Here is a 222369-nt window from a genome sequence, read left to right as displayed (position 1 = left end):
GCTCAGGCACCGGGTGCTGCACACCGGGACGGATCCTGAGCTGGCCGGGTACCGGGCCGACATCGTCGCGAAGGGCGGCCATCTGACGGTCGAGGGGTTCCCGCGTCAGCCGGACACCCCGTCGGGGCTGGGCCGCCGCTGGGTGATCGCGGGCAGCGGGATGGCGGTGACGCTGGCGTCGGCGGTCGTGGCGAGCCTGGTGCTGGGTCCGCAGCTGGGCGAGCCGCAGCTCGCGTGGCCGTCGGTGGAACAGCCGGTGCGGACGCCGGTCGAGACGGGGGCTGCCGCGCCGAACCTGTCGGTGCCGGGTCAGGGCGGCCAGGTCGCGGCCGCGCCGGGGCCGACGCCTTCGGGCACGCCGACGCCGCAGGACACCGGCCACGCCACCGACGACAGCGATCCGGAGGTCCCGGAGGCCGATGACACGGATTCGCCGGCGCCGGTCGATCCCGCCGCGCCCGCCGCCCCCGCCGGGTCCGGCACGGACGGCGAGCAGGGGTCCGCGGAGCCGGCGGCGGCTCCGGAGGCCGCGCCCGCAGGGCAGGAGCCGGAGACGGTGGTTCCGGAGACGGCGCAGGAGACTCCTGTGGTGGCTCGGCTCACCGTGGGCGCGTCGGAGGTGGCGATCGGCCTTGACCGCACGTCGGAGATCCCGTTGCAGGCCGAGAACGGGCCGGTCGCCTTCACCGCGGCCGCCGCGGACGGAGACGTCCAGCTCGCCCAGGAGAGCGGTGTGGTGAATCCGGGGGAGGAGTTCGTCCTGGAGGTGACGCTCCCGGCCGCGCTGATCCGGCTTCCGGGCAGTACCGAGGTGACGATCGTCAGCGGCAGCGACGGGGCGGCGTATCAGGTCGAGGTGAGCTGGGGGCTTTCGCTGCTGTGACGGCGCAGTAGGTAGGGCCGCACCTTCCCGATTCCCTGGAGGGGCCGCGCGCTGAGCCGTCGCAGGGCGTAGCCGTTGCCCGGGGAGAGGTCGGCGACGAGGTCCGGCGCGGCCAGGACGGTGCCGGGCCGGGCCGCGCCGGTGAGGCGGGCGGCGAGGTTGACGGGGGTGCCGAACACGTCGCCGAGCCGGAGGATGACCTCGCCGCGGGCCAGGCCGACGCGGACGTCGGGGAAGTCGTCGGCGCCGGACCAGTCGGAGATGCGCAGGCCGATCTCGGCGGCCGCCTCGGCGGTGGGGGCGGTGAAGAGGACCTCGTCGCCGAGGGTCTTGATCACCCGGCCGCCTTCCTCGGCGATGATCGTGGCGGTGCCGGTCTCGAACCTGTCGACGAGTTCGGCGAGGCCGGAGGGGGTGAGCCGCCTGCTCAGCCGGGTGAAGGAGACGATGTCGGCGAATCCGACGGACAGCTGGGCGGTGCCGGCGCCCGCGTCGGCGGTGGCGTCGGCGGCGGCGCTGAAGGCGCGCACTCCGGCGGCGGCGAGCTGGCGGCGCCAGGCGCGCAGGAGGAGCCGTTCGAACTTGGGCCGCAGTTCGGCGCTGGCGGTGAGGGCGGCCACCACGGCGTCCTCGTCGGCGGGTTCGCCGGGTCTGGCGAGCTGTTCGGCGAGCCGTTCCAGCCAGAGTTCGGCGACCCGGTTGGCCAGCCGGTTCATGGACTGCCCGACGCCGCGGGCGATCCGCAGGACCATCTCGTCGTCGACGTAGGTGTGGTCGAGGAGTTCGCGGATCTGGCCGAGGGCGATGACGTCCTCCTCGGTGAAGGCGATCTCGTCGGGTGACGGGGTGGGGAATCCGAGAGCGGACCAGAGCCGGAGCCCCAGTTCGGTGTCCAGACCGGACAGTTCCTCCATGTCGGTCATCGTGTGGGTGAGGGGTTCGCCCAGGAGGAGTTCCTCCACCTCGCGCGCGTCCGTCATGTCCGGGGCCTCCCAAGACCGTCGCGTCGACCATTACATCGAACAATGTCTCATTGATGTCAGGCGTAAGATTCGTACGATCGGCCCCGAGGGGTCAAGCGGGAGGAGGGCCCATGGGCGAGTACCGGATCGACGAGCTGGCGCACAGCGCCGGCACGACAGTCCGCAACATCCGCTCCTACCAGGACCGCGGCCTGCTCCCCCCGCCGCGGCTGCGCGGCCGCGTCGGCCTCTATGACGATGCTCACCTCGCCCGCCTCCGCCTCATCGGGCAGATGCTGGAGCGCGGGTACACCCTCGCCAACATCAGCGATCTCGTCGCCGCGTGGGAGGCGGGCCGGGACGTGGGCGAGGTGCTCGGCCTCGAGCAGGTGCTCACCGACCCCTGGACGGACGAGATCCCCGGCTGGGCCACCTACGAGGAGCTGGTCGCGGCGTTCGGCCTGGAGACCGGCCCCGAGGAGATCGAAGGAAGGCTGCGCAGGGCGGTCGAGCTGGGCCTGGTCGAGCCGGACGGCGACCGCTTCCGGGTGCCGAGCCCGCGGCTCCTGCACGTCGGCGCGGAACTCGTGGCGGGCGGGGTGCCGCTGGAGGCGGTCCTGGACATCGCCGACGAGATCCGGCGCGACTGCGAGGTGATCGCGAACCGCTTCGTCGACCTCGTGGACACCCACGTCCTCAAGGACGCCGACCTCCTCGGCGCCGACGCCGTCCGGGTGGCCGAGGTGATCCGCCGGATGCGGCCACTGGTCCAGATGGTGGTGAACCCGTTCGTCGCGCGGGGCATGGAGCAGCGGGTCCGCGCCGAGTTGGGCGACAAACTCGAGGTGCTCATGGCCGAGGAGCGGTCGGCGGACCCCGCCGTCTGAGGGCGATTCACCCCTGATGTGGAGTTCCCGGGGTTAGGGTCGGCTTCGAGCCGTCCCCCGCCCCCCGGAGGCCTCCATGAAGTTCGTCACCCGCAAGCAGTGGGGCGCCCGCAGCCCCCGCAGCGCGGCGTCCTCGCTGGCCGGCACCAAAGGTGTGAAGGTCCACTACACGGGCAGCCGGGTCGACCCCCGCACGGCCGACGACCACGACCGCTGCTCGGCGCTCATGCGGCAGATCCAGAACGGTCACATGGACGGCAACGGCTGGAACGACATCGGTTACAGCTTCGCGGTCTGTCCGCACAGGTACGTGTTCGAGGGGCGCGGGCTGCACAAGCTGCCCGCCGCCAACGGGGCGGGCCTGAACAGCGGGCACTACGCGGTGCTCGGCATGGTCGGGAACGAGGGCCTCGTCGTGCCGAGCGACGACATGCTGCACGGCATCCGCGACGCGATCGAGTACGTGCGCGAGAAGGGCGGGGCGGGCAAGGAGATCAAGGGGCACCGGGACGGCTACAGCACGGACTGTCCCGGCGCGCGGCTCTACAAGTGGGTCAAGGACGGGGCACCGCGTCCAAAGGGCTCCTCGGCGCCGGAGCCCGGCCCTCAGACGGCCGCTGAGCCCCTGGCGCTCGTTCTGGACCTTGCGGCCGGAGGGTCGGTCACGGTGGCTCCCGGGGCACGTCTGTCGGTCCCCTGGGGGGTCGAGCACGCCGACCCGTCGGGGCTGCACGCCGCGAAGTCCGCGGCCTGGCTGCCCAAGGTCGCGGACTGGCATCTCGTGACGTTCTCGGCGGTCGTGACCGGCCATGAGAAGGGCGAGCGGCTCAAGCTCGTCATCGGCGAGTACGAGCGCACCGGGAACACCCGGGTGAAGGACCACTTCGGCGAGGACAAGATCGGCCACGGCACGAAGGTGGAGCACACCGTCTCGGGCCTGGTGTGGCTCAGCGTCGACCGCGGCTACCGCGCCGACCTCGTCAACCACGGCGCGGAGTCCGTGACGGTCACCGCGGCGCGTCTCACGATCGCCCGCTGAGCCCCGGGGCAGGGTCAGTCGTTGTCGAGGATGAGGCTGAGCCCCCAGCTGACGATGGCGACGATGACGCCGCCGATCAGTGCGGTGAGGAAGCCGTCGACGTGGAAGGCGAGGTCGAACTCGCCGGCGATCCACGAGGTGAGCAGCAGGAGGAGGGCGTTGACCACGAGGCCGAACAGGCCGAGGGTCAGCACGTAGAAGGCACAGCCCACGGTTTTGACGATGGGTTTGATGACCGCGTTGACGAGGCCGAAGATCAGGGCTACCAGGACGAGGGTGAGTGCCTTCTCCTGGCCATCGACTCCGGTGATCTCGATTCCGTCGAGGAACCAGGTGGCGGCGGCGAGGGCGAGCGCCGTGATGACGACATTGATCAGGATTTTCACGTTTTTGATCGTGGCATGACCTGAGGTGTTCCGTCGTCACTCCAGATGGTGAACTCCACGTGATCCCCTCTCCTCACAGCGGCGTAAGGAGAGGGGGACGCGGATCACATGACGGGCAGGAGGAGCGCCGAGGGCCGGTCGGGGTCGTGGAAGACCTCCTGGTCGGCGACGACCATGGTGCGGGCGGAGCCGAGCGGCTCGCCGGTGCCGGGGTTGCTGGCGATCTTCGGGTAGGCGCCGCTGGCGACGTGGACGCGCAGGCGGTGGCCCTTCTTGAAGCGGTGGCCGATGGGCCACATGTCGAGTTCGACCTTGCGGACGCCGTCGCCGTCGGGCGGCGAGGTCTCGGCGGTGAGCCGCAGGCCCCCTTCGCAGACGTTCTTGGACGACCCGTCGGGCGCGACGTCGCAGAGCCGGACGACGAAGTCGGTGTGCGGCCGCGACGACTTGACGTACAGCTCGGCGGCGACGGGCCCGATGACGTCGAGGTCCTCGGTCAGCTCGGGCGAGGTGAAGACCAGGACGTCGGGGCGGCGTTCGGCGGGCCGCTGGTCGACGGGCCGGCCGATGCCGAGGAGGGTGGGGCCTCCGTAGGCGGGGGTGGGGTCGTTGGGGTCGTACCGGTAGGCGTCCGGCTTCGACGCGCGGGGCCCGTCGGTGCCGAAGCCGTGGCCGGCCTGGAGGTGCCAGCGTTCGGTGCGGGTGCCGGGGACGGGCCAGTCGGCGTATTCGCGCCATTCGCCCGCGCCGGTGATGAAGAGCCGCACGGGGTTCTCGCGCAGCCCTGAGGGGTCGTCCTTGAGGTGGGCGCGGAACCAGACGAGGGATTCGCGGAGCGCGACGAGCCCGTGCCGCGGGTCGGCGTGCCACCAGGGTCCGACGGTGAGCTGCGGGGTCTGCCCGGTGGACCGCATCGCGATGTAGTCCTTGAGCGTCCAGGGCAGGAAGACGTCGTACCAGCCGCCGACCATGGACGCGGCCGGGAGGTCGCCGTCGCAGGCGGCGCTGTGGACGCGGCCGTCCCAGAACGGGTCCTCGGGGACGCCGTGCCCGGCGAGGAGCTGCTGGAAGAACGGGACGCTGCCTCCGGTCGTGTACGCGTCGAGTTCTTCGAGGGGCAGCCCCGCGCGCATGGCGCGGGCGGTGCGGCGGCGCATCCGGAAGAGGTCGATCGGGTGCTCGATCCGGGTGGTGACCGACGCCCAGCCGAGGGTGGATTCGAGGGCGAAGGACCCGCCGATGTAGATCGCGTCGCGGAACTGGGAGGCGGTGACGGCCAGCGACATCGCCTTGTGCTCCGGCCCCGCCTTCCCGGCTATGGCCCACTGGGTGTGCCCGAGGTAGCTGGGCCCGTAGGTGGCGAACGTGCCGTGGAACCAAGGCTGCCGCTTCAGCCACTCGACGGTGGCGAGTCCGTCGATCTGCTCGTTGAGGGGGTCGAAGCTGCCGCCCGACCCGAAGGTCCCCCGGACGCTCTGGACGACGATCTGGTAGCCGAAGAAGGCGAACGGGTAGCCGTTGATGGCTCCGGTGACGCCCCTGCGCCCGTAGGGGGTGCGGACGAGGATCGTCGGGGGGGTCTTGACGCCCAGGGGCACGTACCGGTCGGCGAGCAGGATCGTGCCGTCCGGCATGGGGACCGGGATGTCCTTGATGTGGCTCACCCGGTAGGTGGCGGACGGGAGGGCGGGCAGGCCGGGGATGCTCGGTATGTGGGGGAGGTGAAGTTCCGGGAGCTGGGGCAGCTGGCGCAGCCGCTCGGGGACGCTCAACCGGTCGGTGATTGCCATCGGTCCTCCCCTGTACGGAGATGTCTGAGTTAGATACCCATGTGTTACCTCGTGGTAACACGTGGCATGCCGAACGGGATTCCGGTTTGGGCACGCCACCAAGGAGATCCTTGGGGAATCGTGACAAATACCGGGGCTGCGACACGGCGGCCGGTGATAAGTATTACCAGCCGGTAGCAGGCCGGTCACCGACGAGTAACGGAACCTCGATAGGGTGACCCCACCGAAAATCGGTCATCCGGAGCCTTGGGAGACCTGTTGCTCTATCGCTTCATGAGACTGGTCGTGCCGCCCGCCTTCCGCGTGCTGTTCCACCTGAAGGTGGAAGGCAAGGAGAACATCCCGGCAGCCGGCCCCCTGATCGTGGCCGCCAACCACCAGTCGTTCATCGACAGCTACGTCATCCCCGTGTCGCTGCTGCCCCTCAAGACCGTCTTCCTGGCGAAGGCCGAGTACTTCGAGGGCACCGGATTCAAGGGTCGGCTCAGCCGCTGGTTCTTCACCTCCATGGGCATGGTCCCGGTGGCGCGCGGCGACGCCTCCTCGGCCCTCGGCTCGCTGGAGCAGGCCGCCGACATCGTGAACGGCGGGGACGTGTTCGCCCTCTACCCCGAAGGCACCCGCTCCATGGACGGGCGGCTGTACCGCGGCCGTACCGGCGCGGGTTGGCTCGTGCTGGAGACCGGCGCCAAGGTCCTGCCGGTCGGGCTGATCGGCACCGACACGCTCCAGCCGTACGGCAGCCGCTTCCCGAAGATCGGCGCGCGGGTGACCGTGCGGATCGGCGAGCCCCTGGAGTTCGGCGGCTACACCGACGGCGCCATGCCCAAGGGCCGCGCCCGCCGGGTGATCGCCGACGAGATCGTCCAGGCGATCCAGAAGCTCACGGGCCAGGAGTACGTGCCCGAGTACAACGACCACCAGAGCAAGGGCGACAGCTGACCTTCGCGCCGAAGGGCCCCGCAGACGCCTCCGGGGCCCTTCGCGCCTCCCGTCTCTAGAAGCCGGACGGCGGCTGGCGGTCCTTGATGTTGAGGCCGTCGTCCTTGGCCTGCTGGCGCAGGTCCTCCAGCGCGCTGCTGGCGTCGCCGATGCCGGAGACGTCGCCGGTCTTGATCTTGTCGATCGCCGCGGTCGCCGTCGCCCAGACGGCTTCGACCGGGGCCTTGAGCGACTTGCACAGCGTCGGGTCGGCGTTGATCATCTTGCGCGCGGCGTTCAGCCGGTTGAGCGAGAACGCGCCCGCGGCCACGGCCTTGGCGATGGTCCTCTTGCGGTTGGCCGCGTCGGCGTTGAAGCCGCCGGCCTTGTAGGGCTTGAGGATCCACTGGTTGAAGGCGCCGAAGGCGAGGCCCGCGTCCGCGACGAACCGCGTCTTGGCGAACTTCTTGGTCGCCGCGGTCGGGCAGGCCGCCGCGGCGGTGGCCGAGGCCTTCGCCGAAGCCGATGCCGCGTTCGAGGCGGCGGCGCCCGTGGCCGTCGCGACGCCGGTCGAAATCCGGTCGGCGACGTCCTGACCCCCTCCGCCACAAGCCGTAAGAGAAACGGTCAAGGCGGACACCGCGAGCAACTTCCCGAACATGTTGATTTCCCCCCGAGACTAAGCCCTTGGATCTCGGCCTACCCCGTTGTGGCGCGAAGATCACCAAGCCGGTGCGCAGTATCGTCGGCTTCCATGCGGCTGAAGCGTCTGATCCCTCCGGTTATGGCGGTACTCGTCGCTTCGGGCTGCTCGGGAGGCGCCGAGAAGGCCCCGCCGGCCGTGCAGACCCCCGAGGCGGGCGCGACCACCTACACCGCCGACCAGCTCCGCCAGGCGCTCCTCGCCGACGTCCCCGGATACGTGCGGGCGGGCGAGCCCGAATCGGGGTCCTACGGGATGCTCCGGGCGATCCGGAACTTCACCCAGCTCCAGGGCCAGGTGAAGCTCGACAAGCCGGAGTGCGCCGACGCCGCCAGGGCCCTGGAGACCGCGGGGGAGCTGGCCGCGGCCCCTGCCGCGCTCACCACCTTCGCCAAGGCCACCGGCGAGACCGTCACCCAGACGCTCCTCGCGGTCTCCCCGCGGGCCGCCCAGCGCGAGATCGAGCGCCGCGTGCCCAAGCTCTGCCGGACCTACAAGACCAAGGTCGGCGGCGAGTGGTCGACCCACCAGGTGCTGGAGCAGACCCCGGACAGGCACTTCGTCGGGGAGGGTTCGAGGACCGTGGGACTGGTCACGATGAGCGGTGAGGTCCAGGTGAACATGTGGTTCGTGGTCTTCACCGAGGCGGGCTACCTCGGCACGGTGTCGGTCTACGGCCCCAAAGCCACCAAGGGAGAGGCCGAAAACCTGGCCCGCGACGCCGTCGCGCAGACGCAGAGGGTCCTCGGATAGGGGGCGGACCACCCGAACCTCGGCGGTCGCCGGACAGTCTCACCAGAGCGGAACGAACGCGCGGGGCCAGGGACGGAACGGTCAGCGCATCCGGGGCCCGGTGGAATACTGGGCCGCGTGTGTCAAGGGGAAGGGGACCACCCGGAATGAGCGTTACCTACCGTGTACGCGGGGGCCGTCAGCTGCAAGGCACCGTCTTCATCCAGGGCGCGAAGAACTCCGCCCTGCCGATGATCGGCGCCGCGCTCATGGCCGCCAAGGGACGGACGGTGCTGCGCAACGTCCCGATCATCGAGGACGTCCGGCGCGCGGTGGAGCTGGCCGAGGCCATCGGGGCCAAGGCCGAGCTGCACGAGGCCGAGCGCACCCTGGTGATCGACGCCTCCGAGCTGTCCAGCCCGGTCCTGCCCGCCGACATCGCCGCCCGTTTCCGCGGCTCTTTCCTGTTCGTTCCGGCCCTGCTGCACCGGCTCGGCGAGGCGGTGATCGAGGGTGTCGGGGGATGCAACCTCGGCAGCCGCAACCTCGACTTCCACTACAACGGCTTCAAGCGCATGGGCGCGACCGTCACCGAGCACGACACGAACATCCACGTGAAGGTCGGGCAGCTCCAGGCGGGCACCCTCTACTGCGACACGCCCTCGCACACCGGCACCGAGAACCTCGTGATGGCCGGCGCGCTCGCCAACGGGACCACGCTGATCAAGAACACGGCGCTGGAGCCCGAGGTCCTGGACAACATCGACTTCCTGCAGCGGATGGGCGCCAAGATCGAGGGCGGCGGCACCGGCTTCATCCGGGTGCACGGCGTCGAGGAGCTGACCGCCGTCGAGCACACCGTCATGCCGGACCGGATCGACGCGGGCGTGCTGGTGATGGCCTGCGCGATCACCGGCGGCGAGGTCAACCTCGTCGGCGCCGACCTGGAGCACCTGGGCGTCGCGGTCGACAAGCTGGAGCAGATGGGCGTCGAGTTCAGCCAGCAGGGCGCGGTCCTCCAGGTCCGCCGGGAGCGCCCGCTGCGCCCGATCAACGTCATCACCGACGAGTACCCGGGCTTCGCCACCGACCTCCAGTCGCCGATCATGGCGCTGGCCAGCCAGGCCGAGGGCGAGTCCTACATCTACGAGCGGATCTTCGACAGCCGCTTCCAGCTCGCCGACGAGCTCGTCAAGATGGGCGCGTCGATCGAGGTCGCCGGGAACCAGCGCGCGAAGGTCTACGGCAGGACCCCGCTGAAGGGCGCCCAGACCGTCGCGCACGACCTGCGCTCGGGCGCGGCCCTGGTGCTCGCGGGACTCGCCGCGGAAGGCGAGACCGAGATCAGTTCGGCGTACTACATCGACCGCGGCCACTCGAACTTCGCGGAGCGATTGAACGCACTCGGCGCGGACGTCATTCGCGAATCTGAGTAATACGGCACAGAGTCACTCGGCGGCCGGATTCGGACACCAGTCGCCGAGGACACAAATCAGCGAGAGCCCTTCCCAGCCCATGATCCGCACCTTTAGGGTGCGTGGTCATGGGCTGGTGTGCTGACCGGAACCTGACCATTCGGTAAGGATTTACTGTCCGACCCTGTCTATAGGTTACTTTTTCGCCGCACTCTTGATTCGGTTTCGCGTCAGAGAGTCACATCCTCGCGCGGAGGGGCGATCCGCGAGATGAGGATGGTTCGACCCCGTGGTGCGCGCACGCGCTTCGGGTTGTACATACGGGCATCGTGGGCGGCCGAAAGGCGAGGGGCGGAAGCCATGACAGGACCACGGACGGGGGCGGTGACGCCGGACCTGACGATCGGTGTCGTCGGTCCGCACGACCTCGTCGAACGGGTCATGCTGATGGGGCACGGGCCGACACCGGTTCCGAGCAGGCTTGTGGCGGCGGCGTACCGGGACGAGCAGGAGGCTGCGGACAAGGTGATGCGCCTGGGCTCGGGCGTCGACGTGTGCCTGTTCGCCAGCCCGGTCCCGTATGACTTCGCACGAAAGGCGGGCGTTCTGACCATGCCCGCCACCTATGTCCCGCTCAATGGCGCCGCGCTCCAGGGGGCACTGCTGCGCGCCGCACTCGACGAGCGGTTCGATCCGTCCAAGGTGAGCATCGACGTGCTGGCCCGCGGAGAGGTCGAGGAGGCCTACGCGGAGATAGGCCTCGGCGTCGACCAGGTCCACCTGCGCGAGGAGGTGGCGGGGCCGGGCACCCTTGCCGCGTTCCACGAGCGGCTGTGGCGGCGCGGCGTCACCAGCGTCGCGCTGACCTGTGTGCACGCGACCGCCGAGCGGATGGAGCTGGCCGGCGTGCCGACCCTGCGCATCCGCCCCACCGGCGCGGCCATCCGCAGCGCGCTCCAGACCGCGGCGCTGCTCGGCGCACACCACAGGCTGGAGGAGTCGCAGCTCGTCGTGGTGCTGGTGGACGTGCCGACCCTGCGCGAGTCGCCGCGCCGCGTCACGCCGCGGTACTGGCGCGAGGAGCTCAAACTGGCGCTGCACCGGGTGCTGCTCCAGGAGGCGCACCGGATGAACGCCGCGGTCTGGCCGCTGGACGACCACAGCTATCTGGTGACGGCCACGCGCGGTTCCGTCTCCTCGGGCACCGAGGGGTTCCGGACCCCTCCGTTCGTGGAGCGCGTCCGCGAGGAGCTGGGCCTGGCCGTCGAGGTCGGCATCGGCATGGGCCGCACCGCGCAGGAAGCCGAGGCCCACGCGCGCGCCGCGCTGGCCCGGTCCCAGACCTCCCAGCGCGCTCAGGGCTTCGCGCTCGACCGGGACGGCAGAGCCCTGGTCCCCGCCCCCCGGACGCCGCCGCGCGGCGCCCCGCCGGTCAAGCCGAAGGGCCTGGAGATCCTCGCCCGCCTGGCCGACAGGCTGGGCGACCAGGTCGAGGCGGGCGCCCCGCTCATCGTCGACGCCGAGAACGCCGGGAAAATGCTCGGTGTGACTTCGCGCACCGCCCGCCGGCTCCTGCGCACCCTCGTCGAAGAAGGGCTGGCCTGGCCCCTGCCGCCGAATCGGACCCCGCAGCCGGGTCGGCCCCGGCAGCTCTACCGGCTCATCGTCGAGAAGCTCGGCCCGGCGAAGACCGGAACCTGATAATGAAAAAGCTAAACTTCCCCCAACCAGTGCACGATTTCGTGCATCTCAGCACGTGTTGAGGGGTGGCTGGAGGGACTGGCGTGCAAAGGAACTGGACGGTACCGGGTTACCGACACCTCCGTGAGCTGGGGCGCGGCGCGTCCGGCCACGTCGTCATGGCGGTGCACGAGGAGACCTCGATCGAGGTCGCGATCAAGTACCTCGCGCCGGAGCTGGCCATGGACCCCGACTTCGTGCTGCGCTTCCGCGACGAGGCCCAGGCGCTCTCGGAGCTGGAGGACCCGCACGTCGTCCAGTTCTTCGAGTACGTGGAGACCTCCACCAGCGCGGCGGTCGTCCTCGAACTGATCGACGGTGTGGGCCTGGCCCACGTGCTCGCCGACTCCGGGCCGATGCCCGCCGAGGCGGCCATGGCCGTCCTGAAGGGCGCGCTGCTCGGCCTCGCCGCCGCGCACGCCTCAGGTGTGGTGCACCGCGACTTCAAGCCCGCCAACGTCCTCGTGGACGGACACGGCCAGACCTACCTGACGGACTTCGGCATCGCCCTCCCGGTCGCCCCCGCCCACGCGGGCGCGGTCGGGACGTCGGCGTACCTGGCGCCCGAGCTGTGGGACGGCGGCGCGGCAGGGCCGACGGCCGACGTGTACGCGGCCACGGCCGTCGCGTTCGAGTGCATGACGGGGCGTCCGCCTTACCTCGCCGCCTCGCCGCCGGAGTGGGCCGAGGCCCACCGCTCCGCGCCCGTGCCCGTCGACCGGGTGCCGGAGGGCCTGCGCGCGCTCGTCGCCGCGGGCCTGGCCAAGGACGTGCGCGAGCGGCCGCAGAGCGCCTTCGCGTTCCTGCTGGAGCTGGAGATGACGGCCGGAGCCGTCCTCGGCGCCGGTTGGGAGGAGCACGGCCGCGCTCATCTGCGGGATCGGGCGCTGGCCCTGGCGATGCTGTTCCCGATCAGCAGCCCGGCAGACTTCGTCGCCACCGAGCCGCTCGCCCTGGTCGGCACTCCGGTCGCGGGCACCGAGGTTCTGGAGCTTCCCGCGCCTTCGGCCGCCGCCGCGTCGGCCACGCCGGCCGGGCGCGCCGTTCCGCCGATCCCGGCGTTCGACCTTCCCGCCGAGGAGCCCTATCGGCCGAGCAAGCGGCTGGGGCTCGCGGCCGCCACCGCGGGTGCGCTCGCCTCGCTGGCGCTGCTCAGCGGCGCGGTGTACCTCGTCGACTCGGTGACCCCGGACCTGCCGACGAGCCCGCAGGCCGCGCCCTCTCCCGTGGCCTCGCCCACCGCGCGGGCGGGCGGGCAGCCCGCGCCGTCGCCGACGGGCGCCGCGGGCGGCGACGACCGCCTGCGCGGACCCGTCGTCGTGGTCACCGCCGACCCCGCGGCGGAGACCACCGAGACCCCGACGGCCTCGCCGCAGGACCCGACGCCGACCGAGACCGACTCGCCCGACCCGGATCCGACCGACCCGACCGAGTCGCCGGACCCGACCGAGGAGCCCGACCCGGATCCGACCGACCCCACCGAGTCGCCGGACCCGACCGAGGAGCCCGAGCCGACCGAGGAGCCGTCCGCCCCCGAGGAGCCGGAGCCGACCACTCCGGCCGAGACCGAGGAGCCCGAGGCTCCCGCGCCGACGCCCACCGAAGAGGCGACGCCGAAGGAGACCACGAAGCCGTTCGTGCCGACCGGCCTCCGGGTGCTGGCGCTCGCCGCGCGCGCCTCCGCCCCCGCCGCGGGATGACCGACGTGCCCGGCCCGCCGGCCGATCCGCTCCCCGGCGGGGATCCGGGCCCCGCCGACGTGACCCGCTTCGACCTCGGCGGCCCCCACCAGGACCCGACCCGCACGCGGTTCGACCCCGTCGACGGCACCTCCCTTGACCCGACGGTGACCCGCCGGGAGTTCGGCCCTTCCGGCACCCGCCCGTCCGGCGGTTCGGCGACCCGGCCGCCGCACCAGGCCCGCCCGACCGGCCAGCCGCGGCAGGGCGAGGACGAGGTCAGGGTCAGGCTCGGCGGCGGCCCGACCGGCCCGCAGATGTGGAACCCGGACTCGGTGCCCGCCCGGCACCGCCGCAGCGGCTCCCGCACGGTGCCGTTCCTCAGCGTCGTCCTGTCGATGGCGGTCATCGGCGGGGTGCTCGCGTGGCTGGCGTTCCGCGGCGGCGGCGAGGAGAAGCCGGTGGCCGTCGACGACGTCCGGGTGGAGGCTCCGGGCGGGGAGCAGCGCTGCGAACCGGACGAGAAGTCCAAGACCGTGGATCTCACCGCCGTCGTCGCGCTGAACGGCGGCTCCGGCACGCTCTCCTACCGCTGGGTGCAGAGCGACGGCACCCCGGGCAAGTTCCAGAAGGCGACGGTCCTCGAAGGCCAGACCACCTTCGAGGCGCCCCTGCACTGGACCGTCTCCGGCGAGGGCCGCAAGGAGCTGACCGCGACCTTCGAACTGAAGGCGCCGACCCCCGCCAAGGCCTCGGCCACCTTCGAATACCTCTGCCGCCCCTAGCCCACCGGGGCGGCCGCGGCGGCGTCAGACACGGTGGGGGTAGGCCGCGGCGGCGGCCAGGAGGGCGTCGTTGTCCTCGATGGAGCCGATGGAGATACGGGCGCCCTCCTCGGCGAACGGGCGGACGCTGACGCCCTCGCGCTCGCAGAACGCGGCGAAGTCGAGGGTCCGCTCGGCGAGGCGCAGCCACACGAAGTTCCCCTGGGAGGGGACGACGGTCCAGCCCTGGTCGCGCAGCGCGTGGGTGACCCGCTCCCGCTCCTTCACGGTCTCCTCGACCCGGGTGATCAGCTCGTCCTCGGCCCGCAGCGCGGCGATCGCGGCGGCCTGCGCGATGCTGCTGACGCTGAACGGCAGGTAGACCTTGCGGATGGCCTCGGCGATCGTCGGGTGCGCGATGAGGAAGCCGACGCGCAGGCCCGCGAGCCCGTAGGCCTTGGAGAAGGTCCGCAGGACGGCGACGTTGGGCCGGTCCCGGTAGAGGTCGAGGCCGTCGGGGACGTCCTCGTCGCGGATGTACTCGCGGTAGGCCTCGTCCAGGACGACCAGGACGTCCTGGGGCACCCGGTCGAGGAAGGCGACGAGTTCGTCGCGGCGGACGACCTCGCCCGTCGGGTTGTTGGGGTTGCAGACGATCACCATGCGGGTGGCCGGGGTGATCGCGGCGAGCATGGCGTCGAGGTCGTGGGTCTCGTCGGGCTTCAGCGGCACCCGGACGGAGTCGGCCCCGGCGAGGTCGGCGAGCAGCGGGTAGGCCTCGAAGGACCGCCACGCGTAGACGACCTCCGCGCCGGGCTCGCTCACGGCCTCGAAGAGGTGGGCGGCGACCACGACCGAGCCGTTGCCGACCGCGACATGGTCCTCGGGCACGCCGAAGTGCGCGGCGATCTCGGAGATCAGTTCGGTGCACCCGTTGTCGGGGTACCGGTTGACGGTCGCGGCGGCCCCGGCGATCGCGGTGAGGACCGACGGCAGCGGCCCGTACGGCGACTCGTTCGACGACAGCTTGAAGGACCTGCCATCGGCTGACACGGCGGTCTTTCCGGGCTTGTAGGCCTGGAAGCGGTCGAGAACGGAACGGAACCGCGGACTCATCGCCCGATACCTCCTGCGCTGGGGAATCCCCCCACTGTATTCGTCGCGGAGCCCGCGCCGGCTACGGCCCGTCAGGGCGGGCCGTCCTGTCAGCGGACGCCGGTCGGACAGCCTGACAACAGGATCTCGGCGCGGACAGGCGGTCCTGATCGGGAAGCTGGGCTCGTCGCGGAGGAGCGCTCCACCGCCGGAGATCGGGAGAGCCGCTGACCCGCGTCTCCCGCGACCGCACCGACATGAAGGAGAGCACCATGCGCAAAGGATTCCTCACCGCGGCCGGCGGACTCGCCTTCGGCGCGATGGCGTTCGCCACCGCGTCGCCCGCCGCGGCGGCGGCCCGGAACGGCGTCTGCGAGCCGGGCGAGTTCTGCCTCTATTTCAACAGCGGGAACAAGGGATCGCTCTCGGATTTCCTCGGATCGGTCGCCGACTACGGCGCCGAGCAGCCGACCTGCTACGACTTCAAGGGTCCGGGCAACGGAAAGGGCGAGTGCGTCAAGAACGCGGCGGCCTCCGTCTGGAACCGGACTCCCAAGACCGTCCGCGTCTTTTACAACTCCGGCCACGCGGGGGCCTCACAGGACTTCAAGAGCGGTGTCCGAGGCGATCTGAACGGCACGCTCAAGAACCAGAACGCCTCGCACGAGGTGGGTCCGAGCTCCGTGGGGCGCGTCGCCCTCTCGACCGCGCTCTACGCGGCGGGCCCCGGCTCCATCAGCTGCCCCTTCGACGGCTACACGACGGTCCCGGGCCACCACGAAGGCATCGACTTCGTCCGCGGTGTCGGCTCGGCGGTCCGGTCGCTGACGAGCGGGGAGATCACCTACCTCAAGCAGGGCGCGAACGGCGGCGGCAACGCGAACCTCTCCACGATCGCGGTCTACGACGCCGCGGCGAGGAAGACGGTGATCTATCTGCACACCGAGCCCCGGGCGTCCCTGCGCGTCGGCCGGAACGTCTCGCGCGGCCAGGTGATCGCGGACGAGGCGTGGCACGGAGTGTCGTCCAGAGGCGGCGCGCACACCCACGTCGAGATGCGGCCCGGCCGGCAGACGCACGCCTCGAAGAGCGTCGGCGACCCCGTCCTGAACAACCCGGACCCGAAGGGGTTCTGGCGCTCCCAAGGCTACGAGGTCAAGTAGCGCCCCGCGACCTTCACCGACGGAAAGGCGACCATGGACTCACGAACGGCACGGCAGGGGCTCACCGCGGCAGTCGGCGCGCTCGCGCTCGGCGGGATGGCGCTCGCCGCCGCCTCGCCCGCCTGGGCGGCGGCCCGGAACGGCGTCTGCGAGCCCGGCGAGTTCTGCTACTACTTCAACAGCGGTACCAGGGGCTCGGTCTCGGACTTCACGTCCTCGGTCGCCGACTACGGCGCCGAGCAGCCGACCTGCTACGACTTCAAGGGCCCGGGCAACGGCAGGGGCGTGTGCGTCAAGAACGCGGCGGCGTCCGTCTGGAACCGCAGCGGGAAGACCGTCCGGGTCTTCTTCAACAGCGGCCACAAGGGCGACTCGCAGGACTTCCCGTCCGGCGCGAAGGGCGACCTGGAGACCGGGCTGAAGAACCAGAACGCCTCGCACAGGTTCCTGGGCTCGACGCCGTCGACGCCCACCGGCTGCCGGACCGACGGGACGGACACCAGGCCGCCGACGACGATCCTCGTCAAGCGTGAGGCGCTCGGCACCATCGAGCGGATCCCGTTCAAGGCCTATGTCAGGAACGTCCTGCCCAACGAGTGGTACGCGAGCTGGCCGAAGGAGTCCCTGCGGGCCGGGGCGATCGCCGCGAAGAACCACGGCTGGTACTGGGCGCTGCACTCGGACCGCAGGACCGAGGACGGCAGGTGCTTCGACGTCTGGGACCGGACGAAGAGCCAGGTGTACCGGCCGGGATCGGCGACGGCGGCCACCGACGCCGCGGTCGAGGCGACCTGGGGCACCCGGCTGCTGAAGGGCGGGAGGATCTTCCAGGCCCAGTACTGCGCCACGACGACGGCCTGCCGGCGCTGGTGGGTCGACGGCCAGTGGATGTCGCAGGAGGGCTCCCGCGACAGGGCCGCCGCGGGCTGGACCGCCGCCAGGATCCTCCGGCACTACTACACCGGCGTCACCCTGAAGTAGTGCCGGCGGCCGGGCTCACTCGACGACGAGCTGGAAGGTGACGGGGCGGCTTCCGGGGAACAGCAGCCTCCCGGAGGCGTCCGTCATCTTGAACCTGGCGAAGCACACGCCGGGGCGGCGCGGGGTGGTGACCACGGTGCTGATGTCCACCATCGCGCCCGGCCGGGTGTCCTCGATCGGCACGTCGGCGATGGTCTGGCACTGGTCGGCGCGCTGCGGCACGTCGAGGCGGCGCAGCCGGTACCCCTGCCACGGCACGGTCCCGTCGTTCTTGAGGCGCCACACCTTGGTGAGGGTCTGGCCGGGGCCGACCCGCGTGCAGTCGGGCAGCGTGATGTCGGAGATGAACCTCGCGATGTCACCCGCGTGCAGGGGCGGCGCCTGGGGCGGGTCGGTCTGGCGGACCGGGCAGTCGTCCGGTGTCAGCGCGGCGGCCGTAGGTCTCGCGGGGGCCGGGGCCGCGCCCTGGTCGCGTTCGACGGCGGCGAGCACGACCGCCGCGACGGAGCCGACGACGGCGATCGCGGCGATCGCCGGCCGGCTCATCGGGCTCCGGCGCCGGGCCGGGGCGACGTCCAGGGATGCCGCAGCCGGCTCGGGCGCCGGCGCGGGGACGGACGATGCGGAGACGGACGATGCGGAGACGGATGCGGGGGCTGGAGGCGCGGGGACCGGTTCTGCCGGTGCGGAGGCAGGCGCGGAGCCGGGCACGGGGACGGGCGCGGAGAGGGGCGCCGCGGGCGCGGAGGCGGGGTGGGGCACCGTGGCGGGGACGAGTGCCGGCGCGTCGGCCGGTGTCCGCGCGCGGGCGCCCGCCGATCTGACGGCCAGGCTCGCGTTCTCCCAGCGTTCGCGGTAGGCGGCCGGGTCGGCGCCGCAGGCCTTGGCGAACTCGACGGTGGTCTCCCAGCTCGGGAGCCGGTTGCCTTTCGCGGCCTCGTGCAACGTCGTGTGGGAGATCGCTCCAGACCTTCCGGACATTTCCCGAAAAGGAGGATTGCCCACCGACGCGCGCAGCTCCCGCAGGACCTGGGCGAAACCCTCGATCGCCTCGGTCCGGACACTCCTGTCGTCCACCGGTCGAAGCTAACAGGACCGCGCGTCGGCCACCCCGCGACGCGCGAAGCCACCGCGCCGGTGGACGGGCCGTTCTCGCCGCCCGGACCACGCGGAGCTCTTCTGGCGACCCGCCGAACGGGGTCCGGTGTGTTTCCTGTAGGACCGAAATGCCCGATCATCTAGGCTTTCGGTCATCCAGGTGGCGGCCCGCCGGGGGCGGGAGTGCGGCGGGCCGTGATCGCGATCCCCGTCACGGCTCGGTGGACGAGGCGGCGCCCCGCACGGTGGTGAGACCGGACACGGTCCGCAGAACCGAAGGCGGGTGCTCGGACGGGGTGGGTAGGGGATCATCGCGGAAGGGCATCGTGTGTGCGATGGCCGGCGAGACGGATCGGTGAGGGGAGAGCCGTGGGCGGCGAGATCACGCGAAGTGGCGAGTGGGAGGGGCTGCGCAAGCACTTCGGGGAGGTGGAAGGCCGGACCCTCAGGGAGCTGTTCGCGGAGGACCCCGGACGGGCCGAGCGGATGACGGTCGAGGCGGGGGACCTCTACCTCGACTACTCCAAGCACCGGATCACCGGGGAGACCGTCGGGCTGCTGGTCGCGCTGGCCGAGCGGGCGGGGCTGCGCGAGGCGATCGAGCGGATGCTGCGCGGCGACCACATCAACGTCAGCGAGGACCGCGCGGTGCTGCACACGGCGCTGCGGTTGCCCGCGGACGCCTCCCTGACCGTCGACGGCCAGGACGTCGTCGCCGACGTGCACGCGGTGCTCGGCAAGATGGGCGCGTTCGCCGACCGGATCCGGTCGCGGGAGTGGCGGGGCGCGACGGGCGAGCCGATCCGGACGGTCGTCAACATCGGCATCGGCGGATCCGACCTCGGCCCGGCGATGGCCTACGAGGCGCTCGCGGACTACGCCGACGCCGGGATCGCCGCCCGTTTCGTCTCCAACATCGACCCTGCCGACATCGAGGGCAAGCTGCGCGGCCTCGACCCGGCGACGACGCTCTTCGTCGTCAGCTCCAAGACGTTCACCACGATCGAGACGCTGACCAACGCGCGGGTCGCGCGGCGCTGGCTCGTCGACGCGCTCGGCGAGGACGCGGTGGGCAGGCACTTCGCCGCGGTCTCGACGAACGCCGAGAAGGTCGCCGAGTTCGGCATCGACACCGCGAACATGTTCGGCTTCTGGGACTGGGTCGGCGGACGCTACTCCTTCGACGGCGCGATCGGCCTGTCGCTGATGATCGCGATCGGCCCCGAGCGCTTCGCCGAGATGCTCGACGGCTTCCACACCATCGACGAGCACCTTCGCACCGCCCCGTTCGAGCGGAACATGCCGGTCCTGATGGCCCTGCTCGGCATCTGGTACGCCGACTTCTTCGGCGCGCAGACGCGGGCCGTCCTTCCGTACGCGCAGCGGCTGCACAGGTTCCCGGCCTACCTTCAGCAGCTCACCATGGAGTCCAACGGCAAGTCCGTGAAGGCGGACGGGACCCCTGTCGAGGTCGAGACCGGCGAGATCTTCTGGGGCGAACCCGGCACGAACGGGCAGCACGCGTTCTACCAGCTGCTGCACCAGGGCACCCGGCTCGTCCCGGCCGACTTCATCGGGTTCGCCGAGCCGTTCGCCGACCAGGCGGGCATGCACGACATCCTGACCGCCAACCTGCTGGCCCAGACGGGCGCGCTGGCCTTCGGCAAGACCGCCGAGGAGATCGCCGCCGAGGGCACGCCGCCCGAGATCGTCCCGCACAAGGTGATGCCGGGAAACCGGCCGACCTCGACGATCCTCGCGCCGAAGCTGACCCCGCGCGTCCTGGGCGAACTCGTCGCCCTGTACGAGCACGTCGTGTTCGTCGAGGGCGTCATCTGGGGCATCGACTCGTTCGACCAGTGGGGCGTCGAGCTCGGCAAGAAGATGGCGCTCGCCCTGGAGCCCGCGCTGACCTCCGAGGAGCCCGCCGCGGACTTCTCCGACGCCTCCACCGAGAGCCTTGTCCGGCGCTACCGCGCGCTGCGGGGCCGCCGGATATGAGCGCGGAGACACGGCGGTGCGACGCGCTCGTCCTGTTCGGCATCACGGGCGATCTCGCCTACAAGATGCTGCTGCCCGCCCTCTACCGGCTCACCGCCGACGGAGTGCTCGACCTGCCGATCATCGGCGTGGCCAAGACCGACCTCGATCTCGCCGGGCTGCGCGAGCGGGCGCGTGCGGCCTGCGGCGAGAATGTGGACTCCGAGGCGTTCGCGAAGTTCGCCGGGAATCTCCGCCTCGTCGCGGGCGACTACACCGACCCCGCGACGTTCGCCGCGGTCCGCGCGGAGGTCGCCGGGGCGGGGTTCGTCACGCACTACCTGGCGATCCCGCCCTCGCTGTTCGCGACCGTCGCCGAAGGGCTGGCGAAGGCGGGCCTGAACGCGAACGCCAGGCTCGTCGTGGAAAAGCCGTTCGGGCGCGACCTGGAGTCCGCGCGCGCCCTCAACGCCGAGATGCTGCGGTACTTCGACGAGGAGCACCTGCGCCGCGTCGACCACTTCCTCGGCAAGGAGCCCATCGAGGACCTCCTGGTCTTCCGCTTCGGGAACATGTTCCTGGAACCGATCTGGAACCGGACCGTCGTCCGGAACGTGCAGATCACCATGGCGGAGAGCTTCGACATCACGGGCCGCGGCGGTTTCTACGACGCCAACGGCACGATCCGCGACGTCGTGCAGAACCACCTCCTGCAGATCCTCGCGATCCTCGCCATGGACGCGCCGCCGTCACGGGACGCGCGCGCGTTCATCGACGAGAAGTGGCGGGTCCTGCGCGCCGTCAAATCACCCGGACCGGGCGATGTCATACGCGGCCAGTACGACGGCTACCTCGGCACCGACGGCGTCCGGGAGGGCTCGACGACCGAGACGTATGTGGCGATGCGCCTGTTCATCGACAACTGGCGCTGGGCGGGCGTGCCCTTCTACATCCGGTCGGGCAAGGCCCTGCCGGAGACCGACCTCGAGGTCGTCGCCGAGTTGGCCGCCCCGCCCGTCCACCTGTTCGACGGCGACCTCCAGCCGAACCTGATCCGGTTCCGCATCCAGCCCGACGCCGGCATCACCCTCGACGTCCTGGCGAAGGAACCCGGTCAGAACGCGACCCGCCGCATCCCCCTCCACGTCGACTTCACCAAGGCGCTGGGCCCCATGGAGGCCGCCTACCAGCGCATCCTCACCGACGCCGTGACCGGCGACCCGCGCCGGTTCGTCCGCTTCGACCTGGCCGAGGAGTCCTGGCGCATCGTCCAGCCCCTCCTCGACGACCCCACCCGCCCCCTCCCCTACGCCAAGGGGACCTGGGGCCCCGAGGCGGCCGCCGCCCTGGTCCCGGACGGCTGGCACCCCATCTCCACGACCTTCGACTGACCGGTGGGGACGCGGCGGGCGGAAGGATCGCGCTTTCGTCCGCCGCGTTCGCGGGGTTGAATGATCCTTTCTCCGGATCGACCGGTTCGGAACGACCCGGAAGGGCGGTCTGATGAAGATCATCAACATGGTGAGGCTGGCCGTGGTGGTGCTCTGCGGTGTGGGGATCCTCGGTTCCGGCGAAGTGGTCGCCGGCCTCATCGCCATGGTCCTGCTCCTGATCCTGGTGACCCTGGTCGGCGCCGCGGTCTCCAAGGTGGTCGGCACCGCGTCCGCTCCGGGCGGAAGGCCGCGTGGCGGCCCCGCGCCCGTCACCGACGGCCGGGAGCGGCCGAGGCCCGGCGACGTCTGGTGGGCGGACATCCCCTTCGAGGACTCGCAGGAGAGCAAGGACCGGCCCTGCCTCGTCCTGAAGGTGACGGGCCCCCGCGTCACCGCGTTGAAGATCACCAGCAAGGACCGGAGCGGACGCGATGACTGCGTGCGCATCCCCAAGGGCGTCATCGACGACCCGACCGGTGCGGGCCGCGAGAGCTGGCTCGAACTGAACGAGCAGCGCACCTTCGACATCGCCCGGATGCGCCGCCGCGCCGGATCCGTCCCCGGGAAGGTCTGGGAGCGGGTCCGGCACGCGCACCCCGCCTGACGGCGGCTGGTCAGGAGGCGAAGACCGCCGCGGTGATCGCGGCGGCGTCGGGGTTACCGGTGAGTTCGGCGACCACGGCGCCGCCGGAGAGGACGAGGACGCGGGTGCAGAGGAGGGCCAGCTCGGCGGGGTCGGAGGAGGCCACGAGGATGGGGCGGCCTTCGGCGGCGGTCTGGTGGAGGGCGGCGGCGATGTCGTGGCGGGCGCCGACGTCGACGGCGTGGGTGGGCTCGTGGACGAGCAGGAGCGCCGGGCGGCCCAGGAGCCACTTGGCGAGCTGGACCTTCTGCTGGTTGCCGCCGCTGAGGGAGCCGGCGGGGACGTCGGGGCGGGGCGGGCGGATGTCGAGGCGGGCGATCATCTCGGCGGCCTCGCGGCGCTGCCAGGCGCGGCCCGTCCACCAGGCGGGGCGGGCGCCGACGCGCGGCAGCGTCAGGTTGTCCAGGACCGAGAGTTCGAGCGCGAGGCCCTCCTGCTCGCGGCGCTCCGGAACGAGCGCGACCCCTGCCGCGAGGATCCTGCGGTGGTTCCGGCGGCCGAGCGGCAGCACCCGCCCGCCGATCCGCAGCTCCCCGTCGGCCCGCACGGCCCCTGCCAGCGCGTAAGGCACCTCCTCATAGCCGGATCCGACGACGCCGGTGACGCCGACGATCTCGCCTTCGCCCAAGGAGAGCACGACGTCCCGCAGCGTCCCGGCCGACCGGATGCGCGCCGTCACGGCGGGCTCCCCGCCGCCCGGCGCGGGCGGGCCGGACACGGCGGCGGGCTCCCTGCCGAGCATCGCCCGCACGATGTCGTCCTCGCCCAGCCCGCCTGCGCCGGGCCTGTCGATGCGGAGCCCGGACGCGACGACCCGGCCGTCGCGCAGGACCGTCACCCGGTCGGCCCGCTCGACGACCTCCGCCACCCGGTGGTTCACCATCAGCGCCGCGGCCCCGAGCCCGAGGACGGTCCGGACCAGGTCGTAGAAGTGGGCGAGGGAGTCGCGGGTGAGGGCGCGGGTGGACTCGTCGAGCACGAGGAGGCCGCCGCCCTCGGGGAGGTCCTGGAGGGCGCGAGCGATCGCGACGGTCGCCCGGTCCTGCTCGCTGAGCGCGCCGGCCTGCGTGTCGAGGTCGACGGCGCAGCCGAGCCGGTCGAGCGCGGCGGCGGCGTGCGCGCGTTCGGCCGCCCGGTCGATGCGCCGTCCGGGGCCCTTCGGGGTGAACCTGCCGAGCCGCATGTTCTCCACGACCGAGTAGGCGTCGACCAGGCCGAGGCTCTGGTGCACGACCGACACGCCGAGGTCGCGGGCCGCGCGCGGCCGGACGGGCAGGGCGAGCGGCGTCCCGTCGACGGCGATCTCGCCGCCCGGATCGGGTGCGTGGTAGCCCGTCAGCACCTTCACCAGGGTGGACTTGCCGCACCCGTTCTGCCCGACCAGGGCGTGCAGTTCACCGGGCCGCACGTCCAAGGCGACGTTGTGAAGCGCGCGGTGCCCGCCGAAGGTCTTGGAGACGCCCCGCACCCTGAGGCGCGGGGCCGCCTGCGCCGCGGGAGCGGTCATCCCACGCCCCACAGCTTCTTGAAGCCGTCCTCGTACGACGGGGTGCCGAACCATGCGCCGGAGGCCTGCGCCTCGGCGGTGAGGGCGATCTCGCCGACGTTCGCGGAGGTGAACAGCCGCACCGGCGTCGTGTACTCCTGCGGCTTCGCGCCCAGCATCATGCGCATGGCCTGGTCGAGCGACGCCCAGCCCTGGTAGGGGAAGTGGAGGGCGAGCGCGGCCTTCACCGGTCCGCCGTCCCTGACGATCTGGAGGCCGGAGACCGTCGCGCCGGACACCGCGACCTTCAGCGACGACCCGCGGTTCGCCTGCTGGACGGCGTCGAGCGAGGGCTGGAGGAAGTCCTCGAACTCGACCTGGAGGTAGTTCGCGTTCGGGTTGCGCAGCAGCGCGGCGCTGGTCGTCGGGGTGATCCGCTGGAAGTTCGCGGCGGACACCTCGTTGAGGGCGACCTCGCATTCCGCGCAGACCGCCGCGTATTTCGGCAGCGCGTGGTCCTTGACGTACGCGATGGCCGAGGGCGAGTCCTGCAGCATCGAGATGATCACGTTGCCCGTGCCGCCCGAGTCGGCCGCCACCCACTCGGCCAGGACCTCCTGCTGCTGGACGGCCCCCGGAAGGTAGGCGACCTGCCCCGAGTCCGCGACGCCGTCCGGACGGATCTGGTCGGTGATGAGCACCGGGATCTTCTGCGCCACCGCCTTGTCGAGCGAGTTCTGCGCCATCCCGTAGGGGAACGAGTCGCCGATGATCGCCCCGGCCCGCGCGCCGACCGCCTGGTCCACGCACGCCGAGATCTGCGACGGGTTCGCGCCGCCGTTGCAGACCTGCACCTTCATTCCGACGAGCGCGGCGGCCTCGGTGAGGTTCTGGGCCGTGACGGCGAACGCCGGAACCTGCTGGTTGAGCGGGACGTAGTAGATCGTCCGGTTCGTCAGGCCGCTCGGGTCGATCGCCTCGGACGGGACCGAGTACGTCTCCGTCGGCCGCATCGCCGCCTCGACGGCCGGGGACGTCGCCGTGTCGCCCGCGCCGCCCGCGCCGCCCGCGCCGTCCGCGCCCGCGTCGTCCGCGCCGCACGCGGCGACCGATCCGGCGAGCACGACCGCGCCGAGCGCCGCGCCGATCCGCCGTGCGGCGCCGCCGGGCCGCCGGGTCTCCTTCTCCATCGGATACTCCAATCAGTTGCGGCGCGCGAGCACCGTCGAGAGCGAGACCGCGACCACGAGGACGCCGCCGTAGAACACGTCCGAGACCCATCCGGGGACGCCCATGAGCTGGAGGCCGAGGATGCCGGTGGCCAGGAAGTAGATGCCGATGAAGGTGCCGACGGGGTTGAAGCGCCCCGGCTGCACGACGGCGGTGCCGAGGAACGTCGCGGCGAACGTCGGCAGGAGGTAGGTGGCCGAGACCGTCGGGTTGAACCCGCCGAGCCCCGCGACCGCGATGACGCCGCCGAGCCCGCACAGCAGCCCCGAGGTGACGAACGCCCCGAACCTGATGCGATCGGTGCGGATGCCCGCGAGCCGGGCGACCTCCCGGTTCGCACCGACGAACCGGACATGCCTCCCCAGCGGGGTGCAGGCCAGGACGTAGGCGAACATGGCGACGAGGACCACGCCGTAGAAGAAGGAGACCGGCAGTCCGGAGACCTTGATCAGCGCGAGCTTCGCGAACCCCGCGTCCAGGCCGCTGACCTGGTTCATGTCCGACATCCACAGGGACAGGCCGCCGACGAGCGTGCCCATGCCGAGCGTCACGACGATCGTGTTGACGCCGACGAAGACCACGAGGGCCCCGTTGACGGCGCCGACCAGCACCGTCGCGGCGACCGCGACCAGGCAGGCCGCCCACACGTTCCACCCGTGCAGGACCGTCAGCACGGGGACGACGGTCGCGGCGAGCCCGAGCAGCGGGGCGACGGACAGGTCGACGAACTCCCCGACGACGATCGTGCAGAGCAGCGCCATCGTGAGGAAGACCAGCGGCTGCTGCGAGCCGAAGATCGTCTGGAAGGTGGGGACGGTGAGGAACAGATCGGGTTGGAGCGTCCCATAAAGGACGCACAGGGCGAGCCACACCCCGACGACGGCGAACCGCGCGGGGAGGGAGGCCAGGAAGGCGCGGCCCGGACGGGCGGACGGGCGCCGGGGCGCGCGGTCGTCCGCCGCGGGCGGGAGGGTGGTCCGTGCCTCTGCCATGGCTAGATCGGCTTGCACATCTCGGCGAGGACGCGCTCGGTCTCGGCGACGTGGTCGAAGCCCTGCATGCTCGCGGGGTCCATCTCCCATTTGCCGATGTTCACGCACGTCTCGACGATGAGCCTGCAGCGGTCGTAGCGGCGCTCGGTGTAGGCCGCGAACGCCTTCTCGTGGTCGCCGCCGCCCGCCGCGAGGCACTCGGCCAGCACGATGCCGTCCTCGATCGCCTGCGCGGCGCCCTGCCCGAGGTGCGGGGTGACGGCGTGGACCGCGTCGCCGATGAGGACGATCCGGCCGCGGTGCCACGGCGCGGGCGCGATCAGCCACTCCTCCGGCCGGAAGACGATCTTCGTGGGGTCGTCGCAGAAGTCGTCGCGGACCCAGCCGGTGAGGCCGCCGAACGGGCGCAGGTGCTCGCGCAGGAGGTTCCCCAGCTCGGAGGGCTCCAGCCAGCTGCCCTCCTCGAAGTCGGTGTTGTAGAAGAAGTAGGCGAGGTCCTGGCCGATCGGGACGAACCCGGCCATGCCCTCCGGGCCCGTCTGGAGGATGATCCGGTCGATCTCGGGCAGGCGCGGGACGTTGACGCGGTAGGCGCCCTGGCCGAGGAACGTCGGCCTCATCTCACCGAGGACGTACGGGCGGACCTTGGAGTAGACGCCGTCGGCGCCCACCACGTAGTCCACGGTGTCGCGGGTGCCGTCGGAGTAGTCGACGACGACGCGGTCCGGGCCGTCGGTCAGCTCGGTGAACGTCTTGCTGTACTCGATCGTGACGCCGACCTCGGCGGCCTTGTCCGTCAGGATCTTGTGCAGCTGGGGGCGGGTGATGCCGTTGAGGGGCGGCAGTTCGGAGCCCGACACCCGCGCGCCCGGCATGTCGCGCAGGAAGTTCCCGTCGACGTCGACGACCTTGCCCCAGGCGGGGGCGGGGTAGCCGGCCTCCATGCAGGGCAGCGCGCAGCCGATCGCGTCGAGCGCGCGCAGCGCGTTCATGGGCTGGATGATGCCCACACCGAAGACCGACGAGTGGAGGTCCTCCTGGATCTCCACGACGTTCACGTCATGGCCTGCGTTCCGCAGCGCGATGGCGGTGGACAGGCCGCCGATGCCTGCCCCGACGATGAGGACGCTTCCTCGACTCAAAGTTCTTCACCCACGTTCGTCACGTGGCCTCGGTGCGGACACCGCGAGGCCGATGTGTCGTGAATGTAAACAGAGTTCGGACGGTGTGTGGAGTGGGTCACAGTGCAACCTAAATATGCGAGCGCGTACGCTCGCCGACACCGCCCTCGCCATTGACATCCGGCATGGAGTGTGGGCAATTCCGAAGATCATGACATGTGCTCTGAGCTGGGACGGAGCCGCTTGCGCTCCGGTCTTGACCGTGCTCCTTTGCCTGTGAGGAAATGACTGTCAGGCTCATTGCGACGCTTTTCCGGCTGCGCTGTGCGGGGCGCGGAAGCGCGGTGGTCAGAGGTCGGAGGCGTCGAGGAGAGGCCGCCACGCGGCGATGACCTCCGAGATCTCGGGACCGGTCGGCGGCAGTTGGCCCACCACGGCGCGCCCCCACGAGACGAGATCGCCGGCGAGGGCGGGATCGGCCGACCGCAGCGCGAGGGTCAGCGCCAGAAGGACGCGCGCCCAGACCGCGCCGCGGGTCGCGAACCCGTAGCGGAGGTCGGGATCGCGCGCTTCGGAGGCGTAAGCGAAGAGATAGTGGGCCTCCAGCCCGAGGCGGACACCATTGGCCACGTCGTCCGGGAGCGCGTCCAGGCAGGCTGCCGAAAGGAGCGTGGCGTGGGCCGTCGCCAGGGCGGGGGCGGCGCTGCGCAGCGAAGGGATGCAGGGCGCGCCCTCGTCGTCCGGGTCGTGGACGGGGACGCCGGTGACGCCCCTCGCCGCCATCGCCTCGGCGAACGTGACGGACCGGGCGGGCGGGCGGAAGGCGTCCGGGTCGGCTCCGGGCGCGAGGCCCCGCAGATCGCCGAGGAAGCGCTCCGCGGCGAGCGCCTCGCCCCGCTCGCGCAGCCGGACGACGAGGCGCAGCCCGTCCGCCAGCACCGCGAACCCGTGCTCGCGCCCGAAACCCCACGCGATCTCGGCCGCGGTGAGCGCGCTGTCGGCCCGGCCGGCGACGGCGTGCAGATCCGAGGACCGCCGCGCCGCCTGGAACAGGTAGCGGACGTCGCCCGGGGCAGGCCGGCCCGCCGCGGGCCCCAGGATGGCCAGGCACAGGTCGGCGGCGACGACCGCGACGTCCGGATCGCCGTACTCGGCGAGGACGTCGGCGGCGAGCTGGAGCACGCGGGCGAGGTCGGACGGCCGGTCGGCGCGCAGATACGCGCGGACCGCGGCATCGGCCTCCACGACCGCCGACGCGCCCCGCCCCAGGCCCCGGAGCGCGACCGCCCGGCGCATCCGCACGTCGGCGACCAGCGTCGGCGCGGCGCCCAGCCCGGTGTACAGCCCGAGGCTCTCCTCGAGCACCTCCACGGCCTCCGCCTGGCGGCCGAGCGCGTTCAGCGACCCGCCCTTCCCGTACAGCAGCGCGGCGAGCCGCTCGTCGCGGCGGGCCCCGGAAGGCTCGGCGCGCAGCAGCTTCTCGGCCTCGCGCTGCTGCTCCAGCGCCAGGTCCCACCTGTCCCGCTGCTGGAGTTCCACCGCCGCGTGGAAGAGCATGTCGACCCGCATGTCGGCCATCGCCGCCTCCTCGGGGAGACGCCGCCGACCGGGCCCTCAGCCCGGTCGGCGGCGGTTGCACAAGGGCGCCCGGCCGTACGCTACGGCCGGGCGGACTCGGAGGGACGGCTACTTCACGGCGCGGAAGGCGTTGATGATGCCTTCGCCGTAGAATCCGTTGTTCGACAGGGAACCTTCACACGTCTGCGTGGACGTGCCGAGGGCCCCGCCGCGGGTGTACCACTCGTAGGTGAAGGTCGCGGGGGTCGGGCACGGGTGCGCGACGGCTGTGCGGCGAAGACGGGCCTCCACGAGGTCGGGGCTGTAGGTGAGCCCGCCGTGCGCCTTGTCGCGCTTGCCGTAGCGGCTGACGATCAGGGCCGCGACGCCCGCCGCGTGTGGCGAAGCCATCGAGGTGCCCTGGAGCGACTGGTAGTAGGCGTCGCCTTGCTTGACGACCCACGGCACGGTCGGGTTCCCGGCCGCGTCGATGGCGCCGGACGCGCGGCCGATGCTCTCGGGGTAAGCGGCCCAGATGCCCACCGCGTCGTCCACGTGCTTGTCGGCGGTGTCGACCTTGTCGCCGCCGGGCGCCGCCACCGCGACGTAGCCCTTGCCGAAGCTCGAGTAGTACGCCTTGCGCTCGGAGATCCCGGTCGAGGAGACGGGGATGACGTGGTCGCCCTCGGACGGGATCGACACGCACGACGCGGGCACCTCGCGCGGACGCGGGTTCTGGCCCGGGAAGGTCGCGTAGTCGGGGCCTTCGTCCTCGTTCGCCTTGGTGTAGTCGACGAGGTCGTTGCCCGCCGCGGCGACCAGCGTCACGCCCTTGCGGTGCGCGTAGTTCAGCGCGCGGTTGGCGGCCTTGATGATGACGCGCTGCTGCTCCTGCTCCTCGGCGCTGTCGGCCGGGTTCGCGGCGCAGTTCCACAGCCAAGGGTCCACGTAGTACGACATGTTCACGACGTCCACGCCGTTGTCGGCGGCGTAGGCGAGCGCGTCGAGCGTGGGCTTGAGGAAGAAGTAGCCGGAGTCCTGGCCGGTGCGCAGGTTGACGATGCGGACGTTCGGCGCGACGCCCGCGACGCCCTTGCCGTTGAGCGGGGACGCGATCGTGGACGCGACGTGCGTGCCGTGCTCGTTCTCGTCGACGGTCGCCGGGTCCTCGCAGGAGCCGTCGGGGTCGTCGGCGCAGGCCCCGTCGATCTCGGTGCCGTTGGCGTCGGCGGGCAGGTCGGTGGTGAAGTTCCGGCTGAGCTTGAAGTCGAAGTTCGGCCGGATGTCGGGGTGGTAGGCGTCGACGCCGGTGTCCATGATGCCGACGAGGACGTCCTTGCTGCCCTTGGTGACCTTGTGGGCCGCGGCGGCGTCGATCTGCGCCATGTCCCACTGGAGGCCGTCGAGGGGCTCGGCGTCGGCCTTGCCCTTCACCTTCGGGGACTTGCCCGCGCCGCGGACCTTCTCGACGTCCTCGGCCGGGTCGGCCGCGCGGGGCGTCTTCGGCACGTAGCCGACGGCCCGGTTCTCGGCCGCGCCGTCGAGAGCGGCCGACGCGGCGACGGCATCGGTGAACCCGGCCTCGGTCGTCGTCACCGTCGCGACGCCGAGCGCCGCGTTCTCGTCGACGATCGTGCCTCCCGCGGCCTCGACCGCCGCGCGGGCCTTGCTCGTCGCCACGCCCTCGGTGTAGAGGACGACGTATTCCTGCTGTTCCAACGGCTCGGCCTCGGCCGGTACGGCGCTCAGCGATACCGCGAGCGCACCGGCCATGACCGTGCTCACCAGAGTGCGGCGCACTCCATTCTCCGTTCTGCGGGGGGACCTCCCGGCGGGCCGCAGGGCCTTCGGGGAGCCACGTCGTGCTGATCGATGGGCCCGCAATACCCCCGATATCGAGAAATATTCACTTTCTCACCAGCCCGATGCCGTGCCAGCCGCAACCGGCCATCCTTCCCGCACTCCCCGCACTCCCCGCACTCCCCGCACTCCCCGCGCTCCCCGCGCTCCCGCCCCGTGCCCGCGGCCCTGCACGGCCGGGGCGGGCGGGGCGGGAGGGGAAGACCCCGCCTCCGACGGGGCCGGGATCGCGGGGTCAGGGCTTTGCGTGGCTCGCGGAGCGGCGGCGGGAGGTGAGGAGCAGTCCCGCGACGCCGCCGCCGATCAGGCCCGCGGCGCCGGCCATGAGGGCGACGCCCTTGGGGTCCTGGCCGGAGAGGGCCGAGGTGCCGGAGGCAGGGGTCGTGTCGGTGAGCGGGGTCGTGCCGTGGTGGTCGTGCGCGGAGGCCGCGGGCGCGCACGACGGGTCGGTCTTGCCGGGCTTGCCAGGCTTTCCGGGCTTGCCGGTCTTCGTGGGCGTGGCCGTGGGGGATGCCGCGGTCGAGGTAGGCGAGGGGGAGGAGGTGGTCGTGCCTCCGCCGCTCGTCGTGCCTCCGCCCGTGGTGGTGCCACCGTCGGAGCCGAGGACGACGTCGGAGCAGGAGTAGAAGGCCTCGGGGCTGTCGCTGCGCTGCCAGATCGCGTAGATGAGGTGGCGGCCGGTCTTGCCCGCCGGGATCCGGCCGGCCAGCTGGTAGTAGCCGCCCGATGCCGTCGGGTTCGCGGCCGAGGCGAACGGCGCGGACTCCAGGTCCGCCCACTTGAGCGGCTGGGAGGCGTTGTAGCCGTCCTTGGTGATGTACAGCTCGAAGGCGCCCTTGTGGATCGCGGTCACCTTGAACTTGAAGGTGTAGTCCGTCCCGGCCTTGAGCTGGGTGGCGGGCCAGTCGGCCCGGGCGAGGTCGAGCCCGGTGAACGCCGCGCCGCCCGCGCTGCACAGCTTCCCGTCGGGGATGATCTGCCGGTGCCGTCCGGCGGCGTCGCCGATCCGCACCCCGTTCCAGTCGTAGAACTGCTGGGTGCCGCCCGCCGCGACGGCCGCCTTGCACGCGGCCGAGCTCGGGTTCTCCGGGTTCTCCTGGTAGCAGGTGAGGACGCGGCTCAGCGGGAACTCCATCGACCCGTGCGCCGCCGCGGGCGCAGCGGTCAGCGCCACCGGCGCCGCGGCCGCCGTCACCGCCGCGGCCGCTCGGGCAAAGAACTTCGCGTGCCTGTTCATGGGGCCTCCTCGGAAATCACCGCCGCACGGACGCGCCGCAGAAATCTCGCTTCCGTTCCTGCGACACCCGTGACACTAAGCCCCGAAAAAGCCACCCTCCGCCCCCTTCATCTCCTCTTAAGGAACCCATCAGAGCCGCCTAAACAAAGCGCCCCCAGCCCCACCCGCCCCCTTTCCCTAAGCCCCCCATAACATTTCCTTAAGCCCTCTTAAGACCGCCTCCCCAAGCACACGACCACCCCGATTTCCCTCCCTCTCCCCCGCCACGAATCCCGTCCCGAACCCAGCCCCGCCGCCCGTCACAAACGGCCGCCGGGCCTCGGCGAGCCCGCCCGGCTCAGGCGGGTTCGCCTGGGTGGGGGGAAGAAGCGGGGCGGCGCTTGCGCCAGGGGCCGCGGCGGGCGACGCGGCGGGAGGCGTGGCGGACGGAGCGGCCCGATGGCGGGCGCTGGTCGGTGCGGAGCCACACCTCGACCTGGGCGCCGCCCAGCAGGGAGGCGCCGACGCGCAGCGAACCGCCGGTGGACTCCGCGAGGCGCCGCGCGATGTCGAGGCCGAGGCCGGTCGAGCCGCCGCCGCTGCTGCCGCGCCGCGCCGCCGCCTGTGGATCGGCGATCCCCGGACCCGCGTCGCCGACGAGCAGCCCTGTGGCGTGCCTGCCGCGGTGCACCGTGATCTGGAGGGCCGTCCCGTGCGCGGTGTGCCGGAACACGTTGCCGAGCAGCGCGTCCACGACCGCCGAAAGCTCCGCCGCCGCGACCGGCACGGGAGTTCCCGTTTCCGGAAGCGTCAGCCGCAGGTCGCGGCCCTGGTCCCCGGCGAGCGCCGACCAGAACTCCAGCCGGGTGCGGACGACCTCCGCCACGTCGCACGCCTGGTTCGGCGCGGGCTCCCGGTCGGTCCTGCGCGCGGCCGCGATGATCTCGTCGACGGCGTCCTCCAGCCGGCCCAGTGCCTCATGGCTCTGCGCCAGCCGCGCCGGGTCTCCCGGGTGGGCGGACAGCCCGCCGAGGTTGATCCGCAGCGCGGTGAGCGGGGTGCGGAGCCGGTGCGAGAGATCGGCCCCGGCCTCGCGCTCGGCGGCCAGCAGCCGCGCGAGCTCGCCGACCATGTGGTTGAACGCCTCGCCCGCCACGCGCAGCTCGCGTGGCCCGCCTGGCGCGATCCTCGCCTTGAGATCGCCGCCGGACACCCGCGTGACGGCCTCGGCCAGCCCGTCGGCGGCGCGGACCACCCGGATCGCCAGCCGATCGGCCATCGCCACCGAGACCCCGACCAGCGCGAGCGCCACGAGCACGAGGATCAGCCACGATTTGCGCACCCCCTGGCCCAGTTCGGCGGACGGCACGAAGACCTCGATGACCGCGGTGCGATCGGAGTCCAGGACCACGGGGCGCAGCAGCACCTTGCCGCCTTCGGTCTCGGCCGTGAAGGTCCGCTTCAGCCGCGCGGCCTCGGCGAGCTTCGCGTGCGGGGCATGCGAGGACCCGAGCGGCCCGCCTTCCGGCAGGTGCAGCGCCATCACCCCGGCGGCGCCGGCCGGGGTTGAGCCGAGTGCGGCGCCGAGCTGCGCGGGGTCGCTGGTGACCGTGAGCACCGGCACCAGCGAGGACGCCTGCCGTTCGGCCGCGGTGATCGCCCGGTCGTAGGCCATCTGGCTGTTCAGCAGTCCCAGCGGGATGACGAACGACAGCGCGACCATCGCGGTCACCGCCGTCGCCACCCGCGCCAGCGCACTTCTCATTTCCGCGGCCCTCCTTTCCGCCCGGTCCTGCCGCGAGACGCTACAGGAATGCGCGCGACGACGGATTCCCACCTGTGGACAACCTTCTTTGTGGCATCCGGTAATTCTCGGAAGGGCACCGGGGAGCCTTACGGTCGCGGGAATGCGTGGGAACCCCTGATAATGGCGGGCATGCGCGTGCGACTGGGATTTCTCGCGGTGTGGACGGCCACCACCGCCGCGGGCGTCGGGATCACCTGGGTGGGCATCGGCGACGCCATGCGCGGCACGGCGCTGCCGGTGCCGGACGCGGCCGCCGAGGTCCCGGTCATCCAGGGCCGCCCGCCGACGGCGACGTCCGCGGAGCCCGTCAAGGACTCCGCACCGACGGCTACGCCCGCCCCCACCCGCTCGTCCGCGCGCCCCGAGCCCAAGTCTCCGCGGCCGTCGGCGTCGTCCAAGCCGGCCGAGCAGGCCGGAACCACAGCGCAGCAGCCGACCGGGCGCCCCGAGGCTTCCCCGGCCCCGCAAGGCGAGGTGCGCACCTACGTCGTCGAGTCGGGCAGTGTGATCCTGTCCTTCACGAAGAACGAGGCGAAACTGGTCTCCGCGACGCCCGACAGCGGGTTCGAGGTGAAGGTGTGGAAGCAGGTCGGCTGGCTGCGGGTCGACCTCACCGACGGCGTCGAAGGCTCCGCGGTCTTCGCCACCTGGAACGGGCACCCGCCCCTCGTCGAGGTCTACGAGTACTAGTCACTCCGGCGCCATGAGCATCACGCCGACGCCGCGGACGGTGTGCAGGTAGCGGGGCCTCGCGGCGCTCTCGCCGAGCTTGCGGCGGAGCCAGGACAGATGGACGTCGATCGTCTGGTCGTCGCCGTGCGGTTGCCGCCACACCTCGGCGAGCAACTGCCGGCGGCGCACGACCCGTCCCGCGTGCCGGGCCAGGTGCGCGAGCAGGTCGAACTCCCGCCGGGAGAGCTGGAGCGGGGCCCCGGCGAGGCTCGCCTCGCGCCGGTCGGTGTCGATCCGCAGGTCGCCGACGACCAGGGCCTCGTTGCGCGGCGCGGTGCGTGCCCGCCGCAGCACCGCCTCGATGCGGGCGTGCAGGTGGACCGCCGAGAACGGCTTGGTGAGGTAGTCGTCGGCGCCCGAGCCGAGCAGCCGGATGATCTCCTGTTCGCCGTCGCGCGCGGTGGCGACGATGACGGGGACGTCGGAGACCGCCCGCATCATCTTGAGCGCCTCGCCGCCGTCGAGGTCCGGCAGCCCCAGGTCGAGCACGACGACCTCGGGGCCGCCCGCGGCGACCTCGCGCAGTGCGTCGAGCGCCCGTCCTGCGCTGCTCACGGCGTGTCCGAGCGCGCGCAGCTCCCGCAGCAGCGCCTGCCTGACATGAGAGTCGTCCTCGACGAGCAGTACCGTAGCCACGATCGGACGATAGGGCATGGTTCGTCAGTAGACGGCTTTTATGCCGGTCCGTCCGCGCCGGGCCCGGTCCGGCGCGGCCGGACGGTGAGCGCGCTTCCCCCGTGCCGCCTGACGGGTTCGGCGACGGCCTGGACGAGCCCGTCCCCGAGGATCTCCAGCGCGGTCGCGGCCCCGATCTCCGGGGGCGGCCCCGGGTAAGGCTCAAGGACCTGCCCGCGCGCGGTGAGCGCCGGGCCGTAGGCGTCGATGAAGGCCTGCTCGGCGAGGGTCGCGGGCGTGTTCCGCTGGGTGGCGCGCGGCGCGGCGACGGCGCCGGGCAGGTCCATGCCGAGGTCGAGCCGGTGCACCAGGATCTGCAGGACCGTGGTGATGATCGTGGATCCGCCGGGCGAGCCGAGCGCCAGGAAGGGCCGCCTGTCGCGGAGCACGAGGGTGGGCGCGATGCTGCTGCGCGGGCGCTTGCCGGGGGCCGCCGCGTTGGGGTCGCCGTCCTTCGGGGCGAGGCTGAAGTCCGTGAGTTCGTTGTTGAGCAGGAAGCCCCGCCCGGGCACCGTGACGCCGCTGCCGCCGAACTGCTCGATCGTCAGCGTGTAGACGGCGATGCCGCCCCACCGGTCGGAGACGACGAGGTTGGTGGTCTGCGGTCCTTCGTCCGGGAGGGGCGCTCCCGTACCTGCGGAGGAGGCGCACGTGCCGTATCGCCCGTCGGGAGAGCCCGCTGCCACAGGCGGCTTCAGCGCCGCCGTCGGGCTCACCAGGCAGGCGCGTTCCCTTGCGTAGCCCTCGGAGAGCAGTTCCTTCAGCGGCACGTCAGGGACGTCGGCCACGTACCGCTCTCTGTCGGCGTACGCGAGCTTGGACGCCTCAAGGTAGGAGTGCAGAGTCTGGACGGGGTCGCTCGACGGGCGCGGGAGCCGCTCAAGGATCGATAGCGCCTCCCCGACGGTGCTGCCTCCCGACGACGGAGGCGCCATCCCGTAGACGTCGAGCCCTCGGTACAGGGTGTGCACGGGCTTCCGTGGGACGGCGCGATAGGACGCGAGGTCGGATGCGGTCATAAGCCCGGGACGCACCTTGCGAAACGCGCCTTCGACGACGGGTGGTCGCCGGACCGTCCGGACGATCTCTTGCGCGAGTCCGCCTTCGTAGAACCAGTCGGTCCCTTTTCCCGCGATGTTCCGGTAGGTGGCCGCCAGGTCGGGGTTGCGGAAGACGGCGCCGACCGCGGGAGGGGCGCCACCGGGCAGGAAGAGGTCCCGAGAGGAGGTGAAGTCGGCGAACCGGGCGGCGTTCAGCGCGGTCTGGTCATGGAACTCCCGGTCCACCCGGAATCCGCGTTCTGCGACCTCGATGGCCGGGCGGAGGAGCGCGCCCAAGGGCCTCGTCCCGTGCCTGCGCAGGACGAGGTCCCATTGGCGGAGTGTGCCCGGAACGCCGACGGAGAGGCCGCTGGTGACGGCCTCGTCCATCGGGACGGGCCGCCGGGTGGACGGGTCGGTGAAAGAGTCGGCGCGCATGGCGGCCGGTGCGGTCTCCCTGCCGTCCACCGTGTGCACCTCGCGGGTGCGCGGGTCGTAGTAGAGGAAGAAGCCGCCGCCGCCGAGTGCGGCCACGTACGGTTCCGTCACGCCGAGGGTGGCGGCCGCCGCCACGGCGGCGTCCACCGCGTTCCCGCCTTGCCGGAGGATCTCGATCGCCGTACGGCTCGCCGTGGCGTCGACCGTGGCCACCGCACCGCCGCGGCCCGTCACCGCCCAGGGAAGGCCGCCGCCCGCCTTCGTCGGCCCGCCCGGCACACCGAGGAGCGCCACGGCCATCGGCACCGCAAGGAGCAGCGCGGCCTTCGTCCGCGGCATCGCGCTGCGCATGGATCCCCCCGTCCCGCGGCCGTCCTCCCACGCCCTACCCGGGGTCTTCCCGCCCAACCCCGGGCCCGCCGCCGCGCCCGGCTTCCGCTCGCGGGCCGTTCGTGCGAGCCTGACGGCATGGTGGAAGCGCGACGGGTGTGGCTGGTCAGGCACGGGCAGAGCGAGTCGAACGCGGGACTCCCGACGAACGGCCCAGGGGCGGCCCCGCTGACTCCGCTGGGAAGGGAGCAGGCGGTCCTGGCGTCCGCGGCCTTCACCGAGGTGCCCGAGCTCATCGTCAGCTCGACCTTCGTGCGGGCGAGGCAGACCGCCGAGGAGACCGTCGCCAGGTTCCCCGCGACGCCCTACGAAGAGTGGCCCGTGCAGGAGTTCACCTATCTGGGCGAGCTGCACGCCCGGCAGACGACCAACGCCCAGCGGCAGCCGTCCATCACGGCCTACTGGGACCGCATGGAGCCCGAGTACGTCCACGGAGGGAACGGCGAGTCTTTCGCCGCGCTCGTCACCCGCGTTCATGCCTTCCTGGACAGGCTCGCGGCCCTTCCCGGTGACGGACTGGTCGCGGTGTTCACCCACGGACTGTTCATGAAGGCGGTGATCTGGACCCTGGTCTCCGGGGCCGGGCAGCACCCCGACGCCGCGCAGATGCGGGCGTTCCGCCGGTTCGTGGGCGCGTGCGACGTCCCGAACTGCTCGATCACCGAGCTGTGGAGGCCGAGCGGCACCTACGGGTTCCGTGTCGTGGCGGGAGGGGTGGCGCACCTGGCGGGCGCGTCGATGGACGCGGGCTCGCCCGTCGCCATGGACTGAGCGCCTACCAGCCGACGGCCACCAGCAGCCAGGCCGGATCGCCGTGGGAGACGAACGAGGACTGCTCGGCGTGGTCGTCGTAAGGGAAGCCGTAGGACAGCCCGCCGAGGGAGTGGGCGTGCCAGAAGGCCGCGTAGTAGTTCGCCGGGCCCTTCTTGTAGAACTGCGCCGGGTCCCGCTGGACGCTCTCCGGCCTGCCCGCGGTGTGCCGGTTGAGCGCCGCGCACAGGGCGGCGGACTCGGCGAGGGGCCCGGCGCAGCCGACGACCTCCGCGGTGGTCGCCTTGACGCCGTGCTTTTTGGCGTACTTCGTGAAGTAGCCGGCGGCGGCGCCACCGGGCTGGAAGGCGGGCGCGGTGCGCGGCGCGACGATCCGGTAGGGCGCCTCGACGCGCGCGAGGTCCTGGAACGGGCCGGGCACCTCGTCGATGAAGCGCTGGAAGGTCGCCTCGCGTGACTCGGCGAAGAGCTCCCGGTTCTCGCCGACCTCGACGTCGAACCCGTCGTGGGAGTGCAGCCGCATCGCGAGTTTCAGGCCGAACGCGTCGACCCGGGTGGTGTTGCCGTGGAAGACGTCGGGCCCGACGGTGAACTCGATGAAGTCCGTGTACCGGCTGTCGGGGGAGCCCAGGGAGAAGTACATGCGGCCCGAGCTGTTGGCGGGCATGTCCAGGTAGGGCTGCTCGGCGATCGAGTGGACCTGGTCGTTGAAGTGCCAGAAGACCTGGTCGTCAGGGTATTTGCCGTTCGTCCGGTTCAGCACCTTGACGGTGAGGACGTTCGCGGCCGCCGGGATCGCCGAGGTGTCCCCCCAGAAGTCCGCGGGGGCCTGCTCGGAGGCGGCCTGGGGCGTCGTCGGCGTGGACGGGGCGGGGTCGGGCTCGGCCGAGCACGCGGCGAGGGAGGCGGCCGCCGCGACCGCGAGGCCGAGGAAGAGGGCGCGGGCGGAACGGCTTCGGCTGCTGCCGGAGAACATGCGACTCCCCCGAGTCTGGGCAGGCCGGACGGCGAGGAGTGCCTCGCCCGGCTGGTCGAACGCGGCCGGTCAGAGCCGGCCAAGGGCGCATTCCGACCCTATTGGACATGCGGCGGCTCTGGATCACGATCGATCGCGGTGGGCGGCCCTCCTTGTTCACCAAGCGCTTGCTTGTATAAAGTATGCGGCGCGCGGGAATCCGCCGCGCGGGCCGGTTCGACAGCGACGAGTCCGAGGTGACGGCCATGCGCACTCCGTCCGTTCCGTCCCCGCCCGCGGGGTCGGGTCCCCCGGCGTTCAGCCCCTACGACTACGCGGTCCACGAGGACCCCTACCCGTTCTACGCGCGGCTCCGTGAAGAGGCGCCGCTCTACCGCAACGACGACCTGGACTTCTGGGCCGTCTCCCGGCACGCCGACGTGTCCGCCGCCTTCCGCGACCACGCGCTCTTCTCCAGCGGGAACGGCGTCACCCTCGACGCGTCCGCGTGGGGGCCGACCGCGCACCGCACGATGTCGTTCCTCGCGCTCGACCCGCCCGACCACACCCGGATGCGCACCCTCGTCTCCAAGGGCTTCACGCCGCGGCGGGTGCGCGACCTCTCCGACGACATCCTCCGGCTCACCCGAGCCCATCTGGAGCCCGCCCTGGCCTCCGGCGACTTCGATTTCGTCGCGGACTTCGCCGGGAAGCTCCCGATGGACGTCATCTGCGAGCTGACCGGGGTCCCCGTGGCCGACCGGGACGAACTGCGCCGTCTCGCGGACCTCGTCGTGCATCGCGTCGAGGGCCTCAACGACGTGCCTCCCGAGGGCATGGAGGCGGCGCTCATCCTCGTCGGCTATTACCAGGACATGGTCGCCGAGCGCAGACGCGGCGGCTCCTCCGGCGACGACCTCACCGCGGCGCTCCTCGCGGCGGGTACCGACGACGGGGACAGGCTCGACGACCACGAGATCATCGCGTTCCTGTTCCTCATGGTCGTCGCCGGCAACGAGACCACGACCAAGCTTCTCGCCAACGCCCTGTACTGGGCGGGGCGGACCCCCGGCGCCCTCGCGGGGCACTTCGCGCAGGCGCCGGACGGCGACGTCGAGGGGCCGGAGTGGATAGGCGACTGGGTGGAGGAGACGCTGCGCTACGACACCTCAAGCCAGATTCTCGCCCGGACCGTCACCAGGGAGACCGAATTGCACGGGAGCCTCATGCGCCCCGGCGACCGGCTGCTCCTGCTCGTCGGCTCGGCCAACCGGGACCCTCGCGCCTTTCCCGACCCCGACGTCTACGACCTTTCCCGGGACACCTCCGCGCTCATCAGCTTCGGCGGAGGCAGGCACTTCTGTCTCGGAGCCAACCTCGCGCGGCTCGAAGCGCGCATCGCCCTGACGGAGTTCGCACGCCGGGTCGCCTCCTACGAGGTGGACGAGGCGGCCTCCCAGCGGGTGCATTCGGCGAACGTCCGGGGCTTCGCGCGGCTCCCCGTACGCGTGCGCACGCGCTGACGTGGACCGCCCTGTGTCGACCGCCTCTGTGTCGACCGCCTCTGTGTAGACGGCCTCCGTCAGGAGCGCCGGCGAAGGGATGCCAGATGGAAGAACAGCAGAAGGAACCCGTCTACGGCTTCGTAGGGCTCGGCCAGATGGGCGGCCCGATGGCCGCGCACGGCCCTGCCGCGATCGTCTACGACGTGTCCCCGGACGCCGTGGCGCAGCTCGTGGCGAAGGGCGCGAAGGCGGCGGCCGGGCCTGCGGAGGTGGCGGCGGCCGCGGACGTCATCTCGGTGATGGTCCGGGACGACGCGCAGGTGGAGGCGGTGTTCGAGGCGATGGCCCCGGCGCTGCGGCCCGGCTCCGTCGTGGCCGTGCACTCCACGATCCGGCCGCGGACCGCCGAGGCGCTGGCCGAGCGGGCCGCCGCGCTCGGCGTCGAAGTCGTGGACGCGCCGGTCAGTGGCAGCGCGTTCGGCGCGATCGCCGGGACGCTCGCGGTGATGGTCGGCGGCTCCGAGGAGGCCTATGCCCGGGTCCAGGGCCCGTTCACGGCCTGGTCGGGGCTGGCCCTGCACGTGGGGCCGGTGGGCGCGGGCACCCGCGCCAAACTGGCCCGCAACATCCTCCAGTTCACCGGGTTCGCCGCGGCGGCCGAGGCGCAGCGCCTGGCCGAGGCCGCCGGGATCTCGCTGCGCAGGCTCGGCCGGATCGTCCGCCACTCCGACTCCGTCAGCGGCGGTCCCGGATCGGTCATCCTCCGCGGCACCACGGACCCCATGGCCCCGGACGACCCCCTCTACGACGCGATGCGGCACGCCCTCGCGCTCGGAGAGAAGGACCTGTCCTTGGCCTTCGACCTTGCGGACGAGCTGGGCGTCGACCTCCCGCTGACGCGCATGGCCGCGCCGCTTCTGGCCGCCGCCCTCGGCATCCCGGAGGAGGAGTCATGACGACCTCGGAGAACGGTTCGCAGAACGACGGCTCGGTGCGGGGACAGGACGACCGCAGGGCACGCGGCCTGGAGATGATGTCCCGGGTCTACGGCTTCGACGTCGCCGAGGCCACCGGCGACTTCATGGTGACGACGGTCGACCACCTCTTCGCCGACATCTGGACCCGTCCGGGTCTCAGTTTCCGCGACCGCCGCCTCCTGCTCATCGGGCTGCTCGCCGGGCAGCACCTCAACGACGTCCTCGACCTCCAGATGCCCGCGGCGCTCGCCAACGAGGAGATCACCCCCGAGGAGCTGAGGGAGATCGTCCTCTTCCTCACCCACTACACCGGGTGGCCCCAGGGCGCCCGGTTGAACGGGCAGGCGGAGACCCATATAGCGCGCTACCGGAAGGCGGCGCGAAAGGGGGACTCCCCGGGATAAGGCAAGAGGCCGCTCGCCCTTCGCGGCTTCCCTGGATCTCCGGGCACGGGGACGTCAAGACTCGTTCGTCCAAGGCCCGCCGCTCAAGGGGTCAGACGAGGGGCGAGCCAGCGCAGGGCCAGCGGATAGCGGTACTCGATGGCCCCGTGCTTGGCGGGGAACAGCTCGAAGGAGATCCGCGAGTCGGGAAGGCCCGCGGCTTGGAGTGCGCGCCGGTAGGCGATCGCTCCGGAGTCCAGGTGGTACTCGTCGGCGTTCCCCGCGTCGATCCACACGGCGTGGAGGGAGCGGGCCGCCTCGGCGCGCGCGGGGACCATCCGGACGGGGTCGAGGGCCAACCAGCGGGACCAGACGTCGGGCACGGGGACGCCCAGGTCGTCGAAGGGGAGCTGGACGGTCCCGTCGGGCAGGGCCGAGTAGCAGGCGGCGTAGCCGTACATCTCCATCAGGGTCATGTCGCTCGGCTTGGCGCCCACAGGGCGGCCGCTGTAGAAGTCGGCGAGGAAGGCGTTCCAGTCGCCGTCGTAGGAGTCGCGCAGCGTCCGGGCCACTTCGGGGAAGAACGCCTGGTAGGACAGCTCGAACAGGGCGTCCCCGGCGTGGGTGGCGAGTGAGCCGAACACGTCGGGGCGCAGCAGCGGCGTGATCATCGCGCCGTAGCCTCCGCTGGACTTACCGGTGATCGCCCGGTGCCGCGCCGCGGGGAGCGTCCGGTAGCGCTCGTCCACGAACGCGACGACCTCGTCGCAGAGGTAGGAGTGGTAGTCGCCGGTGCCTGGCGAGTCCAGGTACTGGCTGCCGCCGACGCGTGTCCAGGCGTCGACGAACACCACCAGTGCGGGCGGGACCTCGCCGGAGGCGAACAGCGCGTCGACCATCTCGGGGTAGCTCGCCCGCCAGGGCGCGCCCATGCGCCAGGTCCCGATCCGGCCCGTGTACCCCTGGATCACGTAGACGACGGGGTAGTGCCCGGCTCCCGTCGCGTAGCCGGGCGGGGTGTAGACCCACAGGGGCCGCTCGTGGGGGTCGCCGAGCGGGTTGCCCCGCAGCCGCTCGCTCACGATCACGTGCTCGTCGATGCGTCCTGCGAACACCGTGCCTCCTCGCGCTGACGGTTTCCCGGGAGGTTATCCACAGGCCGGGAAATTCGCTCCTTGATTTCGGCGTAGCGTGCGGTCACCGGCGGTCAGCGGCGGGGGTTCGGGGGTGTTTCGTGGTGATTTCGACAGTGCCCGAAAAGCGGGGCTCAGGGTTTGCGGGCGACGCCTGCGTAGTCGGGTACCTCAGGGGCGGCCAGCGCTCGCACGTCGGGTCGCCAGCGCGAGCAGGAGACGACTCCGGGCGGCAGGAGCCTGAGCCCGTCGAAGTAGGAGGTGAGGAAGTCGATGCCGCGCAGGTGGTAGGAGGCGGTCGAGTCGGGGTTGGTGTTGTAGTCGCCTATGGCGATGTTCTGGGCGGTGTCGGTGTCGACGCCGTCCTCGACGACGAGGAAGCTGCCGGAGGGGAGCGCGTCCACGAGGGTGCGGACGATGCCGTGGGGATCGTCGGAGTCGGGGATCTGGCCGAGCACGCCGAGCATCATCAGCCCCACCGGCTCGCTGAAGTCGAGAGTGCGGGCCGCGGCGGCGAGGATGCGCTCCGGGTCGCGGACGTCGGCCTCCACGTAGTCGGTCATGCCTTCGGGGGTGCCGACCAGCAGCGCCTGGGCGTGCACGAGGACGAGTGGGTCGTTGTCCACATAGACGATCCGGCTCTCGGGGGCGACCCGCTGGGCGACCTCGTGGGTGTTGTTCGCGGTCGGCAGCCCGGTGCCGATGTCGAGGAACTGCCGGATCCCCGCCTCGGCGGCCAGCAGCGTCACGGACCGGACGAGGAAGGCGCGCACCTGGCGGGCGACGTCCACGATGCCGGGGAACCGGGCGGCGTGCTCCTCGGCGACCTGGCGGTCGATCTCGAAGTTGTCCTTACCGCCGAGCCAGTAGTTCCACATGCGGGCCGAGTGCGCGACCGTCGGGTCGATCTCGTCCCCGGACCAGGGGCCGACACCGGGCCCCCGGGAGGTGCCGCTCATGGCGCACGCCTTTCTCCGTCGAATTCGCTGTGCGCCGCGATCGTAGGTCTTGCCAGGATTTATCGCATGGGAAAGGGGAAATTTCGCGGAAAACGTGATTCAGAGCACTTCATTACGATGAAATGGAGAAGAACGCTCTTCGCATTTCGGGCAGAGCCCGCGGTGTCCTGGGGAGCGCCGGAAAGCGGCTCAGGGAGCGGGCTCCTCGGACTCCAGGAGGCCGGCCGGCGGGATGAAGAAGAGACCGCCGGTGAGAGCCGTGGAGAAGTCGAGGATGCGGTCGTGCGCGGCGGCCCCGTCGCCGAGGAACATGTTGCGGAGCATGCGCTCCAGGATGCGGGGATCTCGGGCGTAGGCGAGGAAGTAGAGGCCGTTCATTCCGTTGGCCCCGGTGCCGAACGGCATGCCGTACCGGACCACCTCCAATTCCTCGCCGTCCTCGTCGGTGATGACGTTGAGCGAGATGTGGGCGTCGGCGGGCTTGTCCTCGAGTTCGATGCCGTCGAGCTTGGTACGGCCGATCGCGCGCTCCTGCGCCTCGACCGGGAGGGCGTTCCAGGCGTCCAGGTCGTGCAGGTACTTCTGCACGATCGCGTAGCCGCCGCCCGCGAACCGCGGGTCCTCGGCGCCGATCGCGGCCGCGGCGGCGGCGTCGGCGCCCTCGGGGTTCTCGGTCCCGTCGACGAAGCCGAGCAGGTCGCGCCGGTCGAAGTAGCGGAAGCCGTGCGTCTCGTCGGCGAGCCGGGCGTGCGCGCCGAGCCTGAGATGGATCTGTCGCGCGAGTTCGAAGCACAGGTCGGGGCGCTCGGCGCGGATGTGGAAGAGCAGGTCGCCGGGGGTCGCCGGCGCCGTGTGCGCGGGTCCGCGCAGTTCCCGGAACGGGTGCAGCAGCGCCGGGCGAGGCCCGCCGAACAGGCGGTCCCACGCTTCCGAGCCGATCCCCGCGACACAGGTGAGCCCGCCGGAAGCGGCCCGGAAGCCGATGGAGCGGCGCAGCCCGTCGAGGTCGCGCAGAAGGCCGCGCGCGGTCTCCTCGCCGCCTGGTTCGATGGTGAACACCAGGAACACCGCGGCGTTCGTCAGGGGGCCGGCCATGGGCTGCGCAATCATGACCGGCACCATACCGACATTTCGCCCTTTTCTCCCACGTGGGACAGGCCGTCGGCCTGCCTCGACGTCGTGTTCCCGGCCTCCCGCCCGGGGGAGGCGGCTCTTGGAGTAGCGGCATGGGGAGTGGAGAGGAACCCCCGTAGACGGGCGATCGCGAGGGAGTGCCATGGACGCGGCGGGTGTGCTGGAAGACGGGTTCTCGCGGATCCGGGAGGTCGTGCACGGGGTCCTCGAGGGGATGTCGAAGGCGGACCTGACGGTCCAGGTGGACGCCGAGGCGAACTCGATCGCGTGGCTGGTCTGGCATCTGACGCGGGTGCAGGACGACCACGTGGCCGATGCCGCCGGCCGGGAGCAGATCTGGATCTCCGGAGGCTGGGCCGAGAAGCTCGGGCTGCCCCTGGACCCCTACGACACGGGGTTCGGCCATGACACCCGGGAGGTCGCCGCCGTCGTGGCCGACGCGCGGTCCCTGCGCGGGTACTACGACGCCGTCCACCGGGAGACGGTCGCCTACGTGCGGGGTCTGTCCGCAGAGGACCTCGACGAGATCGTCGACACCGCCTGGGATCCACCGGTCACCCTGGCCGTCCGGCTGGTGAGCGTCATCGCCGACGACCTCCAGCACGCGGGCCAGGCCGCCTATGTCAAAGGACTCCTGGAGCGGCGCTGATCCGGGTTTGGGCCTCTTGTGGAAAGGACGTGAGCCGCCCTCGAAGGGGGGATCTGTAGCGTTGACGGGGGAGGTTGAGACCTGTGCCGCAAGTCGTCGAGTTCGCCTGGAGCACCCCCTCGTGGGTGGAGCTCGACTCCCCCGACGTGGAGGAGTCCAAGCGGTTCTACGCCGAGCTGTTCGGCTGGGGCTCCTATGTCTTGACCAACGACCGCCTCGCCGACTACGAGATCTTCACCCAGGACGGCTCCGACGGGCCCGAGGTCGCCGGCCTCGCACAGCTCGCCGACCCGGTGGACCGGCCCGTCTGGATGTTCTTCTTCCAGACGCCCGACATCGAGAGCGCCCTGAAGAGGGTCGCCGAGGCCGGAGGCCAGGCGCTGCTCGAAGGCGTCGACGTGGGTGACCTCGGCCGGATGGGCACCGCGCAGGACCCCGAGGGCGTGGAGTTCGGCTTCTGGCAGCCCTACCGGCACCAGGGCGCGGCCCGGGTGGACGAGCCGGGCGCTCTGGCCTGGATCGAGCTGGTCGGGGCCGACCTCGGGGAGGCTCCGTCCTTCTACGCGCACGCCCTGGACTGGCGGATCAGCGCCCTGGCGCGCGAGGGCGGCGGGGAGCGCCTGGAGTGGACCACCGGGGACGGCAGGCCGGTGGCCAGCGCCGTCGGCGGCGACGAGGACCCGCACTGGATCCCCTACTTCGGCGTCTCGGACTGCGAAGCCGCCCTGGAGCGTGCGAAGGCCGCCGGGGGCAGGGTCCTGCGCGAGGTGGGGGAGGGCGCCGCCGGGCGGACCTCGATGATCGCCGACCCGCACGGCGCGCAGATGGCCCTGGTCTGCCGTAGCGCGTAGGCCGTCGCAGGCCGTGATCCCTGATCCACGACGCGTGTGTTCCACATCTCAGGCTCAGTCGTGGCATGTAGGTATGAATCTATAGGTATGTTTACTGAGTTTTCTTCACTGAGGCGTCTCCACTGAGCAGTCGTCTCCGGAACCGGCGCGCGCCCGCACGCCGCAGCGAAAGGTGCTCCACACCCATGGATCTTCAGAGCCCCGCGGCTCCCGCGAAGGGTCAGGCGGAAGGCGGTGCGCCGCGCCACAAGCGCGCCGCCGGCCCGTGGGCCGCCCTCGCGGCCGTCGCGTTCGGCCTGTTCATGGTCGGCCTCGACGGCAGCGTCGTCTCCGTCGCCAACCCGTACATCGGCGAGGCCCTCGACACCTCGCTGTCCCAGCTCCAGTGGGTCACCAACGCCTACCTGCTCGCGCTCGCCGCCCTGCTCGTCCTCGGCGGCAAGCTCGGCGACCGCTACGGACGGCGCCGGTTCTTCCTCATCGGCCTCGTGGGCTTCACCGTGACGTCCGCGCTGATCGGCCTCATCGGCTCCATCGAGGGGGTCATCGCCTTCCGGGCCCTCCAGGGCGCCTTCGGCGCGCTCCTCATGCCCAACACCCTCGGCATCCTGCGCGCCGTCTTCCCACCGAAGAAGTTCGGCATCGCGGTCGGCATCTGGGCCATGGTGTCCTCGGTCTCCACCGCGCTCGGCCCGATCGTCGGCGGCGCCCTGGTCGAGCAGGTCGGCTGGGAGTGGGTCTTCTACATCAACGTGCCGATCGGCGTCATCGGCCTCGTCTACGGCCTCAGGGTGCTGCCCGAGACCCGCAACAGCACCGGCCACCACAGGTTCGACGTGCCCGGCGTCGTCCTGCTCGCGCTCGGCATGGTCGCCCTCGTCTTCGGCATCGTCAAGGGCGAGACCTGGGGCTTCGGCGACGCCCGCACCCTCGGCGTGATCGCCCTCGGTCTGGCGCTCCTCGTCGTCTTCGGCCTCGTGGAGAACCGCACCGAGCACCCGCTGCTCCCGATGCGGCTGTTCGGCAACCCGTCGCTGACGGTCGGCACGCTGATCACCGCGATCAACTTCTTCACCCTGCTGGGCTCGATCTTCTTCATCATGCTCTACCAGCAGAACGTGCGCGGGCACTCGGCGCTCATGGCGGGAGTGCTCATCCTGCCGCTGAGCATCGCGTCCGTGGTCGCCTCGCCGCTCGGCGCCGCCCTCACCGACAGGTTCGGGCCGCGGCTCACCATGCCGCTGGGCATGGTCCTGCAGGGCGCCGCGGCCTTCACGCTGATGTTCCTCGCCGTGGACTCGTCCTACCACCTCATGTGGCCGCCCTTCATCGGGCTCGGCCTGGGCGTCGGCATGGTCATGGCGGCGTCATCGGAGGCGATCGTCGGGAACGCACCGGTCAAGGACGCGGGCGTCGCGGGCGGGCTCCAGGCGACGGCGCTGCAGATCGGCGGCGCGCTCGGCACGTCCGTGCTGCTGTCGGTGCTCAGCTCCCGTGCCGCAGGCACGGTCGGCGCCGCGTTCACCGACGCGGGCGTCCCCGCCGACGTCGGGGCCGCGCTCGCCGGGCACGCTCGCGAGACCGTCGCGCTCGGCGTGGCGCCCGTCCCCGCAGGGGCGGACCCCGGCCTGGCCGCGGCGATCACGCAGGCGACGAACGAGGCGTTCGTCACCGGTGTGCACGCGGCCTCCGCGACCGCCGGAGTCGTGTGCCTGGTCGGCGCGGTCATCGCGGTCGTGGTCGTGCGCCGGGGCCAGAACCCCGTCGACGTCCCCGCGGCCCACTAGGAGAACGCCATGGGTACCCATGCTCCAAATAGGTATCCGGAGCATGGGTACCATGCGTCTGTGCCTTCCCGGAAGGAACTCCAAGACATCTCGGCAGGCCTGGCGCCCGTGCTGCCGCTGCTGATCCGCTCGATCGAGCGCCGCCTCGACGCCGAGTTCCCGCACCCCAAACCACCGGAGACGCACCTGTCGCTCATGCGCCTCGTCGGCGAACGCGACGGCATCACCGTCCGCGAGGCCGCCGAGGCGCTCCGCATGAAGCCGAACAACGTGAGCTCGCTGGTCTCCCTGCTGGTCGCCGAGGGCGAGCTGATCCGCCTGCAGGACCCCGCCGACAAGCGCGTCGCCCACCTCCACATCACCCCCAGGGCGCGGGAGCGGCTGGCCGAGGTCGACGCCCTCATCACCGCCTACACCCGCGACGCCCTCGCGACCCTCCCCGAAGCCCAGATCACCGCCATAGGCGAGGCCCTGCCTGCGCTCACCGCTCTGGCCGCCCGCCTCCGCGAACCCTGACCCGCCGCCTGCCGCGCTGCTACCGTGCTGGCGGCAGGGAAGGGAGCCTCATGGCGACGAAGGGGACGGGCGAGCGTCCGCCGCTCACGCGCGGCCTCATCGTCGGGACCGCCATCGCGCTCGTCGAGCGGGACGGGGCCAAGGCGCTGACGATGCGCAAGGTGGCCGCCGAACTCGGCGTCGGGACGATGTCGCTGTACAACCACGTGCCCGACCGCGACAGCCTCCTCGAAGGCATCGCGCAAGAGGTCTTCGCCGGGCTGGACGCCGAGGCGGCCGACGAAGGCGGCGACTGGAAGGACGGGGCCCGCGCCCTCGTGGGGGCGTTCGGCACCGCGGCCCGCCGCCGTCCGCGCACCATGTACCTCGTCCTCACCAGCCGGGTCGACCTGGAGTTCCCGCTGCGGACCGCCGAGCGGGCCCTCACCGTCCTGGAGGCCGCCGGATTCGACCCGCGGACGTCCGTGCGGGCGCTGCACTGCCTGATGTCGTACGCGATCGGGGCGCAGATGATGATGAGCGGCGCCCTGCGGATGCCGGAACCGCCCGAGGCGGCGGCGCAGGTCCAGGAGCTCGGTCTGCCCGCGGAGTTCCTGCGCGCCGACCTCGAGGGCGACTTCGACATCGGGCTCGAGCTGCTCCTCGCCGCCCTCGACGCCCTCCGCGCCAGGCCCGCCTGACGGGCGCTCAGACCGGGTCGCGGCGAGGGGCCGCGCCCGCCTCGATCGCGGCGAGGAAGAGTTCGAGTCCGAACTCGAAGTCGGCGTCCGCGTCGGTGTCCAGAAGGGCCTCGTGCTGCGCCACGAGGTGCGGGAACCGGGCCTCGCCGAGCGCCCGCACCACCTCCGCGGCGTCGCCGGGCGCTCGGGCCAGCATGCGGCCGAGGCCCGTCTCGCGCAGCTGGGAGCCGAGCGTGAACGCCATGAGCGAGCGCATGACCGCGACCGCCGTCGGCCCGTCGAGGCCCGCCCGGACGCACAGGGCGAGCGCCCGTTCGACGGCCCGGAACGTCACGGGGATGCGGGTGCGGCTCTCCAGCACGAGGCCGAGGCTGCGGGGGAACTCACGGGCTATCGCACGGAACGCCCGGATGAGGTCGCGGGCTTCGTCCCGCCAGTCGCCGTCCTGCTCGTCGGGCACGTCGAGCGTCGCCATGACGTACTCGGCCATACCCTCGATGAGGTCTTCCTTGCTCGCGACGTGCCGGTACATCGCCATCGCGCTGACACCCAGCTCCTCGCCGACCGCGCGCATCGACAGGGCGTCCGGGCCCGCGCGCTCGACCAGCTCCACGGCGGTGTGCACGATCAGCTCGCGGGTGAGGACCACCCGCATGATCCGCTGGGGACCCGTTCTGCCCACTGCCGGCCTCCCGTCCCGCGGAACCGCCGCGGCCTCCTCACCTTACGCGCCGCGGTCCTGCGGCGGGATCTCAGCGCTCTCGCGCTCCGAGGGCTCAGTGCCTTCGCGATTCGAGGGCTCAGCGCTCTCGCGCTCCGGGGGGTCGGCGCCTTCGTGCTCCGCTCCCGGCTCAGCGGCGTCGGGAGGCGGCACGGCTCCGGTCTCGGGGACCGCGGTGCGGGTCCTGCTCCGGACCGCGCCGACCAGCAGCGCGCTCGCGCCGAGCGTTCCGCAGGCGAAGACCGCGAACGCCATCCGGTACCCCTCGGCGAGTCCCGCGACGGCCCCGCCCGGGGGCAGCGCGTCGGCGGTGGCGAAGAGCAGGTGCCGGTCGTCCGCGGCGAGCCGAGAGGTCACCACCGCGACGCCCACGGCAGGGCCGAGCACGGTGCCGAGGTTGTGCAGGGTCAGCCGGACCCCGTTGACGACGCCGAGCCTGTCGCCCGGCACGCCCAGCATGATCGCCGTCGTGTTGGCGGTGTAGAGGATGCCGCTGCCCGCCGACACCAGCACCATCGCCGCCGTGATCACCGGATAGGGAGTGTCACGTTCCAGAAGGAGCGCGGGGATCGCGAGTCCGGTCATCGAGGTGAGCGCCCCGGCGACCGCGATCCGGTCGGCGCGGAACCGGCGGCCGAGCTGCCCCCCGATGGGGGAGGCGATCATGCCGACCAGTGGCCCCGGCAGCACGGCGAGCCCCGCCTCCGCGGTGGACATGCCCTGGACGTTCTGGAAGTACAGGGCGAGGAGGAACACGTTGCCGATCCAGCCCATCGCGCTCAGCGTGGAGGCGAGGCTGCCCAGCACGAACGGCCGGTCGGCGAACAACGCCGGGTCGACGAGCGGCACCTTGGCGCCGCGCTGGCGCAGGACGAAGCCGAGGAGCAGGACGGGGCCCGCGATCAGCGGCAGCAGGCCGGAGCCCGCGCTCTCCTGCGATCCGGCCTGGGACACCGCGAGCACGAGCATGCCGAGGCAGCCGGTGAGCAGGACCGACCCGACCGCGTCGATCGGGTCGCGCGACAGCGAGCGCGAGCGCGGCAGCACGAGCAGGCCCCACGCGAACGCGGCGGCCCCGGCCGGGACGTTCAGCCAGAACACCCACTCCCACCCGACGTTCTCCGCGAGGTAGCCGCCGAGCGAAGGGCCGATCAGCGGGGCCGCCGCCATCAGGCCCAGGTAGAAGCCCATGCTCTGGCTCAACCGGGAGGGCGGCACGGCCGCGGCGATGAGGGCGGTGCCGTTGGCCATCACCAGCGCCGCCGCGACGCCCTGCACCACGCGGAGCGCGATGAGCACCCCGATCGACGGCGAGAAGCCCGCGACGAGGCTGGCGACGGTGAACGCCGCGATGCCGAGCAGGTAGATCCGGCGCCGGTCGAACCTGTCGGCGACGCGGCCGGACACCACGAGCAGGCACGTCTGCACGAGCATGAAGCCGAGAACGGTCCACGTCGCGGCGAGCGGGCCCGCCTCGTAGTGCTCGGCGACCAGCGGCAGCGCGATGTTCAGGGCCGAGGAGTTCAGCACCAGCATGACGGTGCCGAGCGTGACCGTCGCGACGGTCTGCCACGCTGCCGCGGGCGCCCCGCGGCCGGCCCTGCGACGGGGAGCGGGAAGGGCGGGCCCGGACATGCGGCCTCCGAGGGGTGGGGGGAGGTCCAGTGTGGCACCGGGGGGTGCCGCCCTCGGAAGGCGCCTCCTGGTCGGCCCCCGTCAGCTCCCGTCAGTCTCCGGCGGGGGTCAGGCCGAGCGGTTGAGCCAGCCGAGGATCTTCTCGGCGCCCCGGTCGGCGCTGGCGGCCCGGCGGCGCGCCCGGCGGCTGCGCGGCAGCGCGCGGATGCGCTCGCGGTGCCACAGCGTGTCGCCCAGCGCCGCGTAGCGGGCGTTCAGCGCGAAGCGCTCGGCCGCGTCGGCGAGGTCGATGAGCGCCCCGCGCTCGGAGAGCAGCGTCGGGGCGGTCAGCGCCAGCGCCAGCAGCGCTTCGAGTTCGGTCATCTGGGTGCCCAGCCACAGCAGGGACTCCCCGCCTGCCCCCGGTTCGTTGCCCATCGCCCAGTCCTTCGTCCGGTCCATCGCGTTCCCTCTGTCCCCCGCACGCTCCCCCGGTCTTCATGGTGCACCTTGGACGTCCCTTTCGTCGGCTATTTTTCCGCCTGTATGTCGTCGACCGCGGCGTCCGGTCCGCTTCGCGGCGGCGCTGGCCGGATCCGCACGCCGGTGATCGCGTGCCGGTCGACCCCGGTGACCTCCAACTGCCAGCCCTCGGCCTGGACGGCGTCTCCCGGGGCCTCGGGGATGCGGCCGAGGAGGGCGAGCACCAGCCCCGCGACCGTCGTGTAGTCGGTGTGGCCTTCGTGGGAGAGCTTCACGCCGATGTCGGGCAGGTCGTGCAGCGGGAACGACCCGGGGACGACGAGGACGCCGTCGTCCGTGGCGACCGCGAGGACGTCCCTGTCGTTCTCGTCGTAGATCTCCCCGACGATCTCCTCCAGCAGGTCCTCCAGGGTGACGATCCCGGCGACGGTCCCGTACTCGTCCATGACCAGGGCGAACTGCTGGCGCTCCAGCCGGAACCTGCGCAGGGCCGCGGCGACCTTCAGGGACTCGGGGAACGTGAGGGCGGGTCGGCAGGCGCGGGAGACGGCCTGCGCGTCGTCGGCGGAGATCAGCTCGCGGAGGTTGGCGACGCCGACGATGTCGTCGACGTGCCGGGCGGCGGCGACCGGCGCGCGCGAGTGACCGGACTCGGCCAGCGCCGCCCGCGCCTCGGCGACGGAGAGGTCGGCGCGCAAGACGAACACTTGCCTACGCGGCCGCAGAACGGAGCGAAGGGTGCGCTCGTGGATGTCGAGCGCGCCGGTGATGATCGTGCGCTGCTCGGCGCTCAGGCCGCGCTGTCCGGCGACGAGTTCGCGCAGCTCCTCGGCTCCGAGCTGCTCCTTGGCGGCCTCGGGGTCGCCGCGCAGCACGCGGACCACGCCGTCGGTGGCCTTGCCGAGCGACCAGACGATGGGCCGGGACAAGGAGGCGAGGAGGTCGAGCGGCCGGGCGACGAACAGCGACCAGCCTTCGGCCCGCTGCATCGCGAGCCGTTTGGGCGCGAGTTCGCCGAGGACCAGCGTGAAGAAGGTGAGGATGAGCGTGACCAGCGCGATCGCCGCCGCGTCGGCGGCCCCGCCCAGGAACGACAGCGGCTCGACCAGCGGGCGCGAGAGGGTGACGGCGGCGGTCGCGGAGGCGAGGAACCCGGCGAGGGTGATGCCGACCTGGATCGTCGCGAGGAACCGGTTGGGGTCGCGCGAGAGCCGGACGAGGGCCTTGGCGGCCCGGCCTCTGCGCCGCTCCATGCCGCGCAGCTGGCCTTCGCGCAGGGACACCAGCGCGATCTCGCTGCCGGCGAAGACCGCGTTGACGCCGATCAGCACAAGGACGAGCACGATGTTCCCCAGATAGGCGCTCATCCTTGCTCCCTTCCCCCGCGGAGGGCCCTCACATCCCTGCGGAGTCCGGATCCGTGTGGAATGGACGACACGCGAGGTCCGTCGGACTCGCGGGGATCTGCGGGAGTGTGACGTTAGGAGGGGCTTTCGCGGCCGTCCGGTCAGATCCGGCCGAGATGCCGGGCCAGGAAGACCCCCGTCGGGCTGCCCGGGTCAGCCGCGACCTCCTCGGGCGTGCCCGCGGCGACGATCCGGCCGCCGTGCGGCCCCGCGCCGGGTCCGAGGTCGATGAGCCGGTCGGCGTTGGCGATGAGGTCGAGGTCGTGGTCGATGACCAGGACCGTCGCGCCCGCGGCGAGGAGGCCGTCGAACGCGGTGAGGAGGGTGCGCACGTCGCGCGGGTGCAGGCCGATCGACGGCTCGTCGAAGACGAACAGGGCGCCCTCCTGATCGGTGCGGAGCGCCTCGGCCAGCCGGAGGCGCTGGGCTTCGCCGCCGGAGAGCGCAGGAGTGGGCTCGCCGAGGGTGAGGTACCCGAGGCCGACCGAGCGGAGCGCGGCAAGGCGCCCCGCGATGGCGGGACGCCCGGCGAACGCCTCAGCGGCCTCGTCCACGGTGAGGGAGAGGACGTCGGCGATGGTCCGGCCGTCCACGCGGACCTGGAGGGTCCGCGGGTTGTACCGGCCGCCGTCGCAGTCGGGGCAGCGGATCGTCATGTCGGGGAGGTACTGGATGTCCAGCGACAGCTCGCCGAGCCCCTCGCAGCGGGGGCACTGCCCGTCTCGGGTGTTGTAGGAGAAGTGGCCGGGCTTCCAGCCGCGTTCCACGGCCTCGGGGGACGCCGCGAAGAGCTGCCGCACGGGATCGAACACGCCCGAGTACGTCGCGGGCGTGGAGCGGGCGTTCTTGCCGATCGGGGTCGCGTCGATCTCCACGAGCCGGGTGAGGCCGCCCGCGTCGAGGTCCTCGACGTGCGGGGGAGGCCGCCGCCCGGCGAGGCGGCGCCGCAGCGCGGGGACGAGGCTGTCGAGCACGAGGGCAGTCTTGCCCGAGCCGGAGACGCCCGTCACGAGCGTCAGTCTGCGCAAGGGGATGTGCACCGTGATGTCGCGCAGGTTGTACAGCTCTCCGACGGTGAGGGAGAGCCTGCCATCTCCCTCGTCGCCCTTGCGCTCCCGTACGACGGGTTCGGCTTCCCCCGAAAGGAACGGACCCGTCACGGACGCCGGATCGGCGGCCACCTCCGTCGGCGTGCCTTGCGCGGTGACCGTCCCGCCGAGCCTTCCCGCGCCGGGGCCCATCTCGATGAGATGGTCGGCGGCCCGCAGGAGCGCGACGTCGTGGTCGACCACCACCACGGAGTTGCCGTTGTCGGCCAGGACCCCGACGAGTTCACGGACGCCCTCGACGTTCGCCGGATGCAGCCCCACCGAGGGTTCGTCCAGCACGTACAGCAGCCCCGTAGAACGCTCCCGCACCGTCCGGGCCAGTTGGACGCGCTGCCTTTCCCCGGTGGAGAGGGTGTCGCCCGAGCGGTCCAAAGACAGGTAGCCGAGGCCGAGCCGCCGTAGCGGGGCGACCGACTCGCGCAGTTCCCTGGAGAGCCTTTCCGCGAGCGCGCGCACCGGTTCGGGGAGACGTCCGGGAAGGTCGTCCGCGAAGTCGTCGAGCCGCTCCAGGTCGAGCGCGGTGATGGCGGCGATGGTCCGGCCGTCCAGGTGGGAGGCGAGGGCCTCGGGACGGTACCGGCTGCCGTGGCAGGCCGGGCAGACATGCGTGGTGAAGAACTTGCTGAGCCTGCTGCGCGTCGTCTCACTGCCGCTGCTGCCCGCCTGGGTGACCGCCGCGACCGCGTTCTCGAAGGTCATGTTCAGCTTGAAGGCCCGGCCCTTCTTCGACGGCAGCGTCACCTCCCGCTGCTCCGGCGGGCCGTGCAGGACGATCTCCTTCTCCGCGGCCGTGAGGTCGGCGTACGGGACGTCGATCCGCACCCCGAGCTCGGCGGCCACCTGCGGCATGTAGCTGCGTCCTGCGCTGTTCCAGGGTGCCACCGCCCCGTCCGCGAGGGTCTTGGCCGGATCCGGGACGAGCGAGTCCTCGTCGACCTCGTCGCGGGTGCCCATGCCGTGGCACTCCGGGCAGGCGCCGAGTGAGTTGAACGCGAAGGACTCCGCGCCCGGAAGGCGGAACCGCACTCCGCACTCGGCGCACTCCGTCCACTCGTCGGCCGCGGCCGCGAGGGACGGGGGATTGCGGTGACCGTTCGGGCACACGTGCGCGCCGAGCCGGGAGACCATCAGCCGGACCACGCTGAGCACCTCGCTCATCGTCCCGACCGTGCTGCGCCGGCCTGGGACGGGGGGACGCTGCCGGAGGGCGAGCGCGGCGGGCAGGAAGTCCACCCGGTCCACGTCGGGTTTGGCCGCCTGCTCGATCCTGCGCCGGGTGAAGGTGCTCAACCCGTCCAGGAACCGCCGCGAGCCCTCCGCGTACAGCACCCCCATCGCCAGAGACGACTTGCCCGACCCGGAGAGCCCGGTGACGCCCACGACCCGCCAGAGCGGCACGTCCACATCCACGGACCGCAGATTGTGCACGCGCGCGCCGGTCACCCGGATCGCCCGAGGCCCCCGCTCCCCCACCCCTCAAGTATCCGCCCGCGGCCCCTCCACGGCACGCAGACTCGCCCCGGCTCCCGGAACACCGGTTCGCTTCCCGCCCCGGTCAGAGCCGAAATGCGCCGGGCCGTCCACCTCGGCGGGGGTGCTCGGAGCGGCGGTTCACTCCCGCGTCGCCCCCGGGTCTTGAGCGTTCTTCCCGGCCGGGCCCTCAAGGAGGGACTGGTGGAGGCGGGCGGCCTCCTGGAAGGCGAGAGCGTAGGAGGAGGTGTCGCCCAGGTCGGCGTAGGAGCGGATGGCCTGGGCGTAGGAGTGGAGTGCGGAGGCGGGGCGGTTGCTTTCGGCGTCGAGGCGGGCGAGGCGGAGGCTGACGGCGGCATGAGTGCGGAGGTCGCCGGTGTCCTCGGCTTCGGCCTGCGCGGCCCGGAGAAGGGGCGTCAGGGCCGCGGGGGAGGTGTGCTCGGCCGACGGGAGTGCGGGCAGGTCGTGCAGGAGCGTGAGCAGAGGTGCCGAGGGAGAGGCCGGCGGCGCCACGGCGAGGGCCCGGAACCCGTCGACGATCAGCGAAGGGCGCGGGACGCGGCTGGTGATGAGGGTGAAGCAGGACTCGGCGGCCGGAAGGTAGGCCGCCGCGTCGAGGGCGCCGGGCACGTTGTCGAGGATGAGGAGGCTGCGCGGTCCCTCAGGCGGGTCGATCGGCGGGGGGACGGGGGAGGCGCTCAGATCGGTGTGCCGCATGCCGCCGGGGAACAGCCCGTGCGCCTGGTGGGCCCACTGGACCGCGAGGGAGCTCTTGCCGCTTCCCGACGGCCCGGTGAGCACGACGCCCGGGGGCGGCTCGGGATCGGAGGCGGCCCGCCACAGCGCCGCGAGCTCCGCGCCGCGGGCGGCGCGCGAGGGCGGATGGTCGGGGAACGGCGCGGGCAGCCGCACGACCAGGCGGCCGACCTGCACGGCGGTGCCCACGGGACCGTGCACTTCGAGGTGAAGGGCGGGCTCCGGACCCGTCACGGCGCTTCCCGGGGCGGCCCGGCGGCCAGGTGGATCCCGCCGGTGATCTCGGCGGCCTGGATCAGCGTGCCGATCCTGGCGTCGGGGTGGACGGTCACCGACATCGCGGCGAGCTGCGCCACGGCGGGCGGGGCCGTGACCTGCTCCGGTCCGGTCGGCTTCGGCGGGGTCGGCTTCGGTGGGGGCGGCGCGCTCCGGGGGACGAGTTCGGCGCCGGTAGACCTGGGCCGTCCGCCGGTCCAGGTCCAGGCGTCGGCGTCGAAAGGGCCGCCGATCCGCGCGGGGGTGAAGCGGGAGGCGGCCAGCCCCGGAGGGTCTCCCCGGATGACGTCGTCGTAGAAGGAGTCGGAGACCATGAGCGCAAGGCGGGTGCCGGGGTCGTCGCGCAAGGCGGTCCGCAGAGGCGCGGAGTCGAGCATCCGGCAGGTCTTCACCACCGCCCGGCCGACGAACCCGTTGTCGCCGATCCACGCGATCCCGCAGTGGACGGCCACGCGCAGCCGGAAGGGCACCCTTTCGCCTTCCGCGCCGAGTCCTGTCCACAGGCTGTGGACGAATCTCGACAGGAAGGCCGCCTCATCGGCCGGGGGATCGACGAGTGCCACCTCGCCGTCGCCGGAAGGCTGCCGGGCGAGGGCCACGGCGGGGGCCGCCGCCGCGTGCGCTCCGCGCAGCAGCGCCGACAGGCTCCGCTGCAGCTCCTCCTGCGCGAGATCACCGCGTGCGCTGTAGTTCTCGACGTCCACCGCGACGCAGATCCGCCGCGCGGCAAGAGAAGGGTCCACAGCGCCTCCTCCGCTAACGCGAGCCCCATGGCCCAGTATCGCCATGGGCGTCCGGCTCCGTCAGGCCGTCGAGACGGGACCGAAGCCGCTCCGATACCTCCTCGACACGTCCGCCGTCGAGCGAGGCGAGCCGGGTCCGCGCGGTCCGCCAGAGCGCCTCGGCCTCCGCGTCGCGTCCCTGGCGTGCGGCGGAGTCCCCGAGCAGGACCAGCGCCCTGGCCTGATCCCCGTGGTTGCCGCGTGTCTCGTAGGAGCGCAGCGCCCTTTCGCACAGGACGAGCGCGTCATCTTCACGGCCCCGCAGGAGCAGCACCTTGGCGAGGAGCTCCAGGGTCCAGCCTTCGCTTTTGAAGGCGCCGAGTTCGGTCAGGAAGCGGAGGGACGTCCGAAGGCTCGCCTCCGCCTCCGGGTACTGGCCGAGGTCCACGTACGCCTCTCCAAGGCCGTGGTGCGCCCAAGCGAGGCCGAAGCGGTCACCCGCCCGGGTGAATGCGGCGATCTCGGCGACGCGGACCCGCAGGGAGTGCGTCGGATGCCCCTGCGCGCGCACGATGTCGGCCTGCCCGTGCAGCGACCAGCCGACGGCGACCCAGTCGCGGTCGGCCAGGAACACTCCGTAAGCGCGCAGCGAGAGCCACAGAGCCCGGTCCAGTTCTCCCTCGTCGCGCAGCAGGGACGCCTCGGCGCTGTCCGCGTCGGCGGTCCCCCGCGCGCTGCCCGCGGTCAGCTCGCGCATGGCCGCGACCTCCTCGAAGGCCTCCTTCATCCGCATGCCCTCGCGGTAGGCGAGCGCCAGCCGCTCGTGCAGGCCCGCGGCCCGGTCCGGCTGCCCGGCGTCCGCGCACAGCCGCGCCGCCCAGTGGAACAGCCGCTCCCAGTCGCCGAACGGGGAGTGCACGTCGACGTCGGAGGTCACGGCGTGGGCGAGCCGCCACAGGTCATCGACGAGCCCGCTGCGGAACAGCCGACTGGCGGCGGCCACGATGTTGTCCCATTCCTCCAGGTACCACTGCCGCGCGGACGCGGTATCGGACAGGTCGAGGGCCGCGCGTTGCTCGGTGGTGCGCGCCGCGTACCAGACCGCGGCGCGGTCGGCCGCCGCGTCGCCGCGGTGCGGGCCGAGCAGTTCGCGCGCGTACAGCGCGACGAGGTCGTGCATCCGGTAGCGGGGGCCGCCGTGGCCGTCCCGGACGTCGAGCAGGTGCAGGTCGGCGAGTCCGCGCAGCCGGGCCGCCGCGTCGGGCGCGCCGGTGAGCACGGCCGCGGACTCGGGCGTGAGGTCGGCCAGCGGGAGCGCCCCGAGCAGCCGGAAGAAGCGCTGCCCTGACGCGTCCAGGGAGGCGTAGGAGGAGGCGAAGGTCACCCGGACGGCCCGGTCGCCCATGCCGTCGCTCAGGGCGACCAGCCGCCCCTGGGGGCGCGCGAGGGCCGCGGCCAGGTCGGCGGCGCGCAGGTCCGGGTCGAGCGCGAGCCGCGCCGCGGCGATCCGCAGCGCCAGCGGGAGCCCGCCGCAGGCCCGCGCGATCTCCTCGGCGGCCCCCGCTCCCGCCCCGGCCGCGGTGAGCAGCCGGACGGCGTCGCGGGGCCGCAGCCCGTCGATCGCGAAGGTCACCGCGTCCGGCCCGGTCATGACGCGCCTGCCGGTCGCCAGCAGCAGCGAGCCGGCTGCCGGCCGCAGCAGGGGAAGGTCGGCGGGGGAGACCACGTCGTCGACGACCACCAGCATCCGTCGGCCGGCGGTGACCTCCCGGAAGAGCGCCGCGCGTGCTTCCGGGTCGCCGGGAAGGTGGGCCGGGGCGTGGCCGAGGTCGCCCAGGAAGCGCTCCAGTACCTCCATCGCGCCGAGCCGCTCGCCACCGCTGTGCGCCCGGGCCTCGGCGAACAGGGCGCCGCCGGGGAAGCGCCCGCGGAACCGGTGCGCGGTCTCCAGCGCCAGCGCCGTCTTGCCGACGCCGGGGCGCCCGCAGAGGCAGATCATCGAGGGCGGCTCCGCGGACGCCACCTGGGCGGCGATCTCGTCGAGTTCCTCGACCCGTCCGGTGAAGGCCGCGGGACGGCGCGGCAGGGTCCACGGCGGGCCGCCCGACCGGGCCGCCGCCCCGGTCTCGACGACCACCGATCCGATCTGGACGCGCATCGGCTACCGCATCCAGGAGGCGTAGGCGCCCGCGGTGAAGTACCGCTGGGCGAACAGGAAGAGCAGGAGCAGAGGGAGCACGTACATCAGGGATCCCGCGGCGAGCAGGTTGTCCACGCTGTGCCCGGACGGGTCGGCGTATCCCGTGGGGACGGCCACGGCCAGCGTCGTCTTCTCGCCGTCGAGGAGGAGGCGCGGGCCCGTCCAGTCGCCCCAGGTCCAGGAGAAGGTGAGGATCGCCGAGGCGGCCAGGGCGGGCCCGGACTGGGGCAGGACCACGCGCAGGAACATGCGGAGGTGGCCGCAGCCGTCGACGAACGCGGCGTCCTCCAGCTCCCTGGGGATGGCGGCGAAGAACTGCCGGAAGAGGAAGACGATGTAGGCGCTGCCGCCGAGCCCCCACAGGACCCACGGCCAGTACGTGCCGACGAGGCCGAGGCGCGCGAACAGCAGGTAGGTGGGGACGAGGGTGACGATGCCGGGGGTCATCATCGTCATGACCAGCAGCGCGAACAGGGGTCTCTCCCCGCGTGCGGTGAGGCGTGCGAAGCCGTAGCCCGCGCAGGCGGAGATGGCCGTCGTGAGCACCGCGTAGAGGCCGGACAGGGTGAGGGAGTTGAGCAGGTGCCCGGAGAAGTCGATCCGAGTGAACGCCTCGGCGAAATTCCCCCAGTGGGGCCGGGCGGGCAGCCGGTCCATCGACGCCTGTTCGGAGGGGCCCTTCAACGCGGCGAGCAGCAGCCACAGCAGGGGGCTCAGGAAGAGCACCGCCAGGCTGACGAGAGACAGGTGCAGGAAGGGACGTCTCAAGGACGACCGCCCCCAGGGCCGACCAAGGTGAAGATGAACCTTCGGGAGAGCTTGAACAGCACCCCTGTGCAGGCGAGGGTGAGCAGGAAGAGGACCCACAGCAACGCGGAGGCGTACCCGAAGCGCCCATCGGCGAAGTACGCGACATAGACGTGGACCATGAAGAAGTAGCCGCCCTGCGGGATCGTGGTGAGGTCGCCCGCGCCGGAGCCGGGGGCCAGCAGAAGGGCGGGCAGGAAGGTCTGCAGCCCCGAGGTGATCCCGATGACGGCCTGGAACAGCAGGACGGGTGAGACGAGCGGCAGGGTGACCGCGGTGAACGTGCGCAGGGACCCGGCGCCGTCCACACGGGCGGCGTCGAAGAGTTCGCGCGGCACGTCCTGGAGGGCCGCCAGCGAGATCGTCATGAGGCTCCCGACCCCCCACAGGGCCAGGCAGACCAGCACGGCGGTCAGGTGCGGCCCCTCGGTCCACGCGAGGGCGTCTGCCCCGACGAGGTCGAGCAGGCCGTTGACGGCCCCGGTGTCGCGGGCGAACAGGGCCTTGAACGCGATCGCCGTCGCCACCGGGGGCACCACCGCGGGGAGGAAGAACGCCGCCCGGTAGAAGGCGCGGCCCGGTAGGGGGTGCTGTACGAGGACGGCCAAGAGGAGTCCGCCGACGACGCTGGCAGGGACGGTCGTCAAGGTGAACAAGGCGGTACGGGCGAGCGCCTCACCCGCTCGCGCATCGTGGAGCAGTTCGGCGTAGTTGGCGGCTCCGATGTAGTCGCTGTCCTGAGAGAGCACATCGGCGTTCGTAAGGCTCAACCAGAAGGCGTAGGTCAGAGGGAACGCGGTGAGGGCGACGAACCCGAGGAGCCACGGAAGGACGAACACGTAGAAGACGCGGCTCCTCCGGGCCACCGCGGCACTCACCCGATCCGTTTCCTGCCGCGCGCGAGGACCTCGTTGATCGCGGTGTTGAGCTGGTCGGCGAGGGCGCCGGGCGAGGCGTCGCGCGCGAAGACCTCGGGGACGACCCGGTTGACGGCGGAGTCCAGCGCCTCCTCGCGCGCGTAAGGGGTGAAGGACAGGATCTCCAGGTAGGGCAGTTCCGCGTTCTGCACCTCCAGCGCCTGCTTCTGGAACGGCTCGGCGGCGGGCAGCCGGGACCGCAGCGAGGTGCGGGGCGGCACGCCGAAACCCTGGTCGGCGCGGTCACGGGCGGGCGCCCCGGCGAAGTACCACTCGAAGAACGCCCAGGCGGTCTCGGGAACGGGGCAGGTGCGGGGGATCCACAGCCCCGCGGCGGCGTAGCAGGGGCTGACTCGCGGCCCGCCGAACGACGGCGCGGGCATCAGCACGGCGTCTTCGGGCAGCGCGGGCTCTTCGGCGATCAGCGCGCCGAGCCAGTACCCGGACATCACCATGGCCATCCGGCGCGCCTGGAAGGCGGGCCACGGCCATCCGTCGGGGTTCATGTCGACGGGGCTGAAGCCGGTCCGCGCCCGGACGTAGGCGAGGTACCAGCGCAGGACCTCCCTCGGTTCCGGCGCGGAGAAGTCGACGGTCGCGAGGTCGTCGCCGAAGATCCGCCCGCCGGCCGACGCGGTCATCCCCAGGAGCTGGACGAATCCGCCGAGGGCGGTCACGTCGAGGCCGTAGGTGGTGGTCCGGCCTCCCTCGCGGACGGTCAACGAGCGCGCCAGGTCGAGCCAGGCGTCGTGGCCGAGGGGCCGGGACGGGTCGGGCAGGGGCACCCCGGCGCGATCGAAAAGGGAGGCATCGCACCAGAACATCCCGTCCTGGGAGTAGTCCTTGACGAGTCCGTACCGGGGCCCGGTCCCCTGCCGGACGCCGTCGAACCGCCACGCGTCGCCGACGGGTTCGAGGTCGGCGGCGTTCAGGACCCTGCTCGCCGCGAGGTGGGGGTCGAGGTCGAGGGCGAGCCGGGACGCCGCGAGGAAGGGCGTGTCGATGACGCCGCTCCCCCTGATGACGTCCGGGGGGCCGCCTTCGGCGAGCATCGCGGTGAGCCGGGTGAGGTCGGGGTCGATCCGGCGGACGCGCACGCCGAGGACCCGTTCGGCCTCGCGCCGGGCCGCCTCGTCGAACTCGCCCGCGTGCGTCATCACGGTCAGTTCGCCTGAGCGCCCGGCGGACCGGGCGCATCCCGCCGACGCGGTCGCGGCGAGCGCGGTTCCGCCCAGGGCCCGGGCGCCGAGCCCGAGCAGGCCGCGCCGGGAGAGCGGCATGGCGGGGAGGGGTCCGTCATGCGATCGCATAGGTGGGTTGTACCTCCCGGTCGCCGCCTTTGTCCCGGGCTACACCGAAACGGTCATGCGACGACGGCCGCGGACCTCAAAAGGGCCGCGTCCAGCGGGGCGTACGGCTCGGGAAGGGTCTGCCCGTGCGCCGCCATGACGGTCCGGAGCAGATCGGGGTAGTCGGTGACGATCGCCGCGACGCCCATGGCGAGATACCTGGCCATCTCCTCGGCTGTGTTGACCGTCCAGACCGTCACGGGGAGGCCGAGTCCGGTCGCGCGCTCGAACAGGGCCTCGTCGAGCATCGTGTACTGCGGCGAGAAGATCGTCGCGCCTTCGGACAGCGCCGACAGGGCCGGATCGCGCGGGTCCGCGCCGGCCAGCCAGGAGGAGTCGGTGAGGGTCGGGGGCTCGGCCAGCGCGACCCGCGCCACCGACGGCGCCAGCCGCCGCGTGTGCTTGAGGAACCGCCAGTCGAAGCCGAGCAGCCGCGTCCGGTGCAGCAGGCCGTGCGCGGCGAGGACGGCCAGCACCTCGGAGACGAAGACCCCGACCTCGGCGTCCGGCCAGGACGGGTCGGTCTTCAACTCGACGCACAGCCGCACGCTCTCCGCCGGGGCGAGCAGCGCGCACACCTCGGCGAGCGTCGCCGGGGGCGTGCCGGGCAGCGCCAGCGCGGTGCGGCGGTAGGGGTCGGCGGGATCGTCGGCGCGCATCCCGCAGTCCAGGGTCCTGAGCTGGTCGAGCCGCAGTGTCCGGATGGGCCGCCCGACGTACGGGAACATCGGATCCCCCGGGAAGGCCGGCGCGGTGTCCCGGGCCGTCAGCGACGAGACGGTCTGGTCGTGGTGCAGCACCACGGCGCCGTCCGCGCAGAACCCGACGTCGAACTCGACGGCGTCGACCCCGAGCGCGAGCGCGTGGGCGAAGGCCGGAAGGGTGTTTTCGGGACGAAGGCCGCGAGCACCGCGATGCCCCTGGAGTTCGACACGTCGGTCCATACGGCCAAGATTACGCACAGTAATGTAACACCCCCCGATCGTGCCGGTTGCCGGTGGAAGAACAACTCCTGGCCAGCGTAGGAGAAGCCTTCTAGCAGCCGTTCGATCGGGGGGTGTGAAGGACGCGACACCTGCGGGCGAGCCCGCAGAACGTCAGATCAAGTCACGCAGTGTGAGTGTCTGGTCTCGGCCGGGGCCGACGCCGATCGCCGAGATCGGGGCGCCCGACAGCTCCTCGAGCCGCCGGACGTACGCCTGGGCGTTCGGCGGCAGGTCGTCGAACGTCTTGGCGCCGGTGATGTCCTCGTTCCAGCCCGGCATGACCTCGAGGACGGGCTTCGCGTGGTGGAAGTCCGTCTGGTTCGACGGCATCTCGTCGTGCCGGACGCCCTCGACGTCGTAGGCGACGCAGATCGGGATCTCCTTCAGGCCCGACAGCACGTCGAGCTTGGTGAGGAAGAAGTCCGTGACGCCGTTGACGCGGGCGGCGTACCGGGCGATGACCGCGTCGAACCAGCCGCAGCGACGGTCGCGGCCGGTGGTGACGCCGTACTCGCCGCCGGTGGTGCGCAGGTACTCGCCCATGTCGTCGAGCAACTCGGTCGGGAACGGTCCCGACCCGACGCGGGTCGTGTACGCCTTGAGGATGCCGATGACGCCCGTCACCTTCGTCGGTCCGACGCCGGAGCCGGCGCACGCGCCGCCCGACGTGGGCGAGGACGACGTGACGAACGGGTAGGTGCCGTGGTCGACGTCGAGGAGCGTGCCCTGGGCGCCTTCCAGCAGGACGACCTTTCCGGCGTCGAGCGCCTGGTTGACGACCAGTTCGGTGTTGGCGACGAATGGGCGCAGCCGCTCGCCGTAGCCGAGGTACTCCTCGACGATCGGCTCGACCAGCATCGGGCGCCGGTTGTAGACCTTGGTGAGGACCTGGTTCTTCTCCCGCAGCGACAGCTCCACCTTCTTCTGGAGGATGCCGGGGTCGAAGAGGTCCTGCACCCGCACGCCCATGCGCGCGATCTTGTCGCCGTAGGCGGGCCCGATACCGCGTCCGGTGGTGCCGATCCGGGCCTTGCCCAGGTAGCGTTCGGACACCTTGTCCAGGGCGCGGTGGTGGGGCATGATCAGATGGGCGTTCGCCGAGATCAGCAGGCGTGAGCAGTCCACGCCGCGGGCCACGAGGCCCTCGATCTCCTGCAGCAGCACCCCGGGGTCGATCACGACGCCGTTGCCGATGACCGGCACGACGTCAGGGGACAGGATTCCCGACGGCAGCAGGTGAAGCGCGTACGACTTGTCCCCGATGACGACGGTGTGTCCGGCGTTGTTGCCCCCCTGGTAGCGGACGACGTAGTCGACCTTCCCGCCGAGCAGGTCGGTCGCCTTTCCCTTGCCTTCGTCGCCCCACTGAGCACCGACGAGCACGATGGCCGGCATCTGACGATCTCCTTCAAGGCCAATAGAAAAGCCCCTGATCGCAAGCGAACAAGGGGCCTCTTGCGATCAGATACTACCCGGAGCGGTCCGGCACGGAAACTGCGAGGTCAGGCCAGAGCCTGCGCGGCGGTCTCACTGGAGTCGCGCAGGAACGTCCGGCAGCGCTCGGCCTCGCCCTCCTCGCCGATCGCGGCGGCTGCGCGGCCGAGTGCGGCCAGGCAGCGCAGGAAGCCGCGGTTGGGCTCGTGCTCCCACGGAACCGGCCCGTGGCCCTTCCAGCCGTTGCGCCGCAGCGCGTCCAGGCCGCGGTGGTAGCCGGTGCGGGCGAACGCGTAGGACTCGATGACGTCGCCGCGCTCGAAGGCGGTGTCGGCGAGGAGGGCCCAGGCCGCCGGGTAGGTCGGGAACTTGGCCGCCACCTCGTGCGGCTCGACGCCGTCGGCGAGGAGCTTCGCGGCCTCGGGCTCGTCGGGAAGAAGGGTGGGGGCCGGGCCGCCCAGCAGGTTCTGGCTCATACCCGCATGCTAGGCATCCCGGCCCCCGCTCTGGTCCGCAGGGTCCCTGGTGAGACCGCCGAGGGCCCTACTTGATCTTCTTGCCGGCCGAGAGGAGGTCCTCGCAGGCCGTCACGACGCGGGCCGACATGGCGGCCTCGGCGGCCTTGCCCCACGAGCGCGGGTCGTACAGCTTCTTGTTGCCGACCTCGCCGTCGATCTTCAGGACGCCGTCGTAGTTGCTGAACATGTGGCCGGCGACGGGGCGCGTGAACGCGTACTGGGTGTCGGTGTCGATGTTCATCTTGATCACGCCGTAGGAGAGGGCCTCGCGGATCTCCTCCAGCGACGAGCCGGAGCCGCCGTGGAACACCAGGTCGAACGGCTTGTCCTTGCCGTACTGGGCGCCGACGGCGTCCTGGAGGTCCTTGAGGACCTCCGGGCGGAGCTTCACGGCGCCCGGCTTGTAGACGCCGTGCACGTTGCCGAAGGTGGCGGCCAGGATGTACCGGCCGTGGTCGCCGGTGCCGACCGCGGCGGCGGTCTCCAGGGCGTCCTCGACGGTGGTGTACAGCTTCTCGTTGATCTCGTGGGAGACGCCGTCCTCCTCGCCGCCGACGACGCCGATCTCCATCTCCATGATCGTCCGGGCCTTGACGGACTCGGCGAGCAGGTCGACCGCGATCTCCAGGTTCTCCTTCAGCGGCACGGCCGAGCCGTCCCACATGTGCGACTGGAACAGGGGCTCCTCGCCGCGGGCGACGCGCTCCTGGGAGATCTTGATCAGCGGCCGCATGAAGCCGTCGAGCTTGTCCTTGGGGCAGTGGTCGGTGTGCAGCGCGATCTTGACGTCGTACTCGGCGGCGACGACGCGGGCGTACTCGGCGAACGCGACGGAGCCGGTGACCATGCTCTTGAGGGAACCGGACAGGTACTCCGCTCCACCGGTCGAGACCTGGATGATGCCGTCGCTCTCCGCCTCGGCGAAGCCGCGCAGGGCGGCGTTGAGCGTCTGGCTGGAGGTCACGTTGATCGCCGGGTAGGCGAACCCGCCCTGCTTGGCGCGGTCGAGCATCTCCGCGTAGACCTCGGGAGTGGCGATGGGCATGCTGTGTTCCTCTCATCCGGGGCAGGTCAGCCACCGTGCGCGCACGGTGGTGCCGCAGGAGGGTGCGGCGATGGTCTGCCTCTGCCTCCTACTATCTCGTACGCGTTCGGTGGCGCTCCGGATGGGGTTTGACTGCGCTGCGTGGTTCGACCTTGAAGTGCGGGTCGAGTGAAAAGCCGTGACTGGGGTAGTGAACAGTGGTTGGTCTCGTGGGTCACGGATGTGCGGTTTCGTTCGCTGGACCCCACTTGTGTCGCTAGTCTCATCTCGTGGGCCGTCACCGTAATGACCCTCGTGGTCTCGTCAACATCCTGATCATCGCCGTGGGCGTGGCGCTCGCCCTCGGTCTGGTGGTGGTCGGCGGAACAGCCCTGGTGAGTTCCATGAAATCCGAATCGGTGGGACCCACCGATTCCGTGGCCGAGGCCGGATCGACCACTCCGCTGGACAAGGCCGCCACCGACGAGGACCGCACGGTCTACGCGACGATCAAGTTCGTGCGCAAGGTCGAGGTCTTCGCCGCCGGCCCAGGGAACACCCCTGTCTACTGGCGCGGCCATTTCGTCAAGGGCGACCTGCGCGAGGTGCTGTGGCCCGACGTCGACGTCACGATCGGCGACTCCTCGGCCGTCCGCGTCAACGTCAGGGGCAAGGCGATGGACCTGCCCGCCGGCGAGGTGACGATCTCCTTCGTCAAGGGCTCCGCCGAGGTCCGCAGCGTCGAAGACTGACCGGACCCCGGCGAGACGAGCCGGGAGGCGCGTCCTACAGGCCCAGGGACTCCAGGTCGAAGGCGTAGCGGTACTCCAGGCCCGCCGCGGTGATCGGCTCGGCCGCGCTGCGCTCCACCACGGTGGCCACCCCGACGACGGTCGCCCCGGCCTCGCGGGCCGCCTCGACCGCCGTCAGCGGCGATCCGCCGGTCGTCGAGGTGTCCTCCACGATCAGCACGCGCTTGCCCGCGATGTCCGGGCCCTCGATCCGGCGCTGCATCCCGTGCTGCTTGGCGGCCTTGCGCACCACGAACGCGTCGAGCGTCTGGCCGCGCGCGGCGGCGGCGTGCAGCATCGCCGTGGCGACGGGGTCCGCGCCCAGGGTGAGGCCGCCGACGGCGGTGTAGCCGAGGTCCGTGGTCAGGTCCAGCATCACGCGGCCCACGAGGGGGGCCGCGCGGCCGTCGAGGGTGACCCGGCGCAGATCCACGTAGAACGAGGCCTTCTGGCCGGAGGAAAGGGTGAAGTCGCCGTGGACGACGGCCTTCGTCTTGATCTCTTGCAGCAGTTCTTCGCGGTCACTCACAGGTCAAGACTAGGGTCGACGGGGTCCCGGTCGGCACCCGGGTGGGTGCGGGATGTAACGATGGGTGCATGACGCCAGGCACTCTCGTCCTCCTCGGCGCACCGCTTCCCGGCGGGCTTGCCGACGAACTGCGCACACAGGGGCTGCACGTCGTCGTTCCGCAGCCCACCGATGATCCAGCCACCGGCGCCCGCTACGTCGCGGGCTCGTCACTGGCCATCGCCGCGGCGGCCCCGGAGGCCCCGCTGGTGCTGGTCGGGTACGGGTGCGCCGGACCGCTGCTGCCCTCGCTCGCAGGGGCCCAGAAGGCCGCACACCGGCTGGTCGGCGGCTACGTCTTCCTCGATGCCGACCTGCCCGCCCCGGGCGGCGACTGGCCGGACGCGCCCTGCTGCTTCCTCGCCACGTCGCCCGACGACGCCCGGCTGAAGGCGGCCAGGGCCCGTGCCTGGGAGACCACCCACACGGAGCCGGAGAACCTCTCGGAGGCGCTCAGCAAGATGATCGCCCAACTGTGACGGGTCCGCCTGCGGGCGGGCGCCACGAGCGCGGCACGGACGGCGTGCCGCGCTCGTCGCATGTTCGGGGGCCTGCTCGGGGCCCGCTGGTGGCGCGTTCGCGAGGCGGCGGAGAAGTTCGGTAAAGATCGTCGCGACCACGGGTCACGACTCGGTTCGCGGAAACACCCCTAAGCACTGTCCGTAGCCAATAGATTACTGCGCGGCTGCAAAGGGGGTGCCATGGGGGAGCAGAAGGCCGTCGGGCCGAGCGACGCCGAGCTCATCGAGCGCATACGGCAAGGCGACACCGCCGTGTACGGGGTGCTGTACGAACGGCACAAGGACGCGGCGCGACGTCTCGCGCGATCGCTCGTGGACGGTGACGCCGAGGCCGACGATGCCGTCGCCGACACGTTCACCAGGGTCCTCGCCGTGCTCCAGCGCGGCGGAGGCCCGGAGGACGCGTTCCGGCCCTATCTGCTCACCTCGCTGCGCCGGACCGTCGTCGACCGCTACCGGCGGCGTTCCCGCGAGACCAGCACCGACGCCATCGAGAGCTACGACCCGGGCGTTCCGTTCGTCGATCCGGCACTGGCAGGGCTGGAGAACGAACTGGTCGCCCGGGCGTACCTCTCCCTGCCCGACCGCTGGCAGGCCGTCCTGTGGCACACGGTCGTCGAGGGGGAGAAGCCCGCGCAGGCGGGCAAGATCCTCGGGCTCAGCGCCAACGGCACCGCGGTGCTCGCGCTCCGCGCCCGCGAAGGGCTCCGGCGCGCCTATCTGCGGATGCACGCCCCGGTGGGCAGGGACGCGGCCTGCGCGGCCGTGCTCGACATGCTCCCCGCGCTCGTCCGCGAACCCGAGAGGTCGCGCGGCCGGGAGCGGATGGACAGGCACCTGCGCGAATGCCCCGTCTGCCAGGGCGTCTACGACGAGCTCTCCTCGCTCAACGACGGCCTCGGCTCGGTCGTGGGCCCGCTCGTCCTCGGCCTCGCCGCGTCCTCCTACCTCGCCAAGGGCGGCCTGGCCGCGCTCGGCCTGCTCTGGGGCCGCGCCCCGCGGCGCGGCCGCACCGCCGCGGGCGCGGGCGTCGCGGCGGCGCTGCTGGCCGCGGCGGGCATGGCCTGGCCCGCCTCGAACACGGCGCCGTCCGCGCCGGGTGCGGGGGCGCCACCGGCCGTCGGGGCCCCCGCGCCCGGCGCGCCCGCCGACTCAGCCGCGGGCACCGAGCCGGCGAAGCACCGGCCCTCCGCCATGCCCTTCCCGTTCGCGGTGCCCGACAGGCCGGGCCGGCCCGCGGGGCCGTCCGTGTCCTTGGCCGCCCCGGGCACCTCAGCGACTCCGGCCGCCACGTCCGCGCCGTCGGCGCCCTCCCCGGTGCTGCGCGCGGAGATCGGGACGGTGGGGGCGCTCGTGCCCGGCAGCCGGGGCATCATCGCCCTCGCCGTGCGGAACGAGGGCCGAGGCGCGTCCGGAGGCATCGTCGCCGACGTGACGCTCCCGCAGGGAGTCGTCCTCGACGGCACCGGAACCGGAACGGCCCCGGTCCGGATCTCCCACTCCGCTCCGCGGTTCCAGGCGGCCCGTGCGCCCTTCGGCGACGGCTGGTCCTGCCGTCCCGAGGACGCCGAGCTGCGATGCACCCGTGCGGGCCTGCCCGCCGGCCGTTCTTCGGCGGCCTATCTGCACGTCGACGTCGCGCGGGGAGCCCCGCGCGGCGTGGCCCCGTCCGTCGCCGTCCGCTCCTCGGGGACCCGCGTCACGGCCCGCGGAAAGGCGGGCGTGCTGGCCGCCGGCCTGCCCGCGCGGTACGCGGTCGACGGGCGGGTGCGCGTCCACCGCGTCGGCAACGCCCTGCTGAGCTGCCGGGAGGCCGAGCACGGCTGCGCCGAGGCAAGGCAGCGCAAAGGCCCCAGGCTCGACAACGACCTGTGGCCGATGTCCTCCCTGGACACGGACGCCGACCCCGCCACCACCCGCTCCAGCTCCGCGCGGCTCGCCCTGCCAGGCCGGGTCCTCTTCGCGGGTCTGTACTGGTCGGGAACCGGGCGGGAAGGCGCCACGGCCAAACTGAGCGGCCCGTCCGGCGGCTACAAGACCGTCGAGACCGAGCAGACCGACGTCGTGGACCTCCCCGGCTACCAGGCCTACCAGTCCTTCGCCGACGTGACCGCCCAGGTGAAGGCGGGCGGCACAGGCGAGTGGACCGTCGCCGACGTGCAAGGCGGCGAAGGAGTCGGCCACTACGCGGGCTGGAGCCTCGTCGTCGTGGCCGAGGACGTCTCGGCACCGCTCAGCCGCGCGATGGTGCTCGACGGAGCGCGCGCGCTCGGCCCCACCGGCGCCGACACCCTCCAGGTGCCGCTGGACGGCCTTCTGCCCGCGGCGGTCCCGTCCGAACTCGGCTTCGTCGCCTGGGAGGGCGACGAGGAGCTCGCCGACGACGCGATCACCCTGGACGGCAAGAGGCTCGGCGGCCCCAACGCCTTCAAGAGCGTCGCGGAGGGCGCTATCGGGCAGCCCCTGGCCTTCGGCGTCGACGTGATCGGGCACAGCGCGGAACTCGGCGGGAAATCGTCGATCGTGCTCAGCACCAAGGCCGACGCCTATGTCGCCGGTGTGGTGACGGTAACGGCTCCGCTGCGAAGCTGACCGTTGTCGAGATCCGCCGTAAAGAAGATGTGAACTCCTTAACAGGCCGTCCGGAACGGCTGGTAGCGTCCCCGCGCAGCCATCGTCTTCGGCCACTCCACCTGCGTCCTCACCCTTGCGCCCGGTACGGGCACGGTAAGAGGATGACGAATCGCCGGAACGGCTTACGGCGGGAGTGGCTTTCATTAGGCTGGAGCCGCCCGGGCTCTGAGCTGGGTCGATTCGGGTCGCAGACCTCCACTCGGGGTCGGAGAGGTGTTGCCTTGTGGAACGCTGTGCGCTGTTCGTAGACGCCGGCTACCTGCTCGCCGACGGCGGGATGGCCGTGCACGGAGTCCGCCAGCGCGAGCAGGTGTCCTGGGACTTCGCAGGGCTCCTCCAGCTGCTCGGCGACCTCGCCCGGGAGCGCGCCGGGATGCCCCTGCTGCGCTGCTACTGGTACGAGACCAGTGTGGAGGGCCGCCGCACTCCCGAGCAGGAGGCGCTCGCCGACCTTCCCGGGCTGAAGCTGCGGCTGAGCCGGAGCCGTCCGGGCCGCCGCGAGAGCGTCGACGCCGAACTGCACCGCGACCTCATGACCCTCGCCCGCAACGGCGCCATCGCCGACGCCGTCGTGGTGAGCGGCGACGAGGACCTCGCCACCGTGCTCCAGGACGCCCAGGACCTCGGCATCCGCGTCACCGTCGTGCACGTCGCGGTCGAGGGCAACTGGACCATCTCCCGGGTGCTCCGCCAGGAGTGCGACGACCTCATCGAGATCGGCGCCGGGCACCTGCGCCCCTATGCCGCCTACACCGCGAGCGCCGAGCCGTCCATGCCCGCCTCCCCGCCGGCCGCCATGCCTTCGTCCATACCCTCCTCCATGCCCGCCTCCCTGGCGAGCGTGCTCGCGGCCTCCCCCAACGGCTCCGCACTCTCCTCCCTCGCGAACGGCCTCGCCCACTCGGCTCCCGCCGCTCCGATCACGCCCGCACCGGCCGCCGCGCCCGCGGCGATCGGCACGCCGCAGCTCTCCTCGCCGTCCTCCACCGGCTCCCATGTGCTCAGCGGCATCCCCTTCTCCAGCCCGTCGGCGCCGCAGGCTCCCGCGCCCGCGCAGCCCAGCTACGCGACGCCGGTTCCGGAGCAGAGCTACGCGTCCCCCGTGTCCGAGCCGAGCTACGCGACCCCGGTTCCCGAGCCGAGCTACCTGACCTCGGGTGCGATCACGCCCAACCCGTTCGCGGCGCCCGCCCCGGCGCAGTCCTCCGCGGCCGCGTCGTTCGGCACCGCCCCCTCCTCCCAGTTCGGCTCCACGGGATCAAGCTCGCCCTACGGCGCGCTGCCCTCGTCCTATCCGCTGACGCCCCCGCCGCCCGCCGCGCCCGTCGGCTACACGGCGGCTCCCGCGGCGGCGGCCTTCACGGCCTCGCCCGCGCTGCCCGCGGTGCCGCAGCCCGCGCCCGCGCAGGGGCCGAGCCTTTCGGACGCGGTGAAGGCCGCGCACACCGAAGGCCAGGACTTCGGCGAGTCGGTCGCCCGCGACGCCCCCGCGCTCTGGCTGGAGGCCGTGCTGGCCCGCAAGCCGCGGATGCCCTCGGACCTGGAGGCCAGGCTGCTCCAGGGCTCGGCGCTGCCGATCGACTTCCTCCTGCACGACGAGGTCCGGCACTCGCTGCGCCGCGGATTCTGGGACGCGCTCGAACGCTCCCGTCGGTGACCCTCCCCGCCACTTCCGTCGATCTTGAGTAATCTCCCGGTTTTGCCGGGGGAGCGCGGGTAACGTCTAAGCCGTGACCCACGTGACCGAAGGCGATCTCGACGACCTGGAGTTCGACAGCCTGCGGACCGGAGAACACCGCACCGCGGCGTTGACGTTCGCCGACTGGGCGGACAACGCGACCCGGGACGAGGGCCTGACCCGCGCGATGCTGCTCCTGCGCGCCGGCGAGCAGTTCCAGCACGCGGGCGACCACTCCCACGCGGCCGAGGTGTACCGCCGCGCCATCGAAGACGGCGGCGAGACCTACGGCGACGCCCGTGTCTATCTCGCCGACGCCCTGCTGAAGCTCGGCGACAACGCCGGAGCGATCGGCCTGCTCGCCGAGATCCGCGACAGCGCCCCGACCGATCCCGAGGTGTACCGGTCGGTCGCCGAGATCCTCTACGAGCACGGCGACCTCCTCGGTGCCCACACCTGGTCCACCCACGGTGCCGACCTCGTGCTCGCGCTCCCCGAGCGCACCCGCGGCGACGCCGCTGAAAGCCTCGAGGGCCTCCTGCGCCTCCGCTTCCGCGCCCGCGTCGACCTCGGCCGCCCCGAAGACGAATACGACGCCCTCCTGGACGCCTGACCCGTCTGCTCTCACGCCGCCTAGAGGCTGGGCACCAGGCCTGAGCTGTGGTTCAGGCCGCCGGACAGGCCGCCGGCCAACGGGTCGACGGCTGGGCCCAGGACCGGGAGTCCCGCCACCATGCCGCTGAGGGCCGAGCCCAGGCCGGGCGGCGGTTTGGCGGCGGCCGACGTCGCGGGCACACCCGAGGTCAAGAAGGCGATCGCACACATCGCGGCCGACGCGGCCAGACTCCGTCGCATGCAGACCCTCCGATCGAAGACGAAGAAGCCCCAGACAACCACCGGACGGGCCAAGCGCCCCTCTCCTCCGTATTGCCGAAAGACAAAGACGGCGATCACGGCCGACCAGACTGCGCCCCATCCCCCCATGGCGACCCCCTTCGAACAGACTTTCGCCATCTGATCTCCAGTAGACATCACGGGCCCCGGGCCCGGAGCCGCCGCCCACAAGTTGTGGATAACTTCCTCGGCGTCGATCCTCCCTGGCTCAGCGCGGTTCGAGCGGGGCGGATCGGAGGGCCCGCAGGGACGTCGCTGAGGTGGGGGTCTGCCAGACGACGGAGTCGGGGGTGATCGTGGCGATGGCGTTCTTGAACCAGGGGCCGTCGGTCAGGCGCCAGGTGAACGGGGGGCGGCGGACGCCGGTGGTCTTGGCGAAGAGGCGGGCGGGGCCGCTCAGCAGGCGCAGGGACGCGAGGCGGTTGGCCCACTTGAAGGGGCCGGCGAGGGGATTGCGGAACGGGGAGCAGACGGCCTGGTAGATCGGGAGGCCGCCCTCGGCCTTGGCCAGGTAGCTGTAGTGGATGTCGCCGCCGAGGAACGCGATCGTCTTCGGCGGGACGCCCCGGACACCGTGCGCCACTTCGAGGACGGCCCGGGAGACCGCCTCGAAGCTCGTGCGGAACGCCGCCCAGTGCTCCAGGTCGGCGAACTGGCGCAGTTTCTCGCCGAACCCGTCGAGGCTCCGCTCGGCCACCGGCTCGTTCCACGCCTCCGCGTAGTGGATCACCGGGGGCAGCAGGAACGGCAGCGAGCTGGCGATGAGGAGCTGGTCGACCCCGCCCGTCAGCTGCGCGTCGAGCCAGGCCTGCTCGGCGTCGTCGAGCATGGCGCGGCGCTCGGCGGTGAGCAGCCGGGACGCCCTGCTGTCCACGACGACCACGCGGGTCCGGCCCAGGTCGAACCGGAAGGACCAGCGGGCGGTGGCGGGCTCCCGGTCGGCGAGGTCGGCGAACTCGTCGAGTGCGGCGCCGCCGTCGGCCGCGCCGCGGACCGCGGCCAGCACCTTGTCGGCCCGCCGCTCCTCGGGCGAGAGATTGCCGAGGTGCTGGTAGACCCAGTAGGCGCCGATCCCGCTGACGATCCGCCGCCGCCACCACGGCTCGGCGTCCATGCTCTTGCGCCACGCGTAGGAGGTGTTCCAGTCGTCGCGGACGTCGTGGTCGTCGAAGACGCTGCGGGTCGGCACCGTCGACAGCAGCCAGCGGACGGCAGGGTCGGTCGTCCAGGCGAGGCGGTACAGCTCGGTGTACTCCTCGAAGTCGGCGATCTCGTCGCCGGGCGGCAGCGAGATGTCGCGGCGGCCCCGGATGAACGCCTGCATCCGCTCGCCCGTGCCGTCTGCGTACACCTGGTCGCCGATCATCAGGAGCACGTCGGGGAAGGCCGCGCCGTTCTTCAGCGTGTGCGCGAAGGCGCTCAGCGCGTCGATCCCGTGGGTCTCGGCCGCCGCGGGCGCCACCCGGCACGAGCCGAACGCGACGGCCGCGGGGCGCTTCGGATCGACGGTCCGGATGACGCTCGGCGGGAACTCGCTGCCCGCTTCGGGCCATACCCGCCGCCCGTCGAGGCGCACCTCGTACGGGGTGGCGGTGCCGGGCTCCAGCCCGTCCACGTCGACCAGCGCGTAGTGGTGCCCGTGCACCGCGAAGGTCGGCTCGGTCCGGCCGAGCACGGTCACCTCGCAGGCTTCGGAGGTCTCCACCCAGACCGTCGCCCCGGTCTCGCCGACCCACCGCAGCAGGGGCCCCAGCACCAATCCCGTCATACCCCCCATTGCACCGGAACTCTCGCCGCCCGTCCACACACCCCGCCCGAACAACCAACATGCCCGCACCCCGAACCCGGGTGCGGGCACGCCGAGCGGCACCTTGACCGGACAGAGGCGTGCTCTGTCCGATCACGGGTTCGCGGAGGGGGCGGCGCCGCCCGTGCCTCCAAGCAGGGCACGGGCAGCCGAGGGTTCACCTGCACAGGGTGGCCGTCCGGTCAGCGGCTCTCCACCGGGGTCCGGCGGGCGGGCGCTGAGAGACTTCCCGGGCGGTGCGAACGGCGTGCCTTCAGCGGCCGGCGCGGTTGTTCATGCGTCGGGTCGGCAGCGTGCGGGCGTTGCCGCGGGAGCGCTGGGCGAGCGAGGCGGCACGGCGGTCGGCGCGCTTGAGCGCGGTCTTCTTGCCGGACCTGCGGGCGGTGTCGGGCTTGGCGGACACAGGGGCCTCCTCGGACGGGACGAGCGCGTTCGGCGCGAGGGCGGAAAAGGCGAGCCGACCGAGCGGCGCGGTGGGGAAGGCGTCCGCGATCACCGGGGACGCAGCGGCGGTCGGCTGTTCGGCGGAGGGCATGCGGAGCTCCTGGCGGTCGTCGGCGGCGGGCATGAGCGGCTGCTCCGGGGCGGCGGCGGGGCGGGCGGCGGAGGGCATGCGGGACTCCTGGCGGTCGGCGGAGCGGGACGTCACGGCGGCGGAAGCAGGAAGGGCGGCAGGCATGGGCGACTCCTCGAAAAGGCGCGGCGGCGCGGGCGTCGGCGGAGGCGGAAAAGAGCGCGACAAAAAGAGAAGGCGGCAATGCCGCGTCCCATGGGCGCGCTGAATCGACCTGTCGGCGTCGACGCACAAAGGAATTCCGGAAAAGGGTCCGGTGAAAGGGAACGCCTGCGAAACGGCGCGCCGACGGGAGGCCGGCGGAAGCCGAGCGCAGCGATCTCAGGGAAAGACGCACGTGTGGGATGCCATGGTGGCGGGCGCTAAGGGCAGCCTGAGGGCTCTCACCGTGCCGCGGGAGCCGCTGGGCGGCTCAACCGGAAGGGATCAGATCTCCATGCCGGGAACATTACCCACGGGCCGCGCGAGGTGTCAACCCCTTTTTCTTGGAATTGTGGAATGGGCGGGTCGTGTGCATTTCCCGCACGGAATCGGGTGCCTTCCGGCGCGGCGGGCGGACATGGGAAAGCCCGCCTCCCCGGGGTGGAGAGGCGGGCTTCGAAAGGAGTCAGCGCTTGCTGAGCGGGACCGTGGAGCGGACGACGAGCTTGTCCGTGGCGGGGTCTACCTCGACGGTGACCTCGGAGCCGTCGCGGATGCTGCCCGACAGGAGGCCGCGGGCGAGCTGGTCGCCGATCGCGGTCTGGACGAGGCGGCGCAGCGGACGCGCTCCGTAAGCCGGGTCGAAGCCTGTGCGGGCGAGCCAGGCGCGGGCGTCGGGCGACACCTTGAGCGAGAGTTGCCGGTCGGCGAGCCTGTCGGCCAGGCGGTGGACCTGGAGGTCGACGATCTGGGCGAGCTCGTCCTGCGAGAGCGCGTCGAAGACGATCACGTCGTCGAGCCGGTTGAGGAACTCCGGCTTGAACGCCATCCGGACGGTCTTCATGACCGCCTCCCGCTGTGCCTCCTTCGTCAGCGCCGGGTCGACGAGGTACTGCGACCCGAGGTTGGAGGTCAGGATGAGGATGGTGTTGCGGAAGTCGACGGTGCGGCCCTGGCCGTCGGTGAGGCGGCCGTCGTCGAGCACCTGGAGCAGCAGGTCGAAGACCTCGGGGTGGGCCTTCTCGACCTCGTCCAGCAGCACCACGCTGTAAGGCCTGCGCCGTACGGCCTCGGTGAGCTGCCCGCCCTCCTCGTACCCGACGTAACCGGGAGGGGCTCCGACGAGCCGGGCGACACTGTGCTTCTCGGAGTACTCCGACATGTCGATCCGGGTCAGCGCCCGCTCGTCGTCGAACAGGAAGTCCGCGAGGGCCTTGGCCAGCTCGGTCTTGCCGACGCCGGTCGGGCCGAGGAACAGGAACGAGCCCGTCGGACGGTCCGGGTCGGCCACGCCGGCGCGGGAGCGTCGGACCGCGTCGGACACCGCCATGACCGCGTCGCGCTGCCCGATGAGGCGGTCGCCTATGACGTCCTCCATGCGGAGCAGCTTGGCCGTCTCGCCTTCCAGGAGGCGCCCTGCGGGGATGCCCGTCCACGCCGACACCACGTCCGCGACGTCGTCGGGGCCTACCTCCTCCTTCACCATCGCGCCGCGCGTCTCGGCCTCCTCCGACGCCTGGGAGATCTCCCTCTCCAGGGTCGGGATCTCGCCGTACAGGAGCCGCGACGACGTCTCGAAGTCGCCTTCGCGCTGTGCCCGCTCGGCGAGGCTGTGCAGGTCGTCGAGCCTCTTCTTCAGCTCGCCGACCCGGTTCAGGCCCGCCTTCTCCTGCTCCCAACGGCCGACGAGGCCGTGCAGGTGCTCCTGCTTGTCGGCGAGGTCGGCGCGCAGCTTCTCCAGCCGCTGCCGGGAGGCCTCGTCGGACTCCTTGGCGAGCGCCATCTCCTCCATCTTCATCCGGTCGACCGTGCGCTGGAGCTGGTCGATCTCGACCGGACGGGAGTCGATCTCCATCCGCAGCCGGGAAGCGGCCTCGTCGACGAGGTCGATGGCCTTGTCCGGCAGGAACCGGGAGGTGATGTAGCGGTCCGAGAGGGTCGCCGCGGCGACGAGCGCCGAGTCGGAGATCTGGACCTGGTGGTGCGCCTCGTAGCGGCCTTTGAGCCCGCGCAGGATCGCGATGGTGTCCTCGACGGACGGCTCGCCCACGAACACCTGCTGGAAGCGGCGCTCCAGCGCCGGGTCCTTCTCGATCCGCTCGCGGTACTCGTCCAGCGTGGTCGCGCCGATCATGCGCAGCTCGCCCCGTGCCAGCATCGGCTTCAGCATGTTGCCGGCGTCCATCGCGCCTTCGGCCGCGCCCGCTCCGACGACGGTGTGCAGCTCGTCGATGAACGTGATGATCTGGCCCTCGGACTCCTTGATCTCGTTCAGGACGGCCTTCAGCCGCTCCTCGAACTCGCCGCGGAACTTCGCGCCCGCGACCATCGCGCCGAGGTCGAGCGAGATGAGCCGCTTGTCGCGCAGCGACTCCGGCACGTCGCCGGTGACGATGCGCTGCGCGAGCCCCTCGACGACGGCCGTCTTGCCGACGCCGGGCTCGCCGATGAGCACGGGGTTGTTCTTGGTGCGCCGTGAGAGCACCTGGACGGTCCTGCGGATCTCGGAGTCGCGGCCGATGACCGGGTCGAGTTTGCCGTCCCGCGCCTTCTGGGTGAGGTCGACGCCGTACTTCTCCAAAGACTGGAAGGTGTCTTCGGGGTTCTCGCTGGTGATGCGCCCGTGCCCGCGGACCTTCTCGAACGCGTCGAGGAGCGCGTCGGGAGAGGCGCCGTACTCGCGCAGCAGTTCGGCGACCTGGCCGCCGTCGGTCGCGAGGCCGACCAGGAGGTGCTCGGTGGAGACGTACTCGTCCTGGAGTTGGCGGGCGCGCGAAGCCGCGGTGTTCAGCGAGGCGAGGAGCTGCCGCGACGTCTGGGGCGCCGCCACCGTCGAGCCCTGCGCCTTCGGCAGGCCCGCGATGATCTCCTCGGTGCGTCGGCGAATCGCCGAAGGATCCGCCCCGACGGCCTCCAGCAACGGCACCGACGTGCCTTCGCTCTGCGAGAGCAGCGCGGCCAGCAGATGGGCCGGTTCGACCTGCGGACTGCCCTCCGAGGCCGCCCGGCGGACCGCGACCGAGACCGCGTCCTGGCTCTTGTTGGTCAGCTTGTAGTCCATGGATCAACCCCCGCGTTGATAGGCCTTCAGTCCTGCTGTTTCCGCCAGAGGACGACCCCGGTCTGCCGGATGGGGACCAGGTCGCCTCCGCGCCCTTCCCCGCGCATCTGCGCGAGTCTGGCGGCGACGGCGCGGGTGGATTCGAGTTCGTTGCCCAGCTCCTCGACGAGCCTGCGCAGCCGGGCGAACTCGTCTCTCAGCTCGTCGTTCTGGCGCTGGAGTTCGAGGATCTTGCTGATGCCCGCGAGATTGACCCCTTCCTCCTGGGAGAGCCGCTGGATCTCGCGCAGCGCGGCGATGTCGCGTGCGGAGTACCGGCGGCCACGGCCGGACGCCCGGCCTGGGGAGACCAGCCCCATACGGTCGTAGGTGCGCAGTGTCTGCGGGTGCAGGCCCGACAGCTGCGCCGCGATCGAAATGACGTAGACCGGGGTGTCGTCGGGGAACTCCACTGCTACCCCTCCCTCGCCTGCTGCACCAGGCTCTGGCGCAGGTCGTCGCCGCGGTGGGTCTCCGAAAGCTCGGTGAGGGACTTGCGCTCCTCGTCCGACAGCTTCTGTGGCACGTTCACCTCGACGGTCGCCAGGAGATCGCCCTTGGTGCCGTCGCGGCGGGTCGCGCCCCGGCCGCGGACCCGGAAGGTCCGGCCGTTCGGAGTGCCCTCGGGGATGCGGAGCTTGACGGGCTGGCCGCCGTGCACCGGCACCAGGATCTCCGCGCCGAGGGCCGCCTCGGGGAACGTCACCGGGACGTTCACGGTGAGGTTGTCGCCGTCGCGCCCGAAGACGGGATGGCCGGAGACCTTCAGCCTGACGAGCAGGTCGCCCGCCGGGCCGCCGCTCTCGCCGGGCGCTCCCTTGCCCTTGAGCCGGATGGTCTGGCCGTCCTTCACGCCCGCGGGGATGCGCGCCTGGATCGTGCGGGTGCCGATGGCCCGGCCGCTGCCGTTGCAGGTCGGGCACGGGTCGTCGACGACCATGCCGCGGCCGTGGCAGTGGCTGCACGGCTCGGCGAAGCCGAACCCGCCCATGTTGCGGGTCTCCTGGCCGGTGCCGTCGCAGTAGGGGCAGACCCGTGGCAGGGTGCCCGCCTTGGCGCCGGTTCCCCGGCACGTCTGGCAGGGCGCCTCGGACGACAGCCGCAGCGGGACGGTGATGCCGTCGAGCGCCTCGCTGAACGTCAGGGTCACCTCGGACTCGACGTCCTGGCCACGGCGCGGCCGGCGTGCCGAGGTGGTGCGGGTCTGGCCGCCGCCGCGGCCGAACAGCCCGCCGAAGAGGTCGCCGAGGCGTTCGCCCGCCCCGGCCCCTCCCGGCGCGTTGCCGAAAAGGTCGTTGAGGTCGAAGCCCTGCGGACCGCCGCCCGGACCCCCGCCGCGGAACGCGCCGCCCCCGTACGCCCTGACCTCGTCGTACTCCTTGCGGCGCTTGTCGTCGGACAGGACGTCGTAGGCCTCGGAGATCTCCTTGAACCGCTCCTCGGCCTCGGCGTCGCCCTTGTTGGCGTCGGGGTGGTACTTGCGAGCGAGCTTCCGGTAGGACTTCTTGATCTCGTCCTGGGTGGCGGTCTTGGCGACACCCAGGGACTTGTAATAGTCCTTCTCAAGGTAGTCCTTGGTGCTCACCGGCTCCCCTTCGAAATGTGCTTCGGATCTGGTCCCGGGGGCGGGCCACCGCCCCCGGGACAGGTGTCAGTTCAGGCCTGCGGTCCGGCGACGACCACACGGGCCGGCCGGACGACGCGCTCGCCGATCCGGTATCCGGGCTGGTAGACCTCCAGCACCGACTCCTCCTCCACATCCGCGGACGGGACGTGGGTCAGGGCCTCGTGCACGTTCGGATCGAACGGATCGCCGACCGCCCCGTAGCGCTCCAGCCCCAGCTTGCCGAGGGTCGTCTCCAGGGATTCGCCCACGGACTTGAAGGCCCCCACGAGCTCGTCGTGCTCGCGGGCCTTGTCGACGCTGTCGAGGATCGGCAGCAGATCGGTGAGCACGCCCGCGATGGCCTGCTCCCGCACGGCCACCCTGTCGCGTTCCACCCGCTTGCGGTAGTTCACGTACTCGGCCTGGAGCCTCTGAAGGTCCTTGGTGCGCTCCTCGAGCTGCTCGCGCAACTCCGCGGAGGCCTCATCGACCGCCTCGTCGGCCGGAGCCGCGGACTCCTCCTCGGTGGAAGGGGTCCGCAGCTCGCCCGTCTCAGGATCGATGCGCCGCGAGTCGCGGATCACCGGTTCTTCCTGAGAACTGCTCACTTGGTGTCCTTGTCGTCGTCGATGATCTCGGCGTCCACGACCTCGTCGTCCTGCGCGTTGGAGTCGGCGCCGGGCGCGGAGGCCGCGGAGTCGTCGGCCTGCTGCTGGGCGTAGAGCGCCGCGCCGAGCTTCTGCGACGACTGGGCCAGCTTCTCGGCCGACGCCTTGATCGCGTCGGTGTCGGTGCCCTCGAGGTCCTTGCGCACCTCGGCGATGCCGTCGGTGACCTCCTTCTTGAGGTCCTCCGGCAGCTTGTCCTCGTTCTCCTTGACGAACTTCTCCGTCGAGTACGTGAGGGTCTCGGCCTGGTTGCGGATCTCGGCCTGCTCCTTGATCCGGCGGTCTTCCTCGGCGTACTGCTCGGCCTCGCGCATCATCCGGTCGATGTCGTCCTTCGGCAGCGCGGAGCCGCCGGAGATGACCATCGACTGCTCCTTGCCGGTGCCGAGGTCCTTGGCCGAGACGTTCACGATGCCGTTGGCGTCGATGTCGAAGGCCACCTCGATCTGCGGGACGCCGCGGGGCGCCGGGGGCAGGCCGGTGAGCTGGAAGGTGCCGAGCTTCTTGTTGTACGCCGCGATCTCGCGCTCGCCCTGGTAGACCTGGATCTCCACGGACGGCTGGTTGTCGTCGGCCGTGGTGAAGGTCTCCGAGCGCTTCGTCGGGATCGTGGTGTTCCGCTCGATGATCTTGGTGAAGATGCCGCCCTTGGTCTCGATGCCGAGGGACAGCGGGGTGACGTCGAGCAGGAGGACATCCTTGACCTCGCCCTTCAGGACGCCGGCCTGGAGCGCGGCGCCGACGGCCACGACCTCGTCCGGGTTCACGCCCTTGTTCGGCTCCTTGCCGGACAGCTCCTTGACGAGCTCCGTCACTGCGGGCATACGGGTCGAGCCGCCCACCAGGACCACGTGGTCGATCTTGTCGACGGTGATCTTGGCGTCCTTGATGACCTGCTGGAACGGCGCCTTGCACCGGTCGAGCAGATCGGAGGTGAGCCGCTGGAACTCCGCCCGGGTCAGCTTCTCGTCGAGGTGCAGGGGGCCCTCGGCCGAGGCGGTGATGTACGGCAGGTTGATCGTGGTCTCCGAGGAGGAGGACAGCTCGATCTTCGCCTTCTCCGCGGCCTCGCGCAGGCGCTGGAGCGCCATCTTGTCCTTGGAGAGGTCCACGCCGTGGGCGTTCTTGAAGTTGGTGACCAGCCAGTCGACGACCTTGTTGTCCCAGTCGTCGCCGCCCAGGTGGTTGTCGCCGCTCGTGGCCTTGACCTCCACGACGCCGTCGCCGACTTCGAGCAGCGAGACGTCGAAGGTGCCGCCGCCGAGGTCGAAGACCAGGATGGTGGCCTCGCCCTCGCGCTCGAGGTGGTAGGCCAGGGCGGCCGCGGTCGGCTCGTTGATGATGCGCAGGACGTTGAGCCCCGCGATCTGGCCGGCCTCCTTGGTGGACTGCCGCTGGTGGTCGCTGAAGTAGGCCGGGACGGTGATCACCGCGTCGGTGACCTTCTCGCCCAGGTAGGCCTCGGCGTCGCGCTTCAGCTTCTGGAGCACGAACGCGCTGATCTGCTGCGGGGTGAAGTCCTTACCGTCGATCCCGACCTTCCAGTCGGTGCCGATCTCACGCTTCACCGAGCGGATGGTCCGGTCCACGTTGGTGACGGCCTGCCGCTTGGCGACCTCACCGACGAGCACCTCGCCGTTCTTCGCGAAGGCCACGACGGACGGCGTGGTCCGCGACCCCTCCGCGTTTGCGATCACGGTGGGCTCGCCGCCCTCCAGAATCGCGACGACCGAGTTGGTCGTCCCGAGGTCGATACCGACCGCACGTGCCATCGTCCGCTTCCTCCGTCTGTCTCATCGGGGCTCTGACGGGTCCCAGAATGCCCCGCGCGCCCGCTGCTGTCAAATGAGTTGAGTCAAGCTCGCTCAACTTACTTGCTGGAACATCGGTGTGACGCAGCCTATTCCGGGATGTACCCGCTCGTCCGGGAAACGAAGAACGGACCCGCTCGCCTGTCGGGGGTCAGGCGAGCGGGCCCGTTCGGCCTGGTCGGGGACCTGGATGCGGCCCCGTCGGAGGGATCGGAGGTCAGTACTTCTTCTGCCGGACCGCCCAGACGAAGTTCGCGGAGTTCACGCCGGAAGCGGAGGGGAGGCCGAGAAGGTCGTCGGGGTGTCCGAGCAGCGGGTAGGTGGAGCAGCCTGTGGACGCCGGAAGGGCGTACTGGTCGTCGTTCGCCCAGATCTTGATCCCGGGCGTGAGCCAGAAGAACCACGGAAGGGTGGCGGTGCTCTGCGGCTTGAGGACGACGGGGGCGGCGTCCGTGCCGATCGTGCAGTTCTGGCCGAGCAGCCCGCCCGGGCTCCAGAGCTGGAACTTCACCTTGAACTCGTGGATCGAGTCGGGCCGGTTCAGCCCGACCCCGACGAGCCGGCCTTCGATCTCCGGCAGCGTCGAGAGGATCACGTTCGTGCCGGGCAGGACCGTCACGACCTTGAGGTTCTGCGGCTGGGTGATGCCGCCCCAGGCCGTCACCGTCGAGCCGTCCGCGGCCTTGCCCTCGGCCGCGGTGACCCGGAGGGGCTTGTCGAGGATGATGCGGATGTTCTTCTTCGTCCCGAGGGTGAAGCCGCCTTCCAGGGCGATCGAGACGTAGCAGTTCCACTCCGTGACGCCCGCGGGCTGGGCGGGGCAGTCGGCGAAGTCGGCGGGGGAAGGCACGTAGGACTGCTCGGCCGCGGAAGCCGGCGCGGTAAGGCCGAGCGCAAGGGCGAGGGCGCCAAGGACGACCCCGGTACGGCGGAATCTCATCGCAGCGTCCTTAGAAGGTCTTGTGGCGGATCGCCCACGTGGCGTCGAAGTGGTTGCTCGTGGCGTTCGCCGCCCCGATCAACACGTTGGGGAGCTGGCTTTCGCAGCCGGTCGCCCAGTCGATGGCGAAGACGTCGTCGTAGACCTTCGCCTTGGTGAGGAGCTTGCCGTCGACGATCCAGGGCAGCGTCCACTGGATGCGCGGGGCGATGACGACGGGGGCGGCGTTCGACCCGATGTAGCAGTTGGCGCCGAGGCCGTCGCCGATGAGGCGTGCCTTGAGGCCGACCTTCGAGGGGACGAGCACGCCGGGCGAGACCTCCCCGGTGGCTTCGATCTGGACCTGCCACCCGGTGGGGTCGGGGATCTCCAGCGGACCGCCGCCGACGACGCCCGTCACGAAGGGGATGGGGTCGCCCTTCAGAGATCCGAGCACGGCGGTCTTGGCGCCGTTCACCGTGCCCTGCCCGATGGTGAGGCGGTACGGGGAGTTGATCCGGGCCTTCATGTTCTTCAGCCGGAACTGGCCGTCGAGCGCCGTCAGGACGAAGCACGTCCAGTCGGAGGCGCCGGCGGGCTTGGCCGGGCAGTCTGCGAAGTCGGCCTCGGAGGGGGTGTACTCGTTGGCGGCCTGCGCGGGGGCCGCGGCGAGGCCGAGGGCGACGGCCACCGCGGCAAGCCCGGAGGCGATGAGGCGACGCATGGACACGGCTCCTTGGGGGGTGGGATACCGGTTGAGGCGGCTCGGCCTCGGCGTGCTCCTGGGGATGGGGGCGCCGCTGAGACTAACGTCACAAATCGCCCAATCCAAGGTCTGTAGTGTCACGAACGGGAAACGCGGGGTACCTCAAGCGTTGACCGCTCCACTACGGTGCGAGCGCACGGCTCTGGCTTGGTAAGTTACCCGTCGGTACAATTCGGGACCCGCGTGAGAACGAGCTGGCGGCGAGCCCTACGCTTTCAGCCAATGGCCGTACCCCAGGAGGACGGAACAGTGTTCCTGATCACATTGATCATCGGGCTTGCCGGAACGGCGGTGGCGCTAGCGCTCGCCGGGAAGCGTGTGGCCTTCCTCGTCAAGCTGTTCAAGAGCGGGCAACCCGCCCCTGACCGCGTGGCGAGCGTAAAGCGCGACCCCAAGGGTGACGTCGAAGGACAGGTCACCGAGGTCCTCGGGCAGAAGAAGCTGCTCAAGTGGACCGTGGCGGGTCTCGCCCACTTCTTCGTCATGTGGGCGTTCTTCCTGCTCGCCACCGTGTACCTCGAAGCGGGCATCGCGCTGCTGTTCGGGCTGCACACCCACATCCCGTTCCTCCAGACCTGGGGCCCGATCGGCTTCATCCAGGACTTCATCGCCGTGATGTGCGCCCTGGGCCTGATCACCTTCACCGCGATCCGCATCAAGAACGCGCCGAAGAAGCTGGGCCGCAAGTCCCGGTTCTCCGGCTCGCACCTGAGCGGCGCCTGGCTGATCCTCTTCATGATCGCCAACGTGATCTGGACGATGTTCTTCTTCCGCGGCACCCTCGCCGCGCTGGAGACCGTCACGGGCGAGGAGTACTTCCCGTTCGGCAAGGCGGCCTTCGGCTCCTACGGCGTCGGCCTCCTGCTCGACGGCCTCGGCGAGACCACGCTGAAGGTCCTCGCCTCCGTCGGCCTGCTGCTGCACATCGGCGTGGCGCTGGTGTTCCTCGTCATCGTCGTGAACTCCAAGCACCTCCACATCTTCATCGCGCCGCTGAACGTCATGTTCAAGCGCCGCCCGAACGGCCTCGGCGCGGCGATGCCCGTCACCAAGCCCGACGGCTCCCTCCTCGACTTCGAGGAGGCCGACCCCGACGAGGACCTCTTCGGCCGGTCCAAGATCGAGGACTTCACCTGGAAGGGCTTCCTGGACTTCGCGACCTGCACCGAGTGCGGCCGCTGCCAGTCCCAGTGCCCCGCCTGGAACACCGAGAAGCCGCTGTCGCCGAAGATGGTCATCCTCGAGCTGCGCGACCACGCCTTCGCCAAGGCCCCCTACATGCTCGCCACGGACGAGCAGAAGGAGGCCTTCACCGACGAGCAGAAGCTCGCCATGCAGGTCGACAAGCCGCTCGTCGGCGAAGACGGCGTCATCCACCCCGACGTCCTGTGGTCCTGCACCAACTGTGGCGCGTGCGTCGAGCAGTGCCCCGTGGACATCGAGCACATCGACCACATCCTGGACATGCGCCGCTACCAGGCCATGATCGAGTCGTCCTTCCCGTCCGAGGCCGGCGTTATGCTGCGCAACCTCGAGAACAAGGGCAACCCGTGGGGCATGGGCGAGATGAAGCGCCTCGAGTGGATCGAGGAACTCGACTTCGAGGTCGAGGTCATCGACGAGAAGATCCCCGAGGACGCCGAGTACCTGTTCTGGGTCGGCTGCGCCGGCGCCCTCGAGGACCGCGCGAAGAAGACCACGAAGGCCGTCGCGGAACTCCTGCACACCGCGGGCGTCAAGTTCGCCGTCCTCGGCCCGATGGAGGCCTGCACCGGTGACCCCGCCCGCCGTCTGGGCATGGAGTACCTGTTCCAGGGCATGGCCCAGCAGAACGTCGAGACGCTGAACGACGCGGGCGTCAAGAAGATCGTCGCGACCTGCCCGCACTGCTTCAACACCCTCGCCAACGAGTACCCGCAGGTCGGCGGCCACTACGAGGTCGTCCACCACACGCAGCTGCTCGCCGACCTCGTCGACAACGGAAAGCTCGTTCCGGTGTCCTCGATCGACGAGAACATCACCTACCACGACCCGTGCTTCCTGGGCCGTCACAACAAGGTGTACAAGCAGCCGCGCGACATCATGGCGAAGGTCCCCGGCGTCAAGACGCAGGAGATGCACCGCTGCAAGGACAAGGGCTTCTGCTGCGGCGCCGGCGGCGCGCGCATGTGGATGGAAGAGCGCATCGGCAAGCGCATCAACACCGAGCGCGTCGACGAGGCCCTGGAGACCAACCCGGACACCGTTTCCACCGCCTGCCCCTTCTGCCTCGTGATGCTCGGTGACGCCATCAACGAGAAGAAGAGCTCCGGCGAGGCCAAGGAGTCCCTGGAGGTCGTGGACGTGGCCCAGCTGCTCCTGAAGAGCATCAAGGGCGAGCCCGCGGTCGCCGCCGCCGAGTGACCCTCAGCCGATAAGGCGAAGCGCCCGTCCCTCTGGGGGGCGGGCGCTTCGCCTTTCGCGCTCCGACCCGGGCCTTCTTCGGGCGGAGACGCGAAAGGGGAGCCCGCGGGCTCCCCTTTTTCGCGGTTTTCGCGTCAGTCTTTGATCTCGGTGCGGTGGAAGTTCAGGTACGAGCGCGACGGCGTCGGCCCGCGCTGGCCCTGGTACCGCGAGCCGTACTTCGTCGACCCGTACGGGTGCTCGACCGGCGACGACGTCCGGAACAGGCACATCTGCCCGATCTTCATGCCGGGCCACAGTTTGATCGGCAGCGTCGCGACGTTCGAGAGCTCCAGAGTCACATGCCCCGAGAACCCGGGGTCGATCCACCCGGCCGTCGCGTGCGTCAGCAGCCCGAGCCGGCCGAGGGAGCTCTTGCCCTCAAGGCGGGCGGCCACGTCGTGCGGCAGCCCGAACAGCTCGTACGTCGACGCCAGCACGAACTCACCCGGGTGCAGGATGAACGCCTCGCCCTTCGCCACCTCGATGAGCCGCGTCAGATCGCTCTGCTCCTCGGCGGGGTCGATGTGCGGGTACCGATGGTTCTCGAACACCCGGAAGTACCGGTCGAGGCGCACATCCACCGAGCACGGCTGAACCATGCCCGGATCGAACGGCTCGATCCCGACCTGCCCGGCTTCCACCAGACCCCGAATATCCCGATCAGAGAGCAACACCCGCCCAACGCTACCGCCCCCCGCCCCCACTCCCACCACACCCCCAAACCTGCTAACCTACTCCCGGTGGCCTCAACCCCCACCACGCGGATGTAGTTCAATGGCAGAACTCCAGCTTCCCAAGCTGACCACGCGGGTTCGATTCCCGTCATCCGCTCTGCTTGGTAAGGCCCCGCTCGGGATGGAGATCCGGAGTGGGGTCTTTGTTGTTGCGGGGTTAGTAGGTGGCTTGGAGGCGGCTGCTCGGTCGGTGATGTCCGAGGCTGCGGTGGGCTCGTTGGTGTGCCAGGTGCCTCGTTCGGTGATGGCCAGGCTTATTAGGGGCCAGGGCTGCGGTCTTGGTGTGCAGGGGTGCGTGGGTTGGGCTCTCGTCGACTGTGGGGCCGAGTTCATCCGCTTGTATGCGGCGGCGGTCGTTTTCGCCAGGATCGTGGCAATCGGACTGTGATCTGGTCTCGCTGGGGCGACATGTGGCGGTCCAGGGGCGGGGATGGCCGAGGGTGGATCGATGGTGGGTTGGATGTGAGGGTGGCTTTAGTATCCGGCCATGAGTGATTTGTCGGGTGTGGGTGTTAAAGGTGGCGGGCGGGGCTGGACGGAGTCCGGGGTCGGGCTGGGGTTGTTCTTTGGGCTGGGGGTTGTTCAGCTGGTGGCGGTGGGGGCGGAGTGGGGGGTTGCGGGGTTCGTCACCAAGGCGCTGCTGATGCCGGTGCTCGCGTGGTGGCTGTGGCGGCGGGGTGGGGCGCGGCTCGTGGTGTGGGGGCTGCTGCTCTCGGCGGGTGGGGACATCGCGCTGGAGTTCGACGGGCTGTTCATCGTCGGGATGGGGTTCTTCGCGGCGGCGCACGTCTGCTACGTCGTGTTCTTCGGGCGGTCGTTCGCGGCCGACGGGCGGCGGAGGTGGCTGATCGCCGGCGCGTACGCGGTGGTCTGGGCGGTCCTCGTCGGGGTGCTGTGGCCGGGGCTCGGCGATCTCCAGGTGCCGGTGGCGGTGTACTCGCTGCTGCTGACGTCGACCGCCGTCGTGTCGGCGGTCCACGGTGTCCGGACGGGCGTCGGCGGCGCGCTGTTCCTGGTCTCGGACTCGCTCATCGCCTTCGGCATCGCGGACCGGGAGCTGCCCATGCACGGCGTGCTGGTGATGCTGACGTACATCGCGGCGCAGTATCTGCTCGCCTCTGGCTCGCTCCGGGGCTCCGTGGGACGGGAGGGTGCCGGGGCTCCCGCGGCGGAAGTGGCCTAGAGCGGCAGTCGGCCGACGCCGAAGCCCAGGGCGGCGAAGAGGAGCGGGAAGAGGATCGCGCCCAAGACGAAGCCGCGGTAGCCCTTCATGGGCGGGGTCGCCCGGGGGGCCGCGGCTTCGATGCCGGGGCTGCGCTCCAGGAGGAGGTAGCCGATCATGCCGGCCGGTGTGCACAGGAACAGCCAGAACCAGGCCCAGCGGTTGGCGTACCGGTGGTCGCGGGTGCGGAGCATGACGGTGAAGAGCGCCACCGCGATGAGGAGGATGGGGACCTTCCACCAGCCGGAGAGGGAGCTGACCCAGAAGGTGTTCTCGGCGCGGGTGCGGTCGTAGCCGTCGGTGCGCTCGACGCGGACGTGCCCGACGCTGTTGGCAATGGCCAGGTCCTCAGGGAAGGTGTGGCCCTGAGGACCTGAGAAGTCCTCGGGGAAGGCCTCGAGGAGTTGCGGGGGGACGGGTCCGCTGCTGCCGCCCTCGAGGTGCTCGTACCAGGTGAACGGGCTCGTCGACCAGTGCACGGCGAGGTCGTAGCCGTCCTGGTCCTCTTCGAAGCGGTAGACGACCTCTTCCGCCCGCCCGGACCGCACGTCCTCGTAGAGCTGGGCCAGCGACCCTTCCTGCTCGACCTGGAAGGTGCTGGTCGTCAGCCCGGACAGGAACAGCAGTATGCAGACCAGGACGCGCCAGGCCCACCCGAGCCGGTCTGTCCGGCTCTTCTCCGCGACGAGCGTCGCCACTGGTGCCTCCTGGGGCAAGGGGACCGCTCGGCGTTCCCTGAGCACTCAACCGGGCTGATTGTCGCAGAAGGACCTTTTCCGTGGTGCCCTTGCGCCCGCTTGGTGCACAACCTAGCGTTTGCTCGGACGAAAGGAGTCGGTGTGGAGGCGCTTCAGGTAGGGCACGTGCACGAGGCGGACGTCCCGTGGGTGTACGCGGGAGACGTCGGAATCCAGCTCCTGCGGGCCACCCCCACGGGATTCGCGGTGCGCAACAGGTTCAAGGCCGGCTACCGGCTCCCGACGCACAAGCACACGGGCCCGGTGAACGGATTCACCTTCTCCGGCCGGTGGTGCTACGCGGAACAGGGCGTGGACTACGTGGCCGGGACGTTCATCCACGAACCGCCCGGTTCCGTGCACACGCTCACCGTGCTCGAAGACACCGACGTGCTCTTCATGGTGGAGGGCGCCTACGTGGAGTACGCCGAAGACGGGACGGTGGCCGGAGTCGTCGATTCCGAGACCCTGATCGGGGCGTACTACGCGCTCTGCGACGCGTTCGGGATCCCCCGTCCAGAGGCCGTCCTCAGATGAAGGGCTTCCCCGACGGCTACTACACGGACGGGCACCCGGCCGACTTCTACGCCGAACTGCACGGGCGCGGCCCCGTACGTCATCCGGAGCTGCCGCTCTGGATCGTCGGCGGGCACGCGGACGTGCTCAAGGCGGTGACGGACGCGGCCTCCTTCCGCAACCGGGACGGCATCCTTCTGGAGGAACTGGGCGTCACCTACGAGCGACCGCCTACGCTCCTGCATACAGATCCGCCAGAGCACACCCGCTACCGGAGATTGGTGGCGCCCGCGTTCCGCAGCTCCGTCCTGCGCGGCTTGGAGGACGTTGTACGCGTCCGGGTAGGGACGCTTCTCGACGCGGAGCCGAAGGAGATGGTCGGGGAGTTCGCCGTACCCCTGCCCCTGCAGGTGATCTGCCTTCTGCTCGGCATTCCCGAGGACGACTGGCCGCGGTTCTATGCCTGGTCGGAGGCGTTCGTCCCCGGGGCGTCGGAGCTGCCGGAGGAGGAGCGCACCTCCCTGCGCATGGAGTGCGGCCTGTACCTCGTGGAGCAGGCGCACGCGCGGCGCGCGGATCCGGGCGGCGACGTCATCTCGCAGCTCGCGGTGCTCGAACTCGACGGGGAGCGGCTGACGGACGGCGAACTCGTCATGTTCCTCATCCAGCTCTTCGTCGCGGGCAACGAGACGACCAGGCACGCGCTGTCGGGCGGCCTCCTGGCGCTGGCGGACGACCCCGCCCAGTGGGGGCTGCTGCGCGCGGACCCCGGGCTGATCCCGGGGGCGGTCGAGGAGATCCTGCGGTGGACGTCGCCCGTGGTGTACTTCCTGCGCACCGCCACGGCGGACGTGGAGCTCGGCGGGGCCCGGATAAGTGAGGGCGAGAAGCTGATGCTCCTTTACGGCGCGGCGAACCGCGACCCCTCGGCGTTCGGTCCTACAGCGGGAGCCTTCGATGTCACCCGGACCTCCGAAGCGCTGAACCTGGCCTTCGGGTTCGGTCCGCACTTCTGCCTCGGCGCGGCATTGGCCCGGATGGAACTGCGCCTCGCCCTGACCGAGCTGACGACCCGGTATCGCACGCTGGAACGCACCGGGCCCGCGCGCCACAACGGTTCTTCGGTGGTCGCCGGCCTGCGCTCGTTGCCTTTGGCGCTGGTGCATTGACCGGCGGAGGCCGGGCCTTCGTTTAGTGTCGAGGGATCTGTTGACGGGCTAGTGAGGAGAACCTCCATGAGCGTGCACGATTTCCAGGTGGCGGCCGCCGACGGCACCCGGCGCGACCTCGCCGAACTCGCGGGCAAGGCCGTGCTCGTCGTGAACGTCGCCAGCAAATGCGGCCTGACCCCGCAGTACGAGGGCCTGGAGGCGCTGTACCGGGAGTTCAAGGGCCGCGGCCTCGAGATCCTGGGCTTTCCCTGCAACCAGTTCGGCGGCCAGGAGCCCGGCACCGATGCGGAGATCCAGGATTTCTGCTCGGTGAAGTTCGACGTGACCTTCCCCGTGCTGGCGAAGATCGACGTCAACGGGCCGGACGCCGCCCCGCTCTACACGCACCTGCGGGCCGCCGCTCCCGGCGACTTCGGCCCGGCGAACGGCTTCCTCTTCGAGCACGTCAGCAAGACCCGGCCCGAGGCCGTCGGCACCGACGAGGTCAAGTGGAACTTCACGAAGTTCCTGGTCGGCGCGGACGGCGCGGTGATCCGCCGCTATGAGCCGACCGTCACGCCCGAGGAGATCCGCGCCGACCTCGACGCCCTCCTGCCCGCCTGACCCGCACTCGCGGAGCCGCCCACCCGGACGGCTCCGCGTGAGCGTTCCGATCCGAGATGCCCGTGCTGTACGGTCTGCGCATCCCCTCATGATCGGATGCGCGCGATGCCCGTCTGGAGAACGCTGATCGCCTTGACGGCGCTGTGCTCGGTCGCCGGATGCGGCATGTTCGCCGGGGAGAAGCCCTCTACCAAGGCCGCGCCGGGGCCGACGGCCACGGTGGCGCCGATCAGCCCGTCTCCCGACGTCCCGGCCGACGAACGGGACGACCCGGGCACCGTCTGGCCGCTGGAGATCAGCGCCCAGACGTGGAAGGCCGCGGCCGAGGCGGCGAAGAAGGCTCCCGAAGGCGAAGACGTGGCCGGGATCGGGAGCGAGCGGCCCACCGGCTACTACGGCGTCGTGTTCGGGAAGAAGCCCAAGGACGACCGCTATTACCTCGTCAGGGGCTTCCACCTCTGGACCCGGACGGGCACGGGGCCCTGGCGCTACAGAGGCGCGTTCGGCGACTGCGATCTTCCTGTGCCGACACGCCTCCTGCGGGCCTGGGGGACCGCACCGCACCCCAGCGTCTCGCCCGGCTCCGAGAGCCCCCGCCCCTGCCCGGCGGACCCTCCGGCCTGATCCCGGTGCCGACCGGGCGTCGAGGGCGGAGGTTGCCAGATGAGTCGGGGAGCTTGGGCAGAACCTGATCATTCGTATGACTGCTCGGGCGGGCTACGGTCGTGGTGTTTGCGTCCGGAGTGCGTTCGAGAGGCTGGTGGGCATGGACGGGGTCGAGATCTCGCGGCGGCAGGCGGTAGGGGGCATCGGCGCGGCGGCTGCGCTGGCCGCCGCGGGGTGGCAAGGGGCGGCGGGGGCCGAGCCGAAGGCGCCAGGCGACGAGTCCGTCACGATCACCGTGATGGGCACCTCTGACCTGCACGGATGCTGCCTGAACTGGGACTACTTCAAGAACGCCGAGTTCGACGACAGCGCGCACAACGACATCGGCCTGGCGAAGATCTCCAGCCTCGTCGAGCAGATCCGCGCCGACCGGGGCCGCGGCAGGACCCTCCTGTTCGATTCCGGCGACACGATCCAGGGCACACCCCTGGCCACCTACTACGCCAAGGTCGAACCGATCACCGAGACCCGGGTGGAGCACCCGATGGCGCGCGCGATGAACGCCATCGGCTACGACGCCGTGACCCTCGGGAACCACGAGTTCAACTACGGGCTGCCGCTGCTCGACCTGTGGATCCGCCAGATGGACGCGCCGGTCCTCGGCGCCAACGCCGTTCGTGCCGCCAAGGACGTGCCCGCCTACGAGCCCTACGTCATCAAGAAGATGCGCGTCGGGCACGGCAGGACGGTGAAGGTCGGCGTGCTCGGGCTGACCAACCCGGGCGTCGCGATCTGGGACAAGGCCTACGTCGACGGGAAGTTGCGCTTCCTCGACCTCGTCGAGACCGCCCGCAAGTGGGTGCCCGTCCTGCGCGCGAAGGCCGACGTCGTCATCGTCACCGCCCACGCGGGCGACAACGGGTTCTCCTCGTACGGCGACGACCTCCCCGTGGAGAACGCCTCGGCGATGGTCGCCGAGCAGGTGCCGGGCATCGACGCGATCCTCTTCGGACACTCCCACCGGGAGGTCGCCGAGCGTTTCGTCCTCAACAAGGAGACCGGCGCAGAGGTCCTGCTGTCGGAGCCGTCCTACTGGGGGCGACGCCTGTCCGTCATGGACTTCACGCTGGCCCCGGCGAAGCGCGGCGGTTGGACGGTGACGGCCAAGTCGGCCATCACCGTGAACTCCAACACCGTCGAAGAGGACCCGGCGATCGTCGCGCTGATCAAGCCGCAGCACGACACCACCGTCGCCTACGTCAACCAGGTCGTGGCGACCTCCGTGGCCGAACTGAGCACCGCGGAGTCCTGCTACAAGGACACCCCGATCCTCGACTTCATCCAGGACGTCCAGGCCCGGACCGTCAAGGACGGCCTCGCCGGGACCGCCTACGAGACGCTGCCCGTTCTCTCCATCTGCGCCCCCTTCTCCCGCACGGCGGTCTTCCCGGCCGGAGACGTCTCCATCCGGGACATCGCCGGCCTGTACATCTACGACAACACCCTCCTCGGCAGCGTCCTCACGGGCGCGCAGGTGAAGGAGTACCTGGAGTACTCGGCCAAGTACTTCACCAGGCTCCCCGTCGGCGCCCCCGTGGACACCGCCACGCTGACGAACGCGAACGGTGTGCCGGACTACCTGTACGACCAGCTCTCGGGCGTCACCTACGACATCGACATCTCCCAGCCGGCGGGCGCGCGGATCGTGAACCTCGCCTACGCGGGCGTTCCCGTCTCCGCCGCGCAGGAGTTCGTCGTCGCCGTCAACAACTACCGCCAGTCCGGAGGCGGCGGCTTCCCGCACATCACGACCGCGCCGGTCGTCTACAACCGGCAGGTCGAGATCCGCCAGGCCCTCATCGACCACGCCTCGGCCGTCGGCGTCATCGACGCCGCCGACTTCCACGTCCTCAACTGGAAGCTGGTCCGCGCGGGCACCCCGGTGTTCTGACGTTCGGAACGCGCTCCTCTCTTCGCCGGCCACGTCCGTCCCGAACGTCCGGTGGCTCCGGGTCGGCCGTCCGGCCGGTTCATGAGCCGCCGGACGGCGATCGGGAACGTGCTCCGCCGCTTCGAAGCCGTCAGCCGCGCTGGTAGACGTCCGGGATGCCGTCATGGTCGTCGTCGCGCGTCTCCTCCTCGTGGATGCGGCGGTAGGCGCGGTTGCGCAGGCGCAGGACTGCCGCTGCCAGGAGGCTGGCGGTCAGCGAGGCGGCCAGCACGGCGATCTTGACGTGGTCCGCCGTCTCGCCCGTCCCGAAGGCCAGCTCCCCGATGAGCAGGGACACCGTGAAGCCGATCCCCGCGAGCAGCGACAGGCCGAGGACGTCCAGCCAGGACAGGTCCGTGTCGAGGTCGGCGCGGCTGAGCCGGGAGACCAGCCAGGTCGCGAGCATCACCCCGGCCGGTTTGCCGAGGACCAGTCCTGTGAACACCGCCAGGGCCACCGGATCCGCGATCGTGCTCTCCAGCCCGGCGGCCCCGCCGAGGGCGACGCCCGCCGACATCAGGGCGAACAGCGGGACCGCCACCCCCGCCGAGAGCGGGCGGAAGCGGTGCTCGAAGTGCTCCGCCAGGCCCGGACCCGCCTCGGGACCTCCGGCCTTCCGGCTCCGCAGGACGGGCACCGAGAATCCGAGCAGTACTCCCGCCACCGTCGAGTGGACGCCCGAGGCGTGCACGAGGGTCCAGGTCGCGGCGGCGAGCGGCAGCAGCAGCCACCAGGAGCGGATCCGGCGCTGCACCAGCAGGGCGAACAGGCCGAGCGGGATCAGCGCGGCCAGCAGGGGCGGCACCGCCAGGTCCGCGGTGTAGAAGATCGCGATGATCACGATCGCGATGAGGTCGTCGACGACCGCGAGGGCGAGCAGGAAGGTCCGCAGTGCCGTCGGAAGGAAGCGGCCGAGGATCGCCAGCACCGCCAGGGCGAAGGCGATGTCGGTCGCCGTGGGGATGGCCCAGCCCTTGGCCGCGCCCGGAGTGGCCCGGGTGATCGCCAGGAAGACCAGGGCGGGCAGGACCACTCCGCCGCACGCCGCCGCCACCGGCACGGCCGCTCTCCGCGGATCGCGCAGGTCGCCCGCGACGAACTCGCGTTTCAGCTCCAGACCGGCCACGAAGAAGAAGATCGCCAGCAGGCCGTCGGCCGCCCATGTCTCCAGGGAGAGGTGGAGGTGCAGAGCCTGCGGTCCGACGGTGAACTCGCGCACCGCCGCGTAGGAAGAACTCCACGGTGAGTTCGCCCAGGCCAGGGCCAGGAGCGCGCCCGCGAGCAGCAGCGCGCCGCCGACGGTCTCGGCCCGCAGGATCTCCGCGATCCGGCTCGCCTCGGGCCAGGTCCCCCGTCCGAGGATGACCCGTCGCGTGCCCCCGCGTTCTCCGCCCATGCGCACTCCTCTCTTCCGGCGCGCGGTTCACCGACCGTTCGCCGGCTTTCTCGGCACACCGCTCCCCCATTCCGCCCAGCAGCGCAGAAGCCGCCGCGAACCCCGCCTCCCGCACCCGTGCCACAGCCGTCCAGACCATCACCGGAACACCTCCCGCCTCGACCGACCACTCCCTCGACAGTGCCATGTCGTACTCCCCGAAATGAGTTGTCCACAGGCCGAATTTCGTGAAGATCGAACATTAATAAGCCGCAATGGCTCATAAATATGGACTATTTGCCTCCAGTAGCGAAGGATTCGTTGTGCGGCATCCGCAGCCTCCGATCGCCGGGCCGCGCCGGTTGGACGTCGGCGGATGTCGGGTAGGCCGTGACACGGCAGGGGGTGCCGGGCTAGCCTTGATATATGAGCAATGGTTCAGATGAGCAGATGATCGTGGACGGCTGCGCCGTCCGGGTCGTCGATCCCGCGCGGGTCGCCGTCGTGGCCGAGGCCATGCCCGGAGACGAGGACGTCGTCGAACTCGCCGACGTCTTCGGCCTGCTGTCCGATCCCGGGCGGCTGCGGGTGCTCGTCGCGCTGCTCGAAGGGGAGATGTGCGTGTGCGATCTCGCGGTGGTCGCGCGGGCGAGCGAGTCGGCGACCTCCCACCACCTGCGGCTCCTGCGCGCCCACCGGGTCGTGACCTCGCGCAGGTCGGGGCGGATGGCCTACTACCGGCTCGCCGACGCCCATGTGCGGATGCTCCTGGACGTCGCGCTCACCCATGTCGGCCACGCCCCTGCCACAGGGCACCCCGAGCGCGACTCGGGCCTTGGGCGGGCGGTGCGCGCCGCGGACGAGATCCCGGCGGGCCTGGCATGAGCACCGCGGTGCACGACCACGCCCACGGGCACGGCCACGGCCACGCCGTGGGTGCGGATGCCGACCGCAAGTGGCTCACGGCCGCGCTCGCGCTGATCACCGCGTTCATGGCCGGCGAAGTCGTCGTCGGCCTGGTGGCCCAGTCGCTGGCGCTCCTGTCCGACGCCGCGCACATGCTCACCGACGCCATGTCGATCGTGCTCGCGCTGATCGCGATGCGGCTCGCCGCGCGTCCGCCGAAAGGCGGCTACACCTTCGGCCTGAAGCGGGCCGAGATCCTCTCCGCGCAGGCCAACGGGCTCACCCTGCTCCTGCTGGCGGCCTGGCTCGCCTACGAGGCGGTGCGCCGCTTCCTGGCGCCTCCGGAGGTCGGCGGCGGCCTCGTCCTGGTGACGGCGCTCGTCGGGGTCGCGGTGAACCTCCTGGCCACGTGGATGCTCTCCAAGGCCAACCGGTCGAGCCTGAACGTCGAAGGCGCGTTCCAGCACATCCTGAACGACCTGTTCGCCTTCATCGCCACCGCCGTGGCCGGCCTGGTCATGGTCACGACCGGGTTCGTGCGGGCGGACGCGATCGCGACCCTCGTCGTGGTGGTGCTGATGGTCAAGGCGGGTGTCGGGCTCGTCCGCGAGTCCGGAAGGATCCTTCTGGAGGCCGCGCCCGCGGGCCTGGAGCCAGAGCGGGTCGGGCCGCTCCTCGCCGCGAGCCCCTACGTCAGCGAGGTCCACGACCTGCACATCTGGCAGATCACCTCGGGCATGCCCGCGGCTTCCGCACACGTTCTCGTCGCTCCCGGCCGTGACTGCCACGCCGTCCGCGCCGAGCTGGAGGCCCTTCTCCACGACCTGGGCATCGCGCACACCACGCTTCAGGTCGATCACGCCCCCGCCCAGTACCTGGCCATAGGCCGCGCGCAGATCCCGGGGTCGGGCCCGCAGCATCCGTGCTGAGACGAGCGGCAGGTCCCGCCTCGAACGATCTTCGGTACGCAGAGGTTCGAGGGGAAAGGATGTGTATCCTGCCGATGTGAACAGGTACTGGCACGTGGTGCTTCCCCCTCTCGCCGTCTGACGGACGCAGCGGGCTGAAGCCTCTTCGGTGGAATCCGGCCAGGTGGGCCGGTGCTTTCGCGTGCCGTCCGTCTCTCCTCCGCCAAAGCCTTCGAGACGGAAAGTGCCTTTCATGCAGAACCAGAATTCCCTTCCCCTTTCCTCCCCTGCCCCGGCGGCCCGTCTGGTCTCGGGTCCGCTGCCCATCCTCGCCGCGGGAGTGCTGTGGGGGACCACGGGCACGGCGGCGTCCTTCGCCCCCGCGGGGGCGAACGCCGCGGCGGTCGGCTCTGCCGCGCTGGTGCTCGGCGGCCTTCTGCTCTTCGCCACCACGCGCGGTTCGCTGCGGCTGGCGGTCGGCGGGACCCCCGCGCGAAAGGCCCTGCTGCTCCTGGGCGCGGTGACCGTCGCGGGGTACCCGGTGACGTTCTACCCGGCCGTCTCGATGACGGGCGTCGCCGTCGCCACGGTCATCGCGCTCGGCAGCGCGCCGGTGTTCGCCGGCCTCTTCGGCTGGTGCCTCGGGCAGGGCCGCCCGTCGTCCCGCTGGATGTGGGCGACCGGCGTCGCCGTCGCCGGATGCGGCGCACTGGTCCTCGGGCCCGCGCTCGACGCCTCCGGAGCGCAGGTGGACCTCGTCGGGGTCGTCCTCGCGCTCCTGGCCGGGGCCTCCTATGCGGCCTACTCACTCGTCGCGGGGCGCCTCATCGCCGAGGGCGAGGCGTCGAGCCCCGTCATGGGGGCCATGTTCGGCGGCGCCGCCCTGCTGGTCCTGCCGCTGGTCCTCGCCACCGGACCCGGCTGGATCGCCACAGGGGAGGGTGCCTCCGTCACCGTCTACCTGGCGTTCTTCACCAGCTTCCTCGCCTACCGGCTCTTCGGGATCGGCCTTCGGCACACTTCGGCGCAGACGGCCACGGTCCTCACTCTTTCCGAGCCCGCCGTCGCGGCCCTCCTCGGCGTCGTCGTCTTGGGGGAGTACCTCCCGCCCCTCTCCTGGGCCGGACTCGTGGTCCTCGCCCTCGCCCTGGCCGTTCTGACGACCTCCGACCGCTGAGGACTCCCGGTGCCGCCCTTGAGGCGGCACCGGGGTCCCGCCCGGGATCGGGTGAAGTACCGTGACTTAGAGTTGATGTCCTGGTACTCCGAGTATGGAGGGGTGAGGGGCATGCGGGTCCTGGTCACGGGGGCATCCGGCTACATCGGTGGTCGGCTGGTGCCCGAACTGCTCGCGGCCGGCCACACCGTGAGGTGCGCGGCCCGTCGGCCGGGGAACCTGCGCGGGCAGCCCTGGGCGGGCGATGTCGAGTGCGTCAAGGCCGACGTCCTCAACCCGGCCGAGATAGGGGCCGCCCTCGACGGCATGGAGGTCGCCTACTACCTCGTGCACGCCATGGGCGCGGGCCGTGACTTCGCCGAACGCGACCGCGACGCGGCCTGGACGTTCACGGCCGCCGCCGCACGGGCCGGCGTTACCCGGATCATCTACCTGGGCGGACTCGGCACCGGCCGGGAGGTCTCCCCGCACCTCCGCTCACGCAACGAGGTCGGCGAGATCCTGCTCGCCGGGGAATGCCCCGCGATCGTCCTGCGCGCCGCGACGATCATCGGCTCGGGTTCGGCGTCCTTCGAGATGCTGCGCTACCTGACGGAGCGGCTCCCCGTCATGGTGACGCCCAAGTGGGTGCACACCAGGATCCAGCCGATCGCCGTGCGGGACGTCCTGCGCTACCTCACCGCGTGCGCGTCCATCCCCGGGATCGTGCGAGGCTCCTTCGACATCGGCGGACCGGACGTCCTCACCTACCAGGAGATGATGCAGCGGTACGCCGCGATAGCCGGACTGCCCAAACGGCTCATCCTTCCGGTGCCCGTACTGTCGCCCTCCTTGTCGAGCCATTGGGTGGGGCTGGTGACACCCGTCCCCAGGGCCATCGCCCGTCCGCTGGTGGAAGGGCTGCGGACCGAGGTGGTGTGCCAGGACCACGCGATCCGAGCACTGGTCCCGGACCCGCCGGAGGGCCTGATCGGGTTCGACCGGTCCGTGGAGCTCGCCCTGCGCCGGATCCGCGAGGCGTCCGTGGTCACCAGGTGGTCGTCGGCCTCGACCCCGGGACGGCCCAGCGACCCGCTGCCGAGCGACCCCGACTGGGCCGGCGGCAGCCTTTACGTGGACGAGCGCGTCGCCGTCACGGACGCGCCCGGGGACGCCGTCTGGGCCGTCATAGAAGGCATCGGCGGCGACAACGGGTGGTACTCGCTCCCCGTCGCCTGGAGGCTGCGGGGATTCCTCGACCGAATGGTCGGCGGAGTGGGGCTGCGGCGCGGCAGGCGCGATCCGAAGAAGCTCCGGGTGGGGGACGCGCTCGACTTCTGGCGGGTGGAGGAAGTGGTCCCCGGCACGCTGCTCAGGCTGCGCGCGGAGATGATGCTCCCCGGCCTCGCCTGGCTGGAGTTGAGCGTCCACGAGGTGCACGGTCGTACCGTGCTGCGCCAGCGAGCGGTCTTCCATCCCCGCGGCCTCCTCGGCCACCTGTACTGGAAGGTCCTGACGCCGTTCCACGGGGCCATCTTCGGCAGGATGCCCCAGAACATCGTCAAGGCCGCGGCGCGTCAGGCCGTCCGCGCGGGGTCCTCGCCGCGGGAGAGGAAGCGCATGACGAGCGGGGACAGGAAGAGCAGGAGCAGGGCGTAGTACGTGACGTTCGGGACGAGCGAGCAGACCAGGAGGGCGAGGGCCAGAAGGCAGGTCGCCGTGGCGGCGCCGAGGAACTCGTCCCGAGTGAGCGGCAGGCTCGGACGCTGGAGTTCCGGCGTGCCCCGGATGACGGCTGCCATGATCGTTTGGCAGGCGCTCGCCGCGAGGATCGTGCCGATGTAGACGCCCGCAGTGAACCTGTCGTCGGTGTCGTACGTGCTGGTCATCTCGGTCGGGAACGGGAGGATCACGATCGTGAGCACCCAGGCGAGGTTCGCCCCCATCAGGCGTCCGTCATAGGCGCGGACGTGCTGGAACAGCCGGTGGTGGACCATCCACAGCCGGGAGATGACGGCGAAGCTCAGCAGGAATCCGAAGATCGCCCGCTGATTGGACATGAGGAACCCGCGCGCGTCGCTCTCCTCGCCCGCGCCCTCGCCGACCGCGTCGACCAGGGGGAGGACCAGGAGCGTGAGCGCGATGGCGACGACCGCGTCGGTGAAGTTGACGAGCCTCTCCGACTCCCTGAACGTGCCCATCCGCGCACGCTAGCCCGTGGGAGTGCGCGCACCCGGTAATCGTCGTTCCAAGTGGGGCGCGGGTCGCCGCGGCCGTTGATTGGGTCGCGCGCATGGACGTCTATACCGCGATGGGCATCGCCCCGGACCTGGCCCCGGACCCCGTCCCCGAACTCCCGAGCTGGTGCCGCGACGAACTCGCCCACCGCGCCAACATCCGCCGGAGAGCGGATCTCGCCTTGCGGGTGGCCGCCTCGACGGCTCTTCTTTCCGGCAGCGCCGTGCTCTTCTGGACCTTCGTCCTCGACCCGCCGCCCACTCCTGCCGCCACGCGGGCCGCCTCTGCCCGGCCCTCGGCGGACCGGACGGAGCAGGGGCCTCCCGTGGTCGTCGACTACACGCCGACGGAGCCCTCCCGGCCCAATCCGGTGCTGCCCACACTGGTCGACGCACCCGCGGAACCGCCGGGCGGGCCGATCATCATCGATGCGTTCCCCGACGACTCCGTCGATCCGGGCGACCCTCCGGTGGCACTGCCCAAGCGGCCTCCCGTACGCGAAGGCGACCGGCCGAAGCCGCCCTCCTTCCCGCGGCCGAGGGCTTCGGCGCCGGCCGAGCCCGCACCGGCCCCGCGCGCGACGCATGAGCAGACACGGCCCGCGCAGCCCGTGCGGAAGCCGAAGAAGAAGAAACGCCGGTACCTGACGGCCGATGAGGAGTGCATGCGCACCTACAAGGACCCCCGGCTCCTGCTGTCGTGCCTGAAGCTCTTCGACAGCGGGATGAGGCTCGTCCGCTCAGGTGAAGCGGCGGACGAAGCGCCGCTGCCAGGGGGTCTCCACGGCACGCGGGTGATAGCGCGCGCGGACGTAGGCGACGGCCTCCTCAGGGAGAACCCCGTCGAGGACCGCCAGGCAGGCGAGCGCGAGGCCCGTCCGCCCCACACCGCCGCCGCAGCCGACCTCGACGCGACGGTCGGCGGCGCGCTCGTAGGCGAGGCGGAAAGCGGCGCGGGCGTCCGCGGGATCTGAGGGGTTCCGGAAGTCGGGGCACCGCACCCAGCGGGTCTCCCAGGCGTTCCGGGGCGCGCGGCCGAGCAGGTAGACGCCGAAATCGGGTCGCTGCCCGCCCTCCGGGGCCGGCCGGCGCAGGCCCCGGCCGCGGATCGTCAGGCCTGACGGCAGCCGCAGCACACCGGGCCCGTCCGTCCACATCGCTGACATCCGCCCCACGCTAGATGGCGGTGCGCGAGGTTATCCACAGATCGAAAACATTCTCGGTGAGGTCTTGTCGCGCAGCGTAATCTGTGCTCATCAGGCCGGATGCGCGGTCCCGGAAAACGCGTGTGCCCGGCGTCTCAGGACGTCGGGCACACGGGTCGGGCGCATCGCGGCGCGGGGTTCGGGGTCGGTCAGGGGGTGCGCTGGTGTTTGGGAGCACGGTCCGGCGGCTGGTGGGAGCCGACACCGGTCAGGGAGCGGACGGACAGTTCTTCGTAGGCGGTGGGCTCCGCGCGCTCGGAGCCGAACAGGGAGCCGAGGATCGCGCAGAGGAAGCCGAACGGGATGGAGACCAGGCCGGGGTTCTCCAGCGGGAAGACGGCGAAGTCGATGCCGGTGGGCAGCAGCGAAAGGCTCTGCCCGGTCACGGGGTCGACCTTGCCCGAGACCACGGGGGAGAAGGCGACGAGTACGAGAGAGCCGCCGAGGCCGCCGTAGATGCCGGCGACGGCGCCCGCCGAGGTGAAACGCCGCCAGAACAGCGACAGCACGATGGCGGGGAGGTTCGCCGAGGCGGCCATGGCGAAGGCGAGGGCGACGAGGAACGCCACGTTGAGGTTGCGCGCGATGATCGCCAGGAGGATCGCCAGGGTTCCGATGAAGAACGCCGAGACCCGCGCCACCGCTACCTCCTGGGACTCCCTCGGCCGTCCGAACATCAGGACCTGGCCGAAGAAGTCGTGCGCGAGCGAGGTGGAGGAGGCGAGCACCAGGCCGGACACGACCGCGAGGATGGTGGCGAACGCGACCGCGCCGATGAAGGCGAGGAGGATGTCGCCGCCGAGTTGCCCGCCGAAGTGGGTGCCGAGCGCGTGCGCGAGCTGGAGGGCCGCGGTGTTGCCCGCCGGGTCCTGCTCGGTGATCGCCTCGTGCCCGACGATCGCGGCGGCGCCGAATCCGAGCGCGAGCGTCATCAGGTAGAAACCGCCGACCAGGAAGATCGCCCAGTTCACCGAGCGGCGGGCGGCCTGCGCGTCGGGGACGGTGAAGAACCTGCCGACGATGTGCGGGAGGCCCGCGGTGCCGAGGACGAGGGCGAGCGCGAGGCTGAGGAAGTCCAGCTTGTTGAGGACCGAGCGCAGGATGTCGCCTTCGACGTCCTGGCCGTAGCGGCCGCCGGGCTCCAGGAAGTCCTCGGGGCGGGCGCTGGATTCGGCGGCCGAACCGAGCATCGTGCTCGGGTTGAACCCGAACCTGCTGAGCACCAGGACCGTCAGCACGACGGTGCCGGCGATCAGCAGGACCGCCTTGATGATCTGCACCCAGGTGGTGGCCTTCATCCCGCCGAACATGACGTAGAAGACCATCACGGCACCGACGACGATGATCGTCAGCACCTGGGCGGCGTCGGCGGAGACGCCCGCGAACTCCTCGCCGGGCCGGATGCCGAGCAGCAGGGAGACGAGCGCGCCCGCGCCGACCATCTGCGCCAGGAGGTAGAACACCGAGACGACGACCGTCGAGATCGCGGCGGCGGTGCGTACCCGGGGCTGCCGCTTTACCCGGTAGGACAGCACGTCGGCCATGGTGAAGCGGCCCGCGTTGCGCATCAGCTCGACCAGCAGGAGGCTGAGCAGCCACGCGACGAGGAAGCCGATCGAGTACAGGAAGCCGTCGTACCCGGAGAGCGCGATGAGGCCCGCGATGCCGAGGAACGAGGCCGCCGACATGTAGTCACCGGCCAGGGCGATGCCGTTCTGCATCCCGGAGAAGGCGCGTCCGCCTGCGTAGAAGTCGTCGGTCCCGCGGGTCGTGGCCCGCGCCCAGAAGGTGATCCCGAGGGTGATCAGGATGAACGCGACGAAGAGTCCGAGGGTCAGCATCCTGCCGTCCGCGGCGATCACGAGGCACCTCCGGTGGTGACGCCGCGCCCCGCGACCCGCCTGTCGGTGGAAGGCTGCGACGCCCCGCCGCCCCGCCCGCCCGCGACACGGCGGTCGACGGACCGCGACGACGGCGCTCCAGCGTCACCGCGCCCAGCGGAGCCCTGCGGCCCCGCCGCTCCCGGCCCCGCGGAAGGCTGCTCCGACGCCTGTCCCGGACCGGCGGCGGCGCCACGCCCGGCAAGGTGCTGCGCCGGCCCCGCGAACCGACCTGTGGCGGTGCGGTGGTCGGACGGCGGCTGCGGCTTCGCCTCTCCGGGACCGGCGGCGGCGCCGCGTCCGGCAAGGTGCTGTCGCGGCGCCGCGAGCGGACTCGCGGTGGCACTGCGGTCGGACGGCGGCCGCGGCTGTGGCTTCGCTTCCGCCAGGCCGAGGGAAGGGTGAGGTCCCGCCCCTGCCGGATCGGCGGCGGCGTGCTGTGGTGGTGCTGCGATCCGACCCGTGGTGGTGCGGTGGTCGGGCGGGAGTTGCCGGTTCGCGTCTGCCGGGTTTGCGGGGGTGTCGCGTGGGGTGAGGTGCTGGGGTGGAGCGGTGAGTGGGTCTGTGGTGGTGCGGTGGTCGGGTGGGAGTTGGCGGGCCGTGTCCGCCTGGTTTGCGGGGGTGTCGCGTGGGGTGAGGTGCTGGGGTGGTTTGGCGAGCGGACCTGTGGTGGTGCGGTGGTCGGAGGGGGGCGGCGGTCCTGGCTGCGTGGCGGGGGTGGGGGCTTGTGGCTTCGGCTCTACCGGGCCGCCGGGGATGCCGTGGTCGGTGGGGGACTGCTGGGGCGGTGCCGCAGATGGGCGACCGGCGACGCGGCGATCGGTGGAAGGTTGGTGCGATGTGTTCGCCCGCCGTGCCGCCGAGCTGCGGTCGGCGGGGGGCTGCGGGGGCGCCGCAGGCGGAGCGGTGGGGGCGCCGCGGTCGGTGCGGGGGTGCCGGGGCGTGCTCGGGCCGGTGGCGCCGGCGGCGGTTGCGGCCGGGCCTGGGGTGGGGTGTCGCGTGAGTGTGTCGAGTTCTCCCGCGGAGGCACGGGGGGTTGGGCTTGGTGAGGGGGCCTCGGCCGTGCTGGTGGTGGAGTGGTCGGCCGTGGTGGGCTCGGCCTCCGCGTCGGCTGTGGGGTCGGGGTCGGTGGGGTGCTTGGGCCCTGGGGTGGTGGGGCGCCAGGAGGCCGTGTGGATCCGGTGGTCGGACTCGGCGCGCAGTTGGGCGGCGAGGGGGTCCAGCATGCGGCGGGCGTAGGCCGAGTAGTACCAGGCCAGGCCGAAGGTGGAGGCGAACTGGAGGATGCCCAAGAGGAGGGCGACGTTCACGTTTCCGATGATGTCCCGCGCCATGAAGCCGCGCGCGAACGCCGAGAGGCCTATGTAGAGGAGGTACCACCCGAGGAAGACGCCTGCGAATCTGATCACCAGTCGTTGGAATCTGGCTCTGAGCAGCCGGAACTTCTGATCCCCGGCGATGAGCGCGCACTCACCGCCCATCCGCTCCACGCCGGGCCGTATCGTCGCCGCCGCCATCCCGCCCCCTTGGCTCGCTTACCGTAGCCGAACAACTCCGTAGCGGAACCAAACGATAACCGGGAGTGCACGGCTTTGCAGCGGATTACCGGAATGGATTAGATCTCCGCCCATGGGACGGCAATGATCTCGTCAACCTGCTGGGCCGAACCCATGCCGAAGGTCATGGACAACCCACGTCGGCACCGGCCCGTTTCCGACCTTGGTGCGGGGATCGTCTGGGCGGGCGGCCTCGCGGCGCGGTCTCCCGGGGGGAAGGGGCCGGGAAACCGCGCCGGGCGGTGGTCGGAGAACACGGGCGGTCAGGGAAGACGGGCTCAGGGAAGGCGGACCCAGGCGGGGCAGTCGGTCTCCTTGAGGGAGACGTGGAGGTGGTGGTACTCCTCCACGTCTATGACGCCGACGTCCTTGCGGATGACGTCGTCGTAGAAGCGCTCGCTGGTGATGAGGCAGACCGGCGAGGGCGTGCGGCCCACGAGTTCCTTGAACGACGGGGCGTCCAGGAGCCGGCAGAGGTGGTTGACGTCGGTGCCGACGAGGCCGCGGCCGTCGTGCCGGGCGACGCCGAGGTGGACGGCGGCGCGCAGGCGCATCTGCGCGATCTCGCTCGCCAGCCGGTTGCCCCTCTTGACGTGCGCCTTCAGCCCGTCGAACACGGTGGTGACGAGCAGGGCCGGGTCGTGGTCGGCGGGGACCGCGGCGATGACGCCGTCGCCGCGGTCCTCCAGGTAGATGTCCCCGAAGGGGATGCGGGCGTGGGAGAAGCTCGCTTCGAGCGCCCGGTACATGTTGTCGCGCAGGAACTTCTGGACCTCGTCGGTCCGCCGCGCGTCGCCGTAGGAGATCACGTCGCAGGAGAACAGGAGGCACCAGCCCGCCGGTGTCCAGGTCTCGGCGGTCTCGGCCGTCATGGGCGGGCTCCCGCCGAGCCGGTGCGCCGTCTCGACGGCGCACCGTGAGCGGGGGTGTTCCGGTCGGCGGGTGAAGGCGGGTGTTTTCCTGGTGAATGTACGTCGCTGTCGTCTTTCGGAGTTGCACCGCACTGTTGCCGCATTGGTTGTCTCCCTTCCCTGAGATCAATGAGAGAAAGACCGAATCGGGGCCCGGTCGGGGCATGTGAACGGTCGTCGGCTGTCTCGCAGCATAGCGACGGACCCATCGGCCGCGCCCGTCATCGGTTAATGCCCAAACCGGTGTCGCCGCGCAGCTCGGCGTTTTCGCATTGCGGTGGGAGTGTCGTGGCGGCGGGGTGGATATCGGCTGGGGCGCGAAGTATGCCGGGCGACACGATGAGGGTGTACATCGCGGCAGGAAGAGGTCGCCAGGCACGATAGAGCAGGTCAGCGGCCATGCGGTGGCGTTCTCCCTGTTCTGGGCGGCGTGCCCGGCGGGTCGCGGGGGCGTCGGGCATCCGGGGCGAGGATGGTAGGCGCTTTCCGACTTTCCGGTGGGCCGAAACGCATCTCGCGTATAGCCGGTCGCGGTGGATTCGGCTAAGGAAAGGACGTCCCGCGGAGCGTCGGAAATGACTGGGGAAGTGATTGCGGAACGAAGGCGGCCGATCAGGATCTGCCGAGGGAATCGAGGAGATCGGGCAGGTCGGCCACGGAGTCGATGAGGTGATCGGGCGGCACGGGGGCCGCCGCGAGATCTTTTTCCCGGAACTTCCCGGTGCGTACCTGGACCCCGGTGAGTCCCGCGCGCTGGGCGCCGAGGACGTCGGCTTCGAGGTCGTCGCCGACCATGACGCCGGTCTCGGCGCCGAGGCGGGACAGCGCGGCGTGGAAGAACGTAGGCGAGGGCTTGCCCACGACGTCGGCCCGGACGCCGGCCGCGGCCTCCCAGCCGAGGAGGTAGGCGCCCGCGTCGAGACTGAGCCCGTCGGCGGTCCGCCAAGACAGGTTGCGGGCCATGGCGACGAGGTGGGCCCCTTCGTTGAGGAATCCGAAGACCCGGTTCACGGTCGGGTAGTCGAAGTCGGGTCCGGCGCCGCCGACCACGACGACGTCCGGGTCCTCGTCGACGAGTCGGACGCCGGGGAGGTCGGCGGTGACGTCGCCGCCGTTGAGCAGGAAGACCCGGGCGTCCGGATGCCGTTCGGCGAGGTGGGCCGCGGTCGCGGTGGTCGCCGTCATGACGTCGTCCGGGCCGATCGGGAACCCGGCCGCGACGAGGGCCCCGGTGATCTGGGCCTTCGTGCGGGACGTGGTGTTGGTGAGCAGGAGCAGGTCGTGTCCGTCTTCACGCAGCTTCGCGACGGCCTCGACGGCACCCGGGATCGGCTGCCACGAGACGGCCAGGACGCCGTCGATGTCCAGAAGCACCGCAGTCATACCGGGAATCTAGCCAGGGACGCCCCGGAGCAAGCCTCCCGGACGGGGCAGAGCGGCCGGAATCTGCTCGGTTCTGGTCAGAAGCGGCGGCCCATCCACACCGTGTGGACGTCCCGGCGAAGTTCGGCGAATCCGACCGCCTCGTAGAAGGCGAGCGCGTTGGTGTTGGCCGGATCGACCCCGAAGTGGAGGCCGGTCGACCCCGCCTCCACGAGTTCGTCGGTCAGCCGCTCGATCAGCGCCCGCCCGTACCCCTTGCCCCGGGTGCCGTCCAGCAGGTTGATGTGCAGGTGGGACGGGTGGTCGCGGACGATCTCCTCGGGCGCGGGGAGGAAGTGGTGGATGGTCCGGATCATTCGCTCGTCGGGCGTCTTCGGGTCGGCCGGGTCGTCGGGGTAGCGCTTCTGGAGCATCGGCCACCACTCCTGGCGGCACCGCTCCTCGAACTCGCGGGTGTCGGGCGTCCCGACGATGTAGCCGAGCACCGTCCCCTCGTCGACCACGGAGGCGAACTGGGGCGAGAACCGCAGATACGGCCCCGCGTAGACATGGCCGACGAGTCGGGGATCGTCGTAGCCGTCTGGGTCCGACGATGTGCGCAGGCAGATGTCGTAGACCGCGTGCTCGTCGTCGAGCCGGAACTTCCTGATCATGAGCTTTCCTCTCCACCGGCTATTTTGGGGCTCATGCCCGATCTCTTCGTGTACGGCACCCTGCGTTTCCCGGAGATCCTCGAAGCGCTCCTCGGAAGGGTGCCCCGGCTGTCCCCGGCGAGCGCGGACGGCTGGCGGGTCGCCGCCCTTCCGGGAGTCGCCTATCCCGGGATGGTCACCGGTGAGGGCATCGCCGAAGGCCTCGTGGTCGAGGGACTGTCGGAGACGGAGCTGGAGATCCTGCACGCCTACGAGGACGACGACTACACCGTCGAGACCATCGACCTCACCGACGGAAGGCGGGCGCTGGCCTACGTCTGGCGTCACGAGGTCCTGCCCGACGCGTGGGATCCGGCGGTGTTCGACGTCGCCGCCTGGGTCCCGGTCTGCGTCGCGTTCCGGGCCGGGTTCCGCTAGCGCCTCAGGGGATCAGTGCGATCTTGCCGGCGACGCGGCGGGCGGCGAGGTCGGCGAGCGCGCCCTCGATCCCGGTGAGGGGCCGCTCCTGCGGGGCCACGGGGTCCAGCCGCCCGTCGGCGACCATCGCCAGCGCGTCCTCCAGCAGCTCGCGCTGCGCGACGGGGTTGTTCAACGCCCAGAATCCCCAGTCGACGCCGACGACGTTCCGGTTGCGCAGCAGCACCTGGTTGAGCGGCACCGAGGGGATGCCGGCGGTGAACCCGATGACCGTGTAGCGGCCGAAGTCGCGCAGGGCGCGCAGTGTGGCGGGGGCGAGGTCGCCGCCCACGGGGTCGAACACGACGTCCACGCCGCCTTCGGCGAAGTCGCGGGCGGCGGCCTTGACGGCTTCGGGGGAGGCGGAGTCGACGACGGCTTCGGCGCCCGCGGCGAGGGAGAGGTCGCGCTTTTCGGGGCTGGAGGCCGCGGCGAGGACGCGCGCGCCGAGCGCGACGGCGACCTGGACGGCGGCGAGTCCGACCCCGCTGCCCGCGCCGAGCGCGAGGACGGTTTCGCCGGGCCGCAGGCCGACGCGCTCACGCAGCGCGAAGAGCGCGGTGCAGTAGGACTGGGTGAAGGTCGCGGCGCGCGCGAAGTCGAGCTTCTCGGGCATCTGGACGGCGACGTTCGCGGGGATGACGATCTGCGAGGCGAACCCGCCGAAGCCGCACATCGCCAGGATCCGGTCGCCGATGGCGAGGTCTTCGACGCCTTCGCCCACCGCGCTGATGGTTCCGGCGATCTCGCTTCCGGGGGTGAACGGGAGCGGGGGCTTGATCTGGTACTTGCCCTGGATGAGGAGCCCGTCGACGTAGTTGATGCCCGCCGCGCCGACGTCCACGCGGACCTGGCCGGGTCCGGGGTCCGGGGAGGGGGTCTCGACGAAGCTGACGGATCCGAGTTCTTGCACGACGAGCTGCACCATGAAACCGAATCCTATTCGGGAGGTGTTTCTACGGGGGGAGGGTCAGTCGTGATCGGCGAGCAGGTACCGCAGGCCCATGTGGGAGGGGCGGAAGCCGACCTTCTGGTAGAAGCGGATCGCGTCCGGGCGCTGCCTGTCGCTGGTGAGCTGCACCACGCGGCAGCCGAGGGAACGCGCTTCCTCGATGGCGTAGGAGAGCATCGCGTGCCCGACGCCGTGGCCCCGCAGGTCGCCGGCGACGCGCACGCCCTCGATCTGGGCGCGGGAGCTGCCCATGTAGGTGAGGCCCGGAATGTAGGTGAGTTGGAGTGTGCCCACGACGTCTCCGTCGAGGTCGGCGACGATGAGCCGGTTGTTCGGGTCGGCTTCGATGGCCGCGAAGGCCGCCTCGTAGTGCTCGTTGACTTCCGGGGACTCGCGGGTGGAGCCCAAGACGTCGTCGGCCAGCAGTTTGACGATCTTCTCCAGGTCCGCGTGGGTGGCGTCGCGGAAAACCGGCGGCTTGCGGGTCCCTGTCATGGGACGCAGGGTATCGGGACACGCTTGTGTTGCTTTCACGTGGCCTTGCCGTAACGTCCGCTTGTAGTACTACGAGTTGTAGTACTACATTGGGTGGTATCACGTAGTGATACACGCGAGGAGGCGTGGACCTTGAAGACCACCATGTACCGCGACCCGGCCAACCCGCTGGCGGTGCGCAAGGAAGCCGACGACCACTGGACCGACCTGTCCGAGTGCGCGGGCTCCGACCCTGAACTCTTCTATCCGATCACCGAGCTCGGCCCTGCCCGTGAGCAGGTTTCCGAGGCCAAGCGCATCTGCTACCGCTGCGCCGTGGCAGCGGAGTGCCTCGACTGGGCCCTGCGCGCGGGGGAGCCCGCGGGGATCTGGGGCGGCACGACGCCTGAAGAGCGGCGGTATCTCCGACGGTAGCCCTAGGGACTAATCGGGTAGGCCGGACGTTGTCGATTCGAGACGACGGATAAGGATATAGCCCCCGATGGGTGAAAAAGGTAGGGCGTTCGGCAGGCGTGCTGCCGGTGAACTCGGCACCCAGGCGACCCGCGCGCTCGCCGCCGCCGCCCTCGTGCTCACCGTCCTCGCCGGAATGTGGCTGCTGGAGCTCGCCGACCAGCTCATGGGCAACCAGCTCGACCAGTACGGGATCCGCGCCCGCCACACCGGAGATCTCCCCCAGATCTTCACCGCGCCCTTCCTGCACGGCAGTTTCGACCACCTGATCGCCAACACGATCCCGTTCGCGGCCCTCGGCTTCCTCGCGGCGCTGCGCGGAATGAGCAAGTTCCTGATGACGAGCCTCATCGTCATCATCGTCGGCGGCCTCGGCGTGTGGTTCACCGGGCCGCCGAACTCCGAGACGCTCGGCGCCAGCATCCTGGTCTTCGGCTACTTCGGCTACCTGCTGGGCCGGGGCGTCTTCGAACGGCACATCTTCGACCTGCTGGTCGCCGTCGCGGTGGTCGTCCTGTACGGCGGCATCATCTACGGAGTCTTCCCCAGCGGCCCGCGCATCTCCTGGCAGGGCCACCTCTTCGGACTCGTCGGAGGCCTGATCGCCGCGTTCCTGCTGCGCCGCCGCGACCGTGCCTGACGGGCGCGACGGGTCAGGCGTTCGGGCGCAGGGACAGGTCGGTGACGACGGCGTCCGGCGGAGTCTCCAGCGTGCCGACGATCGCGCGCGCGACCGTCGCGGGCTGGATGTAGTTCGAGGCGTCGTACGCGCCCGACTCCTGCGCGCGCACCTTCCGCTGCATCTCGCTGGCGGTTCGGCCCGGGTAGACCGAGGTGACGCGCAGCGCGGACTCCTCCGCGCGCAGGGAGTCGGCGAGCGCCTTCAGACCGTGCTTGCTGGCCGCGTAGGCCGCCCAGTTCGGGTTCGCGCGCAGCCCCGCGCCGGAGTTGACGAAGACGACGTGCCCGCGGGCCGCCCGCAGCGACGGCAGCAGCAGCCGGGTGAGTTCGGCGGCGGCCACGAGGTTCACCATGAGCTGGTCGATCCAGGTGTCGGCGTCCAGGTCGGCGACCGTGCCGAGATCGCAGACCCCGGCGGAGTGCACGACTCCGTCGAGCCTGCCCGGAAGGTCGGCGACGGCAAGGGCCGCCTCGATCCGGCGCGGCTCGGCCAGGTCCAGGACGACGGTCCGGACGGCCTGCCCCGCGGGCTTTGAGGACTGCGGGAGCGCCCACCCCTGCGTCTGCCCGTAGGGAGCGGCGGCGAACTGCCCGGCGAGCTTCATCAGCCGCTCCGGGGACCGCGCCGTCAGCACCAGGTCGTGGCCGTGCTCGCGCAGCAGCTCCGCGGTCGCCAGACCGATGCCGCCGGTCGCCCCGGTGATCAGATACGTGCCCACTTCTCCCCCTTCAGGCGGGCCGCAGAACCCGTGTCACGCCCGCGATCAGTGCCGTTGCGAGAATCCACCCCGAAGCGATGATTGCGTACGCCGCCCACTGGGTCCAGCCCACCGGATCCCAGGCTCCGCGCAGGCCGAACGCGCCGATCGGGATGAGGAGATCGACGACGTAGATCAGCGCCTGGAAGTCCGGGAGTTCGGCGGCCTCCTTGATCGGGCGGGGCGGGATCGCGGTGAAGATCGCGGTCCCCGCGGTGATGATCGCGGCGAGCCACGCGGCGGCGAGCCACGGGCGGTAGCCGTAGCCGACGGTGTAGTCGAGCAGCGCGCCCCACATCCGCGTGCGCAGGGGCTGGGAGCGCCGACGGCGGCGGAACTTCATCAGCTGGGCGCGCCGGGCGAGGTCCTCGCGGCCGTCGCGCAGGGCCCAGGCCGAAAGCTGCTCGTAAGGCTGGGCGCGGAAGCCGTCGGGGTCGCGGTCGACCCAGTCCAGCCGCGCCTCGGGATCGCCGACGCGCAGGGACTCGTAGACGGCGCCGTCCAGCCGCAGCTGCGCGGGCCACACGTCGGTCCGATCGAGCAGCACCCCGATCTTCGCGTAGGACAGCGAGACGATGCCCTCGATCGGCGCGGCGGGGGTCAGGATGAGCTCGGCGACGTCGGAGTGGGAGAGCTGGATCGCGAGGCGGCCGGGGGAGCTGAGCCGCGCGGCCTGGTCGAAGGAGAGGGTCCCCTCGACGCGGGCTCCGCGCAGTTTGACGGTGCCGTCGGCACGGAAGCCGTGGGAGCACTCCAACGCGTCCCCGATGACGATGTTCTGGCCGTCCAGCGCGAATCTGCCCGGATTGAGCAGTTCGGCGCCCTCCAGGAAAACGCCGCCGTTGACGCGCGATCGGGCGAGCCGCATCCCGCCCTCGATGCGGGCGTTCCTGGCGAAGAGGCCTGATTCGACCGCCATGTCGCCCGCGAAGACGGCGAAGTTCTCGTTCTGCGCGGTGATCGTCGTCCCGTTGAGGACGAGCCCGCCGGCGAGTTGGGCCCGGTCGAGCGTCAGCTGGCCCGCGATCACCGAGCCGGTGAAGCGCAGTGCCGCCTCGGTGCGCAGCCCGGCGCCCGCGAATCCGGGAAGCGCGCAGTCGAGGAACATGAGCCGACGGATAGAGGTGTTGCCGAAGGACGGGGTCGTGTCGAGGACGCAAGAGGTGAGCGCGAACTCGCAGTCGACGTCGCCTGAGGCGAGGTCGAGCAGACCGGTGATCAGGGCGCCGCGCAGGCGGACCGCGGGGATGTACCCGTCTTCGCGGGGGACCGCGCCGAGCAGCAGGCGGGCGATCACCGCCGCCCCGACCTCGCGGTCGGGGCGGCCGGTGAGATCGACGAGCTCGCCGCGCGGGTAGGCGTCCCACAGTTCCTGTTCGGCGCTGTTCAGGGGGCCTCCCGGCAAGGGGCTAGAACCAGCCGCGCTTGCGGCCGGCCTGCTGGAGGAGGCCGTCGATGCTCTGCTCCCAGTTGCTGTTCTCGAAGCCCTGGTTCGGGACGGTGAAGCGCAGGAAGCTGTCGTGGCTCTCGCCGAACATGGTGCGCTTGTCCAGCTCCAGGACGACCTCGGTGCTCGCCGGGTTGCTGACGAACGTCACCTCGAGCTGCTTGAAGGCGTGCGCGTAGCGGGAGCCCGGGTAGAACTCGATCTCCTGGTAGAAGGGCAGGAGCTGGTTGACCCCGTAGATGCGGCCCTTCTCGCAGTCGGCGTTGCGGAACTGGAAGCCGAGGCTGGAGAAGGCGGCCAGGATGCGCTCCTGCGCGGGCAGCGGGTGCACCGCGATCGGGTCGAGGTCGGTGGCGTCGACGGCGCGGGCGACCTCGAGCTCGGTGGCGACGCCGACGGTGGTGCCGCGCAGCGGCTGGCCGTACATGTGGGTGAGCGGGGTCTCCCACGGCACTTCGAGCTGGAACGGGAAGCTGTGGCGGACGCCCGGCTGGAGTTCGAAGCGGCCGGCGAGGTGGGCCTTGGCGTACTTCTCGTTCTGGGAGTACTCGCTGTCGCCGCTCTCCACCTCCACGCGGGTGACGAGCGCGACGTTGACGCCGAGGATGTCGGCTTCGCGGTCGCCGCCGATGAGGTGGATGTCGCCGCTGACGATTCCGCCGGGCCGGACGTTCGAGTCCCGCAGGACGGTCTCGATGGAGGGGCCACCGACCCCGAGGGCGCCGAGAAGCTTCTTGAAGACCACTGTGTCGTTTCTCCTAGGTAGCGGGCTGGGGGCTCCCGTTGAACTCTGTCCTTTTAGTCGTTCCGCGCATACCCAACGTTCCTGATGATCTCCGACAAGTAGTGTGGTATGAGTCACACCCGAACGGGGTTCGCCCCGAGGCTTGTCACCGGTTACTGACGGGTAGCATCATGGTAGTTACTAACCGGTAGAGCGGGCCGATGGGCACCGCCGACGAGCTAGACGGGGTGTCACCCATGGGGCACTACAAGGCCAACCTTCGGGACATCGAGTTCAACCTCTTCGAGGTGTTCAACCGCCAGGGCGTCCTGGGCACGGGCCCGTTCGCGGAGATCGACGAGGACACCGCGCGCAGCATCCTGGACGAGGTCAACCGCCTCGCCACGGGCCCGCTGGCCGATTCCTTCGAGGACGCCGACCGGCACCCGCCCGTCTTCGACCCCGCCACCGGCGAGGTCAAGATGCCCGAGTCCTTCAAGAAGTCCTACAAGGCGTGGATGGACGCCGAGTGGTTCCGCCTCGACCTCGGCCCCGAGCTGGGCGGCACGAACGCGCCCCGGTCGCTCATCTGGTCCGTAGCCGAGCAGGTCCTGGGCGCGAACCCGGCGATCTACATGTTCTCCTCCGGTCCCGGCTTCGCCCAGATCCTCTTCAACGAGGGCACCGAGGCGCAGCGCAAGTTCGCGCAGATCGCCGTGGACCGCCAGTGGGGCGCGACCATGGTGCTGACCGAGCCCGACGCGGGCTCCGACGTGGGCGCGGGCCGCGCCAAGGCGATCCAGCAGCCCGACGGCACCTGGCACATCGAGGGCGTGAAGCGCTTCATCACCTCGGCCGAGCACGACATGTCCGAGAACATCTACCACCTGGTCCTCGCCCGCCCCGAGGGCGCGGTCGGCGGCACCAAGGGCCTGTCGCTGTTCCTCGTGCCGAAGTACCACGTGGACGTGGAGACCGGCGAGCTCGGCGAGCGCAACGGCGTCTACGTCACCAACGTCGAGAAGAAGATGGGCCTCAAGGTCTCCACGACCTGCGAGCTCACCTTCGGCGAGAAGCACCCGGCCGTCGGCACCCTCGTCGGCGACAAGCACGACGGCATCCGCCAGATGTTCCTGGTCATCGAGTACGCCCGGATGATGGTCGGCACCAAGGCCATCGCCACCCTCTCGACCGGCTACCTGAACGCGCTGGAGTACGCCAAGGAGCGCGTCCAGGGCGCGGACCTCACCCAGCAGACCAACAAGACCGCCCCGCGCGTCACGATCACCCACCACCCGGACGTGCGCCGCTCGCTCCTCACGCAGAAGGCCTACGCCGAGGGCATGCGCGCGCTGGTCATGCTGACCGCGACCTACCAGGACGCGGTCCAGATCGCCAAGCACGAGGGCCGGCACGACGAGCAGGCCGAGAAGATGAACGACCTTCTCCTGCCGATCGTCAAGGGCTTCGGCTCCGAGCGGTCCTACGCGTTGCTGGGCGCCGAGTCCCTCCAGACCCTCGGCGGCTCGGGCTTCCTGCAGGACTACCCGATCGAGCAGTACATCCGGGACTCCAAGATCGACACCCTCTACGAGGGCACCACCGCGATCCAGGGCCTCGACCTCTTCTTCCGCAAGATCCTCCGCGACCAGGGCGCGACCCTGAACGTCCTCGCGAACGAGATCAAGGAGTTCGCGGCGTCCGAGTCCGGCAACGGCCGGCTCAAGGCCGAGCGGGCGCTCCTGGCCCAGGCCGTCGCCGACACCGAGGGCATCCTCGGCGCCATGGTGAACGCGGCCCTCGGCTCGCTGGAGAACCCGAAGGAGGTCTACAAGGTCGGGCTGAACACCACCCGCCTCCTCCTGGCCCTCGGCGACACCGTGGTCTCCTGGCTGCTGCTGCGCCAGGCCACCGTCGCGCTGGAGAAGCTGTCGGGCGAGGTCTCCGCCGCCGACCGCGACTTCTACACCGGCAAGGTCGCCGCCGCGCAGTTCTTCGCCGCGAACGTCCTGCCGCGCATCACCTCCGACCGCCTCATGGCCGAGAACACCACCCTCGACGTCATGGAGCTGCCGGAGTCGGCCTTCTAGAGCCCGCACGACCAGTTCCTTCTGAGGGAACCGTCAGCCCCCGCCGATCGCCCTCGGCGGGGGCTGCCGCGTTCCCGGGCCCGGGAAAGGCTCGCCGACCGGCGCGTGGCCATCGTCGAGGGGTGGCGGCCCCTCGGGACCGGACGGGCTGTGACCGAAGTGTCATCTGGTGGCGCAGATTGGACGGCTGAGGCGATCATGGATCTTGCCTGGGTGGGTACAGAGGCTTTACCGAAGACGGATGTTCGCGCGAGAGGGGTCCGGCCGGTGGGCTTTGGCGTGGCGATTTTTGTGATCACACTCGGCGCGATCCTGAAGTTCGCGGTCAACGCGGATCTCGGGCCGGTCGACCTCAACGCGATCGGGGTGATCCTCATGATCGTCGGAGGGGCCTCGTTCCTGCTGCAGTTCGTGTTCGCGCGGCAGCTCGGGAGCGAGGGGCCGCCGCGGGCGAACGGGCCCGCCGGGCGCGACACCTCCCATGACGGCGACGACTGAGGAAAAACCCCGTGCACTGCGGCGTCTCAAGGACTGAGACGGGGTCAGGCGGGTAGGCCTCCTTCAAGGAAGGAGGCGGCCGTGACAGTAGACGCGCACACCGCCCGGGACGCCGAACTCGTCCAGCTCCTGACCCCCGAAGGCGAGCGGCTGGAGCACCCCGACTACCCCTTGAGCCTTTCCGACCAGCAACTGCGCGAGCTGTATCGGGATCTCGTGCTCGTGCGGGCCCTCGACGTCGAGTCGGTCGCGCTGACCCGGCGGGGAGAGCTGGGGCTGTGGCCCTCGCTCCTCGGCCAGGAGGCCGCGCAGATCGGCTCGGGGCGCGCGCTGGGCGCCGCGGACATGGTGTTCCCCACCTACCGCGAGCACGGTGTCGCGTACTGCCGGGGGCTGCCCTGGCTGGACATCCTCAAGCTGTTCCGCGGGGTCAACCACGCGGGCTGGGACCCCAAGGAGTTCGGGTTCCACCTCTACACGATCGTCATCGGCAGCCAGACACTGCACGCCACCGGCTACGCGATGGGCATCCAGCGCGACGCCCACGCCCTCGCGGAGAAGGGCGAGACGGCCCTCGCCGACGCGGCCCTGGTGTACTTCGGGGACGGGGCGACCTCGCAGGGCGACGTCAACGAGTCGTTCGTCTTCGCAGCCGTCTACGACGCGCCGATCGTGTTCTTCTGCCAGAACAACCAGTGGGCGATCTCCGAGCCCTTGACGCGGCAGACGCGCATCCCCCTCTACCGGCGCGCCCAAGGGTTCGGCTTCCCGGGAGTGCGGGTGGACGGCAACGACGTCCTGGCCTGCCTCGCCGTGACGCGCCGCGCGTTGGACCGTGCCCGGACGGGCGAAGGGCCCTCGCTCATCGAGGCGTTCACCTACCGGATGGGCGCGCACACCACGACCGACGACCCGACCCGCTACCGGCACTCCGACGAGGTCGAGGCCTGGAAGCTGAAGGATCCGATCGCCCGGGTGAAGGCGTATCTCTCCCGCACGGGCCTGGCCAACGCCGCCTTCTTCGAAGAGGTCGAGGTCCAGGTGGCCGAGGCCGCCGTCGAACTGCGCGCCGCGTGCCTCGCCCTTCCCGACCCTCCTCCGCAGGCGCTCTTCCAGCAGGTCTACGCGGCACCGCACCGGCTGCTGGAAGAAGAGCAGGCCGCTTACGAGACCTACCTGGCGGGTTTCCATGACTGAGGTGACGGCACCGGAGACGACGGCCCGAGAGGCCGGAGCGCAGACGCTGACGATGGCCAAGGCGCTGAACGCGGGCCTCAGGCGGGCCATGGAGGACGACTCCAAGGTCGTCCTGATGGGCGAGGACATAGGCAAGCTCGGAGGGGTCTTCCGCGTGACGGACGGCCTCCAGCGGGACTTCGGCGAGGGAAGGGTGATCGACACCCCTCTCGCCGAGTCGGGCATCGTCGGGACGGCGATCGGGATGGCCCTGCGCGGGTACCGGCCGGTCTGCGAGATCCAGTTCGACGGGTTCGTCTTCCCGGCGGCCGACCAGATCATCACCCAGCTCGCCAAGATGCGGCTGCGCTCCCTGGGCCATGTGGAGGTGCCCGTCGTGGTGCGGATCCCCTGCGGCGGCGGGATCGGCGCGGTCGAGCACCACAGCGAGTCGCCCGAGGCCTACTTCGCGCACACCGCCGGGCTGCGGGTGGTGGCCTGCGCGAACCCGGTCGACGCCTACTGGATGATCCAGCAGGCGATCGCCTGCCCCGACCCGGTGATCTTCTTCGAGCCCAAGCGCCGGTACTGGGACAAAGCGGTCGTCGACCCTGAGGCGCCGGCGGCCCCGATGGGCGATGCCCGGGTCGTCCGGGAGGGGACCGACGCGACCCTGCTGGCGTACGGGCCGATGGTGAAGACCTGCCTTGAGGCCGCCGAAGCCGACGAGCGGTCTCTGGAGGTCGTGGACCTCCGCTCCCTTTCGCCGCTGGACACCGAGACGCTCTACGCGTCCGTGCGGAAGACCGGTAGGTGCGTCGTCGTCCATGAGGCCCCCGTGTTCGGCGGCCTCGGCGGAGAGATCGCGGCGCGCGTCACGGAGGCCTGCTTCTACCACCTGGAGGCGCCCGTCCTGCGCGTCGGCGGCTTCGCGACGCCCTACCCGGCCTCCCGGCTGGAGGACCACTACCTCCCCGACCTCGACCGGATTCTCGACGCGGTGGATCGGACGTGCGCATGGTGAAGTACTTCAACCTGCCCGACGTCGGCGAGGGGCTCACCGAGGCGGACATCGTCCGGTGGCATGTGGCGCCGGGCGACGCGGTCGAGGTCAACCAGACCATCGTGGAGATCGAGACGGCCAAGGCGATCGTCGAACTTCCGTCCCCTTTCGCCGGGATCGTCCGGGAGTTGCTGGCTGAAGAGGGCCAGACCGTCGATGTCGGCGCACCGATCATCGGGGTAGAGGAGGCCGACGCCGAGGCGGCCGCGGCCCCGCCCGCGCAGAGTCCACCCGCACAGAGCCCACCCGCACAGAGCCCGCCCGCGGAGGCGGAGCGCGCGTCGTCCCAGGCGCCGCCCGCGCGGACGCCCGTGCTCGTCGGATACGGGGTGAAACCGGGTGCGACGCACCGGCGGCCGCGCAAGAGCGGGCCCGCCTCCGGACGGCCCGGGGGCGGTCCCGCACGGCCCGCGGCGCCACGCCAAGGCGAGCCGGCCTCCTACGGGGACGGTCAAGGAGAGCCGCCGGCCGCGCGGCTCGGCCGTGCCGAAGCCGCCACGGGCCGCGCGCTGGCCAAGCCGCCGGTGCGCAAGCTCGCCAAGGACCTGGGCGTGGATCTCGCGGCGGTCGTCGGCACCGGCCCGCGCGGCTCGGTGACCCGCGACGACGTCCGCGCCGCCGCGCCCGCACCCGCCCGCGAGCGCCCGCCCATGGCCCCCACCGCGCCTACCCCGCCCACCGCGCCCTTGGCGGCCCCTGCGGAGCGGCAGGAGGCCGAAGGAGGCGTGCGCGTTCCCGTGAAGGGGGTGCGCAAGGCGATGGCCGCCGCCATGGTCTCCTCGGCGTTCACCGCCCCGCACGTCACCGAGTTCCTCCAGGTGGACGTCACCCGGACGGTCCGCATGGTCGAGAAGCTGCGCGCCCAGCCCGAGTTCGCCGAGATCCACTTCAGTCCGATGCTGCTCGCCGCACGGGCGCTCCTGGTGGCCCTGCGCAGGCATCCCCTCGCCAACGCCGCCTGGACAGAGGGAGAGGGCGGCGCCGAGATCGTCGTGCCGGAGCACGTGAACCTCGGGATCGCGGTCGCCACCGACCGGGGCCTGCTCGTCCCGAACGTCAAGAAGGCCGACACGCTGCCGCTGCCCGAGCTCGCCGCGGCGCTCGCCGGCCTCGCCGAGCGGACGCGCGCGGGGAAGGCCACGCCCGAGGACCTCGCGGGCGGCACGGTCACGCTCACCAACGTCGGCGTCTTCGGCGTGGACGCGGGCACCCCGATCCTCACCCCGGGCGAGACCGCCATCCTCGCCGTGGGCGCGATCCGGGACACCCCATGGGTCCACAAGGGCAAGGTCAAGCCGCGCAAGGCCGCCACCCTCGCGCTGTCCTTCGACCACCGCGTCCTGGACGGCGCGATCGGCTCGGCCGTGCTCCGCGGCGTGGGCGACATGCTGGAGGACCCGTTCCGCCTGCTCGCCCTCTCCTGACCCGCGAAGGGCAGCCCGCCCGCTTCCTGGACCCTGCCTGCTCCTCGGACCCCGCTACTCCCTGGACAGGGCGCGGGTCGCCCCGGCGGCGACGGTCAGTCCGAGGATCAGGCCCGCGGCCACGAGGACGTTCGCCACCCACTGGTAGGCGCCTTCGGGGGAGAAGAGCCCTTCCTGCCCGAGTGATCCGAGAGGGATAAGAAGGTCGAGGGTGTAGAAGAACGCATTGAAATGCGGGTTCTGGTCAGGGTCGAGCTCTTCGGGGCGGTGCAGGGAGAAGATGACGGTTCCGGCCGCGAGGAGGGCGCCAAGCCAGGCGAGGGCGCGGAAGGGCCGGTAGCCGTAGCCGACCAGGATGTCCTGGAGGTAGCCGAACCCGCGGTGCAGGACGGACTGGGTGCTGCGCCTGTCCCGCTGCTTGGCGAGCTGGACGGTCCGGCCGTCGGCGTCGAGGCCGAGCGTCTTGTAGGTGGCCGCCAGGCGCTCGTAAGGCTGTGGCTGGTAGCCGTCCCGGTCCCTTCGGATCCAGTTGAGCCGGGCCTTGGCGTTGAGCGGCGGGTCGAGGGTCTCGTAGGCGAGCCCGTCGAGCTGGAGGGAGTTCGCCCAGGTCATGGAGTCGTCGCGCAGGACGCCTATCCGGGCGTAGGAGAGGTCCACGACCCCGTCGACGGGGACGGCCGGGCGCAGCAGGAGCTCCTCGGACGTCAGCCGCTGGACGCTCAGGGCGACGCCGTCGGGGTTGGCCAGCCGAGCGCCCTTGAAGCTGAGCTGGCCGCCGATCTTGGCGCCGGCGAAGCTCGCCTCGCCGATGCAGGTGAAGTCGTCGGAGCAGTAGACGTCGGTGTCGACGTTGAGGTCGTCGGCGTTGAGCGCCCGCCCGGAGTTGGTGATCCGGGCCCCGACCAGCGACAGGTAGCCGCCCACGCGGGCACCGCGCAGCCGGACTTCGCCCTCCGCGACGAACCCTTCGTCGCAGAAGACGTTCGCGGCCACGTCCAGGCGGGACGCGTACAGGGCGGGCCTGCCGGGGTTGCGCAGGGTGGCGTCGCGGAAGATCAGCTGGCCGCCGATGCGGGCGCCCGGGAGCCGGACCTCGCCCTCGGCGCGGAACCCTCGGTCGCAGTAGACGTTGGCCTCCACCTGGAGCCTGTCTCCCAGCAGGGCGTCGCCGCCGGGCACGGGAAGCTGGACGCCGCTCAGGTTGAGGATGCCGCTGATGTGCGCCCCGTCCAGCCAGAGCCCGCCGTCGAAGACGCTGCCCTCCAGCCAGAGGTGCCCGTCCACGCGGGTGCCCGAGGCGACCAGGCCGGGCAGGCGGCACTGGATCAGGTGGACGGACTGGGTCTGCGCCCAGTAGAGCCGCGGCGGCTCCGAGAACACGCACGCCGTCAGGGACAGCGGCACGCCGACCTGGGCGTGGCCGAGGTCGAGGAGGTCGGTGATGTAGGCGCCGACCAACCTGATCGAGGGCACCCGGCCGGGCTCCGGCTCGCGCGCGCCGGTGAGCAGCGCCGCGATGACCTCCGCCCGGACACGCCGGTGCGGCCCCCACTGGCCCGCCGCCTCGGTGGGCTCATCGCCGCTCGGAGTCAGGTCGACGAGCTCCCCGGTGGGGAAGGCATGCCAGACACGGAGCTCCGCAGGGGTGAGGTCTGAGACATCCATGGAGGCTCCTGGGGGGAGTGCGGCAGAGGTGCCGTACGCTTTTCGATGCGGTCCAACCGCATGAATACCAAAGCTACTGATCAGGTGCGGGCACCTCGCCCGCACGAGGGGGAATCACAAGTGGCCCGAGTGGTCGTCGACGTCATGCTCAAGCCGGAGATCCTGGACCCGCAGGGCCAGGCCATCGCCCGCAAGCTTCCGCAGCTCGGTTTCGAGGGCGTCGCCGCCGTCCGCCAGGGCAAGCGGTTCGAGATCGAGGTCGACGGCCCGGTCGACGAGGTGGCCCTGGAGAAGGTCCGCAAGATCGCCGAGACGCTGCTGGCGAACCCGGTCATCGAGAACTTCGAAGTGCACGCGGAATAAACGCAGATCGAACGCCAAGTGCGGCGCAAGGCGTTGTTCCGTTCCAACAATGCCTAAACCAAAGAATCGTCAGGTCCGCGATTACGGCACAGGGCGCGGGGAAGTGTTAGCTTCGTCCGAGTTCTCCGAGGTGGGCCTGGTGGACATGAAGTTCTCACTCGCATTGCCCCGTGAGGCGATGAGTGTTCCCGTCATCCGCCGCGTACTCGGTGACGCGCTGCGCGGACTTGGCGTGTCCGAGGACTGCATAGACGACATCCTGGTCGCCGCGTCCGAGGCGTGCACCAATGTCGTCCGGCATTCCACGACCGTCGAGTACGAGGTGGACGGCACCATAGACGACGAGAACTGCGTGCTGCGGATCACCGATCACGGCACCGGGATGCGACGTCCGGCGGAGACGGGGGACCTCGCTGAATCCGGGCGCGGCATGAACATCATGCGCGCGCTCGTCGACGACCTGACGCTCGACGCGCGGCCCGACGGCGTGCGCGTCGCCATGCGCAAACGGCTGACCTGGCACGACGAAGCGCTGATGCGCCGCCTCGAATCCGAACTGGTGCACAGCGCCCGGTAAATTGGGCGTGAGACGGCAGGCCCTGACCTGGGCGGCCGAGGATACCCAATGGAGTGCAGATGGCCCGGGTGGGCGTCATCACTTTTCCCGGTTCGCTCGACGACCGGGACGCGCAACGCGCGGTACGCATCGCCGGGGGTGAACCGGTAGCACTGTGGCACGCGTCCACGTCGCTCGAAGGCGTGGACGCGGTCGTGCTGCCAGGCGGTTTCTCCTACGGCGACTACTTGCGCGCAGGCGCCATCGCCCGATTCGCCCCGCTGATGGACGAGCTGATCCCGGCCGCCAAGGCGGGCCTGCCGGTGCTCGGCATCTGCAACGGCTTCCAGGTCCTCGCCGAGGCGCACCTGCTGCCGGGCGCACTGATGCCGAACGCCGGAGGCCACTTCGTGTGCCGCGACCAGCGACTGCGCATCGAGAACGCCGACACCTCCTGGACCTCGGACTACGCCCAGGGCCAGGAGATCGTCGTCCCGCTGAAGAACATGGACGGCCGCTTCACCGCCTCCGCGGAGACCATCGCCGAACTCGAGGCCGAGGGCCGGGTGGTCGCCCGGTACGTGGACGTGAACCCCAACGGCTCGCTCGGCGACATCGCGGGCGTCACCAACGAGGCGGGCAACGTCGTCGGCCTCATGCCGCACCCCGAGCACGCCGTGGAGTCCCTGACCGGCCCGACCACCGACGGGCTCGGCTTCTTCACCTCGATCGTCAAGGGCCTGATCAACGCATGAGCGAAGTGACCGAGCTGACCCCCGAATCGACCCCTGCGCCGAACCCGGCCGCGCCGCGCACCGACAGCGTCGCGCGCGCCGAGGCGAGCCCCGAGCAGCCCCAGCCGTACAAGGAACTGGGGATGAACGACGAGGAGTACGGCCGCGTCCGCGACATCCTCGGCCGCCGCCCGACCGCGTCGGAGCTGGCGATCTACTCGGTGATGTGGTCGGAGCACTGCTCCTACAAGAGCTCCAAGATCTACCTGCGCCAGTTCGGCGAGAAGGCGCCCAAGACCGACGCGCTGCTCGTCGGCATGGGCGAGAACGCGGGCGTGGTCGACGTCGGCCAGGGCTGGGCGGTGACCTTCAAGGTCGAGTCGCACAACCACCCGTCGTTCGTCGAGCCCTACCAGGGCGCCGCGACGGGCGTCGGCGGCATCGTCCGCGACATCATCTCGATGGGCGCGCGTCCGGTGGCCGTCATGGACTCCCTGCGGCTCGGCGCGGCCGACGCCCCCGACACCCGGCGGGTCCTGCCGGGCGTGGTCAGCGGCATCGGCGGCTACGGCAACTCGCTCGGCCTGCCGAACGTCGGCGGTGAGACCGTCTTCGACCCGTGCTACCAGGACAACCCGCTGGTCAACGCGCTGTGCATCGGCGTGCTGCGGCACGAGGACATCCACCGGGCGTCCGCCGAGGGCGAAGGCAACCTGGTCATCCTGTACGGCGCCTACACCGGTCCCGACGGCATCGGCGGGGCCTCGGTCCTGGCGTCGGCGACGTTCGACGAGGAGTCGCAGGCCAAGCGGCCCTCGGTCCAGGTCGGCGACCCGTTCATGGAGAAGCTGCTCATCGAGTGCTCGCTGGAGCTGTTCCAGGCCGGCCTCGTCGAGGGCATCCAGGACCTCGGTGCCGCGGGCGTCTCCTGCGCCACCACGGAACTCGCCGCGGGCGGCTCGGGCGGCATGAGCGTCCGGCTCGACGCGGTGCCGCTGCGCGACCCGAATCTCCTGCCCGAGGAGATTCTGATGAGCGAGTCGCAGGAACGCATGATGGCGGTCGTCACGCCCGCCAACGCCGAGGCGTTCATGGCCGTGTGCGCCAAGTACGAGGTGCCCGCGACCGTCATCGGCGAGGTCACCGACACCGGCCGCCTGGTGATGACGTGGCACGACGAGGTGATCGTCGACATCCCGCCGCGCACCGCCGCGCACGACGGCCCCGTGTACGAGCGCCCCGTCGCCGTCCCCGCCGACCAGGCCGCCCTGCAGGCCGACGTGCCGACGAAGCTGCCTCGACCGTCGAACCGGGACGAGCTGCGCAAGACCGTCCTGTGGCTCGCGGGTTCCCCGAACCTCGCCGCCAAGGACTGGGTGACGTCCCAGTACGACCGCTACGTCCTCGGCAACACCGTGCTCGCGCAGCCGGAGAACGCCGGCGTGATCCGGCTCGACGACGAGACGGGCCTGGGCGTCGCGCTGTCCCTGGACGGCAACGGCCGCTACACCCGCCTCGACCCGTACGCGGGCGCCCAGCTCGCGCTGTCGGAGGCCTACCGGAACGTCGCGGCGACCGGCGCGCAGCCGCTCGCGGTCACCAACTGCCTGAACTTCGGCTCGCCGGAGGACCCGGGCGTCATGTGGCAGTTCTCGCGAGCCACCGAGGGCCTCGCCGACGCGTGCCTGATGCTCGGCATCCCGGTGACGGGCGGCAACGTCAGCTTCTACAACCAGACGAACGACGTGCCGATCAACCCGACGCCGGTCATCGGCGTGCTGGGCGTGCACCAGGACGTCCGGCGGCGCACGGCCATGGCTTTCGCGGCCGAGGGCCACAAGCTCGTCCTGCTCGGCACGACCTTCGACGAGTTCGGCGGGTCGGAGTGGGCGCACGTGATGTACGGGCACCTCGGCGGCACTCCGCCGAAGGTGAACCTGCCCGCCGAGGCCGCGCTGGGCTCGGTGCTGATCACCTCCGCGCAGGAGGGCCTGCTGTCCGGCGCCCATGACGTCTCCGACGGCGGCCTGTCCCAGGCGCTGGTCGAGGCGTCGCTGCGCGGCGGCCTGGGCGTGCGCGTGGCCTTCCAGGGAGACCCGTTCGTCGAGCTGTTCTCCGAGTCGGTGGCGCGCGCCGTCGTCGCGGTGCGGCCGGAGGCCGAGTCCCGGTTCGTCGACATCTGCGCCCAGGCGGGCGTGCCGATCACCACGATCGGCGTCGTCGGCGGCGACTCCTACACCGTGGACGGGGCCTTCACGATCCCGCTGCACGAGCTGCGCGAGGCGCACACCCGGACGATCCCGGCCCTCATGGAGCAGTGACGTCCTGAGCGACCCCCCGGCCCTTCCTCCTCCGCCTTCACTGGCAGGGGAGGGAGGGCGGAGTGCTTTCCGGCCTGCGTCGGACCGGCCGTGATGCCCGGGAAGGCCCTGAGGCGTCCGGAGACGGCACAGGCCCGCTCTCGCGAGGGGAGAGGCGGGCCCGAGGGTGCCGACGGCCGGAGCGGCCTCAGAAGACCGAGATGTGGACGTGGTCGTAGTGGTTGGCGGTGATGCCGCCCCGGTCGGCCATCGCGGCCCAGCCCGGTGAGCGCATGTCGTAGATCCGCTGCTTCCAGATCACGTACTTGACGCCGTACTTCGACGCGTTCTTGATCGCCCAGGCCGCGACCTCGTCGCCGTGCTGGACGCGGTCGGCCGTGGGCATGGAGCCGCCGGTGCTCTCCATGAAGTCGCAGGCGCGGCCGGTGCCGTGGTCCTGCGGGTCGCCCGGTCGGAGGCAGCCGATCATGGGGAAGGAGCCGAACTCGTCGAGGATCGCGGTGCGCAGGGTGACCAGACGGGTGGTCAGCCCGCTGTTCCCGACCATCGGGGTCGGCTGGTACTTCTGGATCAACGTCCGGATCTTGTCCTTGCGTTTGGTCAGATCCGAGACGGTGTCCTCCATCTTCTTCAGCTTGAGCTTCGCCTCGTTGGCGGCCTCGGTGTACCTGTCGACGAGGTCCTGGATCTGGTTGGTCCGGTTCGCCTCGTTGGTCGACAGGTGCTCCACCATCGCCATGCCGGCGAGGATCTGGCCGGGGTCGCCGCCCGTCTGGAGGACCGCGAGCGTCGGGTCCATGCCGACCGCCATGTACCGGCTCGAAGCGAGGCGTGAGACGACGTTCCGGGACTTGTCCAGATCGTCGGACAGGTCCTCCTGCCGCTTGATCGCCCTCTTGGCCTCGATCTGGATGCCCTTCAGCTCCTCCAGTTCGCCGCCGAGCTGCTTGTCGAGCTCCCTCATCTGCTTGGTGAGGGAGGCGAGCTTGTCGGGGTCGGACGGGAGGGCGGCGGGCACGCCTGAGGAGGGGGCGGCGAGCATCAGCGCACCGGCGATGGCCAGCAGGGCCGTACCCGCGCGGCGCCGGACGGGGGTCACACGCGTCTCCTCTCGCCCACTGCGGATCGGGGGCCGATCCCGCAAAGGGTAAACCCAAACATCACGTGACGGTCACGAACTGGCAGATCATGGGCGCTTGAGCAGGGCCTCGTAGCGGCGCTGGCTGCCCGGCTTCATCTCCCAGAGGTACTGAAGGCCGCCGTCGCCCTTGTCGGTCATGGTGACAGTGCCGGGGGTGCACTGTCCGGCCGTCCGCTTGAACGCCATGTTCAGGGCCGCGCCTTCACCGCCGGTCTTGGTGAGCTTGCCCACGCAGCCGCCCACGCCGAGTTTCGCGGTGGCACGGCCTTCGCCGTCGAAGGTGACGCGGATGCTGAACTTGGCGCCCGACTGGTTGGTGGCCATGCCCTCCCACGTCCCCGAGAACGCGGCGGAGGGGGCGGTGGCGACAGGCGGGCCCGCTTCGGTCTCGGGCTTCTCGTCGTCGCCGTTGGAGGCGAGGGCGAGGGTGAGCACCACGATGCCGACGACCGCGGCCAGGGCCAGCGCGCCGACCTTCTTGCTGGGTCCGCCGTCGAAGAGGGCGACCGCCGCGCGCGCCGGCGCGGGGATGCCCGTGCCGGAGGCGGGCGGGGACGCGGGCGGGCGCTCCCACAGGGCGGTGGCGGCCTGCGGCTGCGCGGGGACGGGTTCGGGCTCGGGCGCGGCGGGAGCGGGCTCGGGCCAGTCCGAGCGGGCCGGCGCGGGCGGCAGATACGGCCCGGCGAACGGGTCGTCGAGGTCGGCCGACGGGATCGGCGGGGGCGGGGGTGGGGGCGGGGGTGGCTCCGGGGGGCCGGCGGCGGGGATCGCGGCGAAGGAGCCGGTGGCGGTCCGCACGTCGGTGGAGGGCCGGGCGGGCGGCAGGGACGACCAAGGGTCGGCGGGCACCGGCGCGGCGAGCAGCGCCTCGGCCTCGGCCTGCTGGGCCGGGGGCAGTTCGAGGCCGCGCCGCAGCAGGGTCTGCAGGACGGTCTCGGCGGTCGGGCGCCGGAACGGGTCCTTGCTCAGCGCCATGATCACGAGGTCGCGGACGGAGTCGGGGAGCTTGTGCAGTTCGGGCTCGGAGGAGGTGACGCGGGCGGCGACGGTGTCGGCCCTGTCCTCCCCGAAGGGGGGCTTTCCGGACGCGGCGGCGGCGATCACCGCGCCCCACGCCCACAGGTCGGTGCCCGGCCCGACGCCCGCGCCCGTGAGCTGCTCCGGTGCCTGGTAGGAGGGGATGCCGGGGTCGGCCGGGACCCCGCCCGCGGCCAGCGCGCGGGTGACGCCGATGTCGGTGAGCACGGGCCCGTCCGAAGTGATGATCACGTTGGACGGCTTGAGGTCCAGGTGCGCGACCCCCGCCTTGTGCAGGGAGGCCAGACCCAGGGCGATGCCGACGGCCAGCCGCTCGACGGTCGCCCGGTCCCCCCGGCCGGTCGAGACGATCATCTGCTGGAGCGACGGCCCGGAGACGAGTTCGCTCACCACGTACGGCCAGTCGCCCGCCACGTCGGCGCTGAGCGGGCGGGACACCCGGGTGCCCGCGATCTCGCGCGCGGCCAGGGCCTCGCGCAGGAACTCCGCCCGCGCGCCGCCGTCACCGCCGAGCCTGGTGTGCAGCAGCTTGACCGCGACGGGCGGGCCGTCGGCGACACCGCGGAAGACCACGCCCCGGCGGCCCTCACCGAGGCGGCCTTCCAGAACGTGGTCACCGAGCCGACCGGGGTCGCCGGGTTGGAGCGGTAGGACGTCGGACATCGTCAACACCTCGAAAGATCGACCTAACCGGCATATTTCTACCGGTCCGAGCGGCCGCGTGTAACGTCGTCCGCGTGAATGGGGGGAGTATCGAGGGTCAGGACGCGCTGGCGCAGGCGCTCTCGGCGTACGGGTCGGGCGAAGTCCCCGAGCGCAAGGTGGAGAAGGCGGCGGTGAAGTACCTTCTCTCCCTTTTGACCAAGAAAGCGCCTGGTAAATCCGTCGAAGTACGGATTCCGCCCTACGCGGCGGTCCAGTGCGTCGAAGGCACCCGGCACACCCGGGGCACCCCGCCGAACGTCGTCGAGACCGACGCCCGGACGTTCGTCGGCCTCGCCGCGGGCACCACCGCCTGGGCCGAGGCCGTCACCGACGGGCGGGTGCGCGCCACCGGGACCCGCGCCGACCTGTCCGAGCTCCTGCCGCTCGTCACTCCTGATGGGCCTTGAGCAGCGGGAACCTGGCGTCCAGGCAGGCCGAGCGGTCGAAGGGCGTCTGGTAGCGGCCGCTGCACTCGGCGGCCTGGCGGCCGAACCACACCAACGCCGCGCCCGCCACCGCCAGGGCGAGCACGCTCACTGCGATTCCGGCATAGCCGAAACCCCGGCCCCTGCCGCGGGTCACCGCGAGGGCGCCGCACCAGATCCCCGCGACCGCGAGCAGCATGCCGAGCCCGCACATCCAGAAGGTCAGCAGCCCGAGGACGCCCAGCAGGAGGGCGGTGAGTCCGGGGCCGCGCGGCGAGGCCCCGGCCGAGCTGCGGGGGCCGGGCGACGTCATGATGCACAGCGTTCCCCCTACCGGGTCCGGTCCGGGGAACGCACGGGCAAGGGTCGCTTAAAAGCATCAGCTCACAGACCCTAAACTGGCTGTCATGTCGCGCCGTGCCGATGGACGTCTCAGTCATGAACTGAACCCCTCCGATAAGGGACCGCAGGACGCCTGCGGCGTCTTCGGCGTCTGGGTGCCGCCGGACGCCGCCGCCACCGCGGAGGTCAGCAAGCTCGCCTACTACGGCCTGTACGCCCTCCAGCACCGGGGCCAGGAGTCCGCGGGCATCGCCGTCAGCGACGGCGCCCGCATCGTCGTCTTCAAGGACATGGGCCTGGTCTCCCAGGTCTTCGACGAGTCCGTCCTGTCGACCCTGCGCGGCCACATGGCGCTGGGGCACTGCCGCTACTCGACCACGGGCTCGCCCACCTGGGAGAACGCCCAGCCGACCTTCCGCTCCACCGACGGCGGCTCGCTGGCCCTCGCCCACAACGGCAACCTGATCAACACCCCGGAGCTGGCCGCCCGCCTCGCCCCCGGCGAGCTCACCGCCACCACCGACACCGAGGTCCTCACCGCCCTCCTGGCCACCCGTGAGGGCGGTCCGCTGGCCGCCGCGCACGAGATCCTCCCGCACACCCGCGGCGCCTTCTCCCTCGTCTTCATGGACGAGCAGACCCTGTACGCCGCCCGCGACCCCGAGGGCATCCGCCCGCTCGTCCTGGGCCGCCTGGAGCGCGGCTGGGCCGTCGCGTCGGAGACCGCGGGACTGGACATCATCGGCGCCCAGTTCGTCCGCGAGGTCGAGCCCGGCGAGATCATCGCGATCGACGCCGACGGCCTGCGCTCGGAGCGGTTCGCCGAGCCCCGCCCCAAGGGCTGCGTCTTCGAGTACGTCTACGTCGCCCGCCCCGACACCTCCATCGCCGGCCGCTCGGTGCAGGCCACCCGCGTCGAGGTCGGCCGACTGCTGGCCAAGGAGCACCCGGTCGAGGCCGACCTGGTGATCCCCACGCCCGAGTCCGGAACGCCCGCCGCGATCGGCTACGCCGAGGCCTCCGGCATCCCCTACGGCCAGGGCTTCGTCAAGAACTCCTACGTCGGCCGCACCTTCATCCAGCCGTCGCAGACCATCCGGCAGCTCGGCATCCGGCTCAAGCTGAACCCGCTGCGCGAGGCGATCGAGGGCAAGCGCCTGGTCGTCGTCGACGACTCGATCGTGCGCGGCAACACCCAGCGCGCCATCGTCCGCATGCTGCGCGAGGCAGGCGCCGCCGAGGTCCACGTCCGGATCTCCAGCCCGCCGGTGCGCTGGCCCTGCTTCTACGGCATCGACTTCGCCACCCGCGCCGAGCTGATCGCCGGAAACCTCAACGTCGAGGAGGTGCGCGCCTCGCTGGGCGCCGACTCCCTGGGGTACATCTCCCTCGACGGCCTGGTCCAGGCGACCGAGCAGCCCAAGGACCGGCTGTGCCGGGCGTGCTTCGACGGGGTCTACCCGATCCCGGTCGAGGAGTCCGCCCGGGGCAAGCACGTCCTGGAGACCGTCACGCCGTAGCCGCCGGAGGGCAGCCGCCCGAGGCGTCCGCACCGCGGACGCGCCAGACAGGCGCGTTCGCGCTTCCGCACGAAGGAAAGCGATTCATGAGCACGTACGAGGCCGCCGGAGTCGACATCGCCGCCGGCGAGCGCGCCGTCGAGCTGATGAAGTCCAGGGTGGCGCGCTCGCGCCGCCCCGAGTGCGTCGAGGACGCCAGCGGCTTCGCGGGCCTTTTCGACGTCTCGGCGCTGCTGAAGTACCGCAGGCCGCTCCTGGCGACCTCCACCGACGGCGTCGGCACCAAGGTCGACCTCGCCCGCCGCCTCGGCAGGTACGACACCATCGGCCACGACCTCGTCGGCATGGTCGTCGACGACCTCGCGGTCTGCGGGGCCGAGCCGCTGTTCATGACCGACTACATCGCCTGCGGCAAGGTCGTCCCCGAGCGGATCGCCGACATCGTCGGGGGCATCGCCGACGCCTGCGTCCTGGCCGGCACCGCGCTGGTCGGCGGCGAGACCGCCGAGCACCCCGGCCTGCTGGAGCCGGACGAGTTCGACGTCGCGGGCGCCGCCACCGGCGTCGTGGAGGCCGACGAGATCCTCGGCCAGGAGCGGGTCGCGGCCGGCGACGTCGTGCTGGGCCTGGCCTCCTCGGGCATCCACTCCAACGGCTACAGCCTGGTCCGCCACATCCTGCGCGAATCGCCGCTGTCGCTGGCGGACGCGCCCGCGGATCTGTCCGGGACCGTCGGGGAGGAACTGCTCACCCCGACCCGGATCTACGCCCTCGACTGCCTCGCGCTGGCCCGCGCCGGGCTGGTCCACGCGTTCGCGCACATCACCGGCGGCGGCCTCGCCGCCAATCTCGCCCGGTCCCTGCCGTCCGGGGTCGACGCGGTCCTGCGCCGCGACTCCTGGACGGTGCCGCCGATCTTCCAGATCCTCGCGGCCCACGGCAAGGTCGAGCAGGCCGACATGGACAGGACCTTCAACCTCGGCGTCGGCATGGCCGCGATCGTCCCGGCCGACGCCGCGGACACCGCCCTGGCCCTGTGCGCCGAGCGCGGGCTGCCCGCGTGGGTGCTCGGCGAGATCACCGAGGGCTCCGGCCGCGCCGTCCTGGTCTGACCCGCTTCCGCCCGTCCAGCAGGCTCCCGCCCGGTAGAACCCGGGCGGGCTCGCTCCTTCCTCAGTTCTTGAAGAAGGAGTCCAGGCCGTCGGCGAGGGACACCGCGATCTTCTGCCGGAACTTCGGGTCGCTCAGTTTGGCGGCGTCGCCCTTGTTCTGCATGTTGCCGGTCTCGATGAAGATCTTCGGCACGGTCGACAGGTTGAGTCCGCCCAGGTCGTCGCGGATCGTGAGGCCCTTGCCGTCGCCCAGGTAGGTGGCGAAGGGCATGCCGGTGCCCTTCTTGTACGACGCCCTGATGTCCTTGGCCAGCCGCAGCGACGGCTTGACGATCCCGTCGTTGTAGCCGGGGACGGGCTTGGGCGCGATGATATGGAAGCCGTGCCCGCTCGTCGTGGCGCCGTCGGCGTGGATGGAGATCACCGCGCCCGCCTTCTTGGCGTTGCCGAACTTCGCGCGCTCGTCCACGCAGGGGCCGGAACCCGTGTCGTTCTTGCGCGTCAGGTAGACCTTCGCGCCGCGCTTCTCCAGCACCTTCTGGGCGCGGTTGGCCACGTCCCAGGTGAACGCGTGCTCGGTGTAGCCGGCCTTGGTGGACGTGCCCGAGGTGTCGCACGACTTGTAGCCGTTGCCCACGAAGACCTGCGTGCCCTTGACCGGCCCGCCGTTGTGGCCCGGGTCCAGCACGATCGTCTGGCCGTCGACCGGATGCGCCGCGCGCCCCTGCCCCGGATCCTCGGTGGCCTGCCCGTTGACGGTGGGCGGCTCGGCGGGCGCGGAGCCCTTCTCGTCGCCGCTTCCGCAGGCGGTGAGGCAGATCGCGGCCGCGCCGAGGACGGCCAGTGCCCTGCGTCCCGTAACCAAGATCGACTCCCCGTGATCGGTTCGTTATGAACCGACCCAGTCTATGGGGAAACGGCGGCGGAGGGGTGGCCGGTCCCACGAACACCCCTCCGCATGTGGTCACACCACGGCTTCCTCCCGCCCCAGCAGTGCCGCGAGCGCCCTGGCCTCCTCGGCGTCCAGCCCGAGCACCACCCGGGGCCTGCCCCACGGATGGTCGATCGAGTGGGCGACATAGCTCGCGACCGACTCGGGGGCAGGGCTCTCGACCATGCCCCGGGCGTGCCGCCACTGCTGCCAGGCCCGCTCCAGCTCACTCGCGGCGCGCTGGGCGCAGGAAACCAACTCCGGATCACGCACGGATGTACCCCCCTGGACGTTCCTGCCGAACGGCACCCATCAAACGGGGGCCCCAGGCGGGAGGCCAGCCCTTCAAGCCAGAGTTGGGCAGTCCCTTACTCCGGCCCGGAAAGATCTCCACCTCGCTGGACGGCTCGGGACCGGGCCGCTCACAGCGGTGCGGGGCCCGTCGTCGACCGCACCACGAGATGCGGCATCACCAGCTCCTGGCGGACCGGGCGGGCGGCGTCCTCGATCCGCGAGCACAGCAGCGAGGCGGCCACCCGGCCCATGTCCCGGCGGGGCTGGTCGACGCTGGTCAGCGAGATGTGCCGGATCGCCGCGAGGTGGGTGTTGTCATAGCCCACGATCGAGACGTCCTCGGGCACCCGCAGACCCAGTTCGTCGGCCGCCGAGAGGGCGCCGGTGGCGACGAGGTCGTTCGGGCAGAAGATCGCGGTCGGTCTTTCCGGCCGGTCCAGCAGCGCGCGGGCCGCGCGGTGGCCGCCGTCCTCGGTGAAGTCGCCGGCCTCGACCACGATGTGGTCGGCGAGCCCGTGCCGGGCCATCGCCGCCTCGTAGCCTGCCCTCCGGTAGCGCGCGGTGCCGGACGGGGAGCCTTCGATGTGCGCGATCCTGCGGTGTCCGTGGCCGACGAGATGGTCGACGGCGAGGCTGGCGCCCAGTTCGTCGTCGTCCACGACGATGTCCACGCCCTCGACGTCGCGCTCACCGACGACCACGACCGGGACCGACGCCGCGGCCTCCTTGAGGGAGTCGGGCACGACGCTGAGCAGCACCAGGCCGTCCACGCGCATCTCCAGGAACGCCTCGACGGCCTCGGCCTCGAACAGCGGGTCCCAGCGGCCGGAGCCGACGAGCATCCGCAGGCCCTCTCCGTGCAGGCTCTCCTGGAGGCCGTCCAGGGTCTCGGCGAAGAACGGGTTGTGGAGGTCGGCGACGAGGGCGCCGATGAGGCGGGTGCGCCCCTCCACGAGGCTCCGCGCGACGGCGTTCGGCCGGTAGCCGAGTTCCCGGGCGGCCTTCAGCACGGCCTGCCGACGCCGTTCGCTCACGTGGGGTGATCCGCGCATGACGAGGGAGACCAGCGATTTGGAGACGCCCGCGCGCTCGGCGACATTGCGGATCGTCGGCTTGCTCGACGCCTGCCGGGGCACGCTGGGATCGGGCCGCGGGGCGTTTTCTTCAGCTGACATGGCTCTCCTGTCGGGGGGAGAAAAGCAGGGCCTGCCGCCATCGCAGTTACTTCACACAGAAGAAGATGCCATGCTGCCCCCGCGCTGCGCCAAGCGACCCCGTAACCGCGTGTAACGGGTATGTTTATACGGTCGTGATCGGGTGTCCGAAAATGCCCTTCCCACCGGAGGGCGTGCGGGAGAAGGGGCCTCCCGGGCTCGGATACGCTGCCATGGTGGCAGAGCAGGCGGCGTCGGACGCGGGTACGGAGAGAAGGACCCGTCGGCGGTTGAGCGTCGACGCGCGCAGGGACGAGCTGATCGAGGCGGCGCTCGACCTCTTCAGCCGCCGGCCCCCAGAAGAGATCTCCATCGACGACGTGGCGGCCGCCGCGGGTGCGTCACGGGCGCTCGTCTACCACTATTTCGGCGGAAAGCAGGAGCTCTACCTCGCGGCTCTGCGCAGCGCGGCCAAGCAGCTCGGCGACCTTCTCGAGGCGCCGACCGAGGGCACGCCGCTGGAGCGGCTCGCCCTTTCCCTGAGCCGCTACTTCCGGTTCGTCGAGGACCACGCCACGGGTTATCTCGCGATGGTGCGCGGCGGGGCGGCGTCGGGTTCCGGCGAGGTGAACGCGATCGTCGAGGGCACCCGCGCGCTGCTCCTCGGCCGGATCAGCCGCGAGATCTCCGACGGCGAGCCGGGTCCCGTCCTGCGCGTCACGCTGCGGATGTGGATGACCGCCGTGGAGACCGCCGCGCTGGACTGGCTGGAGCACCGCGACCTCTCCCGGTCACGGGTCGAGGCACTTCTGGTCGACCAGATCGTCGTCACGCTGGCGAAGGCCGCCGAGTCGGATCCGGAACTGGCCGAGGCCCTGGCCCGGCTGGCCGAGCAGCGCCGCGCGGGCTGAGACGAGCAGGCCGCCGAGACCCCTGGGGGTTGCTCGACGGCCTGTCCGGTGGACCATCGGTTCGATGGCCCGGCGGCTGACGTCCTACTCCGAGCGCTGCTGCGGAATGCCCGCAAGCAGCGCGCGGACCTCGGCTTCGCGGTAACGCCGGTGCCCACCCAGGGTTCGGATGGACGTCAGCTTGCCGGCCTTCGCCCACCGCGTGACCGTCTTGGGGTCGACCCGGAACATCGTCGCCACCTCTGCCGGGGTCAGCAAGGGCTCTGCCTCTGGTGTACGTGCTGACATGGTGCGGCCTCTCCTCCGTGGACCGTCTGGCAGCCGATCCTGCGATCTGGTTTTCGCGCGGGTTACCGATGTCCCCTATGGCCCGGAACGAGCCACTATGACATCACAAGGTGTAACCTTGCCATCACTCACCGCAGTAAGCAAGCCCCCGGCTCAAATCTGCGTGTTCGTGGTGACTGGGTTACGCTGAGTGATTCTAGCGACACGTATGGTGCCATGGCGTGTGGAATCGAGAACTTTCTGCGGGAGTTTGTCCCGACCCGGTCGTTGCGAACGGTCACCGGACCTCGGCGATGACGCGCTGAGCAGGGGTTTTTACCGATACTTTGCCCTTCTTGTCGGCTCGGGATCGGTGCCGACCGGAACGCGGACAACGCCCGTGATCGGCGGGTGGCGCCGTTTCCGGGCCTGTCCGGCCCCGAAAAGCGTGCTGCGGCGCTCCCTCTGGGCGGTCGGTCATGGATCATGGGCTTGGTCGCGAAACGCCGGAGATGGCAGCTCTGAGGCGCTTAGTGGCTCTCTGTGGTGATAGCTGGGGCGTCAGGTCCCCGTTGCCGGAGGGGATTCGCGGGGTCTCCATGGTCCGGGGACTCCCCGCACGGTCTTAGGCTGATCCCGTGACCGTTTTCCAGGGGCACGAACAGGTCGTCTTCTGCGCCGATGAGGCGAGCGGCCTGCGCGCGATCATCGCGATCCACTCCACCGCGCTCGGCCCGGCGCTCGGCGGCACCCGGTTCTTCCCCTACGCCTCCGAAGAGGCGGCCCTCGCCGACGTCCTGGACCTGTCGCGCGGCATGACCTACAAGAACGCGATGGCGGGCCTCGACCACGGCGGAGGCAAGGCCGTCATCATCGGCGACCCCCGGACGGACAAGAGCGAGGCCCTGCTACGCGCCTACGGCCGGTTCGTCCAGAGCCTCGGCGGCAGGTACGTCACCGCCTGCGACGTCGGCACCTACAGCGAGGACATGGACCACGTCGCCCGCGAGTCCTCCTTCGTCACCGGCCGCACCACCGCCCACGGCGGGGCCGGGGACTCCTCGATCCTCACCGCCCTCGGCGTCTTCCAGGGGATGCGGGCCGCCGCGGAGCGGGTCTGGGGCGCGCCCACCCTCGCCGGCCGGACCGTCGGCATCGAGGGCGTCGGCAAGGTCGGCCACCGCCTCGCCGAACTGCTGGCCGCCGACGGCGCGGCCCTGGTGATCTGCGACATCGACCCCGAGGCCACCGCCAAGGTCGTCGCCCGGCACCCCGGCACCGTCGTCGTCCCCGACTCGGCGGCGCTGGTCGCCTCGCAGATCGACGTCTACGCGCCGTGCGCGCTCGGCCACGCGCTCACCGACGACGTGGTGGAGGTCCTGCGCGCGGTGATCGTGTGCGGCGGCGCCAACAACCAGCTCGCGCACCCCGGGATAGAGAAGGCGCTCGCCTCGCGGAACATCCTCTACGCGCCCGACTACGTGGTGAACGCCGGCGGCGTGATCCAGGTCGCCGACGAGGTGCACGGGTTCTCCATGGAACGCGCACGTGCCAGGGCAGAGAAGATCTTCGACACGACAGGCCGGATCTTCGCCCTCGCCGACGGGGAGGGGATTCCCCCCGCGGTCGCTGCGGACCGGCTCGCCGAGCGCAGAATGTCCGAAGTCGGGCGGCTGAGGGGTATCTGGCTGAACTAACCCTGAGTTGTCAAATGATCGCTCGGGGGGCCGTCGCCGCAGGTCAGGGCGGTGTCCGGGTCCCATTAGACTGGCTGCCACCACGGCAAAGGCAGGCGCCACCGTCTGGACACGTACCGAGCCGCGTGTAAAACGGGTACGGTTGTACCCGTAGCTGACGCACGGCTCAGACGTGTCAGCGCGTGTGCGTAAGCGTAGCGATAGGGCCAGTAGAAGCCCTGACCATCAAGGGGGTCGAGCCAATGGGGCGAGGCCGAGCTAAGGCCAAGCAGGTTAAGGTCGCTCGCCAGCTGAAGTACAACGGCGGCCACACTGACCTCGACCGCCTTTCGGACGAGCTGGGAGTATCACCCGCGCAGCCCGCGGAGATCGACGACTCCTACGACGACGAGTTGGTCGACAAGTACGCGGACTACGCGGATTACCAGCCCAAGGACAGCTCAGCGGGTTGACGGCCCGAGCCGCGTTCCGTGCTCGCGCGGGCCGTGCTCAGTCTTGTCTTCGCCTCAGCTGTCCTGCCTCCGGGGCGGGATCTCCATCGTCATCCGCGGAGCGCATGATCCACTCCATCCTCGCGGGGCCCGAGGAATCTCGGGTCCCTGCGAAGGATGACGTCGCCCATCGCCTTGAGGGTGGCGGGGATCTCACGCACATATCCGTAGAAGTTGGGCGTCGGCCATGGTGGGCTGTCGCCCACGCCGTACGCGTCGATGCCGGTGCGCCGACACAGTGCCACGGCCCGCGTCAGGTGGAAGTACTGGCTCACCACGAGCGCGCGCGTCACGCCGAAGATCTTCCGTGCCCGGACGCAGGAGTCCCAGGTGTCGAAGCCGGCGTGGTCGAGCACGATCACCTTGGCCGGGACGCCGTGGGCGACGAGGTAGTCGCGCATCGCGGTGGGCTCGTCGTAGGCGGTCCGGCTGTTGTCCCCGCTGAGCAGCAGCACCTTCGCCTTGCCCTGCTCCAGGAGTTCCATCGCGCGGTCCAGCCGCCGGGCGAGGAACGGGGTGGGCGTGCCGTCCGGGTCGAGCCCGGCGCCCAGCACCAGCGCCACATCCGCCTTGGGCGCGCCCGCCGCGTCGGTGATCCTGCCGCTCGTGGAGGCGTGCGCCCACGCCGTCGGGGCCAGGAAGAGCACCGCGGCCACCGCGATGACCGCCGCGATGACGCGGGCTCTGCGGGAGCCGATGATCCGTCGCGGGTCCATGCCGTCGATCTTAGGCGCGCGCGAGGCCTTGGCGTCCGGCAGGATGAGCGGGTGCTGAAGACTCTGCGTGCCTGCTTCGACGAGGCCGGATACACCGTCGACGGCGTGCGCGAACTGCTCGGTCCGGTGGCCGGCGCCGCGCTCGCGCGCGACCAGATCGTGCCCGCGCTGCGCGCCGTCCAGGGCGATCCCTCGACGCTGGCCGCGCTGACCACCCTCCTGTGGGTCCAGGAACCCGTGCCCGTGTCGGCGGACCTGCCCGTCGCCGAACTCGTCGGGACCGGGCTCGCCGGGCGCGACGGCGACCTGCTGGTGCCGCTGCTGCACGTGGAGCCGCTGGACTGGTCCGGCCCGACCCGTTACGCGGTCTCCGACCTCAAGGTGCGGCCCGGTGACGCGCCGGGATCGCTCGCCGCCGACCACGTGGTCGGCGTCGGCGGGGCCTCCTACAACCTGGCCCGCCTCGTCGTCCACCGGCCTGTGGACAGCGCGCTCGACCTCGGCACGGGCTCGGGCGTGCAGGCGCTCCTGCTCGCCGACCGCGCCCGGCGGATCACCGCCACCGACACCAACCCGCGCGCGCTGGAGCTGGCCAGGCTCAGCCTCGACCTGTCCGGCATGGACGCCGAACTGAGGCTCGGCTCGCTCTTCCAGCCCGTGCCCGAGCGCTACGACCTCATCGTCTCCAACCCGCCCTTCGTGATCTCCCCGGACGGGCGCTTCCCCTACCGCGAGTCGGGGATGGCCGGCGATGACGTCTGCCGCCGCCTCGTCCAGCAGGCGCCGGACCACCTCACCGAAGGCGGCTGGTGCCAGCTCCTGGCCAACTGGCTGCACATCGACGGTGAGCCGTGGGACGAGCGCGTCGCCGACTGGATCAGCGGCTGCGACGCCTGGGTCGTCCAACGCGACGTGCAGGACCCCGCCGAATACGCCGAACTGTGGCTGCGCGACTCCTGCGAGGCGGGCTCCGCCGAGTACCGGGAGCGCTACGACGCCTGGCTCGCCTACTTCGAGCGCGAACACGTCACCGGGATCGGCTTCGGCTGGATCACCCTGCGCGAGGGCGGCGGGTCGATCAAGGTGGAGGAGCTGCGGCACGCGGTGGACCAGCCCGTCGGGGCCTATGTCGAGTCCGTCCTGGACTCCGTCGCGGCGGCCGACCACCCCTTCACCCGGCTGAAGACCGCCGACGGCGTGGTGCAGGAGCAGATCGGTCGGCCCGGCGCCGAGGACCCGGAGCGGATCGTGCTGCGCCAGACGTCGGGGCTGCGCCGGGCCACGGGCGTCGGCACCACCGAGGCTGCCCTCGCCGGGGTCTGCGACGGCTCCCTGCCACTGGAGCCGCTGCTCGGCGCGATCGCCCAGCTCACCGAGGTCGATGAGGACGCGGTCCGGGCGCACGCCGACGCGGTGCTGCCCGAACTCGTCGCGGACGGCTTCTTCGAGGTGACGGGGTGAGCGACGGGGTGAGCGCGGCCGTCAGGGCCTGCGGGCCAGCTCCCGGTTGATCCGCCAGGCCCACAGCGGGCCGTTGTAGATCATCGCTGTGTAGCCCTGCACCAGGGTCGCGCCGGCGGCGATCCGCTCCCGGACGTCGTCGGCGGTCTCCACGCCGCCGACCGAGACCAGGGTGATCCGGTCGCCGGTGCGGGCCTTGAGGCGCTTCAGCACCTCAAGGGAGCGGGCCTTGAGAGGCGCGCCCGACAGGCCGCCGGTCTCGGCGGCGATGGCCGGGTCGCCCCGCAGGCCCTCGCGGCCGGTCGTGGTGTTGGTGGCGATGATCCCGTCGAGGCCGAGTTCGAGCGCGAGGTCGGCGACGGCGTCGACGTCCTCGTCGGCGAGGTCGGGCGCGATCTTCACCAGGAGGGGCGTGCTGCCCTTGGCCTCCTGGACGGCGGTGAGAAGCGGCCGGAGCATCCCGACGGCCTGGAGGTCGCGCAGCCCCGGCGTGTTGGGCGAGCTGACGTTCACCACGAGGTAGTCGGCGAGCGGGGCGAGGAGCCGGGTGGACTTCACGTAGTCCGCCGCGGCCTCGGCCTCGGGCACGACCTTGGTCTTGCCGATGTTGATCCCGACGATCGCGCGCCGCGGGCGGCGCAGCCGGGGCGCGGCCGCGGCGGCGCCGCCGTTGTTGAAGCCCATCCGGTTGATGATCGCCCGGTCGGGCACCAGGCGGAACAGCCGCTTGCGCGGGTTGCCGGGCTGCGGCTCGCCGGTGATCGTGCCGACCTCGACATGGCTGAAGCCGAACGCGCCGAGCGCCTCGTAGGCGACCGCGTCCTTGTCGAAGCCGGCGGCGAGGCCGAGCGGGCCGGGGAACTCCAGGCCGAAGGCCCGGACCGTCGGGCCCTGCGGCCCCAGCACGCGCCGGAGCAGCGCGGCGAGTCCGGGCACCGAGTCCACGAAGCGCAGCGCGCGCATCGTCAGATGGTGGACGCGCTCGGCGTCGATCCGGCGGAAGACCTGGGAGAACAGCAGTGCGTACACGGTCACCGATTCTCCCAGGCCTTAGGGCGACGGTGTGCGCCGGGCCGGTGGACGCGGGGCGGTCGGCCGGTCATGCTGGACCCGAGCCGTCCGCGACCTTGGGGGTGTGCCGCTTGGCCCGGGATTCCGAACCGCCTCCGTGCGGCCACTGCGCGGGGACCGGGAAGGTCACCTACGAAAGGCCCCGGCGTGAGGCCGACGGCAGCGTCGTCTGGGTCGACAGCGTCGAGAACTGCCATGTCTGCGACGGCACGGGACGGTGCCGGTGACGCCCGACCGCTGCGGCCTCGACCCGTGCGCCTGGTGCGACAGGCCGGACGTGCCGTGCCGGTTCTGCCTCGGCACCGGCTGGTGGCGGCCGGAGATGCCGCGCCGGGAGGCCGACGGGGTGATCGGCTGGGTGCGGGTCGACGAGGAGTGCCGGATGTGCGGCGGGACCGGCAAGGAGCACGGCCCTTTGCCCGCCGGGCCGCGCGCGGTGCCCCGGCAGTCCTGAGGCGTCAGCGCATGCCGGTGAGGGAGGCGCGGAGCCTCCGGGCGCGCGCGAGGTGCCGCTCATAGGTGGCGCCCACGACGAGCAGGAGCAGCCCGGCGCTTCCGAGGGGCAGCCATTGCGGGACGGCCTCCCAGACCCGGACGGCGTAGGGAGCCGCGGTGTCGGCGGCGTCCAGGCCCAGGGTGAGGGCGCCGATGACGGCCGGGGCCTGAAGCCGCAGCCGCACGCCCGTGAGCAGGACGGCCAGGGATCCCGCGCCTAGGAGGAGGGGACGGGTGAGCCCGGGGTCTTCGGCGAGGAGGAACAGCGTCGGGAGGAAGGCCAAGGAGAGCCCCGGACCGTACGTCGCCCATGAGGAGGGCAAGGAGGCGCGCCAGACCCAGCCGAGGAGGAGGGCTCCCACAGCGACGGGAAGGGTGAGGGCTTCGACGGGGACGTCCCAGTTCACCACCTCGAACGCGTGGTGGGCGGTGACCCCGGCCCAGACGGCGGCCCCCGCGCCCGTCAGAGCGCGGATGAGGGGCGTGCGGGCCCGGGCTGAGGCGATGATCAGGGCGAGGAGGGTGCCGGCCGTCACGGGAAGGGAGAGTCCATGCCCGGCGTGCTCGGCGGCCGTCCAGGCGGCTGCCAGGACCGGCAGGCCCTCCGCCGGGCTCGCGGCGCGGCGCCCGGAGGCCAGGGCGAGCACCACGAGGAACAGCCCGGCGAACCACAGCGCGGTGGTCGTCGTCCCGAAGCCGGCGGCTGAAGGGAGCGCGGCAGCGGCGGCGGCTGCGGCAGCGGCTGCGGGCGCGGGCAGCCGCTCCAGCGCGAACCCCGCGGCGACCGCGGCGAACAGCCCGGGCGTCCACCCCGAGGCGGTCTCGTACCGGGAGAGCAGCACGGGGATCAGGTCCGAGGCCGCCAGCACACCGACGGCGGAGAGGAAGATCCACCCGATGGCCTTGTAGGAGTTCTCCCCGGTCCGGGAGGCGAGCCCGAAGGCGCGGGGCAGAGCGTCGGGCAGAAGGGCGGCCAGGGTGAGAGGGGCCAGCGCGGCGATGGCGAAGGCCGTTGGGAAGTGGTCGCGGAAGGCGAGGTTCCCCAACGGGAGGGCGACCGCGAGAACGCAGGCGAGCGCACCCGCCACCGCGAAGAGGTCGTGCACCCGAGTCGTCCACAAGGACGCGAGCGCAACGGCCGCGAGTAGGAAGGGGATCAGGCTCAGCGTCGCCTCGATCTCCCCGCCGGTCCCGTAGAGGCCGTGCAGCGTGAGGATGCCGAGCACCGCGGCGAAGGAGATCGACGCCGAGACGATCCCGGCCCGGCGCACGCGCGGGGGGACCGGACGCAGCAGCAGGAGCAGCCCCAGCAGGCAGTTGCCGAGCAACGCGCCCGCATGGGCGAGCGCTCCGCCGTCCAGCGCCGCGACGATCAGCGGCAGTGGGAACTGCGCGGCGACCACCGCCGCGGCACCCGGAAGCCGCACCGGAGCCCAGCGCGCGTACGAAGACCAGAGCATGGTGATCACGAGCGCGCCGGCGGCGCGGAAACCTTCGGGGTCTGCCCCTGAGAACGCGCGGAGCAGGGCATGGCACTCGAGCAGCGTCAGCAGCAGGCCGATCGCCGCCGCCGACTCGGCGGTGGCGTGCAGACCGCGCCGCGCCAGCTGCCACGGGAGCGCCAGCGCCACGGCGGCGAGCGCGGTGAGCACCGCGGCCCGCCCGCCCGGCCCGAGCGCTCCCCAGCTCACCACGGTGAAGACCAGGGCGGCGAGGCCGGTCAGCCCCGCCCCGGCCACCAGAAGCAGGTCGCGAGCGCTCCGGCCGCCCAGCTCCCGGCCCTGCCGGACCCCGCCGAGCAGGGCGGACCTCCGCGTCCACAGCTCGCCGCGACGCCGTCCGATGCCGGCGAACTCCGCGCGCAGGGCCGCCTCCCGCTCGTCGAGGGCGAGGAGCTCCGCCCGCAGCGTGCTCAGTTCCTCGGCCACGGGGCCTTCCAGAGGCGACCCGCAGAGCGGCGCGGGACAGCGCCCGGCGGCCGGATCCGCGACGAGAAGGCCGCAGGCGGGACATCCGCGCGGGGGGACTGATGCGTGGTCCATGCCCGTGATGGTGCACGCCGCGGCCCGTCCCGCGTATCCGCTCTCCTACTCAGATCCTTTCGGGTACCGATCCCCGGGGCGGCTGCGGACGGCATCGGGCGATTCGTGATGATGGAATCATGCAGCTGACGAAGTTCACCCACGCCTGTGTCCGTTTTGAGACGTCCGAGGGGCGGGTCGTGATCGACCCGGGAGCGTTCTCGGGCGAGGAGCCGTTCGCCGATGTCGACGCGGTACTGATCACCCATATGCACTTCGACCACATCCAGCCCGACGCCCTGCGCGACCTGCGCCGCAAGCGCCCCGACCTGGCGATCTACGGGCCTCCGTCGCTGGCCGAGCCGCTCGGCGACCTCGAGTTCACCGCGGTCCGCCACGGCGACGTGGTCGAGGCCGCAGGGCTCTCCTTCGCGGTGATCGGCGAGGAGCACGCGGTGATCCACGCCTCCATTCCGGTGATCGAGAACGTCGGCTTCCTCGTGGACGGGATCTTCCACCCGGGCGACGCGCTGACCGTCCCCGAGGCCCCGGTCTCGACGCTGCTCGCGCCCGTGAGCGCGCCCTGGCTCAAGCTCGGCGAGGCCGCGGATTTCATCAACAAGGTCGCGCCGATCCGCGTCCACCCCATCCACGACGTCCTGCTGAGCGACATCGGGACGACCGTCACGGACTCGATCCTGGGCGGGCTCATCGGCTCGGAGTACGTCCGCCTCGGCATCGGTGAGTCCGTGACCTTCTGATCGTAGGCGGGACCGGCCTTCTGGTTTCGAAAACTTGCTCGATAGGCTCAGTGGCCATGGAAACGCGACCTGCGTGGGCCGACGGGATCCCGGCGACCTGCCCTTACGGCCACCGGCTCGGTCCGGGCCGGGTCCTCGTGGGCTGGCGGCCCTGCCGGTGCTCGCCCGCGACGGGCGGGCACCGCACCTATGCATGCCGCACCTGCCAGGGGCTTTCCGACCAGCGCCAGACGACGTGCCACCAGCCGCCCTGTACGGCCCCCAGAAGACCTTGAAGGCCCCGCGGAAGCCTCCGCGGGGCCTCAAGGCCTGTCGGGCGCCTGGGCGCTCTGCGCCCCGCGCGTGGGTTGCTTCACCTGCCGCCGCGCGGTGCGCTCACGGCTCGGGGATCAGTGGTGCTGCTTCACTCGCCGCCGCGCGGTGCCCTCCCGGTCGCGGAGCTCGGTGTCCCGGTCGCGGTCGTGGATCCGGGTCGCGCCGCGGATGATCTCGCCGCGCGGAATGCTCCCGGGCGTCGGCGCGCCCCAGCTCACCGTGTCGTCCATGATCTTCACGGCGAGGCCCGCGGGGAAGCACAGCACCGCGACGACCGCGCAGATCCACATCAGCACCCAAGCGTGCAGGACGAACGCGATCGCCCCGACGACCAGCGCCGCGAGCGCCACCCCGACCACCACCCACGAAGACGTCTTCCCGTGGGGGTGTCCCGTCCCCTGATGGGCCCTCGGCAGGTTGTAGTACTCCGGCTCGGGCGCATGTGATCCGCTCAGCGTCGCACTCGATCCCGTCCTCTCGTCCTTCCCAGCCACCGGGGAGGACCCCGTCGCCGGGGAGGACCCCGTCGCCGGGGAGGACCCGCCTGCGCCCATCGGTGCGGCACCTCGCGTCGTGGTCTCGGCTGCGTCGTCCACGATCTGCTTCCGCGGCTCCCGGGCCATCACTCACCTCCACGTCGGACTTGAGTAGCTACAAGGTCCCCATTGCCCCGACGGCCCGACCGAACCCACCACACCAACACTTTTTTGCCTTTTTGTCCCCAAACCACCCAGGTTCGGTGACCTGCCCCACATATCGAGGCCATGAATCCGCAGCCGCACGCCGAGACCGCACCGAGCAGATGCCCACAAAGCAAGAGACCCAGTCCGGATGACTCGGACTGGGTCTCTGAGCTGGTGGCCAGGGGCGGGGTCGAACCGCCGACCTACCGCTTTTCAGGCGGTCGCTCGTACCAACTGAGCTACCTGGCCGTGATAAAGAAAGGCGGTCCTGACGGGACTTGAACCCGCGACCTCCACCTTGACAGGGTGGCGAGCACTCCAACTGCTCCACAGGACCTTGGTGCTGCTCCCGGGGCTTTGCGCTTCGCTCCGGGGCAACGTGGAAAAGCTTAGGCGATGCCGCGCACTAGTGCCAACTCGGATTCCAGACAGGGGAGATCCACGGACTCGGCGAGGTCTTGAGCCGGGAGTTCGCGGCCGGGGCGTCAGCGGGGGAGATGGGCGTCGAAGGCCGCGTAGGCCTCCGGGCCGAAGAGGACGAACCTCGCCTCGGCGACCTTCGTCGGGGTCGTCCGGACCGTCGTGAGGGCGATGCGCGCGGCGTCGTCCATGGGCCAGCCATAGACGCCGGCGGACACGGCGGGGAAGGCGACGGTTCGGGCGCCGAGTTCGTCGGCGACGCGCAGGGACTCCCGGTAGCAGGACGCCAGAAGGGGAGCGAGGTCTACGGCGGCCGACCAGACGGGGCCGACGGTGTGGATGACCCAGCGCGCGGGCAGATCGCCCGCCACGGTGGCGACGGCGTGGCCCGTGGGAAGCCCTTCGGGATGAGTGATGGCGCGGATCTCGCGGCACGCGGCGAGGATCGCGGGCCCGCCCCTGCGGTGCACCGCCCCGTCGACCCCGCCCCCGCCGAGCAGCGACGAGTTCGCGGCGTTGACCACCGCGTCGACCCGCGCTTCGGTGATGTCCCCCTGCACGAGCACGATGTCCATGCCGCCCCCTTCCGTGTCGATCGGTCGGGCTCCGACCGTCGCGCCCGTCATTGGACGTCTTGTCTGACGTACCATCCGAGCAGCGTCCGGGCAACGCCGTCACCCGTGGATGGACCATGCCCGCAGGCCAGCCGTCGCCGTCTTCGGGGGAGCCGTCATGTTGCTGGGTGCCTGCCGTTCGCTCGCCGCGGCCGCGCGTGCGGGGACGCCGGACTTCAGGGAGCGGCTGGAGGGCGTCATGCCGCTGGCCGCGGACGCGCCGAAGGACGAGATGACGGCGGCGGCGAACCTGCTCGTCGACACGGCCGCCGAGGTGCTGCCCGAGCGCGGCGGTTGGCTTGCGGTGCTGGCCGGCGCGCTCGCCGGGCGCGGCGCGGACGCCGACGGGATCCCCCTGGTGGCGCGGCTCGGCGGGGTCGCGGCGGGCGCGCTCGCGTTCGCCGAGGCCTGGGGCGGCCGCCCGCCGCCCGCCGCGGCGGGCCCCGCGCCGCAGGTCTGGGAGCGGACCCGGGCGCTCATGGGCGACCGGGCGATGATCTCGATGCAGTGCTGGTACGCGCTGCCCCGGTTCGCGCAGGGCGCGCTGGCGCTGCTGCTGCACTCTCCGGCCACCCGGGCCGCCGTCGCCGACTTCGACGAGGCGGTGGACCGCGCGATCGTCCACTGCGAGGCGCTGCGCGACGTGCAGGAGCTGCGCCGGGTGCTGGACGGCGAATCCCTGCTGGTGCTGCACCGGCCGTCGCGGCGGGGCTGGACGGTGACGATGCGCGGCGTCACGGACAACTTCCAGCTCCACACGCTGCTCGCCGGGCTGCTCGTGGGCGCGGAGGTGCCCGGGCGCGCGCCGCATCCGGGGTGGGTCGCCGCGTACGGGGACGCCGATCCGGTACCCGGCCTGCCGCCCGTGGAGGGGTGGTGGGACCTGGCGGACGGGCATGGCGAGGCGGTCTGGAACGAGGGGGTCCCCGCGGACATCCCGCTGCTCGGCGACTCCCGGGTGCTGGTGCTCGACCCGCCGTCCCGGCAGCGGACCTGGGAGGCCGGCCGCCGCCATCCCGAGGTGCCGGGCCTGCTGACGCTCGACGCGGTCTACCATCCGGACGACCTCCTGGCGTGGTGGCCCGCGTTGAAACCCGCGACGGGCGGCGCCTAGGGGCTTGCCCGGGGAGTCCGGGTCCACCTAGGGTCCCGGTGGATACGCCGTTTCTCTCAAGGAAACATGGGTGATCCATGGTCTCCGTCCTCATGGCCGTCGTCTTTCTCTGCCTCCTTGCCCTCGCCGTCGTGGCGGCACGTACACGCACCCCCGTCGGCATCGCCCTCGCCGTCCTCACTCTGGGTCTCGCCTACGACAACGGGGCGATCGCCATCGGCTCCGTCCTCGGCTACGGCGACGCGCTCGAAGCCGTCAACATCCCGCGGTACTGGATCCACGCCCTGTTCACGCCGCTGCTCGTCGTGGTCGGGGTGCTCCTCGCGCGCCGGCTGGGCGTGTCCGTCGGCACCCCGGTGCTCGTGGGCGCCGGGATCCTCGCGGCGGCCCTCGTCGTGGTCGGCCTCGTCACCGAGGCGTTCGGCCTGCACCTGAAGCCCGAGACCTACGCCGACGCCCTGCGCTACGTCCACGCCGAGCCGAGCGGCCCGCCGATGGCCGCGATCGCCACGATCGTGGTGCTGATCGCCATAGGCGTCGTCGTCTGGCGGAAGGCGGGCTTCCCGTGGCTGCTCGTCGGCGCGGTGACGATGTTCGTCGCGGCGGGGGTGGGCTTCGCCCACTTCTGGATCAGCAACCTCGGCGAGCTCGCGCTCCAGGCGGGGATCGTCGCGACGCTGGTCAGGTCCACGGGGATGACATCTGCCAAAACCCACTAAACCTATACAAACGGTAGGTTATATGGTTAGGTTGCGGCGAAATTGCAGCGTTCCCACAAGGAGCCCCCCATGCGCCGCAGCTTGACCGTCCTCATCGGCGTGCTCGCCCTCCTGGGCAGCCTCACCACCGCCTGCGGAGGAGGTGAGGAGACGGAGTCGGGCGCCGCGCAACTGAAGATCGGCTACCAGAGATTCGGCGGCCAGAGCCTGGTCAAGGCCAAGGGCGCGGCTGCGGACGCCCAGTGGTCGCTGTTCGAGAGCGGCCCCGCGCTCACCGAGGCGCTCAAGGCGGGCGCCATCGACATCGGCCAGACCGGGGAGGCCCCGCCGATCTTCGCCGCCGCCGCGCAGACCGACTTCAAGATCATCGCGACGTCGGAGCCGGTCCCGCAGGGCGAAGCCGTCCTCGTCAAGGAGAAGAGCGGCTACAAGTCCTTCAAGGACCTCAAGGGCAAGAAGGTCGCGCTCAACAAGGGCTCGAACGTCAACTGGCTCCTGGTGAAGCTCCTTGAGGCCAACGGGATGAAGATCGAGGACATCGAGGTCCAGTACCTCAAGCCCGCCGAGGCGCGCCCCGCGTTCGACAACGACCAGGTCGACGCGTGGATCATCTGGGACCCGTACTTCTCCCTCGCCCAGTACGAGGGCGTCCAGGTCCTCGCCGACGCCACGGGCCTCGCCAACAACCGCGAGTACCTGCTCGTCTCGCCGAAGGCGCTGGAGGAGAAGGGCGACCTCATCCGCGAGTACGTGAAGGCCTATCGCGAGGTCACGGACTGGGGCATCGCCAACCCGGACGAGCGGCTCAAGCTGATCGCGCCCGAACTGAAGCTGGAAGAGCCCGTGGCCGCCCGCGCGCTTGAGCGCAGCGCCAAGGCGCTCTCCCCGGTGACCCCCGCCATCGGCGACGAACTCCAGGAGATCGCCGACGGGTTCGCCGACCTCGGGCTCATTCCGGCGAAGGTCGACGTCAAGTCCCGGATCGACGACCGCTTCACGGATCTGCTGCAGTGATGAAGGCGCGACGGCTGATCACTCCGATCGTGCTCGTCGCCGTGTGGGAGGGCGCCTCTCGCACAGGCGTCCTCCCGCACGAGAAGCTGTCCCCGCCGAGCGAGGTGCTCGAGGCGGCGTGGCGGCTCTCCCTCGACGGCACACTCGGCCTCCACCTGATGGAGTCCCTGCAGCGCGCCTTCACCGGCCTGCTCATCGGCGGTGTCCTCGCGCTCGTCCTCGGCGCGGTCGCGGGCCTGCTGCGGATCGGCGACGACCTGGTGGACCCGGTCATCCAGGCGGCTCGGATGCTGCCCCACCTGGGCCTCGTGCCGCTGCTCATCATCTGGGTGGGCATCGGGGAGTCCCTCAAGGTCTCCCTCGTGGCGCTCGGCGCGTTCTTCCCGATCTACCTCAACACCTACGCGGGCATCCGCGACATCGACGAACGGCTCGTCGAGGCGGCCCGCACCTGCGGGCTCAGCGCGTTCGAGCGGGTCCGCCACGTCATCCTGCCCGGTGCGATGCCTTCGCTGTTCCTCGGGCTGCGGCTCGCTTTCGCGGCCGGGTGGCTGAGCCTCGTCGTCGGCGAGCAGGTCAACGGGGTCAGCGGCATCGGCTTCATGATGATGGAGGCCCGCGACTTCAGCCAGACCGAGATCGTCGTGCTGGGCCTGCTCGTCTACGCGGCGCTCGGCCTCGTCTCGGACTTCCTGCTGCGCACGGCCGAAAGGAGGGTCCTCGCATGGAGGCGCGGTCTTCAGGCGTCGTAGAGGCGGCCGGGGTACGGCGCGCGTTCGGCGGCACCGTCGTGCTCTCGGGCGTCGACCTGTTCGTGGAACCCGGCGAAGTCGTCGCCTTGCTCGGCGCCAGCGGCTCCGGGAAGAGCACCCTCCTGAGGGTGCTGGCGGGACTCGACCAGGACGCCGAAGGCGAGGTCCGCACTTCGGGGTCCAAGGCCGTGGTGTTCCAGGAGCACCGCCTTCTGCCCTGGAAGCGGGTGGCCGACAACGTCGGCCTCGGCGTGCGGGGCAAGGACGCCAAGCCGCGGATCGCCAAGGCGCTGGAGGAGGTCGGCCTCGAAGACCGCGGGAAGGCGTGGCCGTCGGAGCTGTCCGGCGGGCAGTCCCAGCGGGTGGCGTTCGCGCGCGCGCTCGTGCGCGAGCCCGAACTGCTCCTCCTCGACGAGCCCTTCGGCGCGCTGGACGCGCTCACCAGGCTGAAGATGCAGGCGCTGTTCGCGAGGCTGCACGAGTCCCACGGCTTCGCCGCCCTGCTCGTCACGCACGACGTGGACGAGGCGCTGCTCCTGTCCGACAGGCTCCTCGTCCTGGACGGGGGGCGGATAGCCGAGGAGATCAAGGTGGACCTCGGTCATCCGCGGTCGGTGGACATGGACGGCTTCGCCGTGCTGCGCCGTCGTCTGCTGGGCCTCCTGCACGTGCCCACCGAGACCTGAGGGCTCAGGCGGAGAGCCTGGGCTCGCTCCAGCTGCGCAGGAAGGAGTCCACGAGGCCGACGGCGCGCTCCTCGGCCTCGCCGACGGCCAGCGTCCCCGCCGTGTGGCGGCGGCCGATGGACGCGAGCGCGTCGGCGGCCTCGTTGAGCAGGTGCCCACTGTGCGCCTTGACGTGTTCGAAGCGCAGCCCCGGGCTGCGCGCGAGCGACCGGGCGAGGGGCGGCAGGTCGGGCGCCGAGCATCCGGCGGGCAGCGCGCGGGTGTCGCCGCGCCGCCACCTGCGCAGGAGGTCCAGCGCGGCGCGGCTGTCCACGAGGACGGTCATCGCGGTGCCGGGCGCGACCTCGGCGAGCAGCAGCCGGACCGCGCGCAGTTCGGTGACGAGGATCTTCGACGGTCCCGCCGGGTCCTGGGGCACCGTGCGCCACCCGCCGAACCCCCAGTGGCCGTCCGTGGTGAGGAAACCCGTCCCGCCGTACCCGTCCTTCCAGGAGGCGTCCGTGGCGGCCACCAGCGGGCGCGTCCCGGCCCAGCGGCCGATCTGGCCGGTCCGGTGCTCCGGGCGCTTCCTGGGGGCCGTACGGGGCTTGTGGGCCGCCATGGAGACGGGGTGGGTGTGCTCCTCGCCGGGCAGGATCCGCTCGGCGAGGGCGAGGACCGCCGCGGCCTCCTCGACGGCGCCGGCGGCCGCGGATCGCAGCGCCAGCCGGGTGAGAACACCGACGCGCACACATCCTTCGCAGTCCAGGCTGAGGAGGACATAGCGCTGGAGGCGGCCGACGCGCGTCTGAAGGTCGTCGGGAAGGGCCTGGTAGACGGAGCGGAACTCCGCGGAGGACATGCGGGGGGACAACGTGAACACCTCCCTGGGTGCGCACTGGATGTGCGCAGTACGGGATCTTCGGTCCTAGAAGTGACGCCCAGACCCATCCGTAGGTTCACCATTGTCACGACGCCGGGTGAACGGCACTATTGCCGCATGTTCACGCCGGTCTCCCTCAATGCACTGACCAGAGGAAATCCGGGTCGCGAGACGCCCGACGACCTCCGAGATTTTCTCTTCCGCTCATGGATAGTGGCTTTCAGCCTGAAATTGGTGGGATCGTCCTGGGATGTCTCCTGGCACTTCAAATGGCTGCGTGACGACTTCGCGCCGCCCCACCTCCTGAACAGCGCCGGGACCCTCCTCGCGCTGGCCCTCGTCGGCGTGCACTTCTACACGGGCTACGGCCTCGACAAGATCGCCCAGCGGTTCGTCGTGTTCGGCACCGCGGTCTTCATGATCGCGATTCCGATCGACGTGGTGAACCACCGCGTCAACGGCCTCGACATCACCGCGTGGAGCCCGTCCCACGCCCTGCTCTACATCGGCACCGCGCTGATGCTCATCGGCGTGATCCGGTGCTCCTCCGGCGTCATGCGGGCCCTCTTCTTCGCCTTCTTCCTGGAGAACTGGCAGTTCCCGGCGCTGCACCAGGAGTACGGCGTCTACGCGCTGAAGGCCTGGTACGCGGGGGATCCCGAGGCCGAGCCGAGCCTTCTGAAGTTCGCCGCCGAGCAGATGGGCCGGCCGGTCGACGACACCATGGTCCAGCAGTTCGCCCAGCCCGTCTCGACGTGGATCTACCCCCTGTGGACCGCGGCCGGCGTCATGTTCGTGCTGGTCCTCGCCCGCCGCTTCACCGGGCTGCGCTGGACGGCCACCGGCATCACCGCCGGATACCTCGCCTACCGGGCGGTGACGGGGCTGCTGCTCGAGGCCACCGGGTTCCCGCAGTCCGTGTGGCCGTTCTTCCTCCTCGCCGGGGCGATCGCCATCGATCTCTCCTTCCGGTACCTGCCCCACCTGCCCGTCGCCGGCGCGTTCCTCACGGTCGCCGCCGCCTACTGCGGGCTGGCCGCCCAAGGCTGGGCGTGGGACGTCCCCCCGAACGAGCTCGCCGCCTGGCCGGTCGCGGCGGTGCTCCTCGCCGGGGGGTGGTGGGCGCTCGCCCGCTACTACCCCGAGCCCGCCGCAGAGCCCCAGCCCGTGTCCTGACGCCCGTCCAGGGTGACGTCCCCCCGGGGCGTCACCCGATCAGCCACCCGGCGACGGTGAGCAGCCCGACGAAGAAGACGAAGACGGCCGCGGCCTTGAGCGCCGCGCGCAGGAGGCCCAGAAGGGCACGGGAGACGAGGAGGAAGAGGGGGAGGACCACGGCGAGTTCCTGAGACGTCGGGACCTGCACGTGCGCGATGAAGTCGGCCATCGGAGGCGGCTCCTTCCGGATCACCTCCCATGGCACGCGATCAGCGCGCAGCCGCCAGTGGCATCTGACGCGCTCGGCATATGCCGTCGACCACGTGTCCCCCGCGCTCGTCGAAGCGGAGAACGCAGGCGGGCTCCAAACCCGGGAGCCCGCCTGTGCTTGCTGAAGCGGAGAACGCAGGCAGGCTCCAAACCCGGGAGCCCGCCTGTGCTTGCTGAAGCGGAGAACGCAGGCAGGCTCCAAACCCGGGAGCCCGCCTGCGTTCCACCAAGTCCTAGAGCTAGAGCCAGTCCCAGCGGGTGACCGGCCAGATGATCATGCGGGCATGGCCGACGACGGAGTCGACCGGCACGAACCCGTGGTCGCGGGAGTCCGAGGAGCCGGACCTGTGGTCGCCCATCACCCAGAGCATGCCGTCGGGAACGGTCACCTTCTCGAACGCGCGGTGGTCGTCCTGGTAGAGGTACGGCTCGTCGATCGCCTTGCCGTCCACCGCGACCTTGCCCTCGACGCAGCACTCGACGGTCTGCCCCTCGGTGGCGATGACCCGCTTGATCAGGTCCTCCTCGGGCCAGTCGCCCGTGCCGCGGAAGACGACGATGTCGCCGGGGTGCGGGTCGGAGACCAGGTAGCTGACCTTCTCGACGAGCACCCGGTCGCGCGTGCACCCCTCGCAGCCGTGCAGGGTGCGCTCCATGGAGCCGGACGGGATGTAGAACGTCTGGAGGACGAAGGTCCGGATCAGCAGCGCCAGAACCACCGCGGTCACCGCGAGAAAAGGCAGCTCTTTGAAGAAGGACCTGTTGGTCGAGGCAGACGTCACGCGGTCACCCTAGATCTAAGAGAGGTAACAAGCACATAAAAGTGGTCAGCTCAGGTCGGCCTCGCGGGCGGCCCTTCTGCCCTCGGCCCACCCCGCGGCGTCGCGGACACGCCGCGACCTGACGGAGGTGAGCTCGGGGAAAAGGGTATCCACAGCCTTGTCCACGGCTTCATCCCGCCGGGAAAGGACCGGCAGCAGATCCGTCTCGGCGGCGGTCTCGGCCTCGGCCGCGGCGAGCAGCCGTTCCCCGATGTGGTGGGCGAAGGAGGTGAGGAAGCTCTCCCGGAACGCCCGCCGCGAGCCGTTCTTGGGCATGGCCGCGTCGGCCTGCACGAGCAGGGACGTGTAGAGCAGTTCGACCGCGTCGAGATCGGCGGGGAAGCCGAGGACCGTCGCGAACCCCAGCTCCGAGTGCCAGACGGCCCGGCAGCGGTTGGCCTCGGCGACCACGTGCAGCAGTGTCGCCTTCGCCTCCTCGTAGGGGCCGTCGACCCCCAGCCGGACGCCGGTGGGGGCGTCCTCGGGGGCGTCCAGGGCGGCCCGGTCGAGGCTGTGCCGCGTCATCAGCGACTGCGCCCGCGCCACGAGCGCCTCCGCCTCGGCGGGAAAGCCCGTGGACTCGGCCTTGGCGAGCAGCGCCCGGATCCGGCCGAGCGCGGGATGGTCAGGGCGCGCGGTCCGGCTCAGCACGGCGATGCGCGGCAGCCGCGCGAGCGTGCACAGCACCTCGACCAGTCTGCCGACGGCGTCGAGCCTTTCGCGCGAGCCGAGGGCGGACGCGTCGAGCATCGCGGCGTGGGCGGGGGAGCGGAACCGGGTCAGATGCCGCCGCAGGTCCTCCTCGGTCCAGCCGCGGGCCGCGGCGTCCTTGCGGACCCGGGCGAGTGCCGACAGCAGCGCGGCGTCGGCGGCGGGCGAGGCGGCGAGAAGAGCAGTCGCGGAGTCCCAGGCACGCAGATCGCCGCTGAGCTGGGCCTCCATCGCCGCGGTGACCAACGCTTCGGGATCGTTCATCCGCCCATCGTCCCATTCCTCTTCTCCGCCGAATCGCTTTGTTCTAAGGTGCCCGGAATGTCGCTCTCATGAGGGGAAAGTCACATGCGTGCAATCGCGGTGCTCGGAGTGTTCGCCATGGGATGTGCGGGTGCCGCGGTCGTCGGTGCCCCCGCCTCGGCGGCGGCGAAGTGCTGGACGGGCAAGTGGACGGTCACCTCGGCGTCCGCCGAGATCAAGACCGCCGACCTCGAGTTCGACCTGAGCGGGGGCAAGGGCATCAAGCTCGCGCTCGCGAAGACCGGCAAGGCCACCTACACCTTCACCGGCTCCAAGCCGCTGACGGGCTCGGGCGCGGTCAAGGGGGTCCCCACGAAGGCGACCCTGACCCTGACCAAGACGCTGCGGATGAACAACGCCTTCAGCGGCTCGGCCAAGGGCTCGATCACCGGCAAGGCGAAGTCGGCGACGGGCGACGCCCTCCTGACGGTCAAGGCGGGCCTGGTGACGCAGAAGCACAGCGTCGCGAAGGCGGTTCGCACCGGCGGCGACCAGGGCGTGGTGCCCCGCGCCGCCAAGTACACCTGCACGTCCAAGAAGCTGACGATCCGCCAGACCGTGAAGGACGGCGCCGACTACTCCAAGACCGTCTGGAACCTGCGCCGCGCCTGACGACGGGCGCCCTCGCGGGTCGGTCACTCGTCGAGCGGTTCCAGCCCTCCCTCCGACTCGCTGATCTCCAGCATCGCCTCGACCGGGTCGATCTCCTCGATCCGGTCGACGAGCCCGAGGACGGCCTCGGGGCTGATCAGCCACCGCAGTGCCGAGGCGCCCGTCTCGTCCGCGGTGATCTGGTCGTGCTGCTCCTCGAACTCGGCGAGATCGGGCTGCCGGAGCCTGAGGTCGGCCAGCGCCGTCTCCCGCAGGGAGGCGGTGTCGGTGACCTCCACGACGAGGTCCAGCGTGACCCGAAGGAAACGATCGGTGTCCGTCCGGTTACTCATGGTCCGATGCTAGTGCGGTGCGGCCCAGCGCCGCACGGTCGGCGGCGGCGCGGCCGTGCACCCAGCCGTCGGGGTTGGACGCGCCGCCGCCGCGGAACCGCCGCAGCCGGGGAAAGCGCTCGCTGACCGAGCGCTGGACCGCCGCGTCGCGCGAGGCCAGCACCACGGTGAGGCCGGGCGCGCGGGCCTCGCCGACCGCCTGCTCGGCCGCCTCGCTCAGCCGCTCGCCGATCCGCAGCGCGTACGCCGAAAGAAACGCGTGCCGGAACGAGCGGGTGCGCGAGCGGCCAAGGCCGTCGGTCCGCGATCCCGCGCGCACCATGGCCGAGGTCGCCTGCACCAGCAGCGAGGTGAACAGCAGCTCGACGCCCGCCAGATCCTCGGCGTAGCCCAGCACCGTGGCCTCGCCGCGCTCGCGGTGCCAGACGGCCCGGCAGCGGTTGGCCTCGGCGACCACGTGCAGCAGGGTCGCCTTCGGCGCCGCGTAGGGCTGGCCGACGGCGACGACGCGGGCCAGCGGCCCGCCGCCGTCGCCGCCCTGCCCGGCCTCAAGGAGCGCGGCCTGCAGGTTGTGCCGTGCGATCAGCTCCTGCGCCCGCGCGGTGAGCGCCTCGGCTTCCCGGGGGAACTCGGTGGACTCCGCCTTCTGCAGCAGAGCCCGCACCTTCCCCAGCATTCGCTGGTCCATCTCCCCATTCGACCATCACGACCGGGGTGGTGGGCGCCGGTCAGCCGACACCGAAGACCCCGAGTTTGACGAGCCGGGCCAGCACCGCGTTGCGGCCGCGTCCGAGTTCGGCGCACAAGGCCTCGATCTGGGCGCCTTCGCCGAGTCGGCCGAGCAGCCGGGCGTCCTCCTCCTGGGTCCAGGGGAAGTAGGCCTTCGGATACCGGGTGCGCAGCGCGGCGACCGAGCGCCGGGCCGGCAGATCGATCGCCCCGATCTCGCGGAACGGCACGTCGAGCACCAGTTCCTTGCGGCGCAGGACGTGCAGCGCCGCCCCGCCGAAGACGAGCCGGTCGGCGTCGACGCCGAGGTCGTGGACCGTCCCGGCCGCATGCGGGAGGGGCTCCAGAAAACTCATCTTGATGTCCATGCGCCTACTCTGCGTGATCTCTGTCAAGATCGTTCGGCGCCCTGTGGATAACTTTTCCGAGGCCTCGGGGGCTGGTGTGACGGAGGTCGCCGGACGTACGCTGGCTTGAGCTTTACCAGAACGTGATTCGGGAGCCGGTGTGAGCAAACGCGACAAGATCAGGATGTCCGACGAGGAACTCGCGGACTTCCTCGCCCAGCAGTCCAAGGTGCAGATCGCCACGATCGGCAAGGACGGGGCGCCGCATCTGGTCACGATGTTCTACACGCTCTATGACGGCAAGATCGCCTTCACGACCTACGGCACCTCGCAGAAGGTCGTGAACCTGCGCCGCAACCCCGTCATGACCTGCCTCGTCGAGGGCGGCGATGCCTACAACGAGCTGCGCGGAGCCAGCCTGACCGGCACCGCGAGGGTCGTGGAGGACCGCGACGTGCTCCTGGCCGTGGGCACCGTCGTGTCCCACCGCATGGCCGGGCTGCCCGTTCCCGAGGACCTCTCCGCGGTCGACAGGGCGTTCGTCGAAGGCGTCGGCAGGGCCATGGCCAAGCGCGTCGCCGTCATCCTGGAACCGACCAAGATCAGCTCCTGGGACCACGCCAAGATGGGTTGACACCCCGTCCCGATGTGTGCTTTCTTCAAGGGGAGGCAGAGCGCTTCTCAAACCGTGTCACGGTATGCCGCCTCCCCTCGTTCTTTCTTTCCCGGCACCGCCCGCCTTCCGCGGCCCGTGCCCACCCGCGCCCGGCACCGACCCGGCGCGATCCCCCCGCCGCGCGCCGCTCCGGCGCGCCCGCCCTTAGGGAAGCACGCATGACCATCACCGAAGAAACCGCGGTGCGGAGCACCGTCCCCGTCTCGGGAATCCTCTCCGTGGGCGCCAAGAACGCCCACCTGCGCGTCCGCGGCCTGGCCCCTTCGCCCGACGACGTCCAGGTCCCGCTCGCCCTCGTCCACAAGCACGCGCTGCGCTCCGGCGACCAGGTCACCGGCACCGCGCGGCCCCGCACCCGCGGCGGCACCGCGGTCCTGGCGACCGTCGACGGCGGCCGCCGCGAACGCACGGCCTTCGAGGACCTGACCCCGCTGTTCCCCACGGAACGGCTGACGCTCGGCCCGTCCCCCGCCGGACGGATCATCGACCTGCTCGCGCCCATCGGCAAGGGCCAGCGCGGGCTCATCGTCGCCCCGCCCAAGGCCGGCAAGACGATCATCCTCCAGGCCCTCGCCACCGCGATCACGGCCAACCACCCCGAATGCGAACTCATCGTCCTGCTCGTCGACGAGCGGCCCGAAGAGGTCACCGACCTGCGGCGCAAGGTCCCCGGCGCGCAGATCATCGCCTCCACGTTCGACCGGCCCGCCGCCGAGCACGTCGAACTCGCCGACCTCGCCGTCGAGCGCGCCAAGCGCCTCGCGGAGCGCGGCCGCGACGTGGTGCTCCTCCTGGACTCCCTCACCCGGCTCGGCCGCGCGCACAACCTCGCCGCGCCGTCGAACAGCCGGATCCTCGCCGGCGGCGTCGCCGCGGGCGCGCTCTACCCGCCGAAGAAGTTCTTCGGCGCCGCCCGCAACCTGGAAGAAGGCGGCTCCCTGACGATCCTCGCCACCGCGCTCGTCGAGACGGGCTCGCGCATGGACGAGGTCTTCTTCGAGGAGTTCAAGGGCACCGGCAACATGGAGCTGAGGCTGTCGCGCAAGCTCGCCGACCGGCGGATCTTCCCCGCGATCGACCTCGTCGCCTCCGGCACCCGCCGCGACGAGCTGCTCCTGTCGCCCGCCGAACTCGCCGCCTCGTGGAAGCTGCGCCACATGCTCACCGCGCTCGACGAGCAGCAGGGCATGACGCTGCTCCTCGACAAGATCAAGGAGACCCGCTCCAACGCCGAGTTCCTCGCCCAGCTCCGCTGACCGCCGCGGGGCAGGCTCAGCCCTCCTCGGCGACGACCGCGATGATCTGCTCGCCGTACTTGTTCAGTTTGTTCTCGCCCACACCGCTGATGGTCCCCAGCTCCGCAAGGCTGGCAGGACGCCTTCCGGCGACGTCCCGCAGCGTCGCGTCGTGGAAGATGACGTACGCGGGGACGCCCTGTTCCTTGGCCGTGGCGGCCCGCCACGCGCGCAGCCTCTCGAACAGCGGCTTGGCCTCCTCCGGCAGCTCCACCGGCGTGCTCGACCTCGCCGCCTTCGCCGGCCGCGCGGCCTTCGCCGGCTCCCGCCGCATCGGCACCTCGCGACGGCGCCCCAGCACCTCGCCGCTCGCCTCGGTCAGCACCAGCGTGCCGTAGTCGCCTTCGACCCCCAGCAGGCCCTGCGCGAGCAGCTGGCGGACGACGCCCCGCCACTCGGCCTCGCCCAGCTCGGTGCCGATGCCGAAGACGGTGAGCTGGTCGTGCCGGTACTGGCGGACCTTCTCCGTCTCCTTGCCGAGCAGCACGTCGATGATCTGGCCCGCGCCGAACTTCTGGTTCCTCTCGTTCTTCAGCCGGTACACCGCCGACAGGAGCTTCTGCGCCGCGATCGTGCCGTCCCAGGACTCCGGTGGCGCCGCGCAGGTGTCGCAGTTGCCGCACGGGGCCGAGCCGCGCTGCCCGAAGTAGGCGAGCAGCTGGCTCCGCCTGCACGTGACGGTCTCGCACAGGGCGAGCATCGCCTCCAGGTGGATGGTCTGCTGGCGGCGGAAGGCGAAGTCCCCCTCGGAGGAGTCGATCATCTTGCGCTGCTGCACCACGTCGGCAAGGCCGTAGGCCATCCACGCGGTCGACGGCAGTCCGTCTCGGCCCGCGCGGCCCGTCTCCTGGTAGTAGCCCTCGATGGACTTCGGCAGGTCGAGATGGGCGACCAGCCGGACGTCGGGCTTGTCGATGCCCATCCCGAACGCGATCGTCGCGACGACCGTCAGGCCGTCCTCGCGCAGGAAGCGGGCCTGGTTCTCGGCGCGGACCCGGGCGTCGAGGCCCGCGTGGTAGGGCACCGCTGGGATGCCGTTGGCGACCAGGAACTCGGCGGTCCGCTCGACCGAGGCGCGCGACAGGCAGTAGACGATCGCCGCGTCGCCCTGGTGCTCGGTGCGCAGCAGCTCCAGGAGCTGCTTCTGCGGGCTGTTCTTCGGGACGATCCGGTACTGGATGTTGGGCCTGTCGAAGCTCGCCACGAAGTGCCTGGCCTCGGCGAGTCCGAGGCGCTCGGTGATCTCGGCGTGCGTCGACTCGGTGGCCGTCGCGGTGAGCGCGATCCGCGGCACGTCGGGCCAGCGCTCGTGCAGCATCGACAGCAGCAGGTAGTCCTTGCGGAAGTCGTGGCCCCACTGGGACACGCAGTGCGCCTCGTCGATGGCGAAGAGGGAGATCTTGCCCTGCTCCAGCAGGCGGATCGTGCCGTCGAGCTGGAGGCGCTCGGGCGCCAGGTAGAGCAGGTCGAGTTCCCCGGTGACGAACGCCTGCTCGACGTCCCTGCGCTCGGCGGAACTCTGCGTGGAGTTCAGGAAGGAGGCGCGCACGCCGAGCGCCCGCAGGGCGTCGACCTGGTCCTGCATCAGGGCGATCAGCGGTGAGATCACCACGCCGACGCCCGGTCTGACCAGGGACGGGATCTGATAACACAGCGACTTGCCGCCGCCGGTCGGCATGAGCACGAGTGCGTCGCCGCCGGCGACGACATGGTCGACGATCTCCTGCTGGCCAGGCCGGAAGGAGTCGTATCCGAAGACGCGCTTGAGCACGTCGGCCGCGTCCTGTACGCCGGGGGAAGTCACCCGGCAAGTCTACGAATCCGGCCGGTCGGTCCGGGCCGAACCTGTGGACAACGCGATCAAAGGGTGTCGAGCATGGCCTGGAGTTCGTCGAGCGTGATGAAGCCGTCGTGGTTGGCGTCAGCGCGTTCGAAGCGCTCCTGAGTCTCGGCCTTGCTCCAGGTCAGCCCGAGTTCGTCCAGCACCAGGGTGAAGCCGACCAGGTCGAGCCGACCGCGGGCCTGGACGTCGATCGTGCGAAATGCGGTGAGCAGGCTCTCGACTGTCAAAATGGAGCTCCCTTCCTTGTCTAGATCGTCAGATCATGACACAGGCAGTGACGGGTGACACGGTAGAAAGACCTGTCCGGCGGGGAATACGTCGCACATGGGTCTGGCCGAAATCGATCAACACGCGTTCGACAGGGTCGCGACGGCGAAGCTGCGCGGCCTGGAGTTCGTTCTTCCGAGGCTGTCCGGCCTGGCCGATCACGGCAAGTTGTGGTACCTCGTCGCGGCGGGACTCGCGGCCACCGGGCGGCCGTCCCTGCGCCGGGCGGCGACCCGCGGGCTGATCGGGATCGCGCTGGCCAGTCCGACCGTGAACATCGTGGGCAAGCAGCTTTTCCGGCGCCGGAGGCCGCTGCTGGACAACGTTCCGCAGGTCAGGCTGCATCGGATTCCGCGATCTCCGTCGTTTCCCTCGGGGCACACCGCGTCCGCCGTCGCGTTCGCCGCCGGTGTCGCCATGGAGGGCTCGCGCGGCACCGTCCTGCCCGTGGCCGGGCTCGCCGCCGCCGTCGGATTCAGCCGGGTCTACACCGGCGCGCACTATCCCGGAGACGTCTTGGCCGGGGCGGCCTCGGGACTCGCCGCCGCCCTGGTGACGCGTCTGATGTGGCCGGTTTCGGTCCCGGCGGAAGTGGTGCCGCTGGACCGGACGGTCGAGCAGGTCACCCCGTCCGGCGAGGGCGTCGTGGTCGTCGTGAACGGCGCAGAAGGGGCGGCGGAGTACCTGCGCGAGGAACTCCCGGGCGCGGTCCTGGAGACGGAAGGGGACCTGGAAGAACGCCTGGAGAAGGCGGCCGGCAACGCGAAGGTCCTGGCCGTCGGCGGGGGAGACGGCACCGTGGGTGCGGGGGCCGCTGCGGCGTTGAGGCACGGCGTTCCCCTGCTCGTCCTCCCCGTCGGCACTCTCAACCACTTCTCCCGGTCGTTGGGCATCGAGACCGTCTCCGACGCCCTGAACGCCTACCGGAGCGGGAACCTCTCCCACGTCGACGTGGGCACGGTGAACGGGGTGCCGTTCCTCAACAACGCGGGCTTCGGGATCTACCCGGACGTCGTGCGGCGGCGAGAGAAGCTGGAGCGCAGGTTGGGGAAGTGGCCCGCGCTGGCGGTCTCCACCTTGCGGGCGCTGCGCCACACGACCCCTGTCCGGGCGTCCTTGGACGGCCGAAGCAGACGCGTGTGGCTGGCTTTCGTAGGCAACTGCGAGTACCGCTCACATGGCACGGTCCCCACCACGCGGGGGCGCCTGGACGACGGGCTCCTCGACGTCAGAGTGGTCTCCGCCCGGAGACGACTGGGCAAGGCGGGCGCATTCGCGGCAGTTCTCACAGGGAGCCGTCGACTCGGCTACGAGAAGTGGACGGCCAAGTCGGTGAAGGTGATGCCCGCGCAGAAGCGGCTCCTGGTCTCCCACGACGGAGAGATCAGGCGTTCGGCTCCGCCCCTCGTCTTCGACAAGCACACCAGACGGCTCGCCGTCTTCGTGCCCGCCCCGTGAAGGTGAGGGACGGGCACGAAAGGGCGTTACTCCTCGTCGCCTCGGGACGAGGCCCAGTACAGGCCTCCCCCGACGAGGACGAGGGCGACCACGCCGAGGACGATCCACGTCCAGGGACCGCCCCCTTCCTTCTCCCCCTGTGCGGAGGGCGCCGCCGCCCCCGCGGCGTCCCCCTCGACGGTGAAGGAGAACTCGCCCTGGATCGGGTGCCCGTCCGGCGAGACGGCACGCCAGGACACGTGGTGAACGCCGGGCTGTAGAGCCTTGCGCACAGGCAAGGTCACCTTGTCGCCCGCGGCCTTCGGCTTGCCGCCGAACTCCTTGCCCGCGGCGTCCGTGAGGACGACCTGGGGCAGGATCACCGAGTCGCCGAAGGTGAGCACGACGTTCTTCGGGGCGGGTACGACCGCCCCGTCCTTGGGCGCGGTGCCCGTCAGGCTCGTGTGCGCGCTCGCCGGCGCCGCCATGGCGACGGGGCCGGCCACCGCGGCCGCCGCGAGGGCGACGGCCGCGGCGGCACGCGAGATCAGGCCGATCACGCCGCGCGGCGTCCCCGGGCGAACCCGAGGCCGCCCAGGACGAGTCCGACGAGACCGGCGGCGATCCCGAGGCCGCCGAGCAGCCGCGCGGTGCCGTCCTGCCCGTCGTCGTCGCCGTCGGTGGGCTCGGCCGCGGCCGAGACGGCCATGCCGCCGTGCCCGTCGGAGTCCTCGGCCGGCGCGGTCAGCCGGAGGACGGGCGCGGGGTGCTCAGGCTCCTCGGCGCCTTCCTCGGTGGGCTCCTCCCACTTGACGACCTCGCCGCCGGAGTAGGTCTGGTCGGCCTTGAAGACGAGCTCGTCGGTGGTCGTCGGCAGCGGGCCGAGGGTGACGTCGAACTCCTGGAACTGGCCGGGCTCGATCTTCCCGCCGGACCAGGTGATCTGCGAGACGGCCTCGGTGATCTCGCCGCTGCCGGTGTCGACGGCCTTGGCCAGCTCGGCCTTGGGCGCCTCGACGGTCCAGCCGGGGACCGGCTTCACCGAGACGAACGCGATCGGGTACTCGGCGGGCAGCTTCACGACGAGCTTGGTCGTCGAGGCGTCGTCGCGCTCGTTCGGGACCCGGAAGGTGACCTTGGACCAGGAGCCCTGCTCGGCGGTGCCGGGCTGGACGGAGACGTGCGCGAGGGCGGGCGCCGAGACCCCGATGAGGGTCAGGGCGGCGACGCCGGCGACGAGTGAGGCCCGGCGGGTGTTCTTGGACATGCGTGTACTCCACGTGACTGACGCGAACGGAAAGGACTTCAGTGGGTGAAGGCGCCGTTCGGAGGTCCGCGGAGGACGAGGCAGTGCCGCAGCAGCGCGGTCTTGGGGAGTCCCTGGCGCTCGGAGCAGGCGGGCCTGCCCGGCTCGACGGGTGTGGGCACCCGGGCGGGGACAAGACGGAGCGGCGGTACGAGGCGACGGGCGAGCGCCCAGAAGGCGCGTTCGCCGCGGCGGAGCCACAGGGCGGACAGCAGTGCCGCAGCGGCGTGCGCCGCCATCATGTGCCCGTTGACGGACCCGTCGGGTTCGGTGAGCGGGCTGTGGTGATCGGTGGCGAGCAGGGAGTGCAGAGCGAACTGCCCGCCCAGCAGCGCACCCAGGATGAGCGGGAGACCACGCTCGTGCCCGGCCAGAAGGTGGGCCACCCCGGTGACGCCGAAGAAGGCGACGGCGATGGTCCAGGGATCTATCGGGTCTCCGGACGCCGCCCAGTGGCCCGTGAGCGTCAGGCTCACGCACACGGCCGCGAAGGCCGCCGCACGGGCGAGACGGTAAGGAGCCTTGGTCAAGGGGAGTCCGGGGTAGCCGAGGGTTGAGCGCGGTCAGTCTTTCACACCGGTTTGCGGAGCAGCCCTTGGCGTGCCGCCGAGGCGGCCACCGCCGCGGCCCGCCTCGTGTCGACCTCCTCCACCGGCTCGCAGGAGATGTAGAGCCGGTAGTACAGGGGCGCCGCGGCCTGCCGGACGACCTCCGCGGCATCGGTGTCGGGGGGCACCTCGCCGCGCTGCACCGCCCGCTCGACGATCACCGCGCCGATCTCGGCGCGGGTGCGCAGGGTCGAGGTGGCGAAGGTCTCGCGGGCGGGACCGTGCCCGAGGGCCGAGCCGACCAGCACGTCCATCCATGCGCGGTACGGCGGGGTGTTGAACAGCTCGACGATGGCGCGGGTGAGGGAGATGAGGTCGCCTTCCAGGTTCCCGGTGTCCGGAACGGTGAGGTTCTCTTCCATGACGGCCTGCGCCGCGTCGGCGACGACCCCTTCGAGGCTGCCCCAGCGGCGGTAGATCGTGGACGGGGCCACGCCCGCCCGGATCGCGATCTTTTCCACGCCGGTTCGCGAGTAGCCGACCTCGACGAGCTCGGTGAGAGCCGCCTCGAGGACGCTTCTCCTGGTCCGGGCGGTCCGTCCGCCCGGCCGCACCGTGCCCGGTCGAGGTCCGGACAGGGGAAGAGGATCACGTTGTCGCATGGAGTCAAGCCTTCCGTCACGTCTGTCAGAAGGTAACGCAACGTCCTTCGCGTTTGTCACACTGCCCCCGAAAAGCAGTCCATTCGTGACCGATCGCCCAGTGAGATCGTCCCGGGTCCTGGTCCGCACCGCCGGAATATGTTTAAACTTCAATCAGTTATAGCCGGTGGAACCGCTTCCGCCAGAAGGAGGACGACATGCCCGCCGTCACCGTGGAGAACCCGCTCACCCTGCCGCGTGTGCCCGTGCCGGACGCCGCCGCCGACACCCCGCGCCCCGTGCTCGGTGTGACCAACGCCCCGAGCGGCCTCGAAGGCGAGGGCTTCCCTGTGCGTCGTGCCTTCTCGGGCGTCCACATGCGGCACCTCGACCCGTTCATCATGATGGACCAGATGGGCGAGGTGGATTACGCGCCGGGAGAGCCCAAGGGCACCCCGTGGCACCCGCACCGCGGCTTCGAGACGGTCACCTACCTCATCGACGGGCAGTTCGACCACCAGGACTCCGCCGGGGGCGGCGGCAAGATCGGTCCCGGGGACACCCAGTGGATGACCGCCGGCTCCGGCCTCCTGCACATCGAGGCCCCGCCGGAGTCCCTCGTCATGAGCGGCGGCCTCTTCCATGGGCTCCAGCTCTGGGTCAACCTGCCGGCCAAGGACAAGATGATCCAGCCGCGCTACCAGGACATCAAGGGCGGCAACATCAAGCTGCTCACCACACCTGACGGCGGTGCCCTCCTCCGCGTCATCGCGGGCGAGGTGGACGGCAACCACGGCCCCGGCATGACGCACACGCCCATCACGTTCATCCACGCGACGGTGAGCCCGGGCGCCGAGGTGACCCTGCCGTGGAACCCGGCGTACAACGCGCTCGCCTACGTGCTCTCCGGCCAGGGGACCGTCGGCACCGCGCACCGGCCGATCAAGGGCGGGCAGCTCGCCGTCTACGGCAAGGGCTCCAGCCTCACTCTGGCGGCCTCCGCGGAGCAGGAGGTGAACAGGCCCGCCCTGGAGGTGGTGCTCCTCGGCGGTCTGCCCATCGGCGAGCCCGTGGCGCACTACGGCCCGTTCGTCATGAACACCCAGGCCGAGCTCCAGCAGGCCTTCGAGGACTTCCAGGCCGGACGGCTCGGCGTGATCCCCGCCGACCGGATCTGACCCTCCGGCCGAAGGCGCGTCCTGCGGGGCGCGCCTTCGGCGTCCGCGCTCGCTACAGGTGGGTGGAGACCCAGGCCGCGAGGTCGCGGGCGCAGTCGTCCACGGACTCCTTCCAGGTCTTCGCCGAGTCGTCGTCCGCGCCGTCGCTCACGTGCTTGACGAGCCGGACGGGCACGCCCGCGGCCGCGGCGGCGGCGGCGACCGCGTAGCCCTCCATGTCGACGAGGTGGGCGTCCTCGGCGAGGCGCAGCCGGACGTCCTCGGACGACACGAAGACGTCGCCGGTCGCCAGCACGAGGCCCTCGGACCTGAGTTCGAGCGGCTCCCCCGTCGGGCGCCCGGTGAGGGCGCTGATCCCCCTGCCGTCCAGGTCGTGCTGGATGACCCGCGCGACCTCGTGCGTGCCGCGCACGCCGCTGCGCAGCGCTCCGGCAGTCCCGAGGTTGATGATCTCCGCGGGGAGGTGCCGGGCGAGGACCGCGGCGACCGCCACCGCCGCGTTGACCTTGCCGATGCCGGTGAGGAGGACGGGCAGTTCCCGGTCGAGGTAGGCGGCCTCCTCGTCCGCAGCGACGACGAGCAGGGGGAGGTCGGGGGAGATGATTCCGGTGAGCCGCATGAGCGCACGCTAGCGCCTCGACCTGCACGTTCCGGTCTCGATCCGCGGTCGGAGCGGTAGCGCCCCGGGCGTCTGCCGGAACAGGAACCGAACTACACTCGGTTTCTTCGGGTTGAGGAGGAGGGCCATGTCGAGGTTCGTGGCGGACACGACCAGCACCCTGGTCGACGGGAGGATCGCCGCCGAGGTGTCCGCGGAGTGGGGCACCGGAGGACCGGCGCCCAACGGCGGCTACCTCCTCGCCCTCGTGGCGCGCGCGTTGGGCGGCACGCTCAGGCACCCGCACCCGCTGACGATCACCGCGCACTACCTGAGTGCGGCGACGCCGGGTCCCGCGGTCATCGAGACCGAGACGCTGAGGGAGGGCCGCACCCAGACGACGGCGATGGCCAGCCTGGTCCAGGACGGCAAGGAACGCATCAGGGTGCTCGCCGCCTACGCCGACCTGGCGGAGCTGCCGGACGACGTGCGCACCACCGCGAAGCCCCCCGTGCTCCCGCCCGCGGAGGAGTGCTACGCACCGCCGAAGGAGTTCGCCGACGTCGTCACGATGATGCGGCACACCGAGGTCCGGCATGACCCGGCGACCGCGGGCTGGGCCCAGGGGAGGCCGTCCGGCGTCGGGCTTCTGCGCAGCTGGCTCCGCCTGGCGGACGGCACGGAACCCGACCCGTTCATGCTGCTCTACACCGTCGACGCGCTCCCGCCCGTGGCCTTCGAGATGGCCCTCGGCGGCTGGGTGCCGACCCTGGAGCTGACGGTGCACCTCCGGGCGATGCCCGCGCCGGGCTGGCTGCGGGTGCAGGCCGAGAGCCGCAACCTCGCGGGCGGCCTCATCGAGGAGGACATCGAGGTGTGGGACAGCGGCGACCGCCTCGTCGCGCAGGCCAGGCAGCTCGCGAAGGTCCGCCTGCCCGAACAGGCGAAGTAGGGCGCCGCCCGCTGCTCCGAAACGCGGAACGGCCGGTCCGGGAACGTTCCCGGACCGGCCGTCGCGTCCGCGCGGCGCTAGCGCTCCTGTGTGAAGTGCACCGCGGGCACCTCGACGAACAGGGCGGCGGCCTCGACGGCGACGGGCCCGTCCGGGGCGTCCAGCCTGCCTTCGGAGCGCAGGTAGATCTTGCGTCCCTCGACGCCCGTGCACCATGCCTTGAGGTAGACGGTGGAGCCGACGGGGACGGGCTTGCGGTAGTCCGTCTCGAGGCGGCCCGTGACGGCCATCCTGCCGAGGCTCCAGGCGGCGGTGCCGAGGATCTCGTCCATCGCGGTCGCGAGGAGGCCGCCGTGCGCGAGGCCGGGGGCGCCCTGGTGCCGTTCGCCGACATGGAAGTGCCCGTACACGGCGGTGCCGTCGGACGAGGTGCGCTCGACCTTGAGGCCGTCGGCGACGTCCTTGCCGCAGGCGAAGCAGCCGTCGTAGATGCCGGCCGACATGAGGTCGTCGGGCGAGATGCGGCCGAGGTCCTGTGCGGGGATCTGGGCGCCGGGCGGCGGGGTGGTCACGGGCGAGGCGGTCATGGAGGTCCTCCGTGGAAGTCCCGCATATATTACTGACTGGTACGCACTCACTTGCTGAACTCTCGTGTGGAATCCGCCATAGTGCGCGAACGCGCTAAAAGCCGACCGCGAAGTTGTGACCTGCGGCCTTTCTCTCCTCCCGCGCCGGTGCGTAGAGTGACGCGCGCGGAGGTGATCGGGTGGACCGAGAGCAGATCGCGCAGAGCCTCGACTCCCTGCAGGAAAGGCTCGCGGGCATGCCCGGCGTGCCGAGCCTCCTGGAGATCCGGGTCCGGTGGATCCTCACCACGGCCATCGTCTGCACCAACGCGGTGGGCGCGGCCGTGGTCCTCGTCTTCGTCCTGCTCGTGCTGCCGAACCCCGAAGGCGTGGACAAGCTCCACCCCAACGCGGACATCGTCAACCTCATCGCCTTCGTGGGCTACCCCGTCGTCGCCGTGCCGTTCGCGGTCTGGTGGGCGCTCAAGGTCTTCGCCCCCATCCGTCGTCTGGTGAGCGAGCGAGGGACACCGGACGCCGAGCAGCGGAATGCCGTCCTGCTCGGTCCCGCGCGGCTCAGCCTCATCCAGGGCGCGCTGTGGGTCGCGGGAGCGACCGGCTGGACGATCCTCAACTCCTTCTACGGGCCGCTCATGGCGTTGAAGATGGGGATGACCTGCCTCCTCGGCGGCATCACCACCATCGCCCTCGTCTACCTGATGGCCGAGCGGCTGCTGCGGCCCGCCGCCGCCCTCGTCCTCGCCGCCAAGCCCCCGCGCCAGCACCTGTTCTCGCGGGTGCGGACCCGCGCCATGATCGCCTGGGCCGTCGGCACCGCGGTGCCCATGCTCGGCCTGATCGTCATCGCGATCGTCGCGCTCACCGACCCGGACTTCGACTCCTACGAGGCGGCCCGGTCGGGGCTCGTCCTCGGCTGCATCGCGCTGGCGATCAGCTTCCAGGTCACCTGGTGGGTGTCCCAGGCCGTCGGCGACCCCATCAAGACCGTACGCGAGGGCATGGCGCGGGTCTCGCGCGGCGACCTCGACACCGAGATCTCCGTCTTCGACGCGAGTGAACTGGGCCAGCTCCAGGCGGGTTTCAACACGATGGTCACCGGTCTGCGGGCGCACGAGCGGCTCCAGGACCTGTTCTCCCGGCACGTCGGCAGCGACGTCGCGGAGCTCGCGCTGAACTCCGACATCTCCCTCGGCGGCGAGGAGAAGGAGGTCGCCGTGCTGTTCGTCGACCTCGCCGGATCGACGCGCATGGCGGCCGAGCGCCCGCCGGACGAGGTGGTCGCGCTGCTCAACCTCTTCTTCGGCGTCGTCGTGGACTGCGTGAACCGCAACGGCGGCTGGATCAACAAGTTCGAGGGCGACGCCGCGCTGGCCATCTTCGGCGCGCCCGCCGCGCTGCCGGGAGCGGGCGGCCACGCGCTCGCCGCCGGCCGCGAGATGGCCGTGCTGCTGCGCGAGAGGGTGCCGGAGGTGACGGCGGGGATCGGCATCTCCCGCGGCCAGGTCGTCGCCGGGTACATCGGCGCCGAGCAGCGGTTCGAGTACACCGTCATCGGCGACCCGGTGAACGAGGCGGCGCGGCTCAGCGACCTGGCGAAGAACGAGCCGGCGCGGGTGCTGGCCTCGGACCGGGTGCTGGAGGACGCCTCGGAACCCGAGCGGTTCCGCTGGGACACCGGGGCCCCGATCACGCTGCGCGGACGGCCGAGGCCGACCGTGCCCGCCCATCCCCGGACCCCGGCCGAGAACGCGATGCCCCTGCCCGAGTTGATCGCCTCGGCCCGGAGGCTGCGCCGCCGCCGCTTCCTCCCGTTGCTCCCGCTGCTGCGGCCGCCGCGCCGCGGCGGCGGCGAATGAGTTGTCCACAGGCCGCTGCGCGATCTTGAAGAGAATCGCGCAGACTGGTGCGTGGACGTCCGGGGGGACGTCGCGGAAGATCTCTCGAGGTGGTGGCGATGGGGTTCGTGTGGTGGTTCTGCCGGAAGGTGTGCGGAAGGTCAGCGCAGGGCGCGCGCGGTGAGCGCCGCGGCGAGTTCGGGGCCGGAAGGGTCGAGGCCGGTCAGCGAGGCGATGCCGCGCAGCCGGTAGTCGAGGGTGTTGCGGTGGACCTGGAGGGTCTCGGCGGAGCGGCGCCGGTTGTGCCCCTGGTCGACGTAGACGCGCAGCGTCTCCATGAGCTCGGGGCGGTCGTCGAGCGGGTCGAGGCGGGCCGCGAGCTGGGCGAGGCCGTTGCCGGGACGCGCGATCTGGTACTCCAGCAGGACATCGGTCATCCGGTACAGGCCGGGCGGCCTGCCCAGCCGCCGCACCAGTTCGGCCACCTCGGCGGCCTCGCGCAGTGCCCCGGGGATCGCCTCGGCGCACGGGGCGGGCGCGGTGGTGACGGTCACGGCCCTCCCCGTCGCGACGACGATCCGGTCCACCAGCCGCGCCAGCGGGTCGGCCGCGCCGTCGTCGGCGGGCCCGGTGCGCTGCGCACGGCCCGCGTTGGGGCCTTCGCCCTTGGCGGGCAGGAGCGCGGTGCCGGAGATCCCGTCCAAGACCGCGAGCACAGGGGATTCGGCGTGCGCGTCGAGCACCGACTGCACCTGCCGCGTCAGCTGGCGCGCCGCCGCGAGGTCGGGATCGGGATCGCCGCGCAGCACCAGCACGTCGTAGGCCGCCGCCAGCGGCACCCCGGCGCGCAGTGCGGGCTCGTCGGCAGGAGCGCCCGCGAGCAGCGCGTCGAGCACGGCCCGGCGGGCGGCGCGCAGTTCCCCGTAGCGCTCCCTGCCCTCCTGCGCGTGCGCGAGCGCGACGGCGGGCACCACGGCGCGCAGATAGGCGAAGAAATGCAGCGCGAGCGCGCCCAACTCGCCGGCCTCCTCCTCGGCCGCCTCCTCCACGAGCGCCTGCCAGCACAGCTCGATCGCCAGGTGGTAGGCGGTGAGCACGGCCTCCAGCGGCACACCCTGCTCGGCCCTGCGCGCCGACCATTCGATCACCTCGGCCCGCTCGCCGACGGTGAAGGTGCGCTGCTCGCGTAGCGTCCCCACCGCGATCCGCAGGTTCGCCTCGATCGCCGGGCGCAGCTGGCCGTCGAGCACCTCGCGCGGCTGCTCGGCGTAGAACGGGACCCGTCTGCCGAACTCGTCCACGAGCCGCGACGCCAGGTCCGGCAACCGCTCGGCCAGCCACAGGTGAAGTCTCGGTTCGCTCACCGGTCCGATGCTGGCGCGGCGGCCCCGCCCGGTCCATGGCGGCCCGCACTCGGCTGGCGGGCCCGGTTGTGCCGCTGCCCAAGGCCCTTCGGCAGGCCGCACAGGCCGGTGGGGAGCGGTCGGGTGTCGTCCCTGGTCGGCCGCAGTCCACAGCCTGTGGATTGTGCGTACGCACAGGACGCCCGGCACATAAGGGTCGGAGGCCTATCGCCTCGGCGGGCGCCGGACGCGCATCATCCTCGCACCGTCTGTGAGGAGGATCATGTGAAGACGTCAGCCGTGCGAGACGGCACAGCCCTGTCCGTGCGCGACCTGACGGTCTCCTATGGCAGGGCGGTGCGGGCGCTGCACGGCGTGTCGCTCCAGGTGCCGAAGGGCGAGGTCGTCGCGGTCCTCGGCGCGAACGGGGCCGGCAAGACGACCCTGATGCGGGCGATCTCCGGGGTGCTGCGCTTCCACGGCGGCCTGGTGACGGGCGGGCACATCAGCTCGGCCGAGACCAGGCTGACCAAGGCGGCGCCGCACCGCATCGTGGCCGAGGGCATCGTCCAGGCGCCCGAGGGGCGCCGGGTCTTCGGGCGGATGACGGTCGAGGAGAACCTGCGGGCGGGCGGCTTCCACGCCCCGGCCGAGGTGCGCAAGCGCGTCTTCGACCTCTTCCCGATCCTCGCCGAGCGGCGCGCCCAGCGCGCGTCCCTGCTGTCCGGCGGCGAACAGCAGATGCTCGCCATGGGCCGGGCCCTGATGGCCCGCCCCAAGGTGCTGCTGCTCGACGAGCCGACCCTCGGGCTCGCCCCGAAGATGGCCGAGCACATCGCCCGGACCATCACCGAGATCAACCGCCAGGGCACCTCGGTGCTCCTGGTCGAACAGAACGCCGCGCTGGCCCTCCGGCTGTCGACCCACGCCTACGTGCTCGACGTCGGCGAGGTCGCCCTGGAAGGACCGTCGGCCGAACTGGCCGCCAGCGACGAGGTGCGCCGCCGCTACCTCGGCGTGTCCGACGAGCCCGCCCCGGTCTTCCGGACCAGGCGCGGCATCGCCAAATGGGAGCCGGCGGGGAGAGGTGCCGCAGGTGAGTGAAGTGCCCGAACTCGTGGTCGACCGACTGACCGTCCGCTTCGCCGGGATCGTCGCGCTGGACTCGGTGAGCTTCACCGTCGCGCCCGGCACCCTGCACGCCGTCATCGGCCCCAACGGCGCCGGGAAGTCGACGTGCTTCAACGTCCTGTCGGGGGTCTACCGGGCGACGTCCGGCAAGGTCACCTTCGGCCGGCGCGAACTCACCTCGATGGCGCCGCACCGCGTCGGCGCGCTCGGCATCGCCCGGACGTTCCAGAACCTCGCGCTGTCCCCGCTGCTCAGCGTCGAGGACAACCTGATGCTCGGCAGGCACAGGCTGATGCGGGCCGGGCTCGTCCGGGCCGGTCTGCGCTGGCCGGGCGCCCTGCGCGAGGAGCGGCTGCACCGCGAGCGCGCCCGGGAGATCGCCGACTTCGCCGGAATCGCCCACCGGCTCGCCTCACCCGTCGGCGCCCTGCCGTACGGCGACCAGAAGCGGGTCGAGCTCGCCCGCGCGCTGTGCGGCGAGCCCCGGCTGCTCATGCTCGACGAGCCCGTCGCCGGCATGAACGCCACCGAACGTCTGGAGATGGCCGAACTCGTCCATGCCGTCCGCGAGTCCCTCGGCATCTCCATCCTGCTGGTCGAGCACGACATGGGCCTCGTCATGCGGCTCGCCGACCACGTCACCGTCCTGGACTTCGGACGCCGCATCGCCTCCGGCACCCCCGCCGAGGTGCAGCGCGATCCCGAGGTCCTCCGCGCCTACCTGGGAGAGGAGGCCTCATGACCAGGCTCATCGAACTGCTCATCAACGGGCTCAGCCTCGGCTCGGTCTACGCGCTGATCGCGCTCGGCTTCGTCGTCATCTTCCGGGCCACCGAGGTCGTGAACTTCGCACACGCCTCGCTGCTCCTGCTCGGCGGCTACGTCACCGCGGTCCTGCACGAGGACCTGGGCTTCCTCGGCGCCCTCGTCGTCGGCGTCGCCGCCGCGGCGGCCGCGGGCGCGCTCATCGAACTCGTCCTGCTGCGCCGCGCCAAGGCCCGCCGCGACGTCGTCGCCATCGCCACCATCGGCATCGACATCGTGCTCATGGCCGAGCTCAGCAGGAGGCTCGGCACCGAGGTGATGTCGCTCGGCGACCCCTGGCAGGACAGGGTCGTCGTCCTCGGCGGCGTCACCATCGCGCAGACCCGCATCGCCGCGCTCGTCGTGGCGGCCGTCCTCATCACGCTGTTCCTGCTCGCCTTCAAGTACACCCCCTGGGGCGTGTCGATGCGCGCGGTCGCCGAGGACGCCGAGACGTCCGCGCTCATGGGCATCAGGCTCGGCCGCATCTCGATGTCGGCCTGGGCGGTCGCCGGCGCGCTCGCGGCCGTGGCCGCGGTCTTCATCACCGCCTTCCCGACACCGGGCCTCGACCGGACCAGCTCCCTCGCGGCACTGAAGGCGTTCCCCGCGGCGATCCTCGGCGGACTCGACTCCGTCACCGGCGCGCTCGTCGGAGGGCTGCTCATCGGCGTCACCGAGGCGCTCGTCGGCGGCTACCAGAACGACCTGACGTTCTTCGGCCGCGGCCTCGGCGACGTCGCCCCGTACGTCGTCATGATCGTGATCCTGCTGGTGCGGCCGTCGGGCCTCTTCGGCACCCGGGAGGTCTCCCGTGTCTAGGCTCAAGTACCTCCCGCTGCTCCTGCTGCTGCTTCCGCCCTTCTACCTGGAGCTGTTCTGGCTCCAGGCCGGCCTGTTCGTCATGGCCGCGGCGATCGGCGCGATCGGCCTGAACCTGCTGACCGGATCCACCGGACAGCTCTCCATGGGCCACTCGTTCTTCCTCGCCGTCGGCGCGTACGGCTACGTGTACTTCGCGGGAGAGGACACCGGCGACCTCGTCGGGCTCGGGCTGCCACCCGTGCTCGCCGCGGTCTGCGCGGTCGCCCTCGCCGGGCTCGCGGGACTGGCGTTCAGCCCGATCGCGGGCCGCCTCACCGGCGTGTACCTGGGCATCGCGTCCCTCGCGCTGATCTTCCTCGGCCAGCACGTCCTGTTCAACGTGCACGACGTGACCGGCGGCTACAACGGTCGGGCCGTGCCGCCGATGGAGGTGCTCGGCTTCACCTTCGACGGGTCCGGTGACCTCGTCCTCCTCGGCATCCCGTTCGGCGCGCTGGAGAAGCTGTGGTTCCTCGGGCTGCTCCTGCTCGGCCTCGCCGCCCTGTTCGCGCTGGGCGTCCTCAAGGGCCGGCCGGGCCGCGCGATGAACCTCATCCGCGACCAGCAGACCGCCGCGGGCGTCCTCGGCATCCCCGTGGCGCGCACCCGCGCCGCGGTCTTCACCCTCTCGTCCATGTACGCCGGGCTCGCCGGGGTGCTGCTCGCGCTCACCTTCCAGCGGGCCGTCCCCGACTACTTCGGCATGCTCCTCGCGCTCGACTACCTGGCCATGATCGTCATCGGCGGGCTCGGCTCGGTGTCCGGCGCGGTCATCGGGGCGGCCTTCGTGACGCTGCTCCCGCAGCTGCTCACCCGCTACAGCGACGCGCTGCCCCTTGTCGCCCCCACCGGAACGGGCGGCATCAGCCCGTCGGACGCCGCCCGCTACCTGTACGGCGCGGCCGTCGTCGGCATCGTCCTCTTCCTCCCCGCGGGCCTGCGCGGCCTGCGGCTCCCCTCCCTCACCCCCCGCAAGGAGACCACCCCATGAAGATCAGGAATCTCGTCGCCGGCCTCGCCGTGCTCGCCGTGACCGCCACCGGGACCGCGTGCAGCGGCAAGTCCACCGAGGACGGCGGCGGAACCGGCGCCGACGGCGTCAAGACGGGCCCCGGCGTCACCGCCGACAAGATCACGCTCGGCGCGCTCACCGACCTCACCGGCGTCTACGCCACCCTCGGCAAGAGCATCACCCAGGCGCAGCAGCTCTACTTCGACGAGCTGAACGCCGCGGGCGGCGTGTGCGGCCGCGATGTCGAGGTCCTCGTGCGCGACCACGGCTACGACGTGCAGAAGGCCGTCGGCGCCTACACCGAGATCCAGCCGAAGGTCGCGGGCCTGCCGCAGGTCATCGGTTCGCCCATCATGGCCGCGATCGCCGGGAACGTCGCCACCGACAAGCTCCTGACGGTCCCTGCCGCGTGGCCGTCCGCGCTGCTGAAGGCCCCGTACGTCCAGGTCGTCGGCAGCACCTACGAGATCGAGATGATCAACGGCATCGAGTTCCTCCTCAAGGAGAAGGGCATCAAGTCCGGCGACAAGATCGGGCACGTGTACTTCGAGGGCGAGTACGGCGAGAGCGCCCTCGCGGGCTCCAAGTACGCCGCCGAGAAGGCCGGACTGAAGATCGTCGAGCAGCGCATCAAGCCGACCGACACCGACATGACCTCGCAGGTCAGCGCGCTGAAGGCCGAAGGCGTCAAGGCGATCCTCATCAGCGCGGGCCCGCGCCAGTCCGCGTCCCTCGCGGGCGTCGCCGCCGCGGGCGGCTTCATGGTGCCGATCCTCTCCAACAACCCGGGCTTCAGCCCGCAGCTCCTCGCGACCGCCGCCAAGCCCGCGCTGGAGGCCAACTTCCACCTCATCACCGCCGCCTACCCGAACGACTCCAAGGAGCCGGGCATGACGGCCCTCGTCGCGGCCTACGAGAAGAAGCACCCGGGCGAGGCGCTCGACGGCGGCGTCACCTTCGGCTACGTCTCGGCGATGGTGTTCGGCGAGGCCCTGAAGAAGGCCTGCGACAACAAGGACCTCACCCGTGAGGGCATCTACAAGGCCCACCAGTCGCAGAGCGCCTTCGACACCAAGGGCCTGATGCCGCCGCTCGACTTCTCCAAGCCCGGCGACGTCGGCACCCGCGTCTCGCTCATCCAGAAGGCCGACTCGACGGTGAAGGGCGGCCTCACCGCGGTCGGCGAGCCCATCACCTCCGAGGCCGCGAAGGGCTACACCTTCCAGTGACACAAGCCGGGCATCCCGCCCGGCAGCCCGTCGCGGAGCCGTTCGCTGAGGGGACGGAGCCCCGGACGTCCCGCGCGGCGTCCGGGGCTTCACCCTGCTCTAGGACGAGGCACTCAGCCCAGGAGTTCGAGGTCCTCGGGGTCGAGCTTCAGCCCGGCCGCGGCCTGGTTCTCCGCGAGGTGCTCCAGCGAACCCGTTCCGGGGATCGCGAGCGTGACGGGCGAGGAGGCGAGCGCCGCGGCGATCGCCACCTGCGCGGGCGTCGCGCCGTGGCGGGCGGCGACGGCGGCGACGCTCTCGGAGGAAAGGGCACCGGAGTCGATCGAGAAGAACGGCACGAAGGCGATGCCCGCCTCCGTGCACTCCGCGAGGAGGCCACCGTGTCCGGCGGGGTTCTGCACGGCTGCGACGGGCGCGATCGCCCGTGCCTCGGCGAGCTGCGCCGCGTCGACGTTGCTCACCCCGAGATGCCCGATCAGGCCCTCCTCGCGCAGCGCCGCGAGCGCCTCGAACCGCGCGCCGATCGACTCCCCGCCCGGGCCGTCCATGCCGCCCACCCGCAGGTAGACCAGATCGAGGCGGTCCAGGCCGAGCGCGGCGAGATCGGCTTCGACGAGCGCGCGGAGGCCGTCGGGTCCGGCCTGGCCGGTGGGCAGCCCGCTCGTGTCGCGCAGCGGGCCCACCTTGGTCGCGATGACGAGTCCCGCGGGATACGGGTGCAGCGCGTCGCGGATCTGGCTGTTCGCCATCGTCTGCCCCAGGCCGTAGAACCCCGCGGTGTCGATGTGGTCGACACCGAGCTCCACGGCGCGCCGCAGGACGGCGACGCCCTGCTCGTAAGGCCGGGCGGGCGAGCGGAAGGAGCTGCGCGCGAGCCGCATCGCCCCGAAGCCGAGCCTGTTGATGGTGAGGTCGCCGCCGAGGGCGAAGGTCGCAGTCGTGGTCATACCGCTCACCCTTCCCCTGCGGCGCCCGCCGAGGCGACCTTCTGGCAGTAACCTGCCAGACTGGGCGCATGCGAGACGATCAGGTCTTCTCCGTCAGCGGCGACGCCGAACTCGTCGCCCGCGCCGGGCACCTGTTCGCCGGCGTCCGCACGGAGTTCGCCTGCGCGGCGCGCGACCTCGCGACCTGGGCGCTGCCGGCGGCGCGCGCGGCGGTCCGCGACCGGATGGGGCACGGCTCCCTCGCGACCCGCAAACTCCTCGGCCCCCGGGCCCTCGCCACCGAATCCGACCGCGCCCATCTAGCCGAGGTCCGGTCGCGCGGCGCCCAGATCCGCATCAGCGCCGCGGCCCTCGCCCACGAGACGATCATCCTGGATCGGCGCGTCATGATCATGGCGGAGCGTGAGGTCCCCGGCGTCCCGCGCACCTACACCGTCACCTCGTCGCCGACGCTGGTCGCGGGCATCCTGTCCCTGTTCGACGCGGTCTGGTCGGCCGCGGGAGACCCCGCGGCCTACCTCCGTGCGGAGACGCCGCACCTCGCCCCCGACGACCGCCGCGTCCTCGACGCGCTCGCCGCGGGCCTGACGGACGAGGCCGCGGCCCGCCGCCTCGGCACCTCGCTGCGCACCTACCGGCGCCGCGTCGCCGCCCTCATGACCGTTCTGGAAGCCGACTCCCGCTTCCAGGCGGGTGTCCGCGCCGCGACGCTGCTGGCGCCCCGCCCCGACGGGCCTTCCGGCAAATAAGGGACGAACCCTTCCGGAAGGGAAAGCGCGCAGAAATCCCCACAGAAGGGGACGGGCAACGCCTTCAGGATGGGTATCGTCGGCCACGCGATCTTGATTTGGCGGTCTACCGGACGGGAGCCATGCGAGAACCAGCGGCTGACGGGCAGGGGCGGCGCGGGCGGAAGGCCAGACGGCCCGACCCCGGAGAGGGCCCGGTCGCGGCGTTCGCCGACCGGCTCTGGCGGCTCAAGGTGGAGGCCGGCGACCCGTCCTTCGCCGAGATGTCCGCGCGGATGGGCGCGGCCGCGTCGAAGTCGACGCTGGCCGCCGCGTCCCAGGGCCGCACCCTCCCGAGCTGGGGGACGACGTGGGAGTTCGTCCGGGTCCTCGCGGTCGACCGGCTCGGCAGGGAACCCGAGGAGACCGAGCGGGAATGGCACGAGGACTGGCTCCGCACGCGGGCCCTCGCCGAAGGGGCCTTGCCCGAGACCGCCGTCGGGTCCGCTCCGGAGGCCGCCGAAGCCGTCGCGCGCGACGCCGACACCGCGCAGGAGCGGGAGGAGACCGAGGTGCCGGTCGCCACGACCGGGCCTCCGGCCACCTGGAGGCCGCCCGCGAAGAGGTCCCGGCTCCAGGCGGGCACGCTCCTCGCCGGCGGGGCGCTCGCCGCGCTGGTCGCCGTAGCCGTCCTCGTACTCCCCGGCCGATCCGACGACCCGGCCCCGCAGAAGACCCGGATGCAGGTCGACGACTCGGTCTTCGAAGGCGACATCACGATCCCCGACGGCACCCGGATCGAACCCGGCGCATGGTTCGAGAAGGTCTGGCGACTGCGGAACACAGGGACCGTCGCATGGCACGCCCGCTTCCTCATGCGCGTGAACGAGACCGCGTGCGATGCCCCGGAACGGGTCGAGATCCCGCCGACGCCGCCCGGGCAGAGCGTCGACATCCGGGTGCTCGTGCAGGCTCCCGAAGAGCCCGCGGCCTGCCGGATCTACTGGAAGATGGTCGACCTCGAAGGCCGCACCCTGTTCCCCGGCAAACGGCCGATCTTCCTTGACGTAAGCGTCGGATGAGCCGCTGACCTGCGCGGTTATTTGTCCTGAGTTCGTCCGAAGCCGTCGGACGGGATCCGGACGAAGATCACTGGCTTGGTTCCGGCCCGGCATGCCAGCGTCGAGCGCACCGACCCCGAACGAAGGGACTTCGTCGTGCGCATCTCCCGGAAGACCTCGGCGCTGGGCCTCACGGTGGCCGCGGCGGCAAGCGTGTTCGCCGTCGCGTCACCCGCGTCCGCCGCGCTCTACGGAGGACAGTGCGGCTCCGGCTACAACGTCGTGGGAGTGAACGACTTCCCCGACGCACGCGGCACCATCTACCTCACCTACAACGCCTCGACGGGTAAGAACTGCGTCGTCACCATCCGCGAGGTGCCGGGCGCCGCCGCCCCCATGGACGCCTACCTGCGCCGCTCCGGCACCACCACCTGGGTGGACGACCCGGGCAACTGGACCACGTACGCCGGGCCGGTCTACGTGTCGGCGGCGGGCTCCTGCGTCGACTGGGGCGGCACCATCGGCACCCAGTCCCGCACCCGCTACGGCACCAACTGCGGCTGACCCGACCGACCGTCCCGCCCCGTCACGAACGCCTGGAGGACTGTTATGAACGTCAAGAGGACCGTCACCACCGCCGCCCTGTCCGTCAGCGCTCTCGCCGCGACCCTCGTCGCTGCGGGCCCGGCCGCCGCCGCCACCTACGGGGGCGAGTGCGGCTCCGGCTACAGCGTCGTCAACTCCGCGGCCATCGGCTCCAAGGGCACCGTGTTCCTGACCTACAGCTCGGCCACGGGCAAGAACTGCGTGGTCGCCAAGCGCAACACGGTGGGCTCCGCCGTCCTCATCGAGGCCGGTCTGTCCGTGAGCCCCGTCGGCACCCACTGGCCGGCTTACGACGGCAACTACTACACCTCCTACGCGGGCCCGATCTACGTCTCGGCCGCGGGCAAGTGCGTCGACTGGATGGGCCGCATCACCGGCACCGAGGCCGGCAAGCGCGGCACCAACTGCGGCTGACCCCGAAAGGAAACGGATTCCGATGAGCATGCTCAAGAAGACCGTCGCGGCCGGCGCCATGACCGTCGCCGCGACCGCCGGCGTCGTCACGATCTCGACCGCCGCCTACGCCGAGGCCTACTGCGGTTCCGGCTACACCACGGTCGCCTCCGCCCCGGTGAACAACCAGTACGGCGACACCTGGGGCCGCGTCTACCTGACCTACAACAGCTCGACCGGCAAGAACTGCGTGACGACGGTCAAGACCGCCTACGTCGGCACCGCGTCCTTCACCTCGGCCCAGCTGATGATCCAGAACGGCAACAGCTACTACGACCAGGGCTACTACAGCCAGTACGCCGGCCCCCTCTACGGCTCGGCCGCCGGCAAGTGCGTCATGTACTGGGGCTCCGTCACCAACCCCAGCAACACCATCGGCGCCGGCGGCGGCCGCATGTCCTGGGGCAACTGCGGCTGACCCCTGTTCCCGGCCCCGGCAACGGGGGCCCGGCGGCCGGGAACACCCACCTTCCAGGCCCCTCCCCCGACGGGAGGGGCCTCCTCAACCACCACACCCGAACGCCCCCACGGACCCGCATGCCCACTCCCGGACCCCGGCCTGGGTCCCGCCCACGCCCACGTTCGTTGTCGGCACCCGTTGTCCGCAGGCCGGAGGATGACGGGGCATCGGACTTCTTCGAAACCCGCGGGCGGGCCCCGGAACGTCCTCACCCCTCCGCCGCGCAACACCCAAAGGCGGCGCTCAGCCCGGCCTCAGTGAGCGAGCGTACGAAGCCCCGGGTCAGCCGTCGCAATACCCCCGCTCGCTGACCGGTCACCTCAGAGCAGATTCAGAGAAGCATCGGCGAACACGCCAAGGAGAAGGGCCCCTCCCGAACCGGAAGGGCCCCTTCTGCGATGGAGCCGCCTAAGGGAATCGAACCCTTGACCTACGCATTACGAGTGCTATCGGGAATGGTTCGCCCGGTGTCGGTCAGGTTCGCAGTGCCTGGTCAGAATGGGTGTGCGTACTCCGTTGAACGTGTCCGTCACGGGGTGAACTGCAACCAGAATTGCAACTGGAGAAGGGGCGGCTGCCGAGGGGCGGCGGCCCCTTCTCGGCGTTTCAACGCGAGCTGCTGTCTCCGCAGTCCTCGTCGGCTAGGAACCGATCGAGGCAGTCATTCAACACGTCCGCAACGGTCTTGCCCTGATCGGCGGCCTTCTCCTTGACGGCCTCCCAGCGCTCATCGGAGACGCGGAGTGTCCGGCGCGGGTTCCCCTTGGTGGGCATCCCTCTCCCTTCTGAGGTGTCGTGCCACCTTACCCCGGTTTGGTCTTGCGGGTGGCACGACACCCCCCTATGGTGGGTGGCACGACACCCCCTCGCGGGGCCCGCAACAGAGCGGCCCCGCCCGGTGCTGTAACACCGGAGCGGGGCCTTGATCGGACAACGGAGGTCCGACCCATGAAGAACCTTAACGGCGTCGAGGGCGACGCCACGAGAGAGCCGTTCGGCGACTGCCCGGACTGGTGCGACCGGACCGCGCACATGCGGGGCGGGCACAGCTCGTCGCGCGTGTTCGCCGGCCTGCTCGTGTCGGTCGTGCAGTTCCCCGGCGATGACCCCGCCGTGTTCGTCAACGCGCTCGGCGGTGCGGTCGAGGATGAGCGGGACAGTGCCCCGGTCGGGACGATCCCGGCGGGGCACGTGCTCGGTCTCCTCGCGGCCGTGGCCCGGTCGGAGCGTGAGCCGCGGTCGCGCGCCGAGTGGCTGGCCCCTCGCGGCGGCCTGGTCGAGGCTTACCGGCGGCCGGGCGGCGGCATGGAGCTCCACCACCGGATCGGCCGCGAGGTCGTGAGCATGATGCCCCTGCCGGGCGTCCTCGACGACGTGGCGGCCGAGCTGGGCCGGGTGTACGCCGAGCGCGTCGGCGGTCTGTACGTCCCGCTGCCCGAGCCTGACGGGGCGGTGCGGTTCTTCTCCTGCGCGCTCGGCTACGTCGAGGCCCGCACGGTGCGGATCGTCCTGGACTTCGACGGGACCGAGATGGTCCTGAGCATCGAGCAGGCGATCACCGCGGCCGACGTGCTTCTCGCCCAGGACCGCGAGGACTCCCTGCCCGAGCTGCTCGACTTCGCCGACGCGCTGGTGTCCGCGGTCCGCTTCGTCGCCACCTGCTACCCGGCGGTGCTGGCGTGAGCGTCGTCGAGAACACCATCTGCACCGCCGCGGGCAAGGCTCTGCTCGTCACGAGCGTCGAGGGTCGGGGCGGCGACCCGAGCATGACCGAGATCCGCATGGAGTTCGGGGCCGGGCAGAGCATCGGCATCCCGCTCGGGGCCGCTCGCTACTTCGCGCACTTCGCCGACGAGGACGACAGCCCCGCGGCCCGCCAGTTCGCCGAGTCGTTCGCCGAGGTCGTCGCGCTCGTCGAGGGCCTGTTCTCGGAGGAGTCCCGATGACCGAGCAGACCCCCGACCGGCGCGCGCTCGCCCTGCTGCTCGCCGCCCTCGACATCCCACACCCGGCGACGGGCGGCGACGAGGACAACCGCAGGCGGGTCCTGGCCGACCGCGCCATGCACACGGCGATCTTCCTGCGCGGCTACCTGGCCGAGTCCATGGAGGGCATGCGGGACGTCCACCTCGACTACTTCGCCGCCCGGCTCGCCGAGCACCCCCCGACCACCTACGCGCACTACATGAGCAACGAGGAGAACGGCCGATGACGAAGACGGACTGGATCATCCGCATCCTCGCCGCCGTGGTGGTGGTCGCGCTCGGCCTGGTGGCCGCGGTCGTCTCCTACAACCACGCCCTGGAGGTCGCGCAGGCCCACGGGCAGGAGGGCTTCACCGCCCTGCTGACGCCCCTCACGATCGACGGCCTGGTCCTGGTGCCGGGGCTCGTGATGCTGGACTCCGCGCGCCGGGGGGAGCGTGCACCGTGGCTCGCGTACGCCTCCCTCGCCCTGGGGATCGGCGCGACGCTCGGCGTCAACGTGCTCTACGGGATCGGGTACGGGCTCGTCGGGGCGATCGTGGCGGGGTGGCCGGCGGTCGCGCTGGTGCTGGCGTCCGAGCTGCTGATGGGCATGATCCGGCGCTCCGGACTTTCGTCACACGCGGCTGGGCGTGACGAAAGTTTGATGGCGGCCGCGGCAGATCTCGACCAGGAGGTCGCCGAGCTTCTCAGGGTTGACCCTGAGAAGGCCGACCTCGTCGAGGTGGTCGACGCCGCTCGCTCGATCCCTACCCTTGCCGAAACGGTGCCCGACGACGAGCCGCCCGCGCCGTTCCCGCCGGTCGAGGTCGACCGCGAGATCGACACCCCGGTCGAGGGCGCCGCCGCTGGTGAGGGCTCTGTGACGGGGCTGGACTCGGCCATCGTTTCGGCACGCCGTGCGGGCCGGACGATCAAGGATGTGTGTGCTGAGTTCGGTGTCTCCCGGTACCGGGTGGACAAGGCGATGAAGGCCGCGGCCCTGGCGGGGGTGGCGCTGTGATCACCCTGGCGGACGGCACGGTCGTCACCTGCCCGGTGTGCGGCGGCACCCGCGAGTGGGCGCAGATCTACGCACTCGGCAACGACAGCGCGCAGGGCTCCACCGGGTGGGTCGTCTGCTCGGCCGACAAGACCCGCGTGGCCTGGTAGCCGCTCGATTCCCGTAGTCCCGGACCGGGGCTCTCCGACCAAAGATGCGCCCCGGTCCGGTCTCCCCGTGTGTGAGGAGTTCTCCATCATGACCGACTACCGAACCGTCATCCCGCTTCCTGTCGTTCCGTCCGCGCGGGTCGTGGTCGAGCAGGGCGCGGACGCAGAGGTCGTCTCGGCCGAGCTGGTCGACGACCCGTCGCCCGCTCCGGTGCCGGGCGCTTGGATGGCCGAGCGCCGGGCCCGCCTGGAGGCCCGCCCGCCGGTCCTTCCCCGCTACCTGACCCAGGGCGGCGAGTTCCGGCAGGGCGCCGCGTTCACCGCCCGCTACGTCGTCGGCGAGGCGGCGTTCTACGGGGTGCGGGCGCCCGTCTACGCCGTCCGCCTGTGGTCGAGGGCGCCGCGCGGCACGGTCCGCCTGGTCGCCACGTGGGGCCGGTGGGCGCTGGACGCCGAGGGCAGGGCGCTGATGGCCGTCGAGGCGACCGGCCGCAACACCGGGGCCTATCTCCAGTTGAAGGCCGCCCACGACCGGACGGTGAAGACGAGGACCAGGCGGAGCCTGGTGGTTGCCGTGCCGGTCGGCGCCCTCGTCACGCTCGCCGCCCTGCTACTGCCGGGCGCGGGCCTGGTCTGCGTGGCGGCCGGGGTGCTGGCGCTGCTCGGCCTCGCCGGGGCGGAGCCGGACCGGCCGATCGTTCACCGGTACGTCGCGGTGCGGGTGCAACGGCGCCTGGACTCGCCCGAGGTCGAGAACGCGCTGAAGGCCATCGGCATCAAGGGCAAGGCCGACTGGGTCGCGCCCATCGCCGTCGACGGGCCCGGGTGGCGGGCCGAACTCGACCTACCCGGAGCGCACCAGGCCGACGAGGTGTTGGAGGCGCGCGCGGGCCTCGCCGCGGCGATGCGCCGGCCGCTGGGGTGCGTGTGGCCCGAGGGTGACCGCGACGCCCACCCCGGACGGCTCGTGCTGTGGGTCGCCCGCGAGGACCCCGCCAAGGGTGCCCGCCGGATCTGGCCGCTGATGAAGACCGGCCAAGCAGACCTGTTCGCCGAGATCCCGTACGGCTACGACCCGCGCGGCCGTCTGGTCACGCTGCGCCTGATGTACTCCAATGCCCTCATCGGCGGGGTGATGGGGTCCGGGAAGACGTCCGCGGTCCTGGTGATCGCCCTCGCCGCCGCGCTCGACCCTACGGCCGAGCTGTGGATCTATGAGATGAAGGGGTCCGGCGACCTCGACGCGCTCAAGCCCGTGAGTCACCGGTACGTGTCCGGCGACGACGACGAGCACTGCGAAGCGGCGTACCGGGCGCTGCTGGCGCTGGAGAAGGAGATGAAGCGCCGCAAGGCCATCATCAAGGATCTGCCCGCGGTCGACGTGCCGGACGGCCGCAAGACCACCAAGCAGCTTGCCGCGCGCCGGGACCTCGGGCTTCACCCGCTGGTCGCCATCTTCGACGAGTGTCACACCCTGTTCGAGCACCCCGAATACCGGGACCAGGCGGCCGAGGTCGCGGCCCGGTTGGTGAAGAAGGCGCGCGCCTACGGGATCATCCTGGTCCTCACCACGCAGCGGCCCGACGCGAAGTCGATCCCGCGCGGGGTGTCGGACAATGCCATCACCCGCCTGCTGCTCGCCGTGACCGGCCACGTCCCCAACGACCTGATCGCCGGGACCGGCGCCTACAAGCGCGGCGTGCGCGGCACCATGTTCGACCCCGAACGCGACGCCGGTACCGCGTGGATCGTCCGCGGCCTGAACGCCCGCATCGCCCGCGCGGCGTTCATCCGGCAGGACGAGGCCGTCGACATCGTGCGCCGCGCTCACGCCCTGCGCGTCGCCGCCGGAACCGTCACCGGGCAGGCCGCGGGCGAAGACGTCCAAGATGCCGAGGACGCCACGATCGTTGACCACCTGACCGCGGTGTGGCCGGCGGGCGAGGACACCGCCCACTCCGCCCGCCTCGTCGAGGCCCTGGCCGTCTTCCGCCCCGACCTCTACGCCCCCTGGCTCGACCAGGACCAGGCCGCGCGCTCCACCACGCTCGCCGCCGCACTGCGCCCCTTCGGAGTCCGCACCCGCCAGGTCAACAAGCGCGGCGCGGGCGGGTCCGCGAAGGGCCTGCGCCTCGACGACCTGACCGTCCCCACCGGCACCGACGAGGACTTGGAGGGTTCACCCCACCCCGAAACCGGTTTCGCCCCCGGTATCGCCGAATCACCGCTCTGACCAGGACGGTTACGGGTTTCGGGGAGAACGCTTGCCGCCCCCTTCGAGGGGGTCGCACCACACGAACCAGCGACACCCCGCCCGGCTAGCGAACAGGCGGGGTGTCGGCGCTGGTGCGCGCGGAGTCAGGCTACGGGCTCCGCGCCGTGAGCCGGGGCGATTGCGACGATTCGGCGGGCGAGTTCGACGTCGTGCTCGGCGACGCGTCCGCCGAGGTCGCTGGAGCTGATGGTGAGCGAGACGGTCTTGTAGCCGAGGGTGGCGTTGGAGTGGTGTCCGAGGTCGTCTTGGATCGCGGCGATGTGCGAGACGAAGGCGGCGCCGCGGATGTGGGGGATGGAGTACACGGCCTCGATCTTGCGGCCGTCGGTGCTCCAGCCGGGCAGGCCCGCGATGCGTTCCTCGATCTGCTGCTGGGTGAGTGGTTCGGCCATCATGCCCCTTTCACCGGTGCCAGGATCTCGGCCAGTTCCCGGCCTTCGGGCGCATCCTGCCACGGCGTCATGGCGTCTTCGAGGTCGGCCAGGACCCGCAGGGCGCGCGCCGAGCGTGTCGAGCTGACGATGGGGACGGCGGTCCGGGCGAGGTCCAGGGCGTGATCGGCGGCGCCCGCTCGGGCCCGTACGACCGCGTGGCGGGCGGTCCACACCCCGACGTCCCGGCGGGCCCGTCCGGTGTCCGGGGGGATGAGCTGCTCCCACAGGCGCGCGGCGTCGTCGAGGAGGCCGAGGCGGCCGTAACAGGTGGCGCGCTGGATCTCGACGTAGTTCGGGGTGCGCAGGCACGCGGTGCCCCATTGCTCGACGTCGACCCGGGCGACCGCATCCGCGGCGTCGTCGAGGAGCTGGTCGACTGCGCGCCGGTCGTCGGAGGGGAGCAGGGATACGCCGTGCGCCTGCTGCTGGAGGGCGAACACCTGCACCTCGGGAGACAGCCGCGAGGCGTCGGTGAGGGCGCTACGGCACAGGTCGACCACGGCCCCGCCGCGGCCCTGGTCGGTGTGCGCCATGGCGAGGTCGACGAGGGTGCAGGCGACGGCGTCCCGGTTCATGGAGCGATGCGCCAGCTCCAGCGCGGCACCGTGCCACAGGGCCGCGGCCGGGGCGTCGCCGGCGTCGAGGTGCAGCCACCCGATGAACGCCCGGTAGGCCGTCCCCACCTCGGTGAGACGCTGCCTGACGGGCCCGTCCGCGGCGTCGAGCAGCTCGGTCAACAGGTCGCTCTGTGCCGTCACCGTGCCGATGAGCGCCCGCGGGCCCAGCATCATATCGGCCTGGTAGTGCCCGCCGAGCTGACCGGCGAAGTAGTCGACGAGTTCAGGCGCCACGGGCCCGTCATGCCGCACCGGAGTGGGAAGACCGCTCTGTTCAAAGTTTTGAACAGCAGGAGGTGTGGGTGCCGTGCCGAGGAGCTGACCGAGGAGCTGCTGATACAGCCTGCTCGGCTCGGAGACCCGACCGTTCTCCCACTGCTTGATCATGTCGGTGAGGCTCGCGACCGAGGGCAGCGGAGTCGGCGACGCCGCGCGCAGCTTGCGCGCGAGGTCGGGCCGGGACCACCCCTTGTCCTCGCGGCGCTCCCGCAGGACTGCACCCGTGATCATGTCCGGCATGGCGCGCACCCTTCGCCACCGGGAGGGGGAGAGATACCCCCTCGCACTCCCCCCAGTCTCCCCTCCCGCGCGGCATCCGGGCGGGGATTCACTGAGCGCAACGTATCCGTGACGACAGGGAGGCCCGCGATGGTGCGCGCGGAATCCGCTGAGAAGACGATCCTCGCCGAGCTTCAGGAGAGGTATCCGGCGTACAACGTGTGGAGGGCGGAAGGCGGCGAGGGGTCGTGGATGGCCACCCGCAAGGCCCCGCGGACGCCCGAGCAGTTCGAGGCCGGCATCGCGCCGACCCTGATGGCCGACACCGACCGCGGCTTGCGCCAGCAGCTCGTCATCGAGGCGCGCGCCGACGAGCACGTCGCCGCCGGGCACCCCTGCCATGTGCAGCTCGTGCGCGACCACATGGACAAGGGACGTCCGTGCTGCGGGGCCGCGCGGTGAACCTGGCCGAGTTGCAGGCGCTGACGGCGCTGCTGACGTACCTGAGCAGGGACCGGCCGGCCTTCCCGCTTGAGCTGGCGGCACCGCTGCTGACCGCCGGAACGGTCACGGTCACGGCCGAGCCGCACGAGGATTCCGTGAGGCTCTGGGCGAACGGCGACGTGCTGCTGTGCGACACCGCCGACGAGGGGTGGCAGGAGGAGGCGGAGGCTCGTCTCATCGCGCTTCAGCGGCCCGCAGACGGCACGGGGGCAGGGTCGTGATCGCAGAGCTGCACCACCCCGACGTGGTCGACCTCAACGGCGTTCGCCCCTACCTGCGCGTCCTGGTCGACCTCGCGACCTCGATCGGAGAGGACCCGGCGAGGCGGGCCGAGGCGCTGCACGCGCTCGCGCAGCATCCCCACCTCGTCGAGGCGGTGCCCGGTGACGCGGAGCGACTGGAGATGGTCGCGCGCCACCTGCGGGACTGGGAGGCGATCGAGGCCCGGCTGTGGGAGTGGGACCGGCTGACCGCCGTGCTCGTGGACCTGGTGGCCACCCTCGACGCAGTGCAGGACCCTGGGGCGTCCTGGTGGTGGCAGCACTGGCGGGATCGATGGCCGAAGTGAAGGCCGCCGCGATCGGTGCTGACCGAAGTGCGTCAAGTAGTTCGGGGCCCGTCCCTACCCGCCCTGAGTCATCGAACACGCGTTCGCTATGATCCACTTGCAAGCCTCTGACCTGCACATATGACTCCGCGTGCCGTGTGTCGGTCGGCTGGCGATGAGACGTCGTACCCGGTGCCGGCCGATGGGGGGCTCTGCCGGGTGCGATGAGGGGCCCGCTTCCCGTGCAGGGGAGGCGGGCCTCCCTCCTCCGCGGGGAATCGGCCTCGATCCGGCGACGAACCGGACACGGAGTCTGCCCCAGCGCAGGGAGATCAATACCGTCTGGCCATGGCCACCCCCCGCATGCCCTGGCTCCACACGATCGGGGCGCACCTCGTGAGCGCGCTCATCGGCGCCGTGTTCGCCCTGGTCGGCGGGTACGTGATCCTGTCGACGTCGGGCGCCTTCGACCCTCCGCAGGGCCCGCAGGGCGTGACCGGTCCGCAGGGTCCGCAGGGTCCGCAGGGTCCGATGGGGCTTACCGGACCGCAGGGCAGGGCCGGGGCTCCGGGTAGGGACGCGCGCCCAGAGATGACCGGCCCGATGGGCTGCCCCATCGGCATGACGGTGCGGAGCACGTACATCCCCATCATGTCGATCACCGGGGAGTACACGGGAAGGGTCCAGAGCTACACGTTCTGCGCGCGCTGAGGCGAAGGTGCTGCGCCGTGGCGCGCCCTAGGCTGGACCTGTTCCTTTCGGATTGGAACAGTGCCGTCTTCCGGGCTGGTTACCCGGGCCATGGGACGGCGCGAGCCCCCGCCGCGGTATCTGCTGGCGGGGGCTCTGCGCTCGGTACGGGCGTTCTCGGGCGGTGGCGCTCATCCTCCGGTGGGGCGGGGCGGGCGCTCGTCCATGAGGATCTGGAGGACCGACGTGCCGTTGGCGGCTGCCCACTCACGCCGGGCGTCGATCCATCGGCGCCGGGCGCGGAAGAGGTGGTAGGAGTACGTCTCGCCGGGCCTGTTCCAGGACTCCGGGATGGGCTCGGAGCGGTCGATCCAGTCGTCCAGTTCGAAGGCGCGCAGCTCGTCGGGCAGCTTCCCGTCTCCGGTGCTGGTCCTCTTGCGCTTCATGCTCGGCTCCATCTCGCGGAAGCCGCGGCGCGGGCGGCCTCGGATACCTGGTTGCCGGTGGGCCGGTTGGCCCATCGGCGCTCGGCCGCCCGGCGGGCGCGGACCTTGGCCGGGGAGGCGAGCGACGTCGAGTCGTCTTCGGCCGGGATGTCGAGCTGCGAGAGCAGCCGGCCGACGGCGAGGGAGATCTGGCGCTCCTCGCCGATGGCGGGGTTGGGGCGCCGGTCGCCGCGCGACGTCACGACCATGGGCCCGGTCTCCAGGATCTCGGCCTGAAGTGCGTCGGCGCGGTCCATCATCCTGCACACCTGCGTGAGTAGTTCGAGCTCGTGGCGGTCGAGGTCGAACGTGCCCGTGGCGTGGTCCCAGAACGCCTGACCGCGCTCACCCATGGGAGCCATGGCGCCCTCCTTTGATCGATCCGTAAGCACGCATGCATGGCGAGGAGCGGGGGCGCCGGGTCCCTGGGGGTCTCCAAGATCACGTGAAACTCCCCTCCCCCTCCCCTCCGGGCGGGTCCGGTCAGGCGTCGAGGTCGGTCAGGTCGATGATCGAGGCGAGGGAGACGGGCGGCTGCTGGGCCGCGAGCAGTTCGCGCCGTGCCGTCACCTGGGCCGCCTGGTGCAGGCCGCGGGTCTCGACGAGTGCCTTGTGGACGAGGTCGAGGCGCTCCTGTGCCTTCTCCATGTCCCTCGCGAGCCGCTTGACCTTGCGGTCCTTGTCGGCGTTGGGCCTGGTGAGGGAGGCGGTGTGGTGGGCGGATGCGGCCTTGAGCCATGCGTCGTAGACCGCGGGGTAGAGGCCGTTGATGCGGTCGAACTCGGCGAGTGCCTCGACGACGCGCGGGTCCTGCTTGACCGCGAGCGTGATCGGGTCGGGTGTGGGCTCGACGAGGTCGGCGAGCGCCATGAACTCCGCGGGCGTGAACGGTCCGGAGCGACCGAACTTGCGGATGGCTCGGCACCGGGTGCACCCCTCGCCCTCCCCCTGCCGGGGGGTAGCGGGGGCGGGGCGGCTGCTGGTCAGGGCCATGAGGGTCTCCTTAGTTCGGGTGGGGGAGTCGGGCGTGCCAGCCCTGTTCGTAGTCCTGGGCGGCCTGCTCGTCGCCGCCTGCGGCGTGCCGCATCTCGTGTGCCACGGTGGCCATGACGTCGGCATGGGAGAGGCCAGCCGCTATCCACACGGTGTGGTCGCCCTTGCGGTAGGCGCCGCGCACCGGGACGTCGGTGGCGATGGCGTCCCAGTCCCGGCAGCCGTACTTGCGCGCGTACGCCTTCTCGGCCGCGGTCTCCGGGCTGAACCACAGCAGGCGGGGCAGGGGCGCCTCGATGCCGAGTTCCCGCGCGGTGGTGTGCATCATCATCTCGGCGGCGGCCTGGTGGCCGAGCGAGGGCGCGGCGCACTCGCTGTAGGTGAACCCGGAGTCTTCGCGGATGCGCTCCCGGATGGCCGACAGCTCAAGCCGCTGTGAGGTCTCGACGAACCGGCGGTGCTGCCCCCGGGCCTCATGGCGGAGGAACCGTTCGTGCTCCCGCTGAAGGGCCGCCCGGTCCGTGCTGGCGCTCTTGGCCGACAGGGTCCGCACCCCGCGGCCGGCGCCGACGAGGACGGGGCTCACCTCGTGCACGGCCAGGCTCTTGAGGAACCGCACCTGCTTGCCCTCGAACGTGCCGTACTCCTGGTCGAGGACGTCGTACCCGTAGCTCCACTGCCCGAGCTGGCCGAGTTCCTTGACCACGGTGAAGGTGTCGCGCCCGGCGGTGGTGTCGAGGAAGAACCGGCCGTGCAACCGCGCGTCGGTCGAGGAGGTGACGATCCGGCCGCGGCCGACCGGCAGAAGCCCATCCCACGACTTGTGCCCGTAGGCGCTGATGAGCACTTCGGCCCCGTTGGTGAACGCACCGGGAAGCGTGACGTCCCCGTCGGAATCCCGCTTGAGGAACGTCGAGAAGACCGCCACCACCTCCCCGCGGTCCTCGGACTTCACGGAGAAGCCCTTGAGTGACTTGCCGTCCACGTCTCACTCTCCCTGCTCGACGAGGTCGGCGAGCGCTGCCACCGGGATGAGGCGGCGGCGGCCGACCTGCACCGGCTTCAGCCTTCCGTCCGCCACCATCCGGCGGACGGTTCGGGACGACACCCCGAGCCGGGCCGCCGCACCCTCGTACGTCACGCTCACAGCGTCGTTCGACGAGTGCGCCTCGACGACCTTTGGCCGCGCCGGGCCGGTCCTGGCCGAGAACGCCTCGACCATCTCGGCCAGCTCAGGGGGCGCCGTGATGCCCTGGCGCCGACACCAGCGCAGGTGCTCGGCGAGCGCCCGCGCCAGGTGCGACGACAGGACCTCATCGGCGACCAGGACGAGCGGGATCACAGGCTCCCCGTCGGCAGAACCCCGTACTCCCGGTGCAGGCCCCGCAGGACCCCCACCCAGTCCGCGCAGTCGTACCGGGCCCTCAGCTCGGCCGACCGCCGCCGCGCGCCCCGCTGCCAGTCCGCCGGGAACTCGTTGCGGCCGGCCTTGATGCCCTCGACGACGTCGCGCCCGTGCTCCTCCCAGAACGCGGTGAACTCCTCGACGCTCGGCGCCATGAACAGGGCCATCACGCGCGGACTCATCACGACTTCCCCGTCGAGGGCACCCCCGACGAGCACGGACACGTGCGGGTAGAGGTCTTCGACACCGGGCACAGGGGTGTTGCTGGTCATTCGGGCTTCCCTTCACACATGGGGTGACTGGTGGCCTGCGCGGCGATGAGGGTCAGGCTCAGCCGGGCGCCGCACCCGTCACAGAGCCGCACAGCGCACCGGGAGTGGACCCACGACGTCATGCCGCGGTACCGGCTCACGCGCTGCCCGACGAGCACGGGACCGCGGCACAGGCCGCATGTCCCGCTGTTCGTCCGGGCCTTCTGGTTCTTGACGGCCTTGATCACTGGTGCTCCCTGGCCTTGCGCTCGCACTCGTCGTCGGGATGGGCGTAGCGGCCGTCACCGAGGTCGACGACGGCACCGAGGCGCGCGGGGAGGCGGCTGCCGCACCCTGCACAGGTCGTGGCATGTGAGCGTGGGTGCTTTTCAGCGTCACCAGCGTCACCAGCTACACCGGACGGCTGTTTGCGGTGCTCAGGGCCATTGCGCGCGGGTGTAGCTGCGAGGGCCCCAGCGTCACCACCGGCCGGGACAGCGTCACCAGCGTCACCGGAGCCGGGGAGGGGTGACGCTAGCGCCACCCCCTCAGCGTCACCCTTGTTTTCGCTGGTCAGGGCCGGTTGGGTGGGGGTCTGGTGTAGCTGGTGCTGCTCGGTCCCAGGAGTTATCTGGTTACCGCTCTCCCTGGCCTCCTTGAGGCGGTCGGCGGTCGCGGTGAGCTTCCAGGGCTTGCCCTTCTTCGTGCGGGTCAGCTCGACGACGTCGATGCCGACCGTGCGCAGGGCGGGGGCGTGGCGCTTGAGCTGCCCACCGGCCCGGGTTGCGTCCTTGGGCCAGGACTTGGGCAGGGTCGAGGGAGCCTTGACCTCGTCGAGGAGATCTTGAGCCGTTCCGAGGAACCCCGCTTCCCCCTTCCTGTCGACCAGCTCGGCGACGCCGAGGATGAAGGGCTGCCCGTCGAGGACGTCGGCGACGGAGCTACGGGCGCCGTCCCGGTATGAGGCCAGCGTCTTCCAGCCGGTGACGTGGTCGACTGCGGCCAGGACGCGCGCGAAGTCCGCCATGCGCGGCCGTTCGGTCAGGTGGACGTCCGGCAGGGCCTTGAGGACGTCGGCGAGGAGGTCGAACAGGGAGGCGAGGATGGAGGCGTGCGCGTCGGCATAGGCCCGGTCCAGCTCGGCTTCCTCGCGGCGCTCGCTGTCGGGGATCAGGGCCAGTTCGATCGTCAGCAGGCGCTCGGCGAGGTCGCCGGCCAGGGCGCCCGCGTCGATCGTGGTCAGCGCCAGCACGCGCCGGAACTCCAGGACCACCACGTCGTCATCGGAGTACAGGGCCCGGTCCACGATGCCGTCGCCGGTCACGGCCCGGCACAGCGCGTCCGACAGCCAGTCCGGCACGATCGAGATGTTGTCGATGCACAGGCCCCAGGAGTTGAACGCCTGCACCGCCCACCCCTTGAGGTCGCGTGGTGCTGTGCGCTTCGGTGCGCCGGAGGGGTCGATGATCCCGATGACCATCTGTGCGGACTTGGACTTGCCCGTTCCCTGCTCGCCGCGGAAGGTGAGGATCGGGTGCGGGAGGTCGGGGATGAATGCGGCCAGCAGCCACCCCACCAGCAGGCGGAACGACTCGTCCGACATGTTCAGCAGTCGGCGCAGCTTGGCCAGGCCGTCGCCGTCGCGCACCGGCTCGGGAAGTGAGCGCATCGCCCCCGACCGGCGGAACAGCACCGGGGAGCGGGACTCCCTCGACCATCCGCCGGGACCGACGACCACGCACCGGCCGTCCGGGGTGCCGAGGTCGACCACGATCCGGTCTCCGCACAGTGCCGTCCGGAGCTGGGGAACACGTTCCTCAGCGTCCTGCGCGAACCCCTCCAGCACGGTCACGGCATCCGACAGAGCGGCCGCAGACGGAGCGGCCGAACCGCCGTTCGCGTCGGCGTACAGCTTCGCCAGCTTCGCCCGCAGCCCCGCCTTACCGCGCAGCGGAAGCGCCAGGTTCGCACCCTGCTTGAGCACCGCGTAAGGCCGCCCGTCGCTCGACATGAACATGTCGAACCGGTCCCGCGCCAGCTTCACCAACTGCGACGCCTGCGACGGGCCGCGGCCCTCCCCGTCCTGCGCCTTGCCCTCGTCCTTGCCACCGTTCGTCACTGGGGCGGCGAACTGGCACCAGGACTCGTGCCCGTGGGCATCGGGCCGGCCGCACGCGGCGCAGTACCCGGAGTCCTCGTCGTACACGTCGCTCACGCGCCACCACCCCGGACCCACCCGCGGCCCTCGCAGCGACCGCACGGCCAGCGGGCACGGCCACCGTGCGGGATACCGATGCGCTCCCGCGCCGCCTCCCGCAACTCCCGCAGGCGCTCGGGCGTGTACCCGGGGTAGCGCACACGCTCAAGCTCGGCGTGCGACGGACCAGAAGGGAGAGCCGCCTGAACCGCCTTCCACACCATCGCGCCCGCCCGTTCCTGGCGCTGGCGCTCCCGCTCGGCACCGATGTCGATGCCGTCGCGAACGCCCGCGGTGTAGCCCTCGATACGCGCCCGTTCCTCGCGCTCGGACTGGCTCGCGACGTCCTCGACGAGCTGGCGGGCCTGCTCAATGAGGCCGATGGGCAGTACGCTCGATGTGACGAAACGCCCGTCCGGCATCCCGTCTTCTGCGAGGCCCGCCCCGTTCCCCCCGGGGCCGGGCCTCGTCTCGTAGGTGGTCATTAGGCGGCCTCGCCGCCCGGGACGGTAGACGCGGAGCGCCGCTGGTCGATGAACTCCTCGATGTCGCGCGCGTCGACGAAGCGTCGACGGCCGATGGTCACGCTCTTCAGCTGACCGGACTTGATCAGCTGGTAGGTCTTCGTGCGCCCGAGCCCGCCCAGGGCCGAAGCGGCATCGGGGTACCACGGAAGCAGCTTGCGTGGGGCCGGGGATCTCTCCGTCATGACACTCCTCGTCTCATGAGCGTCATCGCAGTCATCTCTAACTGCGGTCACGCACTTCGATGAGACCAGGGCTACCACGTTCGAGTTGGTTCTCGCAAGTGCGTGCACGGGTGCATGAGTCCGTGACCGCACGTTGATTCCCCTGCTTGCGCGGGCTAGCTTGTGAACGTGAGCGAATCGGAACGAACATCAAGCGGGGCGCCGGGAGCCCCTCAGGGGCGGTTCGGCGAAGAGACCTTCGCTGCCACGATCAGCCCATACAGGCCGGGAGAGAACGATCTATGGGATCGGCTTGGAGAAGAGTGGGACCTGGTTGAGGGTCTGGCACCGGAGACCTTCAAGGTCTACGTCAGATGGGGCGATGGGACAGACAGCAAGTCCGGGCTGATCTCTGGTCTGTGCCTCGCGGACGGTCCGGTGACGGCCAGGGCCATTCGATCAATCCCGATTGGTCAGCTGGAGCTTCTACGGCGCAGTGACACGGGGTTCCCCATGGGGCTGATCAAGGCCCACTTGAAGCCGCTCCGCAGAAGCGACTATGCCGACCCTGAGCAGTTCGCCGAGCAGGTCGCGCACTACTACCTGAACTTTTCCAACATGAGCAGCAAGCCAGCAAAGGAGATGGCTGATCATTCTGGCGTCCCCGTGACAACCGTCCGGGGCTGGATTCGTGAGGCACGGCTACGCGGGAAGCTCCCGCCAGGAACGAAAGGCAAGGCAGGTTGAGCGAACGAACCAACGGAGGGCGGAAGCCGGACGGACGGTCGTCGATCTACTTCAGCGAGAGCGACGGCAAGTGGCACGGCTGGGTGACCATGGGGGTCAAGGCCGACGGGTCACCGGACCGCAGGCACCGGCAGGGCAAGACCGAGGCGGAGGTGACCAAGAAGGTCCGCGAGCTTGAGCGGAAGCGGGACGCGGGCAAGCTGGACCGGGCCGGCCGCGCGCTGACGGTCGAACAGCTCATGGACGAGCACCTAAACAAGGTCTGCGTGCGGCTCGTCTCGTCGGGGAAGATGGCGCCCCGGACCCTCGACGACTACCGGTCCAAGAACGCGCTCTACATCGTGCCCCTGCTCGGCAAGCACCGGGTTGACCGTCTACTGCCCGAGCACCTGGACGACGCATGGCAGGTGCTCTATGACCGCGGGCTGGGCACCGGGACGGTCCTGAAGACCCACCGAATCCTGTCGAGGGCGCTCAGGGTCGGGGTGCGCCGGGAGAAGGTTGGACGGAACGTCGCCGAGCTGATCGACGCGCCCGCCGCGGGAGACGGGGAGATCGAACCCCTGTCGCAGGCTGAGGCCCGCCGCATCCTCGACGCTGTCGCCGAGCAGCGCAACGGGTCCCGGTTCTCGCTCGGCCTTGCGCTTGGCCTGCGCCAGGGCGAGGCGATCGGCTTGCGCTGGCGGTATGTCGACCTCGACGCCGGGACGGTCAAGGTCTGGTGGCAGCTTCAGCGGCAGAAGTGCCAGCACGGGTGCGCGGACCCGCACGCCTGCGGCGAGGCGCGGCACAAGCGGCCGTGTCCGAGGAACTGCGCGAAGGCCAAGCGCACCAGCGGCCGGCGGCATGTGTGCGTGCCGAAGGACGCTAAGGGCCTATGCCCGCCCAAGTGCGACCGGCACGCGGCGCAGTGCCCGCAGCGGAAGGGTGGCGGCATGGTCTTTGCCGCCCCCAAGGGGAAGCGGCGCCGGATCATCCCGCTGCCCGTCGAACTGGTCGAGTTCCTGCGCAAGCACCGCGAGGCGCAGGACGCCGAGCGGGAGCGGGCGGGAGATCAGTGGAAGGAACACGATCTGCTGTTCCCTCAGCCCAACGGCCTACCGGTTGACCCCCGCGCCGACTGGGAAGCGTGGAAGGACGTCCTCGCCGCCGCGAACGTCCGGGACGCCCGGCTTCATGACGCGCGCCACACGGCCGGGACGATCCTCACGGAGATGGGCGTTCACATCCGGGTGATCCAGGAGATCATGGGCCACTCCGACATCAGGGTCACGGAGAAGTACAGCCACGTTGCGTCGGCGCTCGCCCAGGACGGGATGGGCCGCATGGGGTCGGCGCTGTGGGGATAGCCCCGCAACTGCAACGGGAACTGCAACCGGGCAGCAAACAGGGCGCCTACCCCGAAGGGTAAACGCCCTGGTCACACTGTGAGCCGCCTAAGGGAATCGAACCCTTGACCTACGCATTACGAGTGCGTCGCTCTGGCCGACTGAGCTAAGGCGGCAGCGCCGCCGTGGGCGGTGCGGGTAGCAGTCTACAGGGTTCCGGCGACTTGTGGGCGGGGCGGGTGGATCAGGTGCAGGTGGTGTTGTCGGCGGGCAGCGTCGCGGAGGTCAGGTAGGTGTCGACGGCGTCGCGGATGCACTTCGGGCCGGAGAGGTAGGCGGTGTGGCCGTCGCCGTCGTAGGTGAGCAGGTGGCCGTTCTCCAACTGGGAGGCCAGGTTCTTCGCCCACTGGTAGGGGGTGGCCGGGTCGCGGGTGGTGCCGACCACGAGGATCGGGGCGGAACCCGCGGCGCGCAGCGCCCTTGGCTCCTCGGCGGCCTTCACGGGCCAGTAGGCGCAGGGAAGGGTGTTCCAGACGATGAACTCGCCGAAGTTCGGGGCCTGGGCGGCGGCGGTCGCGGCCTCGGCCTTGAAGCCCGCCGGGTCAGGGTTGGGCTTGTCGACGCAGTTCACGGCCATGTTGCTCTCAGTCTGGTTGGAGAAGGTGCCGTTCTGCTCGCGTTCGACGAGGAGATCGGCGAAGCGCAGGAGAGACGTGCCGTCGCCCTTCAGCGCCTGGGCGAGCGCGATGCGCAGCATCGGCCAGGCCTCCTTCTGGTACAGCGGTGTGGCCAGGCCCCAGGTGACCAGCGACTGGTCGACGTCGCGCGCGTCTGAGCTGTTCTTCAGCGCCTGCTCGTCGGCCTTCTCGAGCAGTTGGGTGATCTTCTTCATTCCGGCGTCGACGTCGGTGCCGAGTGGGCAGTCCGACTGTTTGACGCAGTCCTCGGTGAAGGCGCGCAGCGCGGTTTCGAAGCCCTTGGCCTGCTGGATGTTGGTCTCGGCCGCGGTCAGGCTCGGGTCGAGGGCGCCGTCGAGGACGAGGGCGCGGACGTTCTGCGGGAACTGCTCGGCGTACCAGGCGCCGAGATAGGTGCCGTAGGAGGCGCCGTAGTATGTCAGCTTCTCGTCGCCGACGGCCTCGCGGATCGCGTCCATGTCGCGGGCGGCGTCCTTGGTGCCGACGTGGGCCAGCAGATCCGCCGAATTCTTCTCGCAGCCTTCGGCGAAGCCCTTGGAGACTTTCTCCAACTTCTTCATCTCGGCGGCGGTGTCCGGTGACATGTCCGTCGCGAGATAGGTGTCGAGTTGGGAGTCGGTGAGGCACTGGACCGGATCGCTCGCCCCGACGCCGCGCGGATCGAACCCGATCAGGTCGAAGTCGCGCAGCAGGGGCTCGCCGAACGACCTCCCGGTGTTCCGGACGAAGTTGACCCCTGATCCGCCGGGGCCGCCCGGGTTGGTGAGCAGAGAGCCCTTCTTCGTGCCTGTGGCGGGCAGCTTGATCAGCGAGAGCGGAATCTTCTCCCCGTCGGGCGCGGCGTAGTCGACGGGGACGTCGAGGGTGCCGCACTGGAAGCCGTCGCCGCAGTCCTTCCAAGCGATCGCGGCCGGGGCGAACGTCTCGGAGGGGGTGGCCGGAGCCGGAGTGTCCGTGGTCGTGCAGGCCATCAGCGTGGCCAAAGCCATGATCGCCACGGTTGCCGCCCTGACCTTCGCCCTGCCGTCCACTGTGATCAGCCCCTTCGCTCGACGCCCGCCCATCGTCGCACCTTCGCCACCCTGAAAAACGAAACGCCTCGAAGCCTGTGGATAACTCGGCACTGAGATCGGTGGGATTCAATGATTTTCAAAGGAAATGTCATCCCGCAGATCTCGGCCACGGTGTCCGATGGCGTCAGGGCTCAAGCGCGGAATGCCGGGAGGCCGGGGAGGCTCACGCCCCGCGGACCGCGTCGACCAGGCCGGGGACGGCGGCCTCGATCAGCTCCAGGCACTCCTCGAAGTCCGCGCCGTGCCCGTAGTACGGGTCGGGGACGTTGAGATCGACGGCGCGCGGGTCGAACGAGCGCAGCAGCCGGATCTTCTCCCGGGCCTCCGCCGACGGAGCCATCGCCCGCAGCTCCCGCAGATGTCCCTCGTCCAGCGCCACGATCAGGTCGTAGCGGTCGAACCAGGACGGGCTGAACTGGCGGGCCGAATGCGCGCTGGTGTACCCGTGCCTGGCGAGCGCGCGGACCGTCCGGTGGTCGGCGGGATCGCCGATGTGCCAGCCGCCGGTGCCGGAGCTGTCGACCTCGACGTCCAGGCCCGACTCGGTGAAGTGCCTCCGCACGATGTGCTCGGCCATGGGCGACCGGCAGATGTTGCCCGTGCACACGAAGGTGATCCTGTACGCCATGCCCCCATTGTGCCGTTCGCTCGCGTCGGGGACCGGAGGCCAGGGGTTATTCAGGGGCCCGGACCACCAGGGGCGATATCCTGCCAGGTGCCCGGACCGGCAACTCCCAAAGGGACCCGTTGTGACTTCTCAGAATGTGGTGGATCTCCACGCCAAGGCTCGCCAGGACTACGAGGCCTTCAAGGCCCGCGGCCTGAAGCTGGACCTGACCCGGGGGAAGCCCGCGCCGGCCCAGCTCGACCTGTCCAACGAGCTGCTGACCCTGCCCGGTGAGGGCCTCTACAAGTCCGCCGACGGCACGGACCTGCGCAACTACGGCGGCCTGACCGGCATCCCGGAGATGGCCGAGATCTTCGCTGAGGGCCTCCAGGTCCCCGCCAAGCAGCTGCTGCCGCTCGGCAACGCCAGCCTCGCCGTCATGCATGACACCCTCGTGTACGCGCTCTTCAACGGCGTGCCCGGTGGCGAAGGCCGCTGGATCGACCAGGACATCACCTTCCTGTGCCCCGTCCCCGGCTATGACCGGCACTTCGCTCTGACCGAGCGCTACGGCATCAAGATGGTCACGGTGCCCATGACCGACGCGGGCCCCGACATGGACGTCGTCGAGGCGCTCGTCGCCGGCGACGCCTCCATCAAGGGCATCTGGTGCGTGCCGAAGTACAGCAACCCGACCGGCGCCTCCTACAGCGACGAGACCGTGCGCCGCCTCGCGGCCATGCCCACCGCCGCCGCCGACTTCCGGATCTTCTGGGACAACGCGTACGCCGTCCACCACCTCACCGACGACCACGACGAGATCCTCGACGTCCTCGCCGCCGCGGCCGACGCGGGCAACCCGGACCGCGTCTTCGTGTTCGGCTCCACCTCCAAGGTGACCTTCGCCGGCTCGGGTGTGGCGTTCTTCGGCTCGTCCGAGGCGAACATCAAGTGGTTCACCGGGTTCCTCGGCAAGGGCACCATCGGCCCGGACAAGATCAACCAGCTCCGCCACGTGCAGTTCCTCAAGGACGCCAAGGGACTCGCCGAGCACATGCGGGGACACGCCGAGATCGTCAAGCCCAAGTTCGACGCGGTCGAGCGCATCCTCACCGAGCGGCTGGGCGGCACCGGGCTGGCGACGTGGACCAAGCCCAAGGGCGGCTACTTCGTTTCGCTGGACGTCCCCGAGGGCTGCGCCAAGCGCGTCGTCGAACTGGCCAAGGAGGCCGGTGTCGCGCTGACCCCCGCGGGCTCGACGCACCCGTACGGCGACGACCCCGCCGACCGGACCATCCGGATCGCCCCGACCTTCCCCGTGCTCTCCGAGCTCGAGGTGGCCATCGAGGGGCTGGCGACCTGCGTCCTGGTCGCCGGTTACGAGAAGCAGCTCTGACGGATCGCCCGGATCCGCAGATCGACGCCAGGGAGGCCCGGGTTCGCCCGGGCCTTCCTCATGGACGGATGGAAGTGCTGCTCGGGGTCTCGATCGGCTGCGCGTAGCCCCTCGCTTGGCAGCCGGTGGCGGTCACCGTCACAGCCAGCAGGAGCGCCGCGAGACGCGAGGCGTTCATCAGATCCTCCAGTGTTTCGTATCACTGACGATCCTCCTCTCCGCCTGTTGTGAACCACTTGGGATTTCCTTGGGCTGCACGCTTGGAACCGCCTCCAAGCGTTGAAAGACCGTGCAACCGCTGGTCACGGGCTGTGCCGCAGGGGCCGGATCGGCCGTCGCCGCCGGATGGCCGAAGGTGGTCGACACGTCCGGTGGGCTGGATGATCCGACGACGGACCGCAGGGTCGGGCTCGCACCTGTCGAAACCGCCCGCCCGGACGGCGTCGCCGGGAGCGGGTCGTGGGCGCCGCCCGGATCGCAAGGGGCCGGGCGGCGCTTTCGGGTGCCGGGTGCAGAGCCCGTCAGGACGAGCGGTGGGCGTCCGACCGGACGGCGTCCGTTTCGGGTGCGACCAGCCGGCGACGCTGCTCCGGGGTGAGCCAGGTCAGGGCGAGGTGCCGGGCCAGGTAGTCGGCGACGGAGGTCGCCTCCGGGATGGCCGGGTCGGTGGTCTCGCCCTGTGGGAGGAATCGCAGGTTCAGGAACTTCTCGATCAGGTGCTCGGGCGGCACCCCCTGCCGGACGGCCAGGCTGACCGCCTCGCCGAGCGCCTCGGCAAGCCCCGCCGCCGCGCTGTCCGGCTCCCCCCACTTGATCCGAACTTCCCTGTGACCGTCCGTCTCCACCCACACGGGTGTCCCGCCGATCATCATCACCCGCCGAAGCTACCCCGCTCCCCTGACAGAACCCGCCCCACCGGTCCGACCCCACCCCGGTCCGCCCCCCAAATCCGGTTGACCCCGTGGCACGCCCGCAGCCGCCCCGCCCGCCACCACCTCCACCCCTCCCAAGATCCCCCGGCAGGGCCCCTCACGGGGGGCACCCGGGGTTGGGACCCGTGCAGTGCCCTTCGGGTCATCCCCGGAGCTTCCCGAGGCAGGTCGTCCTGCCTGGGAAGGGTCCCCGGCGAGGTTGCCCAGGCGAGGCTCCCCGGGTCGGTTCCCCCGGGGGAAGGGCTCCCTGGAGGGTCTCTCCGGAGGTTTCCTCGGGGAGGGTCGCCGCAGAAAGGGACTTCCCTGCCGGGCCGCCCTGGGAGGTTCCCCCTCGGTCGGCTTTCCCGAGCAGGGCTCCTGGAGAGTCCTCCCCGAGCTTCCGGGCTGGGTCGCCCCGGGAAGGGCCCTTGGCCGGGTCGCCGCGGGTGAGGAGTCCCCCGGGAGGATTTCTGACGGAAAGGGGCGGCTCCCCGGCAGGGGGAGCGCACTTGTTCGTGTTGTGTCGGTGTTCTGGACGAAGGTGGTGGTCCCTGATCTGCCGGAGACGCCGGGTCGGTGCCCAGCGAGCTGTTCTTGTGTCTGTGGCGGCTGGTTTGGGGAGGGCTTGCGGAGCGGACTCGACCTGACCGGGTTCGACTCTTGCGGCGTTGGAGTGGGTGCTCGGCCGGGGTTGGAGGGTGGGCTGTTCGGGGTCAGCGCTTCCAGAAGGGGCGGCGGGGTGGGGAGGGGGCGGTGAGGGCGGACAGGGCTTCTTCGAGGAGGGGCCAGAGGGTCAGAGGGTCGTCGAGGGTGCGGAAGGAGGCCAGGAGCGTGGCCAACTCCGGGATGGCCAGCGCTTCCAGGCGGGTGACCAGATCGGTCAGGTGGGTGAGGCGCGCCGAGTCGGAGGCCTCGGTGAGCGCGCGCAGGCGCTGGAGCTCCAGGGAGAGCAGGGGGGCGAGGTCAGGGACGGGCGGGGCCGGAGGGGCGGGAGGCGGTGCTGAGTAGCGCGGCGGGCCGCCGGGGCGTCCGCTCGGGCGCATGCCGCTGCGGGGCTTCGGCCTGGCCCCGGCGGGAGCGGAAGGGGCGGGCGGTGGGGCACCGTACCCCGGTGCGGCGCCTCCGGGGGGAGCCATGGACGGGGCCGGCATGGAGGGGGAGGGCATGGAGAAGGCGGGCATGGCCGTCGCCATCCCGTCCGGGGAACCGCCCAGGAGTTCGGGCATCTCCCAGCCCTGCGGCAGTTCGACCGGCTGGATCACCTCGTGGGGCGTCGAGCCGTCGGTGACGACGCGGGAGTCCACGGCGACGTAGGCGGTGAAGCGGCACAGCACCCCGTGGCGCAGGGAGACGGCCACCAGCCGGGCCTCTCGTTCGGGGCTCGGGTCACTCGCGTAGCCGTCCTCCAGGTCGCGCAGGTGCGCCCGGGCCCACAACGCCGTCGCGGGGGACGCGGCGGCCGTGGCGGCCTCGAACGTGCGCTCCCACGCCGCAGCCGGGGCAAGGGCCGTCAGAGACCTGCCGGAGCCCCGGTAGCGGCCGGAGAGGACCAGGGGGACGCCGGGGAAGACCGACGCCGGACGGGCCGGGGAGACCGTCTCGGCGAGGATCTCCAGGCCCTCGCCCGCGTGCAGGGTCAGCCCGGTGAGGATCGGAGCGGCGATCCTGTGGTGGATCTGCTCCATCGCGGCGTCCAGCCTGTCCTCCGACTCGACGAGTTCGCAGCGGCCTTGGCCGTAGGCGGCGAGCCGTCCGAGGAAGCCCGCGTTGACCGCGCGGTCGATGCCGACGGTGTGCACCCTGATGCCGTCGAGTTCGGCGGGAGGCAGGGCGGCGAGGATCTGGTCCTCGTTGCCCACCTGGCCGTCGGTGACCAGTACCAGGACGCGGTCGCGGCCGGGGGCGCCCAGCAGCGCCAAGGCGTCGCGCAGCGGCTGGAGCATCTCGGTGGCGCCTCGCGCCTCGATCTTCGCCAGGTGCTCGACGGCGCGGAACCGGTTCCGGTCGGTGGCCTCGGCGAGGCCCGCGGGCAGGCCCGCCGGGGTCTCCACGGCGTGGTCGAACGAGAAGACCGCGAAGCGGTCCCTGCCGTGCAGGCTGTCGATGATGCGCGCGGCGGCCCTGCGCGCGGCCACCATCTTCCAGCCGTGCATGCTTCCCGACCTGTCCAGGACGAGGACGACGTCCTTGGGCCGGGGGTCGGCCTCGACGGCGGGCAGCAGGGTCAGGGTGAAGGTGCCTTCGTCTCCTTCGGCGTCGGGCGTGAAAAGCAGCGACTCGGTGAGGCCGGCCACCGGCTCCGCGGACGGCCCGGCCGCCTGGTCCCCGTACGGCAGGCGCAGGATGAAGTCGCGGTCGAGGCGCTGCCCGTGCGCGAGGGTGACCAGGCCCGAGGAGTCCAGGGACAGCGGATGCGTGCAGTCGAGCGGGCCGAGGGGGAGCCCGGCGGCATCGACGCGCGCGGTGAGGGAGAGCGCGACGGGATCGGGGAAGCCCGGCAGCAGGACCGGAGGGCTGATCCGGGAGGCGTCGGGGACCGCGGAGGTGTCGGGGTGCGCGCCGAGACCCGCGTCGGGGCCGGGCAGGGGGCTGCCGGGGATGTAGCGGGGCGCGACGACGAGGGGGAACCGGAAGACCGCCGCGCCGTCCTCGTACGGGAGCGGCTGGCTCAGCGACAGCCGGACGGTGACGTGCTCGCCGGGCAGGATGTTGCCGACGCTCATCGAGAACACGTCGGGCCTGTCCTCTTCGGCGAGCGAGGCGCGCCGCCCGGAGGCGACCGCCTCCGCGTAGGCCTGCCGGGCCTCGCCGCGCTCGCGCAGCTCGGCGCGGACGGTGTGCCCGTCGGCCCGCATCACGAGGCCGGTCACCGCGGCGCGATCCGGCAGCGGGAAGACGTAGGTGGCCGCGAGCGGGACCGCGAAGGAGTTGCGGAACTCCTGCACCACCTCGACGGAGGCGGCCAGTCCGGTGATGTCGGCGTGGATGCCGAGCGAGGTGAGGGGGAGGCCCCCCTCGGACGTCTGGAGCGTGCCCACGCCGGACCCGGCGGACGGGTGCTCTCCCATGGCTTCTGTCTGCACTGTCACTGCAACCTGCCTTCGCGCTGGCGTTCGTTCGGACGTCGAGCCGGGTTACGAGGGGGCACCCACCCCCTCGGGTGGCAGCAGGCCGAGCCGCGCCAGCTCGGCCAGGAGCGGGGCCGCCGCCTGGCGCAGTGCCTCCAGCTGGTCCGCGGCGAGCGGCCCGCCTTCCAGGAGCAGGGTCGCGCCGGGCGCGAGCCGGATCCCCTGAAGAGGGGTGCTCTCGGGCTCTGCCGGCTCGGGGCGTGACAGCTCGGCGGGCGAGCCGCCCTCCGCGGCCGGGTGGGCGGCCGGTGCGGCGGCCGGTGCGGCGGCCCAGAAGCGCCGCGCGGACGGCGCGGTCCCGGTCTCCTCGGCGGCTGGGGCCGGCGCGCCCCAGGAGACGTCGGGGACCTCTCCGCTGATCCGGGCGAGCCGTTGGTCGGGTGCCTGGAGGAGTTCCACCTGGATCTCGGCGAGGCTCCGCCCCGCCGCCTGGCGGCGCTTGACCGCGACGAGCTGGAGCAGGTGCCGCCGCGTGTAGCGGGCGGTGCGGCCGTGGCGCAGTGGCGGGTCGAGCAGGCCGAGCGTGGTGTACCAGCGGATGAGCCGGGCGTTCGGCACCTCTTGGACGCGGCCGTTCACATCGAGGTCGGCCAGCGCCTCGGCCGCCCGCGACGCGAGCTGTGTGATCGTCCATTCGTCCATGCTGCAATCATGACACTGTCATCATTGCAGTGTCAACACCGCCCGGCTTGTCATGGTCTGGCGAGACGACACCTGCCCGCGGCCGTGAAGTCCTTGAATGCGGCCCCACCTGCGACGACTCTTGCCCCGGGGGTGAGCCAGGTGGGCAGGAGTGAACTGGGGGTCGCCGGGGCGTCGGCCTGGGCGCGCTACCGGACGCTGTCCTCGCGCGTCGAGCGCCTCGCCGTCGGCGGGGCGCTGGGCGGGGCGGTCGGCGTGATGACGGCCGGGTTCGTCGACTGGCGGATCGGTGTGTGCTCGGGCGCCTGCGTGACCGCCCTGCACTACGGGGCCGGCTATCTGGTGCCCGGGCCGGAGGCGGAGTGGCGGCGCGGAGCGCGCGCCGAGCGCCGGACGGGCCGGGAACTCGGCGGCCTGGGGCGCGGCTACAGCGTCCTGCACGACCGGACGGTGCCGGACCTCCCGTCGACGAACCTCGACCATCTCGTGATCGGGCTGACGGGCGTCTACGCCATCGTCACGCGCCGGGTCCGGCGCGGCACGCGCGTCTGGGTGGACGAGGGCGGGGTGTGGGCAGGGGCGGAGGCCGTGAGCGGGATCGAGGCCACCGCGGCGCGCGCCGCCGAACTGGTCGGCCGCCTTCTCACCGAGGATCTGGACGGGGAGTTCGACGTGGTGCCGCTCGTCGCCGTCCAGTCCGGAAAGGTGGAGCCCGACGGATTCGAGCATGAAGGGGTCTTCTTCCATCGAGGCAGGGAGATTCCGGAATTCGTGCGGTCGTACCCCGTCATCTTCACGTCGGCGCAGGTGGCGACGATCACCGCGGCGGCGGAACGTCTTTTTCCGCCCATGCGCCTGGAATTCTGATCATCCACGCGAAGCCGTCGAGTCACCGCGCTCCGGAGAAAACGTATCGCGAAGATCGAGATGAATGCCGTGTATTCCCGGAATGCTGCATGGGAATGGCTGAGCAATTCCATGGATTCGGTGGAGGGAAACATGGCGCTGCCTTTATTTTTCCCCCATGGATGACCGCCTGCTCGTCGAGGCGCTGCGCGCACGCGATCCCGGTGCCCTCGCTTCGGTCTATGACGCGTACGCCGCCCGCCTGTACGCGTACTGCTGGTTCCGGCTGACCGACGACGAAGCCGCGCAGGTGGCCTTGCGGGACACCTTCATAGTCGCCGAGGCGCACGCCGACCGCCTTCAGGACACCGGGGCGTTCCTGCCCTGGCTGTTCGCCCTGGCCCGCGCCGAGTGCGCGCGCCGCCCCGAGGCAGCCGAGGCGCAGCCCGACCTCCCGACCGGACTCCCCGGCCAGACGGACCAGAAGATGCTCGCGTGGCGGGCGGTCCAGGCCCTCGAGCCGCTGCCGCGCGAGGCGCTGGAGCTGGAGGCCCGGCACAGGCTCCCGGCCGCGCAGGTCGCGCTGGTGCTCGACCTGCCCGAACGCCAGACGCTGGAGGTGCTCGCCGATGCGAAGGGCGACCTGAGGCGCGCGCTGACCGTGGAGATCCTCTCGCGGCTCGGGCCCGAGGGCTGCTCGGGCCGTGCGGACCTCCTGGCCGCGCGGGTGGCCGGCGAACTCGACGCCAACGTCCGGGCGAATCTGCTGGCCCATGTGAAAGCGTGCCCGGAGTGCGCGGGCCACCGGCCGACCGACGCCATCTCGCCGACGAAGATCTTCGCCAGTGTGCCGTGTGCGAGCCCGCCCGCGTCGCTGCGCGCCAAGGTGATGGGCTGCTTCACCGATCCCGACCTCGTCGGCTACCGGCTGTTCGTCGCCACCCGCAGCACCGACTTCAACGCCCTCGGCTTCCCGGGGAACCCGGCGCCCGAGCCCGTCGAGGAGGCTCCGTCCCAGAACGGGTGGTGGCGCAAGGTCCTCGTCGTGGGCGTCCTCTCGGGAGGGCTGGTCGCGGGGACCACCTTCGTGGGGTGGATGGTGGGAGACCCCCGGCACGAGGTGCGCACGATCGCCTCCGGCGGCTCCCCCACGAACCGGCCCACGCCGTCGGAGACGGTCGACGACAGGCCCCGTCCACCCGTCCCGCGTCACGGTCTGCTGTCCGCGACGTTCCCGGCGGGGGCGTACGCGTCGGCCACTCCCGAGCCGATCGCCACACCTCCGGTGGTGCCGCCCGTACCGATGCCCCAGAGCATCGAGCAGGGAGGCGTGTCCGCGGAGCCCGGAGGCCCGGGCCGTCTCACGGTCTCGCCTCTTCGGCTGCACATAGGCGCCGGCTCGGACGGCGAACTGAAGCTGGCCGCAGACGACGACCTCGTCTGGCGGGCGAAGGTGAAGGGGCCGATCAAGCTCTCGGAGCCGTCCGGTTCCCTCGCCAAGGACGAGAAGGCCGTCGTCAAGGTGAAGGTGTTCCGCTCGGCCAAGGCGGGCCGGGGAGCCATCCGCTTCGGCGGGGTCTCCGTGACGGTCACCTGGGACGCGGCCAACGCGGCGCAGGGCCCTTCGCTCGCCCCGTCCGTCCCGTCCCTGGACGGCCCCCTTCCGCAGGCGCCCGTGACGACGGACCCGACGGCCACGCCCGCCCCGACGGCCGTCGCGCCTCCTGGTGGACCGCAGACCGGCGAGCCGGCTCCCGAGGTGTCCCCGTCGGACTGCCCACCGGAGGAGGACGAGGACCACGACGCCGATGCCAAGGGCGGGGGCAAAGGCGCGGGCAAGGAGGGCGCGGCCGGGTCCTGGACGTCGCCGACGAGTCTCTTCTTCGGCATCGGCTGAGGTCGCGTGCCCGGCGGCCGGGGTCGGCTGCGTTCCCCGCCGTCGGGCTGTCCGAGATATCGGCACATGGTGCGGAATCGGCGGTCGGCCCTGGTCAGCGGCACGAAAAGAAGGTGACAAGGCGGCGTGGCGGCCGAAGCGCGCGGGGTAGGGGGTGACCGTGTGACGGATGTCCACAGGACGTGTTCGTAGCGCCGCCCGGCGGTGGCGTGTCCAGCGTGGAGGTGGAACGTGCCGCGGTCGTCGTCTCGAAGTCTCGTCGTGGTCATGACGGGGGCGCTGCTCATCGGATCGACCCCCGTCCTCGCCGCGGAGCGCCCGGTCGCGGACGACGCGGTCCGGGACCTCGCGGGCCCGCGCGCGCCGGCGCTGGAAGCGGGCAGGCTCAAGGCCCGCATCGCCCAGGCCGACGCCGAGCTGGTACGGCTGGGGGCCGAAGCCGGGTGGGCGATGGAGCGGCACAATGGCGAGCGCGTGCACCTCGCGCGTGCGAGGGCCGCCGCGAAGGACGCGCGGGCCCGCGCCCGCAGCGCCGCCACCGCGTATCGGGCGGCGCGCAAGGAGTACTCCGGATACGCCGCCGGCGCCTACACCTCCACGGAGTCCTCGGTGGGGCGGATCGCGATGGTGGTCGGCGGCACGGGCGGGGCGCAGGGCATGCTGGAGCGCGCGGGGATGCTCCAGGTGGTGTCCGCGCAGCAGGACGGTCTGCGCCGCCGCATGAAGGCCGCCCGGAAGGTGTCGCGCCTCCTGCGCGACCAGGCCAGGAAGGCCGACGTCAGGCAGAGCGAAGCCGTCACCTTGGTCGTGCGTACGCGACGCGAAGCGATCGCCGCCATCGCGGCCCGCAAGGCCGGTGCCACACGCATCGGCGCGTTGCGCAAGGACCTCTACCGCAGGCTGGACCGCCTCCGGCCCCGGGCCGAGCGGCTCGCCGAGCGCCGAACGGCGGCGCTGAGAGCCCGCACGGAGAGACGGCTCGACCGCGACGCCGTACAGCGCTTCGAAGAGGACGAGGGACTCAGCGCGCGCGGTGCGGGCCGCGGACGGACCGTCGTACGCGAGGCGCTGAGGTGGATCGGCACTCCCTATTCGTGGGGAGGCGGGACGGCCAAGGGGCCGTCCAAGGGCATCGCGCACGGCGCCAAGATCCGCGGGTTCGACTGCTCAGGACTGGCGCTGTACGCGTGGTCCAAGGCGGGCATCGGACTCGACCACTGGACGGGCAGCCAATGGGCGTCCGGACCGAAGGTGCCGACGAGCATGCTGCGCCCCGGCGACCTGCTCTTCTTCGCCAAGAACACCAAAGATCCCGACACGATTCACCATGTCGGGATCTTCATCGGCGATGGCCGGATGGTCGAGGCGCCCTATACGGGGGCCAAGGTCCGCATCTCGTCCATGCGGCGCAACGGGCTCATCGGTGCCGTCCGGCCCGGATGAGCCCGTTCAGGCGGCGGTGCTCCGGGGCCGGATCAGTGGCCGTGCTCCTCGGCGCGCTTGCGGGAGCGGACGATCTCCTCCTCGGCCTCGACGCGGCCGACCCAGTTGGCGCCCTCGACGGACTTGCCGGGCTCCAGGTCCTTGTAGACCTCGAAGAAGTGCTGGATCTCCAGGCGGTCGAACTCCGGCACGTCGGTGATGTCGCGGACGTGCTCGAAGCGGGGGTCGGACGCCGGGACGCAGAGCAGCTTGTCGTCGCCGCCCGCCTCGTCGGTCATCCGGAACATGCCGACGGTGCGGCAGAGGATGAGGCAACCGGGGAAGGTCGACTCCTGGAGCAGAACGAGCGCGTCGAGGGGGTCGCCGTCCTCACCGAGGGTGCCCTCGACGAAGCCGTAGTCCGTGGGGTACTGCGTGGAGGTGAACAGCAGGCGGTCGAGCCGGATTCGGCCCGTCTCGTGGTCCACTTCGTACTTGTTGCGAGAGCCCTTGGGAATCTCGATGGTCACGTCGAATTCCACTGTTTTCCTCCGTCGCCATGGTCCGAAGCTGCCGCGTTGATGCGTGGCTCATGGGGTGTTGTGTGTATACAAGGATCTCGCACTCACGTGGCAGGCCCGGACGAGGGAGAGGCACGAACATGGTGACCATTGACCGGCCGGTGGCCGTGGTCACGCTCTTCCTGCTCCAGGTCTTCGCCGTAGGTGCGAGTGCTGGTGTGCTGAAAATCACACCAGAACGGGAACTGTCTCCGCAACCGGCCGCGGTGGCCGAACGGCGGGTCGTGAATCCCGGCGAGACTGAGCAGGGTACCGGTGCCGGGAAGATTCCCGGAGCGGCACTCGCCTCGCGCCTCACCGCGCTGAACGCCGACGGCAAGATCACCGGGGTCGTTTTGGACGCCGAGACGGGCAGGAAGCTGTTCGACGCGGGGTCGTCCCAGCCTGCCGTACCGGCCTCCACCACCAAGATCGTCACCTCCACCGCGGCGCTGGCCGCCCTGGGGCCTTCGGCCACGCTGACCACGGAGGTGGTGCGCAAGGGAGGCCGGCTGATCCTGGTCGGAGGAGGGGACCCGACCCTGTCGACCAGGGACAAGACGGCGGCCTACCCGCGGCCCGCTTCAGTGGTCGACCTTGCGCGTCAGACGGCGGAGGCGCTCAAGGCCGAGGGAGTAACGCGGATCACCGTGGACTACGACACCTCGCTCTACGAGGGCTCGTCCATGGGCCCCGGGTGGAAGCCGACCTACGTCACCGAGGGCAGCGTCGCGCCGATCAGCGCCCTCATGGTCGACAACGGGCGCAGCACGCCGAACCCTTGCGAGGGAACCGTCACACCCGCGGCGAACGGGCCGAAAGCGGCCACTCAGGCTTTCGCCCGGAATCTCGCCCAGTTCGGGGTTTCCGCCTCCGTGGGGCGCCAGGCCTCCGGGCAGGGAGGCAAGAAGGTCGCTTCGGTCGCTTCGCCGCCGATCGCTCAGCTCGTCGAGCACCTCATGCAGTGCAGCGACAACGAGGTGGCCGAGGCGATGGCCCGCCAGGTGGCGCTCAAGAAGAAGCTGCCCGCGTCGTTCCAAGGCGGCGCGCAGGCCGTGCGCGACGTGCTCGGCTCGCTGGGGGTGGGCGAAGGCGTCGCGGTCATGGACGGCAGCGGCCTTTCCCCGCAGAACCGGATCACGCCCTTGGCCCTCGCCGGAATCGTCGCCCTCGCCGTCTCAGGAGAGCACTCGGAGCTGAGCACCGTCCTTACGGGCATGCCCGTGGGCGGGTTCAGCGGCACCCTGAGCGAACGCTTCCTCGGGCTGCCCAGCGCCGGGTTCGTCAGGGCCAAGACCGGCACGCTCAACGGCGTCGCGACCCTCGCCGGGATCGCCTACGACTCCACCGGGCGCCTCATGACCTTCGCCTTCATGGCCAACGATGCCGCGGACCTCACGGCGGCCCGCGCGGAGCTCGACGAATTGGCCGACACCGTGGTCACCTGCGCCTGCTGAGCCCGCGGCCGCCCGTGACCTGCGGTGATGCCCGACCCGACCGGTTGCGGGCCGAACGGGAAGGGAACGTCTGTGGGGGGCCGGGCGTTGGTCGCATACGGTGGAGCAAGAACGCGAGTGAGTCCTATCCGGGGTTCCGGTCCCGGCGGAGGGAGCGGGCGTGGGCGGCATGATCGACTGGGGGACGGCGGTCCAGACCGGGGCCCGCCTGGTGCGTCCGGGACCGCAGGTCTCCGCCGAGGAGGCCAAGGACGTGGTCCGCGAACTGCGGGAGCTGTCCGCGGTGGCGCAGGAGCACGTCCGCGAGTTCACCGGCATGGACGTCTCACCTGATCCACGGCCCGCGACGATCGTCGACCGGCCGGGCTGGATCAAGGCGAACGTCGACGGCTTCCGGGTGGTCCTCGAACCGCTCGTCGACAAGCTGTCCGAGCGCAAGACGGTCACCGGACCCGTGGGCATCGCGGTCGACCTCGTCGGCGCCCGGGTCACCGGCATGCAGATGGGCGCGATCCTGGCTTACATGGCCAGCAGGGTGCTCGGCCAGTACGAACTGTTCCTTCCGCCCGACCCTTCCGGCCTCGCCCCGACGGGCCGCCTTACCCTCGTGGCTCCCAACATCGTGCAGACCGAGCGCGAGATGGGCGTCGACACCCGCGACTTCCGCCTGTGGGTGTGCCTGCACGAGGAGACCCACCGGGCCCAGTTCACCGGCGTGCCCTGGCTGCGCGGGTACGTCCAGGACCAGATGACCCGGTTCCTCCTGGCCTCGGACATGGCGCCGAGCGAGCTCCTCGACCGGATCAAGGACGCCGCCGAGGCCGTCGCGGACGCGGTGCGCGGCGGCGAGTCGACTCTGATCGACGCCATCCAGAGCCCGGAGCAGCGGGAGATCCTCGACCGCCTCACCGCGGTGATGACGCTGGTCGAGGGCCACGGCGACTTCGTGATGGACGCGGTCGGGCCCGGTGTCGTCCCGACCGTCGCGCAGATCCGCAGCAAGTTCAACGGTCGCCGCGGCGGCGGATCGAAGCTGGACAAGACCATCCGCAGGCTGCTGGGCATCGAGATCAAGATGAAGCAGTACGCCGAAGGCTCGCGCTTCGTTCGGCGGGTGCATGCCGAGGTGGGCATGGCCGGGTTCAACCGCGTGTGGGAGTCGCCGGAGACCCTGCCGACGATCGCCGAGATCGCCGATCCCCAGGCGTGGATCGAGCGCGTCGTCCGTCCGTCCCTGCCGGGCGAGGTCCTGGAGCTGGAGAAGCCCAGCGGCACCGAGCCCTGAGCCCGGAGTCCCGGACCGGTTCCCGGAATTGTCCGTGCCGCATGGCACGCTGGGGCCGGTCACGTCGCATGGGCGGCGCGGGAGTGCTCGGGGAGGACGAAGGTGGGGCCTGATCCTGCGGTCGCGCGGGTACGCGGCGCGGTCCGGGCGGAACTCGGCGGGCTCGCGCCGGGCTCGCTCGTCCTCGTCGCGTGCAGCGGGGGCGCGGATTCGCTCGCGCTCGCCGCGGCGCTGGCGTTCGAGGCGCCGCGGGCGGGACTGCGGGCCGGCGGCGTCACGGTCGATCACGGGCTCCAGGAGGGGTCGGACGCACGGGCCGTCGGGGTGGTCCGCGCGATGTGGGGGCTCGGCCTCGATCCGGCGGGTTCGGTGGCGGTCGACGTCCGCGGAGGCGGCGGCCCGGAGGCGGCGGCCCGGGAAGCGCGTTACGCCGCGCTGGAGAAGACCGCGCACGAGCTGGGGGCCGAGGCGGTACTCGTCGGGCACACCCTGGACGATCAGGCCGAGACGGTCCTGCTGGGCCTCGCCCGGGGATCGGGGGCGCGCTCCCTGGCGGGGATGTCGGCGCGCAGCGGCCTGTACCGCCGTCCGCTGCTGGGCCTGAGCCGGGCGGAGGTGCGCCGCGCGTGCCTGGCCGAGGGGCTGACGCCCTGGGACGACCCGCACAACACCGATCCGGCCTACGCGCGGTCGCGGGTGCGCTCCTCGCTCCTGCCGAGGATGGCCGAGGTGCTCGGCCCCGGGGTCCCCGAGGCGCTCGCGCGCACCGCGGATCTGCTGCGGGCCGACGCGGACGCGCTCGACGGCTGGGCGGCCCGCGCACTGGAGGACGCACGTGTCGTCGGCCACACCTTCGATGTCCTGCCTCTGGAGGGTCTGCCACCGGCCGTTCGGGGAAGGGTTCTGCGCAGAGCCGCGGTGGAGGCGGGATGTCCGGCGGGAGCGCTGGGCGCCGTTCACGTCACGGCGATGGACCGGCTGGTCACGGCGTGGCACGGGCAGCGCGGTGCCGACCTCCCGGGGGGGCTCCGGGCGATCCGGAGGTATGGCAAGCTGCATTTGGGCCCGGCCGAAGCGGTGGGCCGCGAAGAAGGGCGAGAGGGTGGAAGAGAAAGACCTGGGCAACGACCTGGCCAAGGTGCTGATTCCGGAGGAGCAGCTCCAGGCGAAGATCCGTGAGCTCGCGGCCCAGATCGACGAGGACTACGCGGGCAAGGACCTCCTGCTCGTGGCCGTCCTCAAGGGCGCCGTCATGGTGATGGCCGACCTCGCGCGCGCGCTGAACTCGCACGTCTCGGTCGACTTCATGGCCGTCTCGTCCTACGGGTCGGGCACCAAGTCGTCGGGTGTGGTGCGGATCCTGAAGGACCTCGACACCGACATCACCGGGCGGCATGTCCTGATCGTCGAGGACATAGTCGACTCCGGCCTGACGCTGTCGTGGCTGATCGACAACCTGCGCACACGCCGTCCCGCGAGCCTTGAGGTCTGCACGATCCTGCGCAAGCCGGATGCGGTCAAGGCCGAACTCGACGTCAGGTACGTTGGGTTCGATATCCCCAATGAGTTCGTCGTGGGATATGGGCTGGATTATGCCGAGAAGTACAGGAATCTCCCCTTTGTTGGGACGCTCGCCCCACACGTGTACGGGAGCTGATCGCGGGGAACATCCCGGTCCACCCGTTCGTTGGCAAGACGCTGGGGAGATCGCTGGCTGCATGCCCTGCATCGTCCGGTGTACCTTCAGTAGCTAGCTTTCCGCAGACGTTGGTCAGGAGGGACGGGCCCCGTCCTGGGGTGCCGCACATATGGACGTGAAGCGATACTTCCGCGGACCACTGCTGTGGGTCCTTCTCTTCGGTCTGCTCGCAGCTCTTGTGGTCTGGGGCATGAGCCCGAGTCAGACCTATGAGAAGAAAGACACCTCGACGGTCGTCACCGCGATCGAGAAGGGCCAGGTCAAGTCGGCGAAGATCATCGACAAGGACCAGGTCATCCAGATCACCACCAAAGACGGCAAGCACATGCAGGCCAGCTGGGTGGGCAGCCAGGGAGCGCGCCTGCAGACTCAGCTCCAGGAGCAGGTGAACGCCGGCAACACCGAGTCCTACCAGGTCGAGGTGCCGAAGCAGAGCCTGCTGCTCAGCTTCCTGTTCAGCCTGCTGCCGCTGATCATCATCGTGCTGATCTTCCTGTTCATCATGAACCAGATGCAGGGTGGCGGCTCGCGGGTCATGAACTTCGGCAAGTCCAAGGCGAAGCTCATCACCAAGGACACCCCGAAGACCACCTTCGCCGACGTCGCCGGCGCTGACGAGGCGATCGAGGAACTCCAGGAGATCCGGGACTTCCTCCAGAACCCCGCCAAGTTCCAGGCCATCGGCGCCAAGATCCCCAAGGGCGTCCTGCTCTTCGGCCCTCCCGGAACCGGTAAGACGCTGCTCGCGCGGGCCGTCGCGGGCGAGGCCGGGGTGCCGTTCTACTCGATCTCCGGCTCGGACTTCGTCGAGATGTTCGTCGGCGTCGGCGCGTCCCGCGTCCGCGACCTCTTCGAGCAGGCCAAGGCGAACGCCCCCTCCATCATCTTCATCGACGAGATCGACGCCGTCGGTCGCCACCGCGGCGCGGGACTCGGCGGTGGCCACGACGAGCGCGAGCAGACGCTCAACCAGCTGCTCGTCGAGATGGACGGCTTCGACGCCAAGGGCGGCGTCATCCTGATCGCCGCCACCAACCGGCCCGACATCCTGGACCCGGCGCTCCTGCGCCCCGGCCGCTTCGACCGCCAGGTGACCGTCGACCGCCCCGACCTCGAAGGCCGCAAGGGAATCCTGCGCGTTCACGGTCGCGGCAAGCCGTTCGCCCCGGACGTCGACCTCGACGTCATCGCCCGGCGCACGCCCGGCTTCACCGGCGCCGACCTCGCCAACGTCATCAACGAGGCCGCACTGCTCACCGCGCGCTTCGACCAGAAGCTGATCGACATGGCGACGCTGGAAGAGTCCATCGACCGCGTCATGGCCGGCCCCGAGCGCAAGACCCGCGTCATGTCCGACGCGGAGAAGAAGATCATCGCCTACCACGAGGGCGGTCACGCGCTGGTGGCGCACGCGCTGCCCAACGCCGACCCCGTGCACAAGGTGACGATCCTGCCGCGCGGCCGCGCCCTCGGCTACACGATGACGCTGCCGATGGAGGACAAGTTCCTCACCACCCGCTCGGAGATGACCGACCAGCTCGCCATGCTGCTGGGCGGTCGCACCGCCGAGGAGCTCGTGTTCCACGAGCCCACCACGGGCGCGTCCAACGACATCGAGAAGGCCACCTCGATCGCGCGGAACATGGTGACCGAGTACGGCATGAGCGAGCGCCTGGGCGCCCGCAAGTTCGGCACCGGACAGGGCGAGGTCTTCCTCGGCCGCGACATGGGCCACGAGCGCGACTACTCCGAGGACATCGCCTCCGCGATCGACGACGAGGTCCGCCGCCTCATCGAGGGCGCCCACGACGTCGCGTGGGAGATCCTCACCGAGTACCGGGATGTGCTGGACCACCTCGTGCTGGAGCTGATGGAGAAGGAGACGCTGAGCAAGGACCAGGTCCTCGCCGTCTTCGCACCCATCCACAAGCGCCCGAAGCAGAACTCCTACACCGGTTACGGAAAGCGTCTGCCCTCTGACCGTCCGCCGGTCATGACGCCGAAGGAACTGTCGCTGAACGGCGCGAAGGACACGAAGGTCGTCGAACTGCCGTCCGGCGAATCGGACACATAGCATTAGCGCGTAGAGTGTCCGTTATGACTGCTGCCCCGGAGTTCGATCACGCGCGGATCGAGAAAGCCGTACGCGAGATCCTCTACGCGATCGGCGAGGACCCCGACCGTGACGGACTCCGGGCCACCCCCGCGAGGGTGGCCCGGGCCTATGCCGAGCAGTTCGCCGGCCTGGCCATGGGACCCGAAGATGCCCTGACGACGTCTTTCGAGGCCGACCACGATGAGATGGTGCTGGTCAAGGACATCGAGCTGTACTCGACCTGTGAGCACCACCTCGTTCCCTTCCACGGCGTCGCGCACGTCGGTTACACCCCGGGGGAGAAGGGGCAGATCACGGGCCTGTCGAAACTGGCCCGTCTGGTCGACGTCTATTCGCGGCGCCCGCAGGTGCAGGAGCGGTTGACCAGCCAGGTGGCGGACGCGCTGATGGAGCACCTCCAGCCCCGGGGCGTCATCGTCGTGATCGAGGCCGAACACCTCTGCATGACGATGCGCGGAGTACGCAAGCCCGGGGCCAAGACCATCACTTCCGCGGTGCGTGGGGACTTCCGTAATTCCGCGGAGACGCGCGCCGAGGCGATGAGCCTCATTCTCGGCCGTTCTTGATGCCGCGAGCGTCTTCGTGGAGCAGGGGGACTCCTCCACGAAGACGCCGCGTACGGTCTTTCAGCGGGTGGCCGCCTCGATGTTCGCCTGCGAACGGCGGATGTCGCCCGCGCCTTCCTCCAGGGCGACCGCCATTCTGTCGAATGCGGATTTGGCTTCCGCCCACGCGCCACGGAAACGGTCGGCGCCCGGCCCCCACCAGATCTCACTGGATCCGACGGTCCTGCCGTTCAGATCCTTGATCAGGCTGTCCAGGTTCCTGGAGTGCTTGGAGAAGAGCCGCGACAGCTCCTCCATCTGCCCCAGATTTCCGCCGCGCCTATCCGCGCCCATTGACGACAGTCCTTTCCGTTGAAGACCGATTGGAAAAGACCCTAGGGGCATTCAGAGATTCCCGCCGCCCGTTCGGTCACTTGTGTGGAAAAGTCACGGCTGTCCTGACGCGATTCCGGCTCAACGGACACTTTCCCACAGTGGAAAGCATGACTTCTTTCATCGTTCGCGGCATGACGCGCTATCTCCGTCCGAGCGGATGAAATACCCATGTTGCGGATTGGCCCGCCTTGCGCGTCGAAGGTCGGCGGGAGGTCATGCGGTGGTCCGGGATCGGTCCGCGGGCGGTGCGGATCACGTCAAGAGGCCGACGGCGGGGGCGCGGGGCGCGGAGGATGCGGTCCATCGGGGCGCTGAACGGCGGGGGACCGGGTGGTCACGGGGGACCAGGTGCGGCGGGCGGGGCAGGGCATCGCCGCGGCGGGGGAGGCGGCATGCGCCGCTGCCGCCGCCTGCTATCGGCTGCTCTCCTCCGGCGTGCTCGTCGGTCCTGCGGGCAGCGCCCTGCACCAGCGGATCGCCGACCGGCACCGCGACGTCCGTCGAGGGGTCGCCGACGCCGTCCACCGGGCGGACGAGGCGGGGATGACCCTCACGCCTCCCGTCCGGGTTTCCGAGCCCGCGCTGCCCTGGCCACCCGGACCGCCCTCCTGGAAGGCCGGAACCGCCGAAGGCGACCCGGACGGCATCAACGCGCTCTGCGCGGCTCTCAAGCGCGCTGGGGACGCCTGGATAGCGGCAGGGCAGGAGATCTCCCGGCACCTCGCGACCATCGGGGCGCCTACCGGGCCCGCGCAGCGGCTCCGCAGAGCCGGCGCCGACCTGCTCACCGAAATCCCCGGCCTGCACCGGCGCCGCGACCTCCTCCTGGCCTCCGACCCTTCCCGCGCCGCGTGGGTCCGCACCGCCGACACCCTCATGAAAGCGCTCATGACCGGCGACCGGGCCCTCTACACGACCCTGGTCGAACAAGGCCTCCATCCCATGGACATCCCCCGCTCCGACCCGTCCGCCGCCGCCACCTGGTGGAAGGCCCTCACCCCCCGCCAGCGGTCCCTCTACACCCGCGCCTTCCCCTCCACCATCGGCTGGACCGACGGCCTCCCCGCCCAAGCCCGAGACAAAGCCAACCGCCAAACCCTCCAAACCCGCCTCAAACACCTCCAATCACGCCTCCCGGAATCCCTCACCCCCTTCGAAAAGCGGGATCTTTCCCGACTAAGAGCGCTCGCTGAAGTCCTAGACGCCGCATCTCGGCAGGCGGATACCGAAATATTGCTTCTCGGTCTAGATTCAACCAATTCCGGAGAATGGGACAAGATGTCTAAGTTTGTACCCTATGGAGATAAGGTTCCGAAGTTTGTAGCGGACTCAACTCCGGGCTCTGATGGTCGGGTAATCATTTCGATTGGGAATCCAGACCGCTCTTCCCATATTGCCACATTTGTGCCAGGTACGACCGCTCAGTTGGATGCCATATCGGGTGATGTTGATAGATCTGTAAGCCTTTGGAGGCAGGGGAAGAGTTATGGCTACGCAGGAGACCCATCGGTGATTATGTGGCTTGGGTACGATGCTCCGGACGGTATTGTGGCAGATGCTCCGCGTGCAATGTATGCAGAAAAGGCGTCGCCAAAGCTCGTTGAGTTTATTAACGGGCTGAGAAGTGCACACAATAATGAGCGTCCTCATATCACCGCAGTCGGGCATAGTTATGGGTCGGTCGTGGTCGGAGACGCCGCAAGAGGTGGTCGGCTCAGTGTCGACGACATTATTGTTGCGGGAAGCCCTGGGATGCGCGTCGGCTCAGCTGAGGAGTTGGGCATTGGTGCAGAGCATGTGTGGGCTGAGGAAGCCTACGGAGATGCCGTTCCGGATATCGGTAAGTTTGGGCACGGGCGCCCCAATCGAGAAAATTTCTGGTCGCTAGATTTCCATCCCATCGCACCTGCTGATGCGGAGTTTGGTGGAAATGTTCTTGCTACAGATACCCAAGGCCATAGCGATTATTGGAGGAGGGATACTGTAAGTCTCGATAATCAGGCTAGGGTCTTCATGGGAACTTACGAGAATAGTGTGGTGATAGATGACCCCGAGCTGGAGGCGTCAAGCGACTAGGACAACCCGGACAGTCGGTGTGATCGTAGCTGTAGCAGCGTTGACTTCTGGATGTTCTGGAATTGTTCCATCTGATCCTAGTGTGTTGATGGTTGTGCATCCACGTGATGCTGTGCGTATTGTCGGTGCACTTGGACGGGAGGTGGAAAGGGGGATCGGTGTGGGCAAGTTTTCAATGAGTCCCACTGTGGTGCCCGGGCCATGCTCAAATTATGCGCAAAGTGCCGTGCCCGGAGATAACGTCGAGAAAGCTGGCTGGTGGGTGAGGTATAGCCCGTACTCCGAGTCAATTACTACCTATATTCAAATCGAGCATCCTGTGAATGTTGATGAAGTTCTTTCTCGGTTGTCTAGGCGACTGAGGAACTCTGGGTGGAGTTCTGTGAGTTTTTCCCGACAGAGGGTTGATCGAATGGCAATTCTTGAAGCAGAAGCGCCGGTGGGTGGTTATGGAATTATTTTGCGCGGTATTGTGGCAAATGAGGAGGATTCGCGAATAGGGATTAATGTGTTTTCGCCGTGTTTTCGGCATCCGGGGGCGGTT

The 222369-nt window shown here is 71.1% G+C and carries 217 protein-coding genes, 4 tRNA genes and 1 pseudogene (1 of these 222 only partly in view); 108 read left to right on the top strand and 114 right to left on the bottom strand.

The annotated features are described in order from the left end of the window. On the top strand, positions 1 to 883 hold the 3' portion of the coding sequence (locus tag ACYVOM_RS10085; RefSeq protein ID WP_460302991.1) for an RNA polymerase sigma factor. It extends 707 nt beyond the left edge of the window; 883 of the gene's 1590 nt are visible here — the last part of the coding sequence; the start codon falls outside the window, past its left edge; it ends in the stop codon at positions 881 to 883. On the opposite strand, the gene ACYVOM_RS10080 is transcribed toward ACYVOM_RS10085, so the two are convergent. Further along, on the bottom strand, positions 847 to 1863 hold the full coding sequence (locus tag ACYVOM_RS10080; RefSeq protein ID WP_460302990.1) for an adenylate/guanylate cyclase domain-containing protein: 1017 nt from the start codon (positions 1861 to 1863) through the stop codon (positions 847 to 849). The two genes, ACYVOM_RS10085 and ACYVOM_RS10080, sit on opposite strands and share 37 nt — an antisense overlap. Before the next feature lie 113 nt (positions 1864 to 1976). Between ACYVOM_RS10080 and ACYVOM_RS10075 the strand changes: the two genes are divergently transcribed. Together ACYVOM_RS10075 and ACYVOM_RS10070 are read left to right on the top strand one after the other, a co-directional pair. Further along, positions 1977 to 2732: a MerR family transcriptional regulator gene (locus ACYVOM_RS10075; RefSeq protein WP_460302989.1), complete on the top strand. Its 756-nt coding sequence runs from the start codon at positions 1977 to 1979 to the stop codon at positions 2730 to 2732. A 76-nt stretch (positions 2733 to 2808) separates the two neighbouring features. Continuing rightward, positions 2809 to 3771 (top strand): peptidoglycan recognition protein family protein, encoded by a 963-nt coding sequence (locus ACYVOM_RS10070; protein ID WP_460302988.1) that lies wholly within the window; start codon positions 2809 to 2811, stop codon positions 3769 to 3771. A gap of 14 nt (positions 3772 to 3785) precedes the next feature. Here ACYVOM_RS10070 and ACYVOM_RS10065 read toward each other — a convergent pair whose 3' ends face one another. Together ACYVOM_RS10065 and ACYVOM_RS10060 are read right to left on the bottom strand one after the other, a co-directional pair. Further along, positions 3786 to 4157, bottom strand: coding sequence for a phage holin family protein (locus ACYVOM_RS10065; RefSeq protein ID WP_460302987.1), 372 nt, complete (start codon positions 4155 to 4157; stop codon positions 3786 to 3788). A 104-nt stretch (positions 4158 to 4261) separates the two neighbouring features. Continuing rightward, positions 4262 to 5947 carry a CocE/NonD family hydrolase gene (locus ACYVOM_RS10060; protein WP_460302986.1) on the bottom strand — a complete coding sequence of 562 codons (1686 nt, stop codon included), beginning with the start codon at positions 5945 to 5947 and terminating at the stop codon, positions 4262 to 4264. Between the two features lie 273 nt (positions 5948 to 6220). Here ACYVOM_RS10060 and ACYVOM_RS10055 point away from each other — a divergent pair, with 273 nt between their 5' ends. Beyond that, positions 6221 to 6889 carry a lysophospholipid acyltransferase family protein gene (locus ACYVOM_RS10055; RefSeq protein ID WP_460302985.1) on the top strand — a complete coding sequence of 223 codons (669 nt, stop codon included), beginning with the start codon at positions 6221 to 6223 and terminating at the stop codon, positions 6887 to 6889. Positions 6890 to 6944: 55 nt separating this feature from the next. On the opposite strand, the gene ACYVOM_RS10050 is transcribed toward ACYVOM_RS10055, so the two are convergent. After that, positions 6945 to 7529: a hypothetical protein gene (locus tag ACYVOM_RS10050; protein ID WP_460302984.1), complete on the bottom strand. Its 585-nt coding sequence runs from the start codon at positions 7527 to 7529 to the stop codon at positions 6945 to 6947. A 93-nt stretch (positions 7530 to 7622) separates the two neighbouring features. Here ACYVOM_RS10050 and ACYVOM_RS10045 point away from each other — a divergent pair, with 93 nt between their 5' ends. The 5 genes from ACYVOM_RS10045 to ACYVOM_RS10025 all read left to right on the top strand — a co-directional run bounded on the left by ACYVOM_RS10045 (position 7623) and on the right by ACYVOM_RS10025 (position 13922). Further along, the gene (locus ACYVOM_RS10045; RefSeq protein ID WP_460302983.1) at positions 7623 to 8324 is read left to right on the top strand and encodes a hypothetical protein; all 702 of its coding nucleotides are present in this window, start codon (positions 7623 to 7625) and stop codon (positions 8322 to 8324) included. A 146-nt stretch (positions 8325 to 8470) separates the two neighbouring features. Beyond that, entirely contained in the window at positions 8471 to 9739 is a 1269-nt protein-coding gene (gene murA / locus ACYVOM_RS10040; protein ID WP_460302982.1) for a UDP-N-acetylglucosamine 1-carboxyvinyltransferase, read from the top strand. Between the two features lie 339 nt (positions 9740 to 10078). Further along, positions 10079 to 11419, top strand: a complete 1341-nt coding sequence (locus tag ACYVOM_RS10035) for a transcriptional regulator (RefSeq protein WP_460302981.1) — start codon at positions 10079 to 10081, stop codon at positions 11417 to 11419. An 83-nt stretch (positions 11420 to 11502) separates the two neighbouring features. Further along, positions 11503 to 13158: a serine/threonine-protein kinase gene (locus tag ACYVOM_RS10030; protein ID WP_460302980.1), complete on the top strand. Its 1656-nt coding sequence runs from the start codon at positions 11503 to 11505 to the stop codon at positions 13156 to 13158. Further along, positions 13155 to 13922 (top strand): hypothetical protein, encoded by a 768-nt coding sequence (locus ACYVOM_RS10025; RefSeq protein WP_460302979.1) that lies wholly within the window; start codon positions 13155 to 13157, stop codon positions 13920 to 13922. Before ACYVOM_RS10030 ends, ACYVOM_RS10025 begins: the two co-directional genes overlap by 4 nt. Positions 13923 to 13946: 24 nt before the next feature. Here the strand turns inward: ACYVOM_RS10025 and hisC are convergent, their stop codons facing one another. Next, entirely contained in the window at positions 13947 to 15017 is a 1071-nt protein-coding gene (gene hisC, locus ACYVOM_RS10020; protein WP_460302978.1) for a histidinol-phosphate transaminase, read from the bottom strand. A 251-nt stretch (positions 15018 to 15268) separates the two neighbouring features. On the opposite strand from hisC, the gene ACYVOM_RS10015 reads away from it, so the two are divergent. Together ACYVOM_RS10015 and ACYVOM_RS10010 are read left to right on the top strand one after the other, a co-directional pair. Continuing rightward, positions 15269 to 16159 carry a peptidase inhibitor family I36 protein gene (locus tag ACYVOM_RS10015; RefSeq protein ID WP_460302977.1) on the top strand — a complete coding sequence of 297 codons (891 nt, stop codon included), beginning with the start codon at positions 15269 to 15271 and terminating at the stop codon, positions 16157 to 16159. A 33-nt stretch (positions 16160 to 16192) separates the two neighbouring features. Next, positions 16193 to 17140 carry a peptidase inhibitor family I36 protein gene (locus tag ACYVOM_RS10010; RefSeq protein ID WP_460302976.1) on the top strand — a complete coding sequence of 316 codons (948 nt, stop codon included), beginning with the start codon at positions 16193 to 16195 and terminating at the stop codon, positions 17138 to 17140. Between the two features lie 15 nt (positions 17141 to 17155). Here the strand turns inward: ACYVOM_RS10010 and ACYVOM_RS10005 are convergent, their stop codons facing one another. Continuing rightward, positions 17156 to 18217 (bottom strand): NBR1-Ig-like domain-containing protein, encoded by a 1062-nt coding sequence (locus ACYVOM_RS10005; protein ID WP_460302975.1) that lies wholly within the window; start codon positions 18215 to 18217, stop codon positions 17156 to 17158. A gap of 390 nt (positions 18218 to 18607) precedes the next feature. Here ACYVOM_RS10005 and pgi point away from each other — a divergent pair, with 390 nt between their 5' ends. The 3 genes from pgi to ACYVOM_RS09990 all read left to right on the top strand — a co-directional run bounded on the left by pgi (position 18608) and on the right by ACYVOM_RS09990 (position 22255). After that, on the top strand, positions 18608 to 20239 hold the full coding sequence (pgi, locus tag ACYVOM_RS10000; RefSeq protein WP_460302974.1) for a glucose-6-phosphate isomerase: 1632 nt from the start codon (positions 18608 to 18610) through the stop codon (positions 20237 to 20239). After that, positions 20236 to 21609: a glucose-6-phosphate dehydrogenase gene (gene zwf, locus ACYVOM_RS09995; protein ID WP_460302973.1), complete on the top strand. Its 1374-nt coding sequence runs from the start codon at positions 20236 to 20238 to the stop codon at positions 21607 to 21609. Before pgi ends, zwf begins: the two co-directional genes overlap by 4 nt. 112 nt (positions 21610 to 21721) lie before the next feature. After that, complete coding sequence (locus ACYVOM_RS09990; protein ID WP_460302972.1) at positions 21722 to 22255, top strand: type II toxin-antitoxin system PemK/MazF family toxin; 534 nt, start codon at positions 21722 to 21724, stop codon at positions 22253 to 22255. 10 nt (positions 22256 to 22265) lie between these two features. Here the strand turns inward: ACYVOM_RS09990 and ACYVOM_RS09985 are convergent, their stop codons facing one another. The 8 genes from ACYVOM_RS09985 to ACYVOM_RS09950 form a co-directional block, all read right to left on the bottom strand. Then, on the bottom strand, positions 22266 to 23801 hold the full coding sequence (locus ACYVOM_RS09985; protein WP_460302971.1) for an ATP-binding cassette domain-containing protein: 1536 nt from the start codon (positions 23799 to 23801) through the stop codon (positions 22266 to 22268). After that, positions 23798 to 24970: a sugar ABC transporter substrate-binding protein gene (locus ACYVOM_RS09980; RefSeq protein WP_460302970.1), complete on the bottom strand. Its 1173-nt coding sequence runs from the start codon at positions 24968 to 24970 to the stop codon at positions 23798 to 23800. The genes ACYVOM_RS09985 and ACYVOM_RS09980 overlap by 4 nt, the downstream gene beginning before the upstream one ends. Before the next feature lie 12 nt (positions 24971 to 24982). Further along, on the bottom strand, positions 24983 to 26002 hold the full coding sequence (locus ACYVOM_RS09975; protein ID WP_460302969.1) for an ABC transporter permease: 1020 nt from the start codon (positions 26000 to 26002) through the stop codon (positions 24983 to 24985). Between the two features lie 2 nt (positions 26003 to 26004). Continuing rightward, entirely contained in the window at positions 26005 to 27144 is a 1140-nt protein-coding gene (locus tag ACYVOM_RS09970; protein ID WP_460302968.1) for an FAD-dependent monooxygenase, read from the bottom strand. Positions 27145 to 27471: 327 nt separating this feature from the next. Continuing rightward, positions 27472 to 28701 carry a hypothetical protein gene (locus ACYVOM_RS09965; RefSeq protein WP_460302967.1) on the bottom strand — a complete coding sequence of 410 codons (1230 nt, stop codon included), beginning with the start codon at positions 28699 to 28701 and terminating at the stop codon, positions 27472 to 27474. Between the two features lie 108 nt (positions 28702 to 28809). Then, positions 28810 to 30480 (bottom strand): S8 family peptidase, encoded by a 1671-nt coding sequence (locus tag ACYVOM_RS09960; protein WP_460302966.1) that lies wholly within the window; start codon positions 30478 to 30480, stop codon positions 28810 to 28812. Between the two features lie 295 nt (positions 30481 to 30775). After that, positions 30776 to 31777 carry a lytic polysaccharide monooxygenase auxiliary activity family 9 protein gene (locus tag ACYVOM_RS09955; protein ID WP_460302965.1) on the bottom strand — a complete coding sequence of 334 codons (1002 nt, stop codon included), beginning with the start codon at positions 31775 to 31777 and terminating at the stop codon, positions 30776 to 30778. Between the two features lie 337 nt (positions 31778 to 32114). After that, entirely contained in the window at positions 32115 to 33521 is a 1407-nt protein-coding gene (locus ACYVOM_RS09950; protein ID WP_460302964.1) for a sensor histidine kinase, read from the bottom strand. A 171-nt stretch (positions 33522 to 33692) separates the two neighbouring features. Between ACYVOM_RS09950 and ACYVOM_RS09945 the strand changes: the two genes are divergently transcribed. Continuing rightward, positions 33693 to 34253, top strand: coding sequence for a hypothetical protein (locus ACYVOM_RS09945; protein ID WP_460302963.1), 561 nt, complete (start codon positions 33693 to 33695; stop codon positions 34251 to 34253). On the opposite strand, the gene ACYVOM_RS09940 is transcribed toward ACYVOM_RS09945, so the two are convergent. Next, positions 34254 to 34931 (bottom strand): response regulator transcription factor, encoded by a 678-nt coding sequence (locus ACYVOM_RS09940; protein ID WP_460302962.1) that lies wholly within the window; start codon positions 34929 to 34931, stop codon positions 34254 to 34256. A 38-nt stretch (positions 34932 to 34969) separates the two neighbouring features. After that, the gene (ggt, locus tag ACYVOM_RS09935) at positions 34970 to 36799 is read right to left on the bottom strand and encodes a gamma-glutamyltransferase (RefSeq protein WP_460302961.1); all 1830 of its coding nucleotides are present in this window, start codon (positions 36797 to 36799) and stop codon (positions 34970 to 34972) included. Positions 36800 to 36916: 117 nt separating this feature from the next. Between ggt and ACYVOM_RS09930 the strand changes: the two genes are divergently transcribed. Beyond that, complete coding sequence (locus tag ACYVOM_RS09930) at positions 36917 to 37609, top strand: histidine phosphatase family protein (RefSeq protein ID WP_460302960.1); 693 nt, start codon at positions 36917 to 36919, stop codon at positions 37607 to 37609. 4 nt (positions 37610 to 37613) lie between these two features. Here ACYVOM_RS09930 and ACYVOM_RS09925 read toward each other — a convergent pair whose 3' ends face one another. Beyond that, positions 37614 to 38585, bottom strand: a complete 972-nt coding sequence (locus ACYVOM_RS09925; RefSeq protein ID WP_460302959.1) for a glycoside hydrolase family 64 protein — start codon at positions 38583 to 38585, stop codon at positions 37614 to 37616. Positions 38586 to 38767: 182 nt separating this feature from the next. Here ACYVOM_RS09925 and ACYVOM_RS09920 point away from each other — a divergent pair, with 182 nt between their 5' ends. The 3 genes from ACYVOM_RS09920 to ACYVOM_RS09910 all read left to right on the top strand — a co-directional run bounded on the left by ACYVOM_RS09920 (position 38768) and on the right by ACYVOM_RS09910 (position 41450). Next, positions 38768 to 40087: a cytochrome P450 gene (locus tag ACYVOM_RS09920; protein ID WP_460302958.1), complete on the top strand. Its 1320-nt coding sequence runs from the start codon at positions 38768 to 38770 to the stop codon at positions 40085 to 40087. An 86-nt stretch (positions 40088 to 40173) separates the two neighbouring features. Further along, positions 40174 to 41025 carry an NAD(P)-dependent oxidoreductase gene (locus tag ACYVOM_RS09915; RefSeq protein ID WP_460302957.1) on the top strand — a complete coding sequence of 284 codons (852 nt, stop codon included), beginning with the start codon at positions 40174 to 40176 and terminating at the stop codon, positions 41023 to 41025. Continuing rightward, on the top strand, positions 41022 to 41450 hold the full coding sequence (locus ACYVOM_RS09910) for a carboxymuconolactone decarboxylase family protein (RefSeq protein WP_460302956.1): 429 nt from the start codon (positions 41022 to 41024) through the stop codon (positions 41448 to 41450). Before ACYVOM_RS09915 ends, ACYVOM_RS09910 begins: the two co-directional genes overlap by 4 nt. A gap of 83 nt (positions 41451 to 41533) precedes the next feature. On the opposite strand, the gene ACYVOM_RS09905 is transcribed toward ACYVOM_RS09910, so the two are convergent. The 3 genes from ACYVOM_RS09905 to ACYVOM_RS09895 form a co-directional block, all read right to left on the bottom strand. After that, entirely contained in the window at positions 41534 to 42544 is a 1011-nt protein-coding gene (locus ACYVOM_RS09905; protein ID WP_460302955.1) for an alpha/beta hydrolase, read from the bottom strand. 152 nt (positions 42545 to 42696) lie between these two features. Continuing rightward, on the bottom strand, positions 42697 to 43521 hold the full coding sequence (locus ACYVOM_RS09900; protein ID WP_460302954.1) for an SAM-dependent methyltransferase: 825 nt from the start codon (positions 43519 to 43521) through the stop codon (positions 42697 to 42699). Positions 43522 to 43710: 189 nt separating this feature from the next. Continuing rightward, complete coding sequence (locus ACYVOM_RS09895; RefSeq protein ID WP_460302953.1) at positions 43711 to 44631, bottom strand: Dyp-type peroxidase; 921 nt, start codon at positions 44629 to 44631, stop codon at positions 43711 to 43713. Positions 44632 to 44797: 166 nt separating this feature from the next. Between ACYVOM_RS09895 and ACYVOM_RS09890 the strand changes: the two genes are divergently transcribed. The 5 genes from ACYVOM_RS09890 (at position 44798) to ACYVOM_RS09870 (ending at position 49138) form a co-directional block, all read left to right on the top strand. Next, positions 44798 to 45304, top strand: a complete 507-nt coding sequence (locus ACYVOM_RS09890; RefSeq protein WP_460302952.1) for a mycothiol transferase — start codon at positions 44798 to 44800, stop codon at positions 45302 to 45304. A gap of 83 nt (positions 45305 to 45387) precedes the next feature. Then, on the top strand, positions 45388 to 46155 hold the full coding sequence (locus tag ACYVOM_RS09885) for a VOC family protein (RefSeq protein ID WP_460302951.1): 768 nt from the start codon (positions 45388 to 45390) through the stop codon (positions 46153 to 46155). A gap of 185 nt (positions 46156 to 46340) precedes the next feature. Further along, complete coding sequence (locus ACYVOM_RS09880) at positions 46341 to 47942, top strand: MFS transporter (protein WP_460302950.1); 1602 nt, start codon at positions 46341 to 46343, stop codon at positions 47940 to 47942. 60 nt (positions 47943 to 48002) lie between these two features. Beyond that, a complete protein-coding gene (locus tag ACYVOM_RS09875; protein ID WP_460302949.1) occupies positions 48003 to 48458 on the top strand; it encodes a MarR family winged helix-turn-helix transcriptional regulator in 456 nt (151 codons plus the stop codon). A 50-nt stretch (positions 48459 to 48508) separates the two neighbouring features. Continuing rightward, entirely contained in the window at positions 48509 to 49138 is a 630-nt protein-coding gene (locus tag ACYVOM_RS09870) for a TetR/AcrR family transcriptional regulator (protein WP_460302948.1), read from the top strand. A 7-nt stretch (positions 49139 to 49145) separates the two neighbouring features. Here the strand turns inward: ACYVOM_RS09870 and ACYVOM_RS09865 are convergent, their stop codons facing one another. The 15 genes from ACYVOM_RS09865 to fbaA all read right to left on the bottom strand — a co-directional run bounded on the left by ACYVOM_RS09865 (position 49146) and on the right by fbaA (position 66951). After that, on the bottom strand, positions 49146 to 49820 hold the full coding sequence (locus ACYVOM_RS09865) for a TetR/AcrR family transcriptional regulator (RefSeq protein WP_460302947.1): 675 nt from the start codon (positions 49818 to 49820) through the stop codon (positions 49146 to 49148). A 42-nt stretch (positions 49821 to 49862) separates the two neighbouring features. After that, positions 49863 to 51494, bottom strand: a complete 1632-nt coding sequence (locus ACYVOM_RS09860; RefSeq protein WP_460302946.1) for a DHA2 family efflux MFS transporter permease subunit — start codon at positions 51492 to 51494, stop codon at positions 49863 to 49865. Between the two features lie 108 nt (positions 51495 to 51602). Then, positions 51603 to 51935: a hypothetical protein gene (locus ACYVOM_RS09855; RefSeq protein WP_460302945.1), complete on the bottom strand. Its 333-nt coding sequence runs from the start codon at positions 51933 to 51935 to the stop codon at positions 51603 to 51605. A 68-nt stretch (positions 51936 to 52003) separates the two neighbouring features. After that, a complete protein-coding gene (locus tag ACYVOM_RS09850) occupies positions 52004 to 53323 on the bottom strand; it encodes a hemolysin family protein (protein ID WP_460302944.1) in 1320 nt (439 codons plus the stop codon). A 140-nt stretch (positions 53324 to 53463) separates the two neighbouring features. Beyond that, a complete protein-coding gene (locus ACYVOM_RS09845; protein ID WP_460302943.1) occupies positions 53464 to 55881 on the bottom strand; it encodes an excinuclease ABC subunit UvrA in 2418 nt (805 codons plus the stop codon). Positions 55882 to 56082: 201 nt separating this feature from the next. Further along, on the bottom strand, positions 56083 to 56931 hold the full coding sequence (locus ACYVOM_RS09840) for a hypothetical protein (protein WP_460302942.1): 849 nt from the start codon (positions 56929 to 56931) through the stop codon (positions 56083 to 56085). Continuing rightward, the gene (locus tag ACYVOM_RS09835) at positions 56928 to 57716 is read right to left on the bottom strand and encodes a hypothetical protein (protein ID WP_460302941.1); all 789 of its coding nucleotides are present in this window, start codon (positions 57714 to 57716) and stop codon (positions 56928 to 56930) included. The genes ACYVOM_RS09840 and ACYVOM_RS09835 overlap by 4 nt, the downstream gene beginning before the upstream one ends. Positions 57717 to 57729: 13 nt before the next feature. Continuing rightward, entirely contained in the window at positions 57730 to 59853 is a 2124-nt protein-coding gene (locus ACYVOM_RS09830; protein WP_460302940.1) for a tetratricopeptide repeat protein, read from the bottom strand. 3 nt (positions 59854 to 59856) lie between these two features. Beyond that, positions 59857 to 60663 (bottom strand): carbohydrate ABC transporter permease, encoded by an 807-nt coding sequence (locus tag ACYVOM_RS09825; protein WP_460302939.1) that lies wholly within the window; start codon positions 60661 to 60663, stop codon positions 59857 to 59859. Then, positions 60660 to 61580, bottom strand: a complete 921-nt coding sequence (locus tag ACYVOM_RS09820; RefSeq protein WP_460302938.1) for a carbohydrate ABC transporter permease — start codon at positions 61578 to 61580, stop codon at positions 60660 to 60662. The genes ACYVOM_RS09825 and ACYVOM_RS09820 overlap by 4 nt, the downstream gene beginning before the upstream one ends. Beyond that, the gene (locus ACYVOM_RS09815) at positions 61577 to 62929 is read right to left on the bottom strand and encodes an ABC transporter substrate-binding protein (protein ID WP_460302937.1); all 1353 of its coding nucleotides are present in this window, start codon (positions 62927 to 62929) and stop codon (positions 61577 to 61579) included. Before ACYVOM_RS09815 ends, ACYVOM_RS09820 begins: the two co-directional genes overlap by 4 nt. A 53-nt stretch (positions 62930 to 62982) precedes the next feature. Continuing rightward, positions 62983 to 63912, bottom strand: a complete 930-nt coding sequence (locus ACYVOM_RS09810; protein ID WP_460302936.1) for a glycerophosphodiester phosphodiesterase family protein — start codon at positions 63910 to 63912, stop codon at positions 62983 to 62985. 153 nt (positions 63913 to 64065) lie between these two features. Continuing rightward, positions 64066 to 65349, bottom strand: a complete 1284-nt coding sequence (locus ACYVOM_RS09805; RefSeq protein ID WP_460302935.1) for an adenylosuccinate synthase — start codon at positions 65347 to 65349, stop codon at positions 64066 to 64068. 107 nt (positions 65350 to 65456) lie between these two features. Then, positions 65457 to 65864 carry a DUF3151 domain-containing protein gene (locus ACYVOM_RS09800; protein WP_460302934.1) on the bottom strand — a complete coding sequence of 136 codons (408 nt, stop codon included), beginning with the start codon at positions 65862 to 65864 and terminating at the stop codon, positions 65457 to 65459. A gap of 67 nt (positions 65865 to 65931) precedes the next feature. Further along, the gene (gene fbaA / locus ACYVOM_RS09795) at positions 65932 to 66951 is read right to left on the bottom strand and encodes a class II fructose-bisphosphate aldolase (protein ID WP_460302933.1); all 1020 of its coding nucleotides are present in this window, start codon (positions 66949 to 66951) and stop codon (positions 65932 to 65934) included. Positions 66952 to 67220: 269 nt separating this feature from the next. Between fbaA and ACYVOM_RS09790 the strand changes: the two genes are divergently transcribed. After that, a complete protein-coding gene (locus tag ACYVOM_RS09790; protein ID WP_460302932.1) occupies positions 67221 to 67682 on the top strand; it encodes a hypothetical protein in 462 nt (153 codons plus the stop codon). Between the two features lie 34 nt (positions 67683 to 67716). Here ACYVOM_RS09790 and pyrE read toward each other — a convergent pair whose 3' ends face one another. After that, on the bottom strand, positions 67717 to 68250 hold the full coding sequence (gene pyrE / locus ACYVOM_RS09785; RefSeq protein WP_460302931.1) for an orotate phosphoribosyltransferase: 534 nt from the start codon (positions 68248 to 68250) through the stop codon (positions 67717 to 67719). A gap of 68 nt (positions 68251 to 68318) precedes the next feature. Here pyrE and ACYVOM_RS09780 point away from each other — a divergent pair, with 68 nt between their 5' ends. The 4 genes from ACYVOM_RS09780 (at position 68319) to ACYVOM_RS09765 (ending at position 73735) form a co-directional block, all read left to right on the top strand. After that, a complete protein-coding gene (locus tag ACYVOM_RS09780; protein WP_460302930.1) occupies positions 68319 to 68768 on the top strand; it encodes a hypothetical protein in 450 nt (149 codons plus the stop codon). Positions 68769 to 68990: 222 nt separating this feature from the next. Next, positions 68991 to 71402, top strand: coding sequence for a sigma-70 family RNA polymerase sigma factor (locus ACYVOM_RS09775; protein ID WP_460302929.1), 2412 nt, complete (start codon positions 68991 to 68993; stop codon positions 71400 to 71402). 265 nt (positions 71403 to 71667) lie between these two features. Continuing rightward, a complete protein-coding gene (locus ACYVOM_RS09770) occupies positions 71668 to 73101 on the top strand; it encodes an NYN domain-containing protein (protein WP_460302928.1) in 1434 nt (477 codons plus the stop codon). A gap of 73 nt (positions 73102 to 73174) precedes the next feature. Then, on the top strand, positions 73175 to 73735 hold the full coding sequence (locus tag ACYVOM_RS09765; protein ID WP_460302927.1) for a tetratricopeptide repeat protein: 561 nt from the start codon (positions 73175 to 73177) through the stop codon (positions 73733 to 73735). 20 nt (positions 73736 to 73755) lie between these two features. Here the strand turns inward: ACYVOM_RS09765 and ACYVOM_RS09760 are convergent, their stop codons facing one another. The 10 genes from ACYVOM_RS09760 to ACYVOM_RS09715 form a co-directional block, all read right to left on the bottom strand. Then, on the bottom strand, positions 73756 to 73977 hold the full coding sequence (locus ACYVOM_RS09760) for a hypothetical protein (RefSeq protein ID WP_460302926.1): 222 nt from the start codon (positions 73975 to 73977) through the stop codon (positions 73756 to 73758). A 247-nt stretch (positions 73978 to 74224) separates the two neighbouring features. Next, on the bottom strand, positions 74225 to 75784 hold the full coding sequence (locus ACYVOM_RS09755) for an alkaline phosphatase D family protein (protein WP_460302925.1): 1560 nt from the start codon (positions 75782 to 75784) through the stop codon (positions 74225 to 74227). Positions 75785 to 76076: 292 nt separating this feature from the next. Beyond that, positions 76077 to 76502 (bottom strand): hypothetical protein, encoded by a 426-nt coding sequence (locus tag ACYVOM_RS09750; RefSeq protein ID WP_460302924.1) that lies wholly within the window; start codon positions 76500 to 76502, stop codon positions 76077 to 76079. A gap of 502 nt (positions 76503 to 77004) precedes the next feature. Further along, on the bottom strand, positions 77005 to 79599 hold the full coding sequence (gene clpB, locus ACYVOM_RS09745) for an ATP-dependent chaperone ClpB (protein WP_460302923.1): 2595 nt from the start codon (positions 79597 to 79599) through the stop codon (positions 77005 to 77007). Positions 79600 to 79625: 26 nt separating this feature from the next. Continuing rightward, positions 79626 to 80051, bottom strand: a complete 426-nt coding sequence (locus ACYVOM_RS09740; protein WP_460302922.1) for a heat shock protein transcriptional repressor HspR — start codon at positions 80049 to 80051, stop codon at positions 79626 to 79628. A 2-nt stretch (positions 80052 to 80053) separates the two neighbouring features. Next, entirely contained in the window at positions 80054 to 81223 is a 1170-nt protein-coding gene (dnaJ, locus tag ACYVOM_RS09735) for a molecular chaperone DnaJ (protein ID WP_460302921.1), read from the bottom strand. Between the two features lie 71 nt (positions 81224 to 81294). Then, entirely contained in the window at positions 81295 to 81852 is a 558-nt protein-coding gene (grpE, locus tag ACYVOM_RS09730) for a nucleotide exchange factor GrpE (RefSeq protein ID WP_460302920.1), read from the bottom strand. Next, entirely contained in the window at positions 81849 to 83684 is a 1836-nt protein-coding gene (gene dnaK / locus ACYVOM_RS09725; RefSeq protein ID WP_460302919.1) for a molecular chaperone DnaK, read from the bottom strand. The genes grpE and dnaK overlap by 4 nt, the downstream gene beginning before the upstream one ends. A gap of 256 nt (positions 83685 to 83940) precedes the next feature. Then, positions 83941 to 84663: a hypothetical protein gene (locus tag ACYVOM_RS09720; RefSeq protein ID WP_460302918.1), complete on the bottom strand. Its 723-nt coding sequence runs from the start codon at positions 84661 to 84663 to the stop codon at positions 83941 to 83943. Between the two features lie 10 nt (positions 84664 to 84673). Then, on the bottom strand, positions 84674 to 85366 hold the full coding sequence (locus tag ACYVOM_RS09715) for a hypothetical protein (protein WP_460302917.1): 693 nt from the start codon (positions 85364 to 85366) through the stop codon (positions 84674 to 84676). A gap of 264 nt (positions 85367 to 85630) precedes the next feature. Between ACYVOM_RS09715 and ACYVOM_RS09710 the strand changes: the two genes are divergently transcribed. Continuing rightward, positions 85631 to 87811, top strand: a complete 2181-nt coding sequence (locus tag ACYVOM_RS09710; RefSeq protein ID WP_460302916.1) for a (Fe-S)-binding protein — start codon at positions 85631 to 85633, stop codon at positions 87809 to 87811. 134 nt (positions 87812 to 87945) lie between these two features. On the opposite strand, the gene dcd is transcribed toward ACYVOM_RS09710, so the two are convergent. Continuing rightward, on the bottom strand, positions 87946 to 88527 hold the full coding sequence (gene dcd / locus ACYVOM_RS09705; protein ID WP_460302915.1) for a dCTP deaminase: 582 nt from the start codon (positions 88525 to 88527) through the stop codon (positions 87946 to 87948). A gap of 86 nt (positions 88528 to 88613) precedes the next feature. Here dcd and ACYVOM_RS09700 point away from each other — a divergent pair. Next, positions 88614 to 88684 (top strand) — tRNA-Gly (locus tag ACYVOM_RS09700). 498 nt (positions 88685 to 89182) lie between these two features. Then, positions 89183 to 89770, top strand: a complete 588-nt coding sequence (locus tag ACYVOM_RS09695) for a lysoplasmalogenase (RefSeq protein WP_460302914.1) — start codon at positions 89183 to 89185, stop codon at positions 89768 to 89770. Here ACYVOM_RS09695 and ACYVOM_RS09690 read toward each other — a convergent pair. Continuing rightward, complete coding sequence (locus tag ACYVOM_RS09690; protein ID WP_460302913.1) at positions 89767 to 90507, bottom strand: hypothetical protein; 741 nt, start codon at positions 90505 to 90507, stop codon at positions 89767 to 89769. The genes ACYVOM_RS09695 and ACYVOM_RS09690 overlap by 4 nt on opposite strands. Before the next feature lie 141 nt (positions 90508 to 90648). On the opposite strand from ACYVOM_RS09690, the gene ACYVOM_RS09685 reads away from it, so the two are divergent. The 5 genes from ACYVOM_RS09685 (at position 90649) to ACYVOM_RS09665 (ending at position 95394) form a co-directional block, all read left to right on the top strand. Beyond that, positions 90649 to 91083: a 2,4'-dihydroxyacetophenone dioxygenase family protein gene (locus tag ACYVOM_RS09685; protein ID WP_460302912.1), complete on the top strand. Its 435-nt coding sequence runs from the start codon at positions 90649 to 90651 to the stop codon at positions 91081 to 91083. Continuing rightward, positions 91080 to 92231 carry a cytochrome P450 gene (locus ACYVOM_RS09680; protein ID WP_460302911.1) on the top strand — a complete coding sequence of 384 codons (1152 nt, stop codon included), beginning with the start codon at positions 91080 to 91082 and terminating at the stop codon, positions 92229 to 92231. Before ACYVOM_RS09685 ends, ACYVOM_RS09680 begins: the two co-directional genes overlap by 4 nt. Before the next feature lie 66 nt (positions 92232 to 92297). Further along, on the top strand, positions 92298 to 92837 hold the full coding sequence (locus tag ACYVOM_RS09675; protein ID WP_460302910.1) for a glutathione peroxidase: 540 nt from the start codon (positions 92298 to 92300) through the stop codon (positions 92835 to 92837). Between the two features lie 105 nt (positions 92838 to 92942). Next, entirely contained in the window at positions 92943 to 93461 is a 519-nt protein-coding gene (locus tag ACYVOM_RS09670) for a hypothetical protein (protein WP_460302909.1), read from the top strand. Positions 93462 to 93603: 142 nt separating this feature from the next. Further along, on the top strand, positions 93604 to 95394 hold the full coding sequence (locus ACYVOM_RS09665) for a 5'-nucleotidase C-terminal domain-containing protein (protein WP_460302908.1): 1791 nt from the start codon (positions 93604 to 93606) through the stop codon (positions 95392 to 95394). Positions 95395 to 95524: 130 nt separating this feature from the next. Here the strand turns inward: ACYVOM_RS09665 and nhaA are convergent, their stop codons facing one another. After that, entirely contained in the window at positions 95525 to 96829 is a 1305-nt protein-coding gene (nhaA, locus tag ACYVOM_RS09660; RefSeq protein WP_460302907.1) for a Na+/H+ antiporter NhaA, read from the bottom strand. Between the two features lie 405 nt (positions 96830 to 97234). Here nhaA and ACYVOM_RS09655 point away from each other — a divergent pair, with 405 nt between their 5' ends. The 4 genes from ACYVOM_RS09655 to ACYVOM_RS09640 all read left to right on the top strand — a co-directional run bounded on the left by ACYVOM_RS09655 (position 97235) and on the right by ACYVOM_RS09640 (position 101437). Continuing rightward, entirely contained in the window at positions 97235 to 97693 is a 459-nt protein-coding gene (locus ACYVOM_RS09655) for an ArsR/SmtB family transcription factor (protein ID WP_460302906.1), read from the top strand. After that, the gene (locus tag ACYVOM_RS09650; protein ID WP_460302905.1) at positions 97690 to 98643 is read left to right on the top strand and encodes a cation diffusion facilitator family transporter; all 954 of its coding nucleotides are present in this window, start codon (positions 97690 to 97692) and stop codon (positions 98641 to 98643) included. The genes ACYVOM_RS09655 and ACYVOM_RS09650 overlap by 4 nt, the downstream gene beginning before the upstream one ends. A gap of 232 nt (positions 98644 to 98875) precedes the next feature. Further along, entirely contained in the window at positions 98876 to 99799 is a 924-nt protein-coding gene (locus tag ACYVOM_RS09645; RefSeq protein WP_460302904.1) for an EamA family transporter, read from the top strand. Between the two features lie 111 nt (positions 99800 to 99910). After that, positions 99911 to 101437: an SDR family oxidoreductase gene (locus ACYVOM_RS09640; RefSeq protein WP_460302903.1), complete on the top strand. Its 1527-nt coding sequence runs from the start codon at positions 99911 to 99913 to the stop codon at positions 101435 to 101437. On the opposite strand, the gene ACYVOM_RS09635 is transcribed toward ACYVOM_RS09640, so the two are convergent. From ACYVOM_RS09635 to ACYVOM_RS09600, 8 genes are all read right to left on the bottom strand, one after another. Next, positions 101356 to 101979, bottom strand: a complete 624-nt coding sequence (locus ACYVOM_RS09635) for a TMEM175 family protein (protein ID WP_460302902.1) — start codon at positions 101977 to 101979, stop codon at positions 101356 to 101358. The two genes, ACYVOM_RS09640 and ACYVOM_RS09635, sit on opposite strands and share 82 nt — an antisense overlap. Positions 101980 to 102755: 776 nt before the next feature. Beyond that, positions 102756 to 103181, bottom strand: coding sequence for a protein phosphatase (locus tag ACYVOM_RS09630; protein WP_460302901.1), 426 nt, complete (start codon positions 103179 to 103181; stop codon positions 102756 to 102758). Positions 103182 to 103369: 188 nt separating this feature from the next. Then, complete coding sequence (locus ACYVOM_RS09625) at positions 103370 to 105061, bottom strand: solute symporter family protein (RefSeq protein ID WP_460303006.1); 1692 nt, start codon at positions 105059 to 105061, stop codon at positions 103370 to 103372. A 17-nt stretch (positions 105062 to 105078) separates the two neighbouring features. Beyond that, positions 105079 to 106581, bottom strand: coding sequence for a DUF485 domain-containing protein (locus tag ACYVOM_RS09620; protein WP_460303005.1), 1503 nt, complete (start codon positions 106579 to 106581; stop codon positions 105079 to 105081). Between the two features lie 353 nt (positions 106582 to 106934). Then, the gene (locus ACYVOM_RS09615) at positions 106935 to 107528 is read right to left on the bottom strand and encodes a hypothetical protein (RefSeq protein ID WP_460302900.1); all 594 of its coding nucleotides are present in this window, start codon (positions 107526 to 107528) and stop codon (positions 106935 to 106937) included. A 260-nt stretch (positions 107529 to 107788) separates the two neighbouring features. Continuing rightward, positions 107789 to 107968, bottom strand: a complete 180-nt coding sequence (locus ACYVOM_RS09610; RefSeq protein ID WP_460302899.1) for a hypothetical protein — start codon at positions 107966 to 107968, stop codon at positions 107789 to 107791. 211 nt (positions 107969 to 108179) lie between these two features. Beyond that, positions 108180 to 108950 carry an HAD-IIA family hydrolase gene (locus ACYVOM_RS09605; RefSeq protein WP_460302898.1) on the bottom strand — a complete coding sequence of 257 codons (771 nt, stop codon included), beginning with the start codon at positions 108948 to 108950 and terminating at the stop codon, positions 108180 to 108182. Positions 108951 to 109027: 77 nt separating this feature from the next. After that, positions 109028 to 109603: a GNAT family N-acetyltransferase gene (locus tag ACYVOM_RS09600; protein ID WP_460302897.1), complete on the bottom strand. Its 576-nt coding sequence runs from the start codon at positions 109601 to 109603 to the stop codon at positions 109028 to 109030. Between the two features lie 33 nt (positions 109604 to 109636). Here ACYVOM_RS09600 and ACYVOM_RS09595 point away from each other — a divergent pair, with 33 nt between their 5' ends. Then, positions 109637 to 110020: a gamma-glutamylcyclotransferase family protein gene (locus tag ACYVOM_RS09595; protein ID WP_460302896.1), complete on the top strand. Its 384-nt coding sequence runs from the start codon at positions 109637 to 109639 to the stop codon at positions 110018 to 110020. 4 nt (positions 110021 to 110024) lie between these two features. Here ACYVOM_RS09595 and ACYVOM_RS09590 read toward each other — a convergent pair whose 3' ends face one another. After that, a complete protein-coding gene (locus tag ACYVOM_RS09590; protein WP_460302895.1) occupies positions 110025 to 110987 on the bottom strand; it encodes an NADPH:quinone oxidoreductase family protein in 963 nt (320 codons plus the stop codon). A gap of 42 nt (positions 110988 to 111029) precedes the next feature. Continuing rightward, positions 111030 to 111506: a GNAT family N-acetyltransferase gene (locus tag ACYVOM_RS09585; RefSeq protein ID WP_460302894.1), complete on the bottom strand. Its 477-nt coding sequence runs from the start codon at positions 111504 to 111506 to the stop codon at positions 111030 to 111032. A gap of 144 nt (positions 111507 to 111650) precedes the next feature. Between ACYVOM_RS09585 and ACYVOM_RS09580 the strand changes: the two genes are divergently transcribed. Both ACYVOM_RS09580 and ACYVOM_RS09575 read left to right on the top strand, forming a co-directional pair. Continuing rightward, complete coding sequence (locus ACYVOM_RS09580) at positions 111651 to 111920, top strand: WhiB family transcriptional regulator (protein ID WP_460303004.1); 270 nt, start codon at positions 111651 to 111653, stop codon at positions 111918 to 111920. 67 nt (positions 111921 to 111987) lie between these two features. Continuing rightward, positions 111988 to 112599 (top strand): rhomboid family intramembrane serine protease, encoded by a 612-nt coding sequence (locus tag ACYVOM_RS09575; protein WP_460302893.1) that lies wholly within the window; start codon positions 111988 to 111990, stop codon positions 112597 to 112599. Between the two features lie 13 nt (positions 112600 to 112612). Here the strand turns inward: ACYVOM_RS09575 and ACYVOM_RS09570 are convergent, their stop codons facing one another. Genes ACYVOM_RS09570 through ACYVOM_RS09560 form a run of 3 tightly spaced genes read right to left on the bottom strand, consistent with a single transcriptional unit; the run spans position 112613 to position 115590 of the window. Further along, positions 112613 to 113359 carry an SDR family oxidoreductase gene (locus tag ACYVOM_RS09570; protein WP_460302892.1) on the bottom strand — a complete coding sequence of 249 codons (747 nt, stop codon included), beginning with the start codon at positions 113357 to 113359 and terminating at the stop codon, positions 112613 to 112615. Positions 113360 to 113369: 10 nt separating this feature from the next. Then, positions 113370 to 114803 carry a hypothetical protein gene (locus tag ACYVOM_RS09565; RefSeq protein ID WP_460302891.1) on the bottom strand — a complete coding sequence of 478 codons (1434 nt, stop codon included), beginning with the start codon at positions 114801 to 114803 and terminating at the stop codon, positions 113370 to 113372. Positions 114804 to 114807: 4 nt separating this feature from the next. Continuing rightward, positions 114808 to 115590 (bottom strand): sporulation protein, encoded by a 783-nt coding sequence (locus tag ACYVOM_RS09560; protein ID WP_460302890.1) that lies wholly within the window; start codon positions 115588 to 115590, stop codon positions 114808 to 114810. A 236-nt stretch (positions 115591 to 115826) separates the two neighbouring features. Between ACYVOM_RS09560 and ACYVOM_RS09555 the strand changes: the two genes are divergently transcribed. The 5 genes from ACYVOM_RS09555 to ACYVOM_RS09535 all read left to right on the top strand — a co-directional run bounded on the left by ACYVOM_RS09555 (position 115827) and on the right by ACYVOM_RS09535 (position 121820). After that, the gene (locus ACYVOM_RS09555) at positions 115827 to 117659 is read left to right on the top strand and encodes an acyl-CoA dehydrogenase (protein WP_460302889.1); all 1833 of its coding nucleotides are present in this window, start codon (positions 115827 to 115829) and stop codon (positions 117657 to 117659) included. Between the two features lie 198 nt (positions 117660 to 117857). Beyond that, the gene (locus ACYVOM_RS09550; protein WP_460302888.1) at positions 117858 to 118157 is read left to right on the top strand and encodes a DUF6458 family protein; all 300 of its coding nucleotides are present in this window, start codon (positions 117858 to 117860) and stop codon (positions 118155 to 118157) included. An 81-nt stretch (positions 118158 to 118238) separates the two neighbouring features. Next, positions 118239 to 119354, top strand: a complete 1116-nt coding sequence (pdhA, locus tag ACYVOM_RS09545; RefSeq protein ID WP_460302887.1) for a pyruvate dehydrogenase (acetyl-transferring) E1 component subunit alpha — start codon at positions 118239 to 118241, stop codon at positions 119352 to 119354. Then, positions 119347 to 120357 (top strand): alpha-ketoacid dehydrogenase subunit beta, encoded by a 1011-nt coding sequence (locus ACYVOM_RS09540; protein ID WP_460302886.1) that lies wholly within the window; start codon positions 119347 to 119349, stop codon positions 120355 to 120357. The genes pdhA and ACYVOM_RS09540 overlap by 8 nt, the downstream gene beginning before the upstream one ends. After that, positions 120351 to 121820, top strand: coding sequence for a dihydrolipoamide acetyltransferase family protein (locus ACYVOM_RS09535; RefSeq protein ID WP_460303003.1), 1470 nt, complete (start codon positions 120351 to 120353; stop codon positions 121818 to 121820). The genes ACYVOM_RS09540 and ACYVOM_RS09535 overlap by 7 nt, the downstream gene beginning before the upstream one ends. Before the next feature lie 54 nt (positions 121821 to 121874). On the opposite strand, the gene ACYVOM_RS09530 is transcribed toward ACYVOM_RS09535, so the two are convergent. Further along, positions 121875 to 123485, bottom strand: a complete 1611-nt coding sequence (locus ACYVOM_RS09530; RefSeq protein ID WP_460302885.1) for a hypothetical protein — start codon at positions 123483 to 123485, stop codon at positions 121875 to 121877. A 120-nt stretch (positions 123486 to 123605) separates the two neighbouring features. On the opposite strand from ACYVOM_RS09530, the gene purS reads away from it, so the two are divergent. The 4 genes from purS (at position 123606) to purL (ending at position 127459) form a co-directional block, all read left to right on the top strand. Next, positions 123606 to 123848: a phosphoribosylformylglycinamidine synthase subunit PurS gene (gene purS, locus ACYVOM_RS09525; RefSeq protein WP_460302884.1), complete on the top strand. Its 243-nt coding sequence runs from the start codon at positions 123606 to 123608 to the stop codon at positions 123846 to 123848. Positions 123849 to 123993: 145 nt separating this feature from the next. Beyond that, positions 123994 to 124425 (top strand): ATP-binding protein, encoded by a 432-nt coding sequence (locus ACYVOM_RS09520; protein WP_460302883.1) that lies wholly within the window; start codon positions 123994 to 123996, stop codon positions 124423 to 124425. Positions 124426 to 124484: 59 nt separating this feature from the next. After that, a complete protein-coding gene (purQ, locus tag ACYVOM_RS09515; protein ID WP_460302882.1) occupies positions 124485 to 125159 on the top strand; it encodes a phosphoribosylformylglycinamidine synthase subunit PurQ in 675 nt (224 codons plus the stop codon). After that, a complete protein-coding gene (gene purL, locus ACYVOM_RS09510) occupies positions 125156 to 127459 on the top strand; it encodes a phosphoribosylformylglycinamidine synthase subunit PurL (protein ID WP_460302881.1) in 2304 nt (767 codons plus the stop codon). Before purQ ends, purL begins: the two co-directional genes overlap by 4 nt. Positions 127460 to 127646: 187 nt before the next feature. Here purL and ACYVOM_RS09505 read toward each other — a convergent pair whose 3' ends face one another. Then, positions 127647 to 128558: a coiled-coil domain-containing protein gene (locus ACYVOM_RS09505; protein ID WP_460302880.1), complete on the bottom strand. Its 912-nt coding sequence runs from the start codon at positions 128556 to 128558 to the stop codon at positions 127647 to 127649. An 87-nt stretch (positions 128559 to 128645) separates the two neighbouring features. Beyond that, positions 128646 to 130301: a serine/threonine protein kinase gene (locus ACYVOM_RS09500; RefSeq protein WP_460302879.1), complete on the bottom strand. Its 1656-nt coding sequence runs from the start codon at positions 130299 to 130301 to the stop codon at positions 128646 to 128648. Positions 130302 to 130375: 74 nt separating this feature from the next. Between ACYVOM_RS09500 and ACYVOM_RS09495 the strand changes: the two genes are divergently transcribed. After that, positions 130376 to 130750 (top strand): sterol carrier family protein, encoded by a 375-nt coding sequence (locus ACYVOM_RS09495; RefSeq protein WP_460302878.1) that lies wholly within the window; start codon positions 130376 to 130378, stop codon positions 130748 to 130750. Here the strand turns inward: ACYVOM_RS09495 and ACYVOM_RS09490 are convergent. Continuing rightward, positions 130731 to 131081 (bottom strand): hypothetical protein, encoded by a 351-nt coding sequence (locus tag ACYVOM_RS09490; protein ID WP_460302877.1) that lies wholly within the window; start codon positions 131079 to 131081, stop codon positions 130731 to 130733. The genes ACYVOM_RS09495 and ACYVOM_RS09490 overlap by 20 nt on opposite strands. A 94-nt stretch (positions 131082 to 131175) precedes the next feature. On the opposite strand from ACYVOM_RS09490, the gene purF reads away from it, so the two are divergent. After that, positions 131176 to 132630: an amidophosphoribosyltransferase gene (purF, locus tag ACYVOM_RS09485; RefSeq protein WP_460302876.1), complete on the top strand. Its 1455-nt coding sequence runs from the start codon at positions 131176 to 131178 to the stop codon at positions 132628 to 132630. Positions 132631 to 132716: 86 nt separating this feature from the next. After that, positions 132717 to 133742: a phosphoribosylformylglycinamidine cyclo-ligase gene (gene purM, locus ACYVOM_RS09480; protein ID WP_460302875.1), complete on the top strand. Its 1026-nt coding sequence runs from the start codon at positions 132717 to 132719 to the stop codon at positions 133740 to 133742. 61 nt (positions 133743 to 133803) lie between these two features. Here purM and ACYVOM_RS09475 read toward each other — a convergent pair whose 3' ends face one another. From ACYVOM_RS09475 to ACYVOM_RS09465, 3 genes are all read right to left on the bottom strand, one after another. Then, positions 133804 to 134607, bottom strand: a complete 804-nt coding sequence (locus ACYVOM_RS09475; RefSeq protein ID WP_460302874.1) for an N-acetylmuramoyl-L-alanine amidase — start codon at positions 134605 to 134607, stop codon at positions 133804 to 133806. 99 nt (positions 134608 to 134706) lie between these two features. After that, a complete protein-coding gene (locus ACYVOM_RS09470) occupies positions 134707 to 134946 on the bottom strand; it encodes a hypothetical protein (RefSeq protein ID WP_460302873.1) in 240 nt (79 codons plus the stop codon). A 149-nt stretch (positions 134947 to 135095) separates the two neighbouring features. Then, on the bottom strand, positions 135096 to 136142 hold the full coding sequence (locus ACYVOM_RS09465) for a LacI family DNA-binding transcriptional regulator (protein ID WP_460302872.1): 1047 nt from the start codon (positions 136140 to 136142) through the stop codon (positions 135096 to 135098). A 269-nt stretch (positions 136143 to 136411) separates the two neighbouring features. Here ACYVOM_RS09465 and ACYVOM_RS09460 point away from each other — a divergent pair, with 269 nt between their 5' ends. Further along, positions 136412 to 137032, top strand: coding sequence for a TetR/AcrR family transcriptional regulator (locus ACYVOM_RS09460; RefSeq protein WP_460302871.1), 621 nt, complete (start codon positions 136412 to 136414; stop codon positions 137030 to 137032). An 84-nt stretch (positions 137033 to 137116) separates the two neighbouring features. Here the strand turns inward: ACYVOM_RS09460 and bldC are convergent, their stop codons facing one another. Then, entirely contained in the window at positions 137117 to 137320 is a 204-nt protein-coding gene (gene bldC / locus ACYVOM_RS09455; RefSeq protein ID WP_012850682.1) for a developmental transcriptional regulator BldC, read from the bottom strand. A gap of 617 nt (positions 137321 to 137937) precedes the next feature. On the opposite strand from bldC, the gene ACYVOM_RS09450 reads away from it, so the two are divergent. Beyond that, the gene (locus ACYVOM_RS09450; protein ID WP_460302870.1) at positions 137938 to 138996 is read left to right on the top strand and encodes a Glu/Leu/Phe/Val family dehydrogenase; all 1059 of its coding nucleotides are present in this window, start codon (positions 137938 to 137940) and stop codon (positions 138994 to 138996) included. A 242-nt stretch (positions 138997 to 139238) separates the two neighbouring features. Further along, the gene (locus ACYVOM_RS09445; RefSeq protein ID WP_460302869.1) at positions 139239 to 139448 is read left to right on the top strand and encodes a DUF3073 domain-containing protein; all 210 of its coding nucleotides are present in this window, start codon (positions 139239 to 139241) and stop codon (positions 139446 to 139448) included. 89 nt (positions 139449 to 139537) lie between these two features. Here the strand turns inward: ACYVOM_RS09445 and ACYVOM_RS09440 are convergent, their stop codons facing one another. Next, complete coding sequence (locus ACYVOM_RS09440) at positions 139538 to 140203, bottom strand: SanA/YdcF family protein (RefSeq protein WP_460302868.1); 666 nt, start codon at positions 140201 to 140203, stop codon at positions 139538 to 139540. 51 nt (positions 140204 to 140254) lie between these two features. On the opposite strand from ACYVOM_RS09440, the gene ACYVOM_RS09435 reads away from it, so the two are divergent. Next, positions 140255 to 141664, top strand: coding sequence for a DUF7059 domain-containing protein (locus ACYVOM_RS09435; RefSeq protein ID WP_460302867.1), 1410 nt, complete (start codon positions 140255 to 140257; stop codon positions 141662 to 141664). Between the two features lie 21 nt (positions 141665 to 141685). Here the strand turns inward: ACYVOM_RS09435 and ACYVOM_RS09430 are convergent, their stop codons facing one another. Continuing rightward, complete coding sequence (locus tag ACYVOM_RS09430; RefSeq protein WP_460303002.1) at positions 141686 to 142693, bottom strand: quinone-dependent dihydroorotate dehydrogenase; 1008 nt, start codon at positions 142691 to 142693, stop codon at positions 141686 to 141688. A gap of 265 nt (positions 142694 to 142958) precedes the next feature. Here ACYVOM_RS09430 and ACYVOM_RS09425 point away from each other — a divergent pair, with 265 nt between their 5' ends. Then, a complete protein-coding gene (locus tag ACYVOM_RS09425) occupies positions 142959 to 143189 on the top strand; it encodes a hypothetical protein (RefSeq protein ID WP_460302866.1) in 231 nt (76 codons plus the stop codon). A 4-nt stretch (positions 143190 to 143193) separates the two neighbouring features. On the opposite strand, the gene ACYVOM_RS09420 is transcribed toward ACYVOM_RS09425, so the two are convergent. Then, a complete protein-coding gene (locus tag ACYVOM_RS09420; protein ID WP_460302865.1) occupies positions 143194 to 145158 on the bottom strand; it encodes an SCO7613 C-terminal domain-containing membrane protein in 1965 nt (654 codons plus the stop codon). 233 nt (positions 145159 to 145391) lie between these two features. Between ACYVOM_RS09420 and ACYVOM_RS09415 the strand changes: the two genes are divergently transcribed. Then, the gene (locus ACYVOM_RS09415) at positions 145392 to 146012 is read left to right on the top strand and encodes an MBL fold metallo-hydrolase (protein ID WP_460302864.1); all 621 of its coding nucleotides are present in this window, start codon (positions 145392 to 145394) and stop codon (positions 146010 to 146012) included. A 389-nt stretch (positions 146013 to 146401) separates the two neighbouring features. Here the strand turns inward: ACYVOM_RS09415 and ACYVOM_RS09410 are convergent, their stop codons facing one another. From ACYVOM_RS09410 to ACYVOM_RS09395, 4 genes are all read right to left on the bottom strand, one after another. Beyond that, positions 146402 to 146689, bottom strand: coding sequence for a hypothetical protein (locus ACYVOM_RS09410; protein WP_460302863.1), 288 nt, complete (start codon positions 146687 to 146689; stop codon positions 146402 to 146404). Positions 146690 to 147182: 493 nt separating this feature from the next. After that, positions 147183 to 147259, bottom strand: a tRNA-Phe gene (locus ACYVOM_RS09405). Between the two features lie 14 nt (positions 147260 to 147273). Next, a tRNA-Asp gene (locus ACYVOM_RS09400) sits at positions 147274 to 147347 on the bottom strand. Between the two features lie 148 nt (positions 147348 to 147495). Next, positions 147496 to 148005, bottom strand: a complete 510-nt coding sequence (locus tag ACYVOM_RS09395; protein ID WP_460302862.1) for an O-acetyl-ADP-ribose deacetylase — start codon at positions 148003 to 148005, stop codon at positions 147496 to 147498. Positions 148006 to 148162: 157 nt separating this feature from the next. Between ACYVOM_RS09395 and ACYVOM_RS09390 the strand changes: the two genes are divergently transcribed. From ACYVOM_RS09390 to ACYVOM_RS09370, 5 genes are all read left to right on the top strand, one after another. Next, the gene (locus ACYVOM_RS09390) at positions 148163 to 149158 is read left to right on the top strand and encodes a hypothetical protein (RefSeq protein ID WP_460302861.1); all 996 of its coding nucleotides are present in this window, start codon (positions 148163 to 148165) and stop codon (positions 149156 to 149158) included. 77 nt (positions 149159 to 149235) lie between these two features. Next, positions 149236 to 149877: a hypothetical protein gene (locus ACYVOM_RS09385; protein ID WP_460302860.1), complete on the top strand. Its 642-nt coding sequence runs from the start codon at positions 149236 to 149238 to the stop codon at positions 149875 to 149877. A 69-nt stretch (positions 149878 to 149946) separates the two neighbouring features. Continuing rightward, positions 149947 to 150891, top strand: a complete 945-nt coding sequence (locus tag ACYVOM_RS09380) for an aliphatic sulfonate ABC transporter substrate-binding protein (protein ID WP_460302859.1) — start codon at positions 149947 to 149949, stop codon at positions 150889 to 150891. After that, the gene (locus tag ACYVOM_RS09375; protein WP_460302858.1) at positions 150891 to 151643 is read left to right on the top strand and encodes an ABC transporter permease; all 753 of its coding nucleotides are present in this window, start codon (positions 150891 to 150893) and stop codon (positions 151641 to 151643) included. Before ACYVOM_RS09380 ends, ACYVOM_RS09375 begins: the two co-directional genes overlap by 1 nt. Beyond that, the gene (locus ACYVOM_RS09370) at positions 151616 to 152329 is read left to right on the top strand and encodes an ABC transporter ATP-binding protein (protein WP_460302857.1); all 714 of its coding nucleotides are present in this window, start codon (positions 151616 to 151618) and stop codon (positions 152327 to 152329) included. Before ACYVOM_RS09375 ends, ACYVOM_RS09370 begins: the two co-directional genes overlap by 28 nt. A gap of 4 nt (positions 152330 to 152333) precedes the next feature. On the opposite strand, the gene ACYVOM_RS09365 is transcribed toward ACYVOM_RS09370, so the two are convergent. Next, the gene (locus ACYVOM_RS09365; protein ID WP_460302856.1) at positions 152334 to 153182 is read right to left on the bottom strand and encodes an RNase H family protein; all 849 of its coding nucleotides are present in this window, start codon (positions 153180 to 153182) and stop codon (positions 152334 to 152336) included. A gap of 243 nt (positions 153183 to 153425) precedes the next feature. Here ACYVOM_RS09365 and ACYVOM_RS09360 point away from each other — a divergent pair, with 243 nt between their 5' ends. After that, entirely contained in the window at positions 153426 to 154367 is a 942-nt protein-coding gene (locus ACYVOM_RS09360; protein WP_460302855.1) for a hypothetical protein, read from the top strand. 31 nt (positions 154368 to 154398) lie between these two features. Here the strand turns inward: ACYVOM_RS09360 and ACYVOM_RS09355 are convergent, their stop codons facing one another. The 3 genes from ACYVOM_RS09355 to ACYVOM_RS09345 all read right to left on the bottom strand — a co-directional run bounded on the left by ACYVOM_RS09355 (position 154399) and on the right by ACYVOM_RS09345 (position 156415). Continuing rightward, positions 154399 to 154578, bottom strand: a complete 180-nt coding sequence (locus tag ACYVOM_RS09355; protein ID WP_460302854.1) for a hypothetical protein — start codon at positions 154576 to 154578, stop codon at positions 154399 to 154401. 280 nt (positions 154579 to 154858) lie between these two features. Next, the gene (gene lepB / locus ACYVOM_RS09350) at positions 154859 to 155401 is read right to left on the bottom strand and encodes a signal peptidase I (RefSeq protein ID WP_460302853.1); all 543 of its coding nucleotides are present in this window, start codon (positions 155399 to 155401) and stop codon (positions 154859 to 154861) included. Positions 155402 to 155446: 45 nt separating this feature from the next. Continuing rightward, positions 155447 to 156415: a DUF2786 domain-containing protein gene (locus ACYVOM_RS09345; protein WP_460302852.1), complete on the bottom strand. Its 969-nt coding sequence runs from the start codon at positions 156413 to 156415 to the stop codon at positions 155447 to 155449. A gap of 117 nt (positions 156416 to 156532) precedes the next feature. On the opposite strand from ACYVOM_RS09345, the gene ACYVOM_RS09340 reads away from it, so the two are divergent. Next, complete coding sequence (locus tag ACYVOM_RS09340; RefSeq protein WP_460302851.1) at positions 156533 to 157066, top strand: hypothetical protein; 534 nt, start codon at positions 156533 to 156535, stop codon at positions 157064 to 157066. A 23-nt stretch (positions 157067 to 157089) separates the two neighbouring features. Here the strand turns inward: ACYVOM_RS09340 and ACYVOM_RS09335 are convergent, their stop codons facing one another. The 3 genes from ACYVOM_RS09335 to ACYVOM_RS09325 are packed head-to-tail and all read right to left on the bottom strand — an operon-like array spanning position 157090 to position 158495. Then, positions 157090 to 157398: a hypothetical protein gene (locus ACYVOM_RS09335; protein ID WP_460302850.1), complete on the bottom strand. Its 309-nt coding sequence runs from the start codon at positions 157396 to 157398 to the stop codon at positions 157090 to 157092. After that, the gene (locus ACYVOM_RS09330) at positions 157391 to 158086 is read right to left on the bottom strand and encodes a DUF2786 domain-containing protein (RefSeq protein WP_460302849.1); all 696 of its coding nucleotides are present in this window, start codon (positions 158084 to 158086) and stop codon (positions 157391 to 157393) included. Before ACYVOM_RS09330 ends, ACYVOM_RS09335 begins: the two co-directional genes overlap by 8 nt. A gap of 40 nt (positions 158087 to 158126) precedes the next feature. Next, positions 158127 to 158495 (bottom strand): hypothetical protein, encoded by a 369-nt coding sequence (locus ACYVOM_RS09325; protein WP_460302848.1) that lies wholly within the window; start codon positions 158493 to 158495, stop codon positions 158127 to 158129. A gap of 139 nt (positions 158496 to 158634) precedes the next feature. Here ACYVOM_RS09325 and ACYVOM_RS09320 point away from each other — a divergent pair, with 139 nt between their 5' ends. After that, positions 158635 to 159108, top strand: a complete 474-nt coding sequence (locus tag ACYVOM_RS09320) for a pyridoxamine 5'-phosphate oxidase family protein (RefSeq protein ID WP_460302847.1) — start codon at positions 158635 to 158637, stop codon at positions 159106 to 159108. Positions 159109 to 159344: 236 nt separating this feature from the next. Further along, positions 159345 to 160406, top strand: a pseudogene (gene rho, locus ACYVOM_RS09315) (transcription termination factor Rho); the annotation flags it as partial. A gap of 16 nt (positions 160407 to 160422) precedes the next feature. Here the strand turns inward: rho and recQ are convergent. Next, the gene (gene recQ / locus ACYVOM_RS09310; protein ID WP_460302846.1) at positions 160423 to 162249 is read right to left on the bottom strand and encodes a DNA helicase RecQ; all 1827 of its coding nucleotides are present in this window, start codon (positions 162247 to 162249) and stop codon (positions 160423 to 160425) included. 56 nt (positions 162250 to 162305) lie between these two features. Next, positions 162306 to 162515 (bottom strand): EF-hand domain-containing protein, encoded by a 210-nt coding sequence (locus ACYVOM_RS09305; RefSeq protein WP_460302845.1) that lies wholly within the window; start codon positions 162513 to 162515, stop codon positions 162306 to 162308. Positions 162516 to 162612: 97 nt separating this feature from the next. On the opposite strand from ACYVOM_RS09305, the gene ACYVOM_RS09300 reads away from it, so the two are divergent. After that, on the top strand, positions 162613 to 164013 hold the full coding sequence (locus ACYVOM_RS09300) for a phosphatase PAP2 family protein (RefSeq protein ID WP_460302844.1): 1401 nt from the start codon (positions 162613 to 162615) through the stop codon (positions 164011 to 164013). Positions 164014 to 164039: 26 nt separating this feature from the next. On the opposite strand, the gene ACYVOM_RS09295 is transcribed toward ACYVOM_RS09300, so the two are convergent. The 4 genes from ACYVOM_RS09295 to ACYVOM_RS09280 are packed head-to-tail and all read right to left on the bottom strand — an operon-like array spanning position 164040 to position 166508. After that, complete coding sequence (locus ACYVOM_RS09295; protein ID WP_460302843.1) at positions 164040 to 164552, bottom strand: copper resistance CopC family protein; 513 nt, start codon at positions 164550 to 164552, stop codon at positions 164040 to 164042. Further along, positions 164549 to 165259, bottom strand: coding sequence for a YcnI family copper-binding membrane protein (locus ACYVOM_RS09290; RefSeq protein ID WP_460302842.1), 711 nt, complete (start codon positions 165257 to 165259; stop codon positions 164549 to 164551). The genes ACYVOM_RS09295 and ACYVOM_RS09290 overlap by 4 nt, the downstream gene beginning before the upstream one ends. A gap of 38 nt (positions 165260 to 165297) precedes the next feature. After that, positions 165298 to 165828: an MFS transporter gene (locus ACYVOM_RS09285; protein WP_460302841.1), complete on the bottom strand. Its 531-nt coding sequence runs from the start codon at positions 165826 to 165828 to the stop codon at positions 165298 to 165300. A 41-nt stretch (positions 165829 to 165869) separates the two neighbouring features. Further along, positions 165870 to 166508: a TetR/AcrR family transcriptional regulator gene (locus ACYVOM_RS09280; protein ID WP_460302840.1), complete on the bottom strand. Its 639-nt coding sequence runs from the start codon at positions 166506 to 166508 to the stop codon at positions 165870 to 165872. A gap of 197 nt (positions 166509 to 166705) precedes the next feature. Here ACYVOM_RS09280 and ACYVOM_RS09275 point away from each other — a divergent pair, with 197 nt between their 5' ends. Next, the gene (locus tag ACYVOM_RS09275; protein ID WP_460302839.1) at positions 166706 to 167665 is read left to right on the top strand and encodes a pirin family protein; all 960 of its coding nucleotides are present in this window, start codon (positions 166706 to 166708) and stop codon (positions 167663 to 167665) included. A gap of 52 nt (positions 167666 to 167717) precedes the next feature. Here ACYVOM_RS09275 and ACYVOM_RS09270 read toward each other — a convergent pair whose 3' ends face one another. After that, positions 167718 to 168284 (bottom strand): nucleosidase, encoded by a 567-nt coding sequence (locus ACYVOM_RS09270; protein WP_460302838.1) that lies wholly within the window; start codon positions 168282 to 168284, stop codon positions 167718 to 167720. A 127-nt stretch (positions 168285 to 168411) separates the two neighbouring features. On the opposite strand from ACYVOM_RS09270, the gene ACYVOM_RS09265 reads away from it, so the two are divergent. Beyond that, positions 168412 to 169215: a thioesterase family protein gene (locus tag ACYVOM_RS09265; protein ID WP_460302837.1), complete on the top strand. Its 804-nt coding sequence runs from the start codon at positions 168412 to 168414 to the stop codon at positions 169213 to 169215. 77 nt (positions 169216 to 169292) lie between these two features. On the opposite strand, the gene ACYVOM_RS09260 is transcribed toward ACYVOM_RS09265, so the two are convergent. Next, positions 169293 to 169802, bottom strand: coding sequence for a PaaI family thioesterase (locus ACYVOM_RS09260; RefSeq protein WP_460302836.1), 510 nt, complete (start codon positions 169800 to 169802; stop codon positions 169293 to 169295). Positions 169803 to 169981: 179 nt separating this feature from the next. Here ACYVOM_RS09260 and ACYVOM_RS09255 point away from each other — a divergent pair, with 179 nt between their 5' ends. Next, positions 169982 to 171658, top strand: coding sequence for an adenylate/guanylate cyclase domain-containing protein (locus tag ACYVOM_RS09255; RefSeq protein ID WP_460302835.1), 1677 nt, complete (start codon positions 169982 to 169984; stop codon positions 171656 to 171658). Between the two features lie 140 nt (positions 171659 to 171798). Here ACYVOM_RS09255 and ACYVOM_RS09250 read toward each other — a convergent pair whose 3' ends face one another. Next, entirely contained in the window at positions 171799 to 173001 is a 1203-nt protein-coding gene (locus ACYVOM_RS09250; RefSeq protein WP_460302834.1) for a PucR family transcriptional regulator, read from the bottom strand. Positions 173002 to 173265: 264 nt separating this feature from the next. On the opposite strand from ACYVOM_RS09250, the gene ACYVOM_RS09245 reads away from it, so the two are divergent. The 5 genes from ACYVOM_RS09245 to ACYVOM_RS09225 are packed head-to-tail and all read left to right on the top strand — an operon-like array spanning position 173266 to position 178020. Continuing rightward, positions 173266 to 174084 (top strand): ABC transporter ATP-binding protein, encoded by an 819-nt coding sequence (locus tag ACYVOM_RS09245; RefSeq protein WP_460302833.1) that lies wholly within the window; start codon positions 173266 to 173268, stop codon positions 174082 to 174084. Position 174085: 1 nt separating this feature from the next. Then, complete coding sequence (locus ACYVOM_RS09240; protein ID WP_460303001.1) at positions 174086 to 174853, top strand: ABC transporter ATP-binding protein; 768 nt, start codon at positions 174086 to 174088, stop codon at positions 174851 to 174853. Beyond that, on the top strand, positions 174850 to 175737 hold the full coding sequence (locus tag ACYVOM_RS09235; RefSeq protein ID WP_460302832.1) for a branched-chain amino acid ABC transporter permease: 888 nt from the start codon (positions 174850 to 174852) through the stop codon (positions 175735 to 175737). Before ACYVOM_RS09240 ends, ACYVOM_RS09235 begins: the two co-directional genes overlap by 4 nt. After that, positions 175730 to 176770, top strand: a complete 1041-nt coding sequence (locus ACYVOM_RS09230) for a branched-chain amino acid ABC transporter permease (protein ID WP_460302831.1) — start codon at positions 175730 to 175732, stop codon at positions 176768 to 176770. Before ACYVOM_RS09235 ends, ACYVOM_RS09230 begins: the two co-directional genes overlap by 8 nt. Beyond that, the gene (locus tag ACYVOM_RS09225; RefSeq protein WP_460302830.1) at positions 176767 to 178020 is read left to right on the top strand and encodes an ABC transporter substrate-binding protein; all 1254 of its coding nucleotides are present in this window, start codon (positions 176767 to 176769) and stop codon (positions 178018 to 178020) included. The genes ACYVOM_RS09230 and ACYVOM_RS09225 overlap by 4 nt, the downstream gene beginning before the upstream one ends. Positions 178021 to 178133: 113 nt before the next feature. Here the strand turns inward: ACYVOM_RS09225 and ACYVOM_RS09220 are convergent, their stop codons facing one another. After that, positions 178134 to 178967, bottom strand: coding sequence for an aldo/keto reductase (locus ACYVOM_RS09220; protein WP_460302829.1), 834 nt, complete (start codon positions 178965 to 178967; stop codon positions 178134 to 178136). A gap of 68 nt (positions 178968 to 179035) precedes the next feature. Here ACYVOM_RS09220 and ACYVOM_RS09215 point away from each other — a divergent pair, with 68 nt between their 5' ends. The 5 genes from ACYVOM_RS09215 (at position 179036) to ACYVOM_RS09195 (ending at position 182233) form a co-directional block, all read left to right on the top strand. After that, a complete protein-coding gene (locus ACYVOM_RS09215; protein ID WP_460302828.1) occupies positions 179036 to 179716 on the top strand; it encodes a helix-turn-helix transcriptional regulator in 681 nt (226 codons plus the stop codon). A gap of 122 nt (positions 179717 to 179838) precedes the next feature. Further along, on the top strand, positions 179839 to 180777 hold the full coding sequence (locus ACYVOM_RS09210) for an NBR1-Ig-like domain-containing protein (RefSeq protein WP_460302827.1): 939 nt from the start codon (positions 179839 to 179841) through the stop codon (positions 180775 to 180777). Positions 180778 to 180912: 135 nt separating this feature from the next. Further along, entirely contained in the window at positions 180913 to 181320 is a 408-nt protein-coding gene (locus ACYVOM_RS09205; RefSeq protein ID WP_460302826.1) for a spore-associated protein A, read from the top strand. 45 nt (positions 181321 to 181365) lie between these two features. Beyond that, positions 181366 to 181776, top strand: a complete 411-nt coding sequence (locus ACYVOM_RS09200; RefSeq protein WP_460302825.1) for a spore-associated protein A — start codon at positions 181366 to 181368, stop codon at positions 181774 to 181776. Between the two features lie 22 nt (positions 181777 to 181798). After that, complete coding sequence (locus ACYVOM_RS09195) at positions 181799 to 182233, top strand: spore-associated protein A (RefSeq protein ID WP_460302824.1); 435 nt, start codon at positions 181799 to 181801, stop codon at positions 182231 to 182233. A 648-nt stretch (positions 182234 to 182881) separates the two neighbouring features. Here ACYVOM_RS09195 and ACYVOM_RS09190 read toward each other — a convergent pair. Continuing rightward, complete coding sequence (locus tag ACYVOM_RS09190) at positions 182882 to 183049, bottom strand: hypothetical protein (RefSeq protein WP_460302823.1); 168 nt, start codon at positions 183047 to 183049, stop codon at positions 182882 to 182884. Positions 183050 to 183223: 174 nt separating this feature from the next. On the opposite strand from ACYVOM_RS09190, the gene ACYVOM_RS09185 reads away from it, so the two are divergent. The 6 genes from ACYVOM_RS09185 (at position 183224) to ACYVOM_RS09160 (ending at position 187645) form a co-directional block, all read left to right on the top strand. Beyond that, the gene (locus tag ACYVOM_RS09185) at positions 183224 to 183958 is read left to right on the top strand and encodes a hypothetical protein (protein ID WP_460302822.1); all 735 of its coding nucleotides are present in this window, start codon (positions 183224 to 183226) and stop codon (positions 183956 to 183958) included. After that, positions 183955 to 184221, top strand: coding sequence for a hypothetical protein (locus ACYVOM_RS09180; protein WP_460302821.1), 267 nt, complete (start codon positions 183955 to 183957; stop codon positions 184219 to 184221). The genes ACYVOM_RS09185 and ACYVOM_RS09180 overlap by 4 nt, the downstream gene beginning before the upstream one ends. Continuing rightward, entirely contained in the window at positions 184218 to 184487 is a 270-nt protein-coding gene (locus ACYVOM_RS09175; RefSeq protein WP_460302820.1) for a hypothetical protein, read from the top strand. Before ACYVOM_RS09180 ends, ACYVOM_RS09175 begins: the two co-directional genes overlap by 4 nt. Then, positions 184484 to 185263, top strand: a complete 780-nt coding sequence (locus tag ACYVOM_RS09170) for a DUF2637 domain-containing protein (protein WP_460302819.1) — start codon at positions 184484 to 184486, stop codon at positions 185261 to 185263. Before ACYVOM_RS09175 ends, ACYVOM_RS09170 begins: the two co-directional genes overlap by 4 nt. Then, entirely contained in the window at positions 185260 to 185412 is a 153-nt protein-coding gene (locus tag ACYVOM_RS09165) for a hypothetical protein (protein ID WP_460302818.1), read from the top strand. Before ACYVOM_RS09170 ends, ACYVOM_RS09165 begins: the two co-directional genes overlap by 4 nt. A gap of 88 nt (positions 185413 to 185500) precedes the next feature. After that, entirely contained in the window at positions 185501 to 187645 is a 2145-nt protein-coding gene (locus tag ACYVOM_RS09160; protein WP_460302817.1) for an FtsK/SpoIIIE domain-containing protein, read from the top strand. Positions 187646 to 187770: 125 nt separating this feature from the next. Here ACYVOM_RS09160 and ACYVOM_RS09155 read toward each other — a convergent pair whose 3' ends face one another. Continuing rightward, positions 187771 to 188079 (bottom strand): 4a-hydroxytetrahydrobiopterin dehydratase, encoded by a 309-nt coding sequence (locus ACYVOM_RS09155; RefSeq protein ID WP_460302816.1) that lies wholly within the window; start codon positions 188077 to 188079, stop codon positions 187771 to 187773. After that, complete coding sequence (locus ACYVOM_RS09150; RefSeq protein ID WP_460302815.1) at positions 188079 to 189248, bottom strand: helix-turn-helix domain-containing protein; 1170 nt, start codon at positions 189246 to 189248, stop codon at positions 188079 to 188081. Before ACYVOM_RS09150 ends, ACYVOM_RS09155 begins: the two co-directional genes overlap by 1 nt. A gap of 138 nt (positions 189249 to 189386) precedes the next feature. On the opposite strand from ACYVOM_RS09150, the gene ACYVOM_RS09145 reads away from it, so the two are divergent. The 4 genes from ACYVOM_RS09145 to ACYVOM_RS09130 all read left to right on the top strand — a co-directional run bounded on the left by ACYVOM_RS09145 (position 189387) and on the right by ACYVOM_RS09130 (position 190998). Further along, positions 189387 to 189698, top strand: a complete 312-nt coding sequence (locus ACYVOM_RS09145; protein ID WP_460302814.1) for a hypothetical protein — start codon at positions 189387 to 189389, stop codon at positions 189696 to 189698. After that, the gene (locus tag ACYVOM_RS09140) at positions 189677 to 189961 is read left to right on the top strand and encodes a hypothetical protein (RefSeq protein WP_460302813.1); all 285 of its coding nucleotides are present in this window, start codon (positions 189677 to 189679) and stop codon (positions 189959 to 189961) included. Before ACYVOM_RS09145 ends, ACYVOM_RS09140 begins: the two co-directional genes overlap by 22 nt. Further along, positions 189958 to 190308, top strand: coding sequence for a hypothetical protein (locus ACYVOM_RS09135; protein ID WP_460302812.1), 351 nt, complete (start codon positions 189958 to 189960; stop codon positions 190306 to 190308). The genes ACYVOM_RS09140 and ACYVOM_RS09135 overlap by 4 nt, the downstream gene beginning before the upstream one ends. Positions 190309 to 190635: 327 nt before the next feature. Next, the gene (locus ACYVOM_RS09130) at positions 190636 to 190998 is read left to right on the top strand and encodes a hypothetical protein (protein ID WP_460302811.1); all 363 of its coding nucleotides are present in this window, start codon (positions 190636 to 190638) and stop codon (positions 190996 to 190998) included. A 170-nt stretch (positions 190999 to 191168) separates the two neighbouring features. On the opposite strand, the gene ACYVOM_RS09125 is transcribed toward ACYVOM_RS09130, so the two are convergent. The 9 genes from ACYVOM_RS09125 to ACYVOM_RS09085 form a co-directional block, all read right to left on the bottom strand. Further along, entirely contained in the window at positions 191169 to 191423 is a 255-nt protein-coding gene (locus tag ACYVOM_RS09125; protein WP_460302810.1) for a hypothetical protein, read from the bottom strand. Further along, a complete protein-coding gene (locus ACYVOM_RS09120; protein ID WP_460302809.1) occupies positions 191420 to 191824 on the bottom strand; it encodes a hypothetical protein in 405 nt (134 codons plus the stop codon). The genes ACYVOM_RS09125 and ACYVOM_RS09120 overlap by 4 nt, the downstream gene beginning before the upstream one ends. A 121-nt stretch (positions 191825 to 191945) precedes the next feature. Further along, a complete protein-coding gene (locus tag ACYVOM_RS09115) occupies positions 191946 to 192455 on the bottom strand; it encodes a hypothetical protein (protein ID WP_460302808.1) in 510 nt (169 codons plus the stop codon). A gap of 10 nt (positions 192456 to 192465) precedes the next feature. Then, positions 192466 to 193440: an HK97 family phage prohead protease gene (locus ACYVOM_RS09110; RefSeq protein WP_460302807.1), complete on the bottom strand. Its 975-nt coding sequence runs from the start codon at positions 193438 to 193440 to the stop codon at positions 192466 to 192468. 3 nt (positions 193441 to 193443) lie between these two features. Continuing rightward, positions 193444 to 193797 (bottom strand): helix-turn-helix domain-containing protein, encoded by a 354-nt coding sequence (locus ACYVOM_RS09105; RefSeq protein ID WP_460302806.1) that lies wholly within the window; start codon positions 193795 to 193797, stop codon positions 193444 to 193446. Continuing rightward, positions 193794 to 194132, bottom strand: coding sequence for a hypothetical protein (locus ACYVOM_RS09100; protein WP_460302805.1), 339 nt, complete (start codon positions 194130 to 194132; stop codon positions 193794 to 193796). The genes ACYVOM_RS09105 and ACYVOM_RS09100 overlap by 4 nt, the downstream gene beginning before the upstream one ends. A gap of 223 nt (positions 194133 to 194355) precedes the next feature. Further along, complete coding sequence (locus ACYVOM_RS09095) at positions 194356 to 196326, bottom strand: ATP-binding protein (protein WP_460302804.1); 1971 nt, start codon at positions 196324 to 196326, stop codon at positions 194356 to 194358. Continuing rightward, positions 196323 to 196793, bottom strand: coding sequence for a hypothetical protein (locus tag ACYVOM_RS09090; RefSeq protein ID WP_460302803.1), 471 nt, complete (start codon positions 196791 to 196793; stop codon positions 196323 to 196325). Before ACYVOM_RS09090 ends, ACYVOM_RS09095 begins: the two co-directional genes overlap by 4 nt. Then, entirely contained in the window at positions 196793 to 197017 is a 225-nt protein-coding gene (locus ACYVOM_RS09085) for a helix-turn-helix domain-containing protein (protein WP_460302802.1), read from the bottom strand. The genes ACYVOM_RS09090 and ACYVOM_RS09085 overlap by 1 nt, the downstream gene beginning before the upstream one ends. Before the next feature lie 168 nt (positions 197018 to 197185). Between ACYVOM_RS09085 and ACYVOM_RS09080 the strand changes: the two genes are divergently transcribed. After that, positions 197186 to 197743, top strand: coding sequence for a hypothetical protein (locus tag ACYVOM_RS09080; RefSeq protein ID WP_460302801.1), 558 nt, complete (start codon positions 197186 to 197188; stop codon positions 197741 to 197743). Continuing rightward, on the top strand, positions 197740 to 199092 hold the full coding sequence (locus ACYVOM_RS09075) for a tyrosine-type recombinase/integrase (protein WP_460302800.1): 1353 nt from the start codon (positions 197740 to 197742) through the stop codon (positions 199090 to 199092). The genes ACYVOM_RS09080 and ACYVOM_RS09075 overlap by 4 nt, the downstream gene beginning before the upstream one ends. An 81-nt stretch (positions 199093 to 199173) precedes the next feature. On the opposite strand, the gene ACYVOM_RS09070 is transcribed toward ACYVOM_RS09075, so the two are convergent. From ACYVOM_RS09070 to ACYVOM_RS09060, 3 genes are all read right to left on the bottom strand, one after another. After that, positions 199174 to 199247: transfer RNA gene (locus ACYVOM_RS09070), tRNA-Thr, on the bottom strand. A 68-nt stretch (positions 199248 to 199315) separates the two neighbouring features. Next, positions 199316 to 200833, bottom strand: a complete 1518-nt coding sequence (locus ACYVOM_RS09065) for an alpha/beta hydrolase (RefSeq protein ID WP_460302799.1) — start codon at positions 200831 to 200833, stop codon at positions 199316 to 199318. Positions 200834 to 201005: 172 nt separating this feature from the next. Beyond that, on the bottom strand, positions 201006 to 201470 hold the full coding sequence (locus ACYVOM_RS09060; RefSeq protein WP_460302798.1) for a low molecular weight protein-tyrosine-phosphatase: 465 nt from the start codon (positions 201468 to 201470) through the stop codon (positions 201006 to 201008). Between the two features lie 121 nt (positions 201471 to 201591). Here ACYVOM_RS09060 and ACYVOM_RS09055 point away from each other — a divergent pair, with 121 nt between their 5' ends. After that, positions 201592 to 202845: an aminotransferase class I/II-fold pyridoxal phosphate-dependent enzyme gene (locus tag ACYVOM_RS09055; protein ID WP_460302797.1), complete on the top strand. Its 1254-nt coding sequence runs from the start codon at positions 201592 to 201594 to the stop codon at positions 202843 to 202845. A 521-nt stretch (positions 202846 to 203366) separates the two neighbouring features. On the opposite strand, the gene ACYVOM_RS09050 is transcribed toward ACYVOM_RS09055, so the two are convergent. The 3 genes from ACYVOM_RS09050 to ACYVOM_RS09040 form a co-directional block, all read right to left on the bottom strand. After that, positions 203367 to 203717 (bottom strand): TSCPD domain-containing protein, encoded by a 351-nt coding sequence (locus tag ACYVOM_RS09050; RefSeq protein ID WP_460303000.1) that lies wholly within the window; start codon positions 203715 to 203717, stop codon positions 203367 to 203369. 752 nt (positions 203718 to 204469) lie between these two features. Continuing rightward, positions 204470 to 206845, bottom strand: a complete 2376-nt coding sequence (locus ACYVOM_RS09045; RefSeq protein WP_460302796.1) for a VIT domain-containing protein — start codon at positions 206843 to 206845, stop codon at positions 204470 to 204472. A 45-nt stretch (positions 206846 to 206890) separates the two neighbouring features. Continuing rightward, complete coding sequence (locus tag ACYVOM_RS09040; RefSeq protein WP_460302795.1) at positions 206891 to 207526, bottom strand: MerR family transcriptional regulator; 636 nt, start codon at positions 207524 to 207526, stop codon at positions 206891 to 206893. A 141-nt stretch (positions 207527 to 207667) separates the two neighbouring features. On the opposite strand from ACYVOM_RS09040, the gene ACYVOM_RS09035 reads away from it, so the two are divergent. From ACYVOM_RS09035 to ACYVOM_RS09025, 3 genes are all read left to right on the top strand, one after another. Beyond that, the gene (locus ACYVOM_RS09035) at positions 207668 to 208393 is read left to right on the top strand and encodes an NERD domain-containing protein (protein ID WP_460302794.1); all 726 of its coding nucleotides are present in this window, start codon (positions 207668 to 207670) and stop codon (positions 208391 to 208393) included. A gap of 157 nt (positions 208394 to 208550) precedes the next feature. Beyond that, positions 208551 to 210269, top strand: a complete 1719-nt coding sequence (locus ACYVOM_RS09030; protein ID WP_460302793.1) for a zf-HC2 domain-containing protein — start codon at positions 208551 to 208553, stop codon at positions 210267 to 210269. Between the two features lie 267 nt (positions 210270 to 210536). Then, complete coding sequence (locus ACYVOM_RS09025) at positions 210537 to 211712, top strand: NlpC/P60 family protein (RefSeq protein ID WP_460302792.1); 1176 nt, start codon at positions 210537 to 210539, stop codon at positions 211710 to 211712. Between the two features lie 32 nt (positions 211713 to 211744). On the opposite strand, the gene ACYVOM_RS09020 is transcribed toward ACYVOM_RS09025, so the two are convergent. Then, positions 211745 to 212233, bottom strand: a complete 489-nt coding sequence (locus ACYVOM_RS09020) for an inorganic diphosphatase (RefSeq protein ID WP_460302791.1) — start codon at positions 212231 to 212233, stop codon at positions 211745 to 211747. A gap of 119 nt (positions 212234 to 212352) precedes the next feature. Here ACYVOM_RS09020 and dacB point away from each other — a divergent pair, with 119 nt between their 5' ends. From dacB to folE, 6 genes are all read left to right on the top strand, one after another. Continuing rightward, positions 212353 to 213708, top strand: coding sequence for a D-alanyl-D-alanine carboxypeptidase/D-alanyl-D-alanine endopeptidase (gene dacB, locus ACYVOM_RS09015; protein WP_460302790.1), 1356 nt, complete (start codon positions 212353 to 212355; stop codon positions 213706 to 213708). 169 nt (positions 213709 to 213877) lie between these two features. Further along, complete coding sequence (locus ACYVOM_RS09010; RefSeq protein ID WP_460302999.1) at positions 213878 to 214993, top strand: zinc-dependent metalloprotease; 1116 nt, start codon at positions 213878 to 213880, stop codon at positions 214991 to 214993. A gap of 102 nt (positions 214994 to 215095) precedes the next feature. Beyond that, entirely contained in the window at positions 215096 to 216172 is a 1077-nt protein-coding gene (tilS, locus tag ACYVOM_RS09005; protein WP_460302789.1) for a tRNA lysidine(34) synthetase TilS, read from the top strand. After that, on the top strand, positions 216096 to 216650 hold the full coding sequence (hpt, locus tag ACYVOM_RS09000) for a hypoxanthine phosphoribosyltransferase (protein WP_460302788.1): 555 nt from the start codon (positions 216096 to 216098) through the stop codon (positions 216648 to 216650). Before tilS ends, hpt begins: the two co-directional genes overlap by 77 nt. A gap of 151 nt (positions 216651 to 216801) precedes the next feature. Then, the gene (gene ftsH, locus ACYVOM_RS08995; RefSeq protein ID WP_460302787.1) at positions 216802 to 218766 is read left to right on the top strand and encodes an ATP-dependent zinc metalloprotease FtsH; all 1965 of its coding nucleotides are present in this window, start codon (positions 216802 to 216804) and stop codon (positions 218764 to 218766) included. A 23-nt stretch (positions 218767 to 218789) separates the two neighbouring features. Further along, on the top strand, positions 218790 to 219374 hold the full coding sequence (gene folE / locus ACYVOM_RS08990; protein ID WP_460302786.1) for a GTP cyclohydrolase I FolE: 585 nt from the start codon (positions 218790 to 218792) through the stop codon (positions 219372 to 219374). 60 nt (positions 219375 to 219434) lie between these two features. Here the strand turns inward: folE and ACYVOM_RS08985 are convergent, their stop codons facing one another. After that, the gene (locus ACYVOM_RS08985) at positions 219435 to 219671 is read right to left on the bottom strand and encodes a WXG100 family type VII secretion target (protein ID WP_460302785.1); all 237 of its coding nucleotides are present in this window, start codon (positions 219669 to 219671) and stop codon (positions 219435 to 219437) included. Between the two features lie 621 nt (positions 219672 to 220292). On the opposite strand from ACYVOM_RS08985, the gene ACYVOM_RS08980 reads away from it, so the two are divergent. Continuing rightward, positions 220293 to 221825, top strand: coding sequence for an alpha/beta hydrolase (locus ACYVOM_RS08980; RefSeq protein ID WP_460302784.1), 1533 nt, complete (start codon positions 220293 to 220295; stop codon positions 221823 to 221825). The last annotated feature ends 544 nt before the right edge of the window (positions 221826 to 222369 follow it).

The sequence above is a fragment of the Actinocorallia aurea genome, from assembly GCF_054783995.1.
The sequence above is the reverse complement of the archived record's forward strand: the minus strand, read 5'-3'. Positions and strand labels throughout refer to the sequence as shown.

What these genes read in the sequence shown, in the direction of transcription:
- ACYVOM_RS10080 (WP_460302990.1), bottom strand. Translation starts at nt 1,863, where the DNA reads ATGACGGACGCGCGCGAGGTGGAGGAACTCCTCCTGGGCGAACCCCTC.
- ACYVOM_RS10075 (WP_460302989.1), top strand. Translation starts at nt 1,977, where the DNA reads ATGGGCGAGTACCGGATCGACGAGCTGGCGCACAGCGCCGGCACGACA.
- ACYVOM_RS10070 (WP_460302988.1), top strand. Translation starts at nt 2,809, where the DNA reads ATGAAGTTCGTCACCCGCAAGCAGTGGGGCGCCCGCAGCCCCCGCAGC.
- ACYVOM_RS10060 (WP_460302986.1), bottom strand. Translation starts at nt 5,947, where the DNA reads ATGGCAATCACCGACCGGTTGAGCGTCCCCGAGCGGCTGCGCCAGCTG.
- ACYVOM_RS10055 (WP_460302985.1), top strand. Translation starts at nt 6,221, where the DNA reads ATGAGACTGGTCGTGCCGCCCGCCTTCCGCGTGCTGTTCCACCTGAAG.
- ACYVOM_RS10050 (WP_460302984.1), bottom strand. Translation starts at nt 7,529, where the DNA reads ATGTTCGGGAAGTTGCTCGCGGTGTCCGCCTTGACCGTTTCTCTTACG.
- ACYVOM_RS10045 (WP_460302983.1), top strand. Translation starts at nt 7,623, where the DNA reads ATGCGGCTGAAGCGTCTGATCCCTCCGGTTATGGCGGTACTCGTCGCT.
- murA (WP_460302982.1), top strand. Translation starts at nt 8,471, where the DNA reads ATGAGCGTTACCTACCGTGTACGCGGGGGCCGTCAGCTGCAAGGCACC.
- ACYVOM_RS10035 (WP_460302981.1), top strand. Translation starts at nt 10,079, where the DNA reads ATGACAGGACCACGGACGGGGGCGGTGACGCCGGACCTGACGATCGGT.
- ACYVOM_RS10025 (WP_460302979.1), top strand. Translation starts at nt 13,155, where the DNA reads ATGACCGACGTGCCCGGCCCGCCGGCCGATCCGCTCCCCGGCGGGGAT.
- hisC (WP_460302978.1), bottom strand. Translation starts at nt 15,017, where the DNA reads ATGAGTCCGCGGTTCCGTTCCGTTCTCGACCGCTTCCAGGCCTACAAG.
- ACYVOM_RS10015 (WP_460302977.1), top strand. Translation starts at nt 15,269, where the DNA reads ATGCGCAAAGGATTCCTCACCGCGGCCGGCGGACTCGCCTTCGGCGCG.
- ACYVOM_RS10010 (WP_460302976.1), top strand. Translation starts at nt 16,193, where the DNA reads ATGGACTCACGAACGGCACGGCAGGGGCTCACCGCGGCAGTCGGCGCG.
- zwf (WP_460302973.1), top strand. Translation starts at nt 20,236, where the DNA reads ATGAGCGCGGAGACACGGCGGTGCGACGCGCTCGTCCTGTTCGGCATC.
- ACYVOM_RS09990 (WP_460302972.1), top strand. Translation starts at nt 21,722, where the DNA reads ATGAAGATCATCAACATGGTGAGGCTGGCCGTGGTGGTGCTCTGCGGT.
- ACYVOM_RS09985 (WP_460302971.1), bottom strand. Translation starts at nt 23,801, where the DNA reads ATGACCGCTCCCGCGGCGCAGGCGGCCCCGCGCCTCAGGGTGCGGGGC.
- ACYVOM_RS09980 (WP_460302970.1), bottom strand. Translation starts at nt 24,970, where the DNA reads ATGGAGAAGGAGACCCGGCGGCCCGGCGGCGCCGCACGGCGGATCGGC.
- ACYVOM_RS09975 (WP_460302969.1), bottom strand. Translation starts at nt 26,002, where the DNA reads ATGGCAGAGGCACGGACCACCCTCCCGCCCGCGGCGGACGACCGCGCG.
- ACYVOM_RS09965 (WP_460302967.1), bottom strand. Translation starts at nt 28,701, where the DNA reads ATGGCCGACATGCGGGTCGACATGCTCTTCCACGCGGCGGTGGAACTC.
- ACYVOM_RS09955 (WP_460302965.1), bottom strand. Translation starts at nt 31,777, where the DNA reads ATGAACAGGCACGCGAAGTTCTTTGCCCGAGCGGCCGCGGCGGTGACG.
- ACYVOM_RS09950 (WP_460302964.1), bottom strand. Translation starts at nt 33,521, where the DNA reads ATGAGAAGTGCGCTGGCGCGGGTGGCGACGGCGGTGACCGCGATGGTC.
- ACYVOM_RS09945 (WP_460302963.1), top strand. Translation starts at nt 33,693, where the DNA reads ATGCGCGTGCGACTGGGATTTCTCGCGGTGTGGACGGCCACCACCGCC.
- ggt (WP_460302961.1), bottom strand. Translation starts at nt 36,799, where the DNA reads ATGCGCAGCGCGATGCCGCGGACGAAGGCCGCGCTGCTCCTTGCGGTG.
- ACYVOM_RS09930 (WP_460302960.1), top strand. Translation starts at nt 36,917, where the DNA reads ATGGTGGAAGCGCGACGGGTGTGGCTGGTCAGGCACGGGCAGAGCGAG.
- ACYVOM_RS09925 (WP_460302959.1), bottom strand. Translation starts at nt 38,585, where the DNA reads ATGTTCTCCGGCAGCAGCCGAAGCCGTTCCGCCCGCGCCCTCTTCCTC.
- ACYVOM_RS09920 (WP_460302958.1), top strand. Translation starts at nt 38,768, where the DNA reads ATGCGGCGCGCGGGAATCCGCCGCGCGGGCCGGTTCGACAGCGACGAG.
- ACYVOM_RS09915 (WP_460302957.1), top strand. Translation starts at nt 40,174, where the DNA reads ATGGAAGAACAGCAGAAGGAACCCGTCTACGGCTTCGTAGGGCTCGGC.
- ACYVOM_RS09910 (WP_460302956.1), top strand. Translation starts at nt 41,022, where the DNA reads ATGACGACCTCGGAGAACGGTTCGCAGAACGACGGCTCGGTGCGGGGA.
- ACYVOM_RS09900 (WP_460302954.1), bottom strand. Translation starts at nt 43,521, where the DNA reads ATGAGCGGCACCTCCCGGGGGCCCGGTGTCGGCCCCTGGTCCGGGGAC.
- ACYVOM_RS09895 (WP_460302953.1), bottom strand. Translation starts at nt 44,631, where the DNA reads ATGATTGCGCAGCCCATGGCCGGCCCCCTGACGAACGCCGCGGTGTTC.
- ACYVOM_RS09890 (WP_460302952.1), top strand. Translation starts at nt 44,798, where the DNA reads ATGGACGCGGCGGGTGTGCTGGAAGACGGGTTCTCGCGGATCCGGGAG.
- ACYVOM_RS09880 (WP_460302950.1), top strand. Translation starts at nt 46,341, where the DNA reads ATGGATCTTCAGAGCCCCGCGGCTCCCGCGAAGGGTCAGGCGGAAGGC.
- ACYVOM_RS09870 (WP_460302948.1), top strand. Translation starts at nt 48,509, where the DNA reads ATGGCGACGAAGGGGACGGGCGAGCGTCCGCCGCTCACGCGCGGCCTC.
- ACYVOM_RS09860 (WP_460302946.1), bottom strand. Translation starts at nt 51,494, where the DNA reads ATGTCCGGGCCCGCCCTTCCCGCTCCCCGTCGCAGGGCCGGCCGCGGG.
- ACYVOM_RS09855 (WP_460302945.1), bottom strand. Translation starts at nt 51,935, where the DNA reads ATGGACCGGACGAAGGACTGGGCGATGGGCAACGAACCGGGGGCAGGC.
- ACYVOM_RS09850 (WP_460302944.1), bottom strand. Translation starts at nt 53,323, where the DNA reads ATGAGCGCCTATCTGGGGAACATCGTGCTCGTCCTTGTGCTGATCGGC.
- ACYVOM_RS09830 (WP_460302940.1), bottom strand. Translation starts at nt 59,853, where the DNA reads ATGCGCGTCCAGATCGGATCGGTGGTCGTCGAGACCGGGGCGGCGGCC.
- ACYVOM_RS09815 (WP_460302937.1), bottom strand. Translation starts at nt 62,929, where the DNA reads ATGCGATCGCATGACGGACCCCTCCCCGCCATGCCGCTCTCCCGGCGC.
- ACYVOM_RS09810 (WP_460302936.1), bottom strand. Translation starts at nt 63,912, where the DNA reads ATGGACCGACGTGTCGAACTCCAGGGGCATCGCGGTGCTCGCGGCCTT.
- ACYVOM_RS09805 (WP_460302935.1), bottom strand. Translation starts at nt 65,349, where the DNA reads ATGCCGGCCATCGTGCTCGTCGGTGCTCAGTGGGGCGACGAAGGCAAG.
- ACYVOM_RS09800 (WP_460302934.1), bottom strand. Translation starts at nt 65,864, where the DNA reads ATGAGCCAGAACCTGCTGGGCGGCCCGGCCCCCACCCTTCTTCCCGAC.
- fbaA (WP_460302933.1), bottom strand. Translation starts at nt 66,951, where the DNA reads ATGCCCATCGCCACTCCCGAGGTCTACGCGGAGATGCTCGACCGCGCC.
- ACYVOM_RS09780 (WP_460302930.1), top strand. Translation starts at nt 68,319, where the DNA reads ATGACGCCAGGCACTCTCGTCCTCCTCGGCGCACCGCTTCCCGGCGGG.
- ACYVOM_RS09775 (WP_460302929.1), top strand. Translation starts at nt 68,991, where the DNA reads ATGGGGGAGCAGAAGGCCGTCGGGCCGAGCGACGCCGAGCTCATCGAG.
- ACYVOM_RS09760 (WP_460302926.1), bottom strand. Translation starts at nt 73,977, where the DNA reads ATGCGACGGAGTCTGGCCGCGTCGGCCGCGATGTGTGCGATCGCCTTC.
- ACYVOM_RS09755 (WP_460302925.1), bottom strand. Translation starts at nt 75,784, where the DNA reads ATGACGGGATTGGTGCTGGGGCCCCTGCTGCGGTGGGTCGGCGAGACC.
- ACYVOM_RS09750 (WP_460302924.1), bottom strand. Translation starts at nt 76,502, where the DNA reads ATGCCTGCCGCCCTTCCTGCTTCCGCCGCCGTGACGTCCCGCTCCGCC.
- clpB (WP_460302923.1), bottom strand. Translation starts at nt 79,599, where the DNA reads ATGGACTACAAGCTGACCAACAAGAGCCAGGACGCGGTCTCGGTCGCG.
- dnaK (WP_460302919.1), bottom strand. Translation starts at nt 83,684, where the DNA reads ATGGCACGTGCGGTCGGTATCGACCTCGGGACGACCAACTCGGTCGTC.
- ACYVOM_RS09720 (WP_460302918.1), bottom strand. Translation starts at nt 84,663, where the DNA reads ATGAGATTCCGCCGTACCGGGGTCGTCCTTGGCGCCCTCGCCCTTGCG.
- ACYVOM_RS09715 (WP_460302917.1), bottom strand. Translation starts at nt 85,366, where the DNA reads ATGCGTCGCCTCATCGCCTCCGGGCTTGCCGCGGTGGCCGTCGCCCTC.
- ACYVOM_RS09710 (WP_460302916.1), top strand. Translation starts at nt 85,631, where the DNA reads ATGGCCGTACCCCAGGAGGACGGAACAGTGTTCCTGATCACATTGATC.
- ACYVOM_RS09680 (WP_460302911.1), top strand. Translation starts at nt 91,080, where the DNA reads ATGAAGGGCTTCCCCGACGGCTACTACACGGACGGGCACCCGGCCGAC.
- ACYVOM_RS09675 (WP_460302910.1), top strand. Translation starts at nt 92,298, where the DNA reads ATGAGCGTGCACGATTTCCAGGTGGCGGCCGCCGACGGCACCCGGCGC.
- ACYVOM_RS09670 (WP_460302909.1), top strand. Translation starts at nt 92,943, where the DNA reads ATGCCCGTCTGGAGAACGCTGATCGCCTTGACGGCGCTGTGCTCGGTC.
- ACYVOM_RS09665 (WP_460302908.1), top strand. Translation starts at nt 93,604, where the DNA reads ATGGACGGGGTCGAGATCTCGCGGCGGCAGGCGGTAGGGGGCATCGGC.
- nhaA (WP_460302907.1), bottom strand. Translation starts at nt 96,829, where the DNA reads ATGGGCGGAGAACGCGGGGGCACGCGACGGGTCATCCTCGGACGGGGG.
- ACYVOM_RS09655 (WP_460302906.1), top strand. Translation starts at nt 97,235, where the DNA reads ATGAGCAATGGTTCAGATGAGCAGATGATCGTGGACGGCTGCGCCGTC.
- ACYVOM_RS09650 (WP_460302905.1), top strand. Translation starts at nt 97,690, where the DNA reads ATGAGCACCGCGGTGCACGACCACGCCCACGGGCACGGCCACGGCCAC.
- ACYVOM_RS09645 (WP_460302904.1), top strand. Translation starts at nt 98,876, where the DNA reads ATGCAGAACCAGAATTCCCTTCCCCTTTCCTCCCCTGCCCCGGCGGCC.
- ACYVOM_RS09640 (WP_460302903.1), top strand. Translation starts at nt 99,911, where the DNA reads ATGCGGGTCCTGGTCACGGGGGCATCCGGCTACATCGGTGGTCGGCTG.
- ACYVOM_RS09635 (WP_460302902.1), bottom strand. Translation starts at nt 101,979, where the DNA reads ATGGGCACGTTCAGGGAGTCGGAGAGGCTCGTCAACTTCACCGACGCG.
- ACYVOM_RS09630 (WP_460302901.1), bottom strand. Translation starts at nt 103,181, where the DNA reads ATGTCAGCGATGTGGACGGACGGGCCCGGTGTGCTGCGGCTGCCGTCA.
- ACYVOM_RS09625 (WP_460303006.1), bottom strand. Translation starts at nt 105,061, where the DNA reads ATGCTGACCCTCGGACTCTTCGTCGCGTTCATCCTGATCACCCTCGGG.
- ACYVOM_RS09620 (WP_460303005.1), bottom strand. Translation starts at nt 106,581, where the DNA reads ATGGGCGGTGAGTGCGCGCTCATCGCCGGGGATCAGAAGTTCCGGCTG.
- ACYVOM_RS09615 (WP_460302900.1), bottom strand. Translation starts at nt 107,528, where the DNA reads ATGACGGCCGAGACCGCCGAGACCTGGACACCGGCGGGCTGGTGCCTC.
- ACYVOM_RS09610 (WP_460302899.1), bottom strand. Translation starts at nt 107,968, where the DNA reads ATGGCCGCTGACCTGCTCTATCGTGCCTGGCGACCTCTTCCTGCCGCG.
- ACYVOM_RS09605 (WP_460302898.1), bottom strand. Translation starts at nt 108,950, where the DNA reads ATGACTGCGGTGCTTCTGGACATCGACGGCGTCCTGGCCGTCTCGTGG.
- ACYVOM_RS09600 (WP_460302897.1), bottom strand. Translation starts at nt 109,603, where the DNA reads ATGATCAGGAAGTTCCGGCTCGACGACGAGCACGCGGTCTACGACATC.
- ACYVOM_RS09595 (WP_460302896.1), top strand. Translation starts at nt 109,637, where the DNA reads ATGCCCGATCTCTTCGTGTACGGCACCCTGCGTTTCCCGGAGATCCTC.
- ACYVOM_RS09590 (WP_460302895.1), bottom strand. Translation starts at nt 110,987, where the DNA reads ATGGTGCAGCTCGTCGTGCAAGAACTCGGATCCGTCAGCTTCGTCGAG.
- ACYVOM_RS09585 (WP_460302894.1), bottom strand. Translation starts at nt 111,506, where the DNA reads ATGACAGGGACCCGCAAGCCGCCGGTTTTCCGCGACGCCACCCACGCG.
- ACYVOM_RS09580 (WP_460303004.1), top strand. Translation starts at nt 111,651, where the DNA reads ATGTACCGCGACCCGGCCAACCCGCTGGCGGTGCGCAAGGAAGCCGAC.
- ACYVOM_RS09575 (WP_460302893.1), top strand. Translation starts at nt 111,988, where the DNA reads ATGGGTGAAAAAGGTAGGGCGTTCGGCAGGCGTGCTGCCGGTGAACTC.
- ACYVOM_RS09555 (WP_460302889.1), top strand. Translation starts at nt 115,827, where the DNA reads ATGGGGCACTACAAGGCCAACCTTCGGGACATCGAGTTCAACCTCTTC.
- ACYVOM_RS09550 (WP_460302888.1), top strand. Translation starts at nt 117,858, where the DNA reads ATGGATCTTGCCTGGGTGGGTACAGAGGCTTTACCGAAGACGGATGTT.
- ACYVOM_RS09540 (WP_460302886.1), top strand. Translation starts at nt 119,347, where the DNA reads ATGACTGAGGTGACGGCACCGGAGACGACGGCCCGAGAGGCCGGAGCG.
- ACYVOM_RS09535 (WP_460303003.1), top strand. Translation starts at nt 120,351, where the DNA reads ATGGTGAAGTACTTCAACCTGCCCGACGTCGGCGAGGGGCTCACCGAG.
- ACYVOM_RS09530 (WP_460302885.1), bottom strand. Translation starts at nt 123,485, where the DNA reads ATGGATGTCTCAGACCTCACCCCTGCGGAGCTCCGTGTCTGGCATGCC.
- ACYVOM_RS09520 (WP_460302883.1), top strand. Translation starts at nt 123,994, where the DNA reads ATGAAGTTCTCACTCGCATTGCCCCGTGAGGCGATGAGTGTTCCCGTC.
- purQ (WP_460302882.1), top strand. Translation starts at nt 124,485, where the DNA reads ATGGCCCGGGTGGGCGTCATCACTTTTCCCGGTTCGCTCGACGACCGG.
- purL (WP_460302881.1), top strand. Translation starts at nt 125,156, where the DNA reads ATGAGCGAAGTGACCGAGCTGACCCCCGAATCGACCCCTGCGCCGAAC.
- ACYVOM_RS09500 (WP_460302879.1), bottom strand. Translation starts at nt 130,301, where the DNA reads ATGTCCGACGTCCTACCGCTCCAACCCGGCGACCCCGGTCGGCTCGGT.
- ACYVOM_RS09490 (WP_460302877.1), bottom strand. Translation starts at nt 131,081, where the DNA reads ATGACGTCGCCCGGCCCCCGCAGCTCGGCCGGGGCCTCGCCGCGCGGC.
- purF (WP_460302876.1), top strand. Translation starts at nt 131,176, where the DNA reads ATGTCGCGCCGTGCCGATGGACGTCTCAGTCATGAACTGAACCCCTCC.
- purM (WP_460302875.1), top strand. Translation starts at nt 132,717, where the DNA reads ATGAGCACGTACGAGGCCGCCGGAGTCGACATCGCCGCCGGCGAGCGC.
- ACYVOM_RS09465 (WP_460302872.1), bottom strand. Translation starts at nt 136,142, where the DNA reads ATGTCAGCTGAAGAAAACGCCCCGCGGCCCGATCCCAGCGTGCCCCGG.
- bldC (WP_012850682.1), bottom strand. Translation starts at nt 137,320, where the DNA reads ATGTCAGCACGTACACCAGAGGCAGAGCCCTTGCTGACCCCGGCAGAG.
- ACYVOM_RS09445 (WP_460302869.1), top strand. Translation starts at nt 139,239, where the DNA reads ATGGGGCGAGGCCGAGCTAAGGCCAAGCAGGTTAAGGTCGCTCGCCAG.
- ACYVOM_RS09440 (WP_460302868.1), bottom strand. Translation starts at nt 140,203, where the DNA reads ATGGACCCGCGACGGATCATCGGCTCCCGCAGAGCCCGCGTCATCGCG.
- ACYVOM_RS09415 (WP_460302864.1), top strand. Translation starts at nt 145,392, where the DNA reads ATGCAGCTGACGAAGTTCACCCACGCCTGTGTCCGTTTTGAGACGTCC.
- ACYVOM_RS09395 (WP_460302862.1), bottom strand. Translation starts at nt 148,005, where the DNA reads ATGGACATCGTGCTCGTGCAGGGGGACATCACCGAAGCGCGGGTCGAC.
- ACYVOM_RS09390 (WP_460302861.1), top strand. Translation starts at nt 148,163, where the DNA reads ATGTTGCTGGGTGCCTGCCGTTCGCTCGCCGCGGCCGCGCGTGCGGGG.
- ACYVOM_RS09385 (WP_460302860.1), top strand. Translation starts at nt 149,236, where the DNA reads ATGGTCTCCGTCCTCATGGCCGTCGTCTTTCTCTGCCTCCTTGCCCTC.
- ACYVOM_RS09380 (WP_460302859.1), top strand. Translation starts at nt 149,947, where the DNA reads ATGCGCCGCAGCTTGACCGTCCTCATCGGCGTGCTCGCCCTCCTGGGC.
- ACYVOM_RS09375 (WP_460302858.1), top strand. Translation starts at nt 150,891, where the DNA reads ATGAAGGCGCGACGGCTGATCACTCCGATCGTGCTCGTCGCCGTGTGG.
- ACYVOM_RS09370 (WP_460302857.1), top strand. Translation starts at nt 151,616, where the DNA reads ATGGAGGCGCGGTCTTCAGGCGTCGTAGAGGCGGCCGGGGTACGGCGC.
- ACYVOM_RS09355 (WP_460302854.1), bottom strand. Translation starts at nt 154,578, where the DNA reads ATGGCCGACTTCATCGCGCACGTGCAGGTCCCGACGTCTCAGGAACTC.
- ACYVOM_RS09345 (WP_460302852.1), bottom strand. Translation starts at nt 156,415, where the DNA reads ATGAACGATCCCGAAGCGTTGGTCACCGCGGCGATGGAGGCCCAGCTC.
- ACYVOM_RS09340 (WP_460302851.1), top strand. Translation starts at nt 156,533, where the DNA reads ATGGGATGTGCGGGTGCCGCGGTCGTCGGTGCCCCCGCCTCGGCGGCG.
- ACYVOM_RS09335 (WP_460302850.1), bottom strand. Translation starts at nt 157,398, where the DNA reads ATGAGTAACCGGACGGACACCGATCGTTTCCTTCGGGTCACGCTGGAC.
- ACYVOM_RS09330 (WP_460302849.1), bottom strand. Translation starts at nt 158,086, where the DNA reads ATGGACCAGCGAATGCTGGGGAAGGTGCGGGCTCTGCTGCAGAAGGCG.
- ACYVOM_RS09325 (WP_460302848.1), bottom strand. Translation starts at nt 158,495, where the DNA reads ATGGACATCAAGATGAGTTTTCTGGAGCCCCTCCCGCATGCGGCCGGG.
- ACYVOM_RS09300 (WP_460302844.1), top strand. Translation starts at nt 162,613, where the DNA reads ATGGGTCTGGCCGAAATCGATCAACACGCGTTCGACAGGGTCGCGACG.
- ACYVOM_RS09290 (WP_460302842.1), bottom strand. Translation starts at nt 165,259, where the DNA reads ATGTCCAAGAACACCCGCCGGGCCTCACTCGTCGCCGGCGTCGCCGCC.
- ACYVOM_RS09280 (WP_460302840.1), bottom strand. Translation starts at nt 166,508, where the DNA reads ATGCGACAACGTGATCCTCTTCCCCTGTCCGGACCTCGACCGGGCACG.
- ACYVOM_RS09275 (WP_460302839.1), top strand. Translation starts at nt 166,706, where the DNA reads ATGCCCGCCGTCACCGTGGAGAACCCGCTCACCCTGCCGCGTGTGCCC.
- ACYVOM_RS09270 (WP_460302838.1), bottom strand. Translation starts at nt 168,284, where the DNA reads ATGCGGCTCACCGGAATCATCTCCCCCGACCTCCCCCTGCTCGTCGTC.
- ACYVOM_RS09265 (WP_460302837.1), top strand. Translation starts at nt 168,412, where the DNA reads ATGTCGAGGTTCGTGGCGGACACGACCAGCACCCTGGTCGACGGGAGG.
- ACYVOM_RS09260 (WP_460302836.1), bottom strand. Translation starts at nt 169,802, where the DNA reads ATGACCGCCTCGCCCGTGACCACCCCGCCGCCCGGCGCCCAGATCCCC.
- ACYVOM_RS09235 (WP_460302832.1), top strand. Translation starts at nt 174,850, where the DNA reads ATGACCAGGCTCATCGAACTGCTCATCAACGGGCTCAGCCTCGGCTCG.
- ACYVOM_RS09225 (WP_460302830.1), top strand. Translation starts at nt 176,767, where the DNA reads ATGAAGATCAGGAATCTCGTCGCCGGCCTCGCCGTGCTCGCCGTGACC.
- ACYVOM_RS09220 (WP_460302829.1), bottom strand. Translation starts at nt 178,967, where the DNA reads ATGACCACGACTGCGACCTTCGCCCTCGGCGGCGACCTCACCATCAAC.
- ACYVOM_RS09215 (WP_460302828.1), top strand. Translation starts at nt 179,036, where the DNA reads ATGCGAGACGATCAGGTCTTCTCCGTCAGCGGCGACGCCGAACTCGTC.
- ACYVOM_RS09210 (WP_460302827.1), top strand. Translation starts at nt 179,839, where the DNA reads ATGCGAGAACCAGCGGCTGACGGGCAGGGGCGGCGCGGGCGGAAGGCC.
- ACYVOM_RS09200 (WP_460302825.1), top strand. Translation starts at nt 181,366, where the DNA reads ATGAACGTCAAGAGGACCGTCACCACCGCCGCCCTGTCCGTCAGCGCT.
- ACYVOM_RS09195 (WP_460302824.1), top strand. Translation starts at nt 181,799, where the DNA reads ATGAGCATGCTCAAGAAGACCGTCGCGGCCGGCGCCATGACCGTCGCC.
- ACYVOM_RS09190 (WP_460302823.1), bottom strand. Translation starts at nt 183,049, where the DNA reads ATGCCCACCAAGGGGAACCCGCGCCGGACACTCCGCGTCTCCGATGAG.
- ACYVOM_RS09185 (WP_460302822.1), top strand. Translation starts at nt 183,224, where the DNA reads ATGAAGAACCTTAACGGCGTCGAGGGCGACGCCACGAGAGAGCCGTTC.
- ACYVOM_RS09175 (WP_460302820.1), top strand. Translation starts at nt 184,218, where the DNA reads ATGACCGAGCAGACCCCCGACCGGCGCGCGCTCGCCCTGCTGCTCGCC.
- ACYVOM_RS09170 (WP_460302819.1), top strand. Translation starts at nt 184,484, where the DNA reads ATGACGAAGACGGACTGGATCATCCGCATCCTCGCCGCCGTGGTGGTG.
- ACYVOM_RS09160 (WP_460302817.1), top strand. Translation starts at nt 185,501, where the DNA reads ATGACCGACTACCGAACCGTCATCCCGCTTCCTGTCGTTCCGTCCGCG.
- ACYVOM_RS09155 (WP_460302816.1), bottom strand. Translation starts at nt 188,079, where the DNA reads ATGGCCGAACCACTCACCCAGCAGCAGATCGAGGAACGCATCGCGGGC.
- ACYVOM_RS09150 (WP_460302815.1), bottom strand. Translation starts at nt 189,248, where the DNA reads ATGATCACGGGTGCAGTCCTGCGGGAGCGCCGCGAGGACAAGGGGTGG.
- ACYVOM_RS09145 (WP_460302814.1), top strand. Translation starts at nt 189,387, where the DNA reads ATGGTGCGCGCGGAATCCGCTGAGAAGACGATCCTCGCCGAGCTTCAG.
- ACYVOM_RS09130 (WP_460302811.1), top strand. Translation starts at nt 190,636, where the DNA reads ATGGCCACCCCCCGCATGCCCTGGCTCCACACGATCGGGGCGCACCTC.
- ACYVOM_RS09125 (WP_460302810.1), bottom strand. Translation starts at nt 191,423, where the DNA reads ATGAAGCGCAAGAGGACCAGCACCGGAGACGGGAAGCTGCCCGACGAG.
- ACYVOM_RS09120 (WP_460302809.1), bottom strand. Translation starts at nt 191,824, where the DNA reads ATGGCTCCCATGGGTGAGCGCGGTCAGGCGTTCTGGGACCACGCCACG.
- ACYVOM_RS09115 (WP_460302808.1), bottom strand. Translation starts at nt 192,455, where the DNA reads ATGGCCCTGACCAGCAGCCGCCCCGCCCCCGCTACCCCCCGGCAGGGG.
- ACYVOM_RS09100 (WP_460302805.1), bottom strand. Translation starts at nt 194,132, where the DNA reads ATGACCAGCAACACCCCTGTGCCCGGTGTCGAAGACCTCTACCCGCAC.
- ACYVOM_RS09090 (WP_460302803.1), bottom strand. Translation starts at nt 196,793, where the DNA reads ATGACCACCTACGAGACGAGGCCCGGCCCCGGGGGGAACGGGGCGGGC.
- ACYVOM_RS09085 (WP_460302802.1), bottom strand. Translation starts at nt 197,017, where the DNA reads ATGACGGAGAGATCCCCGGCCCCACGCAAGCTGCTTCCGTGGTACCCC.
- ACYVOM_RS09065 (WP_460302799.1), bottom strand. Translation starts at nt 200,833, where the DNA reads ATGGGCGGGCGTCGAGCGAAGGGGCTGATCACAGTGGACGGCAGGGCG.
- ACYVOM_RS09060 (WP_460302798.1), bottom strand. Translation starts at nt 201,470, where the DNA reads ATGGCGTACAGGATCACCTTCGTGTGCACGGGCAACATCTGCCGGTCG.
- ACYVOM_RS09050 (WP_460303000.1), bottom strand. Translation starts at nt 203,717, where the DNA reads ATGATGATCGGCGGGACACCCGTGTGGGTGGAGACGGACGGTCACAGG.
- ACYVOM_RS09040 (WP_460302795.1), bottom strand. Translation starts at nt 207,526, where the DNA reads ATGGACGAATGGACGATCACACAGCTCGCGTCGCGGGCGGCCGAGGCG.
- ACYVOM_RS09030 (WP_460302793.1), top strand. Translation starts at nt 208,551, where the DNA reads ATGGATGACCGCCTGCTCGTCGAGGCGCTGCGCGCACGCGATCCCGGT.
- ACYVOM_RS09025 (WP_460302792.1), top strand. Translation starts at nt 210,537, where the DNA reads ATGACGGGGGCGCTGCTCATCGGATCGACCCCCGTCCTCGCCGCGGAG.
- dacB (WP_460302790.1), top strand. Translation starts at nt 212,353, where the DNA reads ATGGTGACCATTGACCGGCCGGTGGCCGTGGTCACGCTCTTCCTGCTC.
- ACYVOM_RS09010 (WP_460302999.1), top strand. Translation starts at nt 213,878, where the DNA reads ATGATCGACTGGGGGACGGCGGTCCAGACCGGGGCCCGCCTGGTGCGT.
- ftsH (WP_460302787.1), top strand. Translation starts at nt 216,802, where the DNA reads ATGGACGTGAAGCGATACTTCCGCGGACCACTGCTGTGGGTCCTTCTC.
- folE (WP_460302786.1), top strand. Translation starts at nt 218,790, where the DNA reads ATGACTGCTGCCCCGGAGTTCGATCACGCGCGGATCGAGAAAGCCGTA.
- ACYVOM_RS08985 (WP_460302785.1), bottom strand. Translation starts at nt 219,671, where the DNA reads ATGGAGGAGCTGTCGCGGCTCTTCTCCAAGCACTCCAGGAACCTGGAC.
- ACYVOM_RS08980 (WP_460302784.1), top strand. Translation starts at nt 220,293, where the DNA reads ATGACCCTCACGCCTCCCGTCCGGGTTTCCGAGCCCGCGCTGCCCTGG.